190 protein-coding genes, 2 pseudogenes and 1 riboswitch (1 of these 193 only partly in view) are annotated in these 230,686 nt (G+C 60.0%); of the genes and pseudogenes, 78 read left to right on the top strand and 114 right to left on the bottom strand.

Annotated elements, in window-relative coordinates; all coding sequences use genetic code 11:
- Positions 1–147: the end of a PRC-barrel domain-containing protein gene (locus R5M92_RS01485; RefSeq protein WP_346797301.1), read on the top strand. Its footprint begins 372 nt before the window's first position; only the last 147 of its 519 coding nucleotides appear in the window; its start codon lies beyond the left edge, outside the window; its stop codon occupies positions 145–147.
- A gap of 146 nt (positions 148–293) precedes the next feature.
- Here the strand turns inward: R5M92_RS01485 and R5M92_RS01480 are convergent, their stop codons facing one another.
- The gene (locus R5M92_RS01480) at positions 294–722 is read right to left on the bottom strand and encodes an OsmC family protein (protein WP_346797299.1); all 429 of its coding nucleotides are present in this window, start codon (positions 720–722) and stop codon (positions 294–296) included.
- A 276-nt stretch (positions 723–998) separates the two neighbouring features.
- Here R5M92_RS01480 and R5M92_RS01475 point away from each other — a divergent pair, with 276 nt between their 5' ends.
- Positions 999–1,898 (top strand): DMT family transporter, encoded by a 900-nt coding sequence (locus R5M92_RS01475; protein ID WP_346797297.1) that lies wholly within the window; start codon positions 999–1,001, stop codon positions 1,896–1,898.
- On the opposite strand, the gene R5M92_RS01470 is transcribed toward R5M92_RS01475, so the two are convergent.
- The 4 genes from R5M92_RS01470 to R5M92_RS01455 all read right to left on the bottom strand — a co-directional run bounded on the left by R5M92_RS01470 (position 1,870) and on the right by R5M92_RS01455 (position 5,388).
- Positions 1,870–2,700, bottom strand: a complete 831-nt coding sequence (locus R5M92_RS01470) for an MOSC domain-containing protein (RefSeq protein ID WP_346797296.1) — start codon at positions 2,698–2,700, stop codon at positions 1,870–1,872. The two genes, R5M92_RS01475 and R5M92_RS01470, sit on opposite strands and share 29 nt — an antisense overlap.
- 88 nt (positions 2,701–2,788) lie before the next feature.
- On the bottom strand, positions 2,789–3,649 hold the full coding sequence (locus R5M92_RS01465) for a fructosamine kinase family protein (protein ID WP_346797294.1): 861 nt from the start codon (positions 3,647–3,649) through the stop codon (positions 2,789–2,791).
- Between the two features lie 75 nt (positions 3,650–3,724).
- Positions 3,725–4,690: an arsenic resistance protein gene (locus tag R5M92_RS01460; RefSeq protein WP_346797293.1), complete on the bottom strand. Its 966-nt coding sequence runs from the start codon at positions 4,688–4,690 to the stop codon at positions 3,725–3,727.
- Positions 4,687–5,388 carry an aspartate/glutamate racemase family protein gene (locus tag R5M92_RS01455; RefSeq protein WP_346797291.1) on the bottom strand — a complete coding sequence of 234 codons (702 nt, stop codon included), beginning with the start codon at positions 5,386–5,388 and terminating at the stop codon, positions 4,687–4,689. Before R5M92_RS01455 ends, R5M92_RS01460 begins: the two co-directional genes overlap by 4 nt.
- A 450-nt stretch (positions 5,389–5,838) precedes the next feature.
- Here R5M92_RS01455 and R5M92_RS01450 point away from each other — a divergent pair, with 450 nt between their 5' ends.
- Together R5M92_RS01450 and yghU are read left to right on the top strand one after the other, a co-directional pair.
- The gene (locus R5M92_RS01450) at positions 5,839–6,126 is read left to right on the top strand and encodes a HigA family addiction module antitoxin (protein WP_346797289.1); all 288 of its coding nucleotides are present in this window, start codon (positions 5,839–5,841) and stop codon (positions 6,124–6,126) included.
- 157 nt (positions 6,127–6,283) lie between these two features.
- The gene (gene yghU, locus R5M92_RS01445) at positions 6,284–7,156 is read left to right on the top strand and encodes a glutathione-dependent disulfide-bond oxidoreductase (RefSeq protein ID WP_346797287.1); all 873 of its coding nucleotides are present in this window, start codon (positions 6,284–6,286) and stop codon (positions 7,154–7,156) included.
- A gap of 48 nt (positions 7,157–7,204) precedes the next feature.
- Here the strand turns inward: yghU and R5M92_RS01440 are convergent, their stop codons facing one another.
- The 8 genes from R5M92_RS01440 to R5M92_RS01405 form a co-directional block, all read right to left on the bottom strand.
- Positions 7,205–7,744 carry a YaeQ family protein gene (locus tag R5M92_RS01440; RefSeq protein ID WP_346797286.1) on the bottom strand — a complete coding sequence of 180 codons (540 nt, stop codon included), beginning with the start codon at positions 7,742–7,744 and terminating at the stop codon, positions 7,205–7,207.
- Positions 7,745–7,890: 146 nt separating this feature from the next.
- The gene (locus R5M92_RS01435) at positions 7,891–8,664 is read right to left on the bottom strand and encodes an enoyl-CoA hydratase-related protein (protein ID WP_346797285.1); all 774 of its coding nucleotides are present in this window, start codon (positions 8,662–8,664) and stop codon (positions 7,891–7,893) included.
- 110 nt (positions 8,665–8,774) lie between these two features.
- A complete protein-coding gene (locus R5M92_RS01430) occupies positions 8,775–9,623 on the bottom strand; it encodes a 3-hydroxybutyryl-CoA dehydrogenase (RefSeq protein WP_346797283.1) in 849 nt (282 codons plus the stop codon).
- A gap of 53 nt (positions 9,624–9,676) precedes the next feature.
- The gene (locus R5M92_RS01425) at positions 9,677–11,308 is read right to left on the bottom strand and encodes an acyl-CoA synthetase (protein WP_346797281.1); all 1,632 of its coding nucleotides are present in this window, start codon (positions 11,306–11,308) and stop codon (positions 9,677–9,679) included.
- Positions 11,309–11,393: 85 nt separating this feature from the next.
- A complete protein-coding gene (locus R5M92_RS01420) occupies positions 11,394–12,767 on the bottom strand; it encodes a solute carrier family 23 protein (protein WP_346797279.1) in 1,374 nt (457 codons plus the stop codon).
- Between the two features lie 187 nt (positions 12,768–12,954).
- Positions 12,955–14,739, bottom strand: coding sequence for an acyl-CoA dehydrogenase (locus tag R5M92_RS01415; RefSeq protein ID WP_346797277.1), 1,785 nt, complete (start codon positions 14,737–14,739; stop codon positions 12,955–12,957).
- A gap of 131 nt (positions 14,740–14,870) precedes the next feature.
- The gene (locus R5M92_RS01410) at positions 14,871–16,301 is read right to left on the bottom strand and encodes an MFS transporter (protein WP_346797275.1); all 1,431 of its coding nucleotides are present in this window, start codon (positions 16,299–16,301) and stop codon (positions 14,871–14,873) included.
- A gap of 215 nt (positions 16,302–16,516) precedes the next feature.
- Positions 16,517–17,167 (bottom strand): class I SAM-dependent methyltransferase, encoded by a 651-nt coding sequence (locus R5M92_RS01405; protein ID WP_346799199.1) that lies wholly within the window; start codon positions 17,165–17,167, stop codon positions 16,517–16,519.
- Between the two features lie 43 nt (positions 17,168–17,210).
- Here R5M92_RS01405 and R5M92_RS01400 point away from each other — a divergent pair, with 43 nt between their 5' ends.
- The 4 genes from R5M92_RS01400 to R5M92_RS01385 all read left to right on the top strand — a co-directional run bounded on the left by R5M92_RS01400 (position 17,211) and on the right by R5M92_RS01385 (position 19,383).
- The gene (locus R5M92_RS01400; protein WP_346797274.1) at positions 17,211–17,591 is read left to right on the top strand and encodes a VOC family protein; all 381 of its coding nucleotides are present in this window, start codon (positions 17,211–17,213) and stop codon (positions 17,589–17,591) included.
- A gap of 78 nt (positions 17,592–17,669) precedes the next feature.
- Positions 17,670–18,041: a hypothetical protein gene (locus tag R5M92_RS01395; protein WP_346797272.1), complete on the top strand. Its 372-nt coding sequence runs from the start codon at positions 17,670–17,672 to the stop codon at positions 18,039–18,041.
- 4 nt (positions 18,042–18,045) lie between these two features.
- Positions 18,046–18,999, top strand: coding sequence for a lysophospholipid acyltransferase family protein (locus R5M92_RS01390; RefSeq protein WP_346797271.1), 954 nt, complete (start codon positions 18,046–18,048; stop codon positions 18,997–18,999).
- A 33-nt stretch (positions 19,000–19,032) separates the two neighbouring features.
- Entirely contained in the window at positions 19,033–19,383 is a 351-nt protein-coding gene (locus R5M92_RS01385) for a hypothetical protein (RefSeq protein ID WP_346797270.1), read from the top strand.
- Between the two features lie 26 nt (positions 19,384–19,409).
- On the opposite strand, the gene R5M92_RS01380 is transcribed toward R5M92_RS01385, so the two are convergent.
- Together R5M92_RS01380 and R5M92_RS01375 are read right to left on the bottom strand one after the other, a co-directional pair.
- Positions 19,410–19,739 carry a four-helix bundle copper-binding protein gene (locus R5M92_RS01380; RefSeq protein WP_346797269.1) on the bottom strand — a complete coding sequence of 110 codons (330 nt, stop codon included), beginning with the start codon at positions 19,737–19,739 and terminating at the stop codon, positions 19,410–19,412.
- A gap of 153 nt (positions 19,740–19,892) precedes the next feature.
- Positions 19,893–20,363 carry a GFA family protein gene (locus R5M92_RS01375; protein WP_346797267.1) on the bottom strand — a complete coding sequence of 157 codons (471 nt, stop codon included), beginning with the start codon at positions 20,361–20,363 and terminating at the stop codon, positions 19,893–19,895.
- 138 nt (positions 20,364–20,501) lie between these two features.
- On the opposite strand from R5M92_RS01375, the gene R5M92_RS01370 reads away from it, so the two are divergent.
- Positions 20,502–21,839 (top strand): erythromycin esterase family protein, encoded by a 1,338-nt coding sequence (locus R5M92_RS01370; protein WP_346797265.1) that lies wholly within the window; start codon positions 20,502–20,504, stop codon positions 21,837–21,839.
- Positions 21,840–21,848: 9 nt separating this feature from the next.
- Complete coding sequence (locus R5M92_RS01365) at positions 21,849–22,547, top strand: phosphoribosyltransferase (protein WP_346797263.1); 699 nt, start codon at positions 21,849–21,851, stop codon at positions 22,545–22,547.
- Between the two features lie 136 nt (positions 22,548–22,683).
- On the opposite strand, the gene katG is transcribed toward R5M92_RS01365, so the two are convergent.
- The 3 genes from katG to R5M92_RS01350 form a co-directional block, all read right to left on the bottom strand.
- Entirely contained in the window at positions 22,684–24,882 is a 2,199-nt protein-coding gene (gene katG, locus R5M92_RS01360) for a catalase/peroxidase HPI (protein ID WP_346797261.1), read from the bottom strand.
- Positions 24,883–25,286: 404 nt separating this feature from the next.
- Complete coding sequence (locus R5M92_RS01355; RefSeq protein ID WP_346797259.1) at positions 25,287–25,760, bottom strand: DUF1456 family protein; 474 nt, start codon at positions 25,758–25,760, stop codon at positions 25,287–25,289.
- A complete protein-coding gene (locus tag R5M92_RS01350) occupies positions 25,750–26,193 on the bottom strand; it encodes a tetratricopeptide repeat protein (RefSeq protein ID WP_346799197.1) in 444 nt (147 codons plus the stop codon). The genes R5M92_RS01355 and R5M92_RS01350 overlap by 11 nt, the downstream gene beginning before the upstream one ends.
- Before the next feature lie 389 nt (positions 26,194–26,582).
- On the opposite strand from R5M92_RS01350, the gene R5M92_RS01345 reads away from it, so the two are divergent.
- From R5M92_RS01345 to thiC, 5 genes are all read left to right on the top strand, one after another.
- Positions 26,583–27,071 carry a TspO/MBR family protein gene (locus tag R5M92_RS01345; protein ID WP_346797257.1) on the top strand — a complete coding sequence of 163 codons (489 nt, stop codon included), beginning with the start codon at positions 26,583–26,585 and terminating at the stop codon, positions 27,069–27,071.
- A 31-nt stretch (positions 27,072–27,102) separates the two neighbouring features.
- A complete protein-coding gene (locus tag R5M92_RS01340; RefSeq protein ID WP_346797256.1) occupies positions 27,103–27,924 on the top strand; it encodes an aldo/keto reductase in 822 nt (273 codons plus the stop codon).
- A 117-nt stretch (positions 27,925–28,041) separates the two neighbouring features.
- Complete coding sequence (locus R5M92_RS01335) at positions 28,042–28,392, top strand: hypothetical protein (protein ID WP_346797254.1); 351 nt, start codon at positions 28,042–28,044, stop codon at positions 28,390–28,392.
- A gap of 95 nt (positions 28,393–28,487) precedes the next feature.
- Positions 28,488–28,648: riboswitch (TPP riboswitch) on the top strand.
- An 89-nt stretch (positions 28,649–28,737) separates the two neighbouring features.
- Positions 28,738–29,421, top strand: a complete 684-nt coding sequence (gene tenA / locus R5M92_RS01330; RefSeq protein ID WP_346797252.1) for a thiaminase II — start codon at positions 28,738–28,740, stop codon at positions 29,419–29,421.
- 25 nt (positions 29,422–29,446) lie between these two features.
- Positions 29,447–31,378, top strand: coding sequence for a phosphomethylpyrimidine synthase ThiC (gene thiC, locus R5M92_RS01325; protein WP_346797251.1), 1,932 nt, complete (start codon positions 29,447–29,449; stop codon positions 31,376–31,378).
- Between the two features lie 70 nt (positions 31,379–31,448).
- On the opposite strand, the gene R5M92_RS01320 is transcribed toward thiC, so the two are convergent.
- The 4 genes from R5M92_RS01320 to R5M92_RS01305 all read right to left on the bottom strand — a co-directional run bounded on the left by R5M92_RS01320 (position 31,449) and on the right by R5M92_RS01305 (position 34,980).
- Complete coding sequence (locus R5M92_RS01320) at positions 31,449–32,777, bottom strand: TRAP transporter large permease subunit (RefSeq protein WP_346797249.1); 1,329 nt, start codon at positions 32,775–32,777, stop codon at positions 31,449–31,451.
- Positions 32,774–33,289, bottom strand: coding sequence for a TRAP transporter small permease subunit (locus R5M92_RS01315; protein WP_346797247.1), 516 nt, complete (start codon positions 33,287–33,289; stop codon positions 32,774–32,776). The genes R5M92_RS01320 and R5M92_RS01315 overlap by 4 nt, the downstream gene beginning before the upstream one ends.
- A 122-nt stretch (positions 33,290–33,411) precedes the next feature.
- Entirely contained in the window at positions 33,412–34,473 is a 1,062-nt protein-coding gene (locus tag R5M92_RS01310) for a C4-dicarboxylate ABC transporter substrate-binding protein (protein ID WP_346797245.1), read from the bottom strand.
- A gap of 324 nt (positions 34,474–34,797) precedes the next feature.
- On the bottom strand, positions 34,798–34,980 hold the full coding sequence (locus R5M92_RS01305; RefSeq protein WP_346797244.1) for a CsbD family protein: 183 nt from the start codon (positions 34,978–34,980) through the stop codon (positions 34,798–34,800).
- A gap of 302 nt (positions 34,981–35,282) precedes the next feature.
- Here R5M92_RS01305 and R5M92_RS01300 point away from each other — a divergent pair, with 302 nt between their 5' ends.
- From R5M92_RS01300 to R5M92_RS01260, 9 genes are all read left to right on the top strand, one after another.
- Positions 35,283–36,464, top strand: coding sequence for an acetate kinase (locus tag R5M92_RS01300; RefSeq protein ID WP_346797243.1), 1,182 nt, complete (start codon positions 35,283–35,285; stop codon positions 36,462–36,464).
- Positions 36,464–38,662 carry a phosphate acetyltransferase gene (gene pta, locus R5M92_RS01295; protein ID WP_346797242.1) on the top strand — a complete coding sequence of 733 codons (2,199 nt, stop codon included), beginning with the start codon at positions 36,464–36,466 and terminating at the stop codon, positions 38,660–38,662. Before R5M92_RS01300 ends, pta begins: the two co-directional genes overlap by 1 nt.
- 97 nt (positions 38,663–38,759) lie before the next feature.
- Positions 38,760–40,034, top strand: coding sequence for a NupC/NupG family nucleoside CNT transporter (locus tag R5M92_RS01290; protein WP_346797241.1), 1,275 nt, complete (start codon positions 38,760–38,762; stop codon positions 40,032–40,034).
- A 44-nt stretch (positions 40,035–40,078) separates the two neighbouring features.
- Positions 40,079–40,870 carry a deoxyribose-phosphate aldolase gene (deoC, locus tag R5M92_RS01285; protein ID WP_346797240.1) on the top strand — a complete coding sequence of 264 codons (792 nt, stop codon included), beginning with the start codon at positions 40,079–40,081 and terminating at the stop codon, positions 40,868–40,870.
- A complete protein-coding gene (gene deoA / locus R5M92_RS01280; protein WP_346797239.1) occupies positions 40,870–42,213 on the top strand; it encodes a thymidine phosphorylase in 1,344 nt (447 codons plus the stop codon). The genes deoC and deoA overlap by 1 nt, the downstream gene beginning before the upstream one ends.
- The gene (locus R5M92_RS01275; RefSeq protein WP_346797238.1) at positions 42,210–43,499 is read left to right on the top strand and encodes a phosphopentomutase; all 1,290 of its coding nucleotides are present in this window, start codon (positions 42,210–42,212) and stop codon (positions 43,497–43,499) included. The genes deoA and R5M92_RS01275 overlap by 4 nt, the downstream gene beginning before the upstream one ends.
- The gene (gene deoD, locus R5M92_RS01270; RefSeq protein ID WP_346797237.1) at positions 43,499–44,224 is read left to right on the top strand and encodes a purine-nucleoside phosphorylase; all 726 of its coding nucleotides are present in this window, start codon (positions 43,499–43,501) and stop codon (positions 44,222–44,224) included. Before R5M92_RS01275 ends, deoD begins: the two co-directional genes overlap by 1 nt.
- Positions 44,225–44,235: 11 nt before the next feature.
- Positions 44,236–44,691: a cytidine deaminase gene (gene cdd / locus R5M92_RS01265; RefSeq protein WP_346797235.1), complete on the top strand. Its 456-nt coding sequence runs from the start codon at positions 44,236–44,238 to the stop codon at positions 44,689–44,691.
- Positions 44,692–44,840: 149 nt separating this feature from the next.
- Positions 44,841–45,971, top strand: coding sequence for an aminotransferase class V-fold PLP-dependent enzyme (locus R5M92_RS01260; protein ID WP_346797233.1), 1,131 nt, complete (start codon positions 44,841–44,843; stop codon positions 45,969–45,971).
- Between the two features lie 58 nt (positions 45,972–46,029).
- Here the strand turns inward: R5M92_RS01260 and R5M92_RS01255 are convergent, their stop codons facing one another.
- Both R5M92_RS01255 and R5M92_RS01250 read right to left on the bottom strand, forming a co-directional pair.
- A complete protein-coding gene (locus R5M92_RS01255) occupies positions 46,030–46,722 on the bottom strand; it encodes a CBS domain-containing protein (RefSeq protein ID WP_346797231.1) in 693 nt (230 codons plus the stop codon).
- 193 nt (positions 46,723–46,915) lie between these two features.
- Positions 46,916–48,343, bottom strand: a complete 1,428-nt coding sequence (locus R5M92_RS01250) for a hypothetical protein (protein ID WP_346797230.1) — start codon at positions 48,341–48,343, stop codon at positions 46,916–46,918.
- A 161-nt stretch (positions 48,344–48,504) separates the two neighbouring features.
- On the opposite strand from R5M92_RS01250, the gene R5M92_RS01245 reads away from it, so the two are divergent.
- Together R5M92_RS01245 and R5M92_RS01240 are read left to right on the top strand one after the other, a co-directional pair.
- Entirely contained in the window at positions 48,505–49,449 is a 945-nt protein-coding gene (locus R5M92_RS01245; RefSeq protein WP_346797229.1) for a J domain-containing protein, read from the top strand.
- A gap of 59 nt (positions 49,450–49,508) precedes the next feature.
- A complete protein-coding gene (locus R5M92_RS01240; RefSeq protein WP_346797227.1) occupies positions 49,509–49,940 on the top strand; it encodes a hypothetical protein in 432 nt (143 codons plus the stop codon).
- Here the strand turns inward: R5M92_RS01240 and R5M92_RS01235 are convergent.
- A complete protein-coding gene (locus R5M92_RS01235) occupies positions 49,857–52,265 on the bottom strand; it encodes a mechanosensitive ion channel domain-containing protein (RefSeq protein ID WP_417339102.1) in 2,409 nt (802 codons plus the stop codon). The two genes, R5M92_RS01240 and R5M92_RS01235, sit on opposite strands and share 84 nt — an antisense overlap.
- A 213-nt stretch (positions 52,266–52,478) precedes the next feature.
- On the opposite strand from R5M92_RS01235, the gene R5M92_RS01230 reads away from it, so the two are divergent.
- The 3 genes from R5M92_RS01230 to R5M92_RS01220 are packed head-to-tail and all read left to right on the top strand — an operon-like array spanning position 52,479 to position 54,937.
- The gene (locus R5M92_RS01230; RefSeq protein ID WP_346797224.1) at positions 52,479–53,486 is read left to right on the top strand and encodes an amidoligase family protein; all 1,008 of its coding nucleotides are present in this window, start codon (positions 52,479–52,481) and stop codon (positions 53,484–53,486) included.
- A 6-nt stretch (positions 53,487–53,492) separates the two neighbouring features.
- Complete coding sequence (locus R5M92_RS01225; protein WP_346797222.1) at positions 53,493–54,167, top strand: gamma-glutamyl-gamma-aminobutyrate hydrolase family protein; 675 nt, start codon at positions 53,493–53,495, stop codon at positions 54,165–54,167.
- Positions 54,168–54,220: 53 nt separating this feature from the next.
- The gene (locus R5M92_RS01220; protein WP_346797221.1) at positions 54,221–54,937 is read left to right on the top strand and encodes a glutamine amidotransferase; all 717 of its coding nucleotides are present in this window, start codon (positions 54,221–54,223) and stop codon (positions 54,935–54,937) included.
- A gap of 47 nt (positions 54,938–54,984) precedes the next feature.
- On the opposite strand, the gene nfi is transcribed toward R5M92_RS01220, so the two are convergent.
- Both nfi and R5M92_RS01210 read right to left on the bottom strand, forming a co-directional pair.
- A complete protein-coding gene (nfi, locus tag R5M92_RS01215; protein ID WP_346797220.1) occupies positions 54,985–55,668 on the bottom strand; it encodes a deoxyribonuclease V in 684 nt (227 codons plus the stop codon).
- 118 nt (positions 55,669–55,786) lie between these two features.
- The gene (locus R5M92_RS01210; protein WP_346797219.1) at positions 55,787–57,493 is read right to left on the bottom strand and encodes a DEAD/DEAH box helicase; all 1,707 of its coding nucleotides are present in this window, start codon (positions 57,491–57,493) and stop codon (positions 55,787–55,789) included.
- A 505-nt stretch (positions 57,494–57,998) separates the two neighbouring features.
- Between R5M92_RS01210 and R5M92_RS01205 the strand changes: the two genes are divergently transcribed.
- Together R5M92_RS01205 and R5M92_RS01200 are read left to right on the top strand one after the other, a co-directional pair.
- On the top strand, positions 57,999–58,196 hold the full coding sequence (locus tag R5M92_RS01205) for a CsbD family protein (protein ID WP_346797217.1): 198 nt from the start codon (positions 57,999–58,001) through the stop codon (positions 58,194–58,196).
- 88 nt (positions 58,197–58,284) lie between these two features.
- A complete protein-coding gene (locus tag R5M92_RS01200; protein WP_346797215.1) occupies positions 58,285–58,794 on the top strand; it encodes a PRC-barrel domain containing protein in 510 nt (169 codons plus the stop codon).
- 160 nt (positions 58,795–58,954) lie between these two features.
- On the opposite strand, the gene R5M92_RS01195 is transcribed toward R5M92_RS01200, so the two are convergent.
- Both R5M92_RS01195 and R5M92_RS01190 read right to left on the bottom strand, forming a co-directional pair.
- Entirely contained in the window at positions 58,955–59,977 is a 1,023-nt protein-coding gene (locus R5M92_RS01195) for a glutathione S-transferase family protein (protein WP_346797214.1), read from the bottom strand.
- Between the two features lie 121 nt (positions 59,978–60,098).
- Complete coding sequence (locus R5M92_RS01190; protein WP_346797212.1) at positions 60,099–61,001, bottom strand: LysR family transcriptional regulator; 903 nt, start codon at positions 60,999–61,001, stop codon at positions 60,099–60,101.
- Positions 61,002–61,566: 565 nt separating this feature from the next.
- On the opposite strand from R5M92_RS01190, the gene R5M92_RS01185 reads away from it, so the two are divergent.
- Positions 61,567–63,291 (top strand): peptidoglycan DD-metalloendopeptidase family protein, encoded by a 1,725-nt coding sequence (locus tag R5M92_RS01185; RefSeq protein ID WP_346797210.1) that lies wholly within the window; start codon positions 61,567–61,569, stop codon positions 63,289–63,291.
- A 243-nt stretch (positions 63,292–63,534) separates the two neighbouring features.
- Here the strand turns inward: R5M92_RS01185 and R5M92_RS01180 are convergent, their stop codons facing one another.
- Positions 63,535–65,190, bottom strand: coding sequence for a L,D-transpeptidase family protein (locus tag R5M92_RS01180; RefSeq protein WP_346797208.1), 1,656 nt, complete (start codon positions 65,188–65,190; stop codon positions 63,535–63,537).
- A gap of 158 nt (positions 65,191–65,348) precedes the next feature.
- Here R5M92_RS01180 and R5M92_RS01175 point away from each other — a divergent pair, with 158 nt between their 5' ends.
- Positions 65,349–66,131 carry a murein L,D-transpeptidase catalytic domain family protein gene (locus R5M92_RS01175; RefSeq protein ID WP_346797207.1) on the top strand — a complete coding sequence of 261 codons (783 nt, stop codon included), beginning with the start codon at positions 65,349–65,351 and terminating at the stop codon, positions 66,129–66,131.
- 171 nt (positions 66,132–66,302) lie between these two features.
- On the top strand, positions 66,303–67,796 hold the full coding sequence (locus R5M92_RS01170; protein ID WP_346797205.1) for a methyl-accepting chemotaxis protein: 1,494 nt from the start codon (positions 66,303–66,305) through the stop codon (positions 67,794–67,796).
- Between the two features lie 117 nt (positions 67,797–67,913).
- On the opposite strand, the gene R5M92_RS01165 is transcribed toward R5M92_RS01170, so the two are convergent.
- On the bottom strand, positions 67,914–69,674 hold the full coding sequence (locus tag R5M92_RS01165; protein ID WP_346797203.1) for a methyl-accepting chemotaxis protein: 1,761 nt from the start codon (positions 69,672–69,674) through the stop codon (positions 67,914–67,916).
- A gap of 269 nt (positions 69,675–69,943) precedes the next feature.
- Between R5M92_RS01165 and R5M92_RS01160 the strand changes: the two genes are divergently transcribed.
- The 7 genes from R5M92_RS01160 to R5M92_RS01130 all read left to right on the top strand — a co-directional run bounded on the left by R5M92_RS01160 (position 69,944) and on the right by R5M92_RS01130 (position 76,981).
- Complete coding sequence (locus R5M92_RS01160) at positions 69,944–70,960, top strand: patatin-like phospholipase family protein (protein WP_346797201.1); 1,017 nt, start codon at positions 69,944–69,946, stop codon at positions 70,958–70,960.
- Positions 70,961–71,250: 290 nt separating this feature from the next.
- Entirely contained in the window at positions 71,251–72,603 is a 1,353-nt protein-coding gene (locus tag R5M92_RS01155; RefSeq protein WP_346797199.1) for a NarK family nitrate/nitrite MFS transporter, read from the top strand.
- A gap of 29 nt (positions 72,604–72,632) precedes the next feature.
- Entirely contained in the window at positions 72,633–73,910 is a 1,278-nt protein-coding gene (locus R5M92_RS01150) for a nitrate- and nitrite sensing domain-containing protein (protein ID WP_346797198.1), read from the top strand.
- A gap of 137 nt (positions 73,911–74,047) precedes the next feature.
- Positions 74,048–74,734, top strand: a complete 687-nt coding sequence (locus tag R5M92_RS01145; RefSeq protein WP_346797197.1) for an SDR family oxidoreductase — start codon at positions 74,048–74,050, stop codon at positions 74,732–74,734.
- 158 nt (positions 74,735–74,892) lie between these two features.
- A complete protein-coding gene (locus tag R5M92_RS01140) occupies positions 74,893–75,885 on the top strand; it encodes an LLM class flavin-dependent oxidoreductase (RefSeq protein WP_346797195.1) in 993 nt (330 codons plus the stop codon).
- 70 nt (positions 75,886–75,955) lie between these two features.
- On the top strand, positions 75,956–76,456 hold the full coding sequence (locus tag R5M92_RS01135; protein ID WP_346797194.1) for a GNAT family N-acetyltransferase: 501 nt from the start codon (positions 75,956–75,958) through the stop codon (positions 76,454–76,456).
- Between the two features lie 48 nt (positions 76,457–76,504).
- Positions 76,505–76,981, top strand: coding sequence for a peroxiredoxin (locus R5M92_RS01130; RefSeq protein ID WP_346797193.1), 477 nt, complete (start codon positions 76,505–76,507; stop codon positions 76,979–76,981).
- Positions 76,982–77,076: 95 nt separating this feature from the next.
- Here R5M92_RS01130 and R5M92_RS01125 read toward each other — a convergent pair whose 3' ends face one another.
- Positions 77,077–77,634, bottom strand: coding sequence for a DUF1415 domain-containing protein (locus R5M92_RS01125; protein WP_346797191.1), 558 nt, complete (start codon positions 77,632–77,634; stop codon positions 77,077–77,079).
- A 187-nt stretch (positions 77,635–77,821) separates the two neighbouring features.
- Here R5M92_RS01125 and R5M92_RS01120 point away from each other — a divergent pair, with 187 nt between their 5' ends.
- Positions 77,822–78,112 (top strand): YkgJ family cysteine cluster protein, encoded by a 291-nt coding sequence (locus R5M92_RS01120; RefSeq protein ID WP_346797189.1) that lies wholly within the window; start codon positions 77,822–77,824, stop codon positions 78,110–78,112.
- A 46-nt stretch (positions 78,113–78,158) separates the two neighbouring features.
- On the opposite strand, the gene R5M92_RS01115 is transcribed toward R5M92_RS01120, so the two are convergent.
- The 4 genes from R5M92_RS01115 to R5M92_RS01100 form a co-directional block, all read right to left on the bottom strand.
- On the bottom strand, positions 78,159–79,880 hold the full coding sequence (locus R5M92_RS01115) for a bifunctional protein-serine/threonine kinase/phosphatase (protein ID WP_346797187.1): 1,722 nt from the start codon (positions 79,878–79,880) through the stop codon (positions 78,159–78,161).
- Between the two features lie 79 nt (positions 79,881–79,959).
- The gene (locus R5M92_RS01110; protein ID WP_346797186.1) at positions 79,960–80,799 is read right to left on the bottom strand and encodes a formate/nitrite transporter family protein; all 840 of its coding nucleotides are present in this window, start codon (positions 80,797–80,799) and stop codon (positions 79,960–79,962) included.
- Positions 80,800–80,809: 10 nt separating this feature from the next.
- Positions 80,810–81,607 (bottom strand): uroporphyrinogen-III C-methyltransferase, encoded by a 798-nt coding sequence (cobA, locus tag R5M92_RS01105; RefSeq protein WP_417339100.1) that lies wholly within the window; start codon positions 81,605–81,607, stop codon positions 80,810–80,812.
- Positions 81,608–81,684: 77 nt separating this feature from the next.
- Positions 81,685–84,408 carry a nitrate reductase gene (locus R5M92_RS01100; protein ID WP_346797184.1) on the bottom strand — a complete coding sequence of 908 codons (2,724 nt, stop codon included), beginning with the start codon at positions 84,406–84,408 and terminating at the stop codon, positions 81,685–81,687.
- 521 nt (positions 84,409–84,929) lie between these two features.
- Between R5M92_RS01100 and R5M92_RS01095 the strand changes: the two genes are divergently transcribed.
- The 3 genes from R5M92_RS01095 to nirD are packed head-to-tail and all read left to right on the top strand — an operon-like array spanning position 84,930 to position 89,167.
- Entirely contained in the window at positions 84,930–86,231 is a 1,302-nt protein-coding gene (locus R5M92_RS01095; protein ID WP_346797183.1) for an NAD(P)/FAD-dependent oxidoreductase, read from the top strand.
- Positions 86,232–86,233: 2 nt separating this feature from the next.
- Complete coding sequence (gene nirB / locus R5M92_RS01090; RefSeq protein WP_346797181.1) at positions 86,234–88,738, top strand: nitrite reductase large subunit NirB; 2,505 nt, start codon at positions 86,234–86,236, stop codon at positions 88,736–88,738.
- A gap of 24 nt (positions 88,739–88,762) precedes the next feature.
- The gene (gene nirD, locus R5M92_RS01085; protein ID WP_346797179.1) at positions 88,763–89,167 is read left to right on the top strand and encodes a nitrite reductase small subunit NirD; all 405 of its coding nucleotides are present in this window, start codon (positions 88,763–88,765) and stop codon (positions 89,165–89,167) included.
- A gap of 64 nt (positions 89,168–89,231) precedes the next feature.
- Here the strand turns inward: nirD and R5M92_RS01080 are convergent, their stop codons facing one another.
- The 3 genes from R5M92_RS01080 to R5M92_RS01070 form a co-directional block, all read right to left on the bottom strand.
- Complete coding sequence (locus tag R5M92_RS01080; protein WP_346797177.1) at positions 89,232–89,495, bottom strand: Txe/YoeB family addiction module toxin; 264 nt, start codon at positions 89,493–89,495, stop codon at positions 89,232–89,234.
- Entirely contained in the window at positions 89,492–89,734 is a 243-nt protein-coding gene (locus R5M92_RS01075) for a type II toxin-antitoxin system Phd/YefM family antitoxin (protein WP_058092928.1), read from the bottom strand. The genes R5M92_RS01080 and R5M92_RS01075 overlap by 4 nt, the downstream gene beginning before the upstream one ends.
- A 277-nt stretch (positions 89,735–90,011) precedes the next feature.
- A complete protein-coding gene (locus tag R5M92_RS01070) occupies positions 90,012–91,010 on the bottom strand; it encodes an IS5 family transposase (protein ID WP_346797175.1) in 999 nt (332 codons plus the stop codon).
- A gap of 620 nt (positions 91,011–91,630) precedes the next feature.
- Between R5M92_RS01070 and R5M92_RS01065 the strand changes: the two are divergent.
- Positions 91,631–92,163: pseudogene (locus tag R5M92_RS01065) on the top strand (IS5 family transposase); the annotation flags it as partial.
- A 29-nt stretch (positions 92,164–92,192) separates the two neighbouring features.
- On the opposite strand, the gene R5M92_RS01060 reads toward R5M92_RS01065, so the two are convergent.
- Complete coding sequence (locus tag R5M92_RS01060) at positions 92,193–93,008, bottom strand: IS3 family transposase (RefSeq protein WP_346796058.1); 816 nt, start codon at positions 93,006–93,008, stop codon at positions 92,193–92,195.
- The gene (locus R5M92_RS01055) at positions 93,008–93,319 is read right to left on the bottom strand and encodes a DUF1153 domain-containing protein (RefSeq protein WP_295713727.1); all 312 of its coding nucleotides are present in this window, start codon (positions 93,317–93,319) and stop codon (positions 93,008–93,010) included. Before R5M92_RS01055 ends, R5M92_RS01060 begins: the two co-directional genes overlap by 1 nt.
- A 56-nt stretch (positions 93,320–93,375) precedes the next feature.
- On the opposite strand from R5M92_RS01055, the pseudogene R5M92_RS01050 reads away from it, so the two are divergent.
- Positions 93,376–93,699: pseudogene (locus R5M92_RS01050) on the top strand (transposase); the annotation flags it as partial.
- On the opposite strand, the gene R5M92_RS01045 reads toward R5M92_RS01050, so the two are convergent.
- The 7 genes from R5M92_RS01045 to fhuB form a co-directional block, all read right to left on the bottom strand.
- Positions 93,589–94,272, bottom strand: a complete 684-nt coding sequence (locus R5M92_RS01045; protein WP_346799410.1) for a hypothetical protein — start codon at positions 94,270–94,272, stop codon at positions 93,589–93,591. The pseudogene R5M92_RS01050 and the gene R5M92_RS01045 overlap by 111 nt on opposite strands.
- 3 nt (positions 94,273–94,275) lie before the next feature.
- Positions 94,276–95,559: a DNA cytosine methyltransferase gene (locus tag R5M92_RS01040; protein ID WP_346797174.1), complete on the bottom strand. Its 1,284-nt coding sequence runs from the start codon at positions 95,557–95,559 to the stop codon at positions 94,276–94,278.
- A gap of 368 nt (positions 95,560–95,927) precedes the next feature.
- Positions 95,928–96,128, bottom strand: a complete 201-nt coding sequence (locus R5M92_RS01035) for a hypothetical protein (protein WP_346797172.1) — start codon at positions 96,126–96,128, stop codon at positions 95,928–95,930.
- Between the two features lie 318 nt (positions 96,129–96,446).
- Entirely contained in the window at positions 96,447–96,932 is a 486-nt protein-coding gene (locus R5M92_RS01030; RefSeq protein WP_346797170.1) for a DUF1440 domain-containing protein, read from the bottom strand.
- Between the two features lie 590 nt (positions 96,933–97,522).
- Entirely contained in the window at positions 97,523–98,284 is a 762-nt protein-coding gene (locus R5M92_RS01025) for a metallophosphoesterase family protein (RefSeq protein ID WP_346797168.1), read from the bottom strand.
- Between the two features lie 103 nt (positions 98,285–98,387).
- A complete protein-coding gene (locus R5M92_RS01020; protein WP_346797166.1) occupies positions 98,388–98,948 on the bottom strand; it encodes a DUF421 domain-containing protein in 561 nt (186 codons plus the stop codon).
- Positions 98,949–99,033: 85 nt separating this feature from the next.
- Positions 99,034–101,034: a Fe(3+)-hydroxamate ABC transporter permease FhuB gene (fhuB, locus tag R5M92_RS01015; RefSeq protein ID WP_346797164.1), complete on the bottom strand. Its 2,001-nt coding sequence runs from the start codon at positions 101,032–101,034 to the stop codon at positions 99,034–99,036.
- Between the two features lie 202 nt (positions 101,035–101,236).
- On the opposite strand from fhuB, the gene R5M92_RS01010 reads away from it, so the two are divergent.
- Positions 101,237–102,169: a siderophore-interacting protein gene (locus tag R5M92_RS01010; RefSeq protein ID WP_346797163.1), complete on the top strand. Its 933-nt coding sequence runs from the start codon at positions 101,237–101,239 to the stop codon at positions 102,167–102,169.
- 115 nt (positions 102,170–102,284) lie between these two features.
- Positions 102,285–103,052 carry an ATP-binding cassette domain-containing protein gene (locus R5M92_RS01005; RefSeq protein ID WP_346797161.1) on the top strand — a complete coding sequence of 256 codons (768 nt, stop codon included), beginning with the start codon at positions 102,285–102,287 and terminating at the stop codon, positions 103,050–103,052.
- Positions 103,053–103,092: 40 nt separating this feature from the next.
- On the opposite strand, the gene R5M92_RS01000 is transcribed toward R5M92_RS01005, so the two are convergent.
- Positions 103,093–104,748, bottom strand: coding sequence for a multidrug ABC transporter permease/ATP-binding protein (locus tag R5M92_RS01000; RefSeq protein ID WP_346797159.1), 1,656 nt, complete (start codon positions 104,746–104,748; stop codon positions 103,093–103,095).
- Positions 104,749–104,955: 207 nt separating this feature from the next.
- Between R5M92_RS01000 and nfo the strand changes: the two genes are divergently transcribed.
- Together nfo and pncB are read left to right on the top strand one after the other, a co-directional pair.
- The gene (gene nfo, locus R5M92_RS00995) at positions 104,956–105,801 is read left to right on the top strand and encodes a deoxyribonuclease IV (RefSeq protein WP_346797158.1); all 846 of its coding nucleotides are present in this window, start codon (positions 104,956–104,958) and stop codon (positions 105,799–105,801) included.
- Between the two features lie 32 nt (positions 105,802–105,833).
- Positions 105,834–107,033: a nicotinate phosphoribosyltransferase gene (gene pncB, locus R5M92_RS00990; protein ID WP_346797156.1), complete on the top strand. Its 1,200-nt coding sequence runs from the start codon at positions 105,834–105,836 to the stop codon at positions 107,031–107,033.
- Positions 107,034–107,098: 65 nt separating this feature from the next.
- Here pncB and R5M92_RS00985 read toward each other — a convergent pair whose 3' ends face one another.
- Entirely contained in the window at positions 107,099–109,072 is a 1,974-nt protein-coding gene (locus R5M92_RS00985; RefSeq protein WP_346797155.1) for a ligand-gated channel protein, read from the bottom strand.
- Positions 109,073–109,570: 498 nt separating this feature from the next.
- Here R5M92_RS00985 and R5M92_RS00980 point away from each other — a divergent pair, with 498 nt between their 5' ends.
- Complete coding sequence (locus tag R5M92_RS00980) at positions 109,571–110,980, top strand: PhoH family protein (protein ID WP_346797154.1); 1,410 nt, start codon at positions 109,571–109,573, stop codon at positions 110,978–110,980.
- Between the two features lie 112 nt (positions 110,981–111,092).
- Here the strand turns inward: R5M92_RS00980 and R5M92_RS00975 are convergent, their stop codons facing one another.
- The 10 genes from R5M92_RS00975 to R5M92_RS00930 all read right to left on the bottom strand — a co-directional run bounded on the left by R5M92_RS00975 (position 111,093) and on the right by R5M92_RS00930 (position 124,076).
- Positions 111,093–112,082 carry a YihY/virulence factor BrkB family protein gene (locus R5M92_RS00975; RefSeq protein WP_346797152.1) on the bottom strand — a complete coding sequence of 330 codons (990 nt, stop codon included), beginning with the start codon at positions 112,080–112,082 and terminating at the stop codon, positions 111,093–111,095.
- 40 nt (positions 112,083–112,122) lie between these two features.
- The gene (locus R5M92_RS00970; protein WP_346797151.1) at positions 112,123–113,922 is read right to left on the bottom strand and encodes a complex I subunit 5 family protein; all 1,800 of its coding nucleotides are present in this window, start codon (positions 113,920–113,922) and stop codon (positions 112,123–112,125) included.
- Positions 113,919–115,424, bottom strand: coding sequence for a complex I subunit 5 family protein (locus R5M92_RS00965; protein WP_346797150.1), 1,506 nt, complete (start codon positions 115,422–115,424; stop codon positions 113,919–113,921). The genes R5M92_RS00970 and R5M92_RS00965 overlap by 4 nt, the downstream gene beginning before the upstream one ends.
- Positions 115,421–116,917 (bottom strand): complex I subunit 5 family protein, encoded by a 1,497-nt coding sequence (locus R5M92_RS00960; protein ID WP_346797149.1) that lies wholly within the window; start codon positions 116,915–116,917, stop codon positions 115,421–115,423. The genes R5M92_RS00965 and R5M92_RS00960 overlap by 4 nt, the downstream gene beginning before the upstream one ends.
- A complete protein-coding gene (locus tag R5M92_RS00955; protein ID WP_346797148.1) occupies positions 116,914–117,579 on the bottom strand; it encodes a hydrogenase subunit MbhD domain-containing protein in 666 nt (221 codons plus the stop codon). Before R5M92_RS00955 ends, R5M92_RS00960 begins: the two co-directional genes overlap by 4 nt.
- A gap of 33 nt (positions 117,580–117,612) precedes the next feature.
- On the bottom strand, positions 117,613–118,278 hold the full coding sequence (locus R5M92_RS00950) for an alpha/beta hydrolase (RefSeq protein WP_346797147.1): 666 nt from the start codon (positions 118,276–118,278) through the stop codon (positions 117,613–117,615).
- A gap of 86 nt (positions 118,279–118,364) precedes the next feature.
- Entirely contained in the window at positions 118,365–120,134 is a 1,770-nt protein-coding gene (locus R5M92_RS00945) for an SLC13 family permease (RefSeq protein WP_346797146.1), read from the bottom strand.
- A 278-nt stretch (positions 120,135–120,412) separates the two neighbouring features.
- Positions 120,413–120,619, bottom strand: a complete 207-nt coding sequence (locus tag R5M92_RS00940) for a cold-shock protein (protein WP_114485639.1) — start codon at positions 120,617–120,619, stop codon at positions 120,413–120,415.
- A 199-nt stretch (positions 120,620–120,818) separates the two neighbouring features.
- Positions 120,819–122,471 (bottom strand): GMC family oxidoreductase, encoded by a 1,653-nt coding sequence (locus R5M92_RS00935; protein WP_346797145.1) that lies wholly within the window; start codon positions 122,469–122,471, stop codon positions 120,819–120,821.
- Positions 122,472–122,564: 93 nt separating this feature from the next.
- Positions 122,565–124,076 (bottom strand): CoA-acylating methylmalonate-semialdehyde dehydrogenase, encoded by a 1,512-nt coding sequence (locus R5M92_RS00930; protein ID WP_346797144.1) that lies wholly within the window; start codon positions 124,074–124,076, stop codon positions 122,565–122,567.
- 166 nt (positions 124,077–124,242) lie between these two features.
- Here R5M92_RS00930 and R5M92_RS00925 point away from each other — a divergent pair, with 166 nt between their 5' ends.
- Positions 124,243–125,151: a LysR family transcriptional regulator gene (locus R5M92_RS00925; protein ID WP_346797143.1), complete on the top strand. Its 909-nt coding sequence runs from the start codon at positions 124,243–124,245 to the stop codon at positions 125,149–125,151.
- A 15-nt stretch (positions 125,152–125,166) separates the two neighbouring features.
- Here R5M92_RS00925 and R5M92_RS00920 read toward each other — a convergent pair whose 3' ends face one another.
- On the bottom strand, positions 125,167–126,243 hold the full coding sequence (locus tag R5M92_RS00920; RefSeq protein WP_346797142.1) for an NAD(P)-dependent alcohol dehydrogenase: 1,077 nt from the start codon (positions 126,241–126,243) through the stop codon (positions 125,167–125,169).
- Positions 126,244–126,626: 383 nt separating this feature from the next.
- On the opposite strand from R5M92_RS00920, the gene msrA reads away from it, so the two are divergent.
- From msrA to R5M92_RS00905, 3 genes are all read left to right on the top strand, one after another.
- Complete coding sequence (gene msrA / locus R5M92_RS00915; RefSeq protein WP_346797141.1) at positions 126,627–127,331, top strand: peptide-methionine (S)-S-oxide reductase MsrA; 705 nt, start codon at positions 126,627–126,629, stop codon at positions 127,329–127,331.
- A 206-nt stretch (positions 127,332–127,537) separates the two neighbouring features.
- The gene (locus R5M92_RS00910) at positions 127,538–128,920 is read left to right on the top strand and encodes an NAD-dependent succinate-semialdehyde dehydrogenase (protein WP_346797140.1); all 1,383 of its coding nucleotides are present in this window, start codon (positions 127,538–127,540) and stop codon (positions 128,918–128,920) included.
- Between the two features lie 84 nt (positions 128,921–129,004).
- Positions 129,005–129,847, top strand: a complete 843-nt coding sequence (locus tag R5M92_RS00905) for a glucose 1-dehydrogenase (protein ID WP_346797139.1) — start codon at positions 129,005–129,007, stop codon at positions 129,845–129,847.
- A gap of 98 nt (positions 129,848–129,945) precedes the next feature.
- Here R5M92_RS00905 and R5M92_RS00900 read toward each other — a convergent pair whose 3' ends face one another.
- From R5M92_RS00900 to R5M92_RS00875, 6 genes are all read right to left on the bottom strand, one after another.
- Positions 129,946–130,665 carry a tellurite resistance TerB family protein gene (locus R5M92_RS00900; RefSeq protein ID WP_346797138.1) on the bottom strand — a complete coding sequence of 240 codons (720 nt, stop codon included), beginning with the start codon at positions 130,663–130,665 and terminating at the stop codon, positions 129,946–129,948.
- An 84-nt stretch (positions 130,666–130,749) separates the two neighbouring features.
- Positions 130,750–133,356, bottom strand: coding sequence for an SMC family ATPase (locus R5M92_RS00895; RefSeq protein WP_346797137.1), 2,607 nt, complete (start codon positions 133,354–133,356; stop codon positions 130,750–130,752).
- Positions 133,353–134,501, bottom strand: coding sequence for an exonuclease SbcCD subunit D (locus tag R5M92_RS00890; protein WP_346797136.1), 1,149 nt, complete (start codon positions 134,499–134,501; stop codon positions 133,353–133,355). The genes R5M92_RS00895 and R5M92_RS00890 overlap by 4 nt, the downstream gene beginning before the upstream one ends.
- A gap of 117 nt (positions 134,502–134,618) precedes the next feature.
- Entirely contained in the window at positions 134,619–136,250 is a 1,632-nt protein-coding gene (locus tag R5M92_RS00885; RefSeq protein WP_346797135.1) for a DASS family sodium-coupled anion symporter, read from the bottom strand.
- 220 nt (positions 136,251–136,470) lie between these two features.
- Positions 136,471–137,298, bottom strand: a complete 828-nt coding sequence (gene nadE, locus R5M92_RS00880) for an ammonia-dependent NAD(+) synthetase (RefSeq protein WP_346797134.1) — start codon at positions 137,296–137,298, stop codon at positions 136,471–136,473.
- A gap of 60 nt (positions 137,299–137,358) precedes the next feature.
- A complete protein-coding gene (locus R5M92_RS00875) occupies positions 137,359–137,871 on the bottom strand; it encodes a CinA family protein (RefSeq protein WP_346797133.1) in 513 nt (170 codons plus the stop codon).
- Between the two features lie 208 nt (positions 137,872–138,079).
- On the opposite strand from R5M92_RS00875, the gene R5M92_RS00870 reads away from it, so the two are divergent.
- A complete protein-coding gene (locus R5M92_RS00870) occupies positions 138,080–139,183 on the top strand; it encodes a histone deacetylase (RefSeq protein WP_346797132.1) in 1,104 nt (367 codons plus the stop codon).
- 46 nt (positions 139,184–139,229) lie between these two features.
- Here R5M92_RS00870 and R5M92_RS00865 read toward each other — a convergent pair whose 3' ends face one another.
- Entirely contained in the window at positions 139,230–140,078 is an 849-nt protein-coding gene (locus R5M92_RS00865) for a methylated-DNA--[protein]-cysteine S-methyltransferase (RefSeq protein ID WP_346797131.1), read from the bottom strand.
- A gap of 223 nt (positions 140,079–140,301) precedes the next feature.
- Between R5M92_RS00865 and R5M92_RS00860 the strand changes: the two genes are divergently transcribed.
- From R5M92_RS00860 to R5M92_RS00850, 3 genes are all read left to right on the top strand, one after another.
- Complete coding sequence (locus R5M92_RS00860) at positions 140,302–141,222, top strand: glutaminase (protein WP_346797130.1); 921 nt, start codon at positions 140,302–140,304, stop codon at positions 141,220–141,222.
- A gap of 262 nt (positions 141,223–141,484) precedes the next feature.
- On the top strand, positions 141,485–142,300 hold the full coding sequence (locus R5M92_RS00855; protein ID WP_346797129.1) for a DUF1206 domain-containing protein: 816 nt from the start codon (positions 141,485–141,487) through the stop codon (positions 142,298–142,300).
- A gap of 18 nt (positions 142,301–142,318) precedes the next feature.
- Positions 142,319–142,921 carry a YqaA family protein gene (locus tag R5M92_RS00850; protein ID WP_346797128.1) on the top strand — a complete coding sequence of 201 codons (603 nt, stop codon included), beginning with the start codon at positions 142,319–142,321 and terminating at the stop codon, positions 142,919–142,921.
- A gap of 7 nt (positions 142,922–142,928) precedes the next feature.
- Here R5M92_RS00850 and R5M92_RS00845 read toward each other — a convergent pair whose 3' ends face one another.
- On the bottom strand, positions 142,929–143,369 hold the full coding sequence (locus R5M92_RS00845) for a YtoQ family protein (protein WP_346797127.1): 441 nt from the start codon (positions 143,367–143,369) through the stop codon (positions 142,929–142,931).
- Positions 143,370–143,571: 202 nt separating this feature from the next.
- Here R5M92_RS00845 and R5M92_RS00840 point away from each other — a divergent pair, with 202 nt between their 5' ends.
- The 6 genes from R5M92_RS00840 to R5M92_RS00815 all read left to right on the top strand — a co-directional run bounded on the left by R5M92_RS00840 (position 143,572) and on the right by R5M92_RS00815 (position 149,358).
- Complete coding sequence (locus R5M92_RS00840) at positions 143,572–144,102, top strand: XRE family transcriptional regulator (RefSeq protein WP_346797126.1); 531 nt, start codon at positions 143,572–143,574, stop codon at positions 144,100–144,102.
- A complete protein-coding gene (locus R5M92_RS00835) occupies positions 144,099–144,821 on the top strand; it encodes an AzlC family ABC transporter permease (RefSeq protein WP_346797125.1) in 723 nt (240 codons plus the stop codon). The genes R5M92_RS00840 and R5M92_RS00835 overlap by 4 nt, the downstream gene beginning before the upstream one ends.
- Positions 144,818–145,156, top strand: coding sequence for an AzlD domain-containing protein (locus R5M92_RS00830; protein ID WP_346797124.1), 339 nt, complete (start codon positions 144,818–144,820; stop codon positions 145,154–145,156). Before R5M92_RS00835 ends, R5M92_RS00830 begins: the two co-directional genes overlap by 4 nt.
- A gap of 222 nt (positions 145,157–145,378) precedes the next feature.
- Complete coding sequence (locus tag R5M92_RS00825) at positions 145,379–146,611, top strand: porin (protein WP_346797123.1); 1,233 nt, start codon at positions 145,379–145,381, stop codon at positions 146,609–146,611.
- A gap of 10 nt (positions 146,612–146,621) precedes the next feature.
- On the top strand, positions 146,622–147,047 hold the full coding sequence (locus R5M92_RS00820) for a phosphate ABC transporter substrate-binding protein (protein WP_346797122.1): 426 nt from the start codon (positions 146,622–146,624) through the stop codon (positions 147,045–147,047).
- The gene (locus tag R5M92_RS00815) at positions 147,040–149,358 is read left to right on the top strand and encodes a putative bifunctional diguanylate cyclase/phosphodiesterase (protein ID WP_346797121.1); all 2,319 of its coding nucleotides are present in this window, start codon (positions 147,040–147,042) and stop codon (positions 149,356–149,358) included. The genes R5M92_RS00820 and R5M92_RS00815 overlap by 8 nt, the downstream gene beginning before the upstream one ends.
- A gap of 585 nt (positions 149,359–149,943) precedes the next feature.
- On the opposite strand, the gene R5M92_RS00810 is transcribed toward R5M92_RS00815, so the two are convergent.
- From R5M92_RS00810 to R5M92_RS00785, 6 genes are all read right to left on the bottom strand, one after another.
- Positions 149,944–151,005 carry a hypothetical protein gene (locus R5M92_RS00810; protein WP_346797120.1) on the bottom strand — a complete coding sequence of 354 codons (1,062 nt, stop codon included), beginning with the start codon at positions 151,003–151,005 and terminating at the stop codon, positions 149,944–149,946.
- 8 nt (positions 151,006–151,013) lie between these two features.
- A complete protein-coding gene (locus R5M92_RS00805; RefSeq protein WP_346797119.1) occupies positions 151,014–153,320 on the bottom strand; it encodes a DEAD/DEAH box helicase family protein in 2,307 nt (768 codons plus the stop codon).
- The gene (locus R5M92_RS00800) at positions 153,320–153,514 is read right to left on the bottom strand and encodes a hypothetical protein (RefSeq protein ID WP_346797118.1); all 195 of its coding nucleotides are present in this window, start codon (positions 153,512–153,514) and stop codon (positions 153,320–153,322) included. The genes R5M92_RS00805 and R5M92_RS00800 overlap by 1 nt, the downstream gene beginning before the upstream one ends.
- Positions 153,511–154,101, bottom strand: coding sequence for a zeta toxin family protein (locus R5M92_RS00795; RefSeq protein WP_346797117.1), 591 nt, complete (start codon positions 154,099–154,101; stop codon positions 153,511–153,513). The genes R5M92_RS00800 and R5M92_RS00795 overlap by 4 nt, the downstream gene beginning before the upstream one ends.
- On the bottom strand, positions 154,091–157,435 hold the full coding sequence (locus R5M92_RS00790; protein WP_346797116.1) for a DNA methyltransferase: 3,345 nt from the start codon (positions 157,433–157,435) through the stop codon (positions 154,091–154,093). Before R5M92_RS00790 ends, R5M92_RS00795 begins: the two co-directional genes overlap by 11 nt.
- A gap of 145 nt (positions 157,436–157,580) precedes the next feature.
- Positions 157,581–160,415, bottom strand: a complete 2,835-nt coding sequence (locus tag R5M92_RS00785; RefSeq protein WP_346797115.1) for an SNF2-related protein — start codon at positions 160,413–160,415, stop codon at positions 157,581–157,583.
- Between the two features lie 62 nt (positions 160,416–160,477).
- Here R5M92_RS00785 and R5M92_RS00780 point away from each other — a divergent pair.
- Positions 160,478–161,652, top strand: a protein-coding gene (locus R5M92_RS00780; protein ID WP_346795833.1) for an IS3 family transposase whose coding sequence is annotated in 2 segments (ribosomal slippage) — positions 160,478–160,733 and positions 160,733–161,652 — 1,176 coding nt in all. Because the reading frame shifts where the segments join, the coding sequence is not laid out codon by codon here.
- Positions 161,653–161,839: 187 nt separating this feature from the next.
- On the opposite strand, the gene R5M92_RS00775 is transcribed toward R5M92_RS00780, so the two are convergent.
- Positions 161,840–162,838 carry an IS5 family transposase gene (locus R5M92_RS00775; RefSeq protein WP_346795917.1) on the bottom strand — a complete coding sequence of 333 codons (999 nt, stop codon included), beginning with the start codon at positions 162,836–162,838 and terminating at the stop codon, positions 161,840–161,842.
- A gap of 164 nt (positions 162,839–163,002) precedes the next feature.
- Between R5M92_RS00775 and R5M92_RS00770 the strand changes: the two genes are divergently transcribed.
- From R5M92_RS00770 to R5M92_RS00755, 4 genes are all read left to right on the top strand, one after another.
- Complete coding sequence (locus R5M92_RS00770; protein WP_346797114.1) at positions 163,003–175,173, top strand: carbohydrate-binding protein; 12,171 nt, start codon at positions 163,003–163,005, stop codon at positions 175,171–175,173.
- 233 nt (positions 175,174–175,406) lie between these two features.
- Complete coding sequence (locus R5M92_RS00765) at positions 175,407–176,126, top strand: (2Fe-2S)-binding protein (protein WP_346797113.1); 720 nt, start codon at positions 175,407–175,409, stop codon at positions 176,124–176,126.
- A gap of 12 nt (positions 176,127–176,138) precedes the next feature.
- Positions 176,139–177,128, top strand: coding sequence for a xanthine dehydrogenase family protein subunit M (locus R5M92_RS00760; RefSeq protein WP_346797112.1), 990 nt, complete (start codon positions 176,139–176,141; stop codon positions 177,126–177,128).
- 25 nt (positions 177,129–177,153) lie between these two features.
- A complete protein-coding gene (locus tag R5M92_RS00755) occupies positions 177,154–179,385 on the top strand; it encodes a xanthine dehydrogenase family protein molybdopterin-binding subunit (protein ID WP_346797111.1) in 2,232 nt (743 codons plus the stop codon).
- Between the two features lie 72 nt (positions 179,386–179,457).
- On the opposite strand, the gene R5M92_RS00750 is transcribed toward R5M92_RS00755, so the two are convergent.
- The 4 genes from R5M92_RS00750 to R5M92_RS00735 all read right to left on the bottom strand — a co-directional run bounded on the left by R5M92_RS00750 (position 179,458) and on the right by R5M92_RS00735 (position 183,230).
- Positions 179,458–180,036, bottom strand: coding sequence for a nucleotidyltransferase family protein (locus tag R5M92_RS00750; protein WP_346797110.1), 579 nt, complete (start codon positions 180,034–180,036; stop codon positions 179,458–179,460).
- 5 nt (positions 180,037–180,041) lie between these two features.
- Entirely contained in the window at positions 180,042–181,049 is a 1,008-nt protein-coding gene (locus tag R5M92_RS00745; RefSeq protein WP_346797109.1) for an XdhC family protein, read from the bottom strand.
- A gap of 50 nt (positions 181,050–181,099) precedes the next feature.
- Complete coding sequence (ssb, locus tag R5M92_RS00740) at positions 181,100–181,699, bottom strand: single-stranded DNA-binding protein (protein WP_346797108.1); 600 nt, start codon at positions 181,697–181,699, stop codon at positions 181,100–181,102.
- Positions 181,700–181,835: 136 nt separating this feature from the next.
- Complete coding sequence (locus tag R5M92_RS00735) at positions 181,836–183,230, bottom strand: MFS transporter (protein ID WP_346797107.1); 1,395 nt, start codon at positions 183,228–183,230, stop codon at positions 181,836–181,838.
- Positions 183,231–183,438: 208 nt separating this feature from the next.
- On the opposite strand from R5M92_RS00735, the gene uvrA reads away from it, so the two are divergent.
- Both uvrA and R5M92_RS00725 read left to right on the top strand, forming a co-directional pair.
- Positions 183,439–186,279 (top strand): excinuclease ABC subunit UvrA, encoded by a 2,841-nt coding sequence (uvrA, locus tag R5M92_RS00730; protein ID WP_346797106.1) that lies wholly within the window; start codon positions 183,439–183,441, stop codon positions 186,277–186,279.
- Between the two features lie 155 nt (positions 186,280–186,434).
- The gene (locus R5M92_RS00725; protein WP_346797105.1) at positions 186,435–187,202 is read left to right on the top strand and encodes a Crp/Fnr family transcriptional regulator; all 768 of its coding nucleotides are present in this window, start codon (positions 186,435–186,437) and stop codon (positions 187,200–187,202) included.
- Positions 187,203–187,339: 137 nt separating this feature from the next.
- Here the strand turns inward: R5M92_RS00725 and R5M92_RS00720 are convergent, their stop codons facing one another.
- From R5M92_RS00720 to R5M92_RS00700, 5 genes are all read right to left on the bottom strand, one after another.
- Positions 187,340–188,107, bottom strand: a complete 768-nt coding sequence (locus R5M92_RS00720) for a sulfite exporter TauE/SafE family protein (protein ID WP_346797104.1) — start codon at positions 188,105–188,107, stop codon at positions 187,340–187,342.
- Positions 188,108–188,152: 45 nt separating this feature from the next.
- A complete protein-coding gene (moaA, locus tag R5M92_RS00715) occupies positions 188,153–189,139 on the bottom strand; it encodes a GTP 3',8-cyclase MoaA (protein ID WP_417339041.1) in 987 nt (328 codons plus the stop codon).
- The gene (gene glp, locus R5M92_RS00710; protein ID WP_346797103.1) at positions 189,136–190,383 is read right to left on the bottom strand and encodes a gephyrin-like molybdotransferase Glp; all 1,248 of its coding nucleotides are present in this window, start codon (positions 190,381–190,383) and stop codon (positions 189,136–189,138) included. Before glp ends, moaA begins: the two co-directional genes overlap by 4 nt.
- Positions 190,384–190,430: 47 nt before the next feature.
- The gene (ubiT, locus tag R5M92_RS00705) at positions 190,431–190,904 is read right to left on the bottom strand and encodes a ubiquinone anaerobic biosynthesis accessory factor UbiT (RefSeq protein ID WP_346797102.1); all 474 of its coding nucleotides are present in this window, start codon (positions 190,902–190,904) and stop codon (positions 190,431–190,433) included.
- A 127-nt stretch (positions 190,905–191,031) separates the two neighbouring features.
- Complete coding sequence (locus R5M92_RS00700; protein WP_346797101.1) at positions 191,032–192,483, bottom strand: anion permease; 1,452 nt, start codon at positions 192,481–192,483, stop codon at positions 191,032–191,034.
- A gap of 237 nt (positions 192,484–192,720) precedes the next feature.
- Here R5M92_RS00700 and frdA point away from each other — a divergent pair, with 237 nt between their 5' ends.
- From frdA to frdD, 4 genes are read left to right on the top strand one after another with little or no spacing between them, the layout of a single operon-like run.
- On the top strand, positions 192,721–194,505 hold the full coding sequence (gene frdA / locus R5M92_RS00695; protein WP_346797100.1) for a fumarate reductase (quinol) flavoprotein subunit: 1,785 nt from the start codon (positions 192,721–192,723) through the stop codon (positions 194,503–194,505).
- Positions 194,502–195,221 carry a succinate dehydrogenase/fumarate reductase iron-sulfur subunit gene (locus tag R5M92_RS00690; protein WP_346797099.1) on the top strand — a complete coding sequence of 240 codons (720 nt, stop codon included), beginning with the start codon at positions 194,502–194,504 and terminating at the stop codon, positions 195,219–195,221. The genes frdA and R5M92_RS00690 overlap by 4 nt, the downstream gene beginning before the upstream one ends.
- A gap of 5 nt (positions 195,222–195,226) precedes the next feature.
- The gene (locus R5M92_RS00685) at positions 195,227–195,622 is read left to right on the top strand and encodes a fumarate reductase subunit C (RefSeq protein ID WP_346797098.1); all 396 of its coding nucleotides are present in this window, start codon (positions 195,227–195,229) and stop codon (positions 195,620–195,622) included.
- Complete coding sequence (frdD, locus tag R5M92_RS00680) at positions 195,619–195,999, top strand: fumarate reductase subunit FrdD (RefSeq protein ID WP_346797097.1); 381 nt, start codon at positions 195,619–195,621, stop codon at positions 195,997–195,999. The genes R5M92_RS00685 and frdD overlap by 4 nt, the downstream gene beginning before the upstream one ends.
- A gap of 188 nt (positions 196,000–196,187) precedes the next feature.
- Here frdD and R5M92_RS00675 read toward each other — a convergent pair whose 3' ends face one another.
- Positions 196,188–196,958, bottom strand: a complete 771-nt coding sequence (locus tag R5M92_RS00675) for a ribonucleoside-diphosphate reductase (RefSeq protein ID WP_346797096.1) — start codon at positions 196,956–196,958, stop codon at positions 196,188–196,190.
- Positions 196,959–197,011: 53 nt separating this feature from the next.
- Positions 197,012–199,123, bottom strand: coding sequence for an adenosylcobalamin-dependent ribonucleoside-diphosphate reductase (locus tag R5M92_RS00670; protein ID WP_346797095.1), 2,112 nt, complete (start codon positions 199,121–199,123; stop codon positions 197,012–197,014).
- 216 nt (positions 199,124–199,339) lie between these two features.
- Between R5M92_RS00670 and R5M92_RS00665 the strand changes: the two genes are divergently transcribed.
- Positions 199,340–199,921, top strand: coding sequence for a hypothetical protein (locus R5M92_RS00665; RefSeq protein ID WP_346797094.1), 582 nt, complete (start codon positions 199,340–199,342; stop codon positions 199,919–199,921).
- On the opposite strand, the gene R5M92_RS00660 is transcribed toward R5M92_RS00665, so the two are convergent.
- The 27 genes from R5M92_RS00660 to R5M92_RS00530 form a co-directional block, all read right to left on the bottom strand.
- Positions 199,867–202,605 carry an EAL domain-containing protein gene (locus R5M92_RS00660; protein ID WP_346797093.1) on the bottom strand — a complete coding sequence of 913 codons (2,739 nt, stop codon included), beginning with the start codon at positions 202,603–202,605 and terminating at the stop codon, positions 199,867–199,869. The two genes, R5M92_RS00665 and R5M92_RS00660, sit on opposite strands and share 55 nt — an antisense overlap.
- Positions 202,602–203,267 carry an OmpA/MotB family protein gene (locus tag R5M92_RS00655; RefSeq protein WP_346797092.1) on the bottom strand — a complete coding sequence of 222 codons (666 nt, stop codon included), beginning with the start codon at positions 203,265–203,267 and terminating at the stop codon, positions 202,602–202,604. The genes R5M92_RS00660 and R5M92_RS00655 overlap by 4 nt, the downstream gene beginning before the upstream one ends.
- Positions 203,268–203,275: 8 nt before the next feature.
- The gene (locus R5M92_RS00650) at positions 203,276–204,082 is read right to left on the bottom strand and encodes a motility protein A (RefSeq protein WP_346797091.1); all 807 of its coding nucleotides are present in this window, start codon (positions 204,080–204,082) and stop codon (positions 203,276–203,278) included.
- A 79-nt stretch (positions 204,083–204,161) separates the two neighbouring features.
- Positions 204,162–204,863, bottom strand: a complete 702-nt coding sequence (locus tag R5M92_RS00645) for an RNA polymerase sigma factor FliA (RefSeq protein WP_346797090.1) — start codon at positions 204,861–204,863, stop codon at positions 204,162–204,164.
- Between the two features lie 27 nt (positions 204,864–204,890).
- Entirely contained in the window at positions 204,891–205,325 is a 435-nt protein-coding gene (locus tag R5M92_RS00640) for a flagellar protein FlhE (RefSeq protein ID WP_346797089.1), read from the bottom strand.
- Positions 205,322–205,900: a hypothetical protein gene (locus R5M92_RS00635; RefSeq protein WP_346797088.1), complete on the bottom strand. Its 579-nt coding sequence runs from the start codon at positions 205,898–205,900 to the stop codon at positions 205,322–205,324. Before R5M92_RS00635 ends, R5M92_RS00640 begins: the two co-directional genes overlap by 4 nt.
- Positions 205,897–208,122 carry a flagellar biosynthesis protein FlhF gene (gene flhF, locus R5M92_RS00630; protein ID WP_346797087.1) on the bottom strand — a complete coding sequence of 742 codons (2,226 nt, stop codon included), beginning with the start codon at positions 208,120–208,122 and terminating at the stop codon, positions 205,897–205,899. Before flhF ends, R5M92_RS00635 begins: the two co-directional genes overlap by 4 nt.
- Before the next feature lie 55 nt (positions 208,123–208,177).
- Positions 208,178–210,262: a flagellar biosynthesis protein FlhA gene (flhA, locus tag R5M92_RS00625; RefSeq protein ID WP_346797086.1), complete on the bottom strand. Its 2,085-nt coding sequence runs from the start codon at positions 210,260–210,262 to the stop codon at positions 208,178–208,180.
- Entirely contained in the window at positions 210,259–211,422 is a 1,164-nt protein-coding gene (flhB, locus tag R5M92_RS00620) for a flagellar biosynthesis protein FlhB (protein WP_346797085.1), read from the bottom strand. Before flhB ends, flhA begins: the two co-directional genes overlap by 4 nt.
- A 218-nt stretch (positions 211,423–211,640) precedes the next feature.
- Positions 211,641–212,336 (bottom strand): protein phosphatase CheZ, encoded by a 696-nt coding sequence (gene cheZ, locus R5M92_RS00615; protein WP_346797084.1) that lies wholly within the window; start codon positions 212,334–212,336, stop codon positions 211,641–211,643.
- Positions 212,337–212,378: 42 nt separating this feature from the next.
- A complete protein-coding gene (gene cheY, locus R5M92_RS00610; protein WP_346797083.1) occupies positions 212,379–212,768 on the bottom strand; it encodes a chemotaxis response regulator CheY in 390 nt (129 codons plus the stop codon).
- A 72-nt stretch (positions 212,769–212,840) separates the two neighbouring features.
- Positions 212,841–214,535 carry a methyl-accepting chemotaxis protein gene (locus R5M92_RS00605; RefSeq protein WP_346797082.1) on the bottom strand — a complete coding sequence of 565 codons (1,695 nt, stop codon included), beginning with the start codon at positions 214,533–214,535 and terminating at the stop codon, positions 212,841–212,843.
- An 80-nt stretch (positions 214,536–214,615) separates the two neighbouring features.
- Positions 214,616–215,677: a chemotaxis response regulator protein-glutamate methylesterase gene (locus R5M92_RS00600; RefSeq protein ID WP_346797081.1), complete on the bottom strand. Its 1,062-nt coding sequence runs from the start codon at positions 215,675–215,677 to the stop codon at positions 214,616–214,618.
- Between the two features lie 94 nt (positions 215,678–215,771).
- The gene (locus tag R5M92_RS00595) at positions 215,772–216,656 is read right to left on the bottom strand and encodes a CheR family methyltransferase (RefSeq protein ID WP_417339040.1); all 885 of its coding nucleotides are present in this window, start codon (positions 216,654–216,656) and stop codon (positions 215,772–215,774) included.
- Positions 216,641–218,830: a methyl-accepting chemotaxis protein gene (locus tag R5M92_RS00590; protein ID WP_346797079.1), complete on the bottom strand. Its 2,190-nt coding sequence runs from the start codon at positions 218,828–218,830 to the stop codon at positions 216,641–216,643. Before R5M92_RS00590 ends, R5M92_RS00595 begins: the two co-directional genes overlap by 16 nt.
- A 51-nt stretch (positions 218,831–218,881) precedes the next feature.
- Positions 218,882–220,177 carry a methyl-accepting chemotaxis protein gene (locus tag R5M92_RS00585; protein WP_346799191.1) on the bottom strand — a complete coding sequence of 432 codons (1,296 nt, stop codon included), beginning with the start codon at positions 220,175–220,177 and terminating at the stop codon, positions 218,882–218,884.
- Between the two features lie 294 nt (positions 220,178–220,471).
- Positions 220,472–220,963 carry a chemotaxis protein CheW gene (locus tag R5M92_RS00580; protein WP_346797078.1) on the bottom strand — a complete coding sequence of 164 codons (492 nt, stop codon included), beginning with the start codon at positions 220,961–220,963 and terminating at the stop codon, positions 220,472–220,474.
- Positions 220,960–223,071 (bottom strand): chemotaxis protein CheA, encoded by a 2,112-nt coding sequence (gene cheA / locus R5M92_RS00575; protein WP_346797077.1) that lies wholly within the window; start codon positions 223,069–223,071, stop codon positions 220,960–220,962. Before cheA ends, R5M92_RS00580 begins: the two co-directional genes overlap by 4 nt.
- 24 nt (positions 223,072–223,095) lie before the next feature.
- Positions 223,096–224,052: a flagellar motor protein MotB gene (motB, locus tag R5M92_RS00570; RefSeq protein WP_346797076.1), complete on the bottom strand. Its 957-nt coding sequence runs from the start codon at positions 224,050–224,052 to the stop codon at positions 223,096–223,098.
- Positions 224,049–224,918, bottom strand: a complete 870-nt coding sequence (motA, locus tag R5M92_RS00565) for a flagellar motor stator protein MotA (protein WP_346797075.1) — start codon at positions 224,916–224,918, stop codon at positions 224,049–224,051. The genes motB and motA overlap by 4 nt, the downstream gene beginning before the upstream one ends.
- A 246-nt stretch (positions 224,919–225,164) precedes the next feature.
- Positions 225,165–225,701, bottom strand: a complete 537-nt coding sequence (gene flhC / locus R5M92_RS00560; protein ID WP_346797074.1) for a flagellar transcriptional regulator FlhC — start codon at positions 225,699–225,701, stop codon at positions 225,165–225,167.
- Complete coding sequence (gene flhD, locus R5M92_RS00555) at positions 225,698–226,030, bottom strand: flagellar transcriptional regulator FlhD (RefSeq protein ID WP_346797073.1); 333 nt, start codon at positions 226,028–226,030, stop codon at positions 225,698–225,700. Before flhD ends, flhC begins: the two co-directional genes overlap by 4 nt.
- A gap of 172 nt (positions 226,031–226,202) precedes the next feature.
- On the bottom strand, positions 226,203–226,487 hold the full coding sequence (locus R5M92_RS00550; protein WP_346797072.1) for an EscU/YscU/HrcU family type III secretion system export apparatus switch protein: 285 nt from the start codon (positions 226,485–226,487) through the stop codon (positions 226,203–226,205).
- Positions 226,471–227,751, bottom strand: coding sequence for a flagellar hook-length control protein FliK (locus R5M92_RS00545; RefSeq protein WP_346797071.1), 1,281 nt, complete (start codon positions 227,749–227,751; stop codon positions 226,471–226,473). The genes R5M92_RS00550 and R5M92_RS00545 overlap by 17 nt, the downstream gene beginning before the upstream one ends.
- Positions 227,748–228,158 (bottom strand): flagellar protein FliT, encoded by a 411-nt coding sequence (fliT, locus tag R5M92_RS00540; RefSeq protein WP_346797070.1) that lies wholly within the window; start codon positions 228,156–228,158, stop codon positions 227,748–227,750. Before fliT ends, R5M92_RS00545 begins: the two co-directional genes overlap by 4 nt.
- 7 nt (positions 228,159–228,165) lie before the next feature.
- The gene (gene fliS, locus R5M92_RS00535; protein WP_346797069.1) at positions 228,166–228,579 is read right to left on the bottom strand and encodes a flagellar export chaperone FliS; all 414 of its coding nucleotides are present in this window, start codon (positions 228,577–228,579) and stop codon (positions 228,166–228,168) included.
- A gap of 189 nt (positions 228,580–228,768) precedes the next feature.
- Complete coding sequence (locus tag R5M92_RS00530) at positions 228,769–230,472, bottom strand: HD domain-containing phosphohydrolase (RefSeq protein ID WP_346797068.1); 1,704 nt, start codon at positions 230,470–230,472, stop codon at positions 228,769–228,771.
- Positions 230,473–230,686: the final 214 nt, after the last annotated feature.

Here is a 230,686-nt window from a genome sequence, read left to right as displayed (position 1 = left end):
GATGGCGAAGAGTACATCATTCGCGTCCATGCTACCCAGGAAGCATTGGAAGGAGCCGCCGAATACGATAAGGACGACTGGGACCGCCAACGTGCCGCAGACGATCAGTATCTGGATGAAGAGGAAGAAGACCCGCTAGCGAATTAAGAAGGCTATAGGGCTTATTGATTTCATCCAAGGGTAAAGCCAGCAAGACAAACGGCAGGGTATTACCCTGCCGTTTTTATTGTTTAATTAACCCCTGAGTTTGTTTCATGAGCAACATTGACAACACCTACCCGGCTGCCGTTTGTCTAGCCATCAATCAACTCTGCATCCATGGTAATTTCGGCATTGAGAACCTTGGAAACCGGGCAGTTTTTCTTGGCCGTCTCTGCCGCCTTCTTGAAGGCCGCTTCGTCAGCCCCACTGACCGAAGCCTTAACGTCCAGATGGATCTTGGAAATATCGAATCCATCCGCACTCTGCGAAATGTTGACGGAAGCCTTGGTATCGATCCGCTCCGCTTTATAGCCTTCCTCGCCGAGAACCATGGATAAGGCCATGGAAAAGCAACTAGCATGGGCAGCACCGATCAGTTCTTCGGGATTGGTGCCTTTCTCATCTTCAAAACGCGTACTGAAAGCGTAGGATTGCGAATCAAGGACGCCACTTTCCGTGGAAACCGTGCCTTTGCCATCCTTGAGTCCACCTTCCCAATGAGCACTTGCGTGACGATCCATTTTTCCTCTCCTTTTCATCAGTAAAACAGGCCTGAACCGGAGCGTTTGAAACGGGGTACCCCACGCTTGTCATCCTGCTCATGGCCTGCATCGACATGTTCTATTCACTGTAGACGATCTTGCTACGATTGCTTGCTCATAGGGCACGGTTTGCGAAGAAGCTCAATAATTTTCAGAAGCTTACTCCCAATTTTCCAGGCCAATCTTCATACTGGCTTTTCTGAGCGCCGATTCGGTCGTAATCTCATAGCTCACTAAACCAATCAAGGACGACAAATGGTACCGGCCGATGCACTGCGCCTGATTATGCTCTCTTCGCTCTGGGGGATGTCGTTCATTTTCATGCGCGTAGCCGTGCCCGAATTCGGCCCTATCCCCTTGATTCTCGTGCGCATGGGGGTGGGAGCCCTGCTGCTGGTACCGCTTCTACTCAGCCTGCACTACCTGGGGCTTATCTGGCAGCACAAGGGGCGGCTGTTGTTTCTCGGCATCGTCAATCATGTGTTGCCCTTTACCCTGCTGGCCCTTGCCACGACACGGCTGGAAGCGGGTTTTACATCCTTGATCAATGCCACCACACCGATCTTCACCGCGCTGTTAGGTGCGCTCTTCTTTACTACTCCGATAGAGCGCCGGCAGTACCTGGGGTTGGCCATGGCGTTCGGTGGTGTCTATGTGCTTTCCGCCGACCGGCTGGATTTCGCCATCGGCGGTGACGGCTGGTTCATTCTGGCCGTGCTGGGCGCCACATTCTGTTACGGCATTGCGGGTAATTACTCCAGGACTTACCTGGCCCACCTCCCTACTCGGGTACTTGCCGCAGGTAGCTGTGCCATGTCGGCACTGGTACTGCTGGTCCCGGGCTTGCTGCTATGGCCCAGCGAACCCATCAGCCTCTTGGGCTGGGGCAATGCCTTGTCCCTGGCGGTGCTCAGCACGACCCTGGCGTTTCTGCTCTATTTCCACTTGCTGGCCAGCGCGGGCGCCACGGCGACCTCCACCGTCACGTTTCTGGTGCCCGTCAGTGCATTGCTCTGGGGGTATCTGCTGCTCGGTGAAACCCTGAGCCTTCAGGTGATCGCCGGCATGGTCATCACTCTGCTCGGCACGGCCGTAGCCACCGGGGTGCGGCGACGCAAGACGCCTTTCAACTCAACGTATCCCCCACCCGAATGACTTCGCCCTCCCCTTCAAGCAATGTGGCGTTGCGCCCGAAATGGGCACCCTTGAGAGTCGATTGGGTGTTGAGCTCCAGCAGCGTCTTGAGCGGCTCCGTGGGAACGGGTATCTCGGCGGTTTGTTGATCGATGGTGGTGATCTTGCAGCGCTGACACGGCTTACTCAGGCCAAGTCGATAGCGCCCATGTGGCCCGCTCAGGGTTGCCAAGGCATCTTCCTCCCAGGGCGCCGCGCCTTCGACTACGATATTCGCCCGGAACCGATTCATGGGCACCGGCGCCATCCCTTTGTCAGCCAGAGCGATATTGAGCGCCGCCAGGGAAGCCGTGGTGGTTACCAGGAAGGGATAGCCATCGGTGAAGTGAGTGTCGGCTTCGCGCCCCGCCAGGAATTCCGCTTCTACCGGGCGCTTGAATTCCTCGGCAAATCGAACCAGTGTCAACCCTTGAGCCTGCTCGCCCAGCGCCCCCACCAGCCAGCGCGAAACATCGTCGCTTTCGGGGTGAGCCTTGCAGTGGTCATCCCAGATACTGACGATGCGCAGCTTGCCTTCACGCGGCGCCAGGGCAATTTCCAACGGCGCCATACGCGGGTGCTCAAGGCGTAGATGATCCTCCAGCAAGCTCACGCCGATGGTGGCCAGGGCGGGGAGCTGGCGCTGCGTCACGAAACGCTGGCGTATATCGACCAGCATCCAGCGACGGTCCCAGGCCAGTCCTTGCCCATGCAAGCGGCTTTGTTTCAATGCTATGCCTTGCAGTGACTTGACGGGATAGACATTCAATTGCGAAATATTCACGATGGTCTCGAAAGCGGTTATGACACTGTTGTTCAGGACGCCATATTCAGCATCGCCAAACCAGGCGATGCGGGAGGCTCTGATAGCACTAGAAATTTTCCAGACGGCGTAACGTGCGTGTTACGCCGCCATGATACGCGCCCCCGAACAACAACAGATGGTTGAGCAACGGGTAAAGCTGAAACAGCGCCTCCCGTCGCGGCCAATCGGCTGGGGTCGGGCCATTCCAGTAGGCGTCGAAAAAAGCCGCACTCGGCGTTCCGAACAGGGTCAGCATGGCCAGATCGACTTCGGGATAATGCCGGTAGACCGAGGGGTCGATAAGTGCCGGGCCGCGTGGCGTGAACAATACATTTCCCGACCACAAGTCGCCATGCAACAAGCTCGCCGGCGCTTGGGGAAGCCACTTCTCCAGCGTCTCGGCTACCTGCGCCACGCGGTCGTAGTCACGACTATTGAGCAAGCCGCGCTCCACGCAGGCATTTGCCAGCGGCAGCAGGCGCCGCTCCCGCTGGAAAACACGGCCATCCTCACAGCCGCCATTTGCTTGCGGCGTCGCTCCACAAGCGTTGTCATGGGACCAACCGTGCATTGTAAACGTGTGTGCATGAAGGTGTCGCAACCCTTCGCCCAGCACCGTTTCGCCAGCTTGCCGTCGCGGAGCACTCTCCAGTGCCTCGAGAAGTAGCCATTCTCCAGCGATACCCAATACTTGCGGTATGACCAGGCCGCCCTGACTCCCTTGCCCATCCAGGGTCGCCTCACGCAGAGCCGCAAGCCCTTCGGCTTCTCCATGCAGGCGCTCGGCGCGGTCATGTTTAGCCACCACTGCACCCTGGGTAGTTTCCAGCCAGTAAACAGCGGCGATATCACCGCCCGACATGGGCTTTGGCTCGCCTCGCGGCGTGATCCCGGCGGTTTCCAGTAGCGCCGCAAGCTCGGGTTGCATGACGTTCTCCTGTGGCCAAGCGATAGGCCAGGCTAGCAAAATTTTCCTCTACTGCGTAACGATCGGCGCCAACGGCTACTGCCGAATTGCAGCAGGCAGCCAGTAGTGCGGAAGCCAGTGAATCAGCAGCGCCATGGCGAACAGCTCGACAAGCGACTGCAACACGATTATCACAGCTGTCGCTTCCCACGCCGTGGGGAGCATCAAGGCCAGCGGTAGCACCACAAAGGAGTTGCGCGTGCTCAAGCTGAAAACCAGTGTCCTGGCCCTGCCGAGCGGCAACCGCCAGCAGCGAGCAAGCAGCTTTCCCACCCCGACGGCGAGCAGCAGGTAGAGCACAAAAACCAGCAACACAGGCCCCAGCATGGTCAGTATGCCGTTCATCATCGCTACCTGGGTCGCCGCCACCAGCCCCACCACCAGCGCCAGTAGCGGAACCGGCAACCATCCCAGGCTATCGAGTACGGCATCGCCACGCCAGTGGCTGGCCGCCCATCGTTGCGTCAATCCGGCCAGCAGCAGCGGTAAGCCGATCAAGCCGAAGAAGGCATACAACAAGTGTTCGCCGATAGCGGCATCGACCATAACGTCACCTATGAACCACCACAGGTAGAACGGCAAGGCGATGAACTGCCCCAACAGTAGAATGGGTGTCGCGGCGACGGCACGTCCCGCATCGCCCTTGCCCAGATGGGTGAAACTGATGAACCAGTCCGTACACGGCACCAGCAGAACCAGCAGTACTCCCAACTGGATGGCCGGGTCGTCGGGTAACAGCTGCAGCAGGCCCCCAACGCATAGGGGCATTACCACGAAATTGCCCACAAGCAACGCACTCATGAAACGCCAATCCTTGAAGGCTAGGGGCAATCGACGCAACGGAACCTGAGTGAAAGTCGTGTAGAGCAGCCCGGCCAACAGCGGCCATATCAACAGCTCGCCATGGGACGCCAGGTCGGGTCTCGCTCCACCCAGGCCCAGCCCCACACCAATAGCGGCTAGATAGAACCACACCTGATGCCGTTCGAGTCGCTCCTTCAAGGATCGATCTCCAGAGCCGACGCCACGGCAGCGGCGCAATGAATCGCCGTAGTATCGTAGAGCGGTACGCTGGTATCGCCCTGCTCGACCAGCAAGGCAATTTCCGTGCAGCCGAGTATTACCGCCTGGGCTCCGTGCCCATGAAGCGAGTCGATCACTTCCAGGTAAGCCTTGCGCGATGCCTCTTCCACCACGCCCTGGCATAACTCCTCGTAAATCACTCGATGGACCAGTTTGCGCTGTTCCGCATCTGGCACCAGCACCTCGATGCCGAACTCTTCGCTCAAGCGATCCTTGTAGAACGCCTGCTCCATGGTGAAGGCCGTTCCCAGCAGGCCCACCTTGGTAATACCATCGGCCAGCAGTCGCTCGGCGGTGGCATCGGCGATGTGCAGTAACGGTATGTCTATCGCCGCTTCGATCTGTGCCGCCACCTTGTGCATGGTATTGGTGGCTATCAGCAGAAAGTCCGCTCCCGCCCGTTCCACCTGGCGAGCCGCCGATGCCAGCGAGTCTCCCGCCGCCTGCCAATCGCCCTGCTGCTGCAGCGTTTCAATTTCAGCGAAATCGACACTCACCAGTACCACCCTGGCTGAGTGAAGCCCACCCAGCGCCTCCTTTACCCCCAGGTTCAACGCACGATAATAGCTTTGGGTCGACTCCCAACTCATGCCGCCCAGTATGCCGATGGTCTTCATACTTTCTCCTTGGAAGCCCAGCCCTGTGTGGTTCTCCAGCGTCTCGCTAACCTATCATCTAGTAACGTACCACCGAGCAGGAACAAAGCGTAGATTGGCTCATTCTTTCTTCATGTCATCTTTTCAAGGCTCGCTCATAAGGAAGAAAGCCATAGTCTTTATCGCTCGGCGAAATGGCACAGACCAAGCGGTTTCAGGTCTTTTTCTCGCCATAATGATAAGCTCCGGTCGGCGATTACTGCTCAGATATCATAAGTGAGGAGAAAAGCGTCTTTACATGGCTTGACACATGCAATAGATATTGAACCGGATAACATTAAAATCTCCGATAAGGCATTTAATAGGCGAAGAAAAAGGGGATAACCTTTGGCCGTACCTGATTTTCAATCATTGATGTTGCCACTGCTTAAGTTTTCCTCTGACGGCAAAGAACACCACTGAGGTATCACGATGTTGATGCACAACCCTCCCCACCCAGGTGAAGTGCTACGAGAGCTCTGTCTGGAGCCCCTTAACCTGACTGTAACGGCCGCTGCAGAGGCGTTAGGTGTTAGCCGAAAAACTCTGAGCGCAGTGCTGAATGGCAAGGCAGGTATTAGTCCTGAAATGGCTATTCGGCTTTCAATCGCGTTCGATACTTCTGCAGAAAGCTGGCTGAACCAGCAATCTCAATATGAGCTCTGGCACGCCGAGCAAAACCGTAAAAATCTCAGGGTCAAGAAGCTTGTTGCTGCCTAGCCTGGAGCAGCACATAACCAAGCCATGCAGCCGGAGGTCAAAGTCTTCCGTTTCGCTGCAGTCTTGTCACCGGCAATAGTGAGTATTAGCCTGCAAACTGACAGCATTGATCCAGGCAACGTCTACACTCAATCGACACGGATAGACGAGGAATTCCATGAGCGACCCAACCTATACACCGCCCCGCGTATGGAAATGGGAACCGGGCAACGGCGGCAAGTTCGCCAATATCAACCGCCCCGTTGCCGGTGCGACCCATGAAAAGCCGCTTCCGGTGGGCAAGCACCCGCTGCAGCTCTACTCGCTCGCCACGCCCAACGGCGTGAAGGTGACAGTGATGCTGGAAGAACTGCTGGAGAAGGGGATTGCCGGGGCGGAATACGATGCTCACCTGATCCAGATTTCCGAAGGCGATCAATTCGGCAGCGGCTTTGTCGAGGTAAACCCCAACTCCAAGATTCCCGCCCTGATGGACCACAGCACCAATCCTCCCCAGCGGGTGTTCGAGTCCGGGGCGATCCTGCTCTATCTCGCCGAGAAGTTCGGTGCCTTCCTGCCCAGTGACCCGGCAAAGCGGACCGAATGTCTGTCATGGCTGTTCTGGCAGATGGGTAGCGCCCCGCTGCTTGGTGGCGGTTTCGGCCACTTTTACGCCTACGCCCCTGAGAAGTACCAGTATCCCATCGACCGCTACACCATGGAGGTGAAGCGCCAGCTCGATGTCCTGGACCGTCATCTGGCGGAAAATCGCTTCATGGCCGGCGACGAGTACACCATTGCCGATATGGCGATCCACCCCTGGTACGGCGCATTGGTCAAGAACCGCGCCTACGACGCCGCCGAATTCCTCGAGGCCCACACTTACACGAACGTGGTGCGCTGGACCGAAGAGCTCGACGAACGCCCTGCCGTGAAACGCGGCCGCATGGTCAACCGCACCTGGGGCGAGCCCCACGAACAACTTCATGAACGCCACGATGCTTCGGACTTCGAATACAGGACTCAGGACAAGCTTGAAGCAGGTGAATGATTCGTCTGCCGGGCGATAACGAACGCTCGAGCCCGAATACTGCGAATATCAGCGATCACCCATCAGCCAGCGCGGCGCCAGCTCGTGCTGGCCGCGCTCATCGGTGATGAACAGTGTGCCTTCGCTGATCATCACCGCCCAATTGATGGTGCGTGGCAAATCGGTGGCGATCAATGTCAGCGGCTCCTGGGGCAGCGCGGCGATATTCAGGTTCTTGAGTGTTGCCACCGCCGGTAATACCTTGTTTTCCCAGATATCCAGGCGCCCGTAGGCAAGCAGCGAGACACGCTCGGCACGGCGCGAACACCAGGTCAGACGCTCGGCATCGGGCTGGCCGACCTCGATCCAATGCAGCACCCGGCCATCCAGGCTCTTTTCCCACAGCGCCGGCTCGTCCACATCGGAAAGGCCACGGCCGAACGCGATAGAATCGCTGTACCACAATACATGCGCTACCAGCCGGGCGGTCATGCGCTCTTCGGTTTCCGAAGGGTGGCGCGCCACGGTAAAACGCAGTGTCTCGTATACCCCGAGGTCCAGGTCGGTCAGGTTGATGTCCACTTTATAGGGGGTTGCGCTGAGAGCCATTGCCATTGTCCAGAAGCGAGGAATTTGTGCCAGTCTAACCGATTACGCCGCTTTTCGGCCGCGGCATGCTGGCCAAGCGTTGGCGGGATCAGAAAAAAAGGCAGCGACGTTACCGTCGCTGCCGTAATGCTGTTCACCACACCTCATCAGAAGTTGGGCTTGCGCTTCTCGACAAACGCCGACATGCCTTCCTTCTGCTCTTCACCAGCAAAGCAGAAGGCGAACAGGCTGGTTTCCAGCGCCAGGGCGCTATCGAGGTCCTGATCCATGCCGTCATGCACGGCCTGCTTGGCACCGCGTACCGATCGCGGGCCGTTGCCCTTGAGTTGCTTGGTCAGCTCGTCGACATAGCTTTCGAGCTCGGCTTGCGGCATCACCCGGTTGACCAGCCCGATGCGTAGCGCTTCCTGGGCGTCGATCTTGCGCCCGGTAGTGACCAGGTCGATCGCCATGGCGGGGCCGACCCGACGCGGCAGGCGCTGAGTACCGCCAAAGCCGGGGATCACGCCCAGCAGCACTTCGGGCTGACCGAACACGGCGTTATCGCTGGCTACCGCCCAGTCGCAGGCCAATGCCAATTCGCAGCCGCCGCCAAGGCAAAACCCGTTCACCAGAGCGACCACCGGCACCGGCAATGTTTCCAGACGTTTGATGGTGCGCAGCGCCTGGCTGGCGAATTCGCGTGCCTGCTCGGGGGTCTTGTCGCGCATTTCGGTGATATCGGCACCGGCGACGAAGGACTTCTCCCCGGCTCCAGTAATCAGCACGGCACGCAGCGCCGGATGGGCTTCAAGCTCCACCAGATGGCTTTCCAAGGCGCTCAAGACATCGCTGTTCAGCGCATTCAGTGCCTTGGGGCGATTGATGGTCAGGCGGACAATACCATCATTATCGACCTTTTCGATGACGGCTTCGCTCATAGAGGGCTCCTTGAGTTGTTCTGCGGAGGTAAGAGATACCCACCAACCCTAGCGAACGCTTGGTTGGTAGGCAATCACTTCTTTTGGCGAATCCCTCGGCAACATGAGCGCTATTGGTAGACGTGGAAGCCGCGACCGCTCTTGCGGCCCAGGTATCCCGCGTCGACCATCCGCTTGAGCAGCGGACAAGGACGATACTTGGGATCGCCGAAGCCCTCCTGCAGCACCTCCATGATCGCAAGGCACACATCCAGGCCGATGAGATCGGCCAGGGCCAGCGGCCCCATGGGGTGGGCCGCGCCTAGCTTCATGGCCTCATCCACGGCTTCCGGCGTCGCCGCACCTTCCTGCACCAGGAAAGCGGCTTCGTTGATCATCGGCACCAGCAAGCGGTTCACGGCGAAACCGGGGGAGTCTCCCACCGGTACGGCGGTCTTGCCCAAGGCCTTGGCCAGCGCCTCGATACGCGCCACGGTGGCGTCACTGGTCTGCTCGGCACGAATCACCTCCACCAGTTTCAACACCGGGACGGGGTTGAAGAAGTGCATGCCCACCACCCGCTCCGGCCGCTCGCAGACGGCGGCCAGGCGCGTCAGGGAGAGCGAAGAGGTATTGGAGGCGAGAATCGCATCTGCACTCAAATGGCTAAGATCACGGAACAGCTTCTCCTTCAGCGCGGGCTGCTCCGGTGCGGCCTCGATGATTACCTCGCAGTCGCTCAGGGCATCCAGTGCCGTGGATGTGTTCAGCAGGGAGAGCGCGGCACTTCTGTCGTCTTCGTTGATCTTCTCCTTGGCCACCAGCTTGGTCAGGCCCTTGTCGATAGCGGCCTGGGCACGGCCGAGCTGCTCGTCGGCCACATCGTACAGGCGCACCGTGAACCCACTGGAAACCAGCACCTGGGCGATGCCTTGGCCCATGGTGCCGGCGCCGACGACGCCGATCGGTTTATCGCTCATTTACCTTCTCCTGTTCCTGGATATATAGGTCGCTTGACGTTGACGAACGCTGCCTACTGATTACGCGCCTCTTCACGGAGCACAAACTTCTGGATCTTGCCCGTGGAGGTCTTGGGCAGCTCGCTGAAGATGATGGTCTTGGGCACCTTGTAGCCCGCCAGGTGCTCGCGGCAATGGGCGATAATGTCCGCTTCGGTGACTTCGCCATAGCCGATTTTCAGCTTCACGAACGCACAGGGTGTCTCGCCCCACTTCTCGTCGGGCTTGGCGACCACGGCGGCTTCCTCGACCGCGGGATGGCTGTAGATGGCATCTTCCACTTCGATCGTGGAGATGTTCTCACCGCCGGAAATGATGATGTCCTTGGAGCGATCCTTGATTTCTATATAGCCGTCCGGATGCCACACGGCCAGGTCGCCAGTGTGATACCAGCCGCCCTCCAGCGCCTGTTCGGTGGCGGCTTCGTTCTTGAGATAACCCTTCATCACGTTATTGCCGCGCATGAGAATCTCGCCGATGGTCACGCCATCCTTGGGTACCGGCTCCAACGTGTTGGGGTCGGCGATGCACAGCGCCTCGAGCATGTGGTAGCGCACGCCCTGGCGCGACTTGATCTTGGCGCGTTGTTCCAGGGGCAGTTCGTTCCAGGCATCACGCCAGGCGCAGACCGTCACCGGCCCGTAGACTTCGGTCAAGCCGTAGACATGAGTAACCTCGATTCCCAGCTTTTCCACCCCGGAGATCACCGACGCGGGTGGTGCGGCGCCAGCGGTTGTGACCTTCACCGGGTGATCGAAGGCACGCTTGTCCTCGGCGGGCAGGTTGATCAGCCCGTTCAGGATGATGGGGGCGCCGCTGAAGTGGGTGACGTTCTCGTCGGCGATCAGTTGCATGATCTTCTTGGGATCGACCTTGCGCAGGCAGACGCTCACGCCGGCATTGGCGGCTATCGTCCAGGGAAAGCACCAGCCGTTGCAGTGGAACATCGGCAGGGTCCACAGGTAGGTCGGATGGTGCGGCATGGCCCACTCGAGGATATTGCTCACCGCATTGAGGTAGGCGCCACGGTGATGATAGACCACGCCCTTGGGCTTGCCGGTGGTACCGGAGGTGTAGTTGAGCGAGATGGCGTCCCACTCGTCCTGAGGCAAGCGATAGGCGTAGTTGGGATTGCCCTCCTGCAACAGCGTTTCATACTCGATCTCGCCGATTCCCCGGGTCTCGCCGAGAAACTCCAGATCGGCGACATCGATCACCAGCGGCTTGTGCGTGAGTTGCGAGACGGCTTGCTCGATCACCTCGGCGAACTCGGGATCGACCAGTATCGCCTTGGCTTCACCGTGTTCCAGCATGTAGCTGATGGCATCGGCGTCGAGTCGAATGTTCAGCGTATTGAGCACGCAGCCCGCCAACGGCACGCCAAAATGCGCCTCGAACATCGCCGGAATGTTGGGCAGCATGGCGGCCACGGTCTGGCCCGGCTGGATGCCGCGCTTTTCCAGCGCCGACGCCAGGCGGCGGCAGCGCTCCCAGGTGGTGGCCCAGTCACGGCGCGTACTGCCGTGTACCACCGCCGGGTAGTCCGGATAGATGGACGCGGTGCGTTCGATGAAAGTGAGTGGCGAAAGCGGCACGTGGTTGGCGGGAGTCTTGGCCAAGCCTTGCTCGAAGATGGAAGCCGTCATAAAACACCTTGTTTTGTCGAGTGTATTTGTTGAGGGTCGTAATAAGCCCATTGAGTGAGCAGTGGTACAAAAATGTACCGCTGGGTCACTGCTGTTCGTTATCTTCGGCTAATTGCGAAGACGCCGGCTCGCGACCGAATAAATTCTGTTTCTGAACCAGAAAGTACAGAACTACCCCTGCGGCTAGTCCCCAGCCTGCGCCATAGACGGCCAACACGACGGCCATGGTCCCTGCTACGCCGCGCTCCGAGGTGGACTTGGTCTGCTCGATTCCCACCATAAGGCAAATATAGCCAGTGAGCAGCAAGGTGAGAGAGAGCGCAATGGGCAGGACCGGCTGGAACATGCTCACCAAAGGAAGTGTAAACAGGGCAATAAAGCCGGTAACCCAGAAGGTGCCACCACCGCTGTAGATGGATTCCATGGCATTTCTGCCGTTTTTATAACGCTCGGCCATCGTTGCGGTAACCGCCGTCCAGATTGGCCCCGCCAAGCCTGGGTAAGGTGCGAAAAAGGCATGCATACCATTACGGATAGCAGTAACGTGATGTATGCGATCCGTGCTGTAGTCAATTTTCTCATCGGTACGAATATGATCGACCCGAGACATCAGCGTGCGTCCCACCACGATGTCGCCAAAGGCGATGACATAAGAAATGACGGCAGTGGGCACCGCCAGCATGAACACATCAAGGCCAGGAAAACCCACCGCAAAGGGCAAGTAGCTCCACATTTCGACAAAGTTGGGCTGTGTGATACCCCACTCGATGTCCGGTCTCGGATACTCACCCAAGGCCCAGGCAACCAAGATCGCCACGATCATCCCCGGCACCATGCCGTAATTGGCGATTTTGCGCATTATCGAGTGGTCTTCGACCCAGCGTTTGAATGCCACTGAAAAAAGCATGAAAACGGCGACCAGCATGCCAGCGATCAGCGAGATGGGAGTTTCAGCAAGGCGCCCCCCTTCCTGGATTTCGCCGGTAATGGCGGCAATGCCAGCGCCAATGATGATGCCCGCTTGCAACGAATTGGGTACCAAATGCACCAACTTGCGGCCAAGTCCGGTAACACCCAGGATAAAGAAGATCAAAAAGACCAGGAACTGCAGCGCGAAAAGCGCCTGTATGGCTTCCGGGCCGGGTTCAAAGTCGCCTAAAAAGACCAGTACTACCGGGATTGCGGGAGTAATCCACCCTGGCACCATCGGTACTCCCAGCAAGGCAGGCAGCATGAAACCGACCCCACAGACCACCACAAACGCCAAGGCAACGTCGTACGGTAGTCCCAGGTATTGCTCAAGCAGCGGAATCATGGCGAGGCTGACCACGAACATGATCAGTCCTTGAATCATCTCTGCCATTTCCCAGCGGTAATGGATAAACGGAAGACGAATCTTGAACGGTCCTGCAGGCCAATAGGGTTGTTCTTCCCCGTGCTGGCGGTGCTTTAACTGCATGTAATACTCCTCTGGGTCTTAGCCATTGTTAACTTGTTTTTCCCACCAAAACTCTTTTCCCTATCAACACTCCCATCCTATCGGCGCACTTTTAAACGATTGTTTTATTGTGCACTAACGTACACCGCCGACCTGTCAGGGTCGGCGATAAGGGAGTTGAAGGGCGCAGCAATGCTGCCCGGAGCGGCTAGGGTGTTGCGTCGAATTCGCTCAAGGTTTCCATTCCCGCTTCGATCACCGCGCGCTGGGCACGGCCCACGGGTAGCCATTGGCTTAGGGCGTATTCGGCGCTGAGTTTCTTGGCGGTATAGAAGGGATCGTCACTACCACCATCCAACGCGGCTTGCGCCTTGAGTGCGGACTCCCCCATCTGCCAGGCGCATAGCACATGACCGGCGAGGTTGAGAAAAGGAGTGGCATAGGCCTGGACGGCGTCCGGCCCGGTCTCTGGGTTCATGCCCTGCTCCAGCAGCAGTTTCATGGTGTCGCGCAGATCCTGCGCCCCGGCGGCAAGACTCTTGCCCAATGTCGCTAGTGCGGCAGTTGAAGAGAGAGATTGAGCGGTGGCGTCCACATCATCCAGCAGCGCGGAAAGCGCCTTGCCACCATCGCGCTGCAACTTGCGCCCTGCAAGATCCAGTGCCTGGATGCCGTTGGTGCCTTCGTAGATGGGAGCGATGCGGGCGTCACGCAGCAGCTGGGCGGCGCCGGTTTCCTCGACATAGCCCATGCCGCCATGCACCTGGATACCCAGGGAGGCGATATCCACCGCCTGGTCGGTGGAGAAACTCTTGATCACCGGAATCAGCACATCCGCGCGTGCCTGGGCGACGCGCCGCTCATCGGCATCATCACTACGCCGGGCAATATCCAATTGAGCGGCGCAGTAAAGCGCCAGGGCACGCAGCGCATCGGTACGCGAGCGCATGGAAAGCAGCATTCGCTTGACATCGAGATGGTGGCTGATCGTGCATTCGCTACCGCGCGCCTTGCCCTGGACCCGATCAAGGGCGTAGGCCGTGGCATGCTGGCAGGCGCGCTCGGCCACGCCGATACCCTGGATGCCGACCTTGTGGCGCGCTTCGTTCATCATGGTGAACATGTGATTCAACCCACGCCCTTCTTCACCGACCAGATAGCCGATGGCGCCCTCTTTCTCGCCGAAACTCAGGGTGCAGGTGGGAGAGCCGTGAATGCCCAGCTTGTGTTCGATGGAGGCGCAGACGACGTCATTGCGCTCGCCCAGCGAGCCGTCGTCATTGACCAGGAACTTGGGTACCAGGAACAGCGAAATGCCCTTGTTGCCTTCCGGGGCATCGGGCTTGCGGGCGAGGACCAGATGAACGATGTTCTCGGCGCACTCGTGCTCGCCCCAGGTGATGAAGATCTTCTGGCCGGAAAGCCGGTAGGTCTTGCCATCGTCCTGCGGCACCGCGCGGGTACGTACCTTGGAAAGGTCCGAGCCCGCCTGGGGTTCGGTGAGGTTCATGGTGCCGGTCCAGGTGCCCTCGACCAGCTTGGGCAGATAGACGGTCTTGAGTTCATCGCTGCCGTGATGGGCCAGTGCCTCGATGGCGCCTGCGGTGAGCATCGGGCACAGGCCGAGCGCCATGTTGGCGCCATGGAGCATCTCCTGGACCGAGCTCGCCACCACTTCCGGCAAGCCCTGGCCGCCCAGTTCTTCGGACACGCCGATGCCGTTCCAGCCACCCTCCACGTACGCTTGATAAGCGTTCTTGAAGCCCTCCGGCGATATTACCCTTCCATCTTCCTGGCGCCGGCAGCCCTGCTGGTCACCGCTGGCGTTGAGCGGTCCCCATACATCGCCGGCCAGCTTGGCCGCTTCCTCGAGCACGGCTTCTACAAGATCCGGGCTGGCTTCCTCGAATCCCGGCAGCGCCAATGAGCGGTGTTCGAGCAATTCTTCGAGCACGAAACGCAGGTCGCGCACCGGAGCGGCATAATAGTTCATGGCAAACCTCAAAGGATTAGTGGTTTTTCTATGACGAATAGTAGATATACTACTTTTCGTAAACCATTATCCCAAGGTCTTGGTTGAGCCGGCCCGCTCTCTTTTTTCCGCTCCTTCTCGCTGTTGCTGCGCTATTGCGTGCGGTTTTGATCGTCGCCTATACCGTTCGACGGTGCCTCGCCGGGCGTCGCCATGACATGCGGAGCGGGATCGGCATCGTCATAATAGGCGATATGCGCTTCATCCTGCGGCGGTGGGCCTACTAGCGGTTCGACGGTCTCGATCTCCTCCACGGCACCGGAAAGATCCTCGATATGTTCGTGTTCAAGTGCACCCTTGACCAGCTCCTCGGTCACCACAAGCTCGGCACCCGCCGCCGACATCGGCGTGGTAGCGGTAAACGGTGCCACGGGAATCGGCGCTGGGCGTACGCTGCGCCGCCAGATGAAAAATGCCACCAGGAACAGGCCGAGAGCCCCCAACGACCAGAACAGCCCGCCATCGCCCACGGCTCCCATTACCGGAGTGATCAGCGGCGGGCTCAAGGTCGAGCCGATAGCATTGATCAGCAGAAGCCCTTGGCTCATGCGCACCAGCGCCCCCGCCGGGGCCCGGTCGGCGGCGTGGCTGACCGCCACCGGATACAGGGCGAAGACCCCGCCACCGAGCAGGAACAGCAACAGCGCCAACCCCCAGGTACCGAGCGGCAGCCACAGCATGCCGGCGGAGATCACCACGCTGAAGATGCCGATCAGGATCAACACAAGCTGCCGGTCGTGACGGTCGGACCAGCGGCCGATAGGGTACTGCAGCAACATCGCGCCCAGCACCACCACCGCCATCATCTGACCGATCTGCGTCACGCCGAGACCGATACGCTGCAGGTATAGCGGCAACAGACTGTACACGGCGGCTACCGCCAACCCCGAGCCGAAACTGCCCATTACCCCGGTGGGGGTCATCGAGATCAAGCGGTACGGCGGCAAGGGTTCGGCGTGTTCGATCAACGGTGAAACCCGGGGAATCATCGCCATCGGCAATACCGAGAGCGACGCCAGCAGCCCGATCACCATGAAGGGCGCGGTCACGCCCATGGCATCGGTGACACCAAGCAGTAGTTGGCCGACCACCCCGGCGGCATACAGCGAGATCATGTATAGCGCCAGCAGACGCCCACGGACTTTCTGATCACCGGCGGTGAGCAGCCAGCTTTCGATGACCAGATAAACGCCAACCGTGGCCCAGCCGCCGATCAAGCGCAGCACGAACCAGGCCCAGGGCTCGAAGAACAACCCCTGCAGCAATACGGTCACCGCCACCAGCGATGCGAAGCTGCCGTAGGCACGAATGTGGCCGATGCGCAGCAACAGCCGATCGTTGAACATCGCTCCCAGGGCCAGGCCGATGAAATAGGCCGAGGAGACCCAGCCGATGACCACGGCGGACTCTCCCGCTGCATCCAGGCGCAAAGTGATCAGAGTGGCGAGAAAGCCATTCCCGATCCCCAGAATGAATAACCCCAGCAGGGGAGCCAGGGCCATGGCCAGCAGTTGCCGCGACATGAAATGAACCTCGAAGGATAACAGCCCCGACAAGGGCCAATAAGCGGTTTTAGGCAATCCCAACCAGGGAAATGGGCGGCGAATCTACACCTGTTGCATGAGTTTCGCCAGACTTTTCCGCTACTCATCCTCAGCGTAATGGGCAATGGCGCGAATCGCCATGATGGGAAGGTGGAGGAAAGCCGCACCCAGCGCTCACGGCGACAATGATTCGCTTATTTACGCAAACGCTCACGGCGGCGCAGCAACACCACATCCGCCGCCGGGAATTCCACTTCCAGCCCCCAGCAATCGCCAACCCAGCGAAACGTCGCTTCGCTGAAAAAGCACACATGAGTGGGATCGAGAATATAATGCCAGCGGGAAAAGGCTTCCCGACCTTGCACGCGCTTGGTCATCACGCCCAGCCAGCCGCCTGCGGGCAGCAGGTCGATGAGTCGCTCGAGCTCACGACCCGGCTCGAACAGGTGTTCCGCCACTTCGGTTGCGGTCACGAAATCATAGTGCTGCTCCAATACGGTAGAGTCGGGGGCATAAAAAGGGTCATAGATCGCCATTGGATGACCGGCCTCCTCGAACATCACCGAGAGAGTCGGCCCCGGCCCCGAGCCGAAATCCAGCCCGCGCGCCCCCGGCGCCAGGCGCTTGTTCAACGGCTCGAACAACCGCCCCAGAAAAGCTCGATAGCCCGGGTCGTCCGGTGAGTTCTGGTGCTGGTCGTAGACGGACTTTTCCTGGTCGGGGCCAAGACGCTGCGAAGGCGGCACAAAAACCAGCTCGCACGTGGCACACTGATAGTAATCGCGACGGCTATCGCGATGATAATGTAGCGGATGGGGAGCGGCGCATAGCGGACAGAGCAACATCGTCGTATTCTCTTGGGTCACGAACCTCGTAAAGGAAGGATTAATGCTCTCAGGTCTGGATCATCTTGTCGTTACCGTCACCGACATGAGCCGTGCGGTGGATTTCTATTCGCGCGTGCTGGGACTGGATGTACGTTACCGCGATGCCCAGCGGGTCGATCTGATGTTGGGTGATACCGCCTTGCGCTTGCATCAGACCGATACCGATATCGCCCCGATTTCCGCCACGCCCACCCCCGGCAGCCTCGACCTGTGCCTGCGCTGCCAGTTACCCCTGACGGAGTTCCGGCAGCACCTGGACGCGTTGAACATCGAAGTGGAGCTCGGCCCGGTGGCACGCCAGGGCGCCAATGGGGCGATAGAATCCGTCTACCTGCGCGATCCGGACGGCAACTTGCTGGAAATCTGCCGCCCGGCCCGCTGATGCCAAACCGAGTGGTGAACGGTATCATGACGCCCGCAGTGCCGATATCGGCATTTCCCGTCACGATCAGGAGAAGTTATGACCGACGCGCTGGAACCTCGTACAGCCGAGCCCGATGAGACGCCCGATACCACGATCGTCATGGTCAACTACGCGCTCCATCTTGCCTCTATCATCACCGGCGGCGTCACCTCGCTGGTCGCCGTCGTGATTGCCTACTGCTACAAGGGCGCGGGCCCGGCATGGTTGGATGAACATTACCGTTTCCAGATACGTACCTTCTGGCTGGCACTTCTGTATTTTTCCGTTTCCGCTTTGCTCACCCTGGTATTGATCGGTTTCGTGACCTGGCTGTTGGCCGTGATCTGGCTGGTAATTCGCTGTGTCAAGGGGCTCAAGGCTGTACAACAGAAACGCGCTCCGGATAACGTCACTACCTGGTGGGTGTAGGACGATGGAGCCGGACACTTCCTCTTCCAAGAAGGCTTCGCCAGAGATTCCACTACTTTCCCGTGCCGGCGCCATCAGCTGGCTATGGCGACGCCTTTCGTCCTGGCCATTACCGAGACTGTGGAAGCTCGCGCGAGTCATCGGCCCGTTGATATATCGTCTGAGCAAACGCGAACGCACGGTTACCGAGCGCAACCTGAAAACCGTGTACCCCGAGCTTTCCAAAGCGGAGCGCAAAAGGCTGGCCAAGTTTAGCCTCGTTCACTCCAGCGCCACCATGCTCGAACTGGGCCATGCCTGGATGGGCGATCCTCAGCGGGTGGAAAGCGGCATCGTTGCAGTGAAGGGCCAGGAAAAGCTCGACCAGGCCCGTGCCGAGGGGCGTGGCGTAATCGTCCTCGCCCCTCATTTCGGCAATTGGGAAATTCTCAATTTCTGGCTTTCTCATCATTTTCCATTCACCGCCATGTACGAGCCGCCCAAGCTCGCCCCGCTGGACCCGGTGATTCGCCAGGGACGCGAACGCATGGGCGCACAGCTGGTGCCGACCAATGCGCGTGGCGTTGCCGCTCTGCTCAAGGCGCTCAAGCGCTGCGAGGCCGTGGGTATCCTGCCGGATCAGGAACCCTCCTGGGGCAGCGGTGTTTTCGCCCCGTTTTTCGAGCGGCCCGCCTATACCGCAACGCTTTTGCCCAAGCTGGTCGCCCGCACCCAGGCCCGGGTGGTTACGGGCGTGGCGCTGCGGCTCCCCGGCCAAGGGTTCGAACTGCACTTTCTGGATGCCGATTCCCGGGTCTACTCGGATGACGAGGCCACGGCGGCCACCGGGGTCAACGCCAGCGTAGAAGCGGTCATCGAACTATCGCCCGCGCAATATCAATGGGAGTACAAGCGGTACCGCAAGGTGATCGAGCAGCAGCAGAACCATCCGGACTACCGACGCTTTCGTCTCTACTGAATTGAAAAAAATTGACTCCCCTCGAGAGGTAACATGTCCCAGACCTACGTTCCCCGTGACGAGAAGCGAACCCCGCAACTTGTCTATGCGCTATATCTCGCCGGCCTGGTAACCGCCAATCTCACCTTGTTGATCGGTGTCATTGTGGCGTATGTTTATCGCCGGGATGCAGCATCGTGGCTTCAGGATCACTATCGCTACCAGATACGGACCTTCTGGATCGGTACCCTGTATTCCGCGATAGCGTTTGTATTGAGTGTGTTTTTCGTGGGCGTCCTGCTATGGCCGCTGTTGGCGCTGTGGCTCGGGGTACGCTGCGTCCTGGGATGGCTTGCAATACGCAAGAACCAGCCCCCGGCACGGCCGGGGAGCTGGCTCTGGTAAGGTACTGTTTGTTTTGCAATATAAGATCAGGCCGCCATGGCGTTACACTCTTCGGCACAACGATGGCAGGCCTTGGCACACTCCTGGCAATGATCGGCATCGTGCTTGGCACACTCATCGCCACACGCCTTGCAGATAGCGGCACAGATTCGGCAGATATCCTTGGCGTATTCACTGCCTTGCGCCATGAGCGATGCCGCTAGCTGGCAGATTTGCGCACATTGACGGTCGAGACGGATGCACTCGGCCATCATTTTCACATCGTCTTCCTGCAGGCAGGCGGTCGCGCAGGAGTCGCAATAGACAGCGCAGATATTGCACGCTTCGATACACGACTTGTATTTTTCAAATTCCATCTTTGACTCTCCCTTTCTGTTCCTGTCTCGAATGCACCTCTTGTCACGTAACGGTTCATTAAACCGGGCCGTGAAAATCGTGCTCTCGGTACCCGCTGGGTATCACATAAAAAAGGGTAGTACAGATGCCATGAGTAACAAGCGGCGGCTTCTCTACCGCTCCAACCCCAGGCGTTGATGCCATTCGGCGAGACTCTCAGCCGGATATGCAACGAAGCACTTGTCGTGCGCCTGTGCGTTCACCTCGACCCATGCCGCCTTGCTTCCCAGCATCATATGAGTCAGTTCCGGTGGTGAAGGCAACGGGGTGTCGATCGCCGAAGCAAAAGGATGTACAAGCTCGGGCCAGTCGGGGTCGTAGACCCAGAGCGCGCTGGCGCAGCGCTTGCAGAAATGCCGCTCTCCCGTGCTCCGCTCCCCATTGATGAGTGCGCGGTAGATCGAGATATGCTCCTCGCCACTAACGCTCAGTGTCTTGTTATCGGCGCCGAGATTTATCGCGTATCCGCCGCCGCCCGCTGTCTTGCGACAAACCGAGCAGTAACAGCGGTTGAAGGGATAGGGATGGTGCGATTTCACGCTGAACGTGACCGCCTGACAATGGCATGAACCCTCCAGCAGCATAGTGCCTCCTTCAGCGCTATTTCCGAGAGTGTTAGCCAGGAAACCGCGTGGGTTTGGATAAGCTCTTACTCCTTACTATAGTAAATTCCACGCCAACCCCTTGGCCGAGACTGAAAACCAGCGTTCCGGGAGAGTCGCATGAGTCGCTCAATACCAGAACCACACACTTCCGCCAGGCAAACCGCCAATGCCATCGCGGCTGCCTGCGAGCCCCTTCCCGAGTTGCAAGAGGAGGAAGCGTTCGGCGCCCAATTCGACCGTTTCGGCAAGGCCAAGGTTGTACTGCTGGGCGAGGCCTCTCATGGCACCTCCGAATTCTACCGGGCGCGTGCCGCCATCACCCGGCGGCTTGTCGAATATCATGGCTTCAATATCGTGGCAGTCGAGGCGGACTGGCCCGATGCCTCGCGCATCGACCGCCATGTTCGCCATCGCCCTTCGGCAGGCGACGAGCAGCAGGCTTTCACTCGTTTTCCGACCTGGATGTGGCACAACCGGGAGGTGGAAACCTTTATCCAATGGTTGCGACACCACAACGCAGGGCTGTCCTTCAACCAACGCACCAGCTTTCGCGGTCTGGATATCTACTCGCTGGGTACCTCCATTTTCGCCGTGCTCGACTACCTGGACCGTATCGATCCTGAGACTGCAAGAATCGCCCGCCAGCGTTATGGCTGCCTGACGCCCTGGCACAATGAACCGGCCCGCTACGGACACGACGTTCTGCGTGGCGAACGAGATGCCTGCGAAGAAGCGGTAATAGAGCAACTTCAAACACTACTGAACCATCGGCTTGACTACATGGCTCGGGATGGCGAAGAAGCCTACTTCGACGCCACCCAGAATGCCCGCGTGATAAGAGCCGCCGAACAGTATTATCGGCTCATGTACCGGGGCTCGACCGAATCGTGGAACCTGCGCGACCGGCACATGTTCGATACTTTGCAGCAACTGATGCAGGCCAAGGGCCCCGACGCCAAGGTAGTGGTCTGGGCGCACAACTCCCATATCGGTGATGCCTCCGCCACCGAAATGGGCTGGCAGGGTCAGTTCAATATCGGCGAGCTATGCCGGAAAGCCTATGGCGACGATGCGGTTCTTATCGGTTTCGGCACGCATACGGGAAGTGTGGCCGCGGCCGATAACTGGGATTCACCGATGAAGATCAAGCAGGTAATGCCATCACGGGACGACTCCTTCGAACGCATCTTCCACGAGACCCGACTTCCGCGGGCCTTGATCGAGCTACGCCACCCACGCCAGCCCGATGTTCGCGAGTTGCTCACCCAGACGCGCCTCGAGCGGGCCATCGGCGTCATCTATCGCCCCGAAAGCGAGTACTTCAGCCATTACTTCAAGGCTTCGCTGGCGGAGCAGTTCGATGCTTACGTCTGGTTCGACGAGACCTCCGCGGTCACACCATTGCCCAGCGCAAGGCCCCAGGGAGTTCCCGATACGTACCCGTTTGGTGTCTAGGAGCCGCTCATGTCCAACAATCATGGCAACCAGGTATTCGAGAATCGCCGCGAAGCAGGTCGTGAACTCGCCCGAGCAATAACCGGTACACACCACGACCCGGCACGGCATGAACCATTCCTATATGACCTGATCCTCGCGCTTCCCCGCGGAGGCGTGCCGGTGGCCTACGAGATCGCCACGCGCCTTGGGCTTCCACTGGATGTAGTGGTGGTGCGCAAGGTAGGCGCCCCGGGACAGCCCGAATTCGGGCTTGGGGCCGTTGTCGATGGTGACCCGCCCCAGGTGGTGCTGACAGAGCGGATGCTGGAGCTATTCCAGCCATCCGAAAGCTACCTTGAAGCGGAAACCCAGCGGCAGCTACAAGAGATAATGCGCCGCCGCCAAGCCTATATCGGCAATCGAGCGCCGGCCAACGTCAGTGGTCGGCGAGTCCTCCTGGTGGATGATGGTATCGCCACCGGCGGCACCGCCAAGGCGGCAGCGAGAGCACTACGCCAGGCGGGAGCCGCCAGAGTGACGCTCGCGGTCCCCGTGGCCCCGCAATCCTCGCTCACTGAGTTAGCCGCCGATGTCGACGATATCATTTGCCTGGCCACACCCGAGCCTTTTACCGCTGTCGGAAAGCACTACCTGGATTTCGATCAAACCAGTGACGAGGAAGTCATTACGTTGCTGCAGGAGGCTGAGGCGTTGCGGGAGGGCTAGTGCTTTGGGTATGTAGGCTTTTGAACTCAGGCAGCAGCCACCATAAAAAAATCCCGAAGGCTGTGGGGACACAGCCTTCGGGTGCGGTTTATGGTCGTTACAAGTAGCGGCCCGCCTTCCTTGGCGGGCCTGAACCTCAGCGGTGCAGGTCGAAGCGGTCGTTCTCCATGACCTTGACCCAGCCGGAGACGAACTTGTCGATCATGTGGCGCTCACCTCCGTTCGCGGCAAACTCCTCCGCGATGGCACGCAGCTGGGAGTTCGAGCCGTAGACCAGATCGACGCGAGAGGCGGTCCACTTGGTCTCGCCGGTCTTGCGATCCCGACCCTCGAAGCGCTCCTCGCCCTCGCCGATCGGCTCCCATACGGTGTTCATGCTGACCAGGTTGACGAAGAAGTCATTGGTGAGCTGGCCCGGACGGTCGGTGAGGATCCCGTCGGTATTGTCACCGGCATTGGCACCGATCGCGCGCATGCCACCCACGAGCGCCGCCATCTGCGGTGCGCTGAGGTTGAGCATGAACGCCCGATCGACCATCAGATGCTCGGCCGGGATGGACGTCGTCTGCTGCTGCATGTAGTTGCGGAAGGCGTCGTGACGCGGCTCGAGATAGGCGTGGGTGTCGACCTCGGTCATCTCCTGGGTCGCGTCGGTACGGCCCGGAGTGAACGGCACGGTGAGGTCGTGCCCGGCCGCCTTCGCCGCCAACTCGACCCCGACGCTGCCGCCCAGCACGATCATGTCCGCCAACGAGATGTTCGCATCGGAAGCGTCCTTGAGCTGCTCGAGCTTATCGATCACGTCAGCCACGCCGGAGCGTACGTTGATGTCCCAGCCGGCTTGCGGCTCGAGACGGATGCGCGCGCCGTTGGCGCCGCCGCGATGGTCGGTCTGGCGATAGGTACAGGCCGAGGCCCAGGCGGTGCCCACCAGCTGCTTGGCGCTGAGGCCGGAGTCGGCGATCTGCTGCTTAAGAGTCGCGACCTGCTCGTCAGTGACCAGTGGCCCTTCGTGTTCGGGGGTCGGGTCCTGCCAGACGAGGACTTCTGCGGGCACCTGCGGGCCGAGATAACGGTCACGCGGCCCCATGTCGCGGTGCAACAGCTTGTACCAGGCACGGGCGAACTCGTCGGCGAGGACATCCGGGTTCTCGCGGTACTCCTTGGAAATCTCGAGGTAGTCGGGGTCGACGATCATCGCCATGTCAGCGGCAGTCATGACCGGTGGGTTCTTCTTGCCTTCGACATGGGCGTCGGGAACCCAGAACCCCTCCTTGACCTCGACCGGCTCCCACTGGTTGGCGCCGGCCGGTGACTTCTTGACCTCCCACTCGTGGGAGAAGATGGTTTCGAGATAGGTGTTGTCCCACTTGGTCGGCGTGGGGGTCCAGGCGCCTTCGAGTCCCGAGGTGATGGTGTACTCGCCAAGGCCGGTCTCGTGCTTGTTCGCCCAGCCGATCCCTTGCTCATGAATCTTCGCGCCTTCGGGGGCGTCGCCGACGGCATCCGCCGGCCCGTTGCCGTGCATCTTGCCGAAGGTATGGCCACCGACGGTCAGCGCGACGGTCTCGCGATCGTTCATCCCCATGCGGGCGAAGGTCTCGCGAACATCCTTGGCGGATTTCGCCGCGTCCGGCACGCCGTTGGGGCCTTCGGGGTTGACGTAGATCAGACCCATCTGGACCGCAGCAAGCGGGTTGTCGAGTACCCGGCTGCCATCTTCGAAGCTGCCGGTGTAACGCTCGTCGTTGGTGGCCAGCCACTCGGTCTCGGGACCCCAGTAGATGTCGTCCTCGGGCGCCCAGATATCGGAGCGGCCGAAGCCGAAGCCGAAGGTCTTGAAACCCATGGTCTCGAGCGCGCGGTTACCGGCGAAGACCAGGAGATCGGCCCAGGAGAGTTTCTCGCCGTATTTCTGCTTGATCGGCCACAACAGGCGGCGTGCCTTGTCCAGGTTACCGTTGTCGGGCCAGCTGTTGAGCGGGGCGAAGCGCTGTGCGCCGGTGCCACCGCCGCCGCGACCGTCGAGCGCCCGGTAGGTGCCGGCCGCGTGCCATGACATGCGGATGAAAAACGGGCCGTAATGTCCCCAATCGGCGGGCCACCACTCCTGGGAGTCGGTCATCAGCGCGTCGACGTCAGCGGAAAGCTCGTCGACGTCGAGCTGCGAGAATGCCTCGCCGTAGCGAAAGCCCTCACCGAAGGGATTGGCGTCCGGGTGTTTCTGGTGCAAAACGTTGAGGTTGAGCTGGTCGGGCCACCAGTGCTCGTTACCTTGCAGGCGGGGCGTGGTACGCGCCCCCCACTCCGGGCGTGTAGGTTTTATATCGGACACGTTATTCTCCTCGACTGGATGGTGGCTTGCTAGACTGACCTTTATGATTCTAGATCGCATCAGGTATTGAAAACACCTTCTGGCCCGCTATAGAAGTCATTGAAAAATTCTATAAATCTTCAAGTTACATTGAAGGATTCAACCTTGATCTCGTCAAGCTGGAGACTGTGTGGGCTACACCGTCCGATCAGGTGCCGCCTGGTGGCGGTACTGTTCGGTAACGGTGTCAGTTTCGCCGGGGCGATTCAAGTAGACACCCCCCCTCAAGGTGAACCGTCGTGCCGGGGAGGCTTTCGTAAAAGGAGACACCCCTAATGATGTAACCGCCTATCCTCCACTTGAAGGGAAGCAGCCGGCCCGTTGGTCTACCTGCGATTTCCAGCTTCTTTACCATCGGTTTTCACTTAAAGAATATCCGCGTTCGGTCTCAACTGGCGCTGGATGCCGAGCAGGAAATTGCGCAGCATCTGGTCCTTGCATTCGCGGTAATTCTTGTGGCCCGGCTTGCGGAAAAAGGCGCTGAGTTCGTGATGACTCAACGGTAGTCCGACCAACTCAAAAACTTCCAGCACATCATCCGCTTTCATGTTCAGGGCAATGCGCAGTTTCTGGAACACCATATTATTGTTCAGCTGGGCTTCCGGCGCGGGCGGCGGGCCTTCGCGCTTGCCACGCTTGAAGCTGATAAACCCGTTCAAGAAAGCCGCCAGCTCCTTGTTCTTCATCGTGACAAAGGCGTCGTCTTCATCCTTTTTCAGCCAGGCCGCCACCTGCGCCCGGGTCATGCTGACATTCGCCAGGGCGAAGATATCCACGATGGTGCTGTCCTTTAAATCAAAGGTATAACGGATGCGGCGAAAGATATCGTTATTGGTCAAAATGGGGTTCCTGGCCGGTGGTTAGTTTTTTGAGCAGCTCATCGATTTCTGCTTTCAAATCGTTATCTTCGATGCCCTGGGCGCTGGCCTGAGCATGCTTCAGACGCTGGATAGCGTCATCCGTCTGGCCTAGTTCGACTTGCAGCGTCGCCATCGAGTAGCCGATGGAAGCGATATGATCTTTCGACGGCTTGGTAATGGCCTTATCGAGCGCCTTTTGATAGATCGGCAGCGCCTCCTCCAGCTCTTCAGTGAAGTCAGCCAGGGTTTCCCACTGCTCCGGGTGGTCCTTCTCGGTGTGCTCGTGTTCGGTGCAAATCGCCCGCAACTCGGCATACAGCGCCTCGAAGGTAGCGCGGTCATCCTTGGCAGCGGCCTTCATCAGCTTTTCAGCGAGTTCGTAAACCGCCTTGTATATCTTGGTGTTGATCATGACCACTACCTGTTTCCCATAAAAATTAATCAGCCAACCGACCTGCTTGAATACGTTGGCAGCACAGCTGCCGTGGCCAGTCATTGTACCTGTTAAGGATGGGCTTATGGACGACAATGCAAGATTGGGCGTTTGCGGCGAATCTAAAAATATCCAACAGAACGGAATACCAAGACCTGAACGACACATCGGCCACCCATCCCTTTCGCCAGCACCCATCGGGCGAAGGCGTCGGCCTGGGGTCCGTCTCCTGCGCCGCGTCGATCACCAGGCGCAGTTGCCGCCCTGTTGAGACGCGATTCCTGCGGTCGAACGTCACCCGCCATGGCCGAATTCACCACCCCGCACTACCCTTGAAGCGATTTTCGCCAACCTAAGTAGGAATATTCATGCGTGAGCTCTCCCGCAGCAAACAAATCAAGGGTCTCATCGGCTGGCTGGTGCTGGCCTACCTCGCCGCCGCCATTGGTGCCATCGCCTCTGTCAATGCGGCCTCGTTCTACGAAACACTTCAGCAGCCCACGTGGGCGCCGCCAGCCTGGCTATTCGGGCCGATATGGACAACGCTTTACGGATTGATGGGCATCTCCGCTTGGCTTGCCTGGCGCGAACCAGGTTCCCGACCTGCACTGGTGATGTTTCTAGTGCAACTGGCACTCAATGCCCTGTGGAGCTGGCTCTACTTCGTCTGGCAGCTGGGGGCAGTCGCTTTTATCGGTGTGGTAGTGTTGTGGCTACTGATCGCCATCACTCTGATGATGTTCTGGCGCCTCAAACCACTGGCCGGCGCAATGCTGCTGCCTTACCTCGCCTGGGTGAGCCTGGCCTGCGCGCTCACCTGGAGCACCTGGCAGCTCAATCCTCAGATTCTGGGATGATTCAGAAAAGCAACACAACCGGGAAGAGAATATGCAGACGATCGAACTAGGCGGCGACAGCGTACCCCGTATCGGCCAGGGCACCTGGCACATGGGCGAGAATGCCGGGCAGCGCCACGCTGAGTTCAGGGCACTGCGTGAAGGGTTGGACCTGGGCATGACGTTGATCGATACCGCCGAGATGTATGCCGAGGGCGGCGCTGAAGAGATCGTTGGCCAAGCAATTCGCGACCGGCGTGATGAAGTCTATCTGGTCAGCAAGATCTACCCGCACAACGCCAGCACCCAGGGGGTACTAGCCGCCTGCGAGCGCAGCCTGCGCCGATTAGGCACCGACACTATCGATCTATACTTGCTGCACTGGCGCGGCCAGTACCCGCTGAGCGAAACCGTAGAAGCGTTTGAGCGGCTGCGCGAACAGGGCAAGATTCTGCGCTGGGGCGTGTCGAACTTCGACGTTGACGACTTGGCAGAACTCGATGCGCCCGCTTGCGCCACCAATCAGGTGCTCTACAATCCAGGAGCCCGCGGCATCGAGTACGACGTGCTGCCCTGGCAGGCACGACACAGCATGCCGCTCATGGCCTACTGCCCGATCGGGCAAGGCGGCGCCCTGCTGCGCGACGCCGCCCTGCAACGCATCGCCGACAAACACAGCGCCACCCCCGCTCAAGTCGCCCTCGCCTGGGCACTACGTCACCCCGGTGTGATTGCCATTCCTAAAGCCGTGAACCTAGAGCATCTCAAACAGAATTTTGATGCTGATAAGCTCAGACTCGACGACGATGACCTGGCGCAAATCGACGCTGCCTATCCCCCGCCAACGCGCAAGCAGTCATTGCAAATGGTGTGAGGGCGAGCCACTCAACGGCCCAGTACTGGTTTGTGAATACGGTATTTGTGCTGATATGGCTACGCTTTCATAATCAAGGCCGTGCTGCTGGTATGGATTGCGCTAACGGGATGGGGAATGGATAACGCACCGAGCGCAACAAACCCACCGGTTGCCATAGGCATCGCCATCACCGGCTTCAGCCTGATCATCATGCCGCTGACGGCGCCGCTGAGCGGCGGCTCCTGGCACCAGGCAGAAGTGTTCGGCATACACGCCGACCCCACGGCGGTCACCACGCTGGGGCTGATGCTTATCCTGCTGCGGGGGTTCGCCCTCTGTATCGCCGCCATCATCCCAGCACTCTGGCTGGTCGTTTCAGGCCTAACCCTGCAGGTGCTGAATTCCACGGGCGCCGCCCTACTGTTCGCCGTACTGGCGATTTTGTTGGTTGGGCTGGTTTGGAAAAGTATTGAATCCAAGCGATAACGAAGCAGCACCGGTGCCGTTTACGCGGATGAAAGTGGGCTGCGCCATCATGCACCATTGCATCTCCACCACCCGCCTTCTACACTCCGCTAACGAACAGCTTGACGGGGTGCCGGTGAAATCCGGCTGAGATGGCGCAGGGTGAGCATTTTTTGCTGCCAAGTGCTGGTCCCGCTGAACCTGATCCGGCTAATGCGCTGCTACTCACACTACGAGCGGCGCGGGTACCGGCGTAGGGATCAAGCGATGGCCATGGCTAGCTCTCTCACGATCGCACGCCACCTTTCCGCGCCATTCCCTCGGTCTTATTCGCCCACCCTCCGGATCATCATCACCGGAGGCATCATGGGTTACCGCTTTACCGATCTCACCACCGCCTGCCAAGAAGATTGGCGCGCCTATATCGAGCACGATTTCGTGCGCCAGCTGGGTAGCGCCACGCTGCCTGAGGCATCGTTTCGACACTATTTGAAGCAAGACTACCTGTTCTTGATCCACTTCGCCCGCGCCTACGCGCTGGCTGCCTATAAAAGCCCCACCTTGGCGGATTTACGCCAAGCCCATGAAGGAATGAAAGCCATCGTGGATGTGGAGCTGGGCCTGCTCGTCGGCTTTTGCCAGGAGTGGGGTATTTCCGAGCAGGAGCTGGAAGCGCTCCCCGAAGCCAGGGCCACGCTCGCTTACACCCGCTATGTGCTGGATACCGGCAACCGCGGCGACTTGCTCGATTTGCACGTGGCGCTGGCCCCCTGCCTTTTCGGCTACGGCGAAATCGCCAACTGGCTGAACGCCCAAACTTCTACTCTGCGCGGCAGCCAAAACCCGTTTGATGCCTGGATTGCCATGTACGAAGGCGACGAGTTCCAGGCCGCCATGCAGGAGGAGCTTGCGTGGCTCGATGCTCGCTTGGCCGATGTCACCCCCACTCGTTTTCGTGAGCTCAGCAAGATCTTCCGTGATGCCACCCGCCTGGAAATCGACTTCTGGCAGATGGGCCTTGAGCTGATCGATCACGACCTTTCTGAATAACCACCAACAATACAGAGAAACCATCATGATCAGGACCGTCAAGAGTAAAACCGCCCACTTTCTCGCCGAAACCGCCCAGGTGGATGCCGCTGCCGTGGCCCCGCTGCCCGGCTCGCGCAAGGTTTACGTGGAAGGCTCGCGGCCAGATATTCGCGTGCCGTTTCGGGAAATCATTCTCTCGCCCACCAAAACCAGCGGTGTGGATGAAGAGAACCCGCCGCTGCTAGTGTACGACACCTCCGGCCCCTACACCGATCCCAACGCCCAGATTGATTTGCGCCGGGGCCTGCCAGAGCTGCGCCGGGCCTGGATCGAAGAGCGCAACGACACCGAGTTTATGGATGGCCCCACCAGCCAGTACGGCCAGCGCCGCGCCAACGACCCCACCCTTGCCCAGCTGCGTTTTGATCTGACCCGTACCCCGCGCCGTGCACTCTCTACAAAGGACGGGCGGACTGGAAACGTGACCCAGCTGCACTACGCACGCCAAGGCGTCATCACGCCGGAGATGGAGTTCATCGCCCTGCGGGAAAACCAGCGCCGCCAGGCGCTGGGAACGTCAGAGGTTGAACGCATCCTGGGCCACCAGCATGCGGGCCAGAGCTTTGGCGCCAGCATTCCGGACGAGATAACGCCAGAGTTCGTTCGCGATGAAGTCGCCAGAGGTCGGGCGATCATTCCCAACAACATCAACCACCCTGAAAGCGAGCCGATGATCATTGGCCGCAACTTTCTGGTCAAAATCAACGGCAACCTGGGCAACTCGGCGGTAACCTCCTCCATTGAAGAGGAAGTGGACAAGATGACCTGGGGCATCCGCTGGGGCGCGGACACCATCATGGACCTCTCCACCGGGGCCAATATCCACGAAACCCGCGAATGGATCATCCGCAACTCACCGGTGCCGATCGGCACGGTGCCCATTTATCAGGCGCTGGAGAAGGTCAACGGCATCGCCGAAAACCTCACCTGGGAGGTCTTTCGCGATACGCTGATCGAGCAGGCCGAACAGGGCGTGGACTACTTCACCATTCACGCGGGGGTGCTGCTGCGCTACGTGCCGCTCACCGCCAACCGCGTCACCGGCATTGTGAGCCGTGGCGGTTCCATCATGGCGAAGTGGTGCTTGTATCACCATCAGGAGAGCTTCCTGTACACCCACTTCGAGGAGATCTGCGAGATCTGCAAGCAGTACGACGTGGCGTTCTCCCTCGGCGACGGCCTACGCCCCGGCTCGATTGCCGATGCCAACGACGAAGCGCAAATGGCCGAGCTGAAAACCCTGGGCGAACTCACCCACATTGCCTGGAAGCACGATGTGCAGGTGATGATCGAAGGCCCCGGCCACGTGCCCATGCACCTGGTGAAAGAGAACATGGACAAGCAGCTGGAGTACTGCGACGAAGCGCCTTTCTATACGCTTGGGCCGCTGGTGACGGATATAGCCCCCGGCTACGACCACATTACTTCCGGCATTGGTGCTGCGATGATCGGCTGGTTTGGCTGTGCAATGCTCTGCTACGTCACCCCCAAAGAGCACCTTGGCCTACCCAACAAGGATGATGTCAAAACCGGCATCATCACCTACAAGATTGCCGCCCACGCGGCGAATTTGGCCAAGGGCCACCCGGCGGCGCAGCGGCGCGATAACGCGCTCTCCAAGGCGCGCTTCGAGTTCCGCTGGGAAGACCAGTTCAACCTGGGCTTGGACCCGGACACAGCCCGGGCATTCCACGATGAAACCCTGCCCAAGGACTCCGCCAAGGTGGCGCACTTCTGCTCCATGTGCGGGCCAAAGTTCTGCTCCATGAAGATCAGCCAGGAAGTGCGCGACACCTACCGCGATCGCACTCCGGAAAACGCTGCCGACAGCGATGCCGAAGCGGTGAAGCGCGGCATGCAGGAGCAAGCGGAGAAATTTCAGCGGGAAGGCAGTGAGCTGTATCAGGAGGTATAACCTATACCTGCGAGTGCGAAAGGTACAACGCAAACGCCGCCCGAAGGCGGCGTTTGGGATCGACAGGCAATCAGCGCCAGGAGGGTCCGCTCATCAGGTCCGGCAGCCACAGGGCCAGGCTGGGGAATGCCAGTACCAGCGCCAGTACCACGAGCTGGGCAAGGATGAAGGGAACCACGCCCCAGTACATGTGCTTGAGGGTGATTTCGGGAGGCGTGATCGCCCGCAGGTAGAAGATGGCCGGGGCCAGGGGAGGCGTAAGGTAACTGGTTTGCAACACCACCAGGAACGCCACGCAGAACCAGATTTCATCGAACCCGAGCATACGCACGATCGGCATCGCCACGGGAATGATGATCAGCACCACCGAGATCAGGTCGAGCACGAAGCCGGCAATGAAGGCGATCAGCAGGATCAAGCCGAGAATCACCCAGGGGCTCAGGCCGGTATCCATCAGCAGCGACTGTACCGTGGCCATGCCTCCTGAGGCGAAGAACACGCCAGCGAACATGCTGCCGCCCATGACGATCAGCAGGATCATGGCCGAGATATTCATGGTCTTGATCGCAGCGTGCCATAGCACCTCACGGTTAAGGTTGCGATAAGCCAGCGCCAGCAATATCGAGCCCAGCGCCCCACAAGCCGCCGCTTCGGTAGGCGTAGCCAGACCCAGCAATATCGTGCCCAGCACGGTGAAGATCAGCAACATGGTGGGCAACAGCGCTACCAGGGTGATGCGCATCTTGTCCGACCAGCTTATCTCCGGCTCGTCTTCCACCACACGAGGCGCCATCGCCGGCTTGAGATAGGAGACGCCGATGATATACACCAGAAACATCACCGCCATCAGGAAACCGGGAATCAGCAGGCCGCTGAATAGCGAACCGACGGAAACGCCAGCAACCGGACCCAGGACGACAACGGTAATGGAAGGAGGAATCGCCGTACCCAATGAACCACTGGCGCAGATAGTGCCGGATATCAGGCTCTTGTCGTAATGGTGCTTGAGCATTACCGGTACGGCCAACATGCCGATGACCGCCTCGGTGGCGCCCACTACACCGCTGGAGGCGGCGAACAGAGTGCCCATCACGATAGCGCCGACGCCCAACCCGCCGGGCAAGCGCCGGGTCCACATATGGATGGCTTCAAATAGCCTCTCGGCTATCCCCGAGCGCTCCAGCATCGACCCCATGAAGATAAACAGCGGGACCGCAGCAAGGATGGAATTGGAAGCGGTATCCTCGATTTTCGTCAACAGCTGATAAGCAGCAACATCGCCGAACTGGATGATACCGAAAAAGGCCGCGACGAGAATCATCGAGAAGGCGATGGGAAACCCGGCGATGATGAAGACCATCAGGGCCGGAAACATCAGTAGCGAAAGGTAACTGCTCATGAGCTTGGCTCCTCTTGATGCGAGCGGCCCATGATTACCAATGCCGCTTTAAGGAGCTCGGCCAATACCTGCAACGCGAGCAGCGCGAAACCGACGAACCAGACCGTCAGGATCGGCCATATCACGGGATTCCAGGCCGAACGACCGGAGCGCTCGTTGCTTTCGAAGGCCTGGGAAGCGTAGGCGAACAACTCCCACACCAGCCAGACTAGCAAGGGCAGGAAGCAGAGATAGCCCACGACGCGTACCAGGGCGTTGGCTCGCCGGGACAACTGCAGCGAAACCAGGTCGACGCTGACATGCTGGCCGACTCGCAACGCATTGGCCATGCCCAGCATGAAGATCGCTCCCATCACCATGTAGCTGATTTCAAAAGCCCATAGGGTTGGCCGCCCGATCACATAGCGGCTGAAGACTTCGTAAACCAAAGCACCAATCAAGGGAAAGACCAGCACCGCACCAAGCCAGCCGGCCCAGCGCGTCAGTGCTTCAAGCGCGTGTATGAGTTTCATGGGGGATAATCCATTGCATGAAAAGAACGAAAACGCCGATAAACGCATAAAGAGAGGCGCTAGGCCTCTCTTGTCATGCAGATTTCCATCCAGGCGGATATTTCAAACGTACCCGGGTTGCGTTAACGCCCCATGGTACCGATCGGCAGACGATAGGCCGGCCAGGTATTCATGGTCTCCTTGAAGTCACGCTGGGACTCCAGGACACGGGCGAACCACTCATTGTCCGCGGCGTATTCGTCTTCCCACTTCACCGTTTCTTCATAGATGGTGTCGATGAATTCCTGGTCCAGGTGGACGATCTCGTTGGGCCCATCGATCAGCTCCTGATAGGCTTCCAGGTCGGCAAAAGAGCTGGCCAGCCAGGTCTCGAACACGCTCAGCTTGCCCGCCAGCCGCAGCATTTCCTGGTCGTCTTCGCTGAGCTCGTTCCAGGTATCTTCGTTGACCTGGCACTCGAGGAAGCCACCGGACTGGTGAACACCGGGAAGGATCACGTACTGCGCCACTTCCTGGAAGCCGGTCGGCCGGTTCATCTCGGGGCTGCCCCACTCGGCGGCATCGATCACGCCGCGCTCGAGTGCGCTATAGATATCGCCTCCCGACATGACCACGGTGGATGCACCAAGTCGCGACGCCAGCTCCGACCATGCACCGGAAGTGCGCAGGCGCAGCCCTTGGAAGTCTTCCAGGGTTTCCACGCGCTTGTTGGAGTGCAGGAACACTTCCGTTCCCAAGATGGCGCAAGGAAACGCGACCACATCGAACTGGTCACGGCGATACTCTTCGTACATTTGCGCACCGCCGCCCTCATACATCCACAACATGAACTCTTCAGGCGTCAAGCCACTGGAATGGCCCGCCAGCAGTGCCGTGGTCGGATCGGAGCCGTAGTCGTAATTAATGTAATTGTGGCTGACCTCGGCCACGCCGGACTTGACCGTGTTGGTTACGCGCAGGGCGCTGCCCAGCGTGCCGCCGGGGAACACTTCGATTTCGATTTCGCCATCGGAAAGTTGATTGACGCGGTCGGCGAACATCTGGGCGTCACGCTCGAGCCAGGGACCACCGCTCCAGGGAGTCGCCATGCGCCACTCTTTCTCCGCTGCATCTGCCATGGCGGAAAAGGTAGTAATACCGGCACATACGCCAACGGCAACCGCAATTCGAGTCATCTTGTACATGTCAGGTTTCCTCTTGATTGAAAGCGCCAAGCTAAGTCGTTTCGAATTCTTGCGTCGGCTTTTTCTTTTTTTTTGCCGACAGGGCTCATGGACAATATCACCGGGCTTGCTTGCTGTTTTGGCTCAGACTGCGCAATTCTGTGCCGATTCTCAGGCAAATCCATATCCGCAAGACCAAAGGCGAATAGTAGTTCCTGCAGCTTTCGTTCCATTCAGCAAAAAATTCAAAAAACCGACCTGGAAACAGAAATATAAGCATTAAACGACAACAGGGGGGCCGAAGCCCCCCTGCTGCATGTCAGTCCGATACCAATATATAGCTGGCTATTTCTTTTTCTGGCTCTCCTTGGCCTCGCCCTTGCCTTTCTGCAGCTCGCCTTTTGCCTGCTGCACCTTACCTTTGGCCTGCGTCTTGTTATCGCCGGTCGCCTTGCCTGCCGCTTCCTTCGCCTTGCCTGTGGCTTTGCTGGCGGCGCCTTTTGCCTTGTCTTCCGAACCCGTTGCCATGGGAACACCTCTAATCCGTTAGTGGGAATCGCGTACATGAAGGCAAAGTTTCTCCATGTGACGGCTTATTGATCAGCGTAGCTGATAAACAAGTTGTCTCAACCTTTTGCGGTGGTCATCCTGTCGACCCGCATGGGTCAAGTCGTGCCGGTGAGCCAGTCATGGATGGGCTAATCCACTGTCGTGGTGCATGTTAAACTAAGGTCTTGCATCTATGCTTACCACCAGTTTGTCTGCCGAGCGCTGTCAAGGCGCGGATTTCACTCGTGGATTCGTTAGAAAATATTGATTAAAGGATACTTATGAGTTCAGCGGTGCTGGTTATCAATTGCGGCTCTTCTTCGATCAAGTACGCCTTGATCGAGGCCGACCCCGAGGCACCCCGCCTCGCCGGGCTGGCGGAGCGCCTGGGTAGCCCCGAAGCTCGCTTGAAGGGTGAGAACAGCCGAGGAGAGAGTTTTACGCTGCCCTTGTCCGGTGCCGACCACACGCAAGCCTTGCAGGCCATCTTCGAGCGCCTCGAAGGTCGCGAGCCCAGCGCCGTGGGCCACCGCATCGTCCATGGCGGCGAGCATTTCACCCAGGCGGCGCAAATCGACGACACGGTGATCGAGGCGATAAAGGAAACCGCCGCACTCGCGCCGCTGCACAATCCCGCCAACCTCGAAGGCGTACTGGCCACCCGCCAGATCTTCCCCGCCCTGCCCCAGGTCGCGGTATTCGACACGGCCTTCCACCAGACCCTGGCGCCGCGGGCCTATCGCTACGCCCTGCCGCAAGCGCTGTATCGCGACCACGCGATCCGGCGCTACGGTTTTCACGGCACCAGCCATGCCTACGTGAGCCAACGCGTGGCGCAATTGAGCGAGCGCGGCAATGGCGGCTGGCTTACCGCCCACCTGGGCAACGGCTGTTCTACCTGTGCCGTCTGGCAAGGTCGAAGCCAGGACACCAGCATGGGCCTGACGCCGCTGGAAGGCGTGGTGATGGGAACCCGTAGCGGCGATGTCGACCCCGGCCTGCATGCTCACCTGGCCCGCCAGCTGGACTGGTCGCTCGATCGCATCGACACCCTGCTCAACAAGGAGAGCGGGCTGCTCGGCCTGTCCGGGCTTTCCAACGACATGCGTGAACTCGAACAAGCCGCTGGCAAGGGCCATGAAGGGGCACAGCTCGCCGTGGAGGTGTTCTGCTACCGCATCGCCAAGTCCCTGGCCGCGCTCAGTTGTGCTCTCCCGCAGCTGGACGGGGTGATCTTCACCGGTGGGATCGGCGAGAATTCGGCCTTCGTCCGCCAACGGGTCATCGAACTGTTGCCCCATTTCGCTTTCTCGCTGGCACCAGAGCGCAATACCGCTACCATTCGAGGGGCGGAAGGCAAGCTCGACCGCCACGAGCACGATGGTCCGCAAGTGTGGGTGATCCCCACCGATGAAGAAGGCCGTATCGCCATGGAAACCCGCCACTGCCTGGAGGCGCTGTAATGCCGCAAGCCACGAGTCCCGCTCCATCCAACCCTTCACAACAGCCGCAGACCATCCTGCTGGTTCCCACCAGCGTCGGCGCCGGTTTGACCTCCGCTTGCCTGGGCTTGATCCAGGCGCTGGACACAATCGGCCTGAAGGCGGGATTTCTCAAGCCGTTCATGCAAGACGAGCTCAACGGACCGGGGCTGGACCGTTCCACGGCGCTGGTGTCGCGTACGCTGAACCAGCGGCCACCCGCCCCCATGTCCCAGGCTCGGCTGGAACGCCTGCTGCGCGAAGACCATACCGATGAGCTGATGGAAGACGTCATCGAGCTCTACGATCAGGTCGTCCATCAAGCCTACCGGGACGGCAGCGCGCTCGACCTGGTGGTCGTGGAAGGCGTGGTGCCGACCCAGTACACCACCTACGCCACCCAGACCAACGCCCAGCTCGCCCATGCGCTCAATGCCCGTATCATCCTGGTGGGTACCGGCGACCTGCACGAGCCACAGGCGCTCGCCGAGCTACTGGACATGCACGCGCGCAACTTCGGTGGGATCAGCTCCAGCCGCACGCTGGGCGGTATCCTGATGCGCATGCGCAACATGCCCTTCGCCGAGGATGACCTCTCCCTGGCGCCAGGCACCGTCAAGCCCGAACTGGACGCGTCGGTACTCGACGAGCTGCGCCGCTACTCGCCGGCGCTGGCCACCGACCGCTTCCACTTGATCGGAGTCGTGCCCTACAGCAAGTCCCTGAGCGCGCCACGCACGCTGGATGTCGCTCGAGCATTGAATGCTCGAGTGCTCAACGAAGGCGACGCCGACTCCCGCCGCGTGCTCTCCACCAGCCTGTGTGCGCGCAGCGCTGCCAACGCCCTGCATATCTTCAAGCCCGGCAGCCTGGTGGTCACCTCCGGCGACCGCGATGACGTGGTACTGGCCTCGGCCCTGGCGACCATGAACGGCACGCAACTGGCAGGGGTTTTGTTGACCAACGGCTTCATGCCCAACGACAACATGATCGAGATGTGTCGCCCCGCCCTGAAGACCGGGCTGCCGGTGCTGACGGTGGATACCGACAGCCTGACCACCGCCACCAACCTCAGCCGCATGAGCAACGAGATCCCCATGGACGATCTCGACCGTGCCGAGCGAATCGCGCGTTTCGTTGCCGCGCATATCGATCTCGACTGGCTCAAGGAGAACTTGAGCCGGGGCTATACCCGAAGGCTTTCGCCCTCCGCCTTTCGCCACCAGCTGGTCAAGCTGGCCCAGCAGGCGAAAAAGCGCGTCGTCCTGCCCGAAGGCGACGAACCGCGTACCGTGGAAGCCGCCATCATCTGCCAGCGTCGGGGAATCGCCGACTGCATCCTGCTGGGCAATCGCGAGGATATCGCCACCGTGGCGCGCAACCGGGGGCTGGAGCTGCCCGAGGAGCTTACGATCATCGACCCCGAAAGCATCCGTGCCAGCTATATCGGCCCCATGGTCGATCTGCGCCGCGGCAAGCTCAACGAGCTTACCGCCGAAGCCCAGCTACAGGATAACGTCGTGCTGGGCACCATGATGCTGCAGCGCGACGAGGTGGATGGCCTGGTATCGGGGGCGGTGCATACCACTGCCAACACCGTGCGCCCCGCCTTCCAGCTGATCAAGACCGCACCGGAATACAATCAGGTCTCGTCGATCTTCTTCATGCTGCTGCCGGAACAGGTGGTGGTCTACGGCGATTGCGCGGTGAATCCCGACCCGGACGCCGAGACGCTGGCGGAAATTGCCCTGCAGAGTGCGCGCTCCGCCGAGTCGTTCGGCATCGAGCCGCGTGTCGCCATGATCAGCTACTCCACCGGCGACTCTGGTACCGGTGCCGATGTCGACAAGGTGCGTGAAGCCACCCGCATCGCCCGCGAACGGGCGCCGCACCTGGCGATAGACGGGCCGCTGCAGTACGACGCCGCCGCCATCGAGAGCGTGGGCAAGCAGAAAGCTCCCGACTCGCCGGTGGCCGGACGTGCTACGGTCTTCGTCTTCCCCGACCTCAATACCGGCAATACCACCTACAAGGCGGTACAGCGCAGCGCCCGGGTCGTCAGTGTCGGCCCCATGCTGCAAGGCTTGAACAAGCCGGTGAACGATCTGTCCCGAGGTGCTCTGGTCGACGATATCGTCTATACCATCGCCCTCACGGCAATTCAGGCGTCGCAGCGATAACGCAGCTCATGCCCAGTGCCTACCAGCGCGCTACAAATGGCATCGCCAAGCGAAACCGGCTGCAACGAGTCCATCTCTCACGATTCGAGGCATTCCCATGACCCTCATCATGAGCCTGGTAGGCATGGTCACCCTGGTGGCCATTGCTCTACTCTTCTCCTACGACCGCAAGGCCATCCGTCTGCGCACCGTGCTGGGGGCCTTCGCCATCCAGGCGGGGATAGGCGCGTTCGTCCTCTATGTGCCGTTCGGCCAGAGCGTGTTGCAAACCATCTCCGGTGGTGTCAGCCAGGTGGTGACCTATGCCAACGACGGGATCGACTTTCTCTTCGGCGGGTTGGCGGATGCGGGCAACGTCGGCTTCGTCTTCGCCGTCAGGGTCTTGCCGGTCATCATCTTCTTCTCTTCGCTGATCGCCGTGCTCTATCACATCGGTATCATGCAGTGGGTGATCCGTATCCTCGGCGGCGCCTTGCAGAAGGCGCTGGGCACCTCGCGTACCGAGTCACTCTCGGCCACCGCCAATATCTTCGTCGGCCAGACCGAAGCGCCGCTGGTGGTACGTCCCTTCATCGCCCGAATGACACCATCGCAGCTGTTCGCGGTGATGTGCGGCGGCCTGGCCTCGGTCGCGGGGTCGGTACTGGCAGGCTACGCGGCGCTGGGTATCCCCATGGAATACCTGGTGGCGGCGTCGTTCATGGCCGCGCCGGGCGGGCTGCTGTTCGCCAAGTTGATCATGCCCGAGACCCGGGAGCCCGAGGACAGCGTGTCGGAAACCGAGGCGCGGCTGGAAGAGGATGCGGACCGCCCGGCCAACGTACTCGATGCCGCTGCTTCCGGGGCCACGTCCGGCATGCTGCTGGCGGCCAACGTGGGCGCCATGCTGCTGGCGTTCATCGGCTTGATCGCGCTGATCAACGGCATGCTGGGCGGCATCGGCGGCTGGCTGGGCATGGAGACGCTGAGCCTGGAGCTGATTCTCGGCTGGCTGTTCTCGCCACTGGCCTTCATGCTCGGCGTGCCCTGGGCGGAAGCCAATCTGGCCGGTTCGTTCATCGGCCAGAAGCTGGTGGTCAACGAGTTCGTCGCCTATATCAACCTGGCGCCCTACATCGATGGGGAACAGGTGGTCGCCGCCACGGGTCAGATGATGACGCCGCACACCATGGCCATTCTCTCTTTCGCCCTGTGCGGCTTCGCCAATTTGTCATCCATTGCCATACTGCTGGGGGGACTTGGCAGCATCGCTCCGAGCCGCCGCCAGGAGATCGCCCGTTTTGGCCTCAGGGCCGTGCTGGCCGGCACCCTCTCCAACTTGATGTCAGCGACGATTGCCGGGTTCTTTCTGGCACTCGGCAGCCTCGGTTGACACGATTTTCACAGACCCGTTTTACCGACCCGACGAGATACCCCATGAGCCAACCCGCCATTTCCGAACTGTCGAATATCGCCCACCAGGCGCTGGCGCTGATGGACCTCACCAGCCTCAACGACGACGATAGCGAGGCCACCATCCGCGGCTTGTGCCGCCAAGCGGCGTCCGCCGCCGGCTCGCCGGCGGCGGTATGCATTTATCCCGCCTTCATCGCCACCGCCCGCCAGGCTCTGGCGGAACAAGGGCTTGCCGACAAGGTCAGGATCGCCACGGTGACCAACTTTCCCGACGGCGGCGACGACATCGCACGGGCCGAGCGCGAGACCCGCGATGCCGTGGCTGCCGGCGCCGATGAAGTCGATGTCGTGTTTCCCTATCGCTCGCTGATGGCCGGCGATGAAAAGACCGGCCTGGCGCTGGTCAAGGCGTGCAAGACGGCCTGCGGCGACACGGCAGACCTGAAGGTGATTCTCGAGACCGGCGAGCTGGGTGACCCCGCGCTGATCCGGCGTGCCGCCGAACTGGCCATCGAAGGCGGTGCGGACTTCATCAAGACCTCCACCGGCAAGGTAGCGGTCAATGCCACGCTGGAGGCCGCCGAAATCATGCTCGAGACGATTCGCGACAGCGGCAGGGTCGTCGGATTCAAGGCCGCCGGAGGGGTACGCACCACGGCGGAAGCCGCGAGTTATCTGGCCCTGGCGAGCGAAATCATGGGCGATGACTGGCTCGATGCCGTGCATTTTCGTTTCGGTGCGTCGAGCCTTCTCGGCGACCTGCTGGCAACCCTTGGCCTCAGCGCCGACATGCAAACGCAAGGAGGCTACTGATGCTCCCGCAGGAACTGATACGCCGCAAGCGTGACGGTGGCGAACTGGCCGCCGACGATATCCGTGAATTCATCCAGGGCATCGCCGATGACCGCATCGGCGACAGCCAGATAGGCGCCTTCACCATGGCGGTATACCTCAACGGCATGAGCGACGCCGAAGTCGTCGCCTTGACCACCGCCACCCGCGACTCCGGCCACGTGATGCGCTGGGACGACCTCGATCTGCCCAGCCCCGTGGTCGACAAGCACTCCACCGGCGGCGTGGGCGACCTCGTCTCCCTGGTGCTGGGGCCCTGGGTTGCCGCCTGCGGCGCCTTCGTGCCGATGATTTCCGGGCGCGGCCTGGGCCACACCGGCGGCACGCTGGACAAGTTTGAGTCGATTCCCGGCTACGACCCGTATCCCGCCCCCGAACGGTTTCGCCGGGTCGTGAAGGACACCGGGGTTGCCATCATCGGCCAGACGGCGGATCTCGCCCCGGCGGACAAACGCATCTACGGCGTGCGCGACGTCACCGCCACGGTGGAGTCGATTCCGCTGATTACCGCCTCGATACTGGGCAAGAAGCTTGCATCCGGCCTCGACGCCCTGGTGATGGATGTAAAAGTCGGCAGCGGCGCCTTCATGCCAACCGCGGAAAAATCCCGTGAGCTGGCCAGGAGCATCGCCAATGTCGCCAGCCGCGCCGGCACGCCGACCACCGCCCTGCTGACCGACATGAGCCAGCCACTGGCACCCTGCGCAGGCAATGCCGTGGAGATCGTCGAATCCTTGGCGCTGCTGCGCGGCGAACGCCCACAAAGCCGTATCATGCAGGTGACTCGCGAGCTGGCGGTGGAGATGCTGCTGGCGGGTACGCTTGCCGCCACCCGCGAACAGGCGCTCGAAAAGCTCGACCGCGCCCTCGCCTCGGGGGCTGCCGCCGAGGTCTTCGCCCGCATGGTCAGCGAACTGGGTGGACCCCGCGATTTCCTCGAACGCTTTGAGCACTACCTGCCCCAGGCCCCGGTCACGCTTGCGGTCTACCCCCAGCAGGCGGGCAAGGTGCAACGCATCGATACTCGCGCCGTCGGCATGACCGTGGTGGAGCTGGGTGGCGGCCGGCTACGCAACGACGCCACTATCGACCATAGCGTCGGCCTGAGCGAAATCGCCGCCATTGGCGAGCAGACCGATAACCAGCGTCCACTGGCCATGGTTCACGCCCGCGACGAAGCCGCCGCCCAGCGTGCCGCCGAACAGCTTCGCGCCGCCGTCAGCATCGGTGATCCCACCTCCCAGGCGGAAGCAGTGGCGTCGGAAACATTGATTCAGGAGAGATATCGAGGAGAAACCGCATGACTCGCGCCATCGTACTCGTACTGGATTCCTTCGGTATCGGCAGCGCCCCGGATGCCGATGCGTTCGGCGATGCCGGTGCCGATACCCTGGGCCATATCGCCGCCGCCTGCGCCCGTGGCGATGCGGATGTGACCGACGGCCCCAACGCCCGTTCCGGCTCCCTCAAGTTGCCCAACATGGGACGGCTGGGCCTGTTCCATGCCCACCGCGACAGCACCGGCCACTTCGCCGAAGGAGTCGAGGAGCCGGCCCGGGTGGAGGGTGCCTATGCCTATGCCCGGGAAATCTCCTCGGGCAAGGACACGCCCTCGGGCCACTGGGAAATCGCCGGGGTGCCGGTACGCTTCGACTGGGGCTATTTTCTCGACAAGCAGGAGAGCTTTCCGGTCGAGCTGCTCGACGCCATCGTCGAGGAAGCGCAGTTGCCCGGCGTCATCGGCAATTGTCATGCCTCCGGTACCGAGATCATCACGCGGTTGGGCGATGAGCATGTGCGCAGCGGCAAGCCGATCGTCTACACCTCGGCGGATTCCGTCTTCCAGATCGCCGCCCATGAAGAGCACTTCGGCCTGGAGCGGCTGTACCAGCTATGCGAAACCGTGCGCCGCCTGCTCGAACCCTACAATATCGGCCGGGTGATCGCGCGGCCGTTCGTCGGCGAAAGTGCCGCCACCTACGCCCGCACCGGCAACCGCCGCGACTACAGCGTCGAGCCGCCCTCGCCCACCGTACTGCAGAAGCTGTGCGAGGCCGGAGGCAAGGTGGTATCCATCGGCAAGATCGCCGATATCTACGCCCACTGCGGGATTTCGCGCAAGATCAAGGCCAGCGGTCACGATGCCCTGTTCGATGCCACCCTGGACGAACTCGACCATACCGGTGCGCGCAGCATCATCATGACCAATTTCGTCGATTTCGATTCGGTCTATGGCCATCGCCGCGATGTGGCGGGTTACGCCGCCGCCCTGGAAGCCTTCGATGCTCGCCTGCCCGAGCTGCTCACACGCTTGAAACCCAGCGACCTGCTGATTCTCACCGCCGACCACGGCTGCGACCCGACCTGGCCGGGAACCGAACACACCCGGGAGTACATTCCAGTACTCGTGTCCGGTGCCGGTCTCGCTCCCGGTTCGCTGGGGGAGCGCGGCACTTTTGCCGATATCGGCCAGAGCCTGGCGGAGTATTTCGATCTCGAGCCCATGGCCGACGGTACCAGCTTTCTCTCCCACGACCCGTCGCACCCCAGCGCCGCCGATGACCCGACCGCCTCCACAGGAGCCCACTGATGGCCACGCCCCATATTGAAGCCGCCCGCGGCGATTTCGCCGACACCGTGCTCATGCCCGGCGACCCGCTGCGCGCCAAGTACATTGCCGAGACCTACCTGAGCGACGTGCGCCAGGTCAACGGCGTGCGCAGCATGTACGGCTACACCGGCCGCTACCAGGGTCGCGAGATTTCGGTGATGGGCCACGGCATGGGCATTCCCTCGGTGTCCATCTACGCCAAGGAGCTGATCACCGATTACGACGTCAAGACACTCATCCGCGTGGGTTCCTGCGGTGCGGTTCGTGACGACGTGCAGCTGCGCGATGTGGTGATCGGCCTCGGCGCCAGCACCGACTCCAAGGTCAACCGGATGCGCTTCAACGACCACGATTTCGCGGCGATCGCCGATTTCGCGCTGACCCAGCATGCGGTGGGGGCGGCCAAGGCCAAGGGCGTTGCGGTCAAGGTGGGCAACCTGTTCTCGGCAGACCTGTTCTACAACCCGCAAGCCGACATGGCCGAACTGCTCAAGCGCTACGGTATCGTCGGTGTGGAGATGGAAGCCGCCGGACTCTATGGCGTAGCGGCGGAATTCGGCGCCCGGGCGCTGACCATCTGCACCGTCTCCGACCATATCCTCAAGGGCGATTCGCTCTCCAGCGCCGAGCGTCAGACGTCGTTCGACGACATGATGCAGATTGCCCTGGAGACGGTGCTGCGCGACGACGCCGACCAGGCATGAAGGAGCCAGGCATGGATGAATCACTACAGTCAGGTCAACGTGAAGAGGCAAGCGTACCCGCCGCCATCGTAAAGCAGTTGATCGAGGTGCGTGAGCGCGCTTATGTCCCCTACTCCGCGCATCCGGTCGCCGCTGTGGCGGAAACGCAAAACGGCGAGCTGTTCGCCGGTTGCAACGTCGAAGTCGCCCACTACAAGGGCCTGTGCGCCGAAGCCTCGGCGATCGCCGCCATGGTCAGCGCCGGGCACCGGGCGCTGCGCGGTGTCTACGTCATGGGACCGGGGGAGCATCTTTGCACGCCTTGCGGCGATTGCCGCCAGCGTATCCGTGAGTTCGCCCTGCCGGATATTGCCATCAAGGTACTCTCGGGCAGCGGCGAACTGCTCAAGCAATACACCATGGAAACGCTGCTCCCCGATGCCTTCGGCCCGGAGAATGTCGGCAGATCCTCTCCGCTCTCGTCATAAATCACACCTCTTGTTCGGCTTGGGTCTGGCTTGGCCACGGGAATGCTTTTATCCTCGTGGCCATCCGTGTGCTCCTGGCTGCCGTCGGCGGTCGGCCAGAAGCCTTTCCCCAAGCGGGGAGTCACCCGTTCGCAAACCAGGAGAATGCCATGCCAGGCCTGCTTCCCGACGTCGACCCGCAAGGGTTGCTGGAATATTCGGTGGTCTATACCGACCGCTCGCTCAATCATATGTCGCAACAGTTTCAGGGCGTAATGCGGGATATCTCCGCCACCTTGAAAGAGGTCTACCACGCCCATGCGGCGGTGATCGTGCCGGGCAGCGGCACCTTCGGCATGGAAGCGGTGGCGCGCCAGTTCGCCACCGACCAGAAAACCCTGGTGATCCGCAACGGCTGGTTCAGCTACCGCTGGACGCAAATTCTCGACATGGGCAGGATCAGCGAACAGCAGACGGTGCTGAAAGCCCGGCGTATCGATGCCGAAAATGCTCATTCCGCCTTCGTGCCGGTGCCTATCAAGGAAGCCGTAGCAAAAATCCGCGAGGAAAAACCCGCGGTGGTCTTCGCCCCACAGGTAGAGACCTCCGCCGGCTTGTTGCTGCCCGATACCTATATCCAGCAGCTGGCTGACGCCACCCACGACATCGGCGGCCTGCTGGTGGTCGATGCCATCGCCGCCGGAACGCTCTGGGTGGATATGCAGGCACTGGGCATCGATGTGCTGGTCAGCGCGCCGCAGAAAGGCTGGAGCGGCCCACCCTGCTGCGCCATGGTGATGCTTTCCGAGCGTGCCGGCACCAGGCTCGTCGAGACCACCAGCTCCAGCTTTGCCTGCGACTTGCGCAAATGGCACGACATCATGCAGGCGTATGAGAACGGCGGCCATGCCTACCACGCCACCATGCCCACCGACAGCCTGCGCAGGCTGCGCGATATCATGCTGGAGACCCGCGACTACGGTTTCGACAAGGTCAAGCAGGAGCAGATCACCCTCGGCAAGCAGGCGCGTGCCATGCTCAAGCAGCATGGGTTCAAGAGCGTCGCCGCCCCCGGCTTCGAGGCCCCGGGCGTGATCGTGAGTTACAGCGAAGACAAGGCGATAGTGGCCAAGCTGGCCGAGGCCGGTGTGCAGGTGGCGGGGGGCGTGCCGTTGATGTGCGATGAAGGCGAGGACTTCCAGACCTTCCGTGTCGGCCTGTTCGGCCTGGAAAAGCTGCACGATGCCGAACGCAGCGTCGCCGCCCTGGAGCGGGCTATCGAGCAGACCACTACGAGCTGATCGACACCACACCGCTGGGCGTTCGCCCAGCGGTGTCCAATGGCTCAGTAAGGATGGATCAGAACCCGCCGACCCCTCTGGGTGCCAAGTTCAGGTTGTTTTCCACTCTTTTTACCCCATTGGTATTTTCAGCGGCGACCTGTGCCGCCATACGCTGCTCCTTGGCATCGACCAGCCCCCAGAGCTCGACGTTGCCGTTTTCCACCACGACATTGATGCCGCCGATGCGCACACCGGCCTTGTCTTCGATTTCCCTGATGATGGTGTCGCGAATGGCGCGGTCATCCGCCGGCGACTCGGAGGGCTGAGGACCGGCCGAGGCCAGCCCCTGCAACAGATTGGCTCGACTCACGATCCCCACCAGCTTGTGCTCACGCACCACCGGCACACGCTTGATATGGTGTTTTTCGAGCAACCGAGCCACGTCTCCCAGGTCCATGGTTTCCTCGATGGTCAAGGGATTCGGAGTCATGATCTCGCTCGCCTTGCGACCATGAGACTTGACGTAGGAACCGGCGTCGTTGGCCCCGGCAAAAATGGATTTCAGCCACCAGGATTTGTGTTGATCGGTGCCATTCTCCACCCGGCGCATCAAGTCTCCTTCACTGACAATACCCAGCACCCGGCCTTCGGCATTGACGACCGGCACTGCACTGATCCGGTTTTCCAACAACAGCCGGGCGATGTCTCGTACTTGGGTATCCGGCTCAACCGTAATCACGTTCTGGGTCATGACATCGTTTGCTTGCATGGTATTACCTCGTTCCTGACTTGCAGTGGCGTTCAGCGATTATCAAAGACTGGGCGTGAATCAAGCGCCACTCATGAAGAGAGAACCTTCCCTTGTGATTCTAGTTGGGAATGTCACTTGTCGCGATGTCACTGTAGCGCCTCGGAAAGAAGCCTTATTTGATACAGCTCATGAGGAGTCTGTTGACGTTTCATCATCCACCCTCTTCATGAACTTTTTCCACATCGACGATGCCCGAGCGGCTCACCACCACTTTCCAGCGCGCAATCAAGGTGGTTTCCCCACTGCCGGTTTCTCGCACCACCAGATTGAACAGGTGACGCCGTTCCACGCTTTCGCGCACGGCTTGCCCCTCCTTGAGGCGGTAGACGTGATGTTTTCCCTTGCTCATCAAGCGGGTCAGCATGGCCATGTCGAGAGTCAATGTTTCCCGCGTATGCTCGTAACCACTCAAAAAACGCGTGGGTGACATGCGCGAGCTGGAACGATAATGCACCACGACCTCTTCGCGTTGCGCGACGTTTCGCTTGCGCACCCGCTGGATCTCTTCATCCAGCGAGGTGAAGCGCTTGTAGTCGAACCATTCGAGCTGGCGCCCCACCAGGGTGTTGCTGGTGGCGTCCAGGTATTGACGCCGCCACTTGGGGCGACCCTTGCGCAGCAGTCGCCACAAGGTATTGCGCAAATCGTCCTTGAACACCTCGCGCATGGCGTAAAGCACCGCCATCGCCAACACGAACAAGGCGGTGATATCGCCCAGGGCCACCCGCAAGCGCAGAATGCTGAAAGAAACGAACATCATGACCACCGCCGTCGCCAACGCCTTGACCGCTTTCTGCTCACCGCCACCCAGCTCCTGGGAGCGCTGTTTCAAGGTAATGGGATATTCGATCAGGCGTCGCAGCAGCCGCATCTTGTTGGACATCCGCGTGGGGTCGTTGACCACGCGTTCGGCGTTGTAGCGATGCTCGCTGCGATAGGCGCTCTCCCGGTGACAGGTGTCGATAAACCGCCGCCTGACGTCCTGGTACTCACGACCACGAGGCATGTGTGCCACCAGGGCGAGCAGTCGTTGCTCGGTAAACCAGGAGAGGTAATTATCGATATTGATGAAATACTTGTGCAGGCTCTCGTCATCGGGCCGGTTGCGACGCAGGCGCTTGAGTATCCCATCGCTGAGCTCGCCGGCCTCCTCCATCTGCCGCACCAGGTCAGCGCCGGGAAACGCTGCCTCACCCTCCTTCCGGGCGCTGCTCGGCGCCGCTTCCCCTTGCGTGCTGCGCATCTTGCGCGCCTGGGTCAGCAGTTCCTCGGTATAACGCTCCATGGCCACCACATACTGGTAGGCATACAGGCTCAGATTGAGGCGGTAATAATCGCTACCCAGCCGGTTGCGCCGTGAAAGGCGGCTCAAGACCAAGGGCAGATGGTGTGTATCGCTGTAATAGGTGCGCTTGGCGTGTACTGCGGAATGATAAAGCGCCTCTTCCGAGATCAGATGGGTACTCAAGCCGAGTTCGCCGGGGACGAACAGGTACACATCCAGATGATGGGAAGTCTCCTCCTTCAGCGTCCGCGCCAAGCGCAATTGAAAGCTGTTCTTGCGCTCTAGCGTGATCACCTGACCAATCTCCTACTCCCTTGGATGACTTGATGTTATACCATGTTCAATAAAGCTGGCCGTGGCGACGTGTTCCCGGTGTCTTATCCGCCCCCGGTTGAAGACGCTTTGGCCGCCATTTAGCGAAAACTTACTTCGATTACGCCCGCTGGAGCCTGGGAATGTCCATTGCCCGCTTTTCACCATTCGAGCTTCTGCTGTTGAAAAGCCGCAACCAGATGGACACGGCGGCCTTGCTGCTACTGGCCTGGGTACTGGTCAACCGCGCCCATATCTCCGAAGGCCAGCGACGCCGGCGCCTGGCTCAGGTTACCGCCTCGTTCCGCCACGGCCATGAATTGGGGCCGGTGCTGCAGATCGCCCATGCCCAGGATCTCCAGGCCATTCAACTCGCGGCTGAAGTTCTGCGCAAGGAGTGTTCGCCGCAGCGCGGCCTCAGTGTCATGCACCAGGCCATTACCCTGGCCACCGATAACGGCGAACTATCCCAGCCCAACCACTATATCCTGCGCTTTCTTGCCGACCTGCTCAGTATAGCCCCGGGCACTTTCCAGACCCTGTTCCAGGAACTGGCCGGTGCCCCCATGAGCACCCCGGATGACTTGAGCCGTGAGGCCTACTGGCAGACCCGCCCGCAGCCATCGCGCCGCTCCGAAAAACCCGCAGACGAATCCCCTGGACAAGAGCGCCAAGCACGCAAGGAAGAAGCGCGCCGGGAGAAGGCCGAAAAAAAGCAACGGGCACAGCAGGAAAAAGCACAAAAAGAGCAGCAAGAAAAAGAACAACAGGAACAAGCCCGCAAGGAGCGGCAGGAGCGTGAACGTCGCGAACGCGCACGTTACGAACGCGAACGCCAGGAGCAGCGCCACCGCCAACACGAGAGCGCCTATACGCCACCCCCGGGAGACCGCAGGACGCGCGCCCTCTCGATCCTGGGCTTGCCCCCCGGTGCCAGTCGTGGCGAAGTGCGCCAGGCCTATCGGCGCATGGCGCAACTGCACCATCCCGACCGCTTCTTCTCCGAAAGCGAACAGCTGGCAGCGCAAGCCTCGCTACGTTTCCAGAAGATCAAGAAGGCCTATGATTACCTCATGGAAATGTATTGAGACGATGCGAAGCCCAACATCCATGAAATACGCTCATTATCCCTTGAAGGGAGGCTGGCATGCGTGACCTGTACCAGCGACTGGCGCTAGCCCCCGACGCCGACGAGGCGGCTATCGGCCAGGCCTTGAGCCGGTGCCAGAACAGCGCCTTGAAGCAGGATGGCGAAGCGGTTCTCCAGGAGCCCGAAAGGCGCGCCGAATACGACAGGCTGCACGCGACGTTGAGCGATATCGGCAGATTGCGCGCCCGCCTGGGATTGAGCCACGGGGCGCACTGGCAGGGCAATGTAGCAAACGACTTCTCCTTGCCGCCCGACAACGCTATCTCTCGTCATGACGAGCTGGTCGATCGGGTCAGCCACGCCGTCTCGCTCTACAACCGCTGGCGGCTCTGGCGTGGTTCCTGGTCATTCATCGCCCTGATTGCCATCGGAGCCGGCATAGGACTCGGCGTGGGATTCGCGCTTGGCATGCGCCTGGGGACGCTTTAACGCCACGCTGGCTTTCGCCCTGGACCGCCCCGCCCGCTTGTCGACGGTTTCTTCCTTGGCATGGGTATTAGGGTTGGATGCGCTGCCTCGCTCTTCGAAATGACGCACATCGCGGCGCTTTTCCTGAACCGTCGGCTTGGGGGCACCTTGCGGCGCTTGCGGATGTACCAACTCGGTATCCTGGCTCGCCTCGGGTTCCAGCGGGCCACCGGTCTGGCCTTCCATGCTCACGCTCAACCGCGGTATGCCCAGGTCGACGCCCTGCGCTTCCATACGCTGCTTGAGCAGCAGATTGAAGGCACGAGCCACATCCCACTGCATTTCGGGAGCAGTGCGAAAACGCATCCGCAGTATCGCCCCGCCCTCATCGAAGCGATCGATCCCCTGCATCTCGAGCGGCGACCAGATGTAGTGTCGCATCATCGGATCCTTGCGCAGCTCCTGGGCGGTTTCCTGCATCATGTTGATCGCCTCATCCACCGGCATGTCGTGTGGAATGCGGATTCGCATCAAGGCGATGCCGAACTGCCGAGACATGTTGTGGATCGAGTCGATGCGGCTGAAGGTAATGATATGCACGATACCGTCCAGGTCGCGCAAGCGTACGGTGCGTAGCGTCAGGCCTTCCACCGTGCCCATGTGGCCGTTGATCTGAACGAAGTCATCTACCGCCAGGGAATCCTCGATGAGGATGAAGATACCGGTGATCAAATCCTGCACCAGCGTCTGAGCGCCGAAACCGATCGCCAGACCGATGACACCGGCACCCGCCAGCAGTGGCGTCACGTTCACGCCGAGATTGGCCAGCCCCGCGATACCGGCGATGATAAGGATGGTGACGAAGATCACGTTGCGGATCATCGGAGTGATGGTCTGAGCGCGCGCCTGATTGACGCGCCGCCCACGCGAACGCGCCGACGAGATCAGAGCACGCTGGATAGCGGTATCGGCGAAGATCCAGATCAGCCAGGCCAGCAATATGGTGATGCTCAAGCTGACCAGGGCCTGACCGATACGGGCACTGGCCACGCCCTGCTGACCCAGCCCGAGCAACGAGCCCCCCCAGACCTGCATGAAGAATTCGCCAAACAGGGCCCAGGTGACGATATGCCCCAGGACATAACCGAAGCGCTCCAGACGCCTGCGATATTGGCTGCTGCGATGGCGATGACGGCGCTTGCTCCGGCGCTCGGAATGGCGCCTGATCAACCCGGTCACCACCAGTGCCAGTACCAGCAGGCCGGCGGATATGATCGAACGCACCAGGGCCGTACCCACATCGCCCACGGTAATGAAGATCGCCAGCAGCGACCCGCCCACCAGCAGTAACGCCGGCACATGCCACAGCCCACCCAGGCTGCGCACCAATTCCACTACCGCACCGGTATCACGACGCTGGCGATACGGCCGGTTACAGATCAAGTGGCGTATCGGACGCTTGAACTTGAGGATGAAACGACCACTCAACAGCGCCGCCAGCATATTCGCCAGCACCGAAATCAAGGAAGCGAGCTCAGCCCCCAGCATTTCGATCAAGCGACTTGAATTCAGGGCATCGCCCAGCGCGATCAGCGCGCCGATCACGAACAGCCAGCGCAATGCTTTCTGCTGAAGTAAAAGCACCGCCGTAAAGCGATGTCCCCGGCTGAACACGGCGATGACAGTTTCAAACACGACCGACAGCGCGCGGCCGAAAAGGCAGGCGTAGGCCACCACCAGCACCAGGACACGACCGGAGCTAAGGGGCAGCAATTGACCGATGCCCAATACCAGCACGAAAGAGAGAATCCATGGCAGCATGCGGCGCAAGAAATGCACTGCCAACAGCCAGGCGGGAGGATCGCGGGGCAGGTCCTGCGGCCAGCCGCGTCGCGCTGCCACCAGCCGGCCAAGGGCGATCATCACCGCCAGCAACACCCCCCAGATGACAGCCAGCACGGCGCCCTCCATGGTGCTACGTATCGCTTCACCGGCTTCGGCACCGGATGCCAGCTCACGCAGGTCGTGGCTGCCCTGGCGCAGCTGGCGGGTCCATTCATCGATGGGGGAATTCCCGGCCTGGGCCTGCTCCCCCAGATCGGTCAAGGTATCCGCCAAGGCACCCAGCAATCCCTGGTGGACCACACCGGAATCCTCAGCGGTATCCTGAGCCGTGCGCAGCTCACGCAAGCTCGAGAGCAACTCGCTGCGCCGTTCATCATTTTCCAGGGTCGCGATGACGTCATCCAGCGACTGCTGGAAGTCCTCGGCATTCGCCTCCGTCTCCTCCTGATCACTGCCCATGCCCGGCAGCGACATCCCCTGCGCATGGACCGGGGACGACATCAGACCGATACTCACCAGAAGCAGAACGATCAACACTCTTACCCCGGCTTCGATTACCTTGTGTCGTGGCACGCTTCTCTCCTGCCTCGTGTACATGAGCTTGACGCATCGATCGCATAAGCGAAGCGTCCCTCCCCGAAGCCATTACTCCAGGCCCAACGCAGGGGTATGATAGGCTGACACGCCTATTCGTTCACCTCACAGGATGCCGAGATGACGTTGCAAGCACCACCCAACCCCTTCAACTACGAAGGACATCGCCGTCGTGTCGGGGTGGAGATCGAGTTTGCAGGCCTCCCGCCCCGCGATACCGCGCTGCTGGTGCGCGAGCTGTTCGGGGGTGAGCTAAACGTCGTCAGCCCGCACCGGCTTCTGGTGGAAAACACGCGCTGGGGCGAATTCGGAATCGAGCTGGACACTCAGTATGCCCACCCCGACGCCACGCTACTCGAGCAACCCACCGTATTGGATAGCGAGTGGGAGCGCCAGCGCCATCAGATGCGCCTGGAATTCCATGCCTGGACCCGGGAATTGATCGGCGACATGGTCACCGGTCTGGTGCCCACCGAAGTGGTCTGCCCGCCGATTCCCTGGGATGACCTGGAGGCGCTCGACAGCCTCTTCGAGGAACTGCGCCGCCATGGCGCCAAGGGCACCGATGCCAGCCTGCTATACGGTTTCGGCCTGCACTTGAATCCCGAACTCTCCAGCCTGGAAGCGGAGGACATTCTTTCGGTTCTGCGCGCTTATCTGCTGCTCGCCGAATGGCTACGTCACGAGATCAAGGTGGACATCACCCGTGAAGTGCTCCCCCACGCCAATCCGTTTCCCAAGGAGTACATCCTCAAGGTGCTGGATAGCGGCTATAGCCCGGATATCGACAGCCTGATCGCGGACTACCTCGACTACAACCCGACCCGTAATCGCGAGCTCGACCTTTTTCCCCTGTTCGCTTTCCTGCGCCCACAGCATCCTCACGAACTCATGCATACCAAGCTGGTCAAGCCACGGCCGACCTTCCACTACCGGCTACCCAATGCGCAGCTTTCGCAGCCCGGCTGGGGCGCTGTACTGGAGTGGAACCGCTGGGTGGAGGTGGAAAAACTGGCGGCGCGGCGTGACATACTCGCAGCGCGCTGTGCCGCATATATCAGTGACCACTCCCGCTCCCCCGTGACTCGCTGGCTGGATAAACTTCGCCATTGGCTAGGGGAAGAGTGACGCTCTATGACACGACCTGTAATCGGCATTACTACCTCCGATGCCAAGAGCCGTATCGCCTGGTGGTTCGACTGGTTCGCCGTCTGGCGCCATGGTGGCCGCCCACTGCGTCTCTCCCCTTCGCGCGCGCTCCCGAACAGCCTGGATGGGCTGATCATCGGCGGCGGCGACGATATTCAGGCCCACCTCTACGGGGGCGAAGTTCAACTCGATGTCCGCGTCGACCCCCAGCGCGATGAACTCGAACTCGCCTTGCTCGAGAAGTTCATTCCCCGTGAGGTGCCGGTACTGGGAATCTGCCGGGGCGCCCAGCTGCTCAACGTCCACCTGGGCGGGACTCTGGACCCCGATATCTACACTACCCACGATGGCTTGAAACGACGCCGCACGGTGTTGCCACGCAAGACGGTAGATATTACGGGGGATAGCCAGTTGTACCGTATACTCAAGGTAAGCTGGTGTCGCATCAATAGCTTGCACCACCAGGCGGTACAGGAAGCGGGGCGCGGCATCGATATCGTCGCCCGTGACCGCGACGGACTGGTCCAGGGCATCGAATCCCGCGACCACGCCTTTCTCATAGGCGTCCAGTGGCATCCCGAATGGTTGATCTTCAACCGTCCGCAGCAGCGCTTGATTCGGGCGCTGGTGGTCGCGGCAGGCAAGCATCTCGCTGGCTAGCGCATCATCGATACCCGAAGGTGCCAACCCGTTTTCTCCTGTATGGAGGCCACATGGCAACACTTTTGATCGTGAAGACCGGGGACGCCTTTGCGGAAGTCATCAGCCGCCATGGTGATTTCGAGGAGCTGTTCCAGCAGCAGCTCGCCCCCGCCCTGGACGAGAAAACGTCACTGTGGGTATTCGACGCCCAGCGCGAAACGACGCTTCCGTCGCTTGCCGGTCTGTCCGGTATCGTCATCACCGGTTCCCACAGCATGGTCAGCGACAGCGAACCCTGGAGCGAGGCTCTCAAGCCGTGGCTACAACAGGCCCTGGCCGAGGATGTACCTTTGCTCGGGGTCTGCTATGGCCATCAATTGATGGCGGCCGCCTTCGGTGGGCGCAGCGACTACCACCCGGCCGGGCGCGAATCCGGCACACTGGAAGTCGACCTGACCGATGCCGGCCGCAACGACCCGCTACTGGGTAGCCTGCCGCCCCGTTTTCGCGCTCACTTGACCCATGCCCAGGCGGTGGTGGAAAAGCCCGCCGAGGCACAGGTACTGGCATGCAACTCTCACGACCCTCACCAGGCGCTGCGCTACGGCCCACGTCAATGGAGCGTACAGTTTCATCCCGAGTTCACCGCGCCGGTCATGCGCGCCTACCTCGAACGGCAGCGGACGGCACTAAGCGACCAGGGCGACGATCCCGAGAAGCTATTGGCCGATGTTACCGACACGCCGCACGCCTCCAGTCTACTGCGGCGTTTCGCGGAGCTAGTGTAACTAGCGGTGTGTCGAGCTAGTGTAACCAGCGGTGCGTCATGTTCGCCTCAACGCGAGTCGCGGCGGGAAGCCAGCCTGTCCGCCAGCCGAGTCGGCTCGGGCAGTTTGGTCTTGCCCAGGCATGCCGTCACCCAAGCCAAGGAAGTCTCCAAGGTAATGCGATTGCCGGGGGATATGAATAGCGGTTTCACCTTGGCGCGTGAACGCAACACGGCGCCGATAGTTTCCGTTCCGGCGAGAAGAGGCGTCCAGTCGCCACGCTGCTCGCCCACTTCAGCATGCTTGCCGTACAGGCGCGACTTGGCGACGCCGATGGTCGGCAGGTCGAGCCATAGCCCCAAGTGAGCCGCAACTCCCAAGCCACGCGGATGGGCGATCCCCTGGCCATCCACCATCACCAACTCGGGGCTGGTTTCGAGCTTGGCAAACGCTCCTAGTGCCGCCGGAATCTCGCGAAACGACAGCAGCCCGGGAATGTATGGCATGCGTGTCGGCTCGCGGTGAACCACCTGCTCTACCACTGTCAGGTCGGGTGCGGTGGCGCTATCCCATCTGAGCACCACTACCGCCGCCCGGGTGGTTTCGCCGCAGTCTTCGAATCCGATATCCACCCCGGCGATATGCTTCACCGGGTCGATTCGATCCTCGAGCTCCAGGCGCTGCGCCAACTGCGACTGCAGTGCGCGCGCCGGTCCAGGCGCCAGATTCCATTCATGCAGTGACTCGAGCATCCATTCCTCCTTGAATAAACAGACCACTGACAAGGTAGCAAAAAAACACCCCCGTGCCGGTATCCGGCACGGGGGTGTCTGATCATCTCAATTGCCGTTCAAGACCGGCTGAGTGACCTTAGGCGCGTTCGCGACGGCGAATCGGGGCATCACCCTCGTCGCGGCGGCGGCGCGGAGCGCGCTCAGCCGGTGCGCTGTCTTCGCTGATTTCCAGCGGACGGCCCGCCACCTTGGCGCGAGCCATCTTGGCCAGGATCGTGGACGGCAGGCCGCTCGGCAGCTCGACCACGGAGAAGGCGTTGCGAATATCGATACGCCCGATACGGGCACCTTCGATACCGCCTTCGTTAGCCAGTGCGCCGACCAGCTGGCCCGGTTTGACGCCGTCCTTGTGGCCCACCGACACGCGATAGCGAGTCATACCTTCGCTTGGCCCACGCTCACGGCGCGGCGCCTTGCCATCGCGCGGTGAACCGCGTTCGGTACGCTCCTTGCGGGGCGCCTGCAGGCGACCGATGGGGGCTTCGTCGGCACGCGCCATGGCGGAGAAGGCGCACGCCAGTTCGATCGGGTCGTGACCCTCTTCCACCAGACGCTCGACCAGCGCACGCTGCTCATCGGCACCCTTGGTGACGGCGGCGATGACCCGCTGATGGAAAATATCGTCACGATGCGCGCGAATGGCAGCTTCGTCGGGAAGCGGCATTTCGCTCATCTTCTGGCCGCTGGCTTGCTCCAGCCAGCCCACCTTGCGGCCTTCGCGGAAGCCGGCAAACGTAATGGCGACACCGGTACGTCCTGCACGGCCGGTACGGCCGATGCGGTGCGTATAGGCTTCGGCGTCCTGGGGCAGGTCATAATTGATGACGTGGGTGATGCGCGGTACGTCGAGACCACGCGCGGCGACGTCGGTGGCGATCAGTACATCCACCTTGCCGCGCTTTAGACGAGTAATGGTGCGCTCACGCAGGCTCTGGTCAAGATCACCGGAGAGACCGGCAGCATTCACGCCACGTGCGGTCAACTGCTCCACCAGGGTGGTACAGGCCGCCCGGGTACGCACGAAGACGATGGCGCCATCGACCGGTTCCACTTCCAGGATACGCGACAGCGCTTCCAGCTTGGCGCCACCATCGACACGTACCACGCGCTGCTCGATGCTGGCGGCGGTACCGATTTTCGCTTCGATCGCCACTTTCACCGGATCGACCAGGTACCGGTTGACGATACGCTCGATTTCCGCCGGCAGCGTAGCGGAGAAGAAGACACGCTGAGCGGTTTTGGGAGTATCGGCGACAACCCGCTTGACGTCATCGATGAAGCCCATGCGCAGCATCTCGTCAGCTTCGTCCAGCACCAGGGCGGAAAGTCCATCCAGCTTGAGGCTACCGCGATCCAGGTGATCGATCACCCGGCCGGGGGTGCCCACTACCACTTGCGCGCCGCGCTTCAAGGCGCCGAGCTGTTCGCGGTATTCCTGACCGCCACACAACGTGGCCACTTCCAGGCCCTGCATGTTCTGACCATACTTGCTGAAAGAGACGGCAACCTGTTGCGCCAGCTCACGTGTCGGAGCCAGCACTAGAACTTGCGGCTCGCGACGCTGAACATCGAGCCGTGACAATAACGGTAATGCAAATGCGGCTGTCTTGCCGGTACCCGTCTGGGCCTGGCCCAGCATATCGCGACCTTCCAGCAGCGCAGGGATGGTTTGCGCTTGGATGGGTGACGGGGTTTCATAGCCCTGTGCTTCAACAGCGGACAGAACGGCAGGCAACAAAGCCAGATCGCCGAAGCTCGGCGAGGCGACGGAAGTCGAGGTCATTAATCACACCTTGGTAGGCCGGCATCGCCGGCAAAAAAACATCGTTAGCGTTCCTGACTCGGAATTGATTCATCGATCAAATGGAGTGCCAATGATCCCTTGGGGAAGTGGCAGCTAATTGAGTCGGGAACGCCGGTCGCACCTGGCATACGGTTCGGCAAGCCCAATGGCTATCGCGGCCGAACCGCTGTGGCGACCTTCTGCGCCGATTTTACCCGAGTGGCAAAATACTGGAGGCGCGCCATCTTCACAGCAACGAACATCCGCAAACGGCAGAATGTTCTCGTGAGCCTTGCGTTATAAAAGCAAGCGCTCAATCGTCGTGATGGAGGGGTCAGCACATGCGAGGAGCGCACATACTAGCATCATCTTCCCGGCTATGACCAGCTTTTTCGTACCCATTTCAGCTGTCGCGGCTCATACCTCTGGTGGCCTGGTTGCACCTGCCTAAATATGCGCTAGGCTGAAACTGTCCTTAAAGTTCAGCCAATTCAAGGAGAGAGCGATGAACTGGGATCAAGTTGAAGGTAAATGGACAGAACTCAAAGGCAAGGCACGCTCCAGTTGGGCCGAACTTACCGATGACGATCTGGATCAGATCGGCGGCAAGCGGGAGCAATTGGTCGGCAAGCTTCAACACAAGTATGGATTGCAGCGTGAGGAAGCCGATAAGCAAGCGGATGATTGGGCAAGAGACCTGTGATTTGTACTTGTAACTTGTAGAGACTAGCCAATTTCATTCACTTGAGCGATCAATTTGAAGCAATAAGCGACACAATGGAGACGCTAATATGGATATCATGCGTAAGACAACGTTGACGCTGGCTATCGCCGCCCTTGCCGGTGGCTATACCCTGAGCAGCCATGCGACCGATTCCGTTCGAGGTTCTCATGAGCCGCAAGGACTCTATTCGGCTGACGATCTGATGGATGCCGACGTTTATTATGCCGATGCCGCCGTCGGCGATGACGAAATCGGCGAAGTGGACGATATTCTACTCGATGACGACATGAAGGTGAGCGCTCTGGTGATCGAGAGCGACGACATCCTGGGGCTGGGTGGCCGCGAGATCGTGGTCGAGGCCCAATATTTCCGGCTGGAAACCCAAACCGAAGATGACGGAGATACCGAGCATCGTATTCTCATCGATGCCACCGCCGAAGAGATGGAAGGCTTCCCCACTTACGATCGCGACTGGTGGGAACAAACCAAGCAGAATGCCAGCGAAGCGTGGAACTCAACGCAGCAAGGCGCCGAAAGCGCTTGGCAGAACACCCGCGAAGCCCTGCGCAACGACTGATCTGCTTGAACGGTTACTGTTTTTGAAGACTCGGTTTTTGAAGACTTGGTTTTTGAGGGCTTAATTTTCGAGGGCTTGGTTTTTGAAAGCAGCCGGACTTCCCTTTCAAGGCATAGGATGGGCCACCGTAACCGGTGGCCCATTTGCTTGCGCAATTCGATTATCGGCTTGCGTCCCGAACCCCCTGACCCGGCAAGCGTTCCCGGTCATGAGGGCGCTCCAATCCCAGCAGCGGTCCTGCCGGCACGATGCGCGTCGGGTTGATGGTATCGTGACTGTAATAATAGTGGCGCTTGATGTGATCGAGATCGACGGTTTCCGCCACCCCTGGCCATTGATAAAGTTCGCGCAGATAATTAGACATGTTGGGATAATCTTCGATGCGTTTGAGATTGCACTTGAAGTGGCCGTGATATACCGCATCGAAGCGAATCAGGGTGGTAAACAGGCGAATATCCGCCTCGGTCAGCCATTCGCCCGCCAGATAGCGCTGACGACCCAGGCGCTCTTCGACTCGCTCAAGGGCATCGAATAGCGCTTGCACGTGCTTTTCATAAACATCCTGATGAGTGGCAAACCCCGATTTATAGACGCCGTTATTGATGTGCTCATAGACATCGGCATTCACCGTGTCGATCTCTTCGCGCAGATCAGAAGGATAGAAATCCAGAGTGTTGCCGTTAAGCGTATCAAAGGCATGATTGAAGATACGCAGCAGGTCGGCCGATTCATTGTTGACGATTCGCTTTTCCTGCTTATCCCACAACACCGGCACGGTAACGCGACCGGTATAGTCTGGGTCCGTCATGGTATAAAGCTGATGATGAAATTCCACGCCGTAGAGAGGGTCGCCGCTGGAACCTTCGTCTTCGTGGTAGGTCCAGCCATCGCCCAGCATCAACGGACTGACATGCGATACTCCGATCAGCGGCTCGAGTCCCTTGAGTTTACGCATGATCAATGTGCGATGTGCCCAGGGACAGGCTAGTGAGACATAAAGATGATACCGCCCGGCTTCGGCCGGGAGCACCGCTGCTGGCTCCGCTCCGGCAGGAGCATCGCTGACGCTCTGCTCATTACCCACCCAATCGCGCAATTGAGCGGATTCGCGAACGAACTCACCGCCATGTTTTTCGGTGTCGTACCACTGATCGTGCCACTTGCCTTCGATTAGCAGTCCCATGATGAGGCGCCTCCTGAAAAGAATGTTGGTCGGCAGCGGTCTGCCTTGCTTTATACGTGTCCTTTCAGCATACGCCCGCTGGGTAACGCCTCAAGCGGATGTTTTGCGCACTCTCATTCGATCAAATCGAATCTTGCCCGGCACATTCGCGTACCGCCTGCTTCAATGCCTCGGCCATGGCATGGGTGGCAGCTCCGGCCCGGTCTCGGTCGCGAAAGATAAGCTGCATCGGCACTTCACGCACACCACCCGCTGCCAGAGCCAAGGGTTTCAGCTCTCCTTCTTCCAGAGCGGCGGCGATCCGGGTTTCGGGCATCCAGGCAAAGCCCAACCCCCGCTTGAGCATATCCATGGATGTATCCAGATGGCTGACCGTCCAGCGCTGCTCGGCTTTTAGCCATCCCGCATTCATCGGTTTGTGCAATGCCGTGTCGCGAACCACGAGCTGGCGATGCTGCGTAAGATCGCGCAGATCCAGCGCTCGGCCCAAGCGGTGCAAGGGGTGGTGCGGGTGAGCGACGGCCACGAAGCGGACCATGACCAAGGGTTCGCCTAGAAATCCTTGCGCCTCGATACCCGATACCACCAGATCCGCCCGGCCGTCGTGGAGCATCTCCACACCGCCGTTGAGAACACTTTCATAGAGTTGCACGCGGACCTGGGGGTAGGTAGAAGAAAAACGCTCGAGCGCCTGAGCCTGGGCGGCAGCGGGGAATATCTGGTCGATGGCCACGACTACCTCGGCTTCGAGCCCGGCCGCCAGGCGGGTCGCCACATCTTCAAGGGATGCGGCACTTTCGATCAATTGCCGCGCGCGGCGTAACAGCATTTCACCCGGCTCGGTCAGGCGCACCTGCCGCCCGATGGGTTCCAGAACCTGGACACCAAGTTGCTCTTCCAGCTTGTGAACCGCATGGTTCAAGGTGGAGGGACTTTTATGCACGGCTTCGGCAGCGCGCGCAAACCCTCCGTGGTCGACCACAGCAGCCAACATCTGCCACTGGGCCAGGGTTACCCGAGACATTTCGATTTCCTCGATGCAAAACAGCGAATTTATGCGCTTAATCTTCGAAAAAACCCCACTAGAATGCCACTAAATAGTCGTCATCGCTGCTTTTGTCTTGATCAGTGAGGGAAGTGGTTGATCACGCAAGTGGATTACTAATTTCAACCTTGACTATGGCGCCTAGCTGCGACAAATTTGCACACGTTACGATTTGTTATGTTTCATGACATATCGACTACGCAGGCAGCCCGGCCGGGGCGAGCGGCAAGACCAGGGACTGAAAGTCTATAAAGGGGAAGCATTGAGACCCTAGTGGTATCCAGTTGAAATGACGTCATAAGCGTAACCCAGCAGCAGCGATGAAGTGACCGCTGGGCTAAAAACTATCATTATTCTACGCTATGATTAGTTAGCAAACGGTGTTCAGAAATAGTAAAGTGCCGTTAACCTGCTCTTCGTCTCAGCGAAGGGAGACGTTATTGTATGGACATACAGTCTATGCACTCTCGTCCGCATGGGGTAAGGTTCATGAGTTTTCAAGCTTATTGTCACTCTTTTAACTGACTCGGCGGCCTTATTACTCATGTTGCGAATCCTCCATTCGCTGCCCCGCACGCATAAATTATTATTGTTACCGGTGGCCACCATGGTCACAGTGCTGGGCACACAAAAATTAATCACCACCTATCACGACCTGAATTCCCCCAGCGCCCCGATGGAGAGCGTTCTCGTCCCGCTCCCCCATGACTCCCACCCCGGCGTACCCTCATTAAGTCAAGACAAGACGCCCGTTGCCGATGCGATCGATCGCGCATCGCGGGCTATTGATGCCACTCGTGAACATATTCCTCTCGCCGACCTGGCCGCCACGGAAATCGTAGAGCTGGATGAAATCGTAGAGCTGGATGAAATCGTAGAGCTGGATAAAGTCGTCGATCTGGATAACATTATCGACCTGGATCTCATTGCCAGCGCCCAGGCACAAGACGCCGACCAGCCCCCTCCCGCTGAACTGAATGACGGCGCGCTGCATATGGCTGTGGTGGTGGGAACGCTTGGCAGCGGCATGCTCGATACCCAGTCCGTGGTTGTCGATGCGACCTCCTACGAGGATTACGCGACCGAACTGGATGTATTCGACGATATTTCCTTTCTCGGGCTCGAACTGGCAGCCGAAGAAGCTTTCGTTCCCGAGTGGAAAACCCACATCATCGAAAGCGGTGAAACCTTTGCCCTTCTGGCCCAGAACCAGCTAGGACTCGGCTACAGTGAAGTCATGGCCCTGCTGGACAAGCTGCCCGATGCCAATATGCTGACCCGTTGGCGAGTCGGGCACAGTTTCGATTATCAGCTGGACGAACAGGGTCGCCTGCTATCCCTGCGCATGATGAAGAATACCCGTGAAGGCATATTGGTCGAGCGTGAAGAGAACCAATACGCCGTCACCGGTATCGAGCGTCAAGGCGAACCAGTCCAACGACTCTATGCCGGTAGCGTCAGCGGCAGCTTCGCTCGCTCGGCGCAAGCCACCGGGCTGAGCAGTGGCGCGGTGACGGAGCTTACGCGCCTACTGGAGAAGAAACTCGATTTTCGTCGCGATAGCCGACGCGGAGATCGCTTCCAGGTGCTGGTCGAATCCGACATGATCGAGGGAGAAACACTCGATTCGCGCGTGCTGGCCGTGGAATACATAGGCAGTCGTATGCAGTTGACAGTGGTTCGTAATTCCACCGACAACAATTTCTACACGCCGGAAGGCCATAGCCTCGACCCGTCCTTTGCGCGTCATCCCTTCGAGGGCAGCTATCGCTTGAGCTCGCACTTCAACCCCACCCGCAAGCACCCCGTCACTGGCCGCGTAAGCCCCCATAACGGCACCGATTTCGCCATGCCGATCGGCACCGCGATAACGGCACCGGCCAATGGACGAGTGGAACGCGTCGGCAACCATCACGCCGCTGGACGCTATATCGTCATCCGCCATGACAATGGCTACCGCACTCGCTACTTGCACCTCTCCAAGCCGCTGGTCAAGCGCGGCGACCGTGTCGCGATGGGAGAGCGTATCGCCCTTTCCGGCAATACCGGACGCAGCACCGGCCCGCACCTGCATTACGAAGTCATCGTCAACAATACGCCGGTCAATGCCATGAAGGTAGAACTGCCCGAGAACAGCAGCCTACGGGGAGATTCACTGGTCGCGTTCCGCACCCAGGCGGAACCGATTCTGGCGGTTCTCGAAAGTGGCGAGACTGGGCCAATCAGTGTGGCCGCCACGCAACAGGCCGAGCCGGACGACGAAGGCTAGGACATACGCCACACAGTTTTCCTGCTTCCGAAAATGCCGCTTACAAGAGCGGCATTTTTTTATACACAACCCTTGCATGCACGAAACCGGGGCATCCCATCAGGATGGCTGCCAACTGCCCCGGTGATCCGCTTATCAGAAACACGGTGGCCGACGGCTGGGCCATCCGACATCTCGTAAACTCCCAACTTGCGTGATATTCACTTGTGAGACATTCAACTTGAAAGACATGGAGCAAGTACGTCAGCCCAACGATACCGGCCGACGCAGCGCCGACAGGACTGCGTCATCGCGCCGGTAGATATCGGGTCGGAACTCCATTTCGCCCAGGTCATCGGGCCAGGCGGTCATGTAGTACAGGGCTACCGGTATCTCGCGAGGCAAGTCGACCTGACGATTGGTTCCCCTTCCCAGCATGGCCTCCAGCCGCCGCGTACTGCCGCTGTCCTCGAGCAGCAGCTGGGCGAACTCCTTGACTCCCTCGACTCGCACACAGCCCGAACTCAAGGCCCGCTGGTCGCGACGAAACAACCCTTGAGCCGGCGTATCGTGCAAGTAAATGATCTGGTCATTGGGGAACCGAACCACCAACTCGCCCAGAGGATTATGCGCACCCGCCCGCTGGCGTAACATGATGCCTCCCGGCGACTCCCAATTGATCGACTCGGGGTCGAGCACTTCACCCGAGGAACTGAGCACCTGCAGGTTCTCCCTTGCAAGGTAACCGATATCCCGACGCACCTGGGGCAGCACATCCTCGCGCAGGATTGTCGGCGGAATCGTCCAGGTGGGGTTGAGAGTAAGATGGGTAATCGCCGAATGGATCACAGGCGTCTCTCGGCGGGGCTTTCCCACCACGACCCGGCCATTCCACTCCTCGCCGCCGGGGCGAACGTAACGTAAGCGATAACCGGCGATATCCACCCAGACATGAGGAGCGTTATCCCGATCGGGACGTATCCAGCGAGCCCGCTCCAGATTTACCCGCAACTGCTCGACACGTGAGGAGAGCGAGGTATTCAGGGCAGCTCGCGTCTTTTCTCCCACCACACCGTCGGCCTGCAATAGATGACGTCGCTGAAATTCCTTAACCGCCCGCTCCAGCTCGCTGTCGTAGTTGCGAGGCTCGCCGGTAAACTGCAACTGGACCTGTGGATAGGCGCTGCCATCCGCTGCCATCATTTCGAATGCACCGACCGATTCCAGGCGCCGCCGCAACAGAGTCACATCGTCGTGGGTATCGCCAGGACGCAACGCCTCGTCGCGCTGAGGCAAAAGCGGCAAACTCCCCTGACTCGCCAGCTGGCGATACCGATTCAGGCCGTCACGCAATTGCCGATAATAGGCATGATCCGGACGGGCCAGCTCCAGCGCAGCCTCGATCTCACCCGAGTCTACCCGTTGTATCACGGCCGCCAGAGCATAATTGCGTTCGGGGGTCTTGCTGCCCCATTGCGGCTCCAGCTTGCTGGGATCGACCTTCCCCCGCCCCAGATGCTCGAGCGCCAACAGAAAATGGCGGGTTGTGGTGATGTCGAATTCCGCCTGGGTCTCGCTACTTCGCTCCTGAGCATGGCGATAATCCTGCAATAGTTGCGATGCCCGATAATCCGACGGCTCCAAACCGTCTTCTTCCAGCCGCTCAAGCGCATCCGCCAAGGCAATCACGGCGGTTTCCTCCTGCCAGGCCGGACGGCCATCTCGCAAGCGGTAGAATTGCGTCACCGGTAGCCGGGTTTCTTCCAGAGCGGATAGCTTGCGCGACACCGTCTGCTGGAAACTATCGCCTTGAGTTGTCTGCTCCACTGTTGTCGCCGGTGCCGCTGCAAGGTCCTGCGTCAAAAGAACGCACAGCGTTAGCCCTAGCGTCCATCGGCTTTTCGAGATAATCCCTTTCATCGCCCCCTCCTTGCGTTACCATGGCATTTTTATGAACCGCTGGATGCACGAAGTCGCGTCACGTTCGAGCCATGTATTCCTTGAGGCTCTAGGCGACCTTAACTTCAGCATAGTCGGTTGCATGACTCCTCTACTTATCCTGCGATGGAATATCTAGTATGGCTTACCGAGCAAAAACCACATTCTCGCGTTGGTTCCTGCCCCTTTCACTTTTCGCTTTATCCAGCCACGCTTCCACGTTCATTAGTCATGTTGACACTACACAAGCATTTTCTCACTATTCCTTGGATGAGTTAACCAGCCAAGCGGCCCTATCCACTCCAGCCTCCTGGTCCTCTCTGCCACCCTTGAATGATCGATTGACCCGCCTGGCGCCTCGCGCCAACCCGGAGGTGCTCCGCCTGGCCGCCAGCGCCATTTCCTGCGCCGCTCCGGATGCCGAACGCCTGGCGGTGATCGACTACTCCCTTCCCTCGAGCGAGCCACGTCTGTGGGTCTTTGATCTGCAACGTCAGCAGCTACTGTTTAAAGAACTGGTTTCCCATGGGCGCGGCTCAGGCGACGCACAAGCCATCAGCTTTTCCAATACACCGGACAGTCACCAGTCCAGCCTGGGACTGTTTCGCACGATGAATAGCTATTACGGGCGCAACGGCTATTCCCTGCGGCTGGAAGGGCTCGAAGCCAAGGTCAACGACCTGGCTTACGATCGTGCCATCGTCATTCATGGTGCCAATTACGTCAGCGATGATTTCATCCGCCAAACCGGACGCCTGGGTCGCAGCCTCGGCTGTCCCGCCGTTCGCGAAGAGGTCGCTTACCCTCTGATCGACAGCCTCAAGGATAGTCAGTATGTCTTTGCCTACTATCCGGATCAGGAATGGCTGGAAAGCTCGGCCTTTCTTGACTGTCCCGCCAATACACAGTTGGTTCAGCGTTAAAAACTTAGCAAGTCCCTGCCCGGCATCCCCGGGCTTGGGCTAGTAAAATACTCGGTGCATTCCCCAGCCCTACAAACAATCTATACATAAGTTATACAAAATACCATAAAACCTTCTCCAAAGCCCTCTCCCATCCCAACTTCTTAATCAGCATTCGCTGAAGGATTTTTCATGTCTGAAGTAGCCTTATCCCGCAGGCGCCAGCGAGCGCAGGCGGATCTGTTGATGTGGTTTCCCATCGCTATCCATGGTGCGCTGTGCCTCGTTGTCGGCTGGTTTACCGACGCATTGGCGCTCGCCGTGGCAGTATTGCTCGGCAGCTTGATTCCCGTGGCACTGTTTCAATGGAAACTACCCGGCCATGTCGTCAACCCTTTCCTCAAGGGTGCTGCCTTCATGCTCTTATCTGTCTTGTTGATCGAGCAGAGCGGCGGCATCATCGAAGCACATTTCAGCATTTTCATTATGCTTTCCGCCTTGATCCTATATAGCGACTGGCGCGTCATTGGCTTCGCCGGTGTGCTCATCGCGCTTCACCACCTGCTTTTTACCTGGCTGCAGCATCAAGGTATCGTGACTCTCTATACCAGCCTGGGTGGCCATGAAGAAGGGCATGGGCTGTCCCAACTACTCGGCTGCCTTGCCATGCATGCGGGTGCGGTGGTAATTCAGGTAATGGTATTGAGTTATATCGCCCATGTGCTGAAACGCATGATGGATGAAGGCCGGATCGTCAGCCAGTTCGCCCGCCAAGCCGGGAATGGGCAATTGAATGTGAGCTTCAGCCGACAGGAGCAGCTGTTACCAGCGGTAGCAGCCATTGATGCCATGCAACAAAAAGTTGGCGCAACTTTGTACAAGGCCCAGCAGACCGCGGCGGAGGTGGATACTTTGAGTACCGACCTCCTCCACTCGCAACGGCAGGTAGCCGAACAGGCCGAGCTTAACGCTACCCAGATAGAACGTATCTCCTCCAGTGCCACACAACTCGCCTCTTCGACTCGCGATAGTGCAGAGGAAACCCGCCGGGTGCGCGAGCTGGCCGCCCAGGCCAAGAGCGCTGCCGCTCAGGGCGGCGAGCAGGTCAATGCCATGCGTAGAGTCATGGAACACCTGGAAACCCAAGCGGAACAGATTCATGGACTTCTGGGCGAAATCGACCAGATCACCTTCCAGACCAACCTGTTGGCACTCAACGCATCGGTGGAAGCAGCACGTGCCGGCGAGAATGGTCGTGGCTTCGCCGTGGTAGCTGGGGAAGTACGCAACCTTGCGGGACAAACTTATGACACCGCCTCACGCATCCGCCAGCAGATCGACCAGACGAGACAGGGTGTCTCCGATGGCGTAGCACAGACTCAAGCTGCCGATGACGCCACGCGACAGGTGATCGAGATATTCGAACAGGTGGCTTCGCGCCTGTCAGGAGTCGATCTTGCCACCGAACAACAAAACAACGGTATCGAGCAACTCGAAGGAAGCATCATCGAAATGCATGAATCCCTCGATCTATCTCGGCGCTCATTGAACCACGCCCATACCAATACCCAGCAGTTGGCGCAGGCCGCTCAACAATTGATGGCGGCGGTCCGCGAGTTCCAGCTGAAGGATTCATCGAGCCAAACGCCGCAAGCCGCCCTGCCGTCGGCAGTGCATGTCGCTTAAGCTGCTCTGGGCAGGACAAGGCCAGGCGACAATATAGGCACACGATAACAGTACAAACAAAAAAGCGGCGCTATGATTCAGCGCCGCTTTTTTGTTCCGTTAGAGCAGGTAAAAGCGCTAGAACTCTTCCCACTCTTCGGCAACGGCATGACGCTTGGTGCTTGCCTGCCTGGGTTCGGCAGGGTGCTGTGCCGCCGCAGGTATCGCCCGGCTGTGAGATGAAGCTTGCGGCAAGGCCGGTTGCAGGCTTGTCTCGCCCAGCACGAACGAATCCAACAGATGGCTCAAGTGTTCGACGCCTTCCCGCAGGCTTTGGGCGGCCGCCGAGCTCTGCTGCACCATGGAGGAGTTCTGCTGGGTCATGGAGTCCATCTCGGCCACGGCGGTATTGACCTCGCTGATACCAGCACTCTGTTCCCGTGCGCCCGCACTGATTTCGGCGATCACATCTGTCACCCGGGTCACGCTCTCGACGATCTCCTGCATGGTCGCCCCGGCCTCGCGCACGATCTCGGCACCCTCGCGAGTGTGCTTGACCGACGCATCGATCAAGCCGCGAATCTCATTGGACGCTTCGCTGGAACGGCTGGCCAGCTTGCGTACTTCCTCCGCCACTACGGCGAATCCGCGCCCGTGCTCGCCGGCACGCGCCGCTTCCACCGAGGCGTTGAGCGCCAGGATATTGGTCTGGAAGGCGATCGAGTCGATCATGGTAATGATCTCGCCAATCCTGCTCGCCGAATCATTGATCTCGCCCATGGTGCGCTCTACCTGCTGCATCGCCCCGCTGCCCTTGGTCGCTACGTCGACGGCGCCGTGGGACAGCTGGCTAGCCTGCTCGGCGGCCTGGGTCGTGTGATGCACGGTGGAAGTAATTTCCTCCATGGAGGAAGACGTCTGCTGCAGGTTGGCCGCGGACTGCTCGGTACGCGTCGCCAGCTCGTTGGTGCCCTGGTCGATATCCTGCGAAGCGAGCAGTACGGTGCGCGAGGTGCGATGCACGTCCTGCAGAGTAACTTGCATGCGCTCGATGAAGGCATTGAACTGGCGGGCCAGTTCGCCCATTTCATCATTGGATTCCACGGCCAGGCGCTGGGTCAGGTCGGCTTCGCCTGTGGCCACATCCTTCATCGTCGTGGCGGCACGACGCACCGGACGCAACGCACGATGCACCAGCCAGGTCGCGGCGATGCCCACCCCCACCAGCAGCAGCAGCGTTACCGCCAGTTTGGCGATCAGGTCGTTGCGGAACTCGCGCCAGGCCAAGGCTTCGACGGCGGCCAGGCCTTCGTCGATATCACTCAGGTAGATGCCGGTTCCTAGCATCCACTCCCACTCGGGGATGGGGATGGCCATGGAGTGCTTGCGTTCAGCCTCGCCAGTAGCAGGATTGATCCATGAATAATCATAGAAGCTTTCGTCACCGCTACGCGCCCGGTCGATCAGGTCATCGACAAAGGCATTGCCTTCGCTGTCGGTCATCCCCGACATGCTGGTGCCGACGCGGTTGGGAGCCGCTGCCATCGCCATGGCAATACCATCAAAATCCAATGCAAACACGTAGTTCTGGTTGCCGAAGCGGAAATTCTGCAGGATTTCCTGGGCACGCGCCTGGGCTTCCGCTTCACTGAGGGTGGGATGATTCACCAGATGCGAGACCGCATTAAATGCTGACTCGACCAGGTAGCGTACCGTGGTTTCTCGCTCTTCCACGAGCAACTCGCGCTGCTCTTCCAGCGTCTCGTCGATTCGGGTCAGAGAGCCTTGGACTTCCAGCGCTGTAAGGACTAGCGCAAGTATCAACATGGGGACCAGCACAAGGAACACGATCTTGGCCTGGAGGCTCAGACTGAAGCGGGATGCTTTTTTATCTGCCATTCTTGTATTACCACCTATTTATCATGGTTGGGCACGGGAGGTTTAGCTGGCGACAAGGGAGGAAACTCGCTGTGCCATTTATTATTAGACGCCAATTATTATTAGAGGCCTGAGGTAGCAGGTGATGTCTGTGGCTTATCCACTACACAGCAGGCTACCAGGCGGCACGATTCGGCATAATTCTCGGCTTTTCATCACGGACAATTACATATGCCATGCTTCGCAGCAACGCGAAGGCTTACACTTTTAGTCGTAACAGGAAGGGACGCATGACCGATATCAAGAAACTGGATCTTGCCCTGCAGGGCGGGGGCGCCCACGGTGCCTATACGTGGGGTGTCATCGACCGCCTGCTCGAAGATGAACGTATCGAGATCGAAGGTATCAGCGGCACCAGTGCCGGCGCCATGAACGGTGTGGTGGTAGCCGATGCGTTGACCCGGGGCGACCAGGAAACGGCTCGCCGGGCGTTGTACGACTTCTGGCGGGCCGTCAGCCGCGCGGGCATGGCGAGCCCGGTTCGCCGCACGCCCGTCGATATGCTGAAGGGTAACTGGAGCCTGGACCATTCTCCGGGCTATCTGGCGATGGACCTGATGAGCCGCCTGGTATCGCCCTATCAATTCAACCCGCTCAACGTGAACCCGCTACGCAAAATCGTGGCCGAACACGTCGATTTCGAGCGTGTCCAGCGCTGTGAGCAACTCAAGTTGTTCGTCGCCGCCACCAATGTGCGAAGCGGTAAACAGCGGGTCTTTCGCCGCGAAGAGATGACTGTCGATGTGTTGATGGCTTCCGCCTGCCTCCCGCTTTTCTTCCAAGCGGTGGAGATCGACGGCGAGGCATACTGGGACGGAGGCTACATGGGAAACCCGGCGCTTTTTCCGCTCATGGAGGAGTGCAGCACCCGGGATATTCTGCTGGTACAGATCAACCCTGTCAGCCGAGAGGAAGTGCCCACCAGCGCCAGCGCCATCCTTAACCGCCTCAACGAGATCACCTTCAATGCCTCACTGATCAAGGAGATCCGCATGATCGCCATGCTCAAGAATTCCCTGGAGGCACAAGGTATCGAGAATTGCTATCAGCAGAGCCTGTTTCATCGCATCAGCGGCGAACAGGCACTGGAGAACCTGTCGGTCTCGAGCAAGCTCAATTCGGAGTGGCCGTTTCTGTGCCATCTGTTCGACCATGGCCGCGCCGCCACCGAGCGCTGGCTGGAAGAGAACTTCGACGCCATCGGCCAGCGCTCCACTCTGGATATCGATGCCGTCTATCTACATTGAACTACATTGAGGTTCGCTCTCCCCGCTGTCGAAGCACCAAGATGCCGCATCCCTTGCTGACAATGCCCAAGAATGCGGCATTGCAACAGGGTCGCGGCACTACCGGCGTCGCCTTCCATTCCCCAAACCATTGCCCCGTTTATAAAAACCAGTAGCTGGCAGATTTCCTGCTTGGCTTTGGGCAATGCCGGTAGGCGTGGACCAGGCCCTCATGGGTACGAGTGCGTCGAACCTGACCTTCAATGAAGAAGGACTTGTTCTCGTCAACTTCACCACGTGAGGCAACACCCATGGACATTCGCAATAAAGCCAACAGAATCCGCTTGTTGAGTTTCTCGACACCGCAGATGCGCGCATTCCATTTCTCCTGGTTCGCCTTTCATATCTGCTTTTTCGGCTGGTTCGGCATCGCGCCCTTGATGGCGGTGGTCCGTGAGGATCTCTCACTGACACAGACCCAGATCGGCAACACCATCATTGCCTCCGTCGCCATTACGGTAATCGTGCGCCTGTTGATCGGGGTACTATGTGATCGTATCGGGCCGCGCAAGACCTATACCGGCCTGCTGATATTGGGTTCGATTCCGGTCATGTGCATCGGCTTCGCCAGCAGTTTCGAAAGCTTTCTGCTGGCACGGCTGGCCATTGGCGCCATCGGGGCCTCATTCGTCATCACCCAGTACCACACCACCATGATGTTCGCACCCAACGTCGTGGGAACCGCCAATGCCACCAGTGCCGGATGGGGCAACCTGGGCGGCGGTACCACCCAGATTCTGATGCCGCTGATCTTCTCGGGAATGCTGATGCTGGGTGTCAGCGAAACCTTGGGATGGCGCCTGGCCATGGTCGTTCCGGGTATCGTGCTGTTCATTACCGGCATCGGTTATTGGCGCTTCACCCAGGACGCTCCCAACGGCAATTTCGCCGAGCTGCGCGCTCGCGGCGAGCTGCCCCCGGCCAGTGGCGAACACGGCGCCGCCCGCAGTTTTCTTGCGGCGGCCAAGGATATCCGCGTATGGGCGCTGTTCGTGGTTTACGGCTTGTGTTTCGGTGTGGAACTGACGATCAACAATATCGCCGCAATCTACTTCTTCGATAATTTCGAGCTGACCCTGGCCACCGCCGGGATGATTGCCGGCCTCTTCGGCCTGATGAATATCTTCGCCCGTACCCTGGGCGGGGTATTTTCCGACCTGTTCGCCAAGCAGGCCGGTTTGAAAGGCCGGGTCCGCTGGCTGTTCATTGCTCTGGTCTGCGAAGGTGTCGCCCTGGTGGCATTTTCCCAGATGCATGTACTGAGCCTTGCCATCGGCATCATGCTGGTCTTCAGCCTGTTCGTGCAGATGGCGGAAGGGGCCACATACGGCGTCGTGCCGTTCATCAACAAGCGCTGCCTGGGCGCCGTCGCGGGTATCGTGGGCGCCGGCGGCAATGTGGGCGCCGTGGCGGCCGCCTTCCTGTTCCGCAGCGAAGCGTTAAGCTATCAGCAGGGTCTTTTCTATCTCGGTGTAACGGTACTGGCACTTGCCTCCTGTGTCATGCTGGTACGCTTCAGCGATGCCACGGAAGCAGAAGAAGCCAGGGCCTATCGCGATGCGGTGGGCGATGATACCGGCGCCGGTGCTCTTTCGCTGCGCTGAGGGGAGACAACCCGGATCGAGGAATGACTATGCCATCACCCCACTATCTTCTGCTGGCGGCCAAGCGATGCGATATCGACGACCTGACCCATCTCGCCACCACCTGCGATATCGTCGGGGATATCAGCCGCTTCATTCATGTCCTGCAACGTGAGCGTGGGGCAGCCAATATCTACCTGGCCTCCAATGGTAATCAGTTCGGCAGCCGCTGCGATGTCTCTGTAGAAGAAAGCCAGGCGGCGGAAGCACAGTTGCGCAAGCGCCTGGATGCCATGAGCCGGGACTCCCGGCCGCTCGTCGGAGCACGCCTGCTCCGGCGCATCGCTGCCGCCTGGTTTGCCCTGGATGAACTCGCCACGATGCGCCGGGCGATCAAGGAGCTGGCACTTTCGCCGGACGCCGCCACCCAGCGCTTCAATCAGCTCATCAGTGGGCTGCTTTCGATCGTCTTCGAGGCCGCCGACAGTACTGCCGATCCCGATATCACCCATGCCTTGGTCGCTATCTTCCATTTCATGCAAGGCAAGGAACTGGCAGGGCAGGAGCGTGCCTGTGGCGCCTTCGGCTTTGCTACCGGTCATTTCGATGATGCTCACCGCACCACGTTGGTCAGCCTGGTAGATGCGCAGCAGCGCTGTTTCGACACGTTCATCGAGTTCGCCGACAGCGAAGCCCGTCAACAATGGCAACGGCAACTCTCGACACGTACGTTAAGCGGCATCCAGCAGTTGCGCGAAATTGCCGCCCACCGCACGCAGCCGACAGACACCCCCGATACCCTGGCAGAAACCTGGTACGAACTCACCACCCTGCGTATCGACTCGATGAAACTAGTAGAAGATCACCTTACTCATGCACTGTCGCAGATGTGCCACACCAAGATTGCCCAGGCGCAGGAGGCGCTGGCACAAGCCAAGGCCGAACCGCACAAGCAGCACACCTCCTCGGCGCCATGCCAGCAATTGATGGAAATGTTCAAGGAGGATTCTTCCCAGGCGCTCGGTTCCCTTACCGCCGAAGCCGTCAGTTCGCCCTTGAGCCGCTCGCTGATCGAACTGACCCAGGCCCAATCCACCCGCTTGCAAAGCCTCAGCGATGAGCTGGAGAACACGCGCAAGGCGCTACGCGAGCGCAAACTGGTCGAGCGCGCCAAGGGCTTGATCATGGCTCATCAGGATATGAGCGAAGAAGAGGCCTACCGTTTTCTGCGCAAGACCTCGATGGACCAGAGCAAGAGCATGGCGGATATGGCACGCGCCATTCTGGATCTTTCCAGCATGCTGCAGAAGAAGGAGACCGGCGCTTGAGCCCAGCCTGACCGGTAAACGAGACATGAATACTACCGATGCAGAAAAAGGATGAAATGTCTACTTACAGTTGCGCGTCTCGTCGGGATTTACCATGCTGAGAACTCCCCTGATAAAAGAATACCATGGAGATCAGCATGCATGATGGAGTGGTACTAATCACCGGCGCTTCTAGTGGAATAGGCGCCGCAACTGCCAGGGCAGCCGCCCGGGAGGGTTATAAACTGGTACTGGCCGCACGCTCGCAGGATAAGCTTGAAGCGCTGGCACACGAGCTGGGGCCGGAGAATGTGCTGACATGCGGCGTCGATGTCACCCAGATGGATCAGCAGCAAGCCATGGTGGAGCAAGCCCTGGAGACGTTCGGCCGTATCGATGTCGTATTCGCCAACGCCGGCCGTGGCGGCTCTCCCGGAGGATTCAGCGGCGCCGATCACCAGGCGTGGCACGACATGATCCTCACCAATATCTACGGCGTCGGCCTCACCCTGCAAGCCTGTCTGCCCAGTTTGCGGAGCAGCAAGGGCCATGTCCTGCTGACCGGCTCCGCCGCCGGGCGCACCACGATTCCCGGCTCCATGTACAGCGCCACCAAGTGGGCAGTGAGCGGTATAGGCTACAATCTGCGCGAGGAGCTGCGCGGCAGTGGCATTCGCGTCACCTTGATCGAACCGGGTATGGTCGATACCCCCTTCTTCGATGATCCACCGGAGTACGCCCTGGAAGATCGCGACATCGCCAATGCGGTCATCTATGCGGTCAAGCAACCTCGCCATGTGGATATCAATGAAGTTCTGATTCGCCCCACTCCGCCGGAAGAGTAAGCCGCACGCCACCGGCCGCCATGACTACGCTGTCCATGGCGGCCGATTTATTGCTTCATCCGTTGCATTCTCGTCCCGTGGCCCTCATATGGTTATTTAGCAAGCAGGCTAAGCATCACACCTAGCCCGCTACATCGTTTCAACCTTTCAGGTGCTGCATGAGTCGACTTTCAAACACGGCGCTTTCCGTCCTTGACCTTGCGCCGATACGTCAGGGCGGCAGCGCCGCCGATACCTTTCGCGACACCGTCTCGCTGGCGCAGTTGACCGAGCGGCTGGGTTTCACCCGTTACTGGCTTGCCGAGCATCACAATATCGACGGAATCGCCAGTGCCGCCACCGCCGTACTGATCGGCCATGTCGCCGGGCAGACCTCGACGATTCGCGTGGGCAGCGGCGGCATCATGCTGCCCAATCATCCGCCGCTGGTGATTGCCGAGCAGTTCGGTACGCTCGAAACCCTCTATCCCGGCCGGATCGACCTGGGGCTGGGGCGTGCGCCCGGCTCGGATGGCGCCACCATGGCCGCCATGCGCCGTCATCCGCAGGCAGGAGTGGACGATTTCCCCCAGCAGCTCGCCGAGCTCCACCGCTACCTGGCGGATGCCGAGCCCGGCCAGCGGGTCAAGGCGGTTCCCGGCCAGGGCACCCACGTACCCACTTGGCTTCTGGGTTCGAGTGGCTACAGCGCGCAGCTGGCAGCCAAACTCGGATTGCCGTTCGCCTTTGCCGCTCAGTTCGCGCCAGGGTATCTCTTTGAAGCGCTGCGGCTTTACCGCGACAACTTCCAGCCCTCCGCGACGCTGGAGAAGCCCTACGCCATGGTGGGCTTGCCGGTCATCGCCGCCGATAGCGACGAGCAGGCACGCTACCTGGCCACTACCGCGCAGCAGAAGTTTCTCAACCTGATTCGCGGGCAACGCACTCAATCGCTGCCTCCGGTCGACCAGCTTGACTGGACGCCCTACGAGCAAGCCCAGGTGGAACAGTTCCTGGGGGCGGCGATCATCGGCGGTCCTCAGACGGTAAAAGCCGGGCTCGAGGAGTTCAGCGAACGCACCGGCGCCGATGAGTTGATGATCAATAGCGACTTCTATCGTCACGAAGATCGTCTGCGCAGTTACGAGATCGTGGCCGAGGCGGCCAGGTGAAGGTAGTTTCAAGGCGGGACAGGTATCACAAGACGTCCCTTCTTGTTTGCTCAATCATGGAAATGGCTCTATGCAACTTGCCCCGATGACGGAGGCCGATTTCAAGGCGTTCTGGCCGACATTCGAACAGACCGTCAAGGCTCGGGAAACCTATGCCTTCGATCCTGCCCTCTCCTACCCCGAGGCCCGCCATCTCTGGTGTGAGTTACCCCAGGTAACGTATGTGGCCAAGCAGAATAATGGTGAAGTGCTGGGAAGCTATTACCTGAAGCCCAACGCCGCAGGCCCAGGCGACCATGTGTGCAACTGCGGCTATATGGTGACACAGGCCGCCAGGGGCCAAGGCGTAGCGAAGACAATGTGTCTACACTCTCAACGTGTGGCTGTCGAACTCGGCTATCGAGCCATCCAATTCAACGCGGTGGTATCCACCAATACCGTGGCGGTGGCACTATGGCAACGGCTGGGCTTTGCCATCGTCGGCACCGTACCCAATGCCTACCGCCATGCCCGGCTGGGCCTGGTGGATGCGCATATCATGTACAAGGATTTACGCCCAGCGCACGAGTAACCCGCAAGAACCCGAATGACTCAATACTCTGGATACAAGGAAGCAATCATGACGATTTCCGTAGGTGACAAGATTCCCGACGTAACCATCAAGACCAACGGCCCGGATGGCCCCCAGGATATTTCCACCGGTGAGTTGTTCAGCGGCAAGCGCGCCGTGCTGTTCGCCGTGCCCGGCGCCTTCACGCCGGGCTGTTCCAATACTCACATGCCGGGCTTCGTGGCGAATGCCGACAAGATCCTCGCCAAGGGCGTAGATACCATCGCCTGCATGGCGGTCAATGACGCCTTTGTGCTGGGCGCCTGGCAAGAGAGTCAGAATGCCCAGGCCTTCACCATGCTCGCCGATGGCAATGCGGAATTCGCCAAGGCCCTGGGGTTGGAAATGGACGCCTCCGGCATGGGTATGGGAACACGCTGCAAGCGTTTTGCCCTGATCGCCAACGATGGTGTCGTGGAATACATCGGCGTGGATGACAAGGGCGTCCACGACAGCAGCGCCGAAACCGTGCTGGAGCAGCTGTAACGCCCTTCTGGAATACAGAAGACTTGATCAAACCGCCTCGACTCACGAATTCGAGGTGATACGTTTCCGCCCGGCCATGTGCCGGGCGCTCTCTTTCAAGACTTTTCGTGCATGCACTGCTGAAGCTGTGTTTCCAGCTGCTCTCTACCCAACGCCTGCATATGGGCGATATTGCGTTCGGGAATCGTCGAGGTATCGCCGGAGAACGCTATGGCTTTGTCCAGGCTGGCCTCTCTGAGTAGATGCAGCATGGGATAAGGCGAACGATTGGTGTAGTTGGAGACCTCGTCCGGGTCCGTCTCGGCAAAGCAGTAGTCCGGGTGAAAGGTGGCCAGCTGATAGATGCCGTCGCAGCCTTGATCAGCCATGACGTTTTCCGCCAACTCGACGAAATCCAGGTAATGATGGAACCCCTTGAATAAGGTGGGAAAGACCAGCAGCGTGGTCTCGGTATCGGCATGTTCATCCAGCCACTGCACTTCCGCCATCAGCTCTTCCAGCGCGACCTCCAGCTTCTTGGAGCGCACCACGATGATCCTGACGGAGTCCTTTTCCACTTCCCGCTTGGCAAAAGGGCAAACGTTCTGCCCCACAATGAAGGATTTGACCCACTCCAGAGTGTGTTGAACAACGGTTTCATCGGCTAGCGGCATGACGGTATCCCCGGATTCGAGGCGGCTAGTCTAGGCAATTAGCTCAGGCGAGTCTAACCGGGAGCAGATCCGCAGGTCAGGCCCGGTCAGAATAGGATAGGATCGTTCGACCCAGTTGAATGGTTCATGTCTGAGAGCACCCTGAGCAAGCATGTTATGCTGATTCGCCCTGCCAACGTTGCCGCCCATGAAAATAGACGCTACCGAATTACCCGCTACCGAGATCACCTGTTCCACTTGTCATGCCTGTTGCTGCCGGCTTGAAGTTCTCCTGATAAGCGATACCGGGGTTCCCGAACGGCACATCACCCACAACGATTGGGGCGCAAGCGTGATGACTCGTCTGGAAGATGGCTGGTGCTCCGCGCTAAACCGCAACACCATGATGTGCTCCATCTACGAGAACCGTCCCTGGATCTGCCGCGAATTCGAAATGGGCTCTGACGAATGTATCGCTGAACGCGAGGAGCACATGTGACGTGGCAACCGTCGCACAGCACGGGTTCGTCAGCATGCCGTGACGTCTACCGGATCAGCAGCACGATAACCACGACCGCCAGCACCAACGACACGCCCTTCCAGAAAAGTACCGGATCGCGTTCCACCAGTGGCAACTTGGCGCGGTTGACCAGGCCGGGGCTTGGCGAGCGCAGCTCGAAGACAAACTCCGAAAGCGCCGGATAGCGATTATGCGGATTGGGGTGCAGCGCCTTCTTGAGTACTTCGTCCACCCAGGCGGGAAGTTCACGGTTCTCACTCAATGCCGATTGATAGGCAAGCTTGTGCTGCGCCGCCCGGGTGCGGGTCTTGGCCACTTGGGTTCCGTAGGGCAGCGTTCCGGTCAGCATCTGATAGCCGATCACCGCCAGGGAGTACTGGTCAGCTCGAGAAGTGCCGCCCTCGCCCAGAAAATACTCCGGCGCGGCATATTGCGCGGTACCCAGGAGTTCCTCGCCAACCGGCGAATCGCTCTTCGCCTCGGCGATTCCCGCCACCTTGGCCGCGCCAAAATCGATCAACTTGACCGTGCCGTGGGTGTCGATCATGACATTGTCGGGGCGCAGGTCCTGATGCAGCATTTCCAGGCGATGAAAGGCGCGCAGCCCTCTGGCGATCTGCTCCACGAGTGGACGTACGCTGGCCAGCTCCGCCTTGGGATGATCGCGCATCCACTGGGTCAGGGTCTGCCCTTCGATATACTCCAGCACTGTATAAAGGTAACGCCGCGGGCGCTGCTGGGCGGGAGCCTTGAGCACATGCGCGTTATCGATGCGCCGCGCAATCCACTCTTCGCGCACAAACCGTTCGACACTGGCCGGATCTTGAGCCAATTCGGTCGAAAGCGTTTTCAGCGCCACTTTCTGGCCGCTCTCGATATCCTCCGCCAGGTAGACATTGCTGCGGCTACTGGCGTGCAACTGGCGCAGAACGCGAAAGCCATCCAGCTCGCGACCAGAGCGCAACTCGGGTGGCGGCGGTAAAGCGCTCAGCGCCTCGTACAACTCATCGGCGTGGCGCTCGGGCAGCGCGTCAATGCGCACCAGCTGCACGGTAAGATTGTCGTCGCTGCCGCTTTCCATTGCCGCCGCGACCAACGCCTTTGCCGCCGCGTCAAGATCGCCCCAATGAGCACGAATCAAGGCCGCCATCGCGCCTGCGGAAAGCCACTCGTAGACGCCGTCAGTGGCAAGCACGAACACATCGCCGGTACTCAGCGATATGGCGCGATAATCCAGCTCCAGATGCTGGCCGGCCCCCATGGCGCGGCTCAAGTGGCTCACCTCGCGTGAGGCCCAGAAGCGGTGATCCTCGGTCAGCGGTTCCAGGGTATTGTCATCGAGGCGATAGATACGACTGTCGCCGACATGGAACAGATGCGCGGTGGTGGACTTGATCACCATGGCGCTCAAGGTACATACATAACCGCGATCCAGGTGGTAGCGGTACTGGCTTTGCCGCGTCTGGGCGTATAGCCACGCGCTGGTAGCCTGCAGCACCCGCTGGGCCGAGGTCTTGACGGTCCAGGTTGCCGGAGTGGCGTAGTAGTCCGCCAGGAGGCCGCCCACCGCCGCCTCGCTCGCTTCACGGCTCACTTCACTGCTGCTGATCCCGTCGGCTAGCGCGATCGCAATGCCTTTGCTGGAACGCTGCGGTTCGGCGGGCAGATAAGCGCCATGGAAATCCTGATTGCTCGGTTTGCGCCCCTTGTCGGAATGCTGGCCGAGCGAAATACTGAGCGCTGCCATCAAGGCCCCTTTCTAGAAAAGCCTTCGCCGGAGCGAAGGCTTGAACAAGCGAAGAATGCCAGTGTTCCCTTTTATCGGATCACAGGGCTTTTTGAGACGCGGCACCTACATGGAGGTTCTTTTGTGGCGCGGTGCGTACATGGGTTGTGTAGAGCGTCAGGCCCGTTAGCGACAAACCACCGATCAGGTTGCCCAGCACCACCGGGATTTCATTCCAGATCAGGTAGTCCATGATCGAGAAGTTGCCGCCCATGATCAGACCCGAGGGGAACAGGAACATGTTGACCACCGAGTGCTCGAAGCCCATGGCGAAGAACAGCATGATCGGCATCCACATGGCGATGACCTTGCCGCTGACCGTGGTCGAGATCATCGCCCCCACGACACCCAGCGAGACCATCCAGTTGCACAGTACGCCACGAATGAAAATCGTCGCCATGCCGCCGGCACCATACTCTTTATAGCCGACCGTGCGCCCTTCCCCCACTTCGCCGATCACCCGGCCCACTTCGCTGGGCGCCGTGCTGAAGCCGTAGGTAAAGACGATTGCCATCAAGAAGGCGACCGTCAACGCGCCGGCGAAATTGCCGATGAACACGACCCCCCAATGCTTGAGAATGCGATTGATGGTGACGCCGGGCCGCTTGTCGATCCAGGCCAATGGCGTCAGGACGAATACCCCCGTCAGCAGATCGAAGCCCATCAGGTAAAGAATCGAGAACCCCACGGGGAAGAGTATGGCGCCGATGATCGGGTAGCCGGTCTGTACCGCCACGGTCACGGCGAATACCGCGGCAATCGCCAGAATGGCCCCGGCCATGAAGGCGCGGATAAGGGCGTCACGGTTGGACATATGCAGCTTGGCTTCGCCGGCATCGACCATCTTGCTGGCAAATTCGGCAGGTAATAGATAAGACATGGGGATTTCCTTACTGTGGATTCAGGGAAAGTTTCAGGTCACCGGGGGCAGCGGGACTGGTGGCCACCCGCTGCACCACGCTCCCCACTACGATCAAGCACGGTGAAGGCAATGGGTGAGCGACAAGCTTGTCGGGCATATCCGCTAAGCAGCCGACCAGCGACTGCTGCTCGGGCTGGCTGGCGTTGGCTACCAGCATGATCGGCCACTCATTCGGCAGGCCCGCGCTGCGCAGGCCGTGGCAGATCGCGGCCACCTTGGACAGGCCCATGTAAAACACCAGGGTTTCATCTCGACGCGCCAGCGTTGCCCAATCCGGAGTGCCGTCTTCACGGCATAGCTGGGCGGTGACAAAGCGCAGCTGTTGGGCATGGCCTCGATCGGTAAGCGGGATGCCCATGCAGGCGGCAGCGGCGGAAGCGGCGGTAATCCCCGGCACGATGGCAGCGGGTACGTTGGCGGCCGATAGGGCATCCAGCTCTTCACCCATTCGCGCGAATATTGCCGGGTCGCCACCTTTCAGGCGCACCACCGACTTGCCTTCGCCCGCCAGCTTGACCATCAGCGCGCCGATCTCGGCTTGCGGTACGCTGTGATGACCACTGGCTTTACCCACGTAATAACGCTCTGTGCCCCGTGGGATCAGCGCCAACACCTCGTCGCCCACCAGGCGGTCGTACACCACGGCATCGGCCTGCATCAGCAGTCGGGCGGCCTTGAGCGTCAACAGCTCGACATCGCCACTGCCGGCGCCGACCAGATAGACCTGCCCGGCGCGGGGCTCACTTCGGCCCACCCGTAGCGGCAGGCGCCATTCGTTATCGCCTTGGCGCCCCAGCGACGATTGGAGGTATGACGACAAGCGCATCATGGTGTTAAACCACTTCAGTCGGCAGGGGATTGCTTAGCGCGCGCATGGGGCCGCTCCTCTTCGATCAATGATTTCAATTCGGGAATACAGCTGCCGCACTGGGTACCGCAGGCAAGCCTGGCCCCCAGCGCTTCTATGCTGGTGTCGCCCTGGCGAATGGCGTTGGCGATGGTTTTCTGGCCCACCTGATGGCAGCTGCACACTACCGGGCCGGAATCGACGGCGCCGTCATCGCAGCCGGCCAACAAGCGGCGACGATGGGTATCGTTTAGCGCCTCATCATTAAAGCGGGCTTCCAGCCACGCCAGCCCCGGCAACTCTGCAGGCGGGCCTACCATCAGCCACCAGCGCAGCTTGCCGTTTTCCACACCAGCGGCACGCAGCCTCCCACTGGCGGGGTCTTCGCTCCATAACGCGACCGGTGCTGGCAGCCACTCTCCAAACCGTACCAACCAGTCCTCCACCGGTTGGGTATCGGCCAGTTGCCAGCGCTGGCAGCCATGCATGGGGATACGCGCCCAGTAGGCGCTTGCGCGCCAGGGCGTTGCGCCGGCCGCCCCATCGGCAACCAACAAGGTGGCCTGCCACTCGGTGGCGAAAGGTGCCAGCGCAACAGCGCCGTGCTTGGCTTCCGGCTGGCCGGAGAGCGGGTCCGTGATGCTGTCGATCAGCGCACTGCTTCTGGCCTGCCGGGTAAAGCAATCGGTCCAGTGGATGGGCACGAATACGTCTCCACGCCGCTGGGCGTTGGAGACCCGCACACGAGCGCGAAACTCGCCCTTCGCCGCGGTTAAAACGGCCAGCGCTTGATCGCTGACACCAGCCTCCAAGGCATCGTCGGGATGCACGTCCATGAAGGGTTCCGTGCGGTGATTCATCAAGCGCGGCGAGCGGGCCGTGCGCGTCATGGTGTGCCACTGATCGCGAATGCGCCCGGTATTCAAGCGCAGCGGATACGTCTCAGAGAGCGCTTGCTCGGGCCCGCGGGGATCGATTGCCAGCAGCTTGGCGCGACCATTGGCCGTAGCGAACTGGCCATCTTCGAACAGCCGGGCAGAGCCATGCGGCGTGGCCACGGTGACCGGCCATTGAATCGGTGCCAGGGCGTCATAGTCTTCCCGGCCCAGGCCAATCAGACCCGAAATATCAAAAAGTCGCTTCGTACCGCCTGAGGCGGTGCTGTTTTCAAAGCCGGAAAGCCGGGCGTGCTCGTCGAAAATTTCCCACGGATGGGAGTAATCAAACGCCTCGGCAAACCCCAGGCGCTTGGCCACCTCGCATATGATCCACCAGTCGTGGCGCGCCTCGCCAGGCGGTGGCAGCATGCCCCGTTGGCGCGAAATGCGCCGCTCGGAGTTGGTCACGGTGCCATCCTTTTCCGACCACCCCGAGGCGGGCAACACGATATCGGCATAGGGCAGCAGGTCGGTGTGGGCAGCGCACTCGGAAACGATCACCAGCGGGCATTTTTCCAGCGCGGCCCGCACCCGGGCGGCATCGGGCAGGCTAATCGCCGGGTTGGTGGCCATCACCCACAGCGCTTTCACTTCGCCGCGCTCGATGGCCTCAAATAGCTCCACCGCCTTGTAGCCGGGGCCGTCCGGCAGGCAAGGCGTCAGGCTGTCGGTCGCCCAGAAGCGGCTGACCAGGTCGAGCGCGCCGGGAGTGTGGTAATCCATATGCGCGGCCAATTGGTTGGCCAGCCCGCCCACTTCGCGCCCGCCCATGGCATTGGGTTGGCCGGTAATCGAAAACGGCCCCGCCCCCGGCAAGCCGATTTTTCCGCCCGCCAGATGGCAATTGATGATCGCGTTGCACTTGTCGGTACCGCTGGAGGACTGGTTGACCCCTTGGGAGTAGAGCGTGACCACATGCAGTTGGCTGGCGAACCAGTAGTAGAAGGTTTCCAGGCGTTCCGGGTCGATATCACAGGCGGCGGCCACCTCGGCGATCGAGCCGGCCGATTGCCGGGCGGCCACCAAAGCCTCATCGACGCCTTCGGTGTGACGCTCGAGATAACGGGTATCGAGCTTATTGCGCTGCGCCATCCACGCCAGCAGGCCGTTGAAGAGGTAGGCATCGCTGCCCGGCTCGATACCCAGATAGAGATCGGCGATTTCGCAGCTGTCAGTCACACGCGGGTCGATCACCACCACGCGCATCAACGGGTTGTGCTCCTTGGCGACTTTCAGACGCTGATAAAGCACCGGGTGATTCCAGGCCAGATTCGAGCCCACCAGCACCACCAGTTCGGCTTCTTCCAGATCCTCGTAGTTGCAGGGCACCGCGTCGGCGCCGAAGGCTCGTTTGTAGCCGGCTACCGCCGAGGCCATGCACAGCCGCGAGTTGGTATCCAAATGCGGCGTGCCCAGAAAGCCTTTAAACAGCTTGTTGGCCACGTAGTAGTCTTCAGTAAGCAGTTGCCCCGAGAGATATGCCGCCACACAGTGGTTCCCATGCTCTTGCCGCAATGCGTTCAAACGGCCGGCGGTAGCGGTCAACGCGTCTTCCCAGGAGGCCTCGACACCATCCACCCGAGGCCGCGTTAGGCGCCCCTGCTCCCCCAGGGTTTCATGCAATGCAGAACCTTTGACGCACAGCCGGCCATAGTTGGCCGGGTGCTCACGGTCGCCTTCCACGGCGCTCAGCGAGCCCGCTTCCACCGTTGCCGTCACGCCGCAGCCGACGCCACAGTAGGGGCATGTCGTTTTGGTCTGGTACGCGTTCGCCTGTTGCATGGAGGCTCCTGCAGTAGGTACCGAAAAATAGTGCCAAACAAAAAAGCGCCCACTCCCGCTCCGATAAAAGAGAGGGAATGGACGCCGTTGCCTATTCGTGACATCGCCATTGATGCCTGGCATACCCGCAGCAAGAGTTACGCCCAGCGTGGCAAAAACCCGATAGACGTCTTTCAAAACAATAAGTTGAAATAAAAACTGTCCTAACAAGACTGGAGCGTAGAACGCATGGCGCGCCATTTGCCAGTGCATTCGGGCATGAATTGCACCAGCCACGTGCAGTCATGCCCGTCACGCCGCCTACCACCCCTCACGCCAGAACAACCCAACCTTCTGATAATCAAGATTATTGATACCTAATAGCGGACTTGGCCAAGGAATTGCTTTTCCTTGGATAGCTGCAGCCAATGGCGGTTGCAACCTCTTTACATGGCAATGACGCCTCTGGTGCTTCTTCTCTATGAAGTGGCACCAGAGGCGTTTTTTGTTTGGGTCTTTTTGCATGACGCCAGGAGCCACCCATGGAAACAACATCCACCAGGTGCGCAAACACCGACCATCTCGTCATTATCGGCAACGGCATGGCCGGCCACCGGTTGGTCGAAGTCTTGCTGAAGCAGCCGCGGCGGCCTTCGCGTATTACCGTTATCGGTGCCGAACCGATCCCGGCATATAACCGTATTCTGCTGTCGCCTTTGCTCGCCGCCGAACTCGATGAAGACGCCCTTACCCTGCATGACGCCGATTGGTACCGGCGCCACGGCGTCGAGTTGATCCTCGGCGAACAGGTCGAACGCCTCGACCGCACCCAGCGCCGCCTGACCACTCACAGCGGGCGCATCCTCGATTACGACCGGTTGGTGCTGGCTACAGGCTCGCGCCCCGCCATGCCGCCGGTTCCCGGTATCGAGCTGGAAGGTGTCCAGGGATTTCGAGACATGCAGGATACCGCCAGGCTGACGGCCGCCGCCGAACGCGGTGGCCGCGCGATAGTGGTCGGCGGTGGCCTGCTGGGCTTGGAAGCCGCAGAAGGATTACGTAAACAAGGACATGGCAAGCACGGCATGGCGGTCACTGTACTCCAGCGCGGCGAGCGGTTGATGAATCGGCAGCTCGACGCCACCAGTGCCGAACTGCTGCGCAGCGAACTGACAAAGCGCGGGCTGGAGGTACTAACCGGAGCCCGACTTGCGGCGATCGAGAATAACGGCCAGGGGAAAGTAGCCGGTGTAGCGCTGGAAGACGGCCGCCGCTTGCCCGCCGATTGCGTCGTGGTAGCGGCGGGCATCACGCCCAATGCCGAACTCGGCCGTTCCGCCGGGCTAACGGTAGAGCTTGGCATCAACGTCGATGACACCCTCACAACCTCCGATCCTTATGTTCACGCCCTGGGCGAATGCTGTGAATTCCAGGGCACCACTTACGGGCTGGTCGAGCCGATCTGGCGCCAGGCCGAGGTACTAGCCGCTCGGCTGAGTGGCACGAAAGCAAGCGCTTACTTTGATCTTCCCAGCGCCACCAAGCTCAAGGTCAGCGGTATATCGCTCTACGCCTTCGGCCCCACCGAAGCCACTGACGATCACGAAGTCCTGAGTTATCACGACCCCGAACAAGGCGACTATCGCCGTTTACTGCTGCAGGAAGGCCGCATCGTCGGCGCCGTGCTCTACGGCGATACCGCATGCGGCCCCTGGTATTTCGAACAATCGCTTGCCGGCACCAACCTCAACGCTTGCCGGCAAGCACTACTCTTCGGCCAGGCCGACAGCCAGGCCCTGCTTGACTCTCAAACATCTTCCGACTACTCAAAAGAGGTGGCTTGATCATGGCGACTCAACCCCAGTTAATCATCATCGGTAACGGCATGGTCGGCCATCATCTGGTCGAGCAACTGGTCGAACAAGGCGCCACCGAGCGTTACCAGATCACGGTCTTCGGCGAAGAGCGCCACCAGGCCTACGACCGGGTACATCTTTCCGAGTATTTCACCGGCCGTGATGCCCAGTCCCTGGCGCTTTCCACAGGCGAATACTACGCCGAGCACGGTATCACCCTGCGCCTGGATGAGGCGGTAACCACCATCGACCGCGATAGTCACGAAGTCGTCACCCCACAGGGACGCTACGGATACGACCAGCTGGTGCTGGCCACCGGCTCCTTCCCTTTCGTGCCGCCGATACCGGGTAACGACCGCGAGGGCTGTCTGGTCTACCGCACCCTGGACGACCTTGACGCTATCCGCGAAGCTGCCAAAAATGCCACCACCGGCGTTGTGGTGGGTGGCGGGCTGCTGGGCCTGGAGGCCGCCAACGCCCTGCGCGGCCTGGACCTGGATACCGCCGTGATCGAGTTCGCGGCACGCTTGATGCCCATGCAGGTGGATACCGAAGGCGGCGAACTGCTGCTGGAAAAGATCGAGGCACTCGGTGTTCAAGTACTCACCAACCGAGCCACACAGCATATCGAAGATGGCGAGGCCAGCCTGCACCGCATGGTCTTCCAGGACGACAAGGTTCTCGAGACCGACCTGATCGTGTTTTCCGCGGGCATTCGTCCACGCGACCAGTTGGCGCGGGACTGCAGCCTGGAGGTCGGCGAGCGCGGTGGCGTGGTGATCGACGACAACTGCCGCACCAGCGACCCGCATATTCTCGCCGTCGGCGAAGTGGCACTGTGGAACAACAGCATTTTCGGCCTGGTCGGCCCCGGTTACCAGATGGCCAAGGCCGCGGCGGCCACCCTGCTACAAGGCGAAGACACCTTCCGCGGCGCCGACATGAGCACCAAGCTCAAGTTGATGGGCGTCGATGTCGGCGCCATCGGTGACGCCCACGGCAACCAGAATCCCGGAACGCGGATGTTCCGCTACCTCGACCCGCTCAAGCAGCAGTACCGCAAGCTGGTAGTTTCCAGCGACGGCAAGAAACTACTCGGCGCCATGCTGGTGGGCGACAACAGCTGCTACGACACCCTGATGCAGTACTACGACAACGGCCTGGAGCTGCCCGCCGACCCGGCTTCCTTGATCCTGCCCAGCAGTGACGGCGCCCCGCTGCTGGGGCCGGACGCCCTGCCCGAAACCGCCACGATCTGCTCGTGCCATAACGTCACCAAGGGTGATATCTGCGCCAGTATCGACGGCGGCGCGGTGGACCTGGGCAGCGTGAAAGGCGAGACGAAAGCCAGCACCGGCTGCGGCGGCTGCACCGCGCTGCTCAAGAGCGTGGTCGACCACGAACTCGAAGCCCGCGGCGTTGAAGTCGATAAATCCATCTGCGAGCACTTCGCCCACACCCGCCAGGAGCTCTATTCGCTGGTACGAGTGGAAGGCATCAAGACCTTCAGCGAGCTGATCGCCAAGCACGGCAATCCCGACACCCACCGCCTGGGCTGCGATATCTGCAAACCCGCCGTGGCCTCGATTCTCGCCTCCTGCTTCAACGAGCCGATCACCGATACCGCCCACGTGCCGCTGCAGGATACCAACGACACCTTCATGGCCAACATGCAGAAGAACGGCACCTACTCGGTGGTACCACGGGTGGCGGGCGGTGAAATCACTCCCGACAAGCTGATCGTGCTCGGTCAGGTCGCACAGAAATATGACCTCTATTCCAAGGTTACCGGTGGCCAGCGCATCGACCTGTTCGGCGCGCGCCTGGAAGACCTGCCCGCCATCTGGGGCGAGTTGATAGAAGCCGGCTTCGAGACCGGCCACGCCTACGGCAAATCGCTGCGCACGGTGAAATCCTGCGTCGGCAGCACCTGGTGCCGCTACGGCGTGCAGGACAGCGTGGGCATGGCGATTCAGCTGGAGAACCGCTACAAGGGCCTGCGTTCACCCCACAAGATCAAGTTCGGCGTTTCCGGTTGTACCCGCGAATGTGCCGAAGCCCAGAGCAAGGATATCGGTATCATCGCCACCGAAAACGGCTGGAACCTGTACGTGTGCGGCAACGGCGGCATGCGCCCGCGCCACGCCGAGCTGTTCGCCACCGACCTCGACGACGAGCAACTCTATCGCACCATCGACCGCTTCTTGATGTTCTACGTGCGCACCGCCGACCGCCTGCAGCGCACCTCGGTATGGCGTGAAAACCTCGAAGGCGGGCTCGATTACCTCAAGGAAGTGATTCTGGAAGACAGCCTGGGCATCAATGACGAGCTGGAGCGCCAGATGCAGACCGTGGTCGACACCTACCAGTGCGAATGGGCCAATGCGATCAACGACCCGGAGAAGCTCAAGCGCTTCAAGAGCTTCGTCAACGACGAGCGCCCCGACCCGTCGATCATCATGACCAGCGAACGCGGCCAGCTGCGCCCCGCTTGATTTGCGCCTAACAGGAGAAAAACCATGAGCACTGCAACCGCTGTGAAAATGAAGGCAGAAACCATGACGTGGCAGAAACTATGCAACAAGGCCGATCTGGTCGAGTATTCCGGCGTGGCGGCCTGGGTGGAAACCGCCGATGGTCCGGCCCAGGTGGCGATCTTCTATATCCCAAGCGACCCGAACACGTCGCAGCGCCCCGACCAAGCGCAGGAACTCTACGCCATCGACCATCACGACCCCTTCTCCAACGCCAATGTGATCGCTCGCGGCATCGTCGGCGACATCAAGGGCGAGCCAGTGGTCGCCTCGCCGATCTACAAGCAGCACTTCCGCATGGAAGACGGCCAGTGTGTCGAAGACGAAAACGTGACACTACGCGCCTGGAAGGTGGCATTCAAAGGCCAGGAAGTATGGATCGAGGCGTGAGGTTTTGGTCCTTTGGAGCCACAAGGTGGTGGAAAATTGTCCGGCAACAGCGGCTGGTTATGCATTATTCGTAGTGGCTCCAGAGCCTGAGGACTTTCACCACTTGCTCGTCCTCTAGCACTTGATAGACCAGACGATGCTGGATATTGATGCGGCGTGAACAGGACCCCGCAAGATCACCTATGAGCTTCTCGAACGGAGGCGGCTTGCGGTATGGATCTTCCGCTATCAGCGCTAACAGTTCCTGGGGTTTTGGTTTGAGCCCGCTGGAGGCCAACTTCTTTGCATCTTTCTGGGCTTGCTTGGTGTAAACCAGCTTCCAAGTCACCAGTCCAGCTCCTCATCGCATTCATCCACGGGAGTATCCATTCCCTCACGAATAGACTCCCGCATCCCTGGTACGGAAAGCAGATAAAGTGTTTCCTGAATTGCAGACCAGTCTTCCTCGGAAACCAGGACGGCTTTGTTCCGCTTACCCATGATGACGATTGGTTGGTGGGATTCGGCGGTCTCGTCAATCAACCGATAAAGGTTGCTGCGCGCCTCGGTTGCTGTGATTCCGGTCATGACGCACCCTTTGTGTGTTCAACTTTTAACCAAGTGTACGTCTTTATGTACGTACGTCAAGACGAACGCTTTTCATAACGCCGCGCTCACCGGAAATTTTGGAGCGCAGCGGAAAAATTGTCCGAGTGCAGCGCATTGTTAGGGAACCGCTGAACAATTCGTCGCTGAGCAACTGATGTGCTCAGCGCGGTCAATTCAACGGATCAGCGGCCATGCTCTGGCCCGTTTTGCCCGTTTGTTCTCCCTGGTAGCCGATTATCCGGCTGCCAAGGCAGATTCAGGGCGCACTGGCCCCGTCTATGCGGCCCTCGCATCGTTTCGCCAACACCAAGTTGGCCAAACCGAATAGAGTGAACAGCTGCGCCTGGTTCTTGGCCAGCCCCTTGTAGCGAACCTTCCGGTAGCCGAAGAGATTCTTGATGACATGAAAGGGATGCTCAACCTTGGCGCGGATGCTGGCCTTGGTCTTCTCGAATTTCAGCAGCAGCGCTTTCATGGGGCTATCTTCCATCTTTTTGATGGCACCGCGCTTGGCGGCGACACAGCACCGGGAATCCGGAGCATCCTTCTCTTCATCCAAGTGTTTCCACATGCCGGTGTAGCCAGCATCTCCGTATACCCGTTTGTCGTCATCCCGGACCAGGTGACTCGCCATGGTGACATCGGCGACGTTGGCGGAAGTGGCAGCGACACTGTGGGTCAGGCCAGTGACCGCATCGACGCCAATACGGGCCTTCATGCCAAAAAACCATTGATTCCCTTTCTTGGTCTGCTTCATCTCCGGATCGCGCTGCCTGGCCTTGTTCTTGGTGGAGGGAGCGGCCGCCACGATCGTGGCGTCGACGATGGTGCCTTCGCGCATAAATAGGCCCTGCTCGGCCAGGCTTACGTTGATCTCCTCGAAGATTCGCTGGGTCAGGGCATGCTTTTCCAGTAGGTGACGAAAACGCAGCAGTGTGGTCGCGTCCGGCACACTCTCGATGGCCAAGTCGATACCGATGAAGTCACGCATGGCCTGGCTGTCGTAGAACGCATCTTCCAGCGCCTCGTCGGCAAGCGCATACCATTGTTGAAGGAAGTAGATCCGCAGCATGCGCTCCAGGCCAATCGGCGGTCGGCCCCGCTTACCTGCCGCGTTGGGGAAGTAGGATGGTGACAGCGCCTCGATCAGCCGTTGCCACGGCACCAGGGCATCCATTTGCGCCAGGAACCGCTCGCGGCGGGTAACCTTCTTCTTGTTCTGGTGCTCAGCCTGGGCGAACGAGATCTGCTTCATCGGATGGCTCTGTCAGACGGTGATAGGAAAGTCCAGATTCTACCCCGTCGTTGGCTGCCTGGGCAGCAGCGGCGGGATTTACGCAGCGTTTCCTTAGCACTTAAACGCGCTGAACAACATAAGAAGCGGAGTTATCGGACACCTTTATTTCATTCTCCGACCAGCTCAAATTTATTGACTTCGGAAAGTAAATTTCAACTTCTTCAATGCCTTGAATCGCAGGTCGTATGTAGTTTTCTATGAAAACTGAAATAACTTCTCCTGCTTCTTCTTCCATGTGCTGCCAAGCAGCTTCGCCGTGGTAAAATGCACCTCCACATGACATGTATTTTTCTGATAATTCAGTTAGCCGAGTAGAGGGTGTTGGATCGAGCACCAAAAGAACAGGGGTAAAACCGGCAGCTTGGCTCTCTTCTGCAAAAGATAGCTCCTCTCCGAATCGGCCTTGCCCGCTAGCTGCAATGGTAACTCGTAGCTTTAGCTCATAAGTTCTATTATTGCCTGGTACCAGACAATCAATTTGCCTACCTTTGTTAGTTGGTTGCCCATTCGAGTCTAGGTTTTGTACGAAAAGCCTTATCTGCTAATTTCCCTATGCAAAAGCAGCATAGGGGAAAGCAATGGTCGGACGTTACGAAATCTCTGATGACGGCTGGGCACAGATTGAAGATATCGTGGCGCCCCCTCAAACCATGGGCAGACCCAGGCGGGATGACCGAAAAATGCTCAATGGTATCTTCTGGGTGCTGTGCTCTGGCGCCAAATGGCGTGATTTACCCGAGCGATATGGTCCTTGGTCGACGGTGTATGACCGGTTCCGCAAGTGGCGTGATGATGGCACCTTTGAAGCGGTTCTTTCTCGCTTGCAGCTCAGGTTACGTGAAGATGGGCTTATGGACCTGGACACATGGATGATCGATGCCACTTCCGTGCGGGCCACACGCGCTGCCGCTGGAGGCGGTAAAAAGGGGGCTCGAAAGAACCGCTAGACCATGCACTTGGCCGCAGCCGAGGCGGTTTAACAACCAAAATACATTTGGTTTGTGATCGCCATGGCTGGCCACTGGCGTTCACGCTGACCCCTGGTCAAGAGGCAGATTCTCGGCACTTCGTTCCGACATTGGAGAGAGTTCATCTACCAGGTAGCGTCGGGCTGTAATGACCCCCTGGTTTTTGCTCACCTCAAGCGACTAATGCCGGGTGAGCTTTGGGTGCCACATAGCCCAAGGACTGATGCGGCCGCTCTTCATTGTAATACCGGATCCAGCGACCGATGACGGCTCTTGCCTGGCCTAGTGACTCGAAGCGATGAAGCCAGATGCATTCTTCCTTCAATGAACGGAAGAAGCGTTCTACGAGGCCATTCTGCTCTGGCGTGTACGGCGTCGTGAACTCCTGGCTCAGGCCATACGCCTTCACCGTCGCCGTGTAGTGCCGGCTGCTGAAAACCAGCCCGTTATCCGAGCGTAGCGCCAGAGGCTGATGGACTCGTCCCAGAGCGCCGAGTCGCTGGATCAGGGCCTCTTCCAGGGCGGCTTCCGCTGTATTGCTGCTGCCATTGTCCGATAATCGCCAACCGAGGATCTCCCGCGTGCAGCAGTCAATAATGACTGCCAGGCTGGCCCGTCGATCCTTGCCGCACCAGACGTGAGTAAGGTCAGTGGCCCAGCGCTCATCAGGCTGCGTGGTCACTGATGGCAAGCTCTTGGCACGAGGCCGAAAACCTTGGGGACGCTTGCGCACCTGCCAGCCCTTGAGCTGCAGGATGCGCTGTACGGGTTTGCGATTCTCGCCCAGGACACAGGCCAATCGTCGATAACCATACGTGGGGAAGCGTTCCAAGGTCAGCTTTACGCGCGCTTCCAGCTCTGTATTGATCAAGCGCTGCCGTCTCCTGGGCCGGTAATAGACGCTCCGCCTGGGTACGCCTAGCCAGCGACAGAGCTTGGATAGCGATACCGAATGGCCCTCGTTGGCCAATTCCGCCTGCAACGACACTACGAGTTGTCGTCCTCGTCGAGCAGGCGGCGCCACTTTTTTAATGCATAGATCTGCAGGTGAGCCTCGCCCAGCGCCTCCTTGGTTTCCCGCAGATCGGATTCGTACTGCTCACGGATATCCTTGGGCCGGGCTCGGAACCCGTTCTCCATGTTGCGTTGGGCCTCTTCGATCCAGCCCTCGACTTCGGAGACGGTGAGGTCATGCTGTCGAGCCACCTCAGCGACGGTGGTCTTGCCCTTGAAGATATCCATGACCACGGCGGCTTTACGCTTGGCGGTCCAGCGTTTGACGGTGGGTTCGTTGCTCATCTCGTCCTCCTGATAGCTGCACTATAGCCTGTGCAGCTTTGGAGGGGGTCACTTCAGGGCGTCCTCGCAAACGTAGTCGCTATATGGTGGCTGATAAAGGATATGACAGCGATGAGCTGCGTCATTACTGCGACAGGCACGGCATGAAACCCATGATTGCTCAGCGCAACATGCACCGAAGAACCCGGCCTGGTCTACCCAGACGGTTCGATAAACCCAAATATCGGCAACGGAATGCGATAGAACGCTGCTTTGGCTGGCTTAAAGAATTACGCCGCATCGCCACACGCTATGAAAAGCTGGCAAGTAGCTTTAAGGCGATGGTATGCGTGGCGTGCATCGACCGTTGCTTGCGAGCCAACTTTTCGTACAAAACCTAATCGCTTTACCGGTGAATTTCTCGATCCAACAGGTTCACCACCAAGACAACTAGCCAAAAGCGGTTCAAATAAATAACCCGTTTCCTGTGCCGAGCGATTATCAACGTCATATATCCACTTTCGCCAGACCATCCAGTTGGCGAGCAAAGCGGATTCACAGCACCCGTACTCCAATAATGATCTGGGCCCAATCTGATCCATGTTTGGCATGGGTTGTGCTGCTAAAATTCTTCTATATTTGACTCTTCGCCGATGAAGCGCGGTTAGATTCTCTATGTATAGTCCAAAGTCATTATCTTTCTCAAAAGCAGATCTCAAAACGCTTTCTACTTCACTCGCCGTAATATTCTCTTCAGCTTGCTGATCAAACCAGCTCAAAGGAATTTTATAATAGTCCGGATTAGGCGTAGAAACCCGACTCGCCCCAAAATCTGCGTGCGACCATGCCAAGTCATCGATGGCGATGGAAAGAAGCGCATACAGCTCTCCATCCGATATCACTACTTGCGCTTCACCAGCGCCGTGCATTTTGCATTTAGCATACAGATTACGGAGAAATGCTGAGTTGGTCATATATCATCCAAATAGTACGTATTGTTTCTGCCTTTGATTAGTCATGAGATCCAGCAACAACATGTCTGTTGCTTTTAGCGCTGGACTCATCGCCCCTGCCTTCGTTAATAAGTACCCTAAAAGCTTACCTTCATTGTTGGGTGTCCCTGAGAAGCCATAATCGTCTCGAATATGTTCTGCAAAAATTCGGGCAAGCATAGGGGGAATAGCATTCCCGATTTGCTGCATTTTTTGAGACGAAGTTCCACAAAATACAAATTCATCTGGAAATGTTTGTATTCTAGCGGCCTCTCTAATCGTCAAAGGCCTATCCTCAACTGGATGGATTAATTCTCTTGTAGCTGCGCCTGTAATCGTAAGACTTGGCTCATTACCTATTAATCTTTTCAATCCAGAAGGCGCACCGCCGCGCTTTTCCGTTGGTGTCCCATCCGCCACCCGTCGATTTGCCCGTTTTCTGAATGACTCATGCTGGAGATGATCAGGCAAGTCCTTCATTGTTTGGCCAGGCTTCAGTGAGGAAATTCTTTCTAGCTGAATACCTTTAATCACAGGACAGTAGTGGTCTGTTATTTCTACTGCATTACCTCTAAGCAAAACATCAAACTTATCTCGGGCAGGTTCGAGAATAGGTTTTAATAATTGATCTTTTGAATTAGCTGCTTTAGGCAGAGTATCAATTGCATGGGAAATGGTTATATCTGAATTTCTAAATATTTGGCCTGAAACCTTTATTGTTGCCTCCGGCATTTTATAGTTATGGCCGATTCTGTTGCCAACAACTAGAACTCTTTTTCTTCTCTGAGGAATCCCATACTCTTGTGAATATACTTTTTCTATTCTTATAAAATAACCAACCTCAATAAACGCCTTAGCCGCCTCATAAACATACTTCCCATTGTTTGAAGTTAACAACCCTTCAACATTTTCCATTATGAACCATTTTGGGCGCAAAACGTCTAAAGCTTTGATATAACTCTTCAAAAGATGATTTCTTGGATCATCCCAAAATCTAGTCCCAGCAGTCGAAAACCCTTGACAGGGTGGACCGCCAATAAGGACATCAAGGTCACCAGGATCAACCTCGATATCTTTCAATATTTGGTCGAAATTAAGATTGTTAATATCTTCATTGCTACAAACAGCGTTGGGAAAGTTTTGTTTGTAGGTTTTGATAGCTGCGGAATCTTTGTCATTCGCATACAGTATCTCGTAACCTGCTTGTTTGAAGCCCAGAGAACATCCACCTGCACCACAAAATAAGCTAATCGCTGTTGGTTTCTTCACTCTTTAACCACCATAGGTAAATCCAAACCTGTTAATAATGCACCGAGGGCTACGTTATTGGTAGTGCTAACAGTGATTAGGTGGAACGCTGTGATACAAGATAAATGTGCCGGCAAGTTCAAGCATGTTATCTAGCGCGTCACCCTTCGGCTAACCTATTGAAACCATTTAATATTAAGAATTATTCGGCTTAATAACACCAATCATTGTGCTGGCTGCATAACACGGGTGAACGTGCCACCATTTCCGCCGCGTCCGCCAGGGGGTCGAAAGCAGCCGCCCTCGCCCCTACGCAACACCCTGCACCTCCCGGCAATTGGGGTAACCCGAACACCCCAGAATCGGTTGCCGGCGTTGGCACCGCGCTTTTAGGCACGAATTCCCATGCCGCTTCCACACTTCGGGCAGGTTCGGTCGTTGCTGGGCTCGAAGCGCGCCTTGAGCTGTTTGACGAGTGCTTCACCGAACAGGCCCTTGAACCATCGGGACTTGAGAATGCCCAGGAGCACGAGCGCGGGAAATGTCCACCACAGCGGCTTTGCCGCGTCATAGAGAAATGAATAATCCAAGGTGATATCCCAGCGTTCACGTTCGGTATTATGTTTTTGCTGAATATTTTCTCTCAAATTAATGCTTTCTTAGATGTAAATCTACGTACATGCCGATGTTTTGACCAAGGTCGTGCAAGTTTCTAAAAAGGCTTACGCTGTGTAGGAAATTGCTTACATGATGCGTCGCTGCGCGCCAGAAAAAGGCCTTCAAAAACCAGGAATTGTGGATTGAAGCGTGAGGTTTCGGCCTTGCATGCTTCAAAGAGTCAACTAGTACAGCGAGCGGATGCAGGAGAACCTGGGGCATAGCGCCCCGAGCCTGCAAGTGATGCGTGGCTAGTTCAGCCGTTGCCGAAAGGGGGCGTCCTGTCGGTTCGCCAGATATTCGCCGATCCATACGGTGCCGGCTCCCCACACCAGATGAACGGCAATCATTAGCTGGCGACGATTGGCCGGGTGACGATGGGGCGGCGGGAGGATATGCAGCGCCGGAATCCAGCCGAAATAGCTCGCTGCCCATATCGCCACACCGTAGCCGCTGCCGTAGACCAAAGGATGCGCGACTCGTTGACGTGTGGCGGGGTACAGCGCCCCGGCGAAGGCACCATAGCCAAAGTGGCTGACAAGGCTAAGTTCGACGCGCTGATCTTCGTCCAATAACGCATCCGCCTCCACTTTCTGCAGAAGGTCCTGGGTGATCTCGCGCGGCGGCAACGGATAACGCTCTTCCCGAGGGAGCCGCCGATATAGCGCCTCCATGGCAAGCGTCATGGGAACGGTGGCGAGCAGGCCGCCGATGGCACCGGCCAAATAGCGATTCATGACTTCCTCCTTGTTGAGTCATAAGTTGGCTTACATGACTCACCATAGCCGCGAATGTGGCCAAGCGCCCGGCACAACGTGAAGCGCCCCGGCCGAGCAAGGCTGTGGCGCGCCGGACTGACGTTGAGGCAGATGCCGGTACGGCCCGCTGACGATGCATTCTCCGGAAGGCGGGGCGCTACGCGAAACCAGCCAGGATTTTCCTGCAGACGAATGAGCCATGTAATCAATGAGCTGCCTTTTTGTAATCTATTTCTTACACAACATAGCCAAACGCTTACTTCTTTAGGGCTAGCCTTTCTTGCTGAAGGCACCTATTATTGAATTTTCCGCACGAATGTTGCGGCGCAACATGAAACATTCACCAACGAACCATAATAAAAATTGTCCCTAGCCTTCTATGGAGTAACGCCATGACTCAGTCAGTCACAGCCAAGTCTCAGGAATGCGGTATCATGGAATTTTGGGCTCAACACGCCCAGCAGCAGCGCGCCGCTTTCGACGCCATCGCCGCCTACCTGCGTTAACGTTAGCCGAACGCTAGCCATCAGAAATGCCTCGTCCTGCGACGAGGCATTTTTTTGCGCCTCCTACACTTCCACCACCAAACAAGGCTCGAACAGTGCTGGCTCGAACTCCTCGGGGTAGCCACCAGGGTTTGCCAGGATACGGGTGCCGCTTCGTTCCATGTCTACCGGCTCGTGTACATGACCGTGTATCCATAGCGACATCTGGCCCATCAACTGTGGTAGATGCGAAGCAAAGGCAGGTGAAAGCGGATCTCCCTGATATTGTTCGGGTATACATTCCGCCAATGGCGCGTGGTGCGTGATCACAACGGTTGGGCCCGCGAATGGCTGTTCCAGCATTTGGGTAAGCCAATCCAGGGCCTGTTGATGCACTTGGCAACTCACTTGCGGTGTGAATGTCACGCCCGGTGATGACTCGACGATACGAAAATCGGGCATGTAGCGCAGTGCCCTCGCTTCCGTTGAGGCGGCGTCATGGGCAGGATCATCGCGGTAGAGATTGAAGTCGGTCCATAACGTCGTGCCGAGAAAACGCACGCCACCCAGCGTAGTCGCACTGTTATCCAGCAGGGTTATGCCGTGAAGGGCCGCCTCCCTGGCCAATTCCTCACGCCTGAGCGGCATGCAAGAGTCGTAGAATTCATGGTTACCGGGAACGTAGAGAATCGGGGTATCGGCAAAGTTCTTCCGCGCCCACGCCATGCCTTCGGCGGCACGATGGATATCGCCCGCTAGCACCACTGCATCGACCTCTGCTTCCGGTATCTCACGCCCTTGGTCGAAATATTCCAGATGGAGGTCGGAAAGCACCCTTAGCCGCATCGTTGCCCCTTTTTTCTCGGATACTTTTATCTCTGGTTACTTGATCATTCACGCTTTACCCTTGGCTTCAAGGCAAGCCCATCGAAGAAGCAGCCACCTGACATCAGGATTTCGACGATGACCCGAGACGCGATTCAGGCGAACCGGCGGGATAAAGTCCTTCAAGCGCCGAGCCCGTGGTGGGCGCCTCGTTGGAGGGGACCACGCTGAACGAGCCATCGGTTTCAAGCACTACCGCTTCCAGTTCCTCCAGCCGGGCAAAGCCCGAGGATCGTGCCGCGGCGCGCACTTCGTCTTCGGTGACGCGGGCGCTTTTCAACGCCTGGGGCAATAGTGAGCCCTGATAAAGCACCAGCGCCGGCTCCCCCGTAACCAGCTGCCTTACCCACCGAATACGTACGCTTGTCCAGGTGACAACGTATTGCATACCGATCAACAGGCTCAGTGCCAGCACACCCTGAACCAGCGAGACGTCCTTGCTGAGCAGGATGGTAGCGAGCGTGGACCCCAGTGCCACGGTAACCACCAGGTCGAAGGCGTTCATCTTCGACAGGGTGCGTTTGCCCGAGATGCGTAACACGAAAACCAGCGAGACATACGCCATCACGCCGATGATGGCGGTACGTAACACCGGCTCCCAGCCATCGAAAAATATCTTTTCCATAATTGTCCTCGTCATTCCTTTGGTCATTCTTCAGGGTATGTCATGGCGAGCCGTGTGACGAATCACGCAGACTTTACGGTGTTTCTCACAGTCGGCGTAGGCCCCACATGAAATAGGCACCGCCGATCAACGAGGCGACCAGACCTGCCGGAATCTCGTAGGGGAAGATCAATTGGCGCCCCACCCAGTCGGCCAGCACCATCAGCAGCATGCCGATCAAAGCCGCTCCCAGCAGATGCCACCCCGCTCGCGAAAAACCCACCAGACGCGCCATGTGCGGCGCCAACAGGCCGACAAACGAAAGCGGCCCCACCACCAGGGTGGCACAGGCCGTGAGCAGCGCCACCAGCAACAGCAACGCCAGCCGGGCATGATTGAGTGTCACCCCCAGCGCCCGTGCGGTCGGCGCACCCAAGGGCAGGATATCCAGCCAGCGGCTGAAGGGCAGCGTTACCACCGCCAACACGGCGGCAATCCCGCCCACCACCAGCGCGTTAGGGATATTCACGTAATAGGTGGAACCCGCCAGCCAGGCGATCACCTGCTGACCGCGCGGGTCGCCGCCCGCCAACAATACACTGCGCACGGCATCGAACAGCGCACTGATCGCCACCCCGGTGAGCAGCAGACGCTCAGGCAGAAAACCACTCTTGCGGTTGATCCCGATGAGGATCAATAGTGTCGCGAACGCCCCCAGGGTTCCCACGCCAATCAGCATCGTGTTGGAGGGCGCGGGCAGCAGGAAAATGCCCAGTATCAGCGCAATGGCGCAGCCACCGCTGATACCCAACACTTCGGGGCTGGCCATGGGGTTGGCCGAAAGGCGCTGCAGAATCGTCCCTGCAATGGCCAGCATCAACCCACTGGCAGCCGCTGCCATCACTCGGGGAAGACGCCACTGCATCACGCTCCAGTCCGTTGGCGACAGCCAGTACCAACCATCGATGCCCTGCCCGAACAGCAGGCCAAGTACCGTGGCGCCTAACAGCGCGAGAAGTAAACCGATGGCCAGGCGTGACGGTGCAGGATGGCGATGAGCGAAGACTCCCGCCCCTTGCGGTGGCCGGTCTCCCTGCAGTTTCAGGCGAGGAATCAGCCACATCAAAAGTGGCGCCCCGAGTGCTCCGGTGACCGCTCCGGTGGGAATCAGCGTGGCCGCCATGCCGGAAAACTGCTGCAACAATAGATCGGTGGTGGCCAACAGTACGGCACCCAGCAGCGTCGACCAGAGCAAGCGCGGCCCCAGCCGCCGCGCACCGGCCATGCGTACGATATTGGGTGCCGCCAGGCCGATGAAACCGATGATACCCACCACGCTGACGATGCTGCCGGTAATGAATACGGCAAGCCCCATGCCCGCGAAACGCAGATGGCCAAGGGAAACCCCGAGGCTCCTGGCGCTGGCGTCGTCCAGTTCCAGCACCGCCAGGGGCCGAAGCAGAAACCACGCGGCGACACAACCGATGGCCAGCCGTGGCCAGAGCACCGCGACCCCGTCCCAGCCGTTTTGCGCCAGCGATCCCGCCCCCCAGATCAGCAGCCCCGAAAGGGCCTCGTGGTTGAACAACAGCAGCGCCGTGCCAAGCGCGCCGAGATACAGGTTCACCACCAGCCCCGCCAGCACCACCACCATGGGGGCCAGTCCACGTCGCCAGGAGAGTACGAAAACCAGGCCGACCGCCACCCCGCCGCCAACCAGGGCGACCCATTCACGCCCTACCGACAGCAGCCCCGGTGCCAGCAGGGTCGCCGTCATCAAGGCCAGGTTGGCCCCGGATGCCACGCCCAGTGTGGTGGGCGATGCCAAGGGGTTGCGCAGCACTTGCTGCATCAATACCCCGGCAAGCCCCAGGCCGGCGCCCGCCAGCAAGGCAACCGAAAGCCGCGGCCACCAGGCGTAGTGCAGCAGCAGCTCATCGACATCTTCAAACGAAGGTGCCACCAACGCCTGCACCCCCAGCGCAAGGCCGCCCTGGTCGTGCAGGCCCAGCCAGAACAGCACCACCAGCGGCAGGCTAAGAAGCAGGCAGGCTTTTGCGGGCGATACTCCGCGCACCGCCCGGGCCAGTGTTGCAGCGCTTAGCATATCGTCTTGTCTCTCGTAGCAGCCGGACACACCATGAACAGCGCGGCTGGTAGCGGGGTCGATCTCAACGCCGGTTTCAACGACATCGTCTGCGCCTTAGCATTTTCGCAACGTCTCGCAACGTCATAGCGGGAATAAATACATGATTTTAAATGATAACGATTAGCACTACAATTGATACCCTGGTAACGGGAGACACATCATGGCCGCACGGCAGAATTACCGCATTTTCGACATCACGCTTTCACGGCGCACGCGGATCAGCGCATCGCTGGTTCGGTTCACCTTTAGCGGCCCGGAAGTCGAGCAGATGGCGACCTATGCCCCCGATCAGCGCGTCAAGCTGTTCTTCCCCGAGGGGCCAGACAGTCTCGACGCTCTGTTCGAGATCGCCAAGCATAATGAATATGACTGGTATGGCGCCTATCGCGCCCTGCCTGAGACCCTGCGCCCGCCGATGCGTACCTACACCATCCGCGAACTGCGCGCTGAGTGCGCCGAGGTCGATGTCGAATTCGTGCTCCATGGCGATAGTGGCCCCGCGTCGCGCTGGGCGATGCATGCCCAACCGGGAGATCGCCTCGCCATGACGGCCCCCGCCGCTAATGTCGAAGGTGCAAAACTTGGCTATGAATGGAAGCCGCCCAGGAACGTGCGCCGTATTCTCGTCATCGCCGATGAAACCGCCCTGCCGGCAGCGGCGGGAATTCTCGAGAGCCTCGACGACCTGCCTTGCAAACCCAAGGTCGAGGCATTGATCGAAGTCCCCCGCAGCGATGACACCCAACCCCTGTCTCAGGCCGGCAAGTTGCGCTGGCTCGCCCGGGATACCGAGTCAGACTGCCACCATGGCGAATTGTTGATGCGAGCGCTGCGCGATATCGACTTGCACCGGGAAATTCGCGTATTGGGTGGTCGACCCTCGACCAGCACCGGCGATGAAGATAATGAGGAGAGTGAAACAACGTTTTGGGAGCCCGCCACCGCAGACGACAGCGCTCCCTTCTACGCCTGGATTGCCGCCGAAACCAAGGTGGCCATGCAGCTGCGCCGCTACCTGCTCAACGAGTGCGGCCTGCCCAAACAGTACGTTACCAGCATGGGCTATTGGCGCCTGGGCAAGCCCAGCAGTTGAGGCTTTTCCGAGAACGGAACTGCTCAAGGTGAATTCTCCATTTGCATATTAAAAATGAGAACTATTAGCACTATAATAAAGAACTTCAATGCTTCCCTATCGTCAGGAGTCATGCATGTTCGAGGTCAAGGGCGCTACCTTTGAGATCAATGGCAAGCCGATCCTGAAGCCCATTGAGCACACTTTCCTGGAAGGCAAGGTATACGGTCTGATCGGCCATAACGGCTCGGGCAAATCGACCTTGATCAAACTCATGGCACAGCAACAGCCGGTAAGCCAAGGCGTTATTCACTTCGACCAGCGCCCGCTGAACGAGTGGGGCTACCGCGAGTTCGCTCGTCAGGTGGCTTACCTTCCCCAGCACCTGCCCAGCGCCGAGAACCTGACCGGGCGCGAACTGGTGGGCTTCGGCCGCTACCCATGGCACGGCCTGCTCGGGCGCCACACGCAGAAAGACAAGAACGCCGTGGAGCGCGCCATTGCGTTGACGCATACCGAAGCGTTTGCCGACCGCCTGGTCGATACCCTCTCCGGCGGCGAGCGCCAGCGGGTCTGGCTCGCCATGCTGCTGGCCCAGGGCAGCCGTTTCCTGCTATTGGACGAGCCGCTGGCAGCGCTGGATATCGCCCATCAGATGGAAGTACTGGCGCTGATTCGCAAGCTCTGCGACGAGCTGAATCTCGGGGTCATTATCGTGCTGCACGATATCAACATGGCGTCGCGTTACTGCGACGAACTGATGGCGCTGCGCCATGGCCGTCTGCTCGCCCACGGCAAGCCTCATGACATGATGCGCGACAGCACGTTGGAAGCGATCTACGGTCTGCCCATGCAGGTCATGAAGCATCCCAACGGAGACCATCGGATCGCGGTAGCCCAATAGCCTCTTGTACGGTTCAAGTGGTACGGCTCACGTGTACGGCTCAAGAGTTGATCTGGGCCACCGCGTCTTGGCTGGCCAGCTGCCGCTGCTCGCCGGACAACTCTCTCAGTTGCCCGCTGGACATCTCCAGCAGCCGGTCGGCGTGGACGAAATAACTGTCGTCGTGGCTGATGGCAAACACGGTCTTGCCCATCCCCCGCAAGCGCGGGAGAAGCTCGCGGTAGAACAGCCGCCGGAACTGCGGGTCCTGGTCCGCCGCCCACTCATCCAGCAGCAGGATATCCCGCTCTTCGGCAATCGCCAGCAGCAGCGCCAGGCGCTTGCGCTGCCCTTGCGACAGCTGCGTATTGGTTACCCGATCATCCTGCCACTGCAGCTTCTTCTGCATTTGCAGGCGGGAAAGCCAGTCCGCCACCAGTGTCGGGTCCGCCGCCTCTCCCTGCGGCCCCATGGCTTGATCGAACTGGTGAAAATCGGTGAACACAGAGGAGAAACGCGCTCTGAATGCGTCCCACTGGGCATCGGTCAATACCTTGCCATCGACCTTGATTTGCCCGCTCTGCGGGCGGTACAAGCCCGACAGCAGCCGCGCCAGCGTCGATTTACCGCTACCGTTACCGCCGATCAGAAAGACCTGCTCGCCACGCTCCAGGGTGAGGTTGATAGGCCCGACCTGAAACCCCTCCCCCTGGGCACCGGCGGGATAGTGATAGGCGATGTCTTCGAGCTCCAGGCGCTGCCACCCTTCTAGCGTGTCATCCACGCCGAAGCCAGGCTGGTACGCCGCCAGCTCGAGACTGGCCAGCTTGTCAAACGCCACCTGAGCGCTGATTAGTGTCGGCCAGGCGCCCACCGCCTGGATCAATGGCGTGCGCAGGAACAACAAGGTCAAGGCAAAGGTCGCCGCCACGGAAGCGCTGGCCCAGCCCAGGCCGTTGGCCAGAAAGAACGCCACCCCGATAGCACCCAGCATCATGATGTTGGCCCAGTTGTTGGCACTTAGATGATAGGTATCGGCACGAATGATGTGATGGCGATAGACCCCCGCATCGGCCTCGAACTGCTCATGAAAGAAACGCCGTGCGCGGTCGCGGTTGAGCGCCAGCTCCTTGCGCCCCTCGATGGCCGCCTGGAAATCGCGATACAAGCCATCCTCGCTTTCGCGCACCAGGTTAAAGTGGTGGTAGACCCGCGACACCAGCACCCAGCCCACCACCATGGTAAAGATGATCCAGAGCGCCGTGACCGCCAGCATGGCGGGGGCCAACCACGCCAGATACGCTACCGAGGCCAGGGTAAGCACCACCCCCTGCACCAGTTCGGGCAAGCGCACGAAGGCGATGGTGATATTGCGGACGTCGCTTGACAGGCTGGCCAGCAAGGTGGCGCTACCCACCCGCTCCAGTCGCTCGATATCGGTATCCAGTATGCGCTTGACCAACCGCGCACGCAGGTCATAGACAAAATGGTGGCCGAGCAGGGTGAGAGCCAGCTGGGTGCCCAGCGTTACCGCCAGCAACAGCACCAGCAGCCCGAGAAACTGGGGCAACGCCGAGAGCGGGCTTCCCCCTTCGATCATTCGCTGATTGATGAAGGCGATAACGCCCACCCCGAGGCCCGCACTTGCCAGGCTCAAGCCCATCGCCCCCAGGAAAGGCCAACGATAATGACGAAACACGACGCGCAGCAGTTCCATGGGGCTCCTTGTCTTCTGGATGAAAAGCGCTGAAGTTTGACGCACTGCCAAGCGATGTCAACACAGGCAGTCGCTCGCGCTTACCTGTAAACTAGGTTGCCTGAACAAACGACTCGGCTGCCGACTGCAGGGTAGCCATGCACGGCGGACTGGATAGGCGCTGTGTCGTGGCATCATCGCCAGCCGTCACCATGACCAGGAGACATCATGAAATATGTGGGCGCTCATGTCAGTGCCGCTGGCGGTCCGGATCAAGCCGTTGCTCGCGCCGTGGAAATCGGCGCCAACGCTTTCGCGCTGTTCACCAAGAACCAGCGACAATGGAAAGCCAAGCCCCTGACCGACGAGGCCATCGCGGCCTTTCGCACGGCATGCGACGAACACGGCTTCGGGCCGCAGCAGATCCTTCCCCACGACAGCTATCTGATCAATCTTGGCCACCCGGATGCGGAAGGCCTGGCCAAGTCCCGCGCTGCGTTCCTGGATGAATTCCAGCGCTGCGAACAGCTTGGCCTCACCCTGCTCAACTTCCACCCCGGCAGTCATCTGAAGAAGATCAGCGAAAGCGAGTGCCTGACCCGGATTGCCGACTCCATCAACGAGGTGCTGAGCCAGACCCGGGGCGTCACGGCAGTGATCGAAAACACCGCCGGCCAGGGCACCAATCTGGGTTGGCGCTTCGAGCACCTGGCCGAGATCATCGAGCAGGTGGAAGATAGATCCCGCGTGGGAGTGTGCATCGATACCTGCCACGCCTTTGCCGCGGGCTACGACCTGCGCACCGCCGAGGCGACCCATACCACCTTGGATGAGTTTGGCGCCGTGGTGGGATTCGATTACCTGCGCGGCATGCACCTCAACGATGCCAAGAGCGAATTCGCCAGCCGGGTCGACCGACACCACAGCCTGGGCAAGGGAAATATCGGTGCAGCCGCCTTCACCACCATCATGCGCGACTCGCGCATCGACGGCATTCCGCTGATACTGGAAACCGTCGAGCCCGACATATGGCACGAGGAGATCGCCTGGTTACGCGAGCAGCAAGAAGCGTGAACCGCCCCTATCGACTGACTAAGGAAGGCGCCATGACAGCCACCTATCGCGACGGCCCGATCATCACTTCGCTGCTGGATACCGACTGGTACAAGCTCACCATGATGCAGGGGGTACACCACAAATACCCCAATGCCAGTGTGACCTGGGAGTTTCGCTGCCGTAACTCGGAGGACCTGGCGCCCTATCTCAGCGAGATCCGTGAGCGTATCGATGAACTGGCCATACTCAAGCTCAGCGCCAATGAGTCGGCTTATCTCGGCACGATCCCCTACCTCTCGCCCGACTTCATCCGCTTTCTGGAGCTGTATCGCTTTCGTCCCGAATACGTCGACGTCTTCATGGAGGGTGAAGAGCTGTGCATCGTCATCGACGGCCCCTGGTCGCACAGCATCCTGTTCGAGATCGTGATCCTGGCGATCATCAGCGAAGTGCGCAATCGCGTGCTCTACCCCGAAGTCACCATCGAGCAGGCGGTAAGCCAACTACGGCGCAAGCTCGATACCCTGCGCCACGACTATTCGCCGGAACAACTGGCGGGTTTCAACCTGGCGGATTTCGGCACCCGCCGTCGGCTGTCCCAGCCGGTACAGGAAGCGATCATCGGGGTATTGAGCCAGGAATTTCCAGGCAACTTCGTCGGTACCAGCAACGTGGATATCGCCCGACGCCATGGGCTCGCCCCGATGGGCACCATGGCGCATGAATGGATCATGGCCCACCAGCAGCTCGGCAGCCGCCTGGTGGACAGTCAACGCGCCGCACTCGAGGCCTGGGTGCAGGAGTATCGCGGCCATCTCGGCATCGCGCTGACCGACACCATCACCCTCAACGCCTTCCTGCGCGATTTCGACCTCTATTTCGCCAAGCTTTTCGACGGCCTGCGCCACGACAGCGGCGACCCGCTGCTCTTTGCCGAGAAGTGTATCGGCCATTACGAGTCGCTGGGCATCGACCCCCAGAGCAAGACCTTGATCTTCAGCGATGCCCTGACCTTCGACAAGGCGATGCAGATCAAGACGACCCTGGACGGCAGGGTCAAGACCAGCTTCGGGATCGGCACCAGCCTGACCTGCGATGTGCCCGGCCTCAAGCCGATGAACATGGTGATCAAGATGGTGGCGTGCAACGGCCAACCGGTCGCCAAGATTTCCGACGAACCCGGCAAGACCACCTCACGCGATCAGGGCTTCGTCGATTACCTCAAGCGGGTATTCCAGGTGGAACACTGACGAACCCCGAGCGAATGACCGTAAGCAATATTGCCTGCCATGAGGTCCAACTCCATGGAGCATGGTCAAAAATCAACACTCAGACCCAGCCAATAACGCCGTCCATCCTCCACGTAGCCGTACTCGTCGTAGGTTATCGACTCATCGAACAGATTGTATACGCCGAACAGTAACTTGGCGCTACCCGTCATTTGCCAGGCGCCACCGGTATCCACGAAGGTGTAGGAAGGCGCCTGCAGGGAGCTGGAAGAAGGCCCTTCCACCGGCTGGCTCTCCTTGCCGCGATAGGTCACACGCGCCCAACCGTTCAGCCGCTCGGTGGGCGTCCAGTCCAGTGTGGTACTGACCTGGTGCTCGGGCAGCTTGGTCAATGGCTGGCCTTTGTACTCTCCACTTTTCTGTTCGGAATCGGTATAGGTATAGCTTGCCGAAAGGGCCAGGGTATCGGTCAACGGCGTTGCCAGCGTCAGTTCCACACCCTGGGTGACGGCTTCATCCACGTTGATACGGTAGGTGGGGTCGGAACCGAACTGATTGGGCCCGGCGGCGCAGATCTCCTCGGGACACGTCACGCGAGTGATCTTGTCCTCGAAATCGTTATGGAACACAGTGGCCCCGGCGCTCAGTCCGGCAGGCGCCGTATAGAGCAGGGCCAGCTCCTTGTTCAAGGAGGTTTCCGCTTCCAGGTCCGGGTTGCCGTAGACGTTACCACCACGACTGATCTGCCCCCAAGCGGGAGTGATTTCTCGCAGGTTGGGCGCACGGTAGCCGGTGGAAACGCCACCTTTCAATGTCCAGCGCGGGGCGGCGTTCCACACCCCGTAAACTCTCGGGCTCACATGGCTGCCGTAGTTCTCGTCATCATCCAGACGTATCCCGCCGGTCAACGAGAACGTATCGGTAAGCAGCCACTCATCCTCCATGTACAGCGCCCATTGATTGTTGCTGACCTCGGTCAGGTCGGAAATCTGGTTGCTGGTGTTATCGGTCAGCTCCTCTTTCTGGTAGTTGGCGCCCAAGGTAAGTACATGCGCCTGGAACGGCATCACCCATTGGGTGTTGGCTACTGTGTTGGTGATCTCCATGTCACGGCCGTGGTTCTCGGTCGTTTCGCGCTGAACATAGCTGTTGGAAGTGGCAATACCCCAGCGTCCGGTATGGGTCAGAGCGACGTGTTCGCGATCGTGCTCACTGAAGCTATCGGAGCAACCGCCCCGGCAGCCTTCCGACGGCGCCGAACGCCCGATGTGTGACGCGCGATCCTGGTTTTCCACTCCTGCTTCCAGGGCAAGATCATGATCTTCCGTGGGCGTCAGGGTCAGCCGCGCCGTCAGGCTCTGCATGTCCTTCTCTTCATACCCCTCCTGGATGTCATCCTCCTGGCGATGCTGGTACTGTCCGTACACCTGCAGACCGAGCAGGCCTTCTCGCAGAGGGCCGGAAACGTAGACTTGGCCCTGCTGGGCATTGCCCGAATCGCTGTCTTCCTGCAGCGTGGTTTCCACACGCACATTACCGTGCCATTCGTCCGCCACCTTGCGCGTGATCACGTTGATGACGCCGCCGATGGCATCCGAGCCGTAAAGTGTCGACATCGGCCCACGAATCACCTCGATACGCTCGATGGCGGTCAAGGGGGGCAGCCAGTCCTGCTCGAAACCGGCACTGCCGTTGGGCCGTGATTCCCGTGACGACTGGCGCCGGCCATCCACCAGCATCAAGGTGTATTGAGAAGGCATGCCCCGCATGCTGATATCCACCCCGTTATCGCCTCGCCCACCTCCGGTCACGATGACGCCCGGCACGTTGCGCAAAGCATCGGTAATGTCCCGGTACGCCTTGTTCTCCAATTCCTCACGGCTTATTACGCTGATGGAGGCCGGAGCGTTATTGACGGCCTGCTCATAGCCTGAAGCAGTCACCACCACATTACTGAGGGCCACATCGGAAGGGGCTGTTGCTGCCTGGGCGTGGGCGGCGGCACTCGCCAAGCCGGAAACCACCATCACGAGCGTCTTGAGACGGGGGGAATCGATCATGAAGCCTATTTCTCCTTGAATGTTCCGTTGCTCTGTTGTTCCGTTGCTGCTGTCTTCATCCAGAATCGACTTCAGCCGGAATCGAGTAATATTGATGCAATAAAAATGATAACTTTTAGCATTCGCATCTTCATGGCATTTTGATTAGCTTGCAATGAAACGCTTCGTTGCAAGGAGCGAAACGCCACGCTTCCAAGGAGACGGCACAAAAGCCAGATGAATTTACAAATAATTGATATAAAAAAATAAACGATGTTTTCCTGGTTTTTCCGCATGGCTTTTATCGCGGTTTTTCACTGGAAAACCGGCGCAAACCATCTCATGCTGAGAACCGCACCACCCTTTTCATTTATTCATGAGAGGAGAAAAAGAGGAGCCAGGAGAAGCGGTAGCGTTGATACATCAGGAATCGACATTGGTAAAAGAACGTTTGTCACATGACCGTAAGATGTCAGTGCCAGTGTCGATGAGGCAGTCAACCGAGGAGTGCTCCCCCCAATGGTAAGACTCGACAAGAAGGCCACCCGGCTATACGTACTCGACACCAACGTACTCATCCACGACCCTGCCGCGCTTTATCATTTCGATGAGCACGATGTGGTCATTCCCATGACCGTTCTCGAAGAGCTGGACAAGCACAAGAACGGCATCCGCGAAATCGCCCGTACCGCCCGCCAGATCAGCCGTACCCTTTCCGATCTCACCAGTGACGTCTGTTTCGACGAAATACAGCAGGGCATCCCCATTCCGCGCCTTACCGGCGAAACGGGCCGTCTGCGCTTTCTCTGCTACCAGGACCTGAAGCCGCTGGATAACCTGGAGGACAGCCCCGATAACCGTATACTGGCCGAGACCTGCCGCCTGCGCGATGAACGGCCGGACGCCTCGGTCATTCTGATAACCAAGGATATCAACCTGCGCGTCAAGGCCGCGGCGCTGAAGGTGCCGGTGGAGGACTATCTCAGCGACCGGGTCTTCGACGACTCGGATGCCATGATCGAAGGTGCCAAGGTCTATGCCGGGGCCGGCCAGGATGGCCTGGGGATCTGGGAAGCACTGGATGTGGAAGTGAAGGTGGAGCGTCTCGACCACCATACCTTCTATCACCTGACGGGCGATATCCCGCGCGACTGGCACGTGGGCATGCTGGTCTCGGATAGCGAAAACGGAGCCGACTTCGAAGCCATCGTTCGAGAAATGGGTGCGAGCAGCGCCCGTTTGCAGCTGCTGACCAACTACCGCCACCACGCGGGCGTCTGGGGAGTCCACGCCCACGACAGCCGCCAGAATTTCACCCTGAATCTGTTGATGGACCCGGATATCGATCTCGTTACCGTCGCCGGCAATGCGGGTACCGGCAAGACGTTCATGACGCTGGCGGCGGCATTCCAGCAGACCCTGGATGCCAAGCAGTTCGAGCGCATCGTCTTCACCCGTGCCCCCATTCCCATGGGCGAGGACATCGGCTTTCTCCCCGGCACGGAAGAGGAGAAGATGTCGCCGTGGATGGGGGCCTTCCACGACAACATGGATAACCTGCTGCGCAACGAGGAGGGAGAGTCCAGCTGGGACAACGGTGCCACCCGGCAACTGCTGGGATCACGCGTGCAGATCCGCTCGCCGACCTTCATGCGAGGGCGCACCCTGAACGATACCTTTCTGATCATCGACGAGGCGCAGAATTTCACACCCAAGCAGCTCAAATCACTGATCAGCCGGGCCGGGCGGAACACCAAGATCGTCTGCCTTGGCAATATCGGCCAGATCGACACCGCCTACCTCACCGCCAACACCTGCGGCCTGGCGGCGGTGGTGGAACGATTCCGCGATTGGCCCCATGCCGGCCATATCATCCTGAAGAGTGTGGAACGCTCACGTCTGGCTCTTGCCGCCGAGGAGCTACTGTAAAGCTTTCGCCTTCCCTTTCCGGCCTTTTCACCGGCGCGCTGCTACCGCGCCGGTTACGGATGACCCCTTGGCGAAACGCTCTCCAGGCATCAAGCCTAGACAGACCTCAAGCCTAGTGGTGATTCCCGTGCTTGCCTTTCTTTCGAAAACTGGGGTGCTTGTTGCCTACGGTGTCGGCGGCATAGGCGCCCCGCTCGCCCATTGGCCTCTCCTTTCCCACCGTCGAGTCACGACACGTCTGGCGCTCCATCTCGCCATTGATTTCCGCTCCCATCAGTACCGCGAAGGCGGAGAGCCAGAACCACAGCATCAATACCACCACCGCCCCCAATGAACCGTACAGCTCACTGAAATTGGAAACGTAACGCACGTATAGCGACAACCCGCCCGAGCCCAACAACCAGAGAAAGGTCGCCAGCATGGTACCGATGCTGATCCACTCCCAACGTGGGGCACGCCGATACGGGGCAAACCGGTACAACATGGCGATCACCAGGCTCATCACCACCAGCAGTGCCGGCCAGCGTAGCCAGCCGATGATCATGTCGTAGGGGCTTGCCATGCCCACAAGCTCGATAGCCAGGGGCAAAATGGCGACGAAGGCGATACTGACAAGAGTCATGACGATCAAACCCAGGGTCAGCGCTGCCACCATCAGATTACGCATGACAATGCCGCGCTTCTCCTCCTCCCCATAGACAGCGTTCAGACCGACCATAAGCCCCCGCACGCCCTTGGAGGCGACAAACATCGCGACCAGGGTGCTGCCGATGGCGGTAATGCTTAAGCCCGCCTCGGTATTTTCCACGACCTTACGGGTCTGCTCGTTGATCAAGCTGGCGGCGCCGGGCGGAATGAAACGGCTCACCTCCTGCATCTGCTGGCTAATATCGGCTGGGTCCAATAGCACCGCCCACAGGGCTATCACCGCGGCTATTGCCGGAAACAGGGCCAGGAGCGCATAAAAAGCGACTCCCGCCGCCAACAAGGTGACACGGTCATATTCCAACTCTCGCTTGACGCGCCATACGATATCCAGCCAACCGGGAGAAGGAATATCTTCCGGCCCTTCGGCACGCCGACCACGCTTCTTGTTATGCACTGCCCTCTCCCTCAGATAATGACGTGACAGGCAGGAAAACTCATATGGCACTCAACGCCAGGAGCATGGCGAAACAGAGCGCCAACGCCATCATCAAGCCTGCCGTGTGGTGACGCATCCAAGCCTCCTCTTTCAGCATGAACGCCAGTTTGGCCATGATTCGCCTTTCGGCCTCCAGTGCTCGCGCCTTGCCTGCCGCCTTGACGCGCATGATGGTAGTTAGCGTAACACGACACGGCTTCGTTCCCAGCCGTAGCAGCGCAACGTAACCCCACCACAAATCCCCCGCCGGTGCGGAAATTGCGCGATTATTGCCACGCCACAGCCATAGCCCCGCCCATGTCATCACGATGCCCACCGGTAACGGCCAGATCAGCCCCGGCAGCTCCTTCATCGAGGGCAACGACATGCCAATGGAAGATAGCGGCAACCACAGCGGTACCACCAGTGCCGCTACGACGGCCCCCAGCCAACCGCCTTGTTGCCATCTCTCGCCATCGCTTTCACCGCCGCCGTGGCGTTGCTGCCATTGGCGCCACAGCGCCACACTCACCAGGGCCGTGGTCCCGACGGTCGCCCAGGTCAGCAGTGTTACCAGCTGATCGTGATGCGCTTCATGCAGCGCGGTCTTGACGCTCCATTTCGCGATCAGGCCGCTACCCAATGCGCCAGCGAGCGAGAGTCCCGGCAGAGCCAGCAGTCCCCAGATGACGATCACGGGCCAGCGCGGCAGATGCTCGCTTATACTGGTCCCCATGAATAGCGCCCCCTTGGCCAGGGCGTGATGAGCGGCGAACAGCACAAGCGCCGGCCACAACAGCGCCCAGGCGGCGGCATCCGCCAGACCGCTGCCCACCATGGCGGTCAGCATGCCCATCTGGCTGATACTCGAATAAGCCAGCACGGCCTTGGGATGGCGCTGCATCACTCCGTACAGTGCCGCTCCGAACGCGGCGACCATGCCACTGACAAGCATAGCTTCTCCCAACTGGATCAACGCCGGGCTCAGGTTCAGCTCACCCAGAGGAAGAACGTTGATCCAGCCCAGCAACCCTGCCTTGATCATGGCGCCACTCAATACGGCGCTGGCCGGGGCCGGAGCCGCGGGATGAGCCAGAGGCAGCCAGACATGCAAGCCAACGATGCCCGCCTTGACGCCGAAGCCCAGCCAAAGCAATAGCGCCATGGCCGCCCCGTTATCCGCCGTGGCGATAGCGCTACGCACCTCTTCCAGGGTCAACGCCTGGTTGGCGCCCGCCGCCCACATCAATCCTCCCAGAATCAGCGCTTCGCCAAGCATCGCCATGATCAGGTAGACCCTGGCCGCGAGTATCGCCTCGGGCTTCTCGCTGTGCACCACCAGACCGTAAGCGGCGAAGGTCATCACCGCAAAACCGAGATAGAAGCTGGCGATATCCTGCGCCACCACCAGCAGCAGGTTACCGGCAAGCGTCAATGGCCAGAGCAGCGCCAGGCGGAAAAGGTGCCGCTGGGCCTCGCTGTCGCCGCGCTCCGCCCGGCGCTGCTCCGCCGCCAGGTAGCCCCTGGCATGGAAGCCCGCCATGGTCCAGAGCAAGGCCGTAAACGCAAGCCATGGGCGGCTGATATTGCCCAGTTCCCAGTAGGCGCCGAAAATCCAGCCCTCGAACACCATTTGCCCGTGGCCGAGATAGGCAAGCCCCAGTGCCGGCCAGGGCGCGCTCAGCCAGAGTAGATCCAGATAGCGCATGGTGGGGCCACTCAATCCCCACCGCCGTAGCGGTACACTGAGACACACCAGCAGGGGCCAGGCCAGCGCCACGACCATGAGCAGACTGATTCCGAACTGCCCCCCCATCATGGCAGATACTCCCCACGCACTACCTGGCTTGCCCAATCCAGCGGGCTCATCGGCATGCCCGCCAGCAACCCGGCGAGTACGCTGAACAACGCCGTGGCCATGGTCGGCCAGAGTAACCAGGCGCTGGTTTCCAGCCGCCCGAGACGGTGCTCATCGGGCCAATCGCCATGGCCATGCGCCGGCCCGAAACGGAACCATAACCGGTGCAGGATAGGCAGAAAATAAATGGCATTGAGCAGGCTGCTCAATACCAGCACGCCAATTACCCAAGGCATTCCCGCCTGTACCGCGCCCATGCCCAGATACCACTTCGTCACGAAGCCTGCTATCGGCGGCAACCCGATCATGCCCAGGGCGCCCACGGTGAACGCCAGACTGGTCAGCGGCATGCGCCGCCCCGCCCCATCCAGCTCGTCGATACGATGAATTCCCAGCTCCTCGGCGTAATTCCCCGCACAGAAGAACAGCGTCACTTTCATCAATCCCTGGTGCAACAGATGCGTCATCGCGGCAATGGTGCCCAGAGGGCCGAACAGACTGGCACCCAGCACGATATAGGAGACCTGGCTGATGGTGGAATAAGCCAACCGCGGCTTCAGCTCCTGCTGGGCCACGGCCCTAAGCGAACCATAGAGGATGGTGATGGAGGCCGCGACCGCCAGGAAAGCAGTCACGCCCAGCTCATAGCTGAGTTCAATCCCGTAGACATCGTAGATCACCCGCAGGATGCCGAAGGCACCCGCCTTGACCACCGCCACCGCATGCAGCAGCGCGCTGACCGGGGCGGGCGCCACCATGGCCCGGGGCAGCCAGCCATGCAGCGGTACCATGGCCGCCTTTACCGACAGGCCACCGACCAGCAAGGCGAAAATCACGATCAGCAGCGCACGGTGATCCTCAAGATAATGCTCGAGACCCCGTTGCGAGGCAAAGGACTGTTCGCCGGTCAGGCTGTAGAGCATAACCACGCCCAGCAGCAGCACTACCCCTGCGCTCAAGGTATAACGCAGGTACACCCGCCCGGCATCCAACGCCTTGGCGGTGCCGCGATGCACCACCAACGGGTAGGTAGAGAGCGTGAGCATCTCGTAGAAGATCAGGAAAGTGAACAGGTTACCGGCCAGGGCGATACCCGTGGTACTGGCAACGCATAGACTGAAGAAACCAAAGAAGCGCTTGCGATTGGGCGAGTCCTCCAGGTAACCGATGGCATAGAGGGTGGTGCATAGCCAGAGCAGTGACGACAGCCCGGCGAACATGATGCCCAGGTCATCCACACGCAGGACGAAATCGACATTACCCACCACCTGAAAGCTGAATACATCGTTGTATCCATTTTCCAGACGAAACAACATGACGCCGACCAACGTTAGCTTGATCAGTGCCGCCCCCAGATTGAGGCTGGCGCGCAGACGCCAGGCGTTCTCGGGCAACTGGAAGATCACTACCCCCGCCAATAGCGAAGCGCCGAGGGCGGCCAACGGAAGCCAGCCGGCATTCATTGTCCACCTCCCTGTAGCAATACCAGCGGAGCATGAGCAAACAATCCTAACCCCAGCCCGGCCAACGCCGGCAATAGCGCCAGCACATCCATGCCCGGCGCCAGGGGGCGATACTGCTGCTGGGGTGCGGTTTCGTCGAACGAGTAGCGGAACACGCGAAAGATATAGGTGGCGGTCAACAAGGTTCCCGTCAGCAGCGCCGCGATGGGTAACCACAACTGCTGGTCGAGCATGGCTTGCAACAGCAACCACTTGGCGGTGAAACCGGCGCTGGGCGGCAGCCCGATCAAGGTGACCGATGCCACACCGAAGGTCAGCAGTGACAGCGGCATCCGCCGGCTGGTGCCCGCCAGGCCGGCCAGTGTGGTCTCCCCTGTCGCCAGAACCAAGTTACCCGCCGCCATGAACATGGCGGTCTTGGCCAACGCATGCCCGCCCAGTTGCAACCAGAAACCCTCCCACGCCTGGGTCTTGGCCAGTGCCGGCAACGACGTATCCAGCAACAGCGGGAAGACCAGCATCAGGTAGCCCAGCTGAGCCACGGTGGAGAAAGCCACCAGGGACTTGAGCTCCACCGCGCGCCAGGCCAGCAGCCCTCCCCAGACGACCGCAATCACGCCCAGCAGCCCTACCAGGCGGCTCAAAAAAAGCGCATCGGGAACCAGCACCAACCAGAGTTGCAGCAGAATGAACAGCGAAGCCTTGATCACCAGCGCGGCATGCAGCGCACTCACCGGTGTCCAGGCAGAGGCATGTACCGGCTCGAGCCAGGCATGCAGGGGAAATAGCGCCGCCTTGAGGGCCAGGCCGGCGCCCAACAGCGCAGCCGCCACCCACACCACTGGCCCCGGTTCGACCACTTGCGCCAGCTTCGCCAGATCCAGCGTCCCCCACTGGCCCAGCACAAGCGCCACTCCCAGCAAGTAGGCCAGCGAGCCTACCAACGCCAGCAATAGATAGCGCATGCCCGCCACCAGCGCCTTCGTCTTGCCCGGCAGGAGCAGCATGGCGACGGCCGTCAGGCTCACCAACTCGAGCGCGAAATAGAGCATCAATAGATCAGCCGCCACCCAGATCAAGGAAAGCGCGCTGAGCAGAAGCCCCATCAGCAACCAGAGATAGCGCCCCATACGCCGCATGTAGCCATCTCCGCGACTCAGCAGACCGGGAGTATAAAGCGCTGCTGTCAGGCCCAGCAGCTGGGTCAGCGTCAGCAGCAGAATCGATGGGCCGCCGATCCTTAGCTGAAAGAACAGACCGCCCCACTCCAGTTGCCAACGCAACAGGCCGTAATCGATATAAGCCAGCATCAAGACCACGCCCGCCGCCAAGGCAGGCAAGGCCGCCAGCAAGACCATGACCAGCCTGCGAGGCTGGAGCCAGGCCCCCAGCAGGCCCAGCAAGGCCGGCAAAACGATTGCTACCAGCAGCGCCAGGTCGGCGGCGGGCAGCGGCGCGAAAGTTGCTTCCCCCAGGCCCAGACGCGTCATCATGGCGGCGGCTCCCCGTTCGGCCTACCACCATTGGACAAGGCCCGGCGCCCCTGTAGATGAAACAACCGCCGCGTCAGCATGGCGCCCAGCAAGGTTCCCAGCCATGCCACCACCAAGCCCACCGTGACCAGGGCCTGACTCTGTGCGGTGATACCAGCAACTCCGATGGTCAGAAGGAACACTCCCGACCCCAGCACATTGAAAGCCAGCAGACGGCGCAATAGATGGCGGTGCAAGGCAAAGGCCCCCAGGCCAGCAGCGACAAGCGTGACGCCAGCGATCAACAGCGGCTGGGCGGAAAGTGGATCGAGCGTCACCACGAAGCTTTGCGCCACCGCGATCCCCACCATCACCAGCCACGCCAGGGCCAGCAAGGCACGCGCGGCGGCATGATGAGAGGGCTCGCGCAAGACGTCACGATAAGGCGGGCGAGGCGAACTCGCGGGCAGAAAACCCAGAGCGTGGAACAGGCTCAGCCCGGTCAGAACCGCTCCCAACCCCAGTTCCGCCAAGCCTAGAAAAGGAGCCTGAAGCCGCCACCAGGCCATCGCCATGGACACGGCGAATACCAGGAAAAGACAGCAGGCTCGCACCAGGTGACGATCAAACAGACAAGCCATGGCCAACCCGGAGAGTCCCAGCGCCAATGCCACTTCAACCATGAACATCCAATCAGCCCAAGGAGGCGGCGGTCATCATGTCAAGCGCTCGCTAAGCCATGTCCCGATATCTCCCACTTGTTGAGGACACAGGGCATGTGCCATGGAATAGCTGCGATAGCGGGCCGGATATCCCATTGCCTTCACCCGTTCGTAACCCGCCTTGCCCAGATTTTCAGGCACGATCGGGTCGAAGCTACCGTGATGCACTTCAATCGGCAGGGCTCGGTTGGCTTCACTTGGTCGAATGCTGTCGGCGGTGGCGAAGTAGGTCGACATGGCCAGCAATCCACCCAGCGGAGCGGGACAGGTGAGAGCCGCCTGATAAGCCACCGCCCCGCCCTGGGAGAATCCCGCCATGATGATGCGACGGCTATCGATGCCCTGGTCGATCTGCTCCTCCACCAGGCCCTTGATGCGCTCAGCCGAGGTCTTCAGCTGCGGCTCATCGACTCGACGACCCAGGTCCATGGCCAGGATGTCGTACCAGGCCGGCATTACCATGCCACCGTTGATGGTGACGGGCAGGCGAGGCGCATGAGGCATGATGAAACGGATATTCGCCCCTTCCACGGCACTCAAGGCGGGTACCAATGGTTCGAAGTCGTGTCCGTCCGCACCAAGACCATGCAGGATGAACACACAGGCATTGGCGGGTTCACCGTTTTTCGGCTCGATAATCAATTCGCCGGGATTGTTCATGGGGTAGATATTCCATTCTCGATCAAAAACATCACCCTAGCGTAAACCCCGAGCGGCGGCGAGCTATTCGCACTTAGAATTAGCGCTTAAAATGGCCATACCAACGGTATCAACGACAGCGCAATCACCCCGGCCAACAGATTCAAACCGCCTCCGACGCGCAGGAAATCGCTGAAGCGATATCCCCCGGGTCCATGCACCATCAAGTTGGTCTGGTAACCAATCGGCGTCAAGAAACTTGCCGACGCAGCAAACATTATGGCGATCACATAGGGCATCAGGTTAACGCCCAAGCTTTCAGCGGCAGACATTACCACGGGAAAAATGATCACGGCTGCTGCGTTATTCGTCACCAGCTCCGTTAACAGGGACACGACGCAGTAAGTCGCAATCAGCAACAACAGCGGGTTGCCAACCATCATGGCCAATATACCGTTCGCCAAGACCTCTGCCGCCCCGGAACTTTCCAGCGCCGCCCCGACCCCAAACGATGCGGCGATAGTCAACAGCACCTGAGTATCCAGCCCACGCTTGGCAGCGCTTACCGAACAGCAACCGGTGAGTAGCGCCAGTGCCGCGCCCAGCATCGCTGCATTCAATATGCTCACCACGCCCAGCGCTGCCAGCAGAACAGCACCCAGGAGAATTCCCCAGGCCAAGGGAGCTTTTTCATGCACTGGCCTGGCGGAACCATTCAGTTCGCTGATCAGCAAAAATTCTTTCGATTGGCGGTGGCGCTCGATAAATGGTGGTCGAGCTTCAAGCAGCAATACATCCGCAGCTTGCAGACGTACTTGCCCCAGATTACCCGTTACGCGCTCGCCGCCCCGGCAAATAGCCAGCACAGCGGCACCATACAGCGTTCTGAAATGACCATCGCGAATACGCTGACCGATAAACTGACACTGGTCCGACACGACGGCTTCGACTAAACGACGTTCTTTGAACTCCTTTTCGAGGTTGGAGGTTGCATCACGCGAGGGCCTCAGCCCGCGAATCTGCTGTAGCTCCACCGCTGCGTCACTGGTACCGGCAAACACCAGCCGATCGCCACCTTTCAGTCGTTCGCCCGGTCCCACCACACTGACCACGTTCCCGGCACGCTCTATTTCAATGAGAAACAACTCTTGCAGATGGCGCAGTCCCGCCTCCTCAACCGTACGATCAACCAGGACCCCTTCCGGCTCGACCTCCATCTCGATGGTGAATTCTCTCGGGTTGGCAAACGCTTTTGCCACACCCTCGCGTGCAGGCAACAAGCGTGGGCCCAGCATGATCAGGTAAACAAGCCCCGCTATTGCCACTGGAACCCCTACCCAGGCCAGATCAAACAGCCCCATTTCCAGTTCGGGATAGCGGTCGATCAACAGGCCATGCACCACCAGATTGGTGCTGGTGCCAAACAGAGTCACGGTACCACCCAGAATCGAGGCAAAGCTCAGCGGCATCAGCAACCGTTGAGGCGATAGCCTCAGCCGTTGGCTCCAGCTCATGACGGCAGGAATATAAGTCGCCACAACCGGCGTATTATTTAGAAAACCACTCAACGATGCGACCGGCAGGAGAAGCCGGGTGAGCGCGCCGCGCTCGCCGACTGGATGACCTAGAACGTAACGAATAATCAGGTCGATACCACCGGTTTCACGAATGCTCGCCACCAGCACGTACATGAATGCCACGGTGAACAGACCACTATTGGAGAACCCACCCAGCGCTTGCTGTGGGTCTATCACCCCTAGTGACATCAGCAGTACCACTGCACCCAGCAGAATGATATCCGGCCCCAGCCGTGACAGGGCCATCAGGGGAAAAATGGTCAGCACAACCCCTATAGCAATCCAAGCATCCAGCGACATCATGCAATACCTTGATAATAAACTTGCGGTATTGTGACGCTCCTTTCATATTCTAAAAAGTTATTTTTAGAAACACTGAAATGCCGAAATGGAATATAAGATTGGCCATTTGATTCTGCAAATCCAGAGATTAGGGCAATGATAACTTGAGGAAGCAAATACTCCTCGGCACTTTTCAAACGCGCACAAAAAAGCCCGCGTTAGCGGGCTTTTTCTGCTACCTGGCATTACCTGTATACAAGTCCTGTCGGGTTAGCTGACATCACTGTTGCTGGCTATTAACCGACAACCTTGATGTTGGAAGCCTGGAGGCCTTTCTTGCCCTGAGTGACGTCGAAGGAAACCTTCTGGCCGTCCTGCAAAGTCTTGAAGCCGTCAGCTTGGATCTCGGAGAAGTGAGCGAACAGGTCGTCACCATTGTCGTCCGGAGAAATGAAGCCGAAGCCTTTAGTGTCGTTGAACCACTTTACGGTACCAGTTGCCATGATCGAATTCCTCGAAATAGCGAATTTAGAGCCGGGTAATACCCGAGTTGCAGTGGGTAGAACAAGAAACCTTCACCAGACTCGATGCTATTGAGCTTTTCGATACTGCTGACAACGTTCAACTTGCTAACCAACTGCAGGCATCTTGCACTTTTCTTCAGCGCAGGTCAAATACTATTTATCTCATGTGACAGAGAGGTTACTTTTCATCGAGAATCCACTGCGCCGCTTTTTCCGCAATCATCAAGGTGGGCGAATTCGTGTTGCCGCTGGTGATGGTTGGCATGATCCCCGCGTCGACCACCCGCAGCCCCGCCACTCCCAGCACCCGCAGGTGCGAATCGACAACCGCCCCGGGATCATCCGCACGGCCCATTCTCGTCGTGCCCACGGGGTGAAAGATTGTGGTACCGATATCCCCCGCTAGCCGCGCCAGCTCATCATCGCTTTGATACTCCACGCCCGGTTTGACCTCCTCGGAATGGTACTTGGCGAAGGCCGGCTGAGCGGCGATGCGCCGCGTGACCCGCAGCGAGTCCGCTGCCACCCGGCGATCCTCTTCGGTGCTGAGGTAGTTGGGCGCGATGCACGGCGCCTGGGCAGGGTCGCGGCTCTTGATGCGTACGCTGCCACGGCTGGTGGGGTTGAGGTTGCACACGCTCGCCGTGATCGCCGGATAGTCATGCAGCGGCTGGCCGAAGGCCTCCAGGCTCAGCGGCTGGACGTGGTACTCGATGTTGGGGTGGTCATAGTCGTCCGAACTGCGGGTGAAGGCGCACAGCTGCGATGGCGCCATGCTCATGGGGCCGGTGCGCTTGAGTAGATACTCCATGCCGATCGCCGCCTTGCCCAGCCACGATGCCGCCAGGGTATTGAGCGTCTTCGCCCCGGAGACCCGGTACACCGAACGGATCTGCAGGTGATCCTGCAGGTTCTCCCCCACTCCGGGCAGTTCTCGCACCATGGGAATCTCGTGCTCAGCCAGCAGCTCGGCCGGGCCGATGCCGGAGATCTGCAGCAGCTGCGGCGAGCCGATGGCGCCGGCGGCAAGGATCACTTCGCGTTTCGCCCGGACCCGGGTCACGCTCCCGTCGCGCTCCACCTCCACGCCCGTCGCCCGCGGCTGGCCGCCCTCCTCCTGCTCGAACAGCAGCCGCTGCACCTGGGAGGAGTGCCACAGAGTGAAGTTGCTGCGCCTCTCGCACACCGGGCGCAGGAAGGCCTTGGCCGCATTCCAGCGCCAGCCGTCGCGCTGGTTCACCTCGAAGTAGTCGACGCCCTCGTTGTCTCCGCGGTTGAAGTCGCGTGTGCGGGGAATGCCGGCCTCCACGGCCGCCGTGGCGAAGTCGTCGAGGATCTCCCACTTGAGGCGCTGCTTCTCCACGCGCCACTCACCGCCGTGGCCGTGGTAGTCGCGATGCACGGCATCGGCATCGCCGTCTGCATCCAGGCGGTGGTGATCCTCGTGCTTCATGAAGTCGGGCAGGCAGTTCTCCCAGCGCCAGGCATCGTCGCCGGTCACCTCGGCCCAGCCGTCATAGTCGCGGGCCTGGCCGCGGATGTAGAGCATGCCGTTGATGCTCGAGCAGCCGCCCAGGGTCTTGCCGCGCGGGTAGATCAGCGAGCGGCCGTTGAGTCCCTTGTCGGGCTCGGTCTTGAAGCACCAATCGGTACGCGGGTTGTTGATGCAATAGAGGTAGCCCACCGGGATGTGGATCCAGTGGTAATTGTCGCGTCCTCCGGCCTCGATCAGCAGCACCCGGTTGGCCGGGTCGGCACTGAGGCGGTTGGCCAGCAGGCAGCCGGCGGTGCCGGCACCCACGATGATGTAGTCGAATTGTTGTTCTGCCATGGCGTGCTCTCGGTAACGGCTACGCTCGAGGCTGCTCCGGCGCCTCTCGCTGAGCGAATGGTGGCTTGCCCTACTTATTTATGGGTAGGCATCTTATTTATGGGTAGGCATCGCGAACTCGGCACCGGCATTGATCGAGTCGGACCAGCGCTGCATGATCGATTTCTGCTTGGTATAGAAGCGCACGCCTTCCTCGCCGTAGGCGTGGGTATCACCGAACAGCGAGCGCTTCCAGCCGCCGAAACCGTGCCAGGCCATGGGCACCGGAATGGGCACGTTGATCCCCACCATGCCCACCTGGATACGCCGGCCGAACTCACGCGCCACGCTGCCGCTTTCGGTGAAGCAGCTCACACCGTTGCCGAATTCATGATCGTTGATCAACTGGATCGCCGTGGCAATATCCGGTACCCGCACGCAGGCCAGCACCGGGCCGAAGATCTCTTCTTTATAGATCGTCATTTCCGGGGTGACGTTATCGAACAGCGTACCCCCCATCCAGAAGCCTTCTGCGTTGCCTTCGCCGGTCACGGAGGCATCGAAGTCACGACCGTCGACCACCAGTTCGGCGCCCTCCTGCTCGCCCTTGGCGATATAGCCGGTGATGCGCTGGTGCGCCTGGGCGGTGACGATCGGCCCCATCTCGGCGTCCAGTTCCAGGCCGTCCTTCACCTTCAACGCTTTAGCTCGCTCGGCAAGGCGCGGCACGATCTTGTCGGCCACATCGCCCACCAGCACCGCCACGCTGATCGCCATGCAGCGCTCACCGGCGCTACCGTAGGCGGCACCGATCAGGGCATCGACGGCCTTGTCCAGATCGGCATCGGGCATCACTACCATATGGTTCTTGGCGCCACCCAGAGCCTGAACACGCTTACCATGGTGGGCGCCACGCTCGTAGATGAGATTGGCGATGGGCGTGGAACCAACGAAACTCAGCGCCTTCACATGGCGATGCTCGATCAGAGCTTCCACCGAATTTTTGTCGCCTTGCACCACGTTGAAGACGCCGTCCGGCAGGCCTGCCTGCTTGAGCAGATCCGCAATCAACAGCGAGGCGCTGGGATCGAGGGGGCTCGGCTTGAGTACGAAAGTATTGCCCGTGGCGATGGCCAGCGGGAACATCCACATCGGCACCATGACCGGGAAGTTGAACGGGGTGATCCCAGCCACCACGCCCAACGGCTGGCGCATCGTCCAGTTGTCGATGCCGGTGCTGACCTGCTCGGTATAGTCCCCTTTCAGCAACTGCGGAATACCGCAGGCGAACTCGACGATATCGATACCGCGGGCCACTTCGCCCTGGGCATCGGTGAACACCTTGCCGTGTTCCAGGGTAATGGCGCGTGCCAGCTCGTCCTTGTGGGTATTGAGCAGTTCAAGAAAGCGGAACAGCACTCGGGCCCGGCGGATCGGCGGAGTATCCGCCCAAGACGGAAAAGCCGCTTGAGCCGCCGCGACGGCAGCGTCCACATCGGCGCGGCTTGCCAGGGCCACCTGGCCGGAGGCTTGGCCCGTCGCAGGGTTGAATACCTCCTGTCGATTGCCAGCCTGGGTCGCGGTGAGTTGGCCGTTGATGAAGTGCTGGATGAGGGGAAGCGTCATGAAGTGTGTCCTGTTGTTGGAAGTCGACCGTGGGCTAAAGTCATCACTAGCGCATGGCGCGATAAAAGTTCGGCTTCCAGCTTACCGCGCTGTCGACCGCGATCAATTGAGAAATCCCAAAGCGCGATATAAGCTCGACTAATATCATATGGGCGAGACATGACCTATGCAGGATATTGCCACCCTACGGGCCTTCGTCACCGTTGCCCACGAAGGCAGCGTCTCTCGAGCCGCCGAGCGCCTGCACCTGACCCAGCCCGCCATCAGCCTCAAGCTCAAACATCTTCAAGCCGGCCTGGGTGTCACGCTGTTTACACGTCGCCCCCAGGGGCTGGCGCTGACGGCGGACGGTCGTGCCCTTCTGCCTGCTGCCGAACAGGCGCTGGCCGCCATCGGTGCCTTCGGCCAGCGGGCGCGTGCGCTGCATGACACGCTGCGCGGCAGGCTCAAGATCGGCACGATCGTCGACCCTGAATTCATCCGCCTGGGCGCGTTTTCGCGCCGGCTGGTGGAGCGAGCCCCGCAGCTGGAAATCGAGCTTCATCACGGCATGAGCGGCAGCATCGTCGAGCGGATCAGCCACGACGAGCTGGATGTGGGTTTCTTTCTCGCGCCACCCGGCGAGGGGCCGGGGAAACTCACCGAGGACATCGTCTACCGCGAGCTCACCCATTTCCACTACCACGTTCTTGCGCCGAGCGGTTGGGACGAGCGGGTAAGAAACAACGCGTGGCGGCACCTGGCCACGCTACCGTGGATCGTGACACCGGCGCATTCGGCCCATCACCGCCTGCTGCGCCAGGTACTCGAACCGCTGGGCTTGACGCCCAACGCCGTAGCCCAGGTGGATCAGGAAATGTGCATGCTGGACCTGGTTCGAGCCGGCGTGGGGTTGAGCCTGGCCCGCGATGCACTCGCTCTCGCGGAGCGCCAGGCAAGCGGGATGGTGATCGTCAAGGGCGTGAAGCTGCCCTGCGCGCTGAGCTATATCTGGAAGCGCAGCCGCAGCGAAGAGCCCGCCATCGCTGCGGCAATGGCGGTGCTGGAAAGGGTTTGGCCGGGGCCCGAGGCGTAGCCGCCACGGCTTGCGTCAGGTCTGTATCGCCACCTTCAATACGCCATCACGCTGGTGGGAAAACAGATCGTAGGCCTCGACGATGTTCTCCAGCGCGTAGCGGTGGGTGACCATGGGACCGAGGTCCACGCGGCCGCTTTCGATGACCTGCATCAGACGGCGCATGCGCTCCTTGCCTCCCGGGCACAGCGAGGTGACGATCTTGTGATCGCCCAGGCCGGCGCAGAATGCATCTAGTGGAATGCGCAGATCCTCGGAGTAAACCCCCAGGCTTGAAAGCGTACCCCCCGGCTTGAGCACGCGCAGCGCCGCTTCGAAGGTCTGCTGCTTGCCCAGGGCTTCGATGGAGGCGTCCACGCCGCGTCCGCCGGTCAGCTTGAGGATTTCCGACACCACATCCACCTGGCGGAAATCCAGGGTAATATCGGCTCCCATCTGCTTGGCCATGCCCAATCGCTCGTCGATGCCATCCACCGCGATGATCAAGCCCGCGCCGCGCAACCGTGCCCCCGCCGTGGCGCATAGGCCGATCGGCCCCTGGGCGAAGATCACCACGCTATCGCCGATCTTGATCCCGGCGGCTTCGGCCCCGGCAAATCCCGTGGACATGATGTCGGGGCACATCAACACCTGCTCGTCGGTCAGACCATCCGGCACCGGGGTCAGGTTGGCCTGGGCATCGGGGACACAGAGATATTCCGCTTGCGCCCCATCGATGGTATTGCCGAATCGCCAGCCACCCATGGGCTTGTAGCCGTGGGCATGGTGGCCGCCATCCTGGGAGCTGCAACCATCCTGACAGGCATAGGAGGTAAAACTGGGGCAGATAGCCCCCGCAATCACTCGCTGCCCTTCATGATAGCCCTGGACGTTGGCTCCCAGCTTCTCGATGATGCCTACCGGTTCATGACCGATGGTCAGGCCCTTCTCCACCGGGTACTCGCCCTTGAGGATATGGATATCGGTGCCACAGATCGTCGTCGTGGTAACGCGCATCAGCGCATCATTGGGTCCGATGTCGGGCAAGGGCTTGTCATCGATCTCGATACGCCCGGCTTCTACGAATACTGCTGCCTTCATCATGGTCGCCATAAGAGACTCCGCCTGGAAAGGCGCTTTAAAAGGAGTTATTGACCCAGGGGACACTCGGCATGGTGATAGCGATAGCCGAAGTAGTCCCTTCACTTCAGGTATGGCACAGGACCAGTGGCAAGACAAACACGGACTCACCCTGAGTTCACATAAAGAATTCTTTTAAAGAAAGATTTATCAATCACTTACAAGGTATCAATTCGATTTCCGATAGCGCCGACGGGAAAGTAAATCCGGCATTTCCTTGCGCTGGGTCAACGAATTCCCGGCAGCCACTCCATCGCCTTCGCCCACACCCGAACTCGCTGTTTTCAGCGCCCCACGGAACCCTTGCCAGCCTCGATACTCAATGAAGCATTCATTTTCTCATTGGAGTCCCGTATATGGGTCTACCCTCTTGCCTGCTGACCCCGAAATCCTTGCGCACGCTCACCTTGGCCTCGGGGCTGGTGATGAGTATTTCCCTGCAGGCCGATGATCGCTCGGGGACAGCGGGCGCCGCGAGCAACGCCAGCGAATCTGCGCCCTCAGGAACGGAAATGGCAACGGCCACATTTGCCGGTGGTTGTTTCTGGTGCATGGAGCCGCCCTTCGATCGCCAACTGGGCGTCCATGTCACGTTGGCGGGCTATATCGGCGGAACACTGGAAAGTCCAACTTACCAACAGATTACGGCCGGCGACACCGGCCACGCCGAAGCCGTGGAAGTTCGCTACAACCCCGACCAAATCGAGTACTCCCAGCTGCTCGAGGTTTTCTGGCGCAACATTGACCCCTTCGCCGAGGATCAGCAGTTCTGCGATGTGGGCGACCAGTACCGTTCCGCCATCTTTTATCACAACGAGGAACAAAAGCGCCTGGCAGAGGCCTCTAAAGAGCGCTGGGAAGCCCATTTCGATCGCGAGATAGCCACCGAGATAGTCCCGGCCACCACCTTCTGGCAAGCCGAGAAGTACCATCAGGATTACGCCGAACGCAATCCATTACGCTATCAGTTCTACCGTTATGGATGCGGTCGCGACAAGCGTCTGGAGGCAATCTGGAAGGATGAAGCGGGTGGCCCAACCTATACAGGAAAGGACGAATAATCTTTTCTATACTGCCTTTTTCACTCTATTTGGCGAAACGCTTGATTGGGCGAAGTACTTGATTTGGCGAAGTACTTGATTTGGCGAAGTACTTGATTTCGAGAAGTGCGTGTTTGCCGAAATGCTTGGAGCCAATGACCGGAAGCCAACAGGACTAGCAGGAGCACAACAGTCACCAACGCGTTGATCAGACGATAGGAGATCCAATGAGCAACCAGGTTACCACGATCAATCCCGCCACCGGCGAGCCGCTTGACAGCTACGCCCAGATGGACGTTGACCAGGCATCCAGAATCATCGAACAGAGTCACGAAGCCTTCCTCAGCTGGCGTCTCGAATCGCTGGAGAAGCGGGCCAGTATCGTCAAGGCGATCGGCAAGGCCCTGCAGGACAACCAGGAAACCTTTACCGATCTCATGGTGAAGGAAATGGGCAAGCTGCCCAAGGAAGCACGACAGGAGATCGACCTGTGCGTGGGCATCTGCGACTACACCGCCGCGCAGGGGCCCAAGGCGCTGGCGGATGAAGAACGCCAACCCGGCAACGGTCAGCGCGGCATCGTCACCTACTCGCCCATCGGCGTGATCTATGGCATTCAACCATGGAACTTCCCCGCCTATCAGGTGGTGCGTTATTCGATCGCCAACATCATGGCGGGCAACAGCGTGCTGCTGAAACACGCCGAAAACGTGACCGGCAGCGCCTTGCTGCTAGAAAAGATCTATCGCGAAGCTGGGTTGCCCGAAAACGTGTTTCGCGCCCTGGTGATCTCCCACGATACCTCCGATGAGGTGATCGCTCATCCGCTCGTACGCGGTGTCACGCTCACCGGCAGCGATAGCGCGGGTAGCAAGGTAGCGGCACAGGCCGCCAAACATCTGAAGAAGACCGTCCTCGAGCTAGGGTCCAACGACGCCTACCTGGTGCTCGACGACGCCGATCTCGAGGTGGCGGTGAATACCTGCACTACCGGGCGCGTCTACAACGTCGGCCAGACTTGTGTCGCCGCCAAGCGATTCGTGGTGACCGAGGCCAACTACGAGGCATTCAAGGAGCGCTTTGTCGAAAAGATGAAAGCGCTGAAAGTGGGTGACCCCACGCAAAGCGATACCGACCTGGGACCAATGGCCCGTGTCGATCTACGCGACGACCTGCACGACCAGGTCGAAGAGAGTGTGCGCAAGGGCGCCAAGATACTTTGCGGCGGTGAAAAGCCCGCCGGCAAGGGAGCTTTCTACCCGGCCACCGTGCTGGATGATGTCACTCCCGGCCAACCCGCCTACGACGACGAACTGTTCGGCCCGGTCGCGGCGCTGATCCGCGCCAAGGACGACGAAGACGCCATGCGCATCGCCAACGACAGCCGCTATGGACTCGGCGGCGGCATCATCTCCACCGACGTGAAGCGCGCCACTGAACTGGCCAGCAAGTATTTCGATACCGGCATGATCTTCATCAATGGCTTCGGCGTCGCCACGCCGGAAATGCCCTTCGGTGGTGTCAAGAATTCCGGTTATGGCCGCGAGCATGGTGGGTTCGGCATGCACGAGTTCGTCAACGTCAAGTCGATCATCGTGGTCCAGGAGTAACAACGCTCCTACACTCCAGCGAAGGACTTTTTTCCGTAACAAAACTCTTTTCTAGTCACCAAACAGGAAGAAGGAGGCAAGACGATGGATACGTCAGGTCAGACCCAAGCCCGCCAACCAGGAAAGGAGTACAAGATGTCGCCGGAGCCGGACTATCGCCCGCGCTATCCCGGCTCGGGCCGGCTCGAGGGTAAAACCGCGCTGATCACCGGCGGCGACAGCGGTATCGGCCGTGCCACCGCCGTACTGTTCGCCCGTGAAGGTGCCAACGTCGTCATTCACTACAAGGATGAGCACGACGATGCCGAAACCACACTGACCTTGATGCGCGACGAGGGCCACGAAGGTGTTGCACTCAATGGCGATATCGGCAACAAGGCGGAAGCCGAGCGAGTGGTAAACGAAGCAATCAAACGCTTCGGCAGGCTCGATGTGGTGGTCAACAACGCCGGCGAGCAGCACGCCCAGGATAACGTCACCGACATTCCCGAAGAGCAGATCCGGCGTACCTTCGATACCAACCTGTTCGGTCAGTTCTTCGTGGTCCAGGCGGCCCTGCCCCACTTGCAGGCCGGTGCGTCGATCATCAACGTAACGTCCGTCACCGCCTTCCGTGGCCAGGACCTGCTGGTGGATTACTCCTCTACCAAAGGCGCCATCCTGTCGCTGACTCGAGCACTTGCCAGCAAGCTGGCGGGAGATGGCATTCGGGTCAATGCCGTGGCACCCGGGCCCATCTGGACGCCGTTGATTCCCGCCTCGTTCCCCGAGGAGAAAGTGGCCGAATTCGGCAAGCACTCGCCGCTGGGACGCCCCGGCCAGCCCAATGAAGTTGCCTCTTGCATGCTGTTTCTGGCCTGCGAGGACGCCTCCTACATGAGCGGCCAGACCCTTCACCCCAACGGCGGCGATATCGTCGGCGGCTAGAAGCCGCCGGGCTGTTCTGAAATGCCCCGCCCCACCGGCGTTCAGCCAATGTATCGCCGGTGGGGTCCTGGTATGTTGGAAGATAAAGACTTCCTGAATCAGCCAGCGGCAATCGCCTGACGCTCCAGCTCCTTGGTGACGTCCTTGTCCAGCTTCAAGGCGGTCGCCAGCTGATCGAGCCAAGCGCGCTCCATGGGGTTCTGCTCGTCGGTCACCGCCACGCTGATCAGATACATCTCGCGTGCCGCCTGGGGAGAATCCGCTTCCCGGGCCAGCGCCTGGGCATCCAGCGGCGCCTTCAGCTGCCGCTCGACCCAGTCGTGCATCTCCTGGTCGGCGCCCAGCGCGTCGATCTGCTGGGTGATCAGCGCCTGCTCCTGTTCGTCGATGTGCCCATCGGCACGGGCGGCCATGATCATCGCCTGGAGCAGCTCCAGGCTGCGCCGCTCCTGGTACTCGCCGTTCAGTACCTCGACCCGCTCGCCCTCGCCATTATCCGCGGTCGACTCGTTCTTGGTGGCCTGAGAACTCTGCCAGGCTTTCCACGCCAGCATGCCGACACCCGCGATAGCGCCATACTTGAGCGCTTTGCCGCCCATCTTGCGACCACGCTTGGAGCCAACCAGCAAGCCCATGGCACTTCCGCCGAGCAGGCTTTTCATGTCAAAGCCGCCGGAGGCGTCATCGCCTTGCTTCTCGTTGCTACCGCCCAGCTGTTTGGAAAGGCCATCCAGAATCCCTTTGACGTCCACACCGCTGCCCTTCTGTCCGCTACCGGCTTGCTGCATCAGTTGCTGAAGAATCTTGCTTGCGTTCATCGCGTGCTCCAAAAGTTGTGCGACCGATACGAGTTGTCCGACCGATACTCGCGGGAAATACGCCACACTCTCATTACCGTCTTCTTATCCTGATAACGGATTCTTGACGTCAACCGTGCTGCCTTGACGACCGGCACGCACTTCCACACGGACCGGCATCTGCTCCTTGAGTTCGCTGACATGGGAAATAATACCGATCATGCGCCCGCCCATCTGCAATTCACTGAGCATGGCGATCGCCTGGTCGAGAGCGTCCTGATCGAGGCTACCAAAGCCTTCGTCGATAAACAGTGTATCCAGCTGGATGCCCCCCGCATAAGCTTGCACCACGTCGGAAAGGCCCAGCGCCAACGCCAGCGCGGCCATGAACGACTCACCGCCGGAAAGGGTCGCCACCGGGCGATTCTTGCCGGTATAGGTATCCGCCACATCGAGTTCCAGCCCCGAGGCGCGATTGCCTTTCGAGGGATCTTCGCGGCGCACCAGCTGGTAGCGCCCACGGCTCATGCGCACCAGCCGCTCGGAGGCCTGAATCAAGACATCATCCAGCAGTACGCCAAGCACGAAGCGCTGCAGGCTGATGCGGTTGCCCGTACGTCCGTTGGCCACCTCGCTGAGCGTGCCCCAGACGCGGTATTGCGCTTCCAGCTCGGCTTGCGCCTCCTGGGCGGCGGCGAGCTTCTGCCGAGTGGCCTGTAGCTGCGCCACTCGCGACGCCAGTTGCCGGTACGCTTGTTCACTCGCCTGTTCGCGGACGCGAGCGTCTTTTGTCTGCTCAGCCAAGACATCCAGGTCGGGTGGCGTCAGGTCCTCAAGGCGTGCCGCGCTGGCTTCGAGCTGGCCTTCCAGTTTGGCCAGCTCACGCTGAAAGTGTTCGACTCGTTCGGCCAGTGCCTGGCGTTCGGCCTCTGGCAAGTGTGCGTCGGCAAAGGCGGCTTCGTCATTGAAATCGCTGTCTGCCAGCGCCTGGCGCCATGCCTGTTGCGCCTTGGCTAGCTCACCTCCGGCCAGCGTTTCGCGCTGGGCGGCATCGTTCAACGTGGTTTCCGCCCGGGCCAGAGCGGTTTGGGCCTGCTGGGCTTGCTGCTGGGCCGCCTGCCAGGCACGCTCGCACTGATGGATATCGCGCTGTAGATTAGTGTGCTGCGCCTGCAACGCGTCAAGGGAGGTTGCGTCGCCTAGCTGGCGGCGCAACCGCTGGCACTGCTCGTCCAGGTGAGTCATACCCAGCTTCTGGCGCTGCGCTTGCTGCTGAGCGGTTATCAAGTCCCGGCGTGCTTTTTCGTGAAGGTCGCGGACCTTTTTCACATCGTCCTGAGTCACCAGCGCCTGGGCCTGGCCGGCGGGAGCGGGATGCTCGCAGCTGCCGCACACCGGGCACGGCCGGTCAGTTTCCAGCCGTTGCGCCAGCAGGGCCGCCTGGCCCTGATGCCAGCGCAGCTCCTGCTCGGTCGCGCGCCGCTCCAGTGCGGTGACGTCACCTTGTTGTTGCTCGATCGCCTTTGTGGTCTGTGCCGCCTGGCTGGCCAGGCGTTCGCGCTGGGCCTCGAGGCTGGCCAGTTCCTGGCACTGCTCCACGGCATGCTCGAGGCGGTATGCTTCCTTCTGCCAGGCGGGTAGCTGCGCCTGGCGCTCCTTGGCCGATTCAAGCGCCTGCTGAGCCTGACGGTAGTCAGATTGCCGGGCGGTAATCGCGGCCTCTGCCGTTTCGCGCGCATGGGTTGAGGTAGCGACCGCTTGCTGCGCGGTTTGCAAGGCATAAAACGGCGTGGTCAAAACTTGAGTTTGTTCGTGGGCGTGAAGCTTTGCCTGGGCGCGCTCGGCTTCCGGCTGGTGGCGCAACTGCTCGGTCTTCGCCGCTTCAAGCGTCTTGTGCCGCTCGAACAAGGCCTGGCTTTCGTTGCCTTGGCGCTCGGCGTGTTCGGCCTGCTCCCGCTGTGCCTTGGCCTCGGTGTAAGCGCGCTCGGCGTTGAGTTTTTGAGGTTCCAGGTTCTGCAGGGTTTCTTCCAGCTCGGCTTCGCTCTCGACCTCGCTGGCGTCGAGAATGCCCTTGACCCGCTGGCGGTGGTCGTTCACCTCGCGCTCGATCTGGTTGGCCTGGGTACGCAGGCGCTCTTCGATGCGCTGGAAAAGCTGGGTCTGGAACAGCTGGGAGAAGATCTTTTCCCGATCTTTCGAGTCCGCCAGCAACAGCTCGCGGAACTTGCCCTGGGGCAGCACCATGACCTGGCGGAACTGGTTGGCGTCCAGGCCGATCAACGTTTGCACTTCAGCGGTGGCATCGTTGACGCTTCTGGCAACAAGACATTCCCCCACCTCCCCTTGGGGAGTCAACCGCCACAGCTGGGCCTCGGCGTTTTGCGTCGTGGTGCCCTCCCCGCGCGCCTTGGGCCGCTCCTGCTGCGGCACGCGGCGTACCCGGAAGCCTTCGCCGCGCAGGTTAAAATCGAACGTCACTTCCGTCAGCAGGCCGGCGGCGGCCTGGTCGCAGCGCATCTGGGTGCCGGTGCGTTCATCGCCGGTGGTCTGGCCATACAGCGCAAAGCAGAGCGCATCGAGAATCGAACTCTTGCCCGCCCCCGTGGGGCCGTTGATGAGAAACAGCGGACTCTTGCCCAGCGCAGTGAAGTCGATCGTTTCACTACCGGTAAAAGGGCCGAACGCTTGCATGGTAAGGGTCAACGGCGTCATATCCGGGGCTCCTCGTCGCGGCTCAACTGGGCGATCAGTTCCCCCATGGCGCGGGACTGCTCCTCGTTCATCGCTTCGCCGCTGGTCTGGGCAAAGAAGTCATTGAACATAGCCAGTGCGTCAAAGCGTAGCCGTTTGCGGTCGAGCTGCTGCGGGCCTCGGGGCTCCAGCATGCCGGGTTTCTCCAGATGCAGGACGTTGGGATAAACCTCGCGCAACTTGCCCATGGGATCGAGAATCGCGTGGCGGTCGGTGAGCCGCACCAGCAGGTAGTCGTCGGCGTTGGGGTCCGTCTTGCCCTGGGCGATCAACGCGTCAAGCTCGCCTTCCAAGACACGTACCTCGCGGCTCGGAACTAGCGGAAACTGCTCGATTCGCGTCACGCCGTTCCTGTCCATATCCACCAGTGTGACGCCCTTGCGCTGGCGCGCTTCGGAAAAGCTGTATTTCAGCAGCGAGCCGCTGTAGCGAATGTGCTCACCGCCGCGATACTGCGGGCCGTGCAGATGACCGAGCGCCACATAGTCAAAGCCCTGCATCGGTTCCCAGGCCACGCTTTCAGCGCCGCCCAGCGTCAGCGGACGTTCGGAATCGGAGGCGCTGCCGCCATCCACGAAGCAGTGGCTCATCAGCACCGTGGGGCGTGAGGCATGGCGCTGTTGATTGATGCGCTCCACCAGGTAGCGGTGGGCGCTATCGAAATCGCGCACGTCCACTGAAAACTGGCTGCGTACGTGCTCGGGGTCGGCATAGGGAATGCCGAATACATCCACTTCGACACCGTTCGCGGCGAGCGTGACCGGGCAGTCACAACCCGCCAGGTCGGAGATGATATGCAACCCCGCCTGACGCAGATGCCGAGCGCCGAAGCGCAGGCGCTCGGCGCCATCGTGGTTGCCCGAGATCATCACCACCGGCAGGCCGCGCGCCTCGCACAGCTCGCCCAGTATGTCGTCGAGTAGCGTCACGGCGGCGGCAGGCGGCACCGAGCGGTCGTAGATATCGCCGGCGATCAACACTGCATCCACCGCTTCGCGGTCGACGATGGCGATCAACTGGTCAAGCACATGGCGCTGGTCAGCGAGCAGGGAGAGATTGTGAAACAGCCGACCCAAGTGCCAGTCGGCGGTGTGTAAAAGGCGCATATCGGACTCGACAAGTATTGTTCGGCAAGAACCGTTCGACAAGAATCGTGTAGCGGCATCATACCAATCACACGACAAAACCCCGCACATGGCGGGGCTCGGGTTTTGTCTTATCGATCAGTCGCGGAATACGTCCGGATAGGTGGATAGGTCCACCCCCCAAACGAGCGGCAACAGGAAGTAGACGCTCACCACGATCAACAGCATGGCGATGATATTGACCCAGAAGCCGATGCGTACCATCTCGATGATCGTCAGTTTCCCGGTAGCGAAGATGATGGCGTTAGGCGGCGTCCCCACCGGCAGCATGAAGGCGCAGTTGGCCGCCATGGCGGCGGGCACCATCAGCACGAAGGGGTGAATATCCAGCGCCAGGGCAAGAGAGGCCAGCACCGGCAGGATCATCGTCGCGGTGGCAGTGTTCGAGGTGATCTCGGTCAGGAACAGCACCATGCCGGTGGCAATCAGGATCATCAGCAGGAAGTTGACCCCGCCCAATACACTCATCTGATTGCCGATCCAGGCGGCCAGGCCGGAGGAGCCGAAGCCCGCGGCTATTGCCAGGCCGCCACCGAACAGCAGCAGGATGCCCCACGGAATATCCTTCGCCACGTCCCAGTTCAGCAGGCAACCCCCTTTGGTGGAGGGGATCAGGAACAGCAGCAGCGCCGCCATGATGGCGATCATGGTGTCGTTGATGCCGGGAATGGTCAGCAACTGTCCTTCCCACAGAAACGAGCGGGTGATCCACATGAACGCCGCAAATAGAAACACGCCCAGCACCGCTTTCTCTTCGAAAGTGGTTCTGCCCAGGGCTTCCTGCTCTTTCTTGATCAGCGCCTTGCCGCCGGGCAGGCTGGTGAATTTCACCGGATACACCACCCGGGTCAGCAGCAGCCAGCTTATCAGCAGCAGTATCACGACGACCGGAAAGGCGAAGAACATCCACTCGGCAAATGAAATCTGCACGCCGAGCAACTCCTCTACCACCGCAGCCAGAATGATGTTCGGTGGCGTACCGATCAGCGTACCCAAGCCACCGATGGTGCCGCCGTAGCCAATACCGAAAATCAACGCCTTGCTGAACTTGTCGATCTCGCCGCTATGGTCTTCGTCACTTTTCGCCAGCTCCTGACTGACCTGGTACACGATGGCCGTACCGATCGGCAGCATCATCATGACCGAGGCGGTATTGGATACCCACATCGACAGGAAGCCGGTCGCCGCCATGAAGCCGAAGACGATGCTGTTGATGCTGGTACCGAGCACGGCAATGATCGTCAAGGCGATGCGTTTGTGCAGGTCCCAGCGCTCCATTGCCAGGGCGATCATGAAACCGCCCAGAAAGAGAAAGATGATCGGGTTGCCGTAGGCGGCCGTGACCGCCTTGCTCTCCAGCGCTCCGGTCATCGGCAATAATACGATCGGCAACAGCGAGGTCACGGGGATCGGGATGGCCTCGGTGATCCACCAGACCGCCACCCACAGCGTGGTGGCTAGCACCATGCGCCCCTCGACACTCAAGTCTTCCGGGTGGAAGAACAGTGTCACCAGAGCGAACAGCAGCGGGCCGAGCAGCAGGCCGATCTTCTGTGGCGTGTTGTAGGCGGGTGGACGAGGCTCGGGCGCAGGCTCGCGTTTGCCGGTGGCAGCCGAGGCATGGGCGGCGCCTGTTGTCGGCAGGGCGCACATCAAAAGGTTTTTCACTTGGCGGTGGGAAGCCCATAGTGGGTCCCATACCGTCGTCATGGCAATTCGGGGCATTCGATTAATGTCGCTCGGGTGGGTGTATTAAGAAAGCGAAACGAAGACGGCAAGATCGCGTTGAGTTCGCCAGGACAAGCGCCATCTTCGACGGCGCCCTTTATTCCTTTTGCCAGGCCACGAGTCCAGTAAAAACTCCTCGAACACCCCAAAATTAATACCAAAGTATAAAATACCTTGGTATTAATTCGACACAAGCGAAGCCTTAGGGTGCCTTGGGCAGCTGACGTTTATGCTCGGTACGCTCGTAGGTCTGAACGATGGTAGTGAACGCTTGCTCACTGACGGGGTGGCCAATGAGAAACGCATCGATTTCATCGTAGGTGACCCCGAGGGCAATTTCATCGGCCAGCAGCGGCTTCAGCGATTCCAGGTCCGCCGTGGGTAATTTCTTCACGAGATGCGTCGGAGCTTCCAGCGCCGTACCGATATCGCGAACCTGTTGCTTGGTCAGGCCCGTCAGCGGAGCAAGATCGCAGGCACCATCGCCATATTTGGTGAAGAAACCCATCAACGCTTCCGCCGCCTGGTCGGTTCCCACGACCATACCGCCCATGGCCCCAGCCACGGCATACTGGGTGACCATCCGTTCGCGCGCCTTGATATTGCCCAGCACGAAATCCCGGTGTCCAGCATCGCGAAACGCCAGGCCGCCTTGCTCCAAGGAAGCCAGTAGCGCGTCGCTTGCCGGTTTCACGTCCGTTGTCAACACTTCATCGGGGGCAATAAAGGTGAGCGCCTTCTGGGCGTCGTCTTCATCCTTCTGCTCACCGTAGGGCAGGCGCATGGCGTAGAAGCGCGCCTCGACACCCTGGTCGCGCGCTTTTTCCACCGCCAGCTGGGCCAGGCGGCCCGCCACGGTGGAATCCACCCCCCCGCTGATTCCCAGGACCAGACCGTGTTGCCCCGTTTCGATCATCTGCCGACAGAGGAAATCCACTCGTGCATCGATTTCCTGTTGCGGGTCGATCGACGCCTTGACGGCCAGGGCCTCGCAGATACGCTGCTGTTGGGCTTGCTGGTCATTCGCCATGTTGCCTCCTTGCATTGCACTAGATGATGATTAATTCGTAACTCGATGGGAGGTTAGTGACTAATTACTGACAAGAGGTGCATTGCCTTCCGTTACCACACGGTGATGTTCGATAATCAGCTCCAGGGAGTAGTGGGCCGCTGCCAGACGCACTTCGTTGCGATCTCCCGGGAAACGCCGGGTTTCGGTATAGAGATAGGTGTTATCCGCATGACGAAACGCCCAGGCGAAACACACGGTTCCTACCGGTATGCCATCGTGGGGTTCCGGCCCGGCAATTCCGGTGTTCGCCACCGCCACGTTGGCATTGTTGTTGTCCAGCGCCCCCAGCGCCATCTCCCGAGCCGTCTCCTCGCTGGTCAGCCCATAGGTATCGATGGTATCGAAGCTTACCGCCAGGTAGCGATTCTTGGCCTCGGGAGAGTAGACCGCCAGCCCGCAATCGATGGACTGGCCGCTGCCCGGCACCCGGGCAAGTTCCGATACGATCAAGCCCGCCGTGCACGACTCCGCCGTCGCCAGTGTAAGCTCATGTTGCTGCAAATATTCACTAACTCTTCCCAGCACTTCCATTGCCGTCTCCTTGAACTAATACTCCCAACTATTACTCCCTGTTGGCTGGTATCTGCCCCTGAAATATAGCTGCTCCATCCTGCTTGTCGAAAAGATCGCGGTAAAAGAAACGTCGACTACAGTGTAGAAAGGCAACACTTCGTTCCCCAGACCGGCGATTTCCATTTCACGACCATTACGTTGCCACAAACATCAGGGAGATATACCCGTGATCGGTGAACGCGATGTGCTCGTAATTCATGATGACCGTATGCTGGCGCACCGGCCAAATCCTGAGGTTCCCTTCCAGCCTGGAAAGCTGGATAGCCGAATCCAGGCTATTCTGGGCAGCCTTTTCGACAGCGCCAATACCAAATGGAGCTATCCCGAGCACCCCGGGCGGCTAACGAGCATTACCGATCTACTCACCCGCGAAAGCATTGCCGGCGTCCGCTATGAAACGGCCCGACCCGCCACGGAAGAGCAACTGGGCAGAGTCCATGCGACGTCCTACATCGAGAATATCTATACGCTGCGTGGCAAGCAGGCGTGGCTGGACGTCGATACCACGGCGGTTTCCCCCGGTAGTGTCGATGCCGCTGAGGTGGCGGCGGGTTCAGCCATCGCCGCAGTGGAAGCGGTCGTTTCCGGCCGGGCCGGCAGCGCTTTCGCCCTTTGCCGCCCACCGGGACACCATGCGGAGTCGGTGCGCGCGCGCGGCTTCTGCCTGTTCAACAACGTGGCCGTCGCTGCGGCTCACGCCCACGCCAAGCTGGGTTGCGAGCGGGTTCTGATCATCGATTGGGACGTTCATCATGGCAATGGAACCCAGGATATCTTCTGGGCCTCGCCCGATGTGATGTTCTTCGATACCCACCGTGCCGCTCCCTTCTATCCGGGGTCCGGCAACAAGGAGGAAATCGGCGCGGGCTTGGGCGAGGGGCTGACCATCAACGTTCCCCTGCCCGCCGGCTGCGGCGATATGGCGCTGATCAAGGCCTATCGCGAAATACTGATGCCTGCGGCTGACTGGTTCAAACCGGACCTAATACTGGTTTCCGCTGGCTTTGACATGCATCGTCTCGACCTGTGCATGAACTTGAGCTATAGCGGTTTCGGCGCCTTGACCGGCATCGTCCAGGAGCTGGCCGACAGGCACTGTGAGGGGCGTTTAGCCATGGTGCTTGAGGGAGGCTACAATCTCGAATCATTGGCCCGCGGGGTCAGGACGGTACTGGAAGTGCTGGCCGGCGGTCAGCCGCCCGAAATCGAGGAGCCCGGCATCAAGGAAGTCGACGAGTTGGCCGCATATCACCGCGATGCGTTCAATTGACTTGCCCGCTGCCCGATTGCCGGCATGTCTACCAGACTACCTCCGACTATGGCGCCAATGCCGTTTCGTCCAGCTGCGCCAGCTCCCAGGCCTGCACCAACCGTTTCCTGGCCACTCCCCAGCGATAGCCTCCCAGTGCGCCGCTTTGCTGCACGACCCGATGGCAGGGAATCCACAGGGCGATGGGATTGGCCCCCACTGCATTGCCCACCGCCCGCGACGACTTGGGCGACCCCAGCACCTGGGCAAGATGCGAGTAGCTCGCCAGCTGGCCGTCGGGAATGGTAAGCAGCGCCCGCCAGACCGCGATCTGGAAATTAGTGCCGGTCACGTGCAGCGATATCGAGCCAGGCGTGCCCTGCTTTGCTGCGGCAAAAAGGAGATCCACCGCGTAGCGAGTCGACTCGGGGCAATGAGAAAGCGTACTGCGGGGCCACTCTCTGGAAAGTTTGGCCAACAACTCATCTGCGCTAGTAGCATCGACGAAGCCCATGCGGCAGATACCCCGGGGTGTTACCGCCACGAATAGTTCACCAAGGGCCGTGGGATGAACGCCGTAGGAAATCTCGACCCCTTCGCCCTGCCCCTTGTGCTCTCCCGGGGTTACGGCTTCCAACTGCACGAAATGATCGTAGAGCCGAGAGCCGCTACTGAGCCCCAACTCATGGGCGGTATCCAGCAAGGAGCGCGATGAGGCGATCAAGCACTTGCCCCGCTCCAGCGTCAGCGCCTGCAAGAAGCGCTTGGGACTAATCCCCACGTAACGACAGAACAGCCGCTGGAAGTGAAACACGCTCAAATGCACGTGCGCCGCCACTGTCTCCAGCCGGGGTTGTTGAGCCGTATTTGCCACCATATAGGCCAGCGCTTTCTCGATACGCTCGTAGTCGTTCATCGCTCGCCTCACAAATTCACTTTCCTGTTGCTGTATGCCTGACTTTTGCAGCGTAAGCGGCCCCGGCCTATTTGCCGACCCGTATCTTGCTCAATGGCGCTGGTTATTGACTCGCGACGGCCAGGCACACGTTCCGCTTCATGTTACTGGCACGGAAAACAGACAGTTCCGCTATTTTTCGCTAGGGTGAAACCAAATCCTAAATGACGATACCCGATCAGCCATGCAAGATTTTATTGATGAGATTGCAGCCACCATGGGGGGAGCACAAGAGCGTGGCGAGGTAGCGAATTATATTCCAGAACTGGGTCATGTCGACCCACGGCAGTTCGCCATTTCGCTGGCCACCGTGGATGGCAACGTCTACTCAGCGGGCTGCGCCACTACGCCCTTCTCGATCCAGAGCATTTCCAAGGTCTTCACCCTGACCATTGCCCTCGGCAAGTTGGGCGATTCGTTGTGGTCGAAAGTCGGCCGCGAGCCGTCCGGTGACCCTTTCAACTCGATCGTTCAGCTCGAGCATGAAAGCGGCAAACCGCGCAATCCCTTCATCAATGCCGGCGCGATTACGGTCGTCGATGCCATCATGATGGGCCACGAGCCCAAGGAGACATTGGCCGAGATACTCAGCTTTGTCCGCTATATCGCCGACGATGATTCCATCTGTTTCGATCATGCCGTGGCTGCTTCCGAAATGGCACACCGCGATCGCAATGCATCGCTGGCGCATTTCATGAAAGCCTTCGGGCGTCTCGATCACGATGTCGACAAAGTCCTGGGAACCTACTTTCATCAATGCGCCATTGCCATGAACTGCCAGCAACTAGCCCATGCCGGCCTCTTTCTGGCCTCGGATGGCATCAACGAGCCAAGCGGGATTCGTGTGGTGGCGCCGCAGCGGGCACGCCGGATCAACTCGCTGATGATGCTGTGTGGCCACTACGATGCCTCGGGTGAATTTGCCTTTCGTGTCGGCTTGCCGGGCAAGAGCGGCGTGGGCGGCGGGATATTGGCCATCGCACCGGGTCACGGATCGATCGCCGTGTGGTCACCGGGGCTGGACCCTTACGGCAATAGCCTGTTAGGCACCCAAGCGCTCGAAATGCTGGTGCAGCGCACCGGCTGGTCCGTATTCGGTCATTGACGAATTGATTTGCGAGCACGGCTCGATAACCGCGAGCTAAACAAACAGCATTTTACCGCGACTCTGAAACGACACGACTGGCTGCAACGACACATTGTCTAAAACGGCATGATTGTCTAAATCAACACAGTTGCCATACTGGTACCCACCAATACCTAGCGGTGGACATGATTACGTCGTCCACGCAGCACGGGCCATTGGCCGGCAGCGCTGCGTAACAGGGACATTGGACGAAAGGCCATCATCAGAGTCAGGAGGACCCATGGCGAACGACACCCCTAACCCCGACCACCGAGACGCGATCAGCGTGTTTGCCCGCCTGGGCTATGCCGCGCGTGGGATCGTATATCTTCTGGTAGGCGGTCTTGCCGCGCTAGCGGCACTAGACCAGGGCGGCCAGACGGAAGGCAGCCGCGGCGCGCTGGAAAGACTGTTAGCCGCACCATTCGGCCAGGTAATCCTCGGCGCCATCGCGCTGGGCCTTGTCGGCTACGCCTTATGGCGCACCATCCAGGCCGTCAAGGACGCCGACCACCATGGCAAGGACGCCAAGGGCATCGCAATCCGCACGGGGCTGATGGTGAGTGCCGTTACCCACACCTTGTTGGCGCTTTTCTCGGTCAACCTCATTTTCCATTTCGGGGGTTCTTCGGGTGGATCTTCCGGGGGCTCCGAGGGGATGGCGAGTTGGCTGATGCAACAGCCTCTCGGCCGCTGGCTGGTCGGCATAGTGGGCCTTTGCATGATCGGTGCAGGCCTTGCCCATATCTTCAAGGGCTACAAGGCAAAGTTCGCCAAGCACTTCGACATGTCACCGCAAACCCAGAAATGGGCCTACCCCATCTGTCGCTTCGGCCTGATGATTCGCGGCCTCGTGTTTATCATCGTCGGCAGTTTTTTCATTATCGCCGCCTATCATGTCAATCCTGACCAGGCCGGGGGTATCGGGGCAGTATTCAATACTCTGCGTAGCCAGGCATATGGGACATGGCTGCTGGCTTTCGTGGCAATTGGCCTTTTCGCGTTCGGCGTCTATAGCGTGCTGGAAGCTATTTACCGCCGTGTCGACCCCTCCTGACGGCAAGACGAGGCCCGCATGGCATTCACATCGAAACGTACCAAACACTGGTTCGATCGCATCAACGGCTCGAACCATATGCTCTGGCTACTAGCCGTTCTCTCTTTTCTGGAAACCATCATCATCCCGATTCCCATCGAGTTGGTACTGATTCCGTTGATGGCGATCAACAAGGAGCGACTCTGGACCATTGCCACGGTCACTACTCTGGGCTGCCTTGTCGCAGCAATCGTCGGCTATGGCGTGGGTATGGTGCTCTATCAATCGGTGGGCACCTGGTTTATTGAAATGATGGGCATGGAAAACGCCTACCAGTCCTTCCAGGGATTCTTCGATCAGTATGGGTTCATCGCCATTCTTACCATCGGCATTCTGCCCATTCCCTTTCAGGTCGCGATGATTACCGCCGGGCTTTCGGGCTATCCGATCTTGCTTTTCGCCCTCGCCGCGTTAATCGCTCGCGGCCTGCGCTACTACGGCCTCGCTTGGCTGGTCCATCGCTTCGGTGACCGAGTCGAAGAGCTATGGAGACGCCACGCCCTGGTCACAAGCCTGGTTGCCGGAGTGGCCGTACTCATCATCGCGCTGGGAATGCAGAAGCTGGCAAGCATGGTGATGTAGCGTTACATCACGCCTTCAACACGTAGCGCAGAATCTCCACCACCTGGTCAGTAGTGGTACACCACGCCTGGGCCTGGGCATCGACTTCCTTCAGCGGGTGAACGATCTCTTCGCTGTGCAGGGTAATGTAGGGCTTGGCCAGGGCGGCACAATAACCGGCATCGAAGGCGGCATTCCACTGCTTGTACTTGTCGCCGAAACGCACCACGACCAGGTCGCTCTGCTCGATCAGCGTACGGGTGCGGATGGCGTTCACCTTGGAGGATTGGTGATCACGCCAGAACTGCTTGGGTTGCTCGCCCAAATGGTCACCGGCGGCATCGGAGGCGTCGTGATCTGTTACCGGCGCGGTAAACACCACATCCAGTCCCGCAGCTTCCGCGCCGCGCTGGATCTCTTCGCGCCAGTCGCTATGGATTTCACCGGAAAGGTATACGTAAAAGCTCATGCTGATCTCCTCGGGATGCCAAATGGCTCGCCATCATAATCCATATCGTTTCGTGGAAAAATATTCCAGATTAGCTTACCCACCACAATAACCGTCTAGCGACATATAACCGCTTCGCCTTGTTCATCCTGCTGCCGCAATCATTGACAGGCTAACGTTCCTTATATAGAACAGTCTATATCAGGAGAACGAGACCACCGGCATGGATGAGCTATCACTCAGTACTCTGGGGCATCACCTTCAATCACTGCGTCAGGAGCGCGGCTGGTCACTCTCGCAGTTGGCCACGGCGGCGGGTATCGCCAAATCCAACCTGTCGCGCCTTGAGCAGGGAAATGGCAACCCCACGCTGGATACCATCTGGCGCTTAGCCGTGCAGTTGAAGGTGCCTTTCGGCACTTTGGTAGCGCCTATTTCCGTACCGCTGGGAGAAGATGGCGTGCAGGTACGCTTGATCGACCAGGGCAAGGATTCGCCCCAGGTCGATGCTTATTGGATGTACTGCGCGCCGCATACCCTGCGCCAAGCGGAGGCCCACACACCGGGTACCCGCGAATCGCTTACCTTGATCAGCGGCTGGCTTGAGGCCGGACCTGAAGGCGCGACCCACACGCTTTCGCCAGGCGACACTGTGAGCTTTCCCGCCGACCAGCCGCACCGTTACCGCACCCGGGATGCCGGGGCGACGCTGCTGCTCACCATCGTCTACGCCGAAAAAGGAGAACACTCATGACCCAGCTGGCCACGCCTACACAAACCCGCGCGTGGGTAACGGGCGTGCGCGAGGCGACGCCGCTGCTGGGAGGATATATTCCGGTCGCGCTCTCCTTCGGCCTGGTGGCGACCCAGGCCGGATTCACTACCTGGGAAGCCGCAGTCATCTCGACACTGATTTACGCCGGTGCCTCACAGTTTCTCTTCGTGGGCATGGTGGCGGCCGGCTCGCCGCTGTGGCTGGTAGTGGCAATGACGCTTTTGATCAACGTGCGCCATGTGGTCTACGGCCCCAACCTGGCCTCCTGGTTGCCGACGAGTCGCCACTGGCCCTGGCTGATGCACGGCCTCACCGACCAGGTCTTCGCCCTCGCCCTTACCCGGCTCCCCCAGTTGCCCGAGCCACAACGTTTCGGCTGGTTCGTGGGGGCATCGCTGCTGGCCTGGATAAGCTGGATAGTGGGTACCGTGGTGGGCGCCATCGCCGGGGAAGAGCTGACCGCCCGCTGGCCGCTGCTTGGCGAGATCATGCCCTTCGCCCTGCCCGCCCTGTTTCTGACCATGGTGGCCCCACGCTTCACCGACAAACGCTGGGCACTAGCGTTGAGTGTCACCATTACCGCCGCGCTGTTTCTCGCGCTGACCGGCTGGAACAACGTGGCGATTCCGCTGGCCGCCGCCTGCGGCGCACTCTGCTTTTACATGATCAAGTTCCAACCGGCGAGGCACACCCCATGAGCACCGCACTCTGGCTAGCCGTCATGATATCGGCATTGGGCACCCTGCTGATGCGTGTGGTGCCGTTTCTGTGGATGCAGCGCCGCCTGGATAACGACACCGGCCTCAATGCCATGCCCCAATGGCTCGGGATTCTCGGCCCGCTGATGATCGCCGCCGTGCTGGGTGTCTCCATCGTACCGGTCAGTCCAAGCGTCATTTCCTGGGCCGCAACGGCCATCGGCCTGCTCGTCACGCTACTGGTGTGGTGGCGGCTACGCTCGCTCGGCTGGCCGGTAGCTGCCGGCGTTGCGGTATATGGAATGGTGCAAGTGGGTGTGGCGCTGGGCGGGTAGGGAGACCGCAGCATGAAACGGGGTGCATGGGACAAATAGAAAAACCGCGGACCATTACGCAAGTTCGCTCCGAATACCTCTCAAGCTTTGTACTTTCCTGCCGATAATATTGCTTGGAACACCAAAAATGTAGCTTCTTGCTTCAGCTAAGCCGTGTATGCCGCTGTAACCTTGCTGTCGATTAAAGGCAGTCATAGACCACCGCCAACCCGGGCTGCCCATATGTTGAAAAAACAGACTTTCACCCTTCTTGCCTCGCTGATCATGCTCTGGGGCTGTACAACAGCGCAAGCAGACACCCCCTCCTTGTCGCTGAACGGCTTCGGCACGCTTGGTGCCGTACACTCCAGTGAAGATCAAGCAGCCTTCGTCTCTACTATCTTCGCTCCGCGGGGCGCAGGGCACAGCAGCGACTGGAGCGCTGAAGTCGACAGCCGGCTCGGCCTTCAGCTCACCGCCGATTTCTCACCCCGCCTCAGTGGAGTCGTGCAGGCTGTTACCGAGCAACGTTACGACGGCTCTTACCGGCCAACGATTGAATGGGCCAACATTACATTCGATGCCACTCCGGACTTCAGCTTGCGAGCCGGTCGCGTGGTATTGCCGATTTTCATGAATGCAGAGTACCGCAAGGTAGGATATGCCCTTCCTTGGGTGCGCCCGCCGCAGGAGGTCTACAGCTCTGTTCCCGTGACAAATACCGACGGTATCGACGTCAGCTATCGGTATCGCTTCGGCGAAGTCGTCAATACGCTTCGCGCCACCTACGGTCAGTCCAAAGTGAAGTTTCCTTACAGAGACGAAAACGACGACCTGATCTCAGGCAGCACCGATGCTCGGGAGGGGCTCACGCTTGGCAGTGAACTAGAGTGGAGCGAACTGAGACTGTTTGCGGCTTATAGCCAGTTCCGCTTGACTATCGAGGAGTTCAATCCCTTTTTCAATTTATATCGCCTATATGGCACCCGAGGCGAAGCTATCGCCGATCGCTACGACATCGAGGACAAGCGTTTCGAGGTCATAAGCCTTGGCGCTAACTACGATAGGGGCGATTGGTTCGTGATGGGTGAATGGACACAGACAGATAGTCGCAGTTTTCTGGCTGATAGTCGTGGCTGGTACGTGACCGGCGGGTATCGGCTGGGAGCTATAACACCATATGTCACCTATGCCAGACACCGCATTTACAGCAGCACCTCGTCTCCTGGCCTGTCGCAGCCGGGCACAGAGCCACTGGACGCCGTTCTCAACTCCTTCCTAAGCTACCAACCACAGCAAACAAGCCTGGCTCTGGGGGCACGCTGGGACGTTTCACCCAACCTCGCTCTCAAGGCACAGTTCGATCATATGGATCATAAGGAAGGCTCCCCCGGCTATCTGGTCAACCAGCAGCCTGGCTTCGAGTCTGGCGGCTCGGTCAACCTATTCAGCCTCGCGCTCGACTTCGTGTTCTGAGGAGACAAGAATGCCTACACGAATCAAGCGTATCGGCTGCAGCCTACTCCTCTGCCTAGTCTCGAATTTTGCCTTGGCCGAAGTCGTGGTGGTGGTATCCGCACAGAACCCGCTTGCCACTCTCACCCGCAGCGAACTTGCCGACATCTATTTAGGCCGTTCGAGCCGCTTCCCGACGGGCCAGCCAGCAATGCCCATCGACCTGCGCGAAAGTTCATCGGTTTATGTCACGTTCTACCGAAAGTACCTGGGACAGACCCCCGCCCAAATCAAGATGCACTGGTCACGGCTGATATTCACCGGCCGAGGCCAGCCGCCACGCAGTTTAGCGGACAGCAAGACCATGGCCAATTTCGTCGCTGAACACGTCGCTGCAATTGGGTATCTAGACGATACTTATCTCGACGAACGCTTGCGGGTGGTGACGATTGATTGATTCCACCCACGTCAGCAAAGATGCTGACCCTTACTCCATCAAGCAAAGCTGGCTGCATCGTCTTATCGAGCCAGCAGTGCTGTTTCCGAGCCTCGCCCTGCTGGTCCTGGCTGCGATTTGGATTGTCACCCTGAGCCTGGCCGAACGGGAACAGCAAGCCGCCGACCGCCGGGCGGCCCTGCTAGCGGTGGATATGACCGAGACCTATGAAGCCCAGGTCGTTCGTGCTCTGCGAGAGATCGACACCACTCTGAAACTGGTCCGCTACAGTCTCGCCGAGCGCCGCTCCCCTCAGGAAACGCTGGAAAGCTTGCGTCAGAGGGACTTGCTTCCCCCCACCCTGCTGTTCGAGGTTCGTATCAGCGATGCCGCAGGGAATATCTTGGCCAGCACGCACGATACGCCCATCGAGCAAGTCGCTTCCCTAGCGCCTGAACAGGAAGGCATAAAAATCGGACTATCGCTCCCGCAGGCCCCGAAAGAAGAAAGCCGGCTAATCTTCAGCCGACATTTGACGAACAATGAGCAGGACGAACTGGGACAGGTAACCCTTCTGGTCAGCGCTTCCTATTTCGTTAGCGGCTACGAGTCGGATACGTTGGGGAATCATGGTGTCCTGGCCCTGCTGGGAGCCGACGGCACCTTCCTTGTCCGCCGCACCGGCGACACCATCCGCACGGGAGGCCAGGTCGACCGTGCTGTGCTGCTGGACGACAACAGCGCTCTCGACGGGCCCGCTCGGGTGAGCGTCAACGAATGGGACGGTGTACATCGTTACACCGTGGCCAGGCCGCTGTTCGAGTTCCCTGTAACCATCGTACTCGGCCTTTCGTTGACTGAGCAGATGGCCGCAGCCGAAACTCTGCAACGTAGCTACTATTGGCGAGCCACGCTGATCAGCATTATCGCGCTCTCCGTACTGGCACTTCTCGGCCGTCTCAGCTGGAAACTCCGCAAGACCCAGGCCAAGGTACTCAATGAGCGCCTGCGCCATGCCCAGCGCGCCGAGTACTTGGCCTTCCATGACAACTTGACAGGCTTGCCCAACCGAGCTTTCTTCAGCCAACTGCTGACCAAGTGCATGCAGCATGCGCGTCGCTACGACAGGCCATTGGCACTGCTCTTTCTTGACCTGGACCGATTCAAGACCATTAACGATTCATTGGGTCATGATGCGGGAGATGAACTGCTACAAGAAGTCAGCCAACGGCTATGTAAGTCGGTACGTGAAAGCGACACGGTAGCCCGCCTGGGAGGCGATGAATTCGTCATCCTCCTTCCCGAAAGCACGGAGACGAATCAGATCACCCAAGTCGTCAACAAGATTCTGACCGCTGTCAGCGCCCCCTTCACTCTGGTAGGTCAAGAATTTCGCGTCACGGTCAGTATCGGCGTTGCCCGGTGTCCGGCCGATGGAGAAGACGAGCAAACCCTGATGAAGCATGCCGACGTAGCGATGTATCATGCCAAGGAAAAGGGGAAGAACAACGCTCAATTTTACTCGGCGCAACTGAAATCGGACTCACTGGAGCGCCTAGCGCTTGAGTCAGGCCTGCGCAACGCACTGGAGCGCCAGGAATTCCAGCTCTATTACCAATCCAAGCTGGACATGAAAACCGGCCAGATAATTGGTATGGAAGCGCTGCTTCGCTGGCAGCACCCAGAGCTCGGGCTGATAATGCCCAAACAATTCATTCCGCTGGCGGAAGAGAACGGACTCATCGTTCCCATTGGCCGCTGGGTACTCTACACCGCCTGCCGCCAGAACGTCGCCTGGCAAAAGGCGGGCTTTCCTGCCCTGAGCATGGCGGTCAATCTCTCGGCACGGCAATTTCATGATGATGGCTTGTTGAGGGACATCGAAGGTGCACTCCAGGTAACTGGTATGGCGCCTGAGCTATTAGAGGTGGAAATCACCGAGAGCATGATGATGCTGAACATACCCAGAGCCATCGGTATCTTGAACGGACTACGCAAACTCGGCGTGCATATCGCAATCGACGACTTTGGTACCGGCTACTCCTCTCTCTCCAAGCTAAAGGCATTCCCTCTCGACACCATCAAGATAGACGGCTCGTTCATTCAAGATCTCGTCGATAGTGCCGATGACAGGAACCTCACGGAGGCCATCATCGACCTCGGCAAGAGCCTGGGCTTGACGGTAGTTGCCGAAGGTGTCGAGTCGGCGGCACAAGTGGACTACCTGCGCCAGAAGGCTTGCGACCAGATTCAAGGATTCTACATGCATGAGCCTCAGCCGGCCGAGGCAGCCGCTCTTTCAATGCAACAACGACTCAGTAGCGCCTGGTGACCGTGGTGGCTTGATACTGAACGTCGCCCACCATCCGTTGAGCACAGATTCATTACTTGATCAGAAAATACCGCGAGACCGGTACTGATGAAGGCTAGTTGCTTACTTTCAGGGAAAGCGATCAATGAGGGGATATTGCAGTCAATAAAAATTGGTGGGCCCAGTAGGACTTGAACCTACGACCAAGGGATTATGAGTGCAACCAAGCCGTTTCGAGGATCGCGCCTGCAACGCATAGCTCAGTAATTTCAGAGGCTTACGTATTTCCACTCATTACATGGCTCACACGGAATTCACTCAGTCGGCAACCAAACCGCAACCAGCGCAGCTGCCCCTTCAATGCTTGGCCACTACACTGCGCCAACCACTCGGAGTCACCTCAGCTACCACCCTCCTACTCTCGTGGGCATAATGCCACTCCAGCATCAGCACCTAGCCGTTGCTGGAGTGCGCCGCCTGCTCATCGAGCACCATCTCGACCGAACACCTCAGCCTCGATACTATAGGTATTGGGCAGGCCCATCATCTTCATCACCGAGCGGACTTAACGGTGGGTGAAGCTGGAATGGAGATAGGCAGAAGAAGTCATGGCTGCAGAGTCGCTTCTTCGGCCGGTTGGCCTGCTACCACCTGCATCAAGCTATCCAGGTAGTTCGAATCCGACATGAACAGCACGTGCTTGGCACGCAGCTCCTCAGCGGTCATGCCCCAGTGGCTGGTAATCCACTCCCGCGTGGTACTGGTAGGCGCCAGGATGACGCTCTCCAGCTCGACGTGCTCGCTCTTCAGGCGCCGCTCCACATCCTTGATGCGCTCTCCGAACTCGATCTTCTCATCCTTGGGCCCGGTATGGCGTAGCCCATGGGGGTCGACGAAGACGATGCGCTGGCGGTCGTCCTGCACATGCCAGAGAACGAAGTCGGGGTAGAACCCACCCGCCTCGAAGAAGCCGATGCCTTGCTTCACCAGGTTGCGCAGCAGGTATAGTTGTTCGCCACGTTCCGCTATCGCCTGATGGTTTCGCTCCAGCCAACCTTTCAGGTCCTCAACGAAGCGGAACTCGCTGTCGTTAAGGGCAACAGGCTCGACGCGGATACGGCTGTCCTTGCCCAGATGCAGCAGCGGATTGTATAGGTGCGCCCCGATTTGCACGGCGCTGACGCCGTTGGCCTTGGACGACCGATACATACCCTGGCGCTGCTTTTCGATGGTTTCCTTCATCTGCTTGATGTCGTCGATCAACGCCGATTCGCTGCCGTCGACGATCAGCTGATACTCCTTGGTATCCGGCAGGTTGCCTCGGGCATCCTCGAGCGCGACCAGCTCCATGCGCGGCTCCAAGTAGGCGCGGCGGTGGTAGTTGAAGACCCGATCCATCAGCAGCGACAGGAGCTCCAGCGCCATGCTCTGGTAGCGTTGGAAGTTGTCGGCATGCAGCTTCCACTGGTCCTCGGGGACCAGCAGCCTGTACCACACCTGACTCTTCAGTAGCGCCGGGAGTCGGCTGGCATAGATGAGCAAGTTGGCATAGCCACGGGCTCGCCTGTAGCGCTCCAGGTCTCGCTCAAGGGCGGCCATGTCCAGAAACAGCAAGCGCTCGTCATCGAAGTAGCGCTCGTGCTGCTTGGCCTGACCGGGCTTGGCCATTACACCCTTCACGCCCGAGGCCTGTAGGCTTTCGACCCGGGGTAGCGGTCAAGCTCTACCTTGCGCTCCTTGAGCACGATATCCTGCGTCAGGCCCAGCTCATGACGGAAACCGCTACCGACGGTAGCCACAGGGTGCCCGAAGCGCACCAGGGGGCCGTCGCGATGAAAGCTGTAGGCCTGCTTGGTGTCCTGTCGGACCTTGGGACGCAGCATCTTCAGCGACTTGCCCACGTCCTCCATCACGTTCAGCTTGAGCGTATGGATCTCGGGCTGGTCGTTGCCCGGCAGGCCCTCGTCCTCCAGGAAATCCCGGAAGGTCGCCATGAAGTCGGCGCCGACGCCGAAGACGTTGAGGGTCTCAAGCAGATAGAGGTGCTTGGGCGCAGTAACTGGTGCGAGCCGGCTGGAGCGCATCAGGCTCATGTCGCGGCCTTTCAAACGCACACCGCGCCCGAACAGCTGGATGATCTGCGAGCCCTCCTTCTTGCCGGTGTTCATCAGCCCCATGCTGGAGACACGCCAGCAGTTCCAGCCCTCAATGAACTTCTTGGAGCCGATCAGCAGGTTGACCGGCGAGCTCTCGCGGGTGACCTCAGCGAAGATGGGCTTGGCCAGCTCCGACTTGCGTACTTGAAGGTGCTTGATCTTGAGCTTTTCCAGGTGCTCTGCCAGGCCCAAGGCATCGCCCACGTTGATCAGGCCGAAGGGCTGCTCCGCTTCACCCACCTTCAGCAATAGCTCGCCAGAATCACCGGTGATTCGATCTACATTCAGTGTGCCGCCGCCCGGGGCATGGAAGGTGTGGGTGAGGATGTCGTGGTGCAGCTCCTCGACAGAAGGACCCTGCGACTTGAGCCAAGGAAAGCTACCCGAGAAGATCTCATTGCCTTGCTTGTCAATCAGCCCGGTAATTGCCGCATCCCCCTCGTAGACGGCACTGAGCGCCCGGCGGGCCTCATCCTTCTCTCCGAGGAACCAGGCCAGAAAGCCCAATATCTGGGCAATATCTGCAGCTCGCTCATTATAGTTCTTGGCAGTCTCCTTACTGCCGTCATCCTTGACCACGCTGGCCCCGACGAACACCCACAGCGGTGCGGCCAGGTTCCACTGGGTCAGCTGGCTGTGTTCTTCCTGGTAATAGCGCTGCTGCTGGTGGAAGGCCAGCAGTGCCGCCGTAAGGTAGGTGTAGCGCTGCTGTGTCTCCTTCTCCGGCAGGTTGAAGATTCGGTAATCCTTGCCGTAACCATCTTCGTAGAAGTAGCGGTAGCCGTAATCGAACAGGATGCTCTTGGCGTAGGTCTCCTCCACCGCAGCATCCTTGGCGGCCACCACGGCTTCCTTGAAGGTGGCTGAGTACTCGAAGGTAAAGCCACGCCCGGCCAGCTTGTTGCGATGCGACAGCCACCCCTTCTCTTCGCTCGCCGATCCTAGCCCGCGGTGCCCTTCATCGACCAGCAGCAGGTTGCCATCGCCGAAGCTGTCCACCGCCATGGTCTTCTTGCCCTGCTCGATGCCGAGCTTGGTAATTTCGGTCACGGCAACACGGCTCAGCGATTTCCTCTCGCCGCTAAACAGGTCACCACCGTCCTGGCTCAGGCGCTCCGCCTCCAGGCAGGAATCGCGGCACTCCAGCAAGTGTTGCTCACTGAGGCGCTCGTTGGGCGTAATCAGAATGATCTGGCCGTAGTCGGCGATACGATGATTCTTGCGAGCGTAATGCCGGAACTGACGCACGTTCGTGTGCATCAGCAGCGTCTTGCCCGACCCCGTGGCGTTTTGCAGGCACAGCTTGTTAAGGTCATCGTCCTCATAGGGGCCGATACCGGTCTGGTAGCCTTGTCCCTGCCAGTAGCTATTGAACCGTTCGACCTGGCGGTTGAGGCTGGCCTTGAGCGCCTCGCGGTCGCGGAAGTACTCGTGGAGGTAGATCTCAACGAACAGCAGGGTCAGCCACTGGAAGTATTTCCAATCGACCTCGGTCTCACGCTGCTGGTTGAGGGCATCGGTGTGTTCCACGATGTTGGCGTCGAAGCGCTTCAGATCCTCCTCACCGTACTTCCAGGTGGGCTGATAGCTACCCAGCAAGGCGTGGAGATAGTGGTGGTGGCGATCACCGGTCAGCCTGGGGTCACTCTCCTTGAGCGTCTTGTTGAGCAGGGTAATCGGACGCACCCGGCTGCCGCCGTCTCGGTATTGCTCCAGCGGGTCGATACCGAAGCGCGTCAGCACCCACTGGTTGAGTATCAGCTTCTTAAGGAAGTCGCTCTTGGCACTGAGCTGCTTGATCTTGGTTTGACGTGGCCTCCGTGCCATCAGTGCGACTCCCGGCCCTGCTCGTCCTGCTCCTCCATCGGCTTTGCCGGCGCATCCTCACCCACCAGCACAGGCTTGCCGTCTTGCCAGATCACGGCGTACTGGCCGAGTCGACGCTTACGGTCTAGGGTGTCAGCGACTGCGGTTCGGAGGCTATCGAGCATCTCCTGAGTGTCCTGTGCCAACTGAGTCATGGCCGTGCCTCCTTGACAAGTAGGTTGTAGTAGCGGTCATCGAGAATATGGCGCTCTTGTCCAGTCTGTTCAAAGACCGGCTCCGGGGTGCCGCCAGCATTCATGAAGCAGCGCGCCCGGGAAACGCAGGGCGCGTAGAGCGTCAGCAGGTTGTGCAGGCTGCGTGGGAAGCGGCGCTGAATGTCCTTTAGCGGGATATTGTGGCCACCATGAGATACTCGCTCTGCCACACGTAGACGTGACATCTCCGCCGAGGGGAGCGCCAGGTAGACCAGCTCGACTCGCCAGCCCGTAGCGAGCAGCCGCTTCACCAGGCTCAGATAGCCCCGCCCCGAAAGTGTCGTCTCGAAAGCGAAATCCTCGCCTTCCTCGATCGCATCTTCGATCTCACGCAGGAAGATGCGACTGGCGGCAAGCAGCTCCCTCTCCGGCGCCAGGGGCGAGAGACCGGCAGCAATCAGGTCGGCGTTGATAAAGCGCGCACATTTGGCCACCTGGGGCAGGTAGTGAAGCGCAAAGGTCGTTTTGCCAGCCCCATTGGGGCCGGCAACGATCCAGCAGGTAGGGGCGTTGGCTTCAGAGCTCATCGTCACATCCCTCCCACATGCGGGCATGGAAGGTCTCTTCCAGGCTATGCACTCGGCTACGCGCACTGCCGGTCAGGTTCAAGCCGTGCGGGCCGTTGATGTAGATGGCATCGAACTCACTGTCGGTGGTGCCGATCTTGTACTTTTCCAGAAGCGCCTCCAGCACCGCGGCATCCTTCTCGGGGTCGTCGGTCAGCTTGCGCCACACCACCAACACCTTGGCCAGGTCCTCGTCGCTGCCCGGGATACGGCGCACATGCCCCTCCACCTGGCGAATCCAGTAGGCACCGTCTTCGTTCTCACGCAGGCTAACCGCTCTGAGCCGGGTGTGCTGGTCCTCCGGCAGCTCGGGGTCTTCCTCGCGCTCGAAGCGGGCGACGTAGGTGCGGGGCTTGTCGAGGTGAGTGACATGCAGACCAATCAGCCAATTGAAGGTCTCGACCAGGTCGACGGCCGTTTCCCGGGTCTCGTCGCTGCCGGGCTGCTTGACCTTCAGGGTGTAGCCTTCCGGATCGCGGAACCACTCGGTATTGAGCAGACTCGACGAGCCACGGGTTTCCACGTCGAGCAGGTACTTGAGGGTGTAGTCGCGGCGCAGCTCCGGGTTCTGTTCCATCAGCGCGTCGCGCTGGGGGTTATCGTCCAGCTCGAGGTTGTTCAGGGTGTCATCATAGCTTTCAAGAACTAAATACTTGAAACAGTGACTTACTCCAGAATTTTCCCCACCTTTTGTTGTGACAGGATATCCATCACTCCAACTCGCTGCGTAGACGGCCTTCATAACCCTTGGCAACAGAACAGTGTCAAAATAATCATTGACTTCAGCCAGAAAGCATTTATGCCTACGCCCTGCTCTATTCATCTCAATTACAGCATGTGCTGTTGTGCCAGACCCGGCATAGAAGTCTGCAAAAAAACATTCCTCATCTTCATCTGACATCAAGTGCAGACAATCTTGAACAGCATAAATTGATTTTGGATAAGTAAAGACATTATAATCAGTGAAAAAATTCTTCAGGAACCCAGTTCCATGCTCAGTAGCTGAATATTTAGCATCAGCCCAGGTTGTTAAAGGCAGCACACCGTTTGACTTCGGCCTAAACTTGTAGTAAACAACTATCTCACCGTCTTTCACCTCTGCCTTATAACTCTCATTATTCTTCTTTAATTTTTCTGGCTCTCCCCGCCAGCGGCGTGCTACACCCTTTGAGTCAGTCGGGTATACCACACACTCAGAGCCAATTGGATCTTCTTTTAAAATCCATTCCCTCTTTTCATCATCCCACTGCATCTTGGGGATTCTAACGCTACCACCTTTAACAAAAATAGGGTAATACAGTGAAGGACGATCTTTTCTTTCCGAACCGGACCCTCTTTTTCTGAATAGCTCCCACATGTATGGGCCATCATCATCAGAATGACGATACCGTGCCATTTGCTTTTCATTTCTAGGAAGAAGCCCGACATAGCTTTGCTTTGACTTCCCAAAGAAAAGTGCATATTCATGCGATTGGGAAAAGCCTCTCGGCACTGGGCGGCCTGAAGGGTTATTTCGCACCGTCACAGTTCCAAGGTGGTTTTGGCTACCAAAATTCCCTTTAAGTATATAGCTTAGTTCGTTAAACTGATAATCATCAATGGTCGCACAAATAACGCCATTCTCTTTCAAAAGGCCAGAGCCTAAAGCAATTCTGTCATTGAGCATTGAGCTCCACGAGCTTGACTTGTAGCCATTCTTGTACAAGATTGGCCCGGCATCCGTATTATAAGGCGGGTCAATATATATTCCCCTTACTTTTTTTTCGTATTTCCTAAAGGCAACATTAAGGGCTTGAAAATTATCTGACTTTACAACAACACCATCACAAGCTTCGTCTATCGACTCAAAGCTTGAAATCAGCTCATCTCTAAATCCAGGACCAAAATTCCCTGTATCCAAAACCAAGTATTTAAAAACATTGCTTTCCAGAATGGATGCAGCACCACCCGCCCTCAATGCTTCTTTAATTTCAGCCGGGTCAATTCCGTAAATCTCACTCCAGGCCTGGAGTTGCCTTCCGTTCAAAAGCGCAGACTCTAAAAGCCTCGGAACATGAGAAAGTCTATCAATAGTTATCCCATACCCAACTTTTGTAACAAACTTCTTCTTCAACCAAAGCTTTTTCTGAAAGTTTTCAAGCTGCGCAAGGAAACGAATTATCTGCTTGGCAATCTTGCGCAGCACCTGAATTTTTTTGAGCTGCTGCTCGACTATTAGCACATCAGCATTGTCGATGTCATCCAGCCGCAAGATTTCGTTCTTGATATAGAAATCCAGCTCGCGGGTGAGAAACCCGCCCAGATCCTTGTGGATAAAATAGTCCATGGTGTTGCGGGCAGTATACTGCTGCAGGTACTTGCCCAGCAGGGTGCGCTCTTTTTGCTTGTCCGTCGGCGCCCGGGTAGCCAGTCCTTCTCGGAAGGCAGCTACGCCATCGGTGAGGCGCAGCGCCGCCATGATGATCTCTTCGGCCTCCTCGAGGCGCTTCTTCTGCCAAGTGCCACTCTGTCCGGTCTTGTCCGGGTCTGGCCGATACTCGAACTGCAGTACCAGGTCGGCACCTTCCAGGCGCACCGGCTCGTCGTGGTGGATGATGAAGAAGCGCTCGGTGCTCTCCTTCACATCGTTATGCTCACCTTCGGTGGCGTCCACCACACGGCAGTGCACCTTGAGCGCGGCATCCACTGAATCGAAGCCAAGGCCGGCCTGAGCAGCCGAGCCCTGCAGCTTCTTCAGCGCCTCGTTCAGGTTGAAGGTGAAGTTGGCCAGCGTCTCGGAGGACTTGACGTAGTACTGGTCCTTGTTGGCCCAGTGGAGGTAGATCTCTCGCCCATCGTAGGGCACCGCATAGGGGGCGGCCCGACTGTCATTCTCGGCGACGTGGTGGCGGCGACTCATGAAGTCGCCTTTGTCGTAGTAGCGGGAGAAGAAGCGGTAGAGATGGTCGTAGATATCCGCCGAGGCGTTCTGCTCGCGCTTGGCCACATCGTAGGCGGCCCGCGCCTGCTTCACCGCTGGGGCGCTGTCCGGGTCCGGGGCGCCCAGCTCTTCGGCCTGACGGCGCTTCTCCTCAATCTCCTGACGCATCGCTGCCAGCTGCTGTTCGCCCTGCTCGGCAAACGCCTCTTCAATGGCCTGGGCCAGGTCCTCGCGGATGAACCGGGAGAGCTGGTCGCTCTTGGCGTGCATGATGCGATAAAGCCCGAAGTCCAGCTCCGGCTTGTCGAGCTGGAACAGCTCATGGAGCAGCTTGATGAAGCGTTCCTTATTACCGTCGACTGTTGCTACATTCATTGGGCAATCCCATCATCCCTTGCAAAGATTTTAAAAATCAATGCGATATGCGCAAAACGGGGCTGAGCGCCAAGCTCAGCCCCTGTTGATTCGTTTGCCAGAATGATACCGGCCAGCACACCTTCACGTCATGTGTTGCGCGGATTCATGCAAGCTCCCAGCGTATCCGGAACAAGCGATGCGTCTGGCTCTTGCGGTGCATCTGGCGCTCCAGGGCATCGATGAGCGCATCGCGCTTCTCCTCGATCTCATCTTGCACGTCGAAGATCGCCTGGCGGTCACTGCGCTGCTGACGCTCAAGCGTCTTGAGCGCTTCCTGCGCGGCCTTCTGCTCCTCAAGGGTCTCGGCGGTGCGTGAGCGGCGCTTGGCATCCTTGATCTTGGCCCGCGTGTCCTCCAGCTGCGCTTCACTGGAAGCGACCTGATCATCGGCCCAGGCCTCCAGCTTGTCGCGCTCGCGCTGGAAGTAGCTGTGATTTTCCTCAAGCACACGGCTAAGGGTGGCATCCAGCTGCCGCTTGGCCAGCGCAGGGAGCTCCTGAGGGGCTTCGGGTGCGCTATCGGGTACTACCACCGCCGTCACGTTGAAGAGCCGCTCACAAGCCTCCTGGTCAAGGTGTGTGCCATCGTCGGCCAGGGCAGTGAAGACGAGGTGCTCCTCATGCTGGAAGCTGTCCAGCTCGAGCAGATTCAGCTCCAGCCATCCACTGCGGGTGGTGAGCTGTTCGAGTACCGAGATTCTCAGCGGGTGATCGGACAGATGGAAGCGCAGGGTGGCGACCGGCGTCTCTCGGCGGCGCGCGCTATCGAGAACATGCTCGCCCAGCGCATGGGTCAGCCGATAAACGTGGGCATGCTCGGGCGGCTTGATGCCCTTCCCCTTGCGAATCAGCCAGTAGTCACCGGCAGGCACGCTCTCTACCGGAGAGGCCTCCAAGTGAAAGGTCAGGCTGCTGTCGTTGAACTTGGCCTGCTCCGCCAGGCAGTGGCGGGTCAACTTCCAGAACAGCTTGCCGGTGCGGTCGAGCTGAGCCTCGGCCTTATCGCGCTGAACGCGCAGCAGGTCGTGGATCTGTTCGTCGAAATGCTCCAGCAGCTTGCTCTCCGTCTCCCTCATACGGGCATCGATATTGGCCTCCAGTTGCTCACGCAGCTCGGCGAAGGCCGCTTCAATTGCGTCCGGTGTACGGCACGTAGCATAAATAGCGGCAATGCGCTTCTCCACATCCGCGCCCGACTCCATCCGTCCGAGAATTTCATCGGAGGCCCCAAACAAGCCATCGAATAACTGGAATTTCTCGCTCAACAGCTCCAGCACACGCTTGTCGGCCTCGTTGCGCTGATTGAGGAAGTTGACCACCACCACATCGAATTGCTGGCCGTAGCGGTGACAGCGACCTATACGCTGCTCCACCCGCTGAGGGTTCCAAGGCAGATCGTAGTTCACCACCAGGTTGCAGAACTGCAGGTTGACCCCTTCGGCGGCCGCCTCGGTGGCCACCAGGATCTGCGCCTTGTCTCGGAAATGGTCGATGATGGCAGTACGGCGGTCGATGGCGGGACTGCCCGTCACACGGTCGCTGCCAGCATGCTCCGTAAGCCAGCGCTGGTAGATGCCCGTCACCCCGGGGCTGTTGTTGGTGCCGCTGAAGGTCACAACCTGATCGGCAAAGCCGTTCCGCTCCAGAAACCGGCTTAGGTACTCCAGCGTGCGCCGGGATTCGGTGAACACCACCGCCTTACGCGGTGCCCCCATCTCATCCATGCGAGCGAAGCCTGTTTCCAGCGCAGTGACCAGCGCATGGGACTTGGCATCCTCGTGAATCCCCCGAGCCAGGCTCAGGTACTGCTCGATTTCGGCGATCTCACCCTGCAGGCGAGTGGGATTGACCTCTTGTTCCAAATACCGGGCATCGGCCTCCTCCACTTCATCGGCTTCCGCTGCTTCCAACAGCTCCTCATCAAGCGACTCATCGGCCAGCAGCCGCTCCAGCCAGTCCTGTTCGACCTGGTGACGATTCTGCAACGACTCGAGTCGCTCCTTGAGGGTCCCCAGCGTCTGGATAATGGCAGTGGTGGAGGACGCCAGCAGCTTGCGTATGACCAGAGACACCAGGTGGCGTTGGCGAGTGGGCACGCCATAGCTGTCTTCGCGCTCCAGATAACCGGATACCAAATGGTAGAGACGCTGCTCATCCTGGGACGGGGTGAAGGGAATTGTCAGCGCCTTGCGCTCTGTGTACTGCACATACTCCAGCACCTGGCGGCGCAGGGTGCGTTTAGCAAACTCCTCCAGCCGGCGCCGCAGCCCCTCAATATCATTGCCGCCGCGCATGAATTGGCGGCGGAAGCTAATAGCATCGCCAAACAGCTGGTCGTCGATCACCGTGGAAAGGCCGTAGAATTCAAGCAGCGAGTTCTGCAATGGCGTGGCGGTGAGCAGCAGCTTCCGACTACCGGCGAAGGCACGTTTAATAGCCTGCCCGGTGCGATGACTCTCGCGATGAGCGTTACGCAGCTTGTGGGCCTCGTCGATCACCACCAGATCCCAGGGGATGGTGCGCAGCTGAGGCTCCAGCTTGGCCGCGAAGTGGTAGGACATCACGCTGATGACATCCTGATCCAGCGGATCGTAGATCCCCTGATCACGCTGTTGCTTGTAGGTGCGGGCATCCAGCACCTGGGTAGGCAAGTGGAACTTCTCGGCCAGCTCGGTCGCCCACTGCTTGCGCAGGGCAGCAGGTGCAATCACCAGCAAACGACGCCGACGCTCTGCCCAGTACTGGCAAATCACCAGCGCCGCTTCGATGGTCTTACCCAGCCCCACCTCATCAGCGAGCAGTACCCCCTTGGTCAGCGGGTTCTGCAGGGCGAACAGGGCAGCATCGATCTGATGCGGGTTGAGATCGACCGAGGCATCAAACAGCGAAGCAGCTAGGCGGTCAACGTCTCCCCCCCTGCGCTGGCGGTGTAGTGGCACAGTGAATCTGGCCACCTGATTTTGAGTGTATGATCACTCACATAGACAGTCAGGTGCAGATGATGACGAAGAAGAGAGCGTTCAGTCCGGAATTTCGCTTGGAGGCGGCCCAGCTCGTGGTCGATCAGGGTTACTCGCTGAAGGCGGCGTGTGAGGCCATGGGCGTTGGCAAATCCACCATGGAGTATTGGGTACGCAGGCTTCGTGCTGAGCGGGCAGGCAAGACTCCGCTGAAAGGTGAGGCTCTGACGCCGGAACAGCGTGAGATTCAGGAACTGAAGCGCAAGCTGCGGCGGGTGGAGGAAGAGAAGGAAATATTAAAAAAGGCTACTGCTCTCTTGATGTCGGACTCCCTGAACAATTCTCGATAATCGAGCGACTTGAAGAGAGCTATGCGGTGCAGCACTTGTGCCAGGTGTTTGGGGTGCATCGCAGTAGCTACCGGGCCTGGCGTGACCGGGACAGAAGGCCCTGTGAGACTGAGCAGAAGCTGCTGGACCAGGTTGTCGAGGCGCATACCGTCAGTAACGGCTCTGCCGGCGCTCGCAGCATCGCCAAAATGGTCACGCAGGCTGGAACATCGCTGAGTCGTTACCGGGCCAGCAGACGGATGAAGCAGTTGGGGCTGGTGAGCACACAGCCGCCAAGCCACGCCTACAAGAAGGCGGATCAGCCGCACCTGGATATCCCGAATTTTCTCGATCGGGAATTCGACGTAAAGGAGCCCAATCAGGTATGGACCGGCGACATTACCTATATTTGGACAGGGGCACGCTGGGCTTATCTGGCGGTGGTCATCGATTTGTATGCCCGTAAACCCGTGGGCTGGGCATTGTCCTTGTCTCCGAATACGGAGCTGGTGAAGAAGGCACTGACCATGGCCTACGAATCGCGTCGAGAGCCACCGGACATTCTGTTTCATTCGGATCAGGGTTGCCAGTACACCAGCCTGGCATTCCGACAGATGCTCTGGCGCTACCGGATGACGCAGAGTCTCAGTCGCCGTGGCAATTGCTGGGATAATGCCCCGACAGAGCGCTTCTTCAGGAGTCTGAAAACGGAATGGATGCCAGAGATTGGCTACCCCAATGTTGCGGCGGCGAAGCAATCTGTCACTGATTATATGATCGGTTACTACAGCAGCCTCAGGCCGCACAAGCATAACGGTGGCCTACCGCCGAATGTGGCAGAAAAGAACTACTGGAATACTCAAAATTCGGTGGCCAAAAACACTTGACCACTACAGCCTCCACCAAAATCATGTATTCCGTGTGCGTACCAACCCTAGGGAACCGCTGATCAATTAGCCTCTGAGCGACTGAAGGACTCAGAGTAGCAAAATCACCGAGTCAGCGATCATTTTCTAACCACCTTAGGTGGTCTGTTTTTCCTGCCAGCCGGACTATCCGGCTGACAGGGCAGATTCAAGGCGCACTGGCCCCGTCAACTCGGCCTTCGCATCGTGTCGCCAGTACCAAATTGGCCAGTCCGAACAGGCTGAATAGCTGCGCTTGGTTCTTGGCCAACCCCTTGTAGCGCACCTTGCGGTAGCCGAAGAGGTTCTTGATGACATGAAACGGATGCTCGACCTTGGAGCGGATGCTGGCCTTGGCCTTCTCGATTGCCAGCAGCAGCGTTTTCATGGGGCTGTCTTCCATCTTCTTGATGGGGCTGCGCTTGGCGGCAACACAGCAGCGGGAGGCCGGGGCATCCTTCTCTTCGTCCAGATACTTCCACATGCCGGTGTAACCCGCGTCGCCGTATACCTGCTTGTCATCGTCTCGGACCAGCTGGTTCACCATGGTGACATCGGCGACATTGGCCGAGGTGGCAGTGACACTGTGAGCCAGCCCGGTGACGGCATCAACGCCGATATGAGCCTTCATGCCAAAGTAATACTGCTTGCCCTTCCTGGTCTGCTTCATCTCCGGATCGCGTTGCTTGGCCTTGTTCTTGGTGGAAGGCGCCGCCGCCACGATGGTGGCATCGACAATGGTGCCCTCGCGCATGAACAGGCCCTTCTCGGTCAGATGGGCATTGATTTCCTCGAAGATCCGCTGGGTCAGCGCATGCTTCTCCAACAAGTGGCGGAAACGCAGCAGCGTGGTCGCGTCCGGCACACTCTCGATGGCCAGGTCGATACCAATGAAGTCACGCATGGCCTGGCTATCGTAGATGGCATCTTCGAGCGCCTCATCGGCAAGCGCGTACCACTGCTGCAGGAAGTAGATCCGCAGCATGCGCTCCAGGCCGATGGGGGGCCGGCCGCGCTTGCCTGCCGCGTTGGGAAAGTAGGACGGCGACAGTGCATCGATCAGCCGTTGCCAAGGCACTAGCGCCTCCATCTGGGCCAGGAACCGCTCGCGGCGGGTGACTTTTTTCTTGTTCTGGTGCTCGGCTTGGGCAAACGAGATCTGCTTCATCGGGTGGCTCTGTCAGACGGTGGCAGGAAGGTCAGATTATACCCCGCCGGTACCAATCAGGCAGCTGCGGTGGGATTTGTGCAGCGTTTCCTTAACAAAAGTAAAAAATATCTAATCCACCGGTTTGGCCATGCGATTAGAAATCACATCATTGGGGTGTCCAAATGTTTTCGATTTCCTGGATCAATGCAACCAGCCAAGAATTTCAGCGCGGCCTGAATAATTTACAGACGATTACGCTGGACGAAGTAAGCGACAGCGCCATACGCATCATTCCCAAGATCACCGGCCCCCTTGACCCTTTGCAGCAGACCGAGGAAATCGAACTGGTCATCGCCTACGGTAACGGTCAGACCCAGACGCTAGCCAAGTCCTCGCCCCCCTTCATATTCAATGACCTTCCCGATTTCGCCAGTGGAAGTGTCCAACTGCTCATCAATGCTCTCGATAGCAAAGGCAACGTCATTGAGGATGCAAGCGACACCGTGGATTTCGAGCTTACCGAAACCACCTCGCCCCCCTCTGAGTTCGAGCCTATCCGTATCCAGGCGGAAGACATCGAAAACGCCGATGGCGATGGCAACTTCGCCACTCTCGAGGGTGGGATTACCGCCGTCGAAGGCGACCCAAACGGTATCAATGCCGACGGCAACGCTTACGCCGACTTTGGCGCTCCAAGCGGTGAAACGCTGACTTTCAGTGTCGATATGCCCGAGGCTGGCGAGTATGAACTGGCACTGAGCTATGCCCTGAGTCGCGACAATGACGCGGGTGAACGTAACCGCCCTCTGCGTCTGGACGTCAACGACCAGCTTGTCGATCGCATGTTCGATCTGCGCAGCACCAGTGCCGAAGGTAACGATGATTCGAGCGACTTCACCACTTTCGCCGAGCGCACCGTCACCGTTTCGCTGCAGGCGGGGTCAAACACCATCAGCTTCACCTCGAATGGCGCCAGTGGCCCCAATGTGGACTACCTCGAGATTCGAAAGCCCGCCCCAGGCAGCCAGGTCATTCAGGGTGAAGATCTGATCTTGTCACCGGCAGCGGTTTTGACTCCCCAGGGCAACGACACCAACCGCCCGATCACCAGCGCCAATATCGTCGATCTCGACGATACCTTCCGGGTCGGCGCCGAGGAGTCCAGTTATCTGGATTGGGCATACGGCAATGCCGAGGCCTACGGCGAATTTACCTATCAGGCGCCAACCGCCGGCACCTATTCCATGACCGTCACTTACGCCTCTAGCAGCGACAGGCCATTGGACCTCTCACTGGTCGCAGGCGGTGAAACGACCGCCCTTGGCACCTTCGCGTTCTCGACCACGACATCGCCCGGTTACATGCCTGATGATCTTTCCGACCTGCCCAGTGAGGTGAAGGTGGGGACCAACCGCTCCGGGAATCCCGCAGCGTCGGAGTGGGAAGGATGGACCACGGAGACAATCGAATTCACGCTAGCCGCCGGCGAGAACCTGCTCAGGCTGGGCGGGCGTGCCAATGGACCCAATATCGATAAAATCGAAATGGCATTGGTGGCGGCAGAGCCCACGACGCCAACGGCTATTCAGCTGGACAACGACGGCGTGCTGGAGAACCAGGAAGGTGCCGCCATCGGCCACCTCACCGTGGAAGACAAAGATGGCGACTCCCATAGTTTCACCGTCAGCGATGAGCGCTTCGAGGTGGATGCCAACGGGCTATTGCGTCTGAAAAGCGAAACCAGCCTCGACTTCGAAACGGAAACGCAAGTCAGTGTCGAAGTCACCGCCACTGACCCGGCGGGTGCGAGTGTTACCGAGACATTCGTGATTGCCGTCGGAGACGTCGATGACGAAACAACTCCTCCCCCCGTTCCGGTCGACCCCATCCGCCTGCAGGCGGAAGACTTCGACGCGGCCACGGCATTCACCGTCGAGAACGTCTCGGCGGCGGACGGCGGCCAGAGCCTGCGCCTGCCGGCGAGCACCGAAGGCACCGCCAGCTATGCACTGGCCGACAAGGTGGCGGCCGGCACCTACCGCGTGACGGTGGCTTACTTTGATGAAAACGACGGCGAAAGCACCGCCCAGCTGAGCATCGCCAATGCCGAGGGCGAGAGCTTCAGCGGTAGCTGGACCTTCGATGACGACGCCGACAGCGGCAACGGCACCCAGGCGCAGAACCTGCGCACCATGACCTTCGAGAATGTCGTGGTCGGTGACAGTGCGACCCTGTCGCTCAGTGCCAACTCGACGGCACTGGAATATGCGCGTATCGATTACATCGAGTTCGAACCCATCGACGCGGACGATCCGGTCGAGCCGCAGCCCGCCACAGTTGTGGCCATTGCCAACACGTCGGACATGGTCGAAAGCGGCGATGACGGCGTGACCAACCTGAGCTTCGGCCTCTCCGCCTCGGATGATTTCAGCGGGGATATCACCCTCGAACTGACCATCGACGGCGTCGCCGAGACGCGCACGGTGAGCTTCACCGACGGTGTGGCCATCCTGACGGTTGCGGTACCCAACGACGACGAGGACAACGGCACCGAGACGGTCAGCGTGACCCTGACCGACGCGCAAGGTGATGACTTCGTCATCGATCCGGAAGCGGCGACCGCCACCGGTAGCGTAAGCGAAGACGACGAAGCACCAGTGGAGCCCGTCGAATCGATTCGCCTGCAGGCGGAGGACTTTGACAGCGCCAGCACTTTCACCGTCGAGAATATTACCGTTGCGGACGGCGGTCAGGGCATTCGCCTGCCCGGCAACAGCGAAGGCACGGCCGGCTACAACCTCGACGGCAAGGTAGCCGCCGGTACCTATACCGTGGTGGTCGGTTACTTCGACGAGAACGACGGCGAGAGCACCGCCCGGCTGAGCATCGGCAACGCCGAGGGCGAGAGCTTCAGTGGTAGCTGGACCTTCGACGATGACGCCGACAGCGGCAACGGCACCCAGGCGCAGAACCTGCGCACCATGACCTTCGAGGATGTCGTGGTCGGTGACAACGCGACCCTGTCGCTCAGTGCCAACTCGGAGGCTTTGGAATATGCGCGCTTCGACTATATCGAATTCGTGCCTACCAGCGGCGTTGAACCGGAGCCCGAGCCGGACCCCGTTGCCATCGTGCTTCAGGCGGAAGACGGCGAACTGACCATACTCGACAATGGCAGCAATGCCACCGTCACCACCGTCCGCGATGCGGACAATCCCGAGGCAGGTAATAGCTTCAGTGGCCTTCGTCCGGATTATTCGGGTACCGGTTACGTCGATTTCGGCGATACCGCCGGCGATGCGGTGACGTTCGATGTCACTGTCGCTGTGGCCGGCACCTACGATCTCAGTATCCGCTACGCCACCAACACCGATCGCCCCTTGGATCTGAGCGTCAATGGCAGCGTCACCCAGCTGCCATTTACCACTACCGACCCGGACGGCTCCGGCCCGGAAGCAGGCTTCGACCACTGGGCATTCGAGACCGTCACGGTCGAGCTTGCGGCCGGCAGTAATATGCTGTCATTGGCGATTCCCGAAGGCGCCAATACCGGCCCCAACATCGACCGCATCGAAATCACCGAGACGGATAGCGGGCCGATCGAAGAAGACACCTCCGCCGACGAGGATGGCAATCTGGCCCTGATGGCCGCTGATGCCACTCTCGACCCCGAGGAGGCCGCCACAGCGGGCTTCACCGTCACGGGTATCGACGACGATATCCAGACCGTCGAGGTCAGCTTCGATGGCGGCGCGACACGTACGCCCATCACGCCGGAGGCAAACGGAAACTTCACGGCGGATCTCAGTGCGTTCACTGGTGCGGTCACGGCCATCGTCTACGTCACCGATACCGCCGGCAACCAGGCGAACGCTTCCACCACTCTTAGCATCGACAAAATGCCTGTAGAAGAGCCGTTCCTGTTCGAGATCCAAGGCGAGGCGCTGGCCATCGATGACGACGAGCCGACCCCCGATACCGTGATTCGCGACGCCAGCAACCCGGAAACCAACGAAGCTGCCGGCCCCGGTGGGCTATGGGACGGCTACACCGGCAGTGGTTATCTCGATATGGGTAACGAAGCCGGTGATGCGGCCTTCTTTGACGTGGAAGTCGAGGAAGCCGGCACCTATACCCTGGCGGTGCGTTATGCCAACGGTGATGGCAGCGGCGCCGGCCGGCCGATGAATATCATCGTCGGCGGCGAGTCCCAGGGGGAAATGGCGTTCCCGATCACCGGCGTGGGCAACGAGGGCTGGCTGAGCTGGGGCAAGGCGACCATCGAGGTCGAACTCGAGGCAGGCAGCAACACGATTCGCCTGGAGAACGCCGGCAACGCCGGACCCAACATCGATAGCCTGAGTGTCAGCCGTGGCATTGTCGAAGAACCCGAAGAGCCGCCGTTCGTCGAGCCGGGCGAGCGTTTCTCGGTCAAGATCAACTTCGAGCCCGAGGGATTCGCCACGCCGGATGGCTATGTGGCGGATACCGGCCTGGCATTCGGCGACCGGTCGGTCGAGATTGGCGGCAAGAGCTACCAGTACGGCTGGGTCACCGAAGCTTCGATTGCCGATGGCACCGACAACGGCACCATCCCTCTGGCCATTGCCGACCTCACCAGCGTGGCGGTCAACGACCGCACCGACGACATCGCCGGACTCGACCCGCGCCAGGGCACCTATGCCCACTTTGACCAGCCCGCCGCCAATTACGTGCGCGCAGGCTGGGAAATGGAGCTGGACGACGGCTTCTACGAGGTGACCATCGCCATCGGCAACACCTCCGGCCCCTACGACAGCGTCAATGCCATCAATGCCGAGGGTGAGCTGTTCAACGATCCGTTTACCCCCTTCCGCCCGGACGACTTCCCGGAGGACAACAACCCCGGCGACGATACCGACGGCTTCCGTTCAGACCTGGTGACCCGGGTGGTGCATGTCACCGATGGCCGCTTGACACTCGACTCGATCGGGCTGGGTGACAATACCGAAATCCAGTACATCGAGATCCAGTCGCTGCCCGACCTGAGCCCTGATGACGATCGGAAAGCGCCTGAGGACTATGCGTTCTTCAATGACCCCAGGGCCATTGCCGGTGTCGGCGCCAGCGTGAGCCGGGTCGAACTCGACCCGGAAGATGGCAGCGTACCGGTGAATGTCGATCCCGGTTCGGACATCTTCGTGGGCATTTCCGTGGTCGACGGTCGTGGCGGCGCCCTGCTCGAAAGCCTTGATGATGGGTCCGTAAGGCTGTTCGAGACCGTCAGCGGCGAAGAAGTGAGCCTCAACGTCAACACCACCGGTGGCTTCGATTCCCTGACTATCTCGCCTAACAGCATGCTCAAGGAGCATACCAGCTATACCCTGGTGATCGACGGCTTCCAGGATCGTGGCGAAAACGACAATCCCGATGCACCGACCCGGATGTTCCAGAAATTCACCAACACCTTCGTTACCGGCGAAGCACAGGAAGTCGTGCCTCGGGAAGTGGCCTTCAGCCATACGGTCGAATTGAACGGTGCCGAGGACAACGCCTTCCAGTTCACCTCGCTGGAAATTTCGCCTGACGGCAGCAAGATGTACATCACGAACATGATGGGGCAAATCAAGCGTTACGATATCGACCCCCAGACCGGAGCGCTGTCCAACGAGCAGGTTCTGTCGCTGGACATCTTCCAGGGTGATTCGGCGGGAACGCGCGGCATCATTGGCCTGACGTTCGACCCCACCGACCCCAACGTCCTGTGGGTGACCGACAACTATCCGATCCCGCTTACCGGGCGTGACAATGGCGTACCGGACTTCAGCGGTCGCATCCTGAAGATTACCTTGGATGCGGGCGAGGAGTTCAGCGCAACGGCCGAGCCCTATATCACCGGCTTGCCGCGCTCCAACGGCGACCATGTCACCAACAGCCTCGAATTCCGGGCCAATCCGGCGTACGACGCCGCGACCAATCCGGACGTGCCGACGCATCTACTGTACCTGATCCAGGGGTCCAATACGGCGATGGGGGCACCGGACAGCGCCTGGGGTAACCGCCCCGAGCGTCTGCTCAATGCCGCCGTCATGGAAATCGATCCGACGCGTGACGCACCGGCAGGCGGCTTTGACGTCACGACCGAGCCCCTGCCCGAAGACGGCTTAAACCGCCGTTACACCGACGATGACGGCGTCGATTTCAAGGCCGATCCGATCGCCATGGGCAACGACCGCTTCCTGGTGTTCGCGCCCAACGGTACCGCGACGGTGGAGAATTCCAACGGCGATACGATCGAGAGTTACTACGACCCCTTCGCGGAAGACGCCGTGGTCAAGATTTTCGCCACCGGCATCCGCAATGCCTACGACCTGGTGTGGCACTCCGATGGCAAGCTCTACATACCGACCAACGGCTCGGCGGCCGGCGGCAACGTACCGGACGACCCCTCGACGCCGGAAAACGAGTACCAGAGCAACGTCGAAAAACAGGACGACTACCTGTTCACGGTCGAGAAAGGCGGTTATTACGGCCACCCCAACCCGCTGCGCGACGAGTTCATTCTCAATGGCGGCAACCCGACCTCGGGCAGCGATCCCCACCAGGTGAACAAGTACCCTGTCGGTCAGCAGCCCGACCCCAACTATGACATGGACGGCGTCTACTCCCTGGGTGAAAACCGCTCTCCCAACGGCGTGACCGAGTACACCAGTGGCGTATTCGGCGGCAACCTCCAGGGCAGCGTGCTATTCACCGAGTATTCCGGCGGCGACGACATTCGCTCCATTACCTTCGACGCCAACGGCAACATCACCGGCGACGAAGTACTGCGGGATGTCAACGGCAACGTCATCACCTATATCGACCCGCTGGACATCATCGAGAACCCGGCCACCGGCCAACTTTACCTGCTGACGCTGAACCGCAACAACGGCCAGAGCCAGATAGTGCGCCTGGATCCGGCACCCGGCGGCGAATTACCCGATCCGGTCGATCCTCAAGAGCCCAGCGACGGTCTGGCTTCGCTGCTGATTATCCAGGCCGAGGACAATACTCCCGACGACGGTACCAGCGTCTCGATTGCCCAAGTCAATGGCGCAGAGATCCAGATCCGTACCACCGATAACCCTGAAGCCAACCAGCCTACCGGCGTTCGGCCCGGAGCTTATGGCCTGGATGGCAACAACAATGACGATGATGGCGTACTGGGGGGGTATGCCGATTTCGGCAGCACCAACGCCGACTTCCTGACCTTCAATTTCGAGCTTTCGGGGGCCGATGCCGGCGAGTCGGTATTGCGGGTTCGCTACGCCAACGGTGCGACCTCCGACCGGCCGCTGGAGGTATTCGTCAATAACGTCAGCGTGGGCACCTTCGCTTTCAGTCCGCCAACGAGCGTTACCGGCGACGATGCCTGGAACGAGTGGCTGACGCTGGATATCCCTGCCGAGCTGGTATCAGGGCTCAACACGGTGCGCTTCCAGTCCGTCGCCAATACCGGTCCCAATATCGACCAGCTGGAGATTCTGCAGGAGCCGGCAGACGCCACACCGGGCTATATCGACTACGAGGCCGAAGACGCCCAGCTCGACGGCCCGGTGGTCATCAGCGCCGATCAAGATGACCACAACGCCTCCGGCGAGGGCTTCGTCGATTTCACCGGCAATAGTGACCAGAGCATCACCTGGACGGTCGAGGTGGCGGAAGCGGGCACCTACGAGGTCGGCTTCCGCTATGCCCTGGCGGCCACCAAGGCCGACCGACCGATGGCCGTTGCGATCAACGGCATCGCCTTTGGAATCCTTAACTTCCCCGGCCAAAGCAACGCCGCCGAAGATAACTGGTTCTTCCAGAGCACCTCGGTAACGCTGGGGGCAGGCAGCAATACCATTACCGTAACCGCACCGGATGCCAACGGCCCCAACATCGACTTGCTGCGCGTCTCGGATACCCCGCTCGATTCCTTCGAGCCCAGCTATGCCGATATCGACGGCAGTGGCCGCATCGAGCTGGAAAGCGGCGATAGCGCTCGGGCTGTCAACGAACGCACCGCCGACTTCTACTTCACGGTCAACGAAGACGGCGCCTATAAGCTCGACCTGGCGGCCAACAGCGGCTCTCCCAATGGCGGGCAGCTGACCCTGTTGCTCAACGGCCAGCAGATCGACAAGATGGCCTTCCCCGGGGTGGGCGATGCCGGTGAGCAGTCCGCTTATGTCGAACTGCAAGCGGGGGTGTCCTACAACCTGCGTGTCATTTCTACGGCGGACGGCGCCAACGAGATCGACTATCTGGATGTGTCTTCGGCCCCGGGCGACCCGGATGCGGATATCGCCATTCAGAGCAACGATGCGGCCTACTTCTCGGACCGCCTGCACTTCAGCTATCTGGAGAACAACAGCGCCTCCAGCCCGAACCGTGACTACAAGGAGGACGCCACGGTCACCATCAGCAATACCGGTACCAATGAGCTGACCTTCATCGACGTCGATCTCGACGGCCCGTTCATCCTTGCCGACCCGGGTATCTTCAACGGTCTGACCCTGGCGGCGGGCGAATCGATCGCAGTGGAAGTGCTGTTTGATCGACCAGCCTATATCCCGCCCACCAACGATGCCGGCGACGGTGTTTTCGAGGGCAAGCTGCGTCTGGTGACCAACGACGCCGATACGCCCGTGGCCGAAGTTCACCTGGCCGGTTTCTGGCAGGCCCGCGACGAAGGCGGCTGGGAACCCAACGTCAACGAGGTCTGGGAGGTATTCGGCTTCGGTAACGTGATCGACGGCTTGTCCACCCGGCGGGGCGGCGAGAACTCGGTACTCAACGACTTCGATCTCTATCGACCGATCAACGATGACGAGGTGATGTCTCGCTACTGGAAGATCGCCGAGGGTTTCGAGTCGGCCAAGATCACGCAGCTGGCGGCCTACCATGGCAGCGGCGGTGCCACACTGGGCATTCATAATCCCGGCAACAAGGGCCAGGATATTACCCTCTCCAACCATGCCAGCGACAACAACCAGTCGCTGCTGCCGATCAAGTCCAACGGCCAGTTCGCCACCGCGACATTTACCCGCGACCAGATCCCTGACGGCTGGATCGGTAACGATATCTTCGGCATTGAGGTCGCCAACCTCTCCACCGATCCTTCGCTCAACCCAACGGGCGGCGGCACGGTGCCGGAGGATGCCGCGGGTATCGAGCGCGGCTACACGGTGCGCATGTTCCAGGCGCTGGATGCCAGCGGCAACGTGATTCCCAATACCTACCTGGGCATCATGGATTACACCGGCATCAACTACGACTACAACGACAACATGTTTGTCATCGAAGGGATATCACCAGTCTCCGGCGGCGAGATATCGATCACCAACCTGGATGGGGTTCCGTCGAACGAGCGCCTGGTGATGAGTCGGATTGAAGACCCGGCCAGCGACAGTCAGGTGTTCCACGACGAATCCACCTTCACCATCACCAACGACGGCTTCGCTAATCTGGAGATAAGCAGCCTGGAGATCGCCGACCCGACGCTGTTCGAAATCGTGGGAGCGACAGAAAACCTCATCATCCCTCCGGGCGGCACCCTGAACGTGACGGTTCGCTTTATCGCCGAGGATTTCGACGATGCAACGCTGTACGAGACATCGTTGCTCATCAATTCCAATGACGCCAATCAAGGGCAGAAGGTCATCCAGCTGGCGGGCCTTGCCCAGGGAGAATCGGAAAAAGGCAGGGAGCCGTTGGTTCAGGAAATCATCGACGCCTTCGGTTTCTCGACCAATGTCGCCGAGAGTGAAATGAACAAGGGCGGCCTGGTGGAGGCCAACGGTGACGAGATCCTGTCGCCGTACTTCCAGCGTGCCGACGGTGGCTCCCCGATCAAGATCACCCAGCTGGCGGCGTATCACACCCAGGGCGATGTGGCGCGGCTGTACATTCATGATGTCGACAGTCGCGATATCGACGAGGTGATCGCCCATGACGAGCAGGACGGTCAGACGCTGCTGCCCCGGGCGCTCGATAGCGGCGACCAGCTGGCCATGGCTACCCTCGATCGTGACGACCCCTTCGGCTTCTTTGCCGACATCACCGGGCGCCAGGGCTATATTTCCTGGTCCGACCCCGACGCCAACCTCTATGAGGATACCGTTGACGAGATCGGCAGCCCCGGAACCAACCTCAACTGGGATGAGAACGACGGCCACCTGATTCGCGTCTACGTAGCCAAGGATGGCGCCGGTAATGTCATTCCCCACACCTATGTCGTGATCCAGGACTACGCGGGGGTGAATTACGACTACAACGACAACATCTTCCTGGTCGAGAACGTTAAGCCCTACGACCCCACCGGGGTAGAAGATGCCGACGGCAACGGCCGCGTCGATCTCTATGATGACGACGACGGTGACGGCGTGCCCAACTTCTTGGACGGCGACATGCCCGACGTGCCGGATGAGCCGGTTGTGCAGACGCCCTACAACGCCGATGAAACCCCCTGGTTGGTGGACGATGACGGCCTGACACTCGTGGCCGCCCACTACGACGCCGGCGGCCCGGGGGTGGCCTACGTCGACAGCAGCGAGAACCAGGAAGGCAGCAACTACCGCGGCGAAGGCGTGGATATCGTCGGCAACGGCACCGCCATCGGCTGGGTGGTAAACGGCGAGTGGGTCGAGTACACCATCAATGTCGCTCAGGCGGGCAGTTACGAGCTGTCGTTCCTGTCGTCAATGGGCTCCACTAACGGTTCCTCTCGCTCGATTACCGCGTCGTTCGCCCAGGGCGACAGCGTCTACGAGACCGCCGCGGCGGTAGCGGTCGACTACAGCGGTAGCTGGACCAACTTCGAACAGACCGAAAGCGTCCAGGTAGATCTCCAGGCCGGCGAGCAGGTGGTGCGCCTGACCTTCAACGGCGGCTCCCAGGATCTGGCCTCTTTCACCCTGTCCCCCGTGGCGCCCAGCAACACGGCACCGGTGGTGGGCAGTGGGCTTGTGGACCTTGAAGCGACCCAAGATGAGTCCTTCAGCTACACGATCCCCACGGATGCCTTCAGCGATGCCGATGGTGACAGCCTGAGCTACACCGCCAGCGGCTTGCCCGCGGGGCTTGCGATTTCGGCAGCGGGCGTCATCTCGGGCACACCGACCGCAGCGGGCAGCTTCGATATCCTGGTCACCGCCTCGGACGGCAGCGCCAGTGTCGAAAGCGGCTTCACCCTGAACGTGGGCGAAGCGCCGGACGACGATGACGGCCAGACACCGTTCAACGCCAGCAAAACACCCTGGCTGGTAGGCGATGACGGCTTGACGCTCGAAGCGGCCCACTACGATGCCGGTGGCCCCGGGGTGGCATACAATGACGGCAGCGAAAGCCAGAAGGGCAGCAACTACCGCGGCGAAGGGGTGGATATCGTCGGCGATGGCGACGCCATCGGCTGGATCGAAGACGGTGAATGGGTGGAGTACACCATCAATGTCGAGCAGGCCGGTACCTACGGGCTTTCGTTCGTGACCTCGACGCCGCATAACGGGCGCAGCATCACCGCGTCGGTCGAGCAAAACGGGACCTTCTACGAGCAATCCTCACCGCTGCCGGTACCCAACTCCGGCGCCTGGGGCAACTATGTGCAGACGCAGGCGCTGGCGCTCGACCTGCAGGCAGGCGAACAGGTCGTTCGGCTGACCTTCAATGGTGGCTCGATGGATCTTCAGTCGCTCTCGCTGGCACGCGAGGAGGTGGTGGAAAATCCTCAGCAACCCTTCACCGAGAACGGCGCGCCCTGGCTGATCGACGACGCAGGGCTGCTGATCGACGCCGTCGACTACGACCAGGGCGGTGCGGGAATCGCCTACAGCGATGGCAGCGAAGTGCAGCTGGGTAATCCCGACGTGCGCGGCGAAGGCGTGGATATTCTCGGTGACGGTGAGGCAATCGGCTGGATCGAGGATGGCGAATGGGTGGAGTACACCGTCGATGTCGCCGAGGCGGGGGCGCACACCTTCTCCTTTATTGCCTCGACGCCTCACAATGGTCGCAGCATCACCGTGGCGGCCGAGCAGGACGGCGTCTTCTACGAGGAGTCCGCGCCGGTCAGCATTACCAATAGCGGTGCCTGGGGCAACTACGTGCAAAGCAGCGAGGTGACTCTCGACTTGCAGGAAGGTGAGCAGGTGGTGCGCCTGACCTTCAATGGCGGGTCGATGGACCTGCAATCGTTGATGATCCAGCCGCAGCAGAATGCCTTCCAATCCTTCACCAGCTTCTCCCAACCGTCTCTCGACATAGCGCCTGAGGAAAACTCAGTGGCGGTCGGCTACGCCCTGGGAGCCATGGGAGTTCAGGAGAGCGTCTTCACCGAGCAGCTTGTGTAAACAACACGCCAGGCAAGAGCACGACAAGCAAGCCACAAAGCCCGCCCTCAGCGGGCTTTGTGTTATCCACGGTGGCCGGGCCGGAAAACGTCTCTTACATTGATAACTACAATTACGCTGATAACGACAATTACGCTGATAACGACAATCCCAGTCAGGCTGACTGGATAGTCCATTCATACCGTAACTACGCTGCCCGCTCTTGGTAGACAGCGAAGCGATGAGGTTGACCCATGGCAGACAAGGACAGCAAGTTTCCCGACCAAGCCGGTCGGAACGGCGAACGCGCCAGCGGCGTGGGAACGTATAATCCCGCAACGGCGTCGGGGCATTCGCCCTCCCGGCGTCACTTTCTCAAGTCGGTAGGCGCCACCAGCCTGGCAGCTACCACCGCACCGGCCCTGGCAAGGGTCGACTACGCCAATCATGCCCAGCAAGCACCTGCGGATCGGCCCAGTGATGCCGAAGCGGGGCCGGTCGAAGGCAGGCAACGCATCACGCTTACCGTCAATGGCCAGCAGCGCACCCTCGATGTCGCACCCAACATGGCGTTGCTCGATGTGCTGCGTCATCAGTTAGAACTGACCGGCACCAAGAAGGGCTGCGATCTCGGCCAGTGCGGCGCCTGCACCGTGCATGTCAACGGCGTGGCGATCAACTCCTGCCTGAGCCTGGCGATCATGCACGACGGCGACGAGATCACCACCGTCGAAGGGTTGGAGAAGAATGGTCAGTTGCACCCCATCCAGCAGGCATTTCTCGAGCATGACGCCTACCAATGCGGCTACTGCACGCCGGGGCAGATGATGTCCGCCGTGGCGATACTCAACGACGCCAGCGTTGGCAGTGATGACGCCTCGGTACGCGAGGCGATGAGCGGCAATATCTGCCGCTGCGGGGCCTACAACAATATTCTCGGCGCAATCCAGACGGCACGGAAGCAGATGGGATAAAGGAGATTCAATATGCGTCACTTCGATTACAGCCGCGCCGAGAGCGTCGATCAGGCGGTGGCGACCTACAGTCAGGCCGAGGCGGCCGCATTTCTAGCCGGCGGCACCAACCTGCTCGACATGGTCAAGATCGATATCATGCGCCCCGAGCTGATGGTCGACGTCAATCGGCTGGGGCTCGACGAGATCGAAAAACTCGACGACGGGCGCCTCAGAATCGGCACGCTGGTCACCAACTCGGTACTGGCCCACCATTTCGAAGTCACATCCCAGCCGGGCTATGCGGTGCTCTCCGAGGCACTGCTGTCCGGCGCTTCGACCCAGCTGCGCAACAAGGCCACCACCGGCGGCAACATGATGCAGCGCGTGCGTTGCCCCTATTTCCGTGACGGCGTATCGGCCTGCAACAAGCGTGACCCGGGCTCGGGCTGTGCGGCCATCGACGGCTACAATCGCTCGGTGCATGCGGTGCTGGGCACCAGCGACAAGTGCATCGCGACCTATCCTTCGGACATGAGCGTGGCGATGGCGGCGGTTGGCGCGACGGTCAGCGTCACCGGCCCCGAGGGCTCACGCGAGATCGATTTTCTCGATTTTCACCTGCTGCCGGGCGACAAGCCCTGGGAAGAGTTCGCGCTGAAAGATGACGAACTGATCACTCACGTGGCCCTCGATGCACCCATTCAAGGCGCCCGATCGGCCTATCTCAAGCTGCGCGACCGCTCCTCGTACCAGTTCGCGCTCGCCTCCAGCGCGGTGATCGTGGCGCTGGACGGCAATACCATTCGCGATGCCCGTCTGGCGATGGGCGGGGTTGCGACCAAGCCATGGCGCGCCAAGGAGGCGGAGAATGCGCTCAAGGGCCAGCCCGCTACCGAGCAGACCTTCGCGCGTGCCGCGCAGATCGCGATGCAGGATGCCAAGGGCTACAAGCATAACGCGTTCAAGATCCCGCTCGGCCGGCAGGCAATCGTCCGCAACCTGACCACCCTGACCGCCTGAAAGCATCCCGAACGAGGACATTGCGATGAGTGACAACATTATCGGCGCCGCGAAGCCGCGCATCGAGGGCCCGTTGAAGCTGACCGGCCGCGCGCTCTACTCTTCCGACAACCATCTCGACGGCATGGTCTATGCCTACGGTGTATTCAGTTCCATCGCCAGCGGCGAGATCACCAATCTCGATCTCAGCGCGGCGAAGCAGTCGCCGGGCGTGATCGACATTTTCCACCACGATCATTTTCCCCGCCTGTTTCGTACTCCCAGCAGCATGGAACAGCAGAACAAGGTCGATGAAGAGCGGCTGCCATTCGAGGACAACAAGATCCATTATGCCGGGCAGTTCGTCGCCCTGGTCGTCGCCGACAGCTTCGAGAACGCCCGCGCCGCGGCCTACAAGGTCAAGGCCGACTACCACGAGTCGGCGGCAATCGCCAATCTCGCCCAGGCGATGGCGCAGGGCGAGCCCGAACTGCAGGAGGGTGCTGGCCACTCACGCGGCGAGCCCGAACCGGCCTTCGAGAACGCCGCCCACCGGATCGACTACACCTACTCCACGCCGGTGGAAACTCACAACCCCATGGAGATGCACGCCACGGTTGCCGCCTGGCACGATGGCAAGCTGACCATGTACGACACTACTCAGGGGGTGGTCAACGCGCGTAACGTCTATGCCAAGGTGTTCGGACTTTCGCCGGATCGCGTCGAGGTACTGACGCCCTTCCTGGGCTCGGGCTTCGGCGGCAAGCTGTGGCCATGGCCGCACGCGATTGCCGCCGCTGCCGCCGCCCGCGAAATCGGTCGGCCGGTGCAACTGGTCGTGCCCCGTCAGGCGATGTTCACCACCACCGGGCACCGCCCCGAAACCCGTCAGCGCCTGCGCCTGGCGACCGATGACGACGGCAGACTGGTATCGCTGCGCCACGACTCGATCTCGACCATGTCGAATCTCGATCAGGACACGGTGTTCGTCGAGTCGTGCGGTCAGATGACCAAGGCCCTCTACGCGTGCGAGAACACCCAGGTCACCCATTCGATCATTCGCAACAATCGCGGCACGCCCACCTCGATGCGCGCACCCGGCGCGGCGCCGGGCATGTTCGCGCTGGAGTCGGCGATGGACGAGATGGCGCACGCGGCCGGCATCGATCCGCTCGAGTTCCGCCGTCGCAACTACTCCGACACGGACCAGAGCAAGGAGCTACCGTGGTCGAGCAATCAGCTCCGCGAGGCCTATGACCAGGCTGCCGAGAAATTCGGTTGGGACAAGCGCAACCCCGAGATCGGCTCGATGCGCGAGGGCAACGAGATCATCGGCTGGGGGATGGCGGCCTGCAACTGGGAGGCGATCCGCCGCGAGTGCGATGCGCGAGTCTCGCTACGTTCGGACGGCACGGCGTATGCCTCCTGCGCTACCCAGGACATCGGCACCGGCACCTACACCATCGTCGCCCAGGCGGTCAGTGAGATCACCGGCCTACCGCTGGAGAAGATCGAGGTCGAACTGGGCGACTCGTCCTACCCGTCGGGGCCCATCTCGGGCGGCTCGTGGGCGACGGCGACGACGCTGCCGGCCATTGCCGAGGCAGCTCGCGCTGCCCTCGACCAACTCAAGGGTTATGCGATTTCGGAAAGCGGGGTATTCGCCGGCGCTAAAAAGGAGGATATATCCTTTTCCGATGGCCAGCTCGCGAACGCGGATGGCAGGACGGTCACCTTCGCCGATGTGCTAAAGGCCCGCAAGCTGGCCAGCGCCGACGGCGAAGCGCATTCCGGCACGGCACCCACCGACCAGTACTCCTTTCGCTCGTTCGGCGCACATTTCGTCGAGGTGCGCTGGGACCCTGGCATCTCCAACCTGCGCATCTCACGGGTGGTCAGCGCCATCGACGTGGGCCGTGCCATCAACGCGCTGACCTCGCGCAGCCAAGTCGAGGGGGCCATCGTCATGGGCATCGGCATGGCGCTGTTCGAGCAGACCGAGTACGACCACCGCAATGCGCGTCCGGTCAACAACAACTACGCCGAGTATCTGGTGCCGGTGCATGCCGACCAGCCCGAGATCGACGTCATTCTGCTCGATTATCCGGACTACAAGTTCAACGAGTTCGGCGCCCGCGGCATCGGCGAGATCGGCATCACCGGGGTGACCGCCGCCATCGCCAATGCCGTCCACCATGCCACCGGCAAGCGCATCCGCGAACTGCCGATCACCCTCGACAAACTGATGGATGACGTGCCGCAGGCGCAGCAGGGTTGATTCAGACGTAGCAAAGACAGGCAAGCCGTCTCGGAAGAGGCGGCTAGACCCGAACAACCCTTGGCGGGGGCGCTATGGACCCCTGACCAGGGGTATCAACTGATCGGGGGTATCGATGTCCAGGCTGGCACTGGGAATCGGGCAGACACGCACGGGGAGGGTCGATTCATACAGAACCGCTTTTGCGCCTTGATCCCCCCTGAGCTGCTTGAGTCGGGAGAAACTCTGTTTGCCGAACACGGCCGGTACGCCACGTCTACCCGCATAGAAACTGCAGACGATATTGTTGCCGTCGAAGGCGGCCAGCAATTGCGCCAGATCACTGCAGTCGAGGGCGACCTGATCCGCGAGCAGCACGAGAACAGCGTCGTAATCGCGCTCCAGGTAGTCGATGCCGGCTATCAAGGATGCCGACAGGCCTTCCGACCAGGCATCGGCATGAATGAAGGAAGCCCCGGATAGCCGCCCTTGCCGTCTTGCTTCCATTAGTTCCCGATGCCAGGCGCCGGTGACCACGTAGACATCATCGGGCAATAATCCCGATGCCGTATCGATGCTGTGTTGCAGTAAGGCCCGTCCGTTGATATTCGCCAGCAGCTTGCATCCACCAAAGCGTGAACTCGCCCCAGCCGCCATTACCAGCGCAGCCATCCTACTCATAAATCAGCGAGCGCGCGTCCGCGCCTTACCCGAACGATATCCGCCACAATTGCCAGGGCAATTTCAGCTGGAGTCTTGCTGCCAAGATCGAGGCCGATGGGCATGTGAATTCGTTCGATCTCGGCCTCGCTCAGCCCGCCCGTACGACGTAGCCGCTCGGCCCGAAGCCGGGTCGTCCGTCTTGAGCCCATCACGCCGATATAGCCGGCGGAGGTTTTGACGGCTTCCATCATGGCCAGGTCGTCAATACGGGGATCATGGGTGGCGGCAACCACTGCCGTGGACGGCGTGCAGGCGCCGGGCGACGCGATGTAGAGTGAAGGCAGCTGGGCAATGAATTCCGCGCCCTCAGGTAAGTCGAGATTACGGGCTACCTCCTCCCGGGGGTCGCAGAGCACGACCTGATACCCCAGGCTGATGGCAAAGTTGGCACAGGCTGCGGCAACCGTTGAGTAGCCCGCAAGGATCAGCTTGGCGACGGGACCCACGCGAACCTTGGCGACCTCGTCTCCTTTCTGCCGCACCACGCGCGGCCCGGTCGGCTCGATGGCGTCCAGCCAGCATTTACCGTCGGTCAGCCGGATGTGCCGTGCGAGATCCTCCTGGCCCGTCTTCTCACCCGACAAAGCCTCCTTGACCTGCTCAAGGTGAGCCTGATTCTCGGGCGTCGCAAACATTCGCTCCACCAGGACTTCGAGGATGCCACCGCAAGGCAGGCGGATAGGGGAGCTTTCCGGGTCATCGTCCTGGGCGCCATAGCGCACGATAGCGGCAGACAGCTCGTACTCCCCCGCCGCCAGGCGCGCCAGAAAGTCCTCCTCGACGCACCCGCCCGAAAGCGACCCGACATGCTCCCCTTCGGAGGTGGCGACCATTAGCGAGCCCGGCTCTCTGGGCGACGAGCCGAAGGTGGACAGAACCGTGCAAAACCAGACCGTTCTACCAGCGGCCTGCCACTCGATAGCCCGTTCCACCACCTGATAATCCAGACTCTGCATGGGCATCAGCTCGCCTGGCTATCCATAGGAAGATGGCGGATACATGTCACCATGCGCTAGAACGGGATCTCGTCGTCGAAATCGTCGAAATTGCCGGGATCCGGCGCGCCGTAATTGCCGTTCTGTTGATTCGGTGCGCCCTGCTGAGGCGGCTGCGGTGCAGGCTGAGCGGGACGCGATGGCGCGTTGCCGGCATTGCCGCCCTGGTTGTACTGATTGCCTCCCTGATTGTACTGGTTGGCGTTATTGTTGTTGGCATTATAGTTATTGCCCTGGGGAGCGTTGGCATAACCGCCCTGCTGCCCGCCGCCCTCTCCGCCACGGCCATCGAGCATCTGCATGTCATTGGCGACGATTTCGGTGCTGTAGCGATCCTGGCCGTTCTGGTCCTGCCATTTACGCGTCTGCAGGCGCCCTTCGATATAGACCTTGGAGCCCTTCTTCAGGTACTGCTGGGCGATTTCCGCCGTCTTGTTGAACATCACCACCCGGTGCCATTCGGTGCGCTCCTGGCGCTGTCCGCTCTGGCGATCCATCCAGGTATCGGAAGTCGCCAGGTTCAGGTTGGCCACCGCCGTGCCGGAGGGGGTGAAACGCACCTCGGGATCTTGGCCGAGGTTACCGATCAGGATGACCTTGTTGATGCCGCGGGCCATGACAGACTCCTTGTGTAAACATGATGTGGCAACGGCTGTGGCAACCGTTGCATGAAAAACGTAAGAAACCAGAACGGCTCAAGCACCGCCATGGAACGTCAGCCTGGCTCCATGATGCCGCAGCGGAGGATAGCTTTTAAGGCTTTTTTTCGCTCGATGATGGCGTGAACACATGGGAGAGTGCCGCCTCGTCCAGGTTCTTGCGATTTACCTTGAGATAGGCCAGGCGCTCTTCGGGCACCACCATGACGTCTTCCACGCCAGCCACCTCGGCAAGCCGCAGCATCAAGGCATCGAGCGCATCGCCATGATGGCTATCGTCGAGTGCCACTACCTCGCTGGAAAGCGGCGGCGGCGAGGGCATTCCCAGCATGGCCAACCACCACAGCCCGGCAAGCACGGCACAACCGATAAACACCGCTTCGAGGCCAAGAAAGTTCGCCAGAGTGCCGCCCAGGGTACCGCCCAGGAAAGCCCCCAGGAACTGGCTGGTGGAGTAGACCCCCATCGCCGTGCCCTTGGCACCGGCAGGGGCCAGCTTGCTCAGCATGGAAGGAAGCGTCGCTTCGAGCAGATTGAAGCCGGTAAAGAAGATCCATAACCAGACGAACATCAGCCACGGCGCCCCGGCCAGGCCACCGAGGCCGAACAGGCTCAGGGTGATGGCGGCGATCGCCAGCAGGCACATCGCCTTCATTCGCTGCTTTTTCTCCGCCACGATCACCAGCGGCACCATGGCCACGAACGCGACTGCCATGATGCCGAGATAGGCCAGGCCATGATATTCAAGCGCCACCCCCGCCTCCAGCAGACGGAAGGGAATGGCGACGAAAATCGCCATCAACACCAGATGCAGGGCGAAGATGGAGAGATCCAGGCGCCACAGGTCCGGGCGGCTGATAATTTTCTTGAACTGGCGCCGATCCATGCTGACATCGCGATGGCGCAACCGGCGCGGTGCCGTCGGCACCCACCTCCACAACACCAGAAGCCCGACCCCGGTAAGCCCCGCGGTAAACCAGAATACGCCGCCCAGCCCCGCCCAGGCGGCCAGCCACGGCCCCAGCACCATGGCGACGGCGAAAGCAACACCAATGGAAAGACCGATCGTCGCCATGGCGGCGGTACGCACCTGCTCGCGGGTCTGGTCCGCCAGCAGCGCCATGATGGCCGCCGCCACCGCCCCGCTGCCCTGCAGCGCTCGGCCGAGAATCACTCCGCCGATCGTCTCGGCGCCGGCCGCCACCACGCTGCCCAGGGCAAAGATCACCAGCCCAGCCGCAATCACTCGCTTGCGCCCCAGACGGTCAGAAAGCACGCCGAAAGGAATCTGGAACAGCGCCTGGGTCAAGCCGTAGATCCCCAGGGCGACACCGACAAGCAGCGGGGTGGCGCCCGCCAGGTCGCCGGCATACAGCGCCAATACCGGCAACACCATGAACAGGCCCAGCATGCGGGTTGCATACAACCCCGCCAGGCCGCTTATGGCCCGGCGTTCAGATGCCAGCAGCAGTGCGGAAACCTTGCGCATATCACCCTATTTCTGGTTGGAAGGGGGAAAAGCCACGAATGGCCTTGGCGGTAATTCATGACCGAAAGCCGTGGAATTAACCCCTCATTCTAGCGGTTTGACGCTTAACAAGGAACGCCCGCGGCGTCATACCGCGGCGGGGCTCGCTTTGCCGCCCACCCCCTTAGACACGTATAATCGATCTTTTGCCGTGCGTTACGAGGTATTGATGGACAGCATTCTAGTCAGAGGTGCCCGCACCCATAACCTCAAGCAGATCGACGTTGAACTGCCACGCGACAAGCTGATCGTCATCACCGGCCTGTCGGGCTCCGGCAAGTCATCGCTGGCATTCGATACCCTGTACGCCGAAGGGCAGCGCCGTTATGTGGAATCGCTTTCCACCTATGCCCGCCAGTTCCTGTCGATGATGGAAAAGCCCGATGTCGATCACATCGAAGGGCTATCGCCGGCGATCTCCATCGAACAGAAATCCACCTCCCACAACCCCCGCTCCACCGTGGGGACCATCACCGAAATCTACGACTATTTGCGCCTGCTGTTTGCCCGCGCCGGCACCCCCCGCTGCCCGGAGCACGGCGAAGACCTCGAAGCCCAGACCATCTCGCAGATGGTCGATCAGGTGCTGGCGTTACCCGAAAGCAGCAAGCTGATGCTGCTGGCACCGGTGGTGAAAGGTCGCAAGGGCGAACACCTGCAGCTTCTCGCCGAGCTACGGGCCCAGGGTTTTGTTCGTGCGCTGATCGACGGCCAGGTGCTGGAACTCGACGACGTTGCGCCGCTGGACAAGCGCAAGAAGCACGATATCAGCGTGGTGGTGGATCGCTTCAAGGTTCGCGACGACCTGGCCCAGCGGCTGGCGGAATCGTTCGAGACCGCACTGAACCTGGCCGACGGCACCGCCATCATCCATTTCATGGACGGCGAGCGCGAGGACATGGCGTTTTCCTCGCGTTTCGCCTGCCCGGTATGCGGCTATTCGCTGGCGGAACTCGAGCCGCGCATGTTCTCGTTCAACAATCCCGCCGGCGCCTGCCCCACCTGCGACGGTCTCGGTATTCAGCAATACTTCGATCCCGACAAGCTCATCAGCCATCCCGAGCTCTCCCTGGCCGAAGGGGTGATCAAGGGCTGGGACCGGCGCAACGTCTACTATTTCACCCAGCTGCAATCTCTGGCCGAACACTATCGCTTCGCCCTGGAAACGCCCTGGGAGGAACTGGCCCGCCATGAGCGCGACATCATCCTCAACGGCAGCGGCCAGGAAGCCGTCCCCTTCGCCTATGTCAGCGACAGGGGCCGCCGGGTCACCCGCGAGCACCCCTTCGAAGGGGTATTGCCCAACATGCAGCGCCGCTATCGCGAAACCGAATCCAACATGGTGCGCGATGACCTGGCCAAGTACATCGCCGTGCAGCCCTGCGCCACGTGTCACGGCTCGCGGCTGCGCAAGGAGTCGCGCCATGTCTTCGTCGACGATCACAATATCGCCGAGATCGTGCGCTTTCCCATCGGCGAGGCGTTGCGCTACTTCGCCGCGCTGAGCCTGCCGGGACGCAAGGGCGAGATCGCCGAGAAGATCGTCAATGAAATCCAGGCGCGACTGGAATTCCTGGTCAACGTGGGGCTGGATTACCTCAACCTGGAGCGCAGCGCCGATACACTCTCCGGCGGCGAGGCCCAGCGCATCCGCCTGGCCAGCCAGATAGGCGCCGGCCTCGTCGGGGTCATGTACATTCTCGACGAGCCTTCCATCGGCCTGCACCAGCGCGATAACGACCGTCTGCTGAAGACCCTCGAGCGGCTGCGCGATCTGGGCAACACCGTGATCGTGGTCGAGCACGACGAAGACGCCATCCGCGCCGCCGACCATGTGCTGGACATCGGCCCCGGCGCGGGCGTGCATGGCGGCGAGATCGTCGCCCAGGGCACCCCACAGGATGTCATGGACAACCCCGATTCGCTGACCGGCCAGTATCTCAACGGCCAGCGGGAGATCGCCGTACCGCCTTACCGCATCCCTGGCAACCCGGAAAAGCAGCTGGTGGTCCACGGCGCCACCGGCAACAACCTGCAGGACGTCACCCTCACCCTGCCGCTGGGACTGTTCATCGCCATCACCGGGGTATCCGGGTCGGGCAAGTCCACCCTGATCAACGGCACCCTGATGCCGATCGCCGCCCGCGAGCTCAACCGCGCCACCACCCTGACCCCGGCGCCCTATCGCAAGATCGAAGGGCTCGACCAACTCGACAAGGTCATCGACATCGACCAGAGTCCGATCGGGCGCACGCCGCGCTCCAACCCGGCCACCTATACCGGTATCTTCACGCCGATACGCGAGCTTTTCGCCGGCACCCAGGAGGCACGTTCGCGGGGTTACAAGCCCGGCCGCTTCAGCTTCAATGTCAAGGGCGGGCGCTGCGAAGCCTGCCAGGGCGAGGGCATGATCAAGGTGGAGATGCACTTTCTGCCCGATATCTACGTGCCCTGCGACGTCTGCAAGGGCAAGCGCTACAACCGCGAAACCCTGGATATCCACTATAAGGGCAAGAGCATCCACGATGTGCTGGAAATGACCGTGGAAGACGCCCTGGAATTCTTCAGCCCGGTGCCCGCCATCGCCCGGCGCCTGCAGACCCTGCTGGATGTGGGGCTCTCCTACATTCGCCTGGGCCAGAGCGCCACCACCCTATCCGGCGGCGAGGCGCAGCGCGTCAAGCTGGCGCGCGAGCTGGCCAAGCGCGATACCGGCAAGACGCTCTATATTCTCGACGAACCCACCACGGGGCTGCATTTCGAGGATATCCGCCAACTGCTCACCGTGCTGCACCGTCTGCGCGACCATGGCAACTCCATCGTAGTGATCGAGCACAACCTGGACGTGATCAAGACCGCCGACTGGCTCATCGACCTCGGTCCGGAAGGCGGCTCCGGCGGCGGGCGAATCATTGCCGAGGGCACGCCTGAACAAGTAGCCAAGATGGGGGTATCGCACACCGGGCGCTTCCTGGCGCCGCTGCTGGAAAGACGCCAGACTACGTCATGACTTGTCCGCGGTGGTCCATACCGGCCCGCTCCGCGCCATTTCAGGAGCTAATAAACAGCTGACATCGCCGATATTACCTTGGATAATGGTTTTTCAACCGTTTCAGAGATTTGTGCCGGTTCGGCAATGACCTTTTCGGGGAGGCGGCGAAGAGCATGAGCCAGGAAGAGAGCTGTATCATTCGTCACTTCAGCCATTATTGTGTGCTGACGGATGAAGAGAAGAAATTGCTGAGCTCGCTTGAACGAAGTCCGACCAAATGCAAGGCCGGCCAAACATTGTGGGAGGAAGGCGACGAAGCCAATGAGTTCTGCACCTTGCGCAGCGGTTGGGCCTACTCCTATCGTCACCTGGAAAACGGCAACCGACAGATACTCGAAGTCTACTTGCCCGGCGATATCATCGGCTTGCGCGAGTTCGCCTTCTCCAAGCGGATGGATAACGTCAAGATGATCGAGGATGGCGTGGTATGCCATTTTCCTCACCAGCACATGCTCGACCTTTTCCGCGATTCGCTCAAGTTGACCTCGGTGATGTTCGCCATTTCCAGCCGACAGCAAGCGCTGCTCACCGAACGTCTGGTAACCCTGGCAAGACGTAGCGCACGGCAGAAACTGGCGCATTTTCTGCATGAGACCTTCCTGCGTCTGCGCCAGACTAACGCAGACGACACTTCGGAGTTCCGCCTGCCGCTTTCCCAGGAGCAGTTGGCGGATATCCTCGGGTTGAGCCCGGTACACATCAGCAGGACATTTACGTCGTTGGGTGAAGACAACCTGATACATCGCGAACGTCACCAGATCGTCATTCCCGACCTTGACGCCCTGGCCTGCGAGGGTGAGTTCAGCGATTGCTACCTGACCGACAGCATGCGTCCTCTCTTCTCCCCTTATAACCAGGACGTCGCTATTTGCGAGGACTAGCTTTGTACGAAAAGTCGGCGAGCGAAGACTAGACAAGGCAAAAATCAATGAGAAAGCGGAGTTTACGGGTGTAAATGAGCATTTTGAGTTGATTTTTAACGCCGTATTGTCGAGCGCAGGCAGTTTTCGTACAAAGCCTAGCCCAGACGCTCGATACCCAGCCACCCCAGGCGCAGAGCCAGCAGCGTGAGCACCCATTTGAACAGCGCATCGAAGCGCTGTTCGCTCAAGCGCCGCAGAAGCTTGAGGCCCAGCCAGGTGCCGACGAGGCCGGCCAGTACCATCGCCACCATCAGCCCCAGCCACTCGTGAAAGACAAACCCGGCGACGCCGAATACAAACGCCTTGGTCAGGTGCTGGAAGCTCATGCAGGCGGAAAAGGTGGCGACACGCGCCAGCCGGGTAGTCTGGCTGTGCTTGACGAAAGCCGCCACCACCGGGCCGCTTGCCCCCACCAGGCTGGAGATAAGTGTCGTGGCGGCGCCGGCCATCAGGGTGGTTCCCCAGCCCAGCGCCTTGTGCGGAAGCGCAGGCCCCCAACACGACAGCAGCACGAAAGCGGCAATACACAGCTCAAGCACACCGGCGGGCAAGCGCACCATCAGCCACGCCGCCACCAGTGCCCCGATCACCACACCCGGCAGAAACGCCGACATCAACGCCCAATCTACATGACGCCAGGTCAGTGTAGCCCGCCCGACATTGGAACCAAGTTGTACCATGCCGTGGACGGGGATCAACGCCGCAGCCGGCATGACTTGTGCCATGGTGATGATAAGCAGCGTGCCGCCTCCGATCCCGACGGCGGCACTCATTCCCGAGGTCAGGATGGAAAGCACAATCAATGCGCCGTTCAGCCATCCTTCCAGCGGCGACAGGCCTTGCAGAAAGGCCAAAAGGCTCATGCCTCGCCTCCACCAGAGCTCGGAAAGGGATAAGCGGGCCGGTGGTCAACCACCCGTCATGTTCATGAATCGCACCACTTGCTCTTCACCGTCAGTAGTAAAGTGGTGCCGCTCCGGCTTGAGTGCCATGGCATCGATGATGGCCTGTTGCAGACGCCCCTGATCGCCGGGGTGGCGGCGCATCACCGCACGCAGGTCGACGGAGTGTTCATTTCCCAGGCACAGCAGCAAACGACCTTCCACCGTCACTCGCACGCGATTGCAGGCATCGCAAAAATTGTGGCTATGCGGCGAAATGAAGCCGATGCGCGTGTCGCTATCGTTCATTCGATAATAGCGCGACGGGCCTAGTGTGCTTTCCGTGGTAGGCAGCAGCGCATGACGCGACTCCACGATCTCGCGCACCGTATCGCTGGAACAGAACGTTTCGGCGCGATTGTGCTCGATATCCTGGCCCAGGGGCATCTCCTCGATGAAACTGATATCGAGGTGTTCGCGGCGGGCGAATTCGACCAGATCCAGCACCTCATCGTCGTTGCGCCCCTGGAGAATGACCGCATTCAACTTGATGCGTTCGAACCCGGCTGACTGGGCGGCGCGTATTCCAGTCAGCACCTTTTCCAGCTCGCCAGTACGAGTCAGGCGGCGGAATCGCTCCGGCACCAGTGTATCGAGACTGATATTGAGACGCTGCAGGCCGCCATCGCGCAGGCGTTGGGCGTGCTTGTCCAGCCCCGCGCCGTTGGTGGTCATGGCGAAATCGCGCAGCCCATCCATCTGGCCGATCTGTTCGACCAGGCTGCCAATGCCGCTGCGCACCAGCGGTTCGCCTCCGGTAAGGCGTATCTTTTCGACCCCCAGATCGATGAACGCCTGCGACAAGGTTGCGATCTCTTCCAGCGTCAGTACTTGCGCCCGCGGCAGAAAGGTCATGTCCTCCGCCATGCAGTACACACAGCGAAAATCGCAGCGGTCGGTGACCGATAGCCGAACATAGCGAATCGTACGGCCGAAACCATCGACAAGTTTCATGATGAGAACTGGCTAAGAGGAATGTACTCATAACCATGGCCTTTCTTTATCGGTTCTTCAACCTCCATCAGCAAATAGCCATCCGCTGCTGCCGCCGCGCCTAGCATATGCGACCCCTGCCCTCCGGTCGGGTACGCCACCGGCTTGCCTTGCGACCAGTCCAGGCGCACCCGCAATAGTTCACGGCGCGCCTTGTTGGCCTTCGTCTCGAACCCTGACTCCACGCTGAAATGCATCAGCTCGTCGGGAATACGCCCCTGGCAGCCATGGACGAAAGGCAGGGCGAGCAGTTGCCACCCCACCAGCGCCCCCACCGGATTCCCGGGCAGGCCGATCAGCGCGGTGCCGCGTTCCAGCGACTCCCCCAGCCAGCCGAACGCAAAGGGCTTGCCGGGTTTCATCGCCACGCCATGGAAGACGATACCGCCCTGTCGCTCGATGGCACCGCGTACATGGTCCTCTTCACCCACCGAAACCCCGCCGCTGCATACCACCAGATCGGCTTGTTCACGCGCCCGGGCGAAAGCGTCATCCACGGCATCAGGGTTATCGACCAGCTTCTCTCGAGCGACCACCTCGCAGTGCTGCTCGGCGAGAAGCGCCTGCAGCATTGCGGCGTTACTGTTGTAGACCTGCCCAGGACGACACGGCTCACCCGGCTCGATCAGCTCGTCGCCGGTCGAAAACAGCGCCACCTTCAAGCGCCGGGTCACGCATACTTGAGCGATACCTTGCGCGGCAAGAAGTGCGGTGACCGCAGGTGTGAGCACTTTACCCGCAGGCAATAACGGCTCTCCCCGGCGGATCTCTTCTCCCCGGCGGCGAATATTGGCGCCCTTGGCCAGTTCCGCGTCGAGATGCAGCCGTTCTTTCTCATCCAGCCATGCCTGTTCCTGGGCAACGACACAGTCCGCCCCTTGGGGTAACGGAGCGCCGGTGAAAATGCGCGCCGCCCCGCCCGGCGGCAAGGCGGTCACGTCAGCGCCTGCAGGAATGCGCTGCACTACCGGCAGCCCCGCCGGGGTCATGTCGGCCAGGCGCAGGGCATAACCGTCCATGGCGCTGTTATCCACCCCGGGCGAGTCGTGCTCGGCGCTTACCGCTTCGCCCAGGACTCGCCCCAGAGCCGCTTCCAGTGGCACGATCTCGAATTCCTGGAGCGCCCTGGCCGCCGCAGTCATGCGACGGCGAGCCTCGAAAATATCCAGCATGCCCCGCGCGGTCTGGTCACAGATATGTTGCATGGGCTTCTCCTAGAACCAACTTGTCGCAGCCACTATATATGACATGGCTATCGTTGGCGCTGCTGTGCCCAGGCATCCAGCTTGAGCAACAACTGGCCGGGCAGGCCCTGGGTGAGATCCGCTTCTTGTGCGTCCAGCAGATTCTTCACCTGCAAACCCAACTCCGTATCGCCCTCGATCGACAGGCGGCGCTGGAAAAACAGGCCGTCCGGGTCCTCCCGGCGTGTCGCCAGACACAGGAACTCGCGCCATCCGCCCCGAATCGTGGCCTCTCCTGGCTGGGCGGTGAACTGGAATTGCGCATCTTGCAACGTGAGCGTCAGACGAATTCCCAGATCCTCCACCATCAGCGAGACACGCCGGTCCTCAAGGGCATCGAACTCCCCTTCCGCCAAGGGTTCGGCAAATACACGGTTGAGCAACGGCAGTAGCAGGCGGCGCTTGAACGTCAACGGGACTTGCGCATCGATTCTACGCAGCAAGGCGGCCGGCGGTGGGGGTAAAGGCAAGGCGGTAAGCATGATGGTGACTCCTGAGAACAAGTCATCGCATGCTAACCGCCGGGACAGGACGACACGCTGACGTGCATCAAGCACGGCTCATACAGAGCCGTGCTTGATGGCATAACGCGAGAGGAACGAACAGTGATTATAGAATCAGAGCCAGCCAGGGAACCCCGATGGCAAGCCAGGCGACCAGGAACAGCAAGCCGAAGATCGCCCCGAGCCGCCACCATAGCGGGCCGGGTAAATAACCACTGCCGTAGTAGACGGGACTCGGCCCTGTACCGTACGGCGTAAGAATCCCCATGATCCCCAGTGTCGGTAGCAGCATCAGTACGAACATGTGCATGTCGATACCGGGAATACCGGATGCCGCCGCCAACATGACCGGCAGTAGCGCAGTGGTGTGGGCAGTGACACTGGCAAAGAAGTAGTGCAGCAGATAGAAGATGGCCGTCAGCGCTATCATCGCCACCAGCGGGTCGAAGTGGCTGATACGGCCACCGACCATATTGCCGAACCACCCCACGAAACCGACCTGGTTGAGCCCGCCGGCCAGGGCGACCAGCGTCGCGAACCAGAAGAAAGTGTTCCATGCCGCCTTGTTGGAAAGAATGTCGTCCCAGTTGAGAATTCCCAGAATCAGCATGACACAGATGACGAGTATCCCCACCAACGACGAGGAGATCATGTCGCCAGCGAATATCCACAAGGCCAGCGCGATGAGCACCAGGCACAGCAGAATGACTTCGTTACGGGTCAGGCCGCCGAGTTTCTTGAGCTCCTCGGCTGCCCAGTCGGATACCGCACTTCCCGATTTGACTTCCGGCGGACACAGCCAGTAGCACAACAGTGGCGCCAGCAAGAGCAGCAGTATGCCCACTGGTGCCACCGCTATGAACCACTCGCCCCAGCCGATGCGGATACTCGTCGCGCTTTCGGTCAAGGCGACGGCCAGCAGATTGGGCGCCAGCGCGGTCAGGAAAAGCGAACTGGTGATGCAGGTCGAGACGATCGCCGTCCACATCAGGAAGCTCCCCATGCGCTTCATGCTGGGGTCGTTCGGGTGCGAGTCGTAGAGATCGGGCAGGTTGCGCACCACCGGATAGATGGTGCCGCCGCTACGCGCGGTATTGGATGGCGTAAACGGTGCCAGCACCAGGTCGGCGAGCATTACCGCATACCCCAGGGTCAGCGTCCGCCGCCCCATCGTCTTGACCAGCCACAGGGCAATGCGCCGGCCCAGTCCGGTCTTTTCGTACCCCAGGGCAAACATGAAGGCGCCGAAGATCAACCACACCACCGAATTGGTGAAACCCGATACCGCCCAGGTAAAGGCGCTGGAGGCTGAATTGAATCCGGGCACAGCCAGTTGCTCCGGGGAGAAAAGCACCCATGGAGCCAGCAGTGCAGCGACGGCGACACCGATCAGGCCGATTACCGCCCCCGGCAGAGGTTCAAAGATCAAGCCGACGACGACACCCAGGAAGATGGCAAAGAAATACCAGGCATGAGGGTCGAGACCCGCTGGCGTGGGAAAGAGCGCCACACAGAGGGCGACGATCAACGGCGCAAGCAATTTAAGTCGGGAGGTCATGGCAGTTTCCAGTTCAAAGCTACAGTGAACGCATGGTTCGCATTACAACCGCTGCATACCATCCTAGAAAGTTGCGAGAAAGAAAGTAAAGGGCCTCGCAAACAACAGACTGGAAGCTTGCTCTAGAGCAACTTAGCCTGATTTTTTCAACCATCATATGGTCGTTGCACGATGCCTTGTGCCACTCTTTGCTAAAGCTCCTTTCCCTTAGCCGGCAGCTAACCGACGAGAGATATCATGCAACAACAGGACTTCGACATCGTTATCGTGGGTGGAGGAGGGGCCGGGCTACGTGCGGCCATTGCCGCTGCCGAAAATGCCCGCGAAGAGGGTTTGCAACAGCGTATCGTATTGCTCTCCAAGGTGTATCCGATGCGCTCCCACACGGTCGCGGCGGAAGGCGGGGCCGCCGGCGTCACCAGTCCCGACGACACGCTGGAAGCACACTTTGACGACACCGTTTCCGGTGGCGACTGGCTGGCCGAACAGGGCGTGGTCGACTATTTCGTCCGCCATGCCTATCGCGAACTGGTGCAGATGGAGCACTGGGGATGCCCCTGGAGCCGCCAGGCGGATGGCTCGATTCAGGTGCGCCGCTTCGGCGGAATGAAGACCGCCCGCACCTGGTTCGCGGCGGACAAGACCGGCTTCCACATGCTGCATACATTGTTCCAGACATCGTTGAAGTATGCCGAAATCGAACGTCTGGATGAGTACTTCGTACTCGACATCGCCACGGTCGACGGCGAGATCGCCGGGGTCATCGCCTTGCAGGTGGCAACCGGTGAATTGACCTTGCTGCGCGCCAAGTCGGTCATCATGGCCACGGGTGGCGCGGGGCGACTCTTCCGTTTCAATACCAACGCCGGCATCGTCACCGGCGACGGCATGGCAATGGCCTATCGCCACGGCGTGGCCCTGCGCGACATGGAGTTCGTCCAGTTCCACCCCACCGGTCTGCCGGGCTCGGGGCTGTTGATTACCGAGGCCTGTCGTGGCGAAGGCGGCATACTGTTGAACAAGGACGGTTACCGCTATCTGCAGGATTACGGCCTGGGGCCGGAAACCCCGCTGGGCGAACCGCAGAACAAATACATGGAGCTCGGTCCGCGGGACAAGCTGTCGCAGGCGTTCTGGCAGGAGCAGCAGGCGGGGCGCACCGGCAAGTACGGTGACAGCGACGTGGTTTATCTGGACTTGCGCCACCTAGGCAAGGCTTTCATCCACGAGCGCCTGCCCTTTATCTGCGAGCTGGCGAAAGCGTACGTGAATGTCGACCCCGTGACCGAGCCCATTCCCATTCGGCCGGCACTGCACTACACCATGGGGGGAATCAACACCGACGCCAACTGTGAAACCAGTATCAAGGGACTCTATGCTGCTGGCGAGTGCGCCTCGGTCGGTTTGCACGGCGCCAACCGCCTGGGTTCCAATTCGCTTTCCGAGCTTTTGGTATTCGGTCGCCTGGCCGGAGAACAAGCCAGCCGCCGTGCCGCGGGCGCCGGCTTTAGCGACCCGCAAGCATTGGCTCCGCAAGCCCAGGCGCAAGCCGACAAGCTGACACGCCTAAAGCAGACCAAGGGCAGTGAAAGCTGGGTCGAATTGAAGCGTGAAATGGTACAGAGCATGGATACCGGCTGCGGCATCTATCGCACCGCCGATGGGATGCAGGCATCGCTGGACAAGATTCGAGAATTGAAACAGCGCTATCACGATATCCAGCTTCAGGATCAAAGCCACGCCTACAACACCGAACTGCTGCTCTGCCTCGAACTGGGTTTCGGTCTGGATATCGCCGAAGCGTCATGCCTTTCGGCCTTGAATCGCAAGGAGTCGCGGGGCGCGCATCAGCGGCTCGACGAGGGCATGCAGGAACGCAACGACGTGGACTACCTGCAGCACAGCCTGGTCTATTTCAATGGCGACGAACCCGCCCAGCTGCAGTGGCAGGCCGTGGACACGCGTTTTTCTGCCCCCGCTGTACGCGCCTACGGCGATGCGGGTAAAGGAGCGAAAACATGAGCACCAAGAAGCTCAGCATTCAACGCTACCTGCCGGAGCAGGAAGCGACCCCCTACTGGCAGGAGTTCGAGGTTCCCTTCGACGACAGCACCTCCCTTCTCGACGCGCTGAACTACGTCAAGGAGGAACTCGACGGTACGCTGAGTTACCGCTGGTCGTGCCGCATGGCGATCTGTGGCTCCTGCGGCGTCATGGTGAACGGGATTCCCAAGCTGGGTTGCAAGAGCTTCCTGCGTGACTATCCCGACACGCTGAAGATAAGCGCACTGTCCCACTTTCCGGTGGAAAAGGACCTTATCGTCGACATGGAGGTGTTTCTCGACCATCTCGCCGCGGTGCAGCCCTATCTGATCACCAACGCCGCCGAGACTGACGAACCCAACCGCCAGACGCCTGCGCAACTGGAAAAATACAAGCAGTTCTCAGACTGCATCAATTGCGGCCTGTGCTATTCCGCCTGCCCCCAGTTCGGCCTCAATCAGGAGTTCCTGGGGCCTGCCGCGCTAACACTGGCCCACCGTTATAACCTGGATAGCCGCGACCAAGGCAAGCAGCAGCGCATGCCGCAATTGAACCGTCACGAAGGTGTGTGGAGCTGTACCTTCGTCGGCTTCTGTTCGCAGGTCTGTCCGAAAAACGTCGACCCGGCAGCGGCGGTCAACCAGGGCAAGGTGGAATCGGCAAAAGACATGCTGATAAGCCTGTTCAAGGGGTAGAGATCATGGCAAAGCAGAGCAGTTATCTTCCACGGCTGACGCGTACCTGGTGGTTGAAGCATCGCTATTTCAAACTCTACATGGCACGCGAAGCCACCGTACTGCCGCTGGTATTCTTCATCGGCTGCCTGCTGGCCGGGCTATATAGCCTGCTGCAAGGGACGGAAAGCTGGGCAGGTTGGCTTGCCTTCATGGCGCATCCGCTGGTGATCCTTCTCAACTGCCTCGCCTTGGCCGCCAGCCTGTTTCATGCCTGGACGTTCTTCGAGCTGTTCCCGCGAGTCATGCCGTTGCGAGTCGGTACCCGCACCATCCCGGCAAGCTTCATCGTATTGGGGCAGTGGGTTGGCGTGGTGGCGGTCATCGCCCTGTTTGCCTGGATATTGGGGAGTGGATCATGAGAGAAGCGTCTGATGCCAAACGGCCCAAGCGCAGCGATGAACCGTTGTGGTGGGCGCTGTTCAGTGCCGGCGGCGTCTGTTTCGCCGTGTTCGTCCCCGCCGCCATCCTGTTCATCGCCGTCCTGATTCCCTTGGGAGTCGTTCCCGAGACGGCACTGAACTTTGAACGAACACGCGGGTTACTGTTCAGCTTCCCCGGTCTGATCTTCATCGGGGCAGTGATCTGTCTGCCGCTGTTCCATGCCGCGCACCGCATTCGTCACGGCCTGCACGACCTGACCCTGGGCAACGAGTCGATCAACAAGCTATTCACCTACGGCTTGGCCGCCCTGCTCAGTATCCTGGCTCTGTACGGGTTTTTGCGTGGGATTCTCTGATGCAATGAGTAACAAGGTCGGAATCAACTCGTAGCGGGGGTCATTCGCCATGGATGGCGAATTTAGCGCCCATGGATGGGTCTATAGCGCCCCCGCATAGGGTTGTTCCGACCGTTGAATGTGCTGAAACAGCTTGTTAGCAGTCTCGTACTTTATCCACCTCAGCAAAGGGGTTGTCGTGAGCGTCTCTAGCCACACTTCGACCAGCCACAACCGGCGTAACAGGTGGGGCAGCCATCCATCATGATCAGCTCGCCGCGGCACTCGGGGCAATGACCCACTATCGCCGGGCCACCGCCTTCAGGCTTTTTTTCCGGTGCGGCGTCCGTTGTCGTCTCGGTCACCGCCGGCGCGGCAGTATCACCAGCTTCCGGCTGCCAGGCGTGACCATGGGCGATACGGCGCGCATGGCGCTCCACCAGCTCCTCCACCGGCACCTGGTTGCCGTCGGCATCGAGAAAGCCACGACGATACAGAATCTGCTGGATCGACCAGGCGATCGCCGCCACCTCGGAGTCGTGGAACATCGGCTTGTTCCAGCGATTCATGCCGCAACGTACCAGGCCCTTGTCCCAGGCCACCTTGCGTAGATCCGCCACCGCCTGGGTGACGTAGCCGCCGCGTGCCGCCAGGGACAGGCTGCGCATGGTGGCGGTGATCCACTGGTGCTCGCTGGATAGCTGGCCGGAGGGAAAGAAGAACTCCACCGGGCGTTCGATGACGACTCGCTTGCCCTCCACCACGCCCTCTACGGGCATGAAGGAGACCAGCAGATAGACCTTCTTGCGCCCTTCGGCACCGACATAGGAGATCTTCTCGGAGACCGCCTCCAGCGTACCCTCGGGGCGCGAGGGAATACGCACGGTAAGCGGGTTCTCGTCCTGCAGGGTCGGCACCGGCGCAGCTTGCTCCTGCTTGATGCGGTAGCCCACGATCTTGGATTTTATTTCAACGGCCATCGGTCTCTCCGGTTAGCAAAAGTGTGCGCCTGTCATCCTGGGTGTGGTCATGCTCACCACTTGCCATAGGTGCCTTCCTTCAACCCATCGAACAGGTTGGCCGCGTTGTGCTCCTCGCCGTCATAGATCACCTTCTCATTGCCGGTGAGTTCCAGCGTCTCGCCATTCTCCAGCTCGAACACATAGGTGGTGTTGTTGAGGTCGTCCTCGCGTACCAGCACACCCTGGAACGCCTCCGGGTTGAAGCGGAAGGTGGTGCAGCCCTTCAAGCGGCTCTCGTAGGCCTGCAGATACAGGTTCTGGAACTGCTCGAAGGCAAAGTCGGTGGGTACGTTGACCGTCTTGGAGATCGCGGAATCGACCCAGGCCTGAGCGGCCGCCTGCACCGCGACGTGCTGTTCCGGATTCACGCTGTCGGCGGTAATGAAATACTCCGGCAGGTCACTCTCCACGGCATCGGCGGCGATGAAGTGACGGTAGGCGGCCAGCTCGAAGGAGACCACTTCCACCTGCTCCTTGGTCTTCTTGCCCGACTGGATGATATTGCGGTAATAGCGATGCGAGAACGACGGCTCGATACCGTTGGACGCATTGTTGCCCATCGACAGGCTGATGGTTCCGGTCGGCGCAATCGAGCTGTGGTGGGTAAAACGAGCGCCCTGCTCGGCGAGCGCCGCCACCAGGTCAGGCTCGATCTCGGCGACCTTGGCCATGTACTGGCTGTAGCGCGCGTGTAGTATGCGTCCCGGCACCTTGTCGCCGATCTCGTAACCGTCCTTGGCCAGCTGGGGGCGCTCGCGCATCATCTTGGCGGTGATGGTGTGCTCCTCTTCGAGAACCGGCGCCATGCCTTTCTCCCGGGACAGCTCCAGCGCCTGCCTCCAGCCTTCCAGGGCCAGGTTACGGCTGACTTCCTCGGTAAAGGCCAGGGACTCCGGCGAGCCGTAGGGGATCTTGAGCATGGTCAGGGTCGAGCCCAGCCCCAGAAAGCCCATGCCGTGGCGGCGCTTGGCTTCGATTTCGCGCTGCTGCTGGGGCAACGGCAAGGCGGCAATTTCCACCACGTTGTCCAGCATGCGGGTGAAGATCGCCACCACCTGGCGGTAGCGCTCCCAATCGAAACGCGGCGCCTTGCCGAACGGGTCGATGACGAACTGGGTGAGATTGACCGATCCCAGCAGGCAAGCGCCCTCCGGCGGCAGCGGCTGCTCACCGCAGGGATTGGTGGCGCGAATATCCTCGCAGAACCAGTTGTTGTTCATGCGGTTGACCTGGTCGATCAGGATGAAGCCCGGCTCGGCATAGTCGTAGGTGGAGCTCATGATGGTATCCCACAGCTCGCGCGCCTTGATCACCTCGACGACACGGCATGCCACGCGGCCTTCGTCATCCACCGTGTAACCCTCTTCGATCACCGGCCAGTCGCGGTAGATCAGGTCTTGCGGCTTCACGTCCTCCTTCTCGCCGGGATGCAGCGGGAACGCCAGCGGCCAGTCGGTGTTGTTCTTCACTGCTTCCATGAACTCGTCGGTGATCAGCAGGCTGAGGTTGAACTGACGCAGGCGCCCGGATTCCCGCTTGGCCTGGATGAACTCGCGCACATCGGGATGGCCGACGTCGAAGGTGCCCATCTGCGCACCGCGACGGCCACCGGCGGAAGCCACCGTGAAGCACATCTTGTCGTAGATATCCATGAACGCCAGGGGGCCGTTGGTGCCGGCGCCCGCCCCGAACACGAACGCTCCCTTGTGGCGCAGAGTAGAGAAATCGTAGCCGATACCGGCGCCGGACTTCAGCGTCATGCCCGCATCCACCACGCTATCCAGAATATCGCGCATGGAGTCGCGAATGGTGCGCGAGACAGTGCAGTTGATCAGGCTCACCGCCGGCTTGTAGTCTTCCGCGCCGGCATTGGAAAGAATCCGACCGGCCGGAATCGCGCCGTTTTCCAATGCCCAGCGAAACTTGGGCAACCACTGCTCCGCCTTGTCGCCCTCCACGGCGGCCAGGGCTCGCGCCACCCGCTCGAAGGTGCCGCCCAGGTCCTGGTCGACCGGGCGGCCATGACGATCCTTGAGACGATACTTGGCATCCCAGATCTCCCTGGACGGCTCCTGGAGCGGCACATCATGGGAGGTCTTGCTAGCCTTGGTCGAAGTACTCATGTCGCGGATCTCCTTCGCAGCACGGTGAATTGGAACGCCGGAAAAAACGGCGATTATACGGCCTGGGCAGTTCATGTACAGTCTTGAAATAGCACTAGATGAGCCCGATTGAAAATTGATTTCTACTATATATAGCAAAATCAGCGCATTACTCTTTTGTAATGAGCAAACACGTTATAGGCTTGTTCGAGACTTCCTGGACGACACTGACTCCCCATGCCGCACTTCTCCTTGCCCCGTCTTTTCCTGCTTCTCGGCGCTTGCTCTCTCAGCGCCAACACTTACGCCGCCACCTTCGACACCCGCCACGCCGAGCAGCATCAGCACTGGCAATCGCTGGTGTTGACCCTGGGGGAAGAGCGCCACTTCCGCGCCGTGGAAACTCACAGCTATGCCGATGCTACGCTGAGCGTCAACACCACCCAGGGGGTCTGCGATCTTCCCTGGCTGGAAATGCGTGTGGAGCTTGACCAACGTCAGCAGGCGAGCCGAGCGGTGAATCTCGTGCCGACACGCTTGCGGGTGGATGAGGCCACCCGCCACGAGGGCATGGCGGAATTCATCACCGAGCGCGGCGACAACGGCTTCTACGTTCATTTCTACCTGAACGAGCTGGATGATCTGCTCGACGAGATGCACAGCGGCGAGACGATCTACCTGGGGTTCGACCAGGAGGAGCGAGAGCCCTGGTACATGACGTTCAGCCTGGAGGGCGCGGCTATGGCCATCGAGCGCATGCAGGCTCAGTGCGCGTCCAGCGCCAGCTCCGCCACGGGGCAAGGCCGGGAGAACAGATAACCCTGATACGCGACGCAGCCATGGTGGAACAGCCACTGGCGGTGGGCTTCGGTTTCCACCCCCTCGGCAATGACATCCAGCTCCAGGCTGTGCGCCAAGGAGATCACCGTCCTGACGATCGCGGCATCGGCGGGATCTTCCAGCACATCACGGACGAACGACTGATCGATCTTGAGCTGATCCAGGGGTAAACGCTTCAGATAGGCCAGCGACGAATAGCCGGTACCGAAATCATCCAGCGAGAAGCGAATTCCCATGCAGCGCAGCGTTTCCATGCGGGAGCGCACGTCCTCGACTTCCTCCATGAGCAGGGTTTCGGTCACTTCCAGCTTCAAGCGTCGTGGGTCGGCTCCGGTACGCTCCAGAATCTGCTGTACCTCCTCGACAAACCCTACCTGGCGGAACTGATTGGGGCTGACATTGACCGCGATATCCAGGGCCTCGGTGGTGCTTGACTGCGCCCACCGGGCCAGTTGGCGACACGCGGTTTCCAGCACCCAGGTACCGATCGGTCCGATCAGGTTATTCTCTTCCGCCAAGGGAATGAATTCGGCTGGCGAGACCATGCCCCGGGCAGGATGCTCCCAGCGCACTAGCGCCTCGACGCCGATGATGCAACCGTCGGCATTGACCTGGCTCTGATAGTAAAGGCGCAATTCCTCATTATGCAGGGCCTGGCGCAAGTCGCCTTCCATGCGGGCACGATCCACCACCACCGCTTGCATCTCGGGATCGAAGAAGCGCAAGGCGTTGCGCCCCGACGCCTTGGCCTGGTACATGGCCAGATCCGCTTGCTGCAGGATATCGCTGACGCTGACTTCACCGAAGCCAAACAGCGTGATACCGATACTTCCCGAGACCTGAAGCGTATGTTCATGGACCCGGATGGGCTGACTCAGGGCGACGAGCAGCTTGCTGGCGATGGATTCGGCATGGCGAACGGCATGCTCGGAATCGTTGCCCAGCTCATGCAGCATGACGACGAACTCGTCGCCCCCCAGCCGGGCGACGGTATCGCTGTCGCGGACAATGTCATCCAGGCGCTGCGCTACCGCTTGCAGCAGCGCATCACCCAGGTAATGTCCCAAGCTGTCATTGATGGTCTTGAAGTTGTCCAGGTCGATGAACATCACCGCGGTATACTGGCTGTCGCGCCGGGTATCCTTGAGCGATGCTTCCAATCGGTCGATCAGCAGACGGCGATTGGGAAGGCCGGTCAAGGCATCATAAAACGCCAACTGGTGGATTTCCTGTTCGGCGGCCTTGCGCTGGGTGATATCGCTCAGCGTGGCGACATAGTGGGTGATCTCATCCTTATCGTTACGCACCACACTGATGGTCAGCCACTGGAGGTAGATTTCACCATTCTTGCGCTGGTTCCATACCTCGCCCTGCCAGGTGCCGTTTTCCTGCAGGCTGTGCCACAGATGGCGATAGAAGGCCGCATCATGACGTCCGGAATTCAGCACGCTGGGATTGCACCCCAGCACTTCTTCGGCACTGTAGCCGGTGATGGCGGTGAAGGTGGAATTCACCTGCACGATACGGTTGTCGGCATCGGCGATGAACATGCCCAGGTGCGTCTCGAACGCCATGGCGGCGATTTTCAGCTGTGCTGCTTCGAGCTCGCTGACACGCTGTGCTTCCGTGCGCTGCTCTACCTCCGTGGCGAGTCGATTGCGATGACGGCGCAGCTCCTTTTCCGCCGCATACAAGTGGTGGTAATGGCGCAGGGCCACGGCCCCCATCAACACCATTGCCACCCAGCCCAGCACCAGCGCCCAGAAACGTCGCCACCAGTCGGCAAGATAGAGCGTGGTATCCTCACCGGCCAGCACCACCCAATCGGTTCCAGTTACCTTGCGCGCACTGAACAGGCGTCGGTTATCGTCAACCGGCGACTTTCTCACCCAACTGTCTCGGGTGACGTCGCTGCCGAGGAAATCCAACAGTTGCGGCGTCGCGACGTGAGCGCCTGGCGCCGCAGCGGTACTGCCATCGATACCAAAAACGCGCTGAGCGATGACTCGGGGAGAGCTATCCACCAGTGCTAGGCTTGTACCCGGCCCTAGCGATAGTCGCTCCATCAACCCTTCGAAAAGAGCTGGGTCCAGGCGCGCCAACACCAAGCCTTCCACGCCTTCCTCGGGGCTTTCGATGCGCAGTGCATGCAGTACACGTAGCTGACCGACAGCTTCTGACCAGTAAAGCGTCGAAACGGCAGGGCTAGCAGCTGAGGAGGACTCCAGCACCAACGGAGCAAGAAAGGCACTGCTCCCCAGCTCGAAGCGGCTCGCCTCCATGGGCCGGGTCGATGCCAAAACATAGCCTTGGGCATCTACTAACGCCACATCCTCCCAGATGTCCACGCTATCTCGCCGTCGTTTCAGCAGGTCTACCAACACAGAGGGCTCGATTTGGCCCGCCTGGTTCAATCGGTATAGCCCGAGTATCTCGCGCAGGGAGTGTTCGGATGTGGCGAGCAGGCTGCTTACCCATTCGTTCATCATATCCGCCGTGGTGGCGGTGCGCGCCCTGGCAAGCCGTTCGTCCTCCTCGTGGGCGACATTCATCTCCCAGCCGATCAGAAGCAGTAACAGTACTCCCGTTGCCAAGCCGATAAAGGCCGCCTGCCTGGGTGGCAACCGCCTCTGTTGCTGTTTGGCGTCGGAGCGGTGCGTCACCTTTGTCCTCCCTGGCGCAACAGCAACTCCACCCGTCGATTGGCGGCCCGGCCTTCCCTGGTATTATTGCTCTGCATCGGCTGGGTATCGGCATAACCCACGGCACGCATACGCTCGATCTTCACCCCTTCGCTTTCCAGATGGCGTACCACGGCGATCGCCCGTGCCGAGGAGAGTTCCCAGTTGGAGGGGAAACGTGCCGTGGCAATGGGGATGCTGTCGGTATGGCCCTCCACGGAAATCTGACCGTCAAAGGACTCCAGCACCTCCACCAGGCTCTGGATCAGCGTTCTGCCCTGACCGGTCAGTTCGGCCTGGCCGCTGGAAAACAGCAGACTATCGTCGATACGCAAGGTGACTCCCTCACTCCCTGCATCGACACTCACGCCGGGAATGCTGAGGCCGGAAAAACGTGGCTGGATACCGTCATGCGCCGGCTGGATACCCGTCGATTGCGCCATCCGCGACGCCGAAGGAACCGCTGACGACGAGGCCATCTGGTTCTCGCTGGCATCGCCGCTTCCGGGCGGTGTCAGCGCCAGCAGAAGCACGAACAGGGTAATCAGCAAGGTGAGCACATCGAGATAACTGGTCAGCCAGCTCTCATCGTCACCGCCCATCGCCACGGGTTCCAGTGTCTGCCGCGTATCATGATCCAGCATGAGCGGCGCTACCCCTTGCCAGTGGCGGGTTTCGAGGGAACCCTTCTCTCGCGAATTTCATCATGAAAGTCGGCGACGAAGGAATTGAGCGTTTCCTCGATAAAGGAAGGCAGACGACGCTTGGTGATCAACGAAATGCCTTCCATCACCATGTTCATGGTAATCAGGCGGTCTTCGGTACGCCGTTCCAGCTTGACCGCGATAGGCTTGAAAATCAGGTTGGCCAGCAAGATGCCATAGAAAGTGGTCAGCAGCGCCACGGCCATGCGCGGACCGATGACTTCCAGGTCGCCGGCATCCATGACTTCCAGCATGTTCACCAGACCGACCAGGGTACCGATCATGCCGAAGGCGGGCGCATAGGTCGCCATGGTACGAAACACTTGCGCCTGGGCATGTTCGCGGGCCTTCAGTCGAGCGATACGCCAGCGCATCAGATCGAATATCTCGTCCTCCTTGGTGTTGGCAATGACAAGCTGGATGCCGGTGCGCAGAAAGGGATTGCGCGTGTCTTCCAGAGCCGCTTCCACCGCCCGCACGTCACCCTTGAACCATAACCGGGACATGTCGACGAGTTCCTTGATGTCATCCCGCACATAGGTATTCTCGCGACGAAACACGATGCCTACCAGGCGCACCACATGCAGCACTTCCCTCAGGGGATAACTGATGAAAGTGGCGGCCAGAGTACCGGTGAGCACGATCGCCAGCCCCGGAAGATTAAGAAAACTTTCGGGTGATTCCGCAGTAAAGAACAGGACGCTCACCAGTAGCGCTATGCTGGCAAACATGCCTATCAGCGTCGAAGGATTCATCAACGGCTCCTTGCCGGTCACAAGTCAGTGGAAAGGGGTGCGATAGCGCACGTGGTTATAGTCGCTTTCACGACAGCCTTCAATCGGCCTCGCCAAGGCGCGCGCGTAGACGGCTGATAGCCTGGCTGTGCAACTGGGAGACACGCGATTCCGTCACCCCCAGCACAGCCCCCACTTCCTTGAGGTTGAGCTCTTCCTGGTAATACAACGCCATCAGCAGTTTTTCCCGCTCCGGCAACTGCTCGATCGCCTCGATCAGGCGCTGGCGTTGCTGACCATCCAGCAGCGTTTCGAAGGGCAGGTGCGCGGCGATGTCTCCCGCCGGCTCTCCGCTTTCTTCCACCAGCGCTTCAAAGGGCAACAACTGCCCGCTATTGGTATCGCTGAGGAGTTGGCGGTAGGCCTCCAGGGGCATCTCCAGCTCGGCGGCTATTTCGTGCTCTTCTGGAGGCCTTCCCAGCACCTGTTCGAGACGCCGCACGGCTTCATCCATCGCCCTGGCCGAGCGCCTGACGCTACGTGGCAGCCAGTCACGGGTGCGCAATTCATCCACCATGGCGCCGCGAATCCGCTGGCTGGCAAAGGTGGCGAAGCTCGCCCCCTGGCTGGCATCGAAACGTCCCAAGGCCTCTAGCAACCCCACCATGCCGGCTTGAATCAGGTCATCAAGCTCGATGCAGGATGGCAATCTGACCTGCAGTGACAGCGCCTGGCGTCTGACCAGCGGCATGTATTGCGCCAGCAATTCACTCTGGTTGATCCTGCCTTGTGCTGTATACATCCTCGTGCCTCGCGGCTGATACGGTCGTTACTGATAATTCACGATGACCTGCAGCCCTTGCACCCTCACCGGCCTTTGTCCCGGTGGCAACGCGAAGCGAAACTGCAAGGGGGCCTCAGCCGTCGCTCCCTGCAGTGCCTGGGTCATCCCCCGCATGCCGGTCAACGCGACACAGCGGCTGGGGTGACACAACCAAGCCTTGACCTGACTGCCCACCGGCTGGCGATAGCGCCACTGGATCCCACTGATCCGGGACTCCGGCTCGGTCATGCCGGCCGGCGGGGTCATGGAAGCGCTATCGGCCGTGCGCTCGCTCATGGCCACCATGAAGCCCGGGGCGGTTGCCGTCCAGCTACCCGGGGCGGCCAGCACGGCCGGCGCCCAGCCGAGCATCCAGACGGAGACCACCAGAACCCACTGCCGCTGCTTCATCCAGCTTATCATGCTGACGAGTCGTTTCATCTTGCCAGTACCAATAGCTCAATACCCAAGTAGTAATTCGCCGCTACTTGCAAGTTATCCAACAGGCCCCGACGAGGCAAGCCCGGCTCGTGCAACGCCAGCAATCGCGAAGGCCCGCCGGCCTGGTGCATGGCGTGCAGCGCACGGAAACCGCGCATGAAGGCCTCCGCATCGCTATCCACCCATAGTGCCCAACGCGACTGCTCGCGTACCAGGCCGGTCAGGTTGGTGGCACCAGGCGGAACCAGCTGAATCTGCCAATCCTCCGGGGCGCCCGCCCAACGCCGTCCCTCCGCTGACCATTGACCCAGCCGGGCCCGCACCTTGGCGACCTGGGCGGGAGAGGCTTGCGCCAACCCCACCACGACCAGGGGCAGCCGCGGCGCCTGGCGCACCGAGGTGTGAGCCGGGGGCGGCTCGGATGACGGCGTAGCGGGCGCCTCCACGGGCAGCTCGACCGAGGCGGCCCGGTCATCCGCCATGTTCTGCTCGTCATGAGCATCCACCACGCCCTGCTGCTGGCGCTGCAGGTTGGCCCACTTGCGTAACCCGGCGGCCTGGTCGCTCTCGCTCACGACATTCCCTCCAGGCCGGCCGAGCCGAATTGGCGAATGGCGTCACGCGCCATGAAGGCATACGCCAGGCCATCGAGCATGGCGATGTCGCGCCGACGCCGGCGATTACCCGCCAGGCCGAGCACGTTCGCCCGCAATGCCGCTGCCGCTTCGTCCTCGGCAACGTCTAGGTGACCCGCCACAGCGGCCAGACCCGAGGCCATCAACAGGCGGATTTCGGGGCTCAGCTCTCCGCCGTCGGCTTCCTTGAGCTGTTGCCAGGCGCGGCGGGTCAATGCCGCCAAGCCTTCGCTCTGCAAGTGCGTCAATAATAGTGAAAGCGCATCGTCGCCCAGGCGCACCGGCGTCAACCAGTAGCGCCGGGCCACCACCTTGGCGTTTTCGGGATCGCGGATTTCCCCGCGCCAGGCGAGCATGTCCTCACGCTCGCCTGCGCTTGCCCGACGCGGATCGACCGGGGCCTGGACGGCTTCACGCGCCACATGCAGCTGCATGACCTGGCCACGAAAGCGTACCGACACCTGGGAAAAATGTGGCGCCTCTTCCAGGAGGGGTCCGAGCGTGGTGCGTTGCGCGCCATATTCTACCCGCTGACTGCTGCGCACGAGGCTGACCCAGGTCATCTGTTGCTCTTCCAGCCAGACCCAGGCCGCGGGAGCGGGCAAGCCGGGGAGCAGGTGGACGATAACCCCGGCGTCATGCGAAACCTGCGCCAGCCGCTCGCGCCAGCCAGCGGGATGGCGATGCTGCAGCCAGGGCAGCGCCACCCAGGCACCATCGGCGTCCAGACCGATATCCGGCATCGCCCAGTCACAGCCCCTTTCGTTGCGTCGGGGCGACCAGGCCATGCCTAGAATGCTATCCGCCGGCGGGTAACCCTCCAGCAATTGCGACAACCGCTCGTCCTGAAGCGCCATGGGCAGTGCCGCCATGTCCCATAGCGCTTCCAGCGCGGAAAAGCCGACGACACGCTTGCGCAGCGCCGTCATCAATGCGGACAGCCGCCGCCCCTGACCGAGCACATCCCGCGACCAGCTCGGCAGGGAGACCGCAGAAGCGGGGGCACTCTCCGCCGCGCCGGGCATGGGGGTGCGTGTGGTCAATGCCTGTTCCACCAGACCCTCGGCATCCGCCACCGCCATATCTTCGGGAACGCGCTGACCGTGAGATCCGAACAGGATGCGCAGACCATGACGCATGACGATATCCAGCACCGGCGCCAGGCGCCCCGCCTCATCCTGCTTGGTGATGATGCAGTCATCGAGTTCGGCGCCGGCGGCACGGGCGGCCTGGCGGTAACGCATGACCACTTCCTCCAGCGTCTCCGGCTGGCTGGCGGCATTCAGCAGCAGCACCAGGCGCACCCGCGAGCGGCCCCCCTGAAGGTGAGCGATCTGCTCGATGACCCGCTGGTCGCGCTGGCTCATGCCGACGGTATCGATGATCACCCACTGCTTGCCCTGCAGCCGGCCCAGCAGATCGTCGATCGGCTGTTCGGCATCGAGAGCGTACATCGGCGTATCCAGCAGGCGGGCATAGATACGTAGCTGCTCGTGGGCACCGATACGGAAACTGTCGGTGGTCACCAGTGCTACCGGGCGCGTGCCGTGGCGCATGACGAAACGTGCCGCAAGCTTGGCCGTGGTGGTGGTCTTGCCCACTCCGGTAGGACCGACCAGCGCGACGATACCGGTCTGGTCGAAGAACGGCGCTTCGGCGTCGAGCACATGCAGACGGTCGGCCAGTTGCCGGCGCAGCCAGACCAGCGGCTGTTCGCTGGTCTCGTCGAGCAGGGCATACTCTTCGGGCAGACCGGTCAGGATATCGTCGGCCAGCTCATGGCTGAAACCGACTTCGCGCATGACCTGCAGCAGGCGCTGACGGCATCCGGCGGGTGTAGCGGCAACGCGGCTCTTTTCCGTGGCCAGGAGCTCGCGCATATCCTGCATTTCCTTGAGCAGTCTTTCGCTCATGGCATGCAACGGGTCATCCCGCCCGACAGGGGGGGTGGCTGGCGGCGCCACTTCAGTGGCGTTTGGCTCGACGGGGGGCGACTCGGGCGTAGGGTCGAAATGATCCACCGCCTCGTCGGCCATGGCCAGGATTTCCACGCCGTCCTCGGTGCGGCGATTGGCCAGGATCAGTGCATCGTCCCCCAGCGCTTCGCGTACCTGGCGCATGACATCCCGACTATTTGCCCCAACGAAACGTCTTACGCTCATATTTCACCTTTTGCCTTGGTCATACCTGTCATGGTGGCCGTTTTCTCCGCTCGGGTCACTGACGTCCGCCCACCAGCGTGGTGACACGCAGTGTCCGGTCATCGGGAATCTCCGCCTGGGACATCACCACCAGATGCCGCAACCGGCGCCGCAGGAAGCGCGAAAGCACGGCGCGCAGCGAATGCTGGACCACCAGCACCGGCGGCTCGCCCGTGGCTTCGTGCCGCTCCAGTGCCTGTTGGGCCTGGGTCATCAGGGTGTCGGCAAGCCCCGGTTCCATGGCGCCGTTGCCGTTCATCGCCTGCAACAGAACCTGCTCCAGCTGCGCTTCCAGCCCCATGACGTTCAGCATCTCCTGACCGGCGAACCACTGCTGGGTGATCGCTCGGCCCAGGGCAATGCGCACCAGGGCAGTCAGTTCATTGGGGTCCTGCTGCTGACCGGCATATTCCGCCAGGGTATCGAGGATAGTCCGCATATCGCGGATCGAGACGTCCTCGTCGAGCAGATTCTGCAGGATTCGCTGCAGCACGGTCAGGCTGATCGCCTTGGGTACCACTTCCTCCACCAGGGATTTCTGATCTTCGCCCAGCTTGTCGAGCAGCTTCTGCACTTCCTGGCGGCCCAGCATCTCGGGCGAATGCCGATGCAGCAGGTGATTCAGGTGCGTGGCCACCACGGTGCTGGCATCCACCACGGTATAGCCGTATACCTGGGCGTGCTCGCGCTGATTGCCGTCGATCCAGATCGCCGGCAAGCCGAAGGCCGGGTCCTGGGTGGGCGTGCCCTGGAGCTCGCCCGACACCTGGCCGGGGTCGATCGCCAGCCACTTGCCGGGATACGCCTCGGCGCGGCCGATCTCGGCACCCTTCATGGTCAGCACGTAAGTGCTGGGCGAAAGTTCGAGGTTATCGCGGATATGCACCACCGGCGGCAGGAAACCGACCTCCTGGGCGAACTTCTTGCGCACGCTCTTGATCCTGCCCAGCAGCTCTCCCTGCTGGCGCGAGTCGACCAGCGGAATCAGGCGATGACCGACCTCCAGGCCGAGGGTATCGACCAGTTGGACATCCTCCCAGCTGGCCTCCGGCGTTTCCTGTACCGGCGGCGGTTCGGCGCCGATCTCCTGCTGCACCAGCGCCTGCTCTTTCTGCCGCATGAGATACCAGGCCAGACCCGCCAGCAGAGCGGTGAAGATCAGAAATACCAGGTTGGGCATCCCCGGCACCAGCCCTAGCAACCCCATGACCATGGCGGACAGGATCATGACCTGCGGGTTGACGAACAGCTGTCCGATCATCTGCTGGCCGACATCCTGGTCGGTGGTCACCCGGGAGACCGTCACGCCAGCGGCGGTGGAAATCACCAGGGCCGGAATCTGGGCGACCAGGCCGTCGCCGATGGTCAGTAGCGTATAGGTACGCGCCGCATCGCCGAAACCCATGCCATGCTGCATCATGCCGATCAGCAGCCCACCGATGACGTTGACCACCATGATCACCAGGCCCGCCATGGCGTCGCCGCGGACAAACTTGCTGGCACCGTCCATGGAGCCGTAGAAGTCCGCCTCCTGGGCGACTTCGGCACGGCGGGTACGTGCGTCCTCCTCGCCGATCAGACCGGCGTTGAGGTCGGCATCGATGGCCATCTGCTTGCCGGGCATGGCGTCGAGCATGAAGCGAGCACCCACTTCGGCGATACGCCCGGCACCCTTGGTGATGACCATGAAGTTGATGATCACCAGGATCAGAAACACCACCAGGCCGACAGCAAAATTGCCGCCCACCAGGAAGGTACCGAAAGCCTCGATGACCTTGCCCGCCGCATCGCCACCCTGGTGCCCTTCCATCAGCACCACCCGGGTGGAAGCCACATTGAGCGATAGCCGCAACAGGGTAGTAAACAGCAACACCGCCGGGAAGGCGGCGAAATCCAGCGGCTTCTGAGTGAACATGCTGACCAGCAAGACCATGACGGCCAGTGCGATATTGAAGGTGAACAGCAGGTCCAGGGCGAACGGCGGCAAGGGCAGGATCATCATGCCCAGGATCATCAGGATAAGCAGCGGGCCGGCGAGCAGCTTCATGGGCACGTCGCCCGCCCAGTCACGCCGTCCCAGGTAGTGGCTCAAGCCTTTCATGGCTGCTCCTCGCTAGCGCCGCCAGTTCGGGGAGCGTCCATTTCCGGGGGTACCGGAAGGTTGTCGGGTCTCGGTGGCACCTCTCCTCCTACTTCATCGACGCGTTTGAGACGGTAGGCCCAGGCCATGACCTCCGCCACCGCAGTGTATAGGTCGGCCGGGACTTCGGCATCCAGATCGACATGATGATACAGGGCCCGCGCCAACGGCGCGGCTTCAAGCCGGGGCACGCCGGCCTCATGGCCTATCTCGCGAATCCTGGCGGCAACGGCATCGGCCCCCTTGGCCACCACCCGCGGCGCGCCCATCTGACCTTCCTGATAGGACAGCGCAACGGCATAGTGGGTGGGGTTGGTGATGATGACGTCGGCTTCGGGCACCTTGCTCATCATACGCCCTCGCGCCATTGCCTGCTGCTGTTGCCGAATGCGCGCCTTGACGTGGGGGTCGCCTTCGGACTCCTTGTGCTCGCGCTTGACCTCCTCCTTGCTCATGCGCAATTTCTTGGCATTGCTCCATATCTGGAAAGGAACGTCGATCAGAATCACCACCAGCAGTGTCAGCACCATCAGGCCCGCCGCCTGCGCCGCCATGGTAAGTGCCGACGCCAGGGCCTGATGCACCGGCTGATCCATCAGGCCCAGCAACTTGCCGATATTGAAGTACAGAAACGCACCGCCGACGCCACCGACCAGGACCGATTTCGCCAGCGCCTTGGCCAGCTCCACCAGCGCCTGGCTTGAAAACATGCGCTTCAAGCCTTTGGCGGGGTTAAGTTTCGATAGCTTCGGCTGCATCGACTTGGCGGAAATCAACCATCCCCCCAGCAGAGCCGGCGCCACCAGGGCGATGACCGTCAGCAACAAGAACAGCGGCAACATCGCGTACAGGGTTCGCTCGCCCAGCTCCAGGGCGGTAGTCAGCATGGAAATAGGCTCCATGGCTTGGCGACGGTCGAACAGAAACGCTCGTTCCATGACCGTGCCCAACTGGTCGTAGAGCATCTTGCCCATCGACCACAAGCCGATGACGCCACCCAACAGCATCAAGAAGGTGGTCAGCTCGCGAGAACGCGGAACCTGCCCCTCTTCACGCGCCTTTTCCTGGCGCCTGGGCGTGGCCTCTTCGGTCTTTTCCTGGTCGCTGTCGTTATCCGCCATGCTGCCACTCGGCCGAGAAAAGGGCTACGCCGGGATCATCGACCCCGCCGCCGCGAAATGGTCATGCGCTGCCACAGAGCCAAGCGCATTTACGTGTTCAGCCGCCTGGCGGCGGCTGATAGTACACAGCTACTTGGTGACTTAGCTACCCGGACGAGCCATTATCGGTTCAACCAGTTATTTTGGCACCTGGCCAGTAGGCGACAGCATCCACCCGGTCAGAAACCCAGCTGGTCCAGAAGATCGTCAACCTGGTCCTGTCCGCTTACCACATCCGGGGCATCGTCCTTGATCTGCGGTCCGTTGAGCAGGTCTTCGTTACGGCGCACGCTATCGTTTTTCCATTGATCCTCGGCCTTGCGCTGCATGTGCTCACGGGCCTGGGTCTCGGGAACGCTGTCGATCAGTACCTGTACCAGTTGATGCTCGATCTCACGGATGACGTCCATCATCTTCTTGATCACCTGGCCGGTCAGGTCCTGGAAATCCTGGGCCATCATGATCTCGAGCAGCTCCTTGTTGGTAGCGGCCGTCATCACCGGCACGTCACCCAGGTAACCACGAGTTTCCTTGACCAGTGCCTTGGCCTCATCCAGCTCCTTGGGCTCCTCGAACCAGTCGGCCCAGCGCTTGTCCAGCGCTTCGGCGCGCTCGGTCAACTGATCCTGCATGGGCTGAGCTCGGTCAATGGCATTCAGCGCCCGCTCAGCCGCCTGCTCTGTCATGGCCGCCACATAATGCAGGCGGTCACGCGCATCAGGAATCGCTTCCGCCGCTTTCTCGATTTCCTTGTCCAGGCCCAGTTCACGCATGTTTTCGCGCAACATGCGCGTCAACTTGCCGATGCGATGGATCAGGTCTTCGGCAGCTTCCTCGGACAGCTGGGCAGTGCTGGACTGCTCATTCTGGCTCATTGCGTTGTCTCCTCGACGCCCAGGCGGTTACGCCCAGCCGACTCATTTGCCCATTTTCTCGAAAATCTTGTTGAGCTTCTCTTCCAACGTGGCGGCGGTGAACGGCTTGACCACGTAGCCGTTGGCCCCCGCTTGAGCCGCCGCAATGATATTTTCCTTCTTGGCTTCCGCCGTCACCATCAATACCGGCAGGTGCTTCAAGGCATCGTCCTGGCGAATCTCCTTGAGCATTTCCAGGCCATCCAGGTTGGGCATGTTCCAGTCGGAGACGACGAATTCGAAACTACCGCCACGTAGCTTGTTCAGTGCGTCCTGGCCATCTTCCGCTTCCTCGACATTGGTGAAACCCAACTCCTTGAGCAGGCTACGCACGATACGCCGCATGGTAGGAAAGTCGTCGACCACCAGAAAGCTCATGTTCTTGTCTGCCATCATGTTTCCTCTATCAGTTCATGGCATGGATAAACCGGCCCAACGGGCCGGTCAGGGGATTTTCGGGGTTACTCAGAATTCTTCCCACGCCGCTTCTTCACTGCGCGGCCGGACGGGAGCGGGAACCGTGGCCGAACGCGCGGCTCGATCGGGTGTTGCATCGCCGCTTACGGCGGGTCGCGGCGCCTGCAATGCCGGGGAGCTTCCCACCCCGGCGAGGCGGAATACCGCCACGGCTTCTTCCAGACGCTTGGCCTGCTCTTCAAGCGAAGCGGCCGCGGCGGAAGCCTGCTGCACCAGCGCGGCGTTCTGCTGAGTGACTTCGTCCATCTGACCCACGGCCTGGCTGACCTGCTCGATGCCGTCGCTCTGCTCCTGGGACGCCGCCGAAATCTCATCCATGATGTCGGTGACCCGGCGCACCGCCGTGACCACTTCCGCCATGGTAGTGCCAGCCTGGGCCACCAGTTCGGACCCCTCCTTGACCTGAGCCACCGAACCGTCGATCAAGCCCTTGATCTCCTTGGCGGCATCGGCGCTACGGCTGGCCAGGTTGCGCACTTCACCGGCAACCACCGCAAACCCCCGGCCCTGCTCGCCGGCGCGCGCTGCTTCAACGGAGGCGTTGAGGGCAAGGATATTGGTCTGGAAGGCGATGGAGTCTATCACGCCGGTGATGTCGGCAATCTGCTTGGAACTGTCGGAAATGCCGTGCATGGTCTGCACCACACGTTCGACGACTTCGCCACCGCGTTCGGCGGTATTGGACGCGTCGCCGGCAAGCGTGCTGGCCTGGCGTGCATTATCCGCATTCTGTTTCACCGTCGCCGTCATCTGTTCCATGCTGGCTGCGGTTTCTTCGATCGAAGCCGCCTGCTGCTCGGTACGCGAGGAGAGATCGGCATTGCCGCCGGCGATTTCCCGCGTGCCATGGTGAATCTCTTCGCTGCCCGCACGTACCCGCGAGACGATACCGGTAAGATTTTGCTGCATGGTGGCCATGGCGGCGAACAATCGGCCTATCTCATTGCGCCCGGCGGTGGGCACCGGCTGGGTCAGATCCGCCTCGGCGATGGTATCCAGGCGCAGGACCGCATCGTTGAGCGGCGCAATCACTACACGCCGCAAGCCCAGGTAGATAAGCAACAATGTCCCAAAGACTAATACCAACGCGGCAATAGCCAGCATACGCAAGAGATCGGCCCGGCTCTCGTAACCCCGGACAGTTTCTTGACCAGCGCGCATGGCGTACTGCACATAACTTGTCATGCTAGCCTCAAGCATGTCGCTGCGTTCTGTGAGCGATTGCCGCAGGCTATTGAATGCAGGGGTATCGAGCTGATCAAGTGCATCATACTGCTGGCGCACAATATCCGACACGGCCAGAAAGTCCTGTTCCATGTCTGCCGCCAGACGCTGGCCTTGCCCGGTCTTGGGGGCGGTTTGGAAGTTATTAAAACGCACCTCGGCGCGCTCAAGCGCATCGAACGCTTCGGCGAACCTGTTATTGGCGTCCGACATGCTGCCCAACATCATGTCGTTGGAGGCAATTTCCAGGTTGACCCGGGCTGAATTCAACAGGGCATCAGCGCGATTAATCTCGGCCAGCTGCTGGCGACTGAGCGAATCAAGACGCGCCAGCGACTGACTAGCTTGTCGATCGTTCAGAGTGGCTAGAATCATCAGTAGGCTAAAAAGGAGAGCTACTATGACGACAACGGCAATCACCGCCGCATGGATGCTGATATTGCGCATTAAACGAACCATTCACTGTTTCCTTAGCTCTTGTCCATGAGGAATCAAACGTTTACTCGCCATTAGCTGGATGGCACTCCCACCCTGCCAATCTAAACTCTCTGCGCTCGGCCCGAGGCAGCTACCAGGGCCATTAACCGTGCTGGAATCTCATCCAGCGAGGTCACTTCCACGGCGCCGCCCAGGGCGATCGCCTCCCGCGGCATGCCGAACACCACGCAGGACGCTTCGTCCTGAGCGATGGTCGGCGCTCCGGCCTGGCGCATTTCCACCAGGCCCGCCGCGCCATCCTTGCCCATGCCGGTCAAAATCACGCCGATGGCGTTGCGTCCGGCGAACTCAGCCGCCGAATGAAACAGCACGTCCACCGAAGGGCGATGGCGATTGACCGGCGGACCATCATCCAGGCGTGCGACGTAGTTGGCGCCACTGCGCGCCAGTTTCAGGTGCTGGTCTCCCGGGGCGATATAAGCGTGGCCGGGAAGAATGCGCTCACCGTCGGAAGCTTCCTTAACGGTCATGCGACAGAGCCGGTTGAGGCGTTCGGCAAAGGAGCGGGTGAAGCCACCCGGCATATGCTGAGTGATGAGGATGGCCGGCGTGTTGGCGGGCAAGGGCTCCAGCACGGCGCGGATCGCTTCGGTTCCACCGGTGGAGGCGCCGATTATGATCAGCTTCTCGCTGGACACCATGGGGGCCTTGAGCTGCGCCGGGGCCGGGGTGTTCTTGTGCCGGGCCTGACGCGGGCGAGAGCGAGCGGCGGCACGGATTTTCTCGGCAATCTCGTTGGCGTATTCGAGCATGCCGTTACGGATGCCCAGGGTCGGCTTGGCTACGAAATCCAGCGCCCCCAGCTCCAGCGCCCGCAGGGTGATTTCCGAGCCGCTCTGGGTCAAGGAGGAAACCATCAACACCGGCATGGGGCGCAAACGCATCAAGCGTTCGAGAAAGTCCAGGCCGTCCATGCGCGGCATCTCCACATCCAGCGTCAGGACGTCGGGATTATGCTGTTTGATCAGGTCTCGCGCGGCGATGGGGTCGGGAGCCACGGCCACCACGTCCATATCCGGTTGCGAGTTGATGATTTCCGTCAACAGGTCACGTATCAATGCCGAGTCGTCGACACAGAGCACCTTGATCTTGGCTGCGCTCAAAGCACGCCTCCTTTGCTATGGGCGCATGTTGCGCCAACTCATCACACCGTTGGTCGCTGCGCTCGACCACCGTGGCGATGCCAGGTGATTCAATTCATTTCTTGGCCAGGGTATAAACGGTCTGACCGCGCAGCTTGAAAGCATCGCTGATATAGGAGAAATTCTCCGAGTGACCGGCAAACAGCAGGCCATCCGGTTTCATCAGCGGCGCAAAACGTTCCAGGATCTTGGCCTGCGTGGTTTTGTCGAAATAAATCATAATGTTGCGGCAGAAAATCGCATCGAACGGCCCCTTGACCGGCCACTGGGGCGCCAGCAGGTTCAATGGCATGTATTCGATCAGTGCCGACACTTCCGGGCGTACTCGCGCCAGCCCCTCATGGCGGCCGGCGCCCTTCTGAAAGAAGCGCTTGACCCGTACTTCATCCAGCTTGCGTACCTGCTCCTGGGGATAGATACCCGCTCGCGCCTTGCTCAGGGCATCGGTATCGATATCCGTGGCGGTGATACGCGCCTGTTCCGCCCGTGGCCCCAGCGTTTCCAGCAAGGTCATGGCGAGGGAGCAGGGCTCCTCGCCGGTGGAGGCCGCCGCGCACCAGATCTTGACCGGCTCCTGCTTTGCGCGCACGTGATCCGCCAGCAGCGGGAAGTGATGCGCCTCGCGAAAGAATGCCGTGAGGTTGGTGGTCAAGGCATTGGTGAAAGCCTCCCACTCCTTGGCGTCGGGCTGGCGCTCCAGACGCGACAAGTACGCGGCGAAGTGCGTCATTCCATGATGACGCAGGCGTTTCGCCAGCCGGCTATACACCATTTCGCGCTTGTGCTCGGCCAGCACGATTCCCGCACGCTGATAAATCAGCTCGCGAATACGGGAGAAATCGGCATCGGTCAGAATCAAGTCACGCTCGATCTGGTTGCCCGAAGCCCATTGGCCGGCTTCCGCCGACCCTTCTACTTGTCGGGTCAAAATTCCTCCCATGCCTCGACGACAGGCACCCGGCGCTCGGGTAGTGCTTCGGGCCGAGAACGCTTGGAACCTGGTAACGCTTGCGAGGCTGAAGTGGATGACACTGGTTCATGGTGAGCCGAGCCACCCGCAGGGACACTCAACGCCGGAGCACGCATCCGGCCCCCTTGCAGCCGGAATGCGGCGACGGAAAGAGAAAGCAAGGACGCTTGACGCTCAAGATCGAGAGCGGCGTTGGCGGTGTGCTGAACACGGATCGAATTCTGCTGGGTCGCCTGATCCATCTCCGACACAGCCTGGTTGACCTGGGCAATACCGCTACTCTGCTCCTCGGAGGCCGCCGAGATCTCCTGCATGATCTGGGTGACGTTGTTGGCCGCTTCGGCGACATCGGCGATCGCCTGCTCGGCCTTTTTCACCAGGCCGGCGCCATCGCCCACGTCGCGATGGGAACCGTCGATCAGCTGGCGAATCTCCTGGGCGGCATCGGCACTGCGGCCGGCCAGCTTGCGTACCTCTTCAGCCACCACGGCAAAGCCTCTGCCATGCTCGCCGGCGCGAGCGGCTTCCACCGAAGCATTGAGAGCGAGAATATTGGTCTGGAAGGCAATCGAGTCGATGACGCCGATAATTTCGCCCATCTTGTGAGAGCTTTGCGAAATACGCTCCATGTTCGCCACCAATTGGGTCATCAGCTCACCGGTATCGGTAACCCGGCTGGCGTTATGGGTGGCCAGGTCCCTGGCATGCTGAGCATTGTCACTGTTCTGGCGGACCGTCGTGGTCATCTCTTCCATGCTGGAAGCGGTCTGTTGCAACGAGGCGGCCTGCTGGTCGGTGCGGGCGGCCAGCTCTTCATTGCCGTTGGCGATATCGCGCGCCGACGGCGTGACCACGTCGATGCCCCCTTTCACTTCGCCGATGATGTTACGCAGGCTTTGGCGCATGGTATCCAGCGAGTCCAGAAGAAAGCCCACCTCATCACGGCGGCGGGGAGGCACCCTTGCCGCCAGGTTGCCTGCGGCAATCTGCAGGGTGAATCGGCCGGCGTCACGCAGTGGCCGAACAATCGCTCGCAACGTCATTGCACCGATCGCGATCAGCAGCAACAAGCCGACCCCCAATACCACGGACTGGGCCAGCAACATCTTGTGTTGCCCTTGCTCGGCATCGGCGGCCATCGCTTGCGCGACTTGCTGTTTGTTATCGATCAGCTGGTTCACCTGGGCGGACATGGCGCGGCCATCGTTCTGCATGACGCCGATCACCCGATCGAGCCCGGTGAACGCTTCAAAAGTATCTTCCGCTTGCAATACTCTCGCCGCTTCGTGCATGCCTTCGCTCAGGTAGGCCTGCAAATGACGGTCGAACTCGGCGACGCTGGGTGAGGAATTCACCGCCTTGGACTGGTACTCCTCCCAGACGCTTTCAACGACGCGGGCCTGCTCGGCGATACTCGCCCCCAGTTCGTGGCGTTGGTTGATCAGCTCCATGCGCTCCGGCTCGATGACCGCTTGGCGCGACTGGGCAATGGTCTGGTCGATCTGTTGCAGGCGGATCACATCGCGCAAGCCATCCTGGTTCAAGCGGTTCAATCGCTCGCCGGCGACATTCAAGCCATAGAGGCCCAGCCCGCCGCTTACCAGCAGCAACATGCCGCCGGCCACGATCATGGCGGTCAATTTCGCGCGAATGCTATCGAGGCTGAACCTTGCCAGGCGGCTCTTGAGCCCTCGACGGCATAAGCGTCCGCGATCCAGGTAGAGATTCTTGCCTTGCCCTTCGCGCAAGGCGGCGTAAGCGGTTTCCGCCTGGGCGATGGCCTCGGCCGACGCCTTGATCCGCATCGAGGCATAGCCCACCACTTCGTCGTTTTCAACGATTGGCGTGACGCTGGCGTCCACCCAGTAGTGATCGCCGTTCTTGCAGCGATTCTTGACCAGACCTCGCCAGCTCTCTCCCCCTTGAATCGTCTGCCACAGGTTGGCAAACGCCGCGCTGGGCATGTCCGGATGACGAACCAGGTTATGTGCTGCTCCGATCAGCTCTTCATTCGTATACCCGCTGATATTGATGAAAGCGGGATTGGCGTAGGTGATACGCCCCTTGAGGTCGGTCCGGGAAACCAGAAAGTCGTTTTCCTGCAACTCGACGCCGCGCTGCGTGATCGGCTGGTTATTGCGCATCCATATACCTTTATTTTTTTATCGTTCAGGGGAGTGCCGAATGTATCGGTCTTAAAAGGTTTCCCACTCTTCTTCCAGCTCGCGTTCACGCACATGACGCGGCTGGGAAGCCGGCTTCTGGGACGTCGCAAGCGAGGCGACGGAAGGCGGCACGAGGCTCGCCGTCGGCGAGGACATCAGCGCGGTATCCAGCTGGAACCGGACCACCGCTTCCTGCAGGCGCCCTGCTTCTTCTTCCAGTTCGTTGGCGCTGCGTGCCGCCTGCTGTACCAGTTCGGCATTCTGCTGGGTGACCTGGTCCATCTGGGCGACCGCCTGGTTTACCTGGGTGATGCCGTTGCTCTGCTCTTCGGACGCCGCCGCGATTTCGTCCATGATGTCGCTGACACGCTGTACCGCCGCCACCAGGCTCTGCATGGTCTGGCCGGCCTGATTGACGCGTTCGGTACCGCTATCCACCCTGGTCACGGAGGCGTCGATCAGATCGCGGATCTCGCGGGCGGCATTGGCGCTGCGGCTGGCCAGGCTGCGCACTTCTTCGGCGACCACGGCGAAGCCCCGTCCATGCTCACCGGCACGGGCGGCTTCCACCGAGGCATTCAGCGCCAGGATGTTGGTCTGGAAAGCGATGTTGTCGATCACCTTGATGATATCGGCCATCTGGTGCGAACTGGCGCTGATGTCCTGCATGGTATCGACGATCTGGCTCACTTCATCACCGCTACGCCGTGCGGTACGCGTGGCATCGGCGGCCAGCTGCGTTGCCTGGCGGGCATTCTCGGCGTTATGGCCTACCGTGGAGGCGAGTTGCTCCATGCTGGAAGCCGTCTCTTCCAGCGAGGATGCCTGCTGCTCGGTACGCGAGGAGAGGTCGTTGTTGCCGTGAGCGATATGCTGCGCGCGCTGGAAAATGGTCTCGCCGCTGTGGCGTACCACGCCGACGGTCTCGGAGAGCCCCTCCTGCATATGCGCCATGGCGATGTATAAACGACCGATCTCGTTATTGCCGGGCGAGACGATACGCTGGCTCAAGTCGCCCTGGGCCATGCGTTCGAAATAGCCCACCAGGTTATCGAGCGGTCGCAGCACGTTCACCGCCACGCCCCACATGACGATGACCACCGTCACCAGCGTCATGAGGATCACGCCCAGCAGCGCCCAGCGCACATAGCTGCTGAACTGAATAAAGGCGGCCTGCTGATCGCCAAGTCCACTGCCCGACGCTCCCTGGACGATCTCCGCTCCATGATTCAGGGCATATAGACCAATTCCACTGGCAAGCACTACCAGAAAGGAAAAGGTGGCCAGCACCAATGCCCAACTCAGACGTACCGTCATGTTATTCATTATTTGCCGTATTAGCTGTGTCACACATTGCTCCTCGATGCAGGCCTTGCAGACTGGCGCACTCGAGGCGCCATCCTTGGCGGTGAAGAATGCGTGAACCGAATGACAAAACGTCGGCGCCATCCCAGGCTGCCCACTTCCGTTTGACCCTGATGTGCTGCGGGTTTCTGTGCTGCTGAGTTCGTACTTCGGGTTTTCGTGTACTACTGGTTTTCATGTACTACTGGTTTTTACTAAAAACTCTTCAGTACTGCTGATTCCCGGCTTTTGATTCCAGTACTACTGGTTCCAGTACTACTGGTTGCTGGTGGTATCGACCAGCGCCATTTCTTCACTGGTCAGCAGCTTGTCGATATCCACCAGCACCAGCATGCGATCGTCCAGGCTGCCGAGGCCGCTGAGGAAGTCCGACGACAGCGTGACGCCGAATTCCGGTGCCGGCTTGATCTGTTCCGGTGTAAGCATCATGACGTCCGAAACCCCATCCACGACGATACCGACGATGCGATCCGCGACGTTGACCACGATCACCACGGTCTGGCCACCGTATTCGACGCTGTCCAGATGGAACTTGATGCGCAAGTCGACGATCGGCACGATTACGCCGCGCAGGTTGGTCACGCCCTTGATGAAATCCGGTGCATTGGCGATGCGAGTGACGTTTTCGTATCCGCGAATCTCCTGCACCTTGAGAATATCGATGGCGTACTCTTCCTCACCCAACGAGAACACCAGAAACTCACGGTTTTCGGCTTCCAGTACCGCCTCTTTATGGACTTGGCTCATGACGGCTCAGCCTCCTTGTAAAATGAAAGTGGTTGATTATTGACTGGTTTTCGAGATTCTTTCTTGACTCGGCTCAAGCGATGCAGTCCCGAGATATCCAGAATCAGGGCGACGCTGCCATCCCCGAGGATGGTGGCGGCGGAAATGCCGGGCACCTTGCGGTAGTTGTCTTCAAGATTCTTGACCACGACTTGCTGTTGTCCGACGAGTTCGTCCACCAGCATGGCGTAACGACGGCCCTCCCCCTGCACGATTACCGCGATGCTCTTGGTCGGGTCGGTAATAGCGTCCTTCACATCCAGCGCTTCATGGATGGCAATGACCGGGAGGTACTCGTCACGTACCTTGAGCACCACGTCGTCGCCGGCCATGGCGTACATGTCTTCCTGGGCAGGTTGCAGTGACTCGAGCACCGTGGAGAGCGGCAGAATGAACGTCTCCCGCCCTACCTTGATCGACATGCCATCCAGGATCGCCAGGGTCAGCGGCAGCACGATACGGGTATTCGTGCCCTCTTCCTTCTTGGACTGAATTTCGACGCGCCCACCCATGCCCTGGATGTTTCGCTTGACCACGTCCATGCCCACGCCACGCCCGGAAACATCGGTCACTTCCTTGGCGGTGGAAAAACCCGGGGCGAAGATCAACTGCCAGACTTCCTCGTCCGACATGGTATCGGAGACATTGAGGCCGCTTTCACGAGCCTTCTTCAGCAACACCTCGCGATCCATCCCAGCACCATCGTCACGTACCTCGATCAGAATATTGCCGCCCTGGTGGCGTGCCGAAAGCGTGAGCTTGCCGGTACGCGGCTTGCCCTTGGCTTCGCGGACATCGGGCATTTCGATGCCATGGTCCAGGCTGTTGCGTACCAGGTGGGTCAGTGGGTCGGTGATTCGTTCGACCAGGCTCTTGTCGAGCTCGGTGGACTTGCCCTCCGTGACCAGCTCGATCTCCTTGTTCAGCTTGCCCGCCGTATCGCGCACCACCCGGGGAAAGCGGCTGAAGACGAATTCCATGGGAATCATGCGAATCGACATGACCGCTTCCTGCAGATCCCGCGCATTGCGCTGCAGCAAGCTCATGCCATTCTGCAGCGAGCTGTTGCCTACCGACTGGTCTTCCAGGTCGCTGACGGTCTGATCCAGCATCGACTGGGTAATGATCAGCTCACCCACCAGATTGATGATCTGGTCCACCTTGTCCACCGAGACGCGGATGGAGGAGGATTCGGCGGCGGCCTTCTTGCTCTTGGGTTCGGGCTTTTTAGTTTTGGATTCGGGCTTCTGGACTGGCGGCTCGGAAGCGGCTGGGGCCGCTGGAGCCACTACAGGCTTTTCAGCGGCGGTGGGCTCCGAAGCCTGGTTCGGAGCCTGGACCTCGGCGGGAGCCGCGGCGGCGCCTGCCGCAGGACGGATCTCGATCTGCTCGGGCTCGATGATGAAACACATCACCGCTTCGATATCGTCACCGCTCACGCTACTGTCCAGCACCACTTCGTAGCGCTTTTCATCGCCCGACTGGGACTCGATCGTTCCCAGCTGCTCGAGTTCTTCCACCAGCAGGGTCCGGTCCTTCTCGCCGACATTCAGCAGGGCCACCACCAGGCCAGTCCCCTCGGATGAGCTCGACTCCGCAGTCTCTTGCGGCTGCACCGGGGCAGGCTCCTCGACAGGAGCCGGTTGCGCCGGAATGCTCGTGGCGGCCTCGAGCCCTTCGCCGATCTCTTCCAGGGCGATCTGTTGCAGAGTCTGACAGATACGTTCGAATGCCTCCTGATCCGGTTCTTCCTCACTGCGGTAGGCATTGAGCTGTTCGTGCATGATGTCTTTTGCCTCCAGAAAGGTGTCGACCAGGTCGGCCCGCAGCGTCATTTCGCCTTTACGCGCATAATCCAGCAGGTTTTCGAAGATATGGGTGGTCTTTTGCAATACCGTAAAGCCGAAGGTGCCCGCTCCTCCCTTGATCGAGTGCGCGGCACGGAAAATCGCATTGAGCTGCTCGCTATCCGGATCGTCGATATCCAGCTCAAGCAGGTGTTGCTCCATGTCGGCGAGCAACTCTTCGGCTTCTTCAAAAAACGTGTCAAAAAAATCCGTTATATCCATGCACGACCCCACCTTGATGTCTTTTTATTCAGCCGCTGGTTGGTCCCCACCCAGTTCCTGCTGTAGGTTTTCGAAAAGCTGTTCCGTACCCGCGGTCTCTTCGCCCTCTTCACTCTCCGGCATGAGCGAAGGCATGGCGGACCCGGACAGCACACCGGGGTTGCGAATGGCATCAGCCACTTCCGGTAACAACACCAGCAGTTCGATGCGCCGATTGACGGGGTCATCCGAGCTGGTATCCGGCAGGCTGGCACGATCCGCAAAGCCGGATACCCGGAGCAGCTGCGCCGGGTCCAACCCTCCCGCCACCAGTTCCCGGCGCGAGGCATTGGCCCTGTCGCTGGACAGCTCCCAATTGCTGTAGCCACGATACCCGCCGGCGTACGCCACACTATCGGTATGCCCACTGATGCTCAGGTCATTGGGCAATTCATTGAGCAGTGGCGCGATAGTGCGCAACAGGCTGCGCATGTAAGGCTCCACCCGGTCGCTACCCAACGCGAACATCGGCCTTTGCTCGGTATCCAGCAGCTGTATTCGCAGCCCCTCCGAGGTGAGGTCGAAGCGCATCTGGTTACGCAGCTGGCGCAGCTCCGGGTCCAGTTCTATGGCACTTTCGATGCGCTCCTGAACGTCCAGGAAAAAACGCCGCTGCTGCATGCTGGGGCGTGTCAACTGCCGAACGTCCAGGCGCGCCCGTTCGCCATCGCTATGGGTGGGGTCGGGCCCGCCTCCGGGAATGGCGCTGGTGCTACCCGACCGATCCCCGCCGGTGATGGCGGTGACCAATGGTGTACTAAAATACTCAGCCACACCTTGACGCTGCTCATCACTGGCCACACTCAATATCCACAGCACTAGGAAAAGCGCCATCAAGGCGGTCATGAAGTCAGCCAGGGCGATCTTCCAGGCACCGCCATGATGCTGATGAATGACTTTCTTGCGCCGAATGATGATAGGGCGCTTGTTTGACTGGCTCATGCCCCCCCGGCCTTCTTGGCGTTACGCACGTACTCTTCCAGCTCGGTAAAGCTTGGCCGTTCATCGGAGTGCAGCGCCTTGCGCCCGAACTCGACGGCAAGCTGCGGGGCGTATCCGTGCAGGCTGGCCAGAAGAGTCACGCGAATGCACTGGAGCATCTTCTCCCCTTCCTTGACCTGGCGTTCGATCCGGCTGGCCAAGGGGTTGATGAAGCCATAGCCCAGCAGGATGCCCAGGAAGGTGCCGACCAGGGCGTGGGCGATCATGACCCCCATCTGCTCGGGACCGGCATCAGCACTACTCAATGCCTTGACCACCCCCATGACCGCCGCCACGATACCGAACGCTGGCATGGCGTCGCCGACCTTGGCGATGGCATCCGCCGGAATATGCGCTTCCTGCTCGTAGGCTTCGATTTCATGCAGCATCAACTCGTCGAGTTCCATCGGTTCCATGCCGCCACTGACCATCAGGCGGAGATAGTCGGTGAGGAAATCCATGATCAGGGGATCTTCCAGGACCTTGGGATGCTCGAGGAACAACGGGCTTTCCTGTGGGTTGTCGATGTCGCGCTCCACACCCAGCATGCCCTCGCGGCGAATCTTGGATAGCAGCTTGAATTGCAGCGCCATCAGCTCCATGTACAGCGCCTTGTTGTACTTCTGGGTGCGCTTGAGCTTGCGAAACACCTTGAAGGTGGCCTTGATGGCCTTGCCATTGTTGGAGGCGATAAAGGCACCGATACCGGCTCCACCGATCATCAACAGCTCGGTGGGCTGAAAAAGCGGGCCAAGCTTGCCACCCGCCAGCACAAAGCCACCAAAAACGGATAAAAGTACAACGAGATAACCTAGCGGTATCAGCACGAGCAAAGTCCTTGCAGTCACACGATCAACGAGGTGGTTAAGGCTGGTATGGCGCTATTTCAACTTATTATACGGGCAAGAACCATGCTGCATGCCGAGAACAGCACCAGAACTCATTGGTATCTTCCCATTAGAAACCTGATGAAATAGTTCCAAACTCAGTACCACAGGATCGACTTGCGCAGCAAAAACTTGAATTTTTTTTCGTACCCAAGGCCTACGCGCCCTGTTCCCCGGCGTTTTTATTTACTGCTGGCAGGCCTTGATCGACTTGCGCGTTTTCCCTGCCCGCGAAGGAGGCTGGCAGATGCCACAGACATAATCGTGTACAGGGCTATGAGCGTGAGCGACGAAACTGCCCCCGCAACGAGAACACGCGGTCAATTGCAGAAGATCGCTTTCAAAAAAGCGCACCAGCGTCCAGGCCCGGGTCAGGCCCAGGACGGGTTCGGCGGTCTCCATCTCCAGTTGTTCGCTATAGAGCCGGTAGGCCTTGACGAAGGCATCGATCCGCTCGCACTCCGCCTGGTCTTTCAATCCCAGGAAGATATTGTAGAAAAGAGAGGAATGAATATTGGGTAGCCAGGTCACGAACCAGTCAGCGGAGAAAGGCAGCATTCCCTTGGGTGGCGACATGCCGCGCACTTCCTTGTACAACTTGATCAGGCGTGTACGGCTTAGCTCGGTTTCCGTCTCCAGAACCTGCAGTCTGGCGCCAAGCTCTATCAACTCGATAGCCAACTGCACCTGATGCATTTCATCCACTAGACTTTTTTGTGTCACTCGCGGCTCCCCGTGGTGGATTCGGGCGCCGCCTCTCCCGCCAGCAGCAAGGACGCATGCAAGCTGGAAAGCCCCTGGTCCCGGGGATTATGGGTAACCTGGCGCAAGCGATCCGCGCTCGCATGGCCGAAGTGACAGAGCAACTGGTTGGTGCGCGACAGTCGGGTGAGCTGGCGCACGCTCAGGGACATGAGCAGGTCGGCCATTTCGCCGTCAATTTTCAGCCGAAATATTCCCGCTTCGCGATCCTCACCCAGAAGCCGCTGGGCAAGGAGCAAATAGGCTAAATTCAGTTCTTGAATCTCATCGAGAAAATTTGTTTGGCTCATGATGTTCCGTCGTCAAGTCAGCCATCCATGTCTATCCCAGATGCATAGACATCTAAAGTGAAGTCACTTGACTCGATGCCCGTCGCTGTTCGTTGTGCTACAGCCACATGTCGAAAACCAAGGTTCTGGTCATGCTCATGGTTACATATATCCCATAAGGTAACCAACCACATCACTCAATGCCATGCTTGCCTTCGGACGAAAGTTCATAAACCCAGACCAGAAGTTCAGCCACGACCTGGTACAAGCTCGGCGGAACCTGGTCATCAAGATCGAGTTGCATCAACAACCCCACAAGTTCGGGGGCGTCATGGATATAAATGCCCTGACGGTCGGCTTCTGCCATGATACGTTCCGCCAGCTCGCCATACCCCTTGGCCACCACTCGGGGAGCACCATCGCCCTCCTGGTACGCCAAGGCGACCGCTTGCCTGCGGCGCTCACGTGGTGACGTCATTATCTTCCTCCAGCGCTATCAAGCGGGCACGCAATTGCACCTTACGCAAGTCCAGTGCTTCGAGGCGTTGCTGCAACTGCTCCAACCCCGCTTCCAGACGCTGATGTGTCTCCGCAACAGGCGTGGACATGTCCAGGCTCAGCACTTGGCGATGGAGCCATAGCGAGATGCTGAACTCTCCCAGGCCGGGAACGTCCAGCTGCATGTCGGAACGCCAATCGTCCTGGGTTTCCTGATGCCGTTCACCCTCGGACTCCTCGCGACGAGGCGGCAAGTTGATCACCAGAGCCATGAAGATACCCGCCCAGACATCGCCTTCCCAACGAATCGCGGGGGTTACCAGCATTTCCAGTTGCTGGCGCACCACGCCTTGCAAAGCTTCGGGAACCGGTTCCCGACTCTTGCGAGACGAAGCCAGACCCTCCAACAGCGCCTCCCGCCCTGCCGCCTCGGCGTTGCGAACTTGGGCCGCCTCGGGTCCAGTAGGATTGGGAGGGCTCGCCGCGGCCGGGGGCTGAGGACCTGCCGGCAACATCGTGGCCGGTCGATCGGCCGGAATCAAAGGCGTGTTGGGCACTATTGGCGGCCCCTGGGTATTACTGCCTCCCTGCGGCAAGGCGCCAGGCGGCACCGGGTGCGAGCCAGGCAGTGGAGCGGAGGAGGACAACGGAGCAGCCGCGGCAAGAGGAGCCGCCGAGCTCGTCACGGGCGCAGGCGCAGACGCTTGCGCCGTGCCAGGAGAAGCAAAACGCCCGACATGCATCATCTGGGGCTCGCGCAGCAGTTGCTGGCGCGGCGTCTGGCCGTGATACCAGCGATTGAGGTGCGACTCGTAGAACAAGCCGCTATCCCGAATGCTGCCTTCCATGCGTCCGGCCAGCGTGTTCGTCGAAGCCGCCTCGCCGGCTTGCATCAACGGGGCCTGGGGGCGAATGGCCGATGGTGGGGCGGGAAAGCGCAGCAATACATCCGCAATGCTACGCGCTGCAGGGCTGAAGTGGGTTTGGGTCGAGCCCGGAGGAACAGGCGAGCCTTCACCGGGCGGTAACGGCCGCGCCCCTTCCGCCGGCAAGCCGGAACGCTGCAAGGCCGGTGGCAGTAACGCAGCATTGCGTCCTTCCAGACGCGAGTCGCTATGCGCTGCACGAGGACCTTCTCCCGGCGGTATCGGATTGACTGGCTCATTGAGCAGGCGTGGCGCCGAGGGATTGCGCCCCAGCACTTGATGCAGGAGGGTATCAAGCAATGGGGTGATGCCGCTCACGTGGGCCTCTTACCGCGCTGTACTCCTTCGTCAAATTCTCCACCCCCACTCGCTTGCTGAGGCGCATAGGCTCGATGAAGATTACGCTGCCGCTGGGATACGCCGATCAGCTTGCCCAGCTCATCCCGACGTTCCATGAGGCGACGCCGAATTTCCGCATCGCACTCCAGAATACTTTCCAGCAGCTGAGCCTTTCGGCTTCGATGAGTTTCATCCAGCGTCAACAGCGTATCCAGACGACTCAGTCCTTCGACTTGAACGACATAATTCGTACGCTGTTCGATCAATTCCGCCCACTGTTCCCGGCGAGCCAGTTCCAGCATGTTGGCGGCACTCGCCAGAAGCGTCGAATAGGCTTGTATCAGCGTATCCTGTTCTTCAGCGGCGTGATTGGGGGGAGCTGACATTGGCGCCTCATGCACTCTGTTGGCCGATTTCTCGCCAGGCTGACGCGATGTCTTCCAGCAGACGCTCGGCCTGGTCCAGGCTTTCTTGATCATTATGCAGGTTTGCCGCCAGCAGTAACCGTGCGATATAGGCATACAAGGCACCCAGGCGCTCCGCCACTTCGCCCCCTTTCTCGGGATCGAGTGCAGCGGCCAGTCCGGTGTTGACGATATCTATCGCCTTGGATATGGCCTTGCCTTTTTCGGCGATGTTGCCGCCCTGCATATGGATACGTGCCGCCCGGATGGAGGCTTGAGCGCCATCGAACAGCATGACGATCAATTGATGAGGATTGGCGGACATGACGCCACTCTCTACACCGACCCGGGCGTAGGCTTTGGCTCCACGTCCATAGGCAGCGGCACCTCGGTTTGCATTCATGAATGCATCACTCCTGTTGAATGGGTATGTCCCGATGGGTCTAAACGAAAGGTAAGCAGTGACACTACCAGACAAGACCGTGAGCACGTGTCAAGCGGCAATCATTTCGCATCATTTGCCTCTAACGTTTTTATCGGCACTCATCCAGGCGACTTTAGTGATTTAGCGAAATCAAATACTCCCAGGAGATCAAGTGGAGACAGCGACTTCGCCGGTGGGCTTGCCCAGCTTTTCCTGGATGTTGCCGCGTATGGTCAACCCCAGGTTTGCTGGAGTGGGCGGCTCGGCTACTTCTGTAAGCTGCACTTCCACTGGATTGCCCCCCGCATCCAGGCGCTGAACCCAGGCCAGCTGATTGTTGGAGAAGCGTACCAGCGAGCCCACCGGCAGCACCTTGAAGTGCTCCACGTAACGCTTTATCCAGCGCGGGTCGAAATGGTGCGGATGGCGCAGCAAATGACGATAGATCTGCTGCACCGTACTTGCCGGACGATCCAGCCGATCCCGGCGCATGGCTTCCACGACATCCACGACAGCGCTGGCCCGCGCCAGTTCATGAATATTGTCGCTGGTGAGTCCCAGCGGGTAGCCGCTGCCGTCCATACGCTCATTGATACCGCCTATTACCGCCGTGGCGATCTTGCTGGAGAGCCAGGTACAACTTTTAAGCCGATCGAGCAGCAGTGGTACGTGTTCACTCAACGCCTGGCGATGGGTCGCCTCGAAATTCGAGGTACGGAACAGGACCTGGGGCACCAGGGCCTTGCCCAGATCATGAACCAGTGCACTGGCCGCGATCGCCTTGCGCACATCCTGAGGCATGTTCTCGCCGGCGATATCCAGCAAGTGAATAGCAACCGATAAACCATGCCGAACCAACAGGGGCTCCGGCGACATGCAGCGAGTGGCGAACAGCAGGGCCTGGCGATCCTCTTCGTGCAGGCTCAGCAGGCGATCGGTATAGCTGGACAACTGTCGCGAATCGATCGACTGGCCTTGTTGCAGCGAGAGGATCTGGGCATCGAGATAAGCCGCCACTCGCACCAGACGGCGCGCCATCGGGGTCGCGTAGCGCTTGGTATCCCGGCGCCCTATATTCTCACCGGCGGTGACGCTCGCCTCACGGGAAACGAACAGTGGCGACTGCAACCGGCCACCGGCCTTCTTGTCGTAACGCGATGACTCACGCTCGATTTCACAGACGAAGTACCAGATTTGCCGCTCCTGCTCCGTCGTGCAGCCAGCAAAGCGAAAGCCAACGCGTACCGAGTGGCGCTCGGGATCGGTCGACTGATGGCGTGGTTCCGCCAGTATGGTAAAGCGCTCATCGTTGGGAAAGCAGAACTCGAGCATCAATGGCGAGGATGCGGAAGACAGCACGCCACTGGCGGCAAGCGGCAATTCGAGCTGGCAGCCATCCTGGGACAGATCGCGCAAGGCGCCTTGAACGGGAACGCCTCCGTTGCCATGGAGCGAGACGATGACTTCCATTCCCATGCGTAACTCTGCTCGAAAGGAGTCGCGCCGCTGCAACAGTTCCAGGTACATGGGGTATTCACAGCAGCACAGTAACCTGCCGCCGGAGCGACGTACCTCCGTCAACGCCAGAGCCGGGGTACGCAAGAGCTTGCCCTGGGCCTGCCCCAGCAGACAGAAGCGCCTGCCCTCCTGCATGGTGACCAGCAGGTGCCCGACGGCGGACAGGTCCAGCTCCAGCATCTGCCCAATGTGCTGCTCCATCAGCACGATGGGTTCGGAGCGTATTTCGTCCTGCTCACCTTTGCCTGGCTCCAGGCGCAAGGAGACGCCACCGCCTTCGACCAGCTCCTGCAAAAACGTCTTGATGGTTGCCGGCCCTGTTATCTTTTCAAATTCGTTCGACTGCGGTGACATCCTCGCCTCGCTCTGCCTAGCCATACAAACCCTGGAACGCTGGAGCATACCAGATGCTGCCTTTAGCGACTCGCTTCCTTACCGCTTGTCGCATCACGCTTTCGAAGATGACTTTGCTTCTCACGACGGACACGACCATGCTCCGCGCGCGCGCCAACAAGAAGAAAGATTCCTGATTCAGGTCAAATTTCGGTTTCTTTAAACGCTCAAAATG

This window comes from Halomonas sp. Bachu 37, from assembly GCF_039691755.1.
In the GTDB taxonomy this organism is placed as follows: Bacteria; Pseudomonadota; Gammaproteobacteria; order Pseudomonadales; family Halomonadaceae; genus Vreelandella; species Vreelandella kashgarensis.
This window is presented reverse-complemented; position numbering and strand designations above follow the sequence as displayed.

What these genes read in the sequence shown, in the direction of transcription:
- R5M92_RS01480 (WP_346797299.1), bottom strand. Translation starts at nt 722, where the DNA reads ATGGATCGTCACGCAAGTGCTCATTGGGAAGGTGGACTCAAGGATGGC.
- R5M92_RS01475 (WP_346797297.1), top strand. Translation starts at nt 999, where the DNA reads ATGGTACCGGCCGATGCACTGCGCCTGATTATGCTCTCTTCGCTCTGG.
- R5M92_RS01465 (WP_346797294.1), bottom strand. Translation starts at nt 3,649, where the DNA reads ATGCAACCCGAGCTTGCGGCGCTACTGGAAACCGCCGGGATCACGCCG.
- R5M92_RS01455 (WP_346797291.1), bottom strand. Translation starts at nt 5,388, where the DNA reads ATGAAGACCATCGGCATACTGGGCGGCATGAGTTGGGAGTCGACCCAA.
- R5M92_RS01450 (WP_346797289.1), top strand. Translation starts at nt 5,839, where the DNA reads ATGTTGATGCACAACCCTCCCCACCCAGGTGAAGTGCTACGAGAGCTC.
- yghU (WP_346797287.1), top strand. Translation starts at nt 6,284, where the DNA reads ATGAGCGACCCAACCTATACACCGCCCCGCGTATGGAAATGGGAACCG.
- R5M92_RS01440 (WP_346797286.1), bottom strand. Translation starts at nt 7,744, where the DNA reads ATGGCTCTCAGCGCAACCCCCTATAAAGTGGACATCAACCTGACCGAC.
- R5M92_RS01435 (WP_346797285.1), bottom strand. Translation starts at nt 8,664, where the DNA reads ATGAGCGAAGCCGTCATCGAAAAGGTCGATAATGATGGTATTGTCCGC.
- R5M92_RS01430 (WP_346797283.1), bottom strand. Translation starts at nt 9,623, where the DNA reads ATGAGCGATAAACCGATCGGCGTCGTCGGCGCCGGCACCATGGGCCAA.
- R5M92_RS01425 (WP_346797281.1), bottom strand. Translation starts at nt 11,308, where the DNA reads ATGACGGCTTCCATCTTCGAGCAAGGCTTGGCCAAGACTCCCGCCAAC.
- R5M92_RS01420 (WP_346797279.1), bottom strand. Translation starts at nt 12,767, where the DNA reads ATGCAGTTAAAGCACCGCCAGCACGGGGAAGAACAACCCTATTGGCCT.
- R5M92_RS01415 (WP_346797277.1), bottom strand. Translation starts at nt 14,739, where the DNA reads ATGAACTATTATGCCGCTCCGGTGCGCGACCTGCGTTTCGTGCTCGAA.
- R5M92_RS01410 (WP_346797275.1), bottom strand. Translation starts at nt 16,301, where the DNA reads ATGTCGCGGCAACTGCTGGCCATGGCCCTGGCTCCCCTGCTGGGGTTA.
- R5M92_RS01405 (WP_346799199.1), bottom strand. Translation starts at nt 17,167, where the DNA reads ATGTTGCTCTGTCCGCTATGCGCCGCTCCCCATCCGCTACATTATCAT.
- R5M92_RS01400 (WP_346797274.1), top strand. Translation starts at nt 17,211, where the DNA reads ATGCTCTCAGGTCTGGATCATCTTGTCGTTACCGTCACCGACATGAGC.
- R5M92_RS01395 (WP_346797272.1), top strand. Translation starts at nt 17,670, where the DNA reads ATGACCGACGCGCTGGAACCTCGTACAGCCGAGCCCGATGAGACGCCC.
- R5M92_RS01390 (WP_346797271.1), top strand. Translation starts at nt 18,046, where the DNA reads ATGGAGCCGGACACTTCCTCTTCCAAGAAGGCTTCGCCAGAGATTCCA.
- R5M92_RS01385 (WP_346797270.1), top strand. Translation starts at nt 19,033, where the DNA reads ATGTCCCAGACCTACGTTCCCCGTGACGAGAAGCGAACCCCGCAACTT.
- R5M92_RS01380 (WP_346797269.1), bottom strand. Translation starts at nt 19,739, where the DNA reads ATGGAATTTGAAAAATACAAGTCGTGTATCGAAGCGTGCAATATCTGC.
- R5M92_RS01375 (WP_346797267.1), bottom strand. Translation starts at nt 20,363, where the DNA reads ATGCTGCTGGAGGGTTCATGCCATTGTCAGGCGGTCACGTTCAGCGTG.
- R5M92_RS01370 (WP_346797265.1), top strand. Translation starts at nt 20,502, where the DNA reads ATGAGTCGCTCAATACCAGAACCACACACTTCCGCCAGGCAAACCGCC.
- R5M92_RS01365 (WP_346797263.1), top strand. Translation starts at nt 21,849, where the DNA reads ATGTCCAACAATCATGGCAACCAGGTATTCGAGAATCGCCGCGAAGCA.
- R5M92_RS01350 (WP_346799197.1), bottom strand. Translation starts at nt 26,193, where the DNA reads ATGATCAACACCAAGATATACAAGGCGGTTTACGAACTCGCTGAAAAG.
- R5M92_RS01345 (WP_346797257.1), top strand. Translation starts at nt 26,583, where the DNA reads ATGCGTGAGCTCTCCCGCAGCAAACAAATCAAGGGTCTCATCGGCTGG.
- R5M92_RS01340 (WP_346797256.1), top strand. Translation starts at nt 27,103, where the DNA reads ATGCAGACGATCGAACTAGGCGGCGACAGCGTACCCCGTATCGGCCAG.
- R5M92_RS01335 (WP_346797254.1), top strand. Translation starts at nt 28,042, where the DNA reads ATGGATAACGCACCGAGCGCAACAAACCCACCGGTTGCCATAGGCATC.
- tenA (WP_346797252.1), top strand. Translation starts at nt 28,738, where the DNA reads ATGGGTTACCGCTTTACCGATCTCACCACCGCCTGCCAAGAAGATTGG.
- thiC (WP_346797251.1), top strand. Translation starts at nt 29,447, where the DNA reads ATGATCAGGACCGTCAAGAGTAAAACCGCCCACTTTCTCGCCGAAACC.
- R5M92_RS01320 (WP_346797249.1), bottom strand. Translation starts at nt 32,777, where the DNA reads ATGAGCAGTTACCTTTCGCTACTGATGTTTCCGGCCCTGATGGTCTTC.
- R5M92_RS01315 (WP_346797247.1), bottom strand. Translation starts at nt 33,289, where the DNA reads ATGAAACTCATACACGCGCTTGAAGCACTGACGCGCTGGGCCGGCTGG.
- R5M92_RS01310 (WP_346797245.1), bottom strand. Translation starts at nt 34,473, where the DNA reads ATGTACAAGATGACTCGAATTGCGGTTGCCGTTGGCGTATGTGCCGGT.
- R5M92_RS01305 (WP_346797244.1), bottom strand. Translation starts at nt 34,980, where the DNA reads ATGGCAACGGGTTCGGAAGACAAGGCAAAAGGCGCCGCCAGCAAAGCC.
- R5M92_RS01300 (WP_346797243.1), top strand. Translation starts at nt 35,283, where the DNA reads ATGAGTTCAGCGGTGCTGGTTATCAATTGCGGCTCTTCTTCGATCAAG.
- pta (WP_346797242.1), top strand. Translation starts at nt 36,464, where the DNA reads ATGCCGCAAGCCACGAGTCCCGCTCCATCCAACCCTTCACAACAGCCG.
- R5M92_RS01290 (WP_346797241.1), top strand. Translation starts at nt 38,760, where the DNA reads ATGACCCTCATCATGAGCCTGGTAGGCATGGTCACCCTGGTGGCCATT.
- deoC (WP_346797240.1), top strand. Translation starts at nt 40,079, where the DNA reads ATGAGCCAACCCGCCATTTCCGAACTGTCGAATATCGCCCACCAGGCG.
- deoA (WP_346797239.1), top strand. Translation starts at nt 40,870, where the DNA reads ATGCTCCCGCAGGAACTGATACGCCGCAAGCGTGACGGTGGCGAACTG.
- R5M92_RS01275 (WP_346797238.1), top strand. Translation starts at nt 42,210, where the DNA reads ATGACTCGCGCCATCGTACTCGTACTGGATTCCTTCGGTATCGGCAGC.
- deoD (WP_346797237.1), top strand. Translation starts at nt 43,499, where the DNA reads ATGGCCACGCCCCATATTGAAGCCGCCCGCGGCGATTTCGCCGACACC.
- cdd (WP_346797235.1), top strand. Translation starts at nt 44,236, where the DNA reads ATGGATGAATCACTACAGTCAGGTCAACGTGAAGAGGCAAGCGTACCC.
- R5M92_RS01260 (WP_346797233.1), top strand. Translation starts at nt 44,841, where the DNA reads ATGCCAGGCCTGCTTCCCGACGTCGACCCGCAAGGGTTGCTGGAATAT.
- R5M92_RS01255 (WP_346797231.1), bottom strand. Translation starts at nt 46,722, where the DNA reads ATGCAAGCAAACGATGTCATGACCCAGAACGTGATTACGGTTGAGCCG.
- R5M92_RS01245 (WP_346797229.1), top strand. Translation starts at nt 48,505, where the DNA reads ATGTCCATTGCCCGCTTTTCACCATTCGAGCTTCTGCTGTTGAAAAGC.
- R5M92_RS01240 (WP_346797227.1), top strand. Translation starts at nt 49,509, where the DNA reads ATGCGTGACCTGTACCAGCGACTGGCGCTAGCCCCCGACGCCGACGAG.
- R5M92_RS01235 (WP_417339102.1), bottom strand. Translation starts at nt 52,265, where the DNA reads ATGTCGTCCCCGGTCCATGCGCAGGGGATGTCGCTGCCGGGCATGGGC.
- R5M92_RS01230 (WP_346797224.1), top strand. Translation starts at nt 52,479, where the DNA reads ATGACGTTGCAAGCACCACCCAACCCCTTCAACTACGAAGGACATCGC.
- R5M92_RS01225 (WP_346797222.1), top strand. Translation starts at nt 53,493, where the DNA reads ATGACACGACCTGTAATCGGCATTACTACCTCCGATGCCAAGAGCCGT.
- R5M92_RS01220 (WP_346797221.1), top strand. Translation starts at nt 54,221, where the DNA reads ATGGCAACACTTTTGATCGTGAAGACCGGGGACGCCTTTGCGGAAGTC.
- nfi (WP_346797220.1), bottom strand. Translation starts at nt 55,668, where the DNA reads ATGCTCGAGTCACTGCATGAATGGAATCTGGCGCCTGGACCGGCGCGC.
- R5M92_RS01210 (WP_346797219.1), bottom strand. Translation starts at nt 57,493, where the DNA reads ATGACCTCGACTTCCGTCGCCTCGCCGAGCTTCGGCGATCTGGCTTTG.
- R5M92_RS01205 (WP_346797217.1), top strand. Translation starts at nt 57,999, where the DNA reads ATGAACTGGGATCAAGTTGAAGGTAAATGGACAGAACTCAAAGGCAAG.
- R5M92_RS01200 (WP_346797215.1), top strand. Translation starts at nt 58,285, where the DNA reads ATGGATATCATGCGTAAGACAACGTTGACGCTGGCTATCGCCGCCCTT.
- R5M92_RS01195 (WP_346797214.1), bottom strand. Translation starts at nt 59,977, where the DNA reads ATGGGACTGCTAATCGAAGGCAAGTGGCACGATCAGTGGTACGACACC.
- R5M92_RS01190 (WP_346797212.1), bottom strand. Translation starts at nt 61,001, where the DNA reads ATGTCTCGGGTAACCCTGGCCCAGTGGCAGATGTTGGCTGCTGTGGTC.
- R5M92_RS01185 (WP_346797210.1), top strand. Translation starts at nt 61,567, where the DNA reads ATGTTGCGAATCCTCCATTCGCTGCCCCGCACGCATAAATTATTATTG.
- R5M92_RS01180 (WP_346797208.1), bottom strand. Translation starts at nt 65,190, where the DNA reads ATGAAAGGGATTATCTCGAAAAGCCGATGGACGCTAGGGCTAACGCTG.
- R5M92_RS01175 (WP_346797207.1), top strand. Translation starts at nt 65,349, where the DNA reads ATGGCTTACCGAGCAAAAACCACATTCTCGCGTTGGTTCCTGCCCCTT.
- R5M92_RS01170 (WP_346797205.1), top strand. Translation starts at nt 66,303, where the DNA reads ATGTCTGAAGTAGCCTTATCCCGCAGGCGCCAGCGAGCGCAGGCGGAT.
- R5M92_RS01165 (WP_346797203.1), bottom strand. Translation starts at nt 69,674, where the DNA reads ATGGCAGATAAAAAAGCATCCCGCTTCAGTCTGAGCCTCCAGGCCAAG.
- R5M92_RS01160 (WP_346797201.1), top strand. Translation starts at nt 69,944, where the DNA reads ATGACCGATATCAAGAAACTGGATCTTGCCCTGCAGGGCGGGGGCGCC.
- R5M92_RS01155 (WP_346797199.1), top strand. Translation starts at nt 71,251, where the DNA reads ATGGACATTCGCAATAAAGCCAACAGAATCCGCTTGTTGAGTTTCTCG.
- R5M92_RS01150 (WP_346797198.1), top strand. Translation starts at nt 72,633, where the DNA reads ATGCCATCACCCCACTATCTTCTGCTGGCGGCCAAGCGATGCGATATC.
- R5M92_RS01145 (WP_346797197.1), top strand. Translation starts at nt 74,048, where the DNA reads ATGCATGATGGAGTGGTACTAATCACCGGCGCTTCTAGTGGAATAGGC.
- R5M92_RS01140 (WP_346797195.1), top strand. Translation starts at nt 74,893, where the DNA reads ATGAGTCGACTTTCAAACACGGCGCTTTCCGTCCTTGACCTTGCGCCG.
- R5M92_RS01135 (WP_346797194.1), top strand. Translation starts at nt 75,956, where the DNA reads ATGCAACTTGCCCCGATGACGGAGGCCGATTTCAAGGCGTTCTGGCCG.
- R5M92_RS01130 (WP_346797193.1), top strand. Translation starts at nt 76,505, where the DNA reads ATGACGATTTCCGTAGGTGACAAGATTCCCGACGTAACCATCAAGACC.
- R5M92_RS01125 (WP_346797191.1), bottom strand. Translation starts at nt 77,634, where the DNA reads ATGCCGCTAGCCGATGAAACCGTTGTTCAACACACTCTGGAGTGGGTC.
- R5M92_RS01120 (WP_346797189.1), top strand. Translation starts at nt 77,822, where the DNA reads ATGAAAATAGACGCTACCGAATTACCCGCTACCGAGATCACCTGTTCC.
- R5M92_RS01115 (WP_346797187.1), bottom strand. Translation starts at nt 79,880, where the DNA reads ATGGCAGCGCTCAGTATTTCGCTCGGCCAGCATTCCGACAAGGGGCGC.
- R5M92_RS01110 (WP_346797186.1), bottom strand. Translation starts at nt 80,799, where the DNA reads ATGTCTTATCTATTACCTGCCGAATTTGCCAGCAAGATGGTCGATGCC.
- R5M92_RS01100 (WP_346797184.1), bottom strand. Translation starts at nt 84,408, where the DNA reads ATGCAACAGGCGAACGCGTACCAGACCAAAACGACATGCCCCTACTGT.
- R5M92_RS01095 (WP_346797183.1), top strand. Translation starts at nt 84,930, where the DNA reads ATGGAAACAACATCCACCAGGTGCGCAAACACCGACCATCTCGTCATT.
- nirB (WP_346797181.1), top strand. Translation starts at nt 86,234, where the DNA reads ATGGCGACTCAACCCCAGTTAATCATCATCGGTAACGGCATGGTCGGC.
- nirD (WP_346797179.1), top strand. Translation starts at nt 88,763, where the DNA reads ATGAGCACTGCAACCGCTGTGAAAATGAAGGCAGAAACCATGACGTGG.
- R5M92_RS01075 (WP_058092928.1), bottom strand. Translation starts at nt 89,734, where the DNA reads ATGACCGGAATCACAGCAACCGAGGCGCGCAGCAACCTTTATCGGTTG.
- R5M92_RS01070 (WP_346797175.1), bottom strand. Translation starts at nt 91,010, where the DNA reads ATGAAGCAGATCTCGTTCGCCCAGGCTGAGCACCAGAACAAGAAGAAG.
- R5M92_RS01055 (WP_295713727.1), bottom strand. Translation starts at nt 93,319, where the DNA reads ATGAGCAACGAACCCACCGTCAAACGCTGGACCGCCAAGCGTAAAGCC.
- R5M92_RS01045 (WP_346799410.1), bottom strand. Translation starts at nt 94,272, where the DNA reads ATGACCAACTCAGCATTTCTCCGTAATCTGTATGCTAAATGCAAAATG.
- R5M92_RS01030 (WP_346797170.1), bottom strand. Translation starts at nt 96,932, where the DNA reads ATGAATCGCTATTTGGCCGGTGCCATCGGCGGCCTGCTCGCCACCGTT.
- R5M92_RS01025 (WP_346797168.1), bottom strand. Translation starts at nt 98,284, where the DNA reads ATGCGGCTAAGGGTGCTTTCCGACCTCCATCTGGAATATTTCGACCAA.
- R5M92_RS01020 (WP_346797166.1), bottom strand. Translation starts at nt 98,948, where the DNA reads ATGGAAAAGATATTTTTCGATGGCTGGGAGCCGGTGTTACGTACCGCC.
- fhuB (WP_346797164.1), bottom strand. Translation starts at nt 101,034, where the DNA reads ATGCTAAGCGCTGCAACACTGGCCCGGGCGGTGCGCGGAGTATCGCCC.
- R5M92_RS01010 (WP_346797163.1), top strand. Translation starts at nt 101,237, where the DNA reads ATGGCCGCACGGCAGAATTACCGCATTTTCGACATCACGCTTTCACGG.
- R5M92_RS01005 (WP_346797161.1), top strand. Translation starts at nt 102,285, where the DNA reads ATGTTCGAGGTCAAGGGCGCTACCTTTGAGATCAATGGCAAGCCGATC.
- R5M92_RS01000 (WP_346797159.1), bottom strand. Translation starts at nt 104,748, where the DNA reads ATGGAACTGCTGCGCGTCGTGTTTCGTCATTATCGTTGGCCTTTCCTG.
- nfo (WP_346797158.1), top strand. Translation starts at nt 104,956, where the DNA reads ATGAAATATGTGGGCGCTCATGTCAGTGCCGCTGGCGGTCCGGATCAA.
- pncB (WP_346797156.1), top strand. Translation starts at nt 105,834, where the DNA reads ATGACAGCCACCTATCGCGACGGCCCGATCATCACTTCGCTGCTGGAT.
- R5M92_RS00985 (WP_346797155.1), bottom strand. Translation starts at nt 109,072, where the DNA reads ATGATCGATTCCCCCCGTCTCAAGACGCTCGTGATGGTGGTTTCCGGC.
- R5M92_RS00980 (WP_346797154.1), top strand. Translation starts at nt 109,571, where the DNA reads ATGGTAAGACTCGACAAGAAGGCCACCCGGCTATACGTACTCGACACC.
- R5M92_RS00970 (WP_346797151.1), bottom strand. Translation starts at nt 113,922, where the DNA reads ATGATGGGGGGGCAGTTCGGAATCAGTCTGCTCATGGTCGTGGCGCTG.
- R5M92_RS00965 (WP_346797150.1), bottom strand. Translation starts at nt 115,424, where the DNA reads ATGAATGCCGGCTGGCTTCCGTTGGCCGCCCTCGGCGCTTCGCTATTG.
- R5M92_RS00960 (WP_346797149.1), bottom strand. Translation starts at nt 116,917, where the DNA reads ATGATGACGCGTCTGGGCCTGGGGGAAGCAACTTTCGCGCCGCTGCCC.
- R5M92_RS00955 (WP_346797148.1), bottom strand. Translation starts at nt 117,579, where the DNA reads ATGGTTGAAGTGGCATTGGCGCTGGGACTCTCCGGGTTGGCCATGGCT.
- R5M92_RS00950 (WP_346797147.1), bottom strand. Translation starts at nt 118,278, where the DNA reads ATGAACAATCCCGGCGAATTGATTATCGAGCCGAAAAACGGTGAACCC.
- R5M92_RS00945 (WP_346797146.1), bottom strand. Translation starts at nt 120,134, where the DNA reads ATGTCGCTGGATGCTTGGATTGCTATAGGGGTTGTGCTGACCATTTTT.
- R5M92_RS00940 (WP_114485639.1), bottom strand. Translation starts at nt 120,619, where the DNA reads ATGGCAACTGGTACCGTAAAGTGGTTCAACGACACTAAAGGCTTCGGC.
- R5M92_RS00935 (WP_346797145.1), bottom strand. Translation starts at nt 122,471, where the DNA reads ATGGCAGAACAACAATTCGACTACATCATCGTGGGTGCCGGCACCGCC.
- R5M92_RS00930 (WP_346797144.1), bottom strand. Translation starts at nt 124,076, where the DNA reads ATGACGCTTCCCCTCATCCAGCACTTCATCAACGGCCAACTCACCGCG.
- R5M92_RS00925 (WP_346797143.1), top strand. Translation starts at nt 124,243, where the DNA reads ATGCAGGATATTGCCACCCTACGGGCCTTCGTCACCGTTGCCCACGAA.
- R5M92_RS00920 (WP_346797142.1), bottom strand. Translation starts at nt 126,243, where the DNA reads ATGGCGACCATGATGAAGGCAGCAGTATTCGTAGAAGCCGGGCGTATC.
- msrA (WP_346797141.1), top strand. Translation starts at nt 126,627, where the DNA reads ATGGGTCTACCCTCTTGCCTGCTGACCCCGAAATCCTTGCGCACGCTC.
- R5M92_RS00910 (WP_346797140.1), top strand. Translation starts at nt 127,538, where the DNA reads ATGAGCAACCAGGTTACCACGATCAATCCCGCCACCGGCGAGCCGCTT.
- R5M92_RS00905 (WP_346797139.1), top strand. Translation starts at nt 129,005, where the DNA reads ATGGATACGTCAGGTCAGACCCAAGCCCGCCAACCAGGAAAGGAGTAC.
- R5M92_RS00900 (WP_346797138.1), bottom strand. Translation starts at nt 130,665, where the DNA reads ATGAACGCAAGCAAGATTCTTCAGCAACTGATGCAGCAAGCCGGTAGC.
- R5M92_RS00895 (WP_346797137.1), bottom strand. Translation starts at nt 133,356, where the DNA reads ATGACGCCGTTGACCCTTACCATGCAAGCGTTCGGCCCTTTTACCGGT.
- R5M92_RS00890 (WP_346797136.1), bottom strand. Translation starts at nt 134,501, where the DNA reads ATGCGCCTTTTACACACCGCCGACTGGCACTTGGGTCGGCTGTTTCAC.
- R5M92_RS00885 (WP_346797135.1), bottom strand. Translation starts at nt 136,250, where the DNA reads ATGACGACGGTATGGGACCCACTATGGGCTTCCCACCGCCAAGTGAAA.
- nadE (WP_346797134.1), bottom strand. Translation starts at nt 137,298, where the DNA reads ATGGCGAATGACCAGCAAGCCCAACAGCAGCGTATCTGCGAGGCCCTG.
- R5M92_RS00875 (WP_346797133.1), bottom strand. Translation starts at nt 137,871, where the DNA reads ATGGAAGTGCTGGGAAGAGTTAGTGAATATTTGCAGCAACATGAGCTT.
- R5M92_RS00865 (WP_346797131.1), bottom strand. Translation starts at nt 140,078, where the DNA reads ATGAACGACTACGAGCGTATCGAGAAAGCGCTGGCCTATATGGTGGCA.
- R5M92_RS00860 (WP_346797130.1), top strand. Translation starts at nt 140,302, where the DNA reads ATGCAAGATTTTATTGATGAGATTGCAGCCACCATGGGGGGAGCACAA.
- R5M92_RS00855 (WP_346797129.1), top strand. Translation starts at nt 141,485, where the DNA reads ATGGCGAACGACACCCCTAACCCCGACCACCGAGACGCGATCAGCGTG.
- R5M92_RS00850 (WP_346797128.1), top strand. Translation starts at nt 142,319, where the DNA reads ATGGCATTCACATCGAAACGTACCAAACACTGGTTCGATCGCATCAAC.
- R5M92_RS00845 (WP_346797127.1), bottom strand. Translation starts at nt 143,369, where the DNA reads ATGAGCTTTTACGTATACCTTTCCGGTGAAATCCATAGCGACTGGCGC.
- R5M92_RS00840 (WP_346797126.1), top strand. Translation starts at nt 143,572, where the DNA reads ATGGATGAGCTATCACTCAGTACTCTGGGGCATCACCTTCAATCACTG.
- R5M92_RS00835 (WP_346797125.1), top strand. Translation starts at nt 144,099, where the DNA reads ATGACCCAGCTGGCCACGCCTACACAAACCCGCGCGTGGGTAACGGGC.
- R5M92_RS00830 (WP_346797124.1), top strand. Translation starts at nt 144,818, where the DNA reads ATGAGCACCGCACTCTGGCTAGCCGTCATGATATCGGCATTGGGCACC.
- R5M92_RS00825 (WP_346797123.1), top strand. Translation starts at nt 145,379, where the DNA reads ATGTTGAAAAAACAGACTTTCACCCTTCTTGCCTCGCTGATCATGCTC.
- R5M92_RS00820 (WP_346797122.1), top strand. Translation starts at nt 146,622, where the DNA reads ATGCCTACACGAATCAAGCGTATCGGCTGCAGCCTACTCCTCTGCCTA.
- R5M92_RS00810 (WP_346797120.1), bottom strand. Translation starts at nt 151,005, where the DNA reads ATGGCCAAGCCCGGTCAGGCCAAGCAGCACGAGCGCTACTTCGATGAC.
- R5M92_RS00805 (WP_346797119.1), bottom strand. Translation starts at nt 153,320, where the DNA reads ATGGCACGGAGGCCACGTCAAACCAAGATCAAGCAGCTCAGTGCCAAG.
- R5M92_RS00800 (WP_346797118.1), bottom strand. Translation starts at nt 153,514, where the DNA reads ATGACTCAGTTGGCACAGGACACTCAGGAGATGCTCGATAGCCTCCGA.
- R5M92_RS00795 (WP_346797117.1), bottom strand. Translation starts at nt 154,101, where the DNA reads ATGAGCTCTGAAGCCAACGCCCCTACCTGCTGGATCGTTGCCGGCCCC.
- R5M92_RS00790 (WP_346797116.1), bottom strand. Translation starts at nt 157,435, where the DNA reads ATGAATGTAGCAACAGTCGACGGTAATAAGGAACGCTTCATCAAGCTG.
- R5M92_RS00775 (WP_346795917.1), bottom strand. Translation starts at nt 162,838, where the DNA reads ATGAAGCAGATCTCGTTTGCCCAAGCCGAGCACCAGAACAAGAAAAAA.
- R5M92_RS00770 (WP_346797114.1), top strand. Translation starts at nt 163,003, where the DNA reads ATGTTTTCGATTTCCTGGATCAATGCAACCAGCCAAGAATTTCAGCGC.
- R5M92_RS00765 (WP_346797113.1), top strand. Translation starts at nt 175,407, where the DNA reads ATGGCAGACAAGGACAGCAAGTTTCCCGACCAAGCCGGTCGGAACGGC.
- R5M92_RS00760 (WP_346797112.1), top strand. Translation starts at nt 176,139, where the DNA reads ATGCGTCACTTCGATTACAGCCGCGCCGAGAGCGTCGATCAGGCGGTG.
- R5M92_RS00755 (WP_346797111.1), top strand. Translation starts at nt 177,154, where the DNA reads ATGAGTGACAACATTATCGGCGCCGCGAAGCCGCGCATCGAGGGCCCG.
- R5M92_RS00750 (WP_346797110.1), bottom strand. Translation starts at nt 180,036, where the DNA reads ATGGCTGCGCTGGTAATGGCGGCTGGGGCGAGTTCACGCTTTGGTGGA.
- R5M92_RS00745 (WP_346797109.1), bottom strand. Translation starts at nt 181,049, where the DNA reads ATGCCCATGCAGAGTCTGGATTATCAGGTGGTGGAACGGGCTATCGAG.
- ssb (WP_346797108.1), bottom strand. Translation starts at nt 181,699, where the DNA reads ATGGCCCGCGGCATCAACAAGGTCATCCTGATCGGTAACCTCGGCCAA.
- R5M92_RS00735 (WP_346797107.1), bottom strand. Translation starts at nt 183,230, where the DNA reads ATGCGCAAGGTTTCCGCACTGCTGCTGGCATCTGAACGCCGGGCCATA.
- uvrA (WP_346797106.1), top strand. Translation starts at nt 183,439, where the DNA reads ATGGACAGCATTCTAGTCAGAGGTGCCCGCACCCATAACCTCAAGCAG.
- R5M92_RS00725 (WP_346797105.1), top strand. Translation starts at nt 186,435, where the DNA reads ATGAGCCAGGAAGAGAGCTGTATCATTCGTCACTTCAGCCATTATTGT.
- R5M92_RS00720 (WP_346797104.1), bottom strand. Translation starts at nt 188,107, where the DNA reads ATGAGCCTTTTGGCCTTTCTGCAAGGCCTGTCGCCGCTGGAAGGATGG.
- moaA (WP_417339041.1), bottom strand. Translation starts at nt 189,139, where the DNA reads ATGAAACTTGTCGATGGTTTCGGCCGTACGATTCGCTATGTTCGGCTA.
- glp (WP_346797103.1), bottom strand. Translation starts at nt 190,383, where the DNA reads ATGCAACATATCTGTGACCAGACCGCGCGGGGCATGCTGGATATTTTC.
- ubiT (WP_346797102.1), bottom strand. Translation starts at nt 190,904, where the DNA reads ATGCTTACCGCCTTGCCTTTACCCCCACCGCCGGCCGCCTTGCTGCGT.
- R5M92_RS00700 (WP_346797101.1), bottom strand. Translation starts at nt 192,483, where the DNA reads ATGACCTCCCGACTTAAATTGCTTGCGCCGTTGATCGTCGCCCTCTGT.
- frdA (WP_346797100.1), top strand. Translation starts at nt 192,721, where the DNA reads ATGCAACAACAGGACTTCGACATCGTTATCGTGGGTGGAGGAGGGGCC.
- R5M92_RS00690 (WP_346797099.1), top strand. Translation starts at nt 194,502, where the DNA reads ATGAGCACCAAGAAGCTCAGCATTCAACGCTACCTGCCGGAGCAGGAA.
- R5M92_RS00685 (WP_346797098.1), top strand. Translation starts at nt 195,227, where the DNA reads ATGGCAAAGCAGAGCAGTTATCTTCCACGGCTGACGCGTACCTGGTGG.
- frdD (WP_346797097.1), top strand. Translation starts at nt 195,619, where the DNA reads ATGAGAGAAGCGTCTGATGCCAAACGGCCCAAGCGCAGCGATGAACCG.
- R5M92_RS00675 (WP_346797096.1), bottom strand. Translation starts at nt 196,958, where the DNA reads ATGGCCGTTGAAATAAAATCCAAGATCGTGGGCTACCGCATCAAGCAG.
- R5M92_RS00670 (WP_346797095.1), bottom strand. Translation starts at nt 199,123, where the DNA reads ATGAGTACTTCGACCAAGGCTAGCAAGACCTCCCATGATGTGCCGCTC.
- R5M92_RS00665 (WP_346797094.1), top strand. Translation starts at nt 199,340, where the DNA reads ATGCCGCACTTCTCCTTGCCCCGTCTTTTCCTGCTTCTCGGCGCTTGC.
- R5M92_RS00655 (WP_346797092.1), bottom strand. Translation starts at nt 203,267, where the DNA reads ATGCTGGATCATGATACGCGGCAGACACTGGAACCCGTGGCGATGGGC.
- R5M92_RS00650 (WP_346797091.1), bottom strand. Translation starts at nt 204,082, where the DNA reads ATGAATCCTTCGACGCTGATAGGCATGTTTGCCAGCATAGCGCTACTG.
- R5M92_RS00645 (WP_346797090.1), bottom strand. Translation starts at nt 204,863, where the DNA reads ATGTATACAGCACAAGGCAGGATCAACCAGAGTGAATTGCTGGCGCAA.
- R5M92_RS00640 (WP_346797089.1), bottom strand. Translation starts at nt 205,325, where the DNA reads ATGAAACGACTCGTCAGCATGATAAGCTGGATGAAGCAGCGGCAGTGG.
- flhF (WP_346797087.1), bottom strand. Translation starts at nt 208,122, where the DNA reads ATGAGCGTAAGACGTTTCGTTGGGGCAAATAGTCGGGATGTCATGCGC.
- flhA (WP_346797086.1), bottom strand. Translation starts at nt 210,262, where the DNA reads ATGAAAGGCTTGAGCCACTACCTGGGACGGCGTGACTGGGCGGGCGAC.
- flhB (WP_346797085.1), bottom strand. Translation starts at nt 211,422, where the DNA reads ATGGCGGATAACGACAGCGACCAGGAAAAGACCGAAGAGGCCACGCCC.
- cheZ (WP_346797084.1), bottom strand. Translation starts at nt 212,336, where the DNA reads ATGAGCCAGAATGAGCAGTCCAGCACTGCCCAGCTGTCCGAGGAAGCT.
- cheY (WP_346797083.1), bottom strand. Translation starts at nt 212,768, where the DNA reads ATGGCAGACAAGAACATGAGCTTTCTGGTGGTCGACGACTTTCCTACC.
- R5M92_RS00605 (WP_346797082.1), bottom strand. Translation starts at nt 214,535, where the DNA reads ATGGTTCGTTTAATGCGCAATATCAGCATCCATGCGGCGGTGATTGCC.
- R5M92_RS00595 (WP_417339040.1), bottom strand. Translation starts at nt 216,656, where the DNA reads ATGGGAGGAATTTTGACCCGACAAGTAGAAGGGTCGGCGGAAGCCGGC.
- R5M92_RS00590 (WP_346797079.1), bottom strand. Translation starts at nt 218,830, where the DNA reads ATGCGCAATAACCAGCCGATCACGCAGCGCGGCGTCGAGTTGCAGGAA.
- R5M92_RS00585 (WP_346799191.1), bottom strand. Translation starts at nt 220,177, where the DNA reads ATGAATAACATGACGGTACGTCTGAGTTGGGCATTGGTGCTGGCCACC.
- R5M92_RS00580 (WP_346797078.1), bottom strand. Translation starts at nt 220,963, where the DNA reads ATGAGCCAAGTCCATAAAGAGGCGGTACTGGAAGCCGAAAACCGTGAG.
- cheA (WP_346797077.1), bottom strand. Translation starts at nt 223,071, where the DNA reads ATGGATATAACGGATTTTTTTGACACGTTTTTTGAAGAAGCCGAAGAG.
- motB (WP_346797076.1), bottom strand. Translation starts at nt 224,052, where the DNA reads ATGAGCCAGTCAAACAAGCGCCCTATCATCATTCGGCGCAAGAAAGTC.
- flhD (WP_346797073.1), bottom strand. Translation starts at nt 226,030, where the DNA reads ATGAGCCAAACAAATTTTCTCGATGAGATTCAAGAACTGAATTTAGCC.
- R5M92_RS00550 (WP_346797072.1), bottom strand. Translation starts at nt 226,487, where the DNA reads ATGACGTCACCACGTGAGCGCCGCAGGCAAGCGGTCGCCTTGGCGTAC.
- fliT (WP_346797070.1), bottom strand. Translation starts at nt 228,158, where the DNA reads ATGTCAGCTCCCCCCAATCACGCCGCTGAAGAACAGGATACGCTGATA.
- fliS (WP_346797069.1), bottom strand. Translation starts at nt 228,579, where the DNA reads ATGAATGCAAACCGAGGTGCCGCTGCCTATGGACGTGGAGCCAAAGCC.
- R5M92_RS00530 (WP_346797068.1), bottom strand. Translation starts at nt 230,472, where the DNA reads ATGTCACCGCAGTCGAACGAATTTGAAAAGATAACAGGGCCGGCAACC.